This is a genomic window from Raoultibacter timonensis, from assembly GCF_022845715.1.
Taxonomy (GTDB): domain Bacteria; phylum Actinomycetota; class Coriobacteriia; order Coriobacteriales; family Eggerthellaceae; genus Raoultibacter; species Raoultibacter timonensis.
This window is the reverse complement of sequence record NZ_AP025564.1, coordinates 1211099-1441784: the sequence shown is the minus strand read 5'-3', so window position 1 is coordinate 1441784 and position 230686 is coordinate 1211099. Positions and strand designations below refer to the sequence as shown.

General features: G+C 62.1%; 186 protein-coding genes, 1 tRNA gene and 2 riboswitches (2 of these 189 cut by a window edge). Of the genes, 48 read left to right on the top strand and 139 right to left on the bottom strand.

Going from position 1 to position 230686, the window contains the following annotated elements; genetic code table 11:
• On the bottom strand, positions 1 to 1347 hold the 5' portion of the coding sequence (locus tag MWL89_RS05680) for an FAD-dependent oxidoreductase (protein ID WP_244412066.1). The gene continues 363 nt to the left of window position 1, outside the view; only the first 1347 of its 1710 coding nucleotides appear in the window; the start codon lies at positions 1345 to 1347; its stop codon lies off the left edge, out of view.
• Between the two features lie 435 nt (positions 1348 to 1782).
• Here MWL89_RS05680 and asnB point away from each other — a divergent pair, with 435 nt between their 5' ends.
• Positions 1783 to 3720, top strand: coding sequence for an asparagine synthase (glutamine-hydrolyzing) (gene asnB / locus MWL89_RS05675; protein ID WP_244412065.1), 1938 nt, complete (start codon positions 1783 to 1785; stop codon positions 3718 to 3720).
• A 252-nt stretch (positions 3721 to 3972) separates the two neighbouring features.
• Here asnB and MWL89_RS05670 read toward each other — a convergent pair whose 3' ends face one another.
• The 5 genes from MWL89_RS05670 to dnaE all read right to left on the bottom strand — a co-directional run bounded on the left by MWL89_RS05670 (position 3973) and on the right by dnaE (position 13300).
• Positions 3973 to 5487 (bottom strand): SLC5/6 family protein, encoded by a 1515-nt coding sequence (locus MWL89_RS05670; protein WP_244412064.1) that lies wholly within the window; start codon positions 5485 to 5487, stop codon positions 3973 to 3975.
• 244 nt (positions 5488 to 5731) lie between these two features.
• Positions 5732 to 7744: an arsenosugar biosynthesis radical SAM (seleno)protein ArsS gene (arsS, locus tag MWL89_RS05665; protein ID WP_244412063.1), complete on the bottom strand. Its 2013-nt coding sequence runs from the start codon at positions 7742 to 7744 to the stop codon at positions 5732 to 5734.
• A gap of 87 nt (positions 7745 to 7831) precedes the next feature.
• Positions 7832 to 8827 carry a prolipoprotein diacylglyceryl transferase gene (locus tag MWL89_RS05660; protein WP_244412062.1) on the bottom strand — a complete coding sequence of 332 codons (996 nt, stop codon included), beginning with the start codon at positions 8825 to 8827 and terminating at the stop codon, positions 7832 to 7834.
• Entirely contained in the window at positions 8820 to 9629 is an 810-nt protein-coding gene (gene truA / locus MWL89_RS05655; RefSeq protein WP_341801947.1) for a tRNA pseudouridine(38-40) synthase TruA, read from the bottom strand. The genes MWL89_RS05660 and truA overlap by 8 nt, the downstream gene beginning before the upstream one ends.
• A gap of 209 nt (positions 9630 to 9838) precedes the next feature.
• Positions 9839 to 13300 (bottom strand): DNA polymerase III subunit alpha, encoded by a 3462-nt coding sequence (gene dnaE / locus MWL89_RS05650; RefSeq protein ID WP_244412060.1) that lies wholly within the window; start codon positions 13298 to 13300, stop codon positions 9839 to 9841.
• Positions 13301 to 13735: 435 nt separating this feature from the next.
• Here dnaE and MWL89_RS05645 point away from each other — a divergent pair, with 435 nt between their 5' ends.
• Positions 13736 to 16879: an InlB B-repeat-containing protein gene (locus tag MWL89_RS05645; RefSeq protein ID WP_244412059.1), complete on the top strand. Its 3144-nt coding sequence runs from the start codon at positions 13736 to 13738 to the stop codon at positions 16877 to 16879.
• Positions 16880 to 17050: 171 nt separating this feature from the next.
• Here MWL89_RS05645 and pyrE read toward each other — a convergent pair whose 3' ends face one another.
• Both pyrE and rsgA read right to left on the bottom strand, forming a co-directional pair.
• The gene (gene pyrE, locus MWL89_RS05640; protein WP_102378616.1) at positions 17051 to 17728 is read right to left on the bottom strand and encodes an orotate phosphoribosyltransferase; all 678 of its coding nucleotides are present in this window, start codon (positions 17726 to 17728) and stop codon (positions 17051 to 17053) included.
• Positions 17729 to 17841: 113 nt separating this feature from the next.
• Entirely contained in the window at positions 17842 to 19365 is a 1524-nt protein-coding gene (rsgA, locus tag MWL89_RS05635; RefSeq protein WP_219724286.1) for a ribosome small subunit-dependent GTPase A, read from the bottom strand.
• Positions 19366 to 19905: 540 nt separating this feature from the next.
• Between rsgA and MWL89_RS05630 the strand changes: the two genes are divergently transcribed.
• Positions 19906 to 20694 carry a hypothetical protein gene (locus MWL89_RS05630; protein ID WP_244412058.1) on the top strand — a complete coding sequence of 263 codons (789 nt, stop codon included), beginning with the start codon at positions 19906 to 19908 and terminating at the stop codon, positions 20692 to 20694.
• A gap of 206 nt (positions 20695 to 20900) precedes the next feature.
• Positions 20901 to 21662, top strand: coding sequence for an SdpI family protein (locus MWL89_RS05625; protein ID WP_244412057.1), 762 nt, complete (start codon positions 20901 to 20903; stop codon positions 21660 to 21662).
• Between the two features lie 538 nt (positions 21663 to 22200).
• On the opposite strand, the gene MWL89_RS05620 is transcribed toward MWL89_RS05625, so the two are convergent.
• The 4 genes from MWL89_RS05620 to MWL89_RS05605 form a co-directional block, all read right to left on the bottom strand.
• Positions 22201 to 22593, bottom strand: coding sequence for a hypothetical protein (locus tag MWL89_RS05620; protein WP_244412056.1), 393 nt, complete (start codon positions 22591 to 22593; stop codon positions 22201 to 22203).
• Complete coding sequence (locus MWL89_RS05615) at positions 22586 to 23125, bottom strand: hypothetical protein (RefSeq protein ID WP_102378620.1); 540 nt, start codon at positions 23123 to 23125, stop codon at positions 22586 to 22588. The genes MWL89_RS05620 and MWL89_RS05615 overlap by 8 nt, the downstream gene beginning before the upstream one ends.
• Before the next feature lie 187 nt (positions 23126 to 23312).
• Positions 23313 to 23654 carry a 4Fe-4S dicluster domain-containing protein gene (locus tag MWL89_RS05610; protein WP_102378621.1) on the bottom strand — a complete coding sequence of 114 codons (342 nt, stop codon included), beginning with the start codon at positions 23652 to 23654 and terminating at the stop codon, positions 23313 to 23315.
• 2 nt (positions 23655 to 23656) lie between these two features.
• Entirely contained in the window at positions 23657 to 25891 is a 2235-nt protein-coding gene (locus MWL89_RS05605) for a molybdopterin-dependent oxidoreductase (RefSeq protein ID WP_102378622.1), read from the bottom strand.
• Between the two features lie 218 nt (positions 25892 to 26109).
• Here MWL89_RS05605 and MWL89_RS05600 point away from each other — a divergent pair, with 218 nt between their 5' ends.
• On the top strand, positions 26110 to 27690 hold the full coding sequence (locus MWL89_RS05600; RefSeq protein ID WP_244412055.1) for a helix-turn-helix transcriptional regulator: 1581 nt from the start codon (positions 26110 to 26112) through the stop codon (positions 27688 to 27690).
• Positions 27691 to 27694: 4 nt separating this feature from the next.
• On the opposite strand, the gene MWL89_RS05595 is transcribed toward MWL89_RS05600, so the two are convergent.
• Positions 27695 to 29035, bottom strand: a complete 1341-nt coding sequence (locus MWL89_RS05595) for an MATE family efflux transporter (RefSeq protein ID WP_244412054.1) — start codon at positions 29033 to 29035, stop codon at positions 27695 to 27697.
• A 124-nt stretch (positions 29036 to 29159) separates the two neighbouring features.
• On the opposite strand from MWL89_RS05595, the gene MWL89_RS05590 reads away from it, so the two are divergent.
• Positions 29160 to 29930 carry a MerR family transcriptional regulator gene (locus MWL89_RS05590; RefSeq protein ID WP_244412053.1) on the top strand — a complete coding sequence of 257 codons (771 nt, stop codon included), beginning with the start codon at positions 29160 to 29162 and terminating at the stop codon, positions 29928 to 29930.
• Between the two features lie 96 nt (positions 29931 to 30026).
• On the opposite strand, the gene atpC is transcribed toward MWL89_RS05590, so the two are convergent.
• From atpC to MWL89_RS05480, 22 genes are all read right to left on the bottom strand, one after another.
• Complete coding sequence (gene atpC, locus MWL89_RS05585) at positions 30027 to 30434, bottom strand: ATP synthase F1 subunit epsilon (protein ID WP_102378626.1); 408 nt, start codon at positions 30432 to 30434, stop codon at positions 30027 to 30029.
• Positions 30434 to 31876 carry a F0F1 ATP synthase subunit beta gene (atpD, locus tag MWL89_RS05580; protein ID WP_102378627.1) on the bottom strand — a complete coding sequence of 481 codons (1443 nt, stop codon included), beginning with the start codon at positions 31874 to 31876 and terminating at the stop codon, positions 30434 to 30436. Before atpD ends, atpC begins: the two co-directional genes overlap by 1 nt.
• Positions 31877 to 32797 carry an ATP synthase F1 subunit gamma gene (gene atpG, locus MWL89_RS05575; protein ID WP_102378628.1) on the bottom strand — a complete coding sequence of 307 codons (921 nt, stop codon included), beginning with the start codon at positions 32795 to 32797 and terminating at the stop codon, positions 31877 to 31879.
• Positions 32798 to 32809: 12 nt separating this feature from the next.
• Positions 32810 to 34387, bottom strand: a complete 1578-nt coding sequence (gene atpA / locus MWL89_RS05570) for a F0F1 ATP synthase subunit alpha (RefSeq protein WP_180995074.1) — start codon at positions 34385 to 34387, stop codon at positions 32810 to 32812.
• Positions 34381 to 34959, bottom strand: coding sequence for an ATP synthase F1 subunit delta (gene atpH, locus MWL89_RS05565; protein ID WP_102378630.1), 579 nt, complete (start codon positions 34957 to 34959; stop codon positions 34381 to 34383). Before atpH ends, atpA begins: the two co-directional genes overlap by 7 nt.
• The gene (gene atpF / locus MWL89_RS05560) at positions 34949 to 35566 is read right to left on the bottom strand and encodes a F0F1 ATP synthase subunit B (RefSeq protein WP_102378631.1); all 618 of its coding nucleotides are present in this window, start codon (positions 35564 to 35566) and stop codon (positions 34949 to 34951) included. The genes atpH and atpF overlap by 11 nt, the downstream gene beginning before the upstream one ends.
• Positions 35567 to 35622: 56 nt before the next feature.
• Entirely contained in the window at positions 35623 to 35841 is a 219-nt protein-coding gene (atpE, locus tag MWL89_RS05555; RefSeq protein ID WP_102375161.1) for an ATP synthase F0 subunit C, read from the bottom strand.
• A 92-nt stretch (positions 35842 to 35933) separates the two neighbouring features.
• Positions 35934 to 36719 (bottom strand): F0F1 ATP synthase subunit A, encoded by a 786-nt coding sequence (gene atpB, locus MWL89_RS05550; protein ID WP_102378632.1) that lies wholly within the window; start codon positions 36717 to 36719, stop codon positions 35934 to 35936.
• A 19-nt stretch (positions 36720 to 36738) separates the two neighbouring features.
• Positions 36739 to 37020: a hypothetical protein gene (locus MWL89_RS05545; protein ID WP_102378633.1), complete on the bottom strand. Its 282-nt coding sequence runs from the start codon at positions 37018 to 37020 to the stop codon at positions 36739 to 36741.
• 284 nt (positions 37021 to 37304) lie between these two features.
• Complete coding sequence (locus MWL89_RS05540) at positions 37305 to 37760, bottom strand: deoxycytidylate deaminase (protein ID WP_102378634.1); 456 nt, start codon at positions 37758 to 37760, stop codon at positions 37305 to 37307.
• A gap of 9 nt (positions 37761 to 37769) precedes the next feature.
• A complete protein-coding gene (gene upp / locus MWL89_RS05535; protein ID WP_102378635.1) occupies positions 37770 to 38414 on the bottom strand; it encodes a uracil phosphoribosyltransferase in 645 nt (214 codons plus the stop codon).
• A 95-nt stretch (positions 38415 to 38509) separates the two neighbouring features.
• The gene (glyA, locus tag MWL89_RS05530) at positions 38510 to 39769 is read right to left on the bottom strand and encodes a serine hydroxymethyltransferase (protein WP_341801946.1); all 1260 of its coding nucleotides are present in this window, start codon (positions 39767 to 39769) and stop codon (positions 38510 to 38512) included.
• A 172-nt stretch (positions 39770 to 39941) separates the two neighbouring features.
• Positions 39942 to 40532 (bottom strand): hypothetical protein, encoded by a 591-nt coding sequence (locus MWL89_RS05525; protein WP_244412052.1) that lies wholly within the window; start codon positions 40530 to 40532, stop codon positions 39942 to 39944.
• Between the two features lie 174 nt (positions 40533 to 40706).
• The gene (rpiB, locus tag MWL89_RS05520; protein ID WP_244412051.1) at positions 40707 to 41147 is read right to left on the bottom strand and encodes a ribose 5-phosphate isomerase B; all 441 of its coding nucleotides are present in this window, start codon (positions 41145 to 41147) and stop codon (positions 40707 to 40709) included.
• Between the two features lie 52 nt (positions 41148 to 41199).
• Positions 41200 to 42696: a glycerol kinase GlpK gene (glpK, locus tag MWL89_RS05515; RefSeq protein WP_102378640.1), complete on the bottom strand. Its 1497-nt coding sequence runs from the start codon at positions 42694 to 42696 to the stop codon at positions 41200 to 41202.
• Between the two features lie 176 nt (positions 42697 to 42872).
• Positions 42873 to 43856, bottom strand: a complete 984-nt coding sequence (locus MWL89_RS05510; protein ID WP_244412050.1) for an alpha/beta fold hydrolase — start codon at positions 43854 to 43856, stop codon at positions 42873 to 42875.
• A gap of 125 nt (positions 43857 to 43981) precedes the next feature.
• Positions 43982 to 44593, bottom strand: a complete 612-nt coding sequence (locus MWL89_RS05505) for an L-threonylcarbamoyladenylate synthase (RefSeq protein WP_244412049.1) — start codon at positions 44591 to 44593, stop codon at positions 43982 to 43984.
• A 398-nt stretch (positions 44594 to 44991) separates the two neighbouring features.
• Positions 44992 to 45675, bottom strand: coding sequence for an ECF transporter S component (locus tag MWL89_RS05500; protein WP_244412048.1), 684 nt, complete (start codon positions 45673 to 45675; stop codon positions 44992 to 44994).
• 1 nt (position 45676) lies between these two features.
• The gene (locus MWL89_RS05495) at positions 45677 to 47158 is read right to left on the bottom strand and encodes an ABC transporter ATP-binding protein (RefSeq protein WP_244412047.1); all 1482 of its coding nucleotides are present in this window, start codon (positions 47156 to 47158) and stop codon (positions 45677 to 45679) included.
• On the bottom strand, positions 47145 to 48080 hold the full coding sequence (locus tag MWL89_RS05490) for an energy-coupling factor transporter transmembrane component T family protein (protein WP_244412046.1): 936 nt from the start codon (positions 48078 to 48080) through the stop codon (positions 47145 to 47147). The genes MWL89_RS05495 and MWL89_RS05490 overlap by 14 nt, the downstream gene beginning before the upstream one ends.
• 10 nt (positions 48081 to 48090) lie before the next feature.
• Complete coding sequence (locus tag MWL89_RS05485) at positions 48091 to 48987, bottom strand: DUF4430 domain-containing protein (protein ID WP_244412045.1); 897 nt, start codon at positions 48985 to 48987, stop codon at positions 48091 to 48093.
• A gap of 9 nt (positions 48988 to 48996) precedes the next feature.
• Positions 48997 to 51114 carry a prenyltransferase/squalene oxidase repeat-containing protein gene (locus MWL89_RS05480; RefSeq protein WP_244412044.1) on the bottom strand — a complete coding sequence of 706 codons (2118 nt, stop codon included), beginning with the start codon at positions 51112 to 51114 and terminating at the stop codon, positions 48997 to 48999.
• 116 nt (positions 51115 to 51230) lie between these two features.
• Positions 51231 to 51376, bottom strand: a riboswitch (adenosylcobalamin (AdoCbl) riboswitch).
• 108 nt (positions 51377 to 51484) lie between these two features.
• On the opposite strand from MWL89_RS05480, the gene MWL89_RS05475 reads away from it, so the two are divergent.
• Positions 51485 to 51850 carry an MGMT family protein gene (locus MWL89_RS05475; protein WP_244412043.1) on the top strand — a complete coding sequence of 122 codons (366 nt, stop codon included), beginning with the start codon at positions 51485 to 51487 and terminating at the stop codon, positions 51848 to 51850.
• On the opposite strand, the gene MWL89_RS05470 is transcribed toward MWL89_RS05475, so the two are convergent.
• Positions 51847 to 53601 carry an NAD(P)/FAD-dependent oxidoreductase gene (locus tag MWL89_RS05470; RefSeq protein ID WP_244412042.1) on the bottom strand — a complete coding sequence of 585 codons (1755 nt, stop codon included), beginning with the start codon at positions 53599 to 53601 and terminating at the stop codon, positions 51847 to 51849. The genes MWL89_RS05475 and MWL89_RS05470 overlap by 4 nt on opposite strands.
• Positions 53598 to 54833 carry an aminoacetone oxidase family FAD-binding enzyme gene (locus MWL89_RS05465; RefSeq protein WP_244412041.1) on the bottom strand — a complete coding sequence of 412 codons (1236 nt, stop codon included), beginning with the start codon at positions 54831 to 54833 and terminating at the stop codon, positions 53598 to 53600. Before MWL89_RS05465 ends, MWL89_RS05470 begins: the two co-directional genes overlap by 4 nt.
• A 222-nt stretch (positions 54834 to 55055) precedes the next feature.
• Here MWL89_RS05465 and MWL89_RS05460 point away from each other — a divergent pair, with 222 nt between their 5' ends.
• Positions 55056 to 56639: a response regulator transcription factor gene (locus MWL89_RS05460; protein WP_244412040.1), complete on the top strand. Its 1584-nt coding sequence runs from the start codon at positions 55056 to 55058 to the stop codon at positions 56637 to 56639.
• Positions 56640 to 56776: 137 nt separating this feature from the next.
• On the opposite strand, the gene MWL89_RS05455 is transcribed toward MWL89_RS05460, so the two are convergent.
• The 9 genes from MWL89_RS05455 to MWL89_RS05415 all read right to left on the bottom strand — a co-directional run bounded on the left by MWL89_RS05455 (position 56777) and on the right by MWL89_RS05415 (position 71376).
• Positions 56777 to 58192, bottom strand: a complete 1416-nt coding sequence (locus tag MWL89_RS05455; RefSeq protein ID WP_244412039.1) for an SLC13 family permease — start codon at positions 58190 to 58192, stop codon at positions 56777 to 56779.
• A 78-nt stretch (positions 58193 to 58270) separates the two neighbouring features.
• Positions 58271 to 59512: an MFS transporter gene (locus MWL89_RS05450; RefSeq protein WP_102378647.1), complete on the bottom strand. Its 1242-nt coding sequence runs from the start codon at positions 59510 to 59512 to the stop codon at positions 58271 to 58273.
• A gap of 622 nt (positions 59513 to 60134) precedes the next feature.
• Positions 60135 to 60350, bottom strand: a complete 216-nt coding sequence (locus MWL89_RS05445) for a hypothetical protein (RefSeq protein WP_102378649.1) — start codon at positions 60348 to 60350, stop codon at positions 60135 to 60137.
• Positions 60351 to 60370: 20 nt separating this feature from the next.
• Positions 60371 to 60718 carry a 4Fe-4S dicluster domain-containing protein gene (locus tag MWL89_RS05440; RefSeq protein ID WP_102378650.1) on the bottom strand — a complete coding sequence of 116 codons (348 nt, stop codon included), beginning with the start codon at positions 60716 to 60718 and terminating at the stop codon, positions 60371 to 60373.
• A 16-nt stretch (positions 60719 to 60734) separates the two neighbouring features.
• Positions 60735 to 62996: a molybdopterin-dependent oxidoreductase gene (locus tag MWL89_RS05435; RefSeq protein ID WP_244412038.1), complete on the bottom strand. Its 2262-nt coding sequence runs from the start codon at positions 62994 to 62996 to the stop codon at positions 60735 to 60737.
• 757 nt (positions 62997 to 63753) lie between these two features.
• Positions 63754 to 65169 (bottom strand): alanine/glycine:cation symporter family protein, encoded by a 1416-nt coding sequence (locus MWL89_RS05430; protein WP_102379575.1) that lies wholly within the window; start codon positions 65167 to 65169, stop codon positions 63754 to 63756.
• A 323-nt stretch (positions 65170 to 65492) separates the two neighbouring features.
• Entirely contained in the window at positions 65493 to 66917 is a 1425-nt protein-coding gene (locus MWL89_RS05425) for an alanine/glycine:cation symporter family protein (protein WP_244412037.1), read from the bottom strand.
• Positions 66918 to 67018: 101 nt separating this feature from the next.
• Positions 67019 to 69073: a VanW family protein gene (locus MWL89_RS05420; protein ID WP_244412036.1), complete on the bottom strand. Its 2055-nt coding sequence runs from the start codon at positions 69071 to 69073 to the stop codon at positions 67019 to 67021.
• 356 nt (positions 69074 to 69429) lie between these two features.
• A complete protein-coding gene (locus MWL89_RS05415; protein WP_244412035.1) occupies positions 69430 to 71376 on the bottom strand; it encodes an FAD-binding protein in 1947 nt (648 codons plus the stop codon).
• Between the two features lie 215 nt (positions 71377 to 71591).
• Between MWL89_RS05415 and MWL89_RS05410 the strand changes: the two genes are divergently transcribed.
• The 6 genes from MWL89_RS05410 (at position 71592) to MWL89_RS05385 (ending at position 77305) form a co-directional block, all read left to right on the top strand.
• On the top strand, positions 71592 to 73025 hold the full coding sequence (locus tag MWL89_RS05410) for a response regulator transcription factor (RefSeq protein ID WP_244412034.1): 1434 nt from the start codon (positions 71592 to 71594) through the stop codon (positions 73023 to 73025).
• Positions 73026 to 73150: 125 nt separating this feature from the next.
• A riboswitch (FMN riboswitch) is annotated at positions 73151 to 73338 on the top strand.
• Between the two features lie 140 nt (positions 73339 to 73478).
• Entirely contained in the window at positions 73479 to 74066 is a 588-nt protein-coding gene (locus MWL89_RS05405) for an ECF transporter S component (RefSeq protein WP_244412033.1), read from the top strand.
• Positions 74067 to 74120: 54 nt separating this feature from the next.
• Positions 74121 to 74942 (top strand): energy-coupling factor transporter ATPase, encoded by an 822-nt coding sequence (locus tag MWL89_RS05400; protein ID WP_102378654.1) that lies wholly within the window; start codon positions 74121 to 74123, stop codon positions 74940 to 74942.
• On the top strand, positions 74918 to 76003 hold the full coding sequence (locus MWL89_RS05395; RefSeq protein WP_244412032.1) for an energy-coupling factor transporter ATPase: 1086 nt from the start codon (positions 74918 to 74920) through the stop codon (positions 76001 to 76003). The genes MWL89_RS05400 and MWL89_RS05395 overlap by 25 nt, the downstream gene beginning before the upstream one ends.
• A complete protein-coding gene (locus MWL89_RS05390) occupies positions 75991 to 76797 on the top strand; it encodes an energy-coupling factor transporter transmembrane component T family protein (RefSeq protein WP_244412031.1) in 807 nt (268 codons plus the stop codon). Before MWL89_RS05395 ends, MWL89_RS05390 begins: the two co-directional genes overlap by 13 nt.
• Positions 76798 to 76891: 94 nt before the next feature.
• On the top strand, positions 76892 to 77305 hold the full coding sequence (locus tag MWL89_RS05385) for a pyridoxamine 5'-phosphate oxidase family protein (protein WP_244412030.1): 414 nt from the start codon (positions 76892 to 76894) through the stop codon (positions 77303 to 77305).
• Positions 77306 to 77812: 507 nt separating this feature from the next.
• Here the strand turns inward: MWL89_RS05385 and MWL89_RS05380 are convergent.
• From MWL89_RS05380 to MWL89_RS05365, 4 genes are all read right to left on the bottom strand, one after another.
• A complete protein-coding gene (locus MWL89_RS05380; protein WP_102378658.1) occupies positions 77813 to 78133 on the bottom strand; it encodes a DUF1292 domain-containing protein in 321 nt (106 codons plus the stop codon).
• A 157-nt stretch (positions 78134 to 78290) separates the two neighbouring features.
• Positions 78291 to 80957, bottom strand: coding sequence for a protein translocase subunit SecD (gene secD, locus MWL89_RS05375; protein ID WP_244412029.1), 2667 nt, complete (start codon positions 80955 to 80957; stop codon positions 78291 to 78293).
• A gap of 160 nt (positions 80958 to 81117) precedes the next feature.
• Complete coding sequence (gene tgt / locus MWL89_RS05370; protein ID WP_244412028.1) at positions 81118 to 82263, bottom strand: tRNA guanosine(34) transglycosylase Tgt; 1146 nt, start codon at positions 82261 to 82263, stop codon at positions 81118 to 81120.
• 6 nt (positions 82264 to 82269) lie between these two features.
• Positions 82270 to 83043, bottom strand: coding sequence for an HAD family hydrolase (locus MWL89_RS05365; RefSeq protein ID WP_102378660.1), 774 nt, complete (start codon positions 83041 to 83043; stop codon positions 82270 to 82272).
• 80 nt (positions 83044 to 83123) lie between these two features.
• Here MWL89_RS05365 and MWL89_RS05360 point away from each other — a divergent pair, with 80 nt between their 5' ends.
• The 3 genes from MWL89_RS05360 to MWL89_RS05350 all read left to right on the top strand — a co-directional run bounded on the left by MWL89_RS05360 (position 83124) and on the right by MWL89_RS05350 (position 86851).
• Positions 83124 to 83849: an epoxyqueuosine reductase QueH gene (locus MWL89_RS05360; protein ID WP_244412027.1), complete on the top strand. Its 726-nt coding sequence runs from the start codon at positions 83124 to 83126 to the stop codon at positions 83847 to 83849.
• A gap of 119 nt (positions 83850 to 83968) precedes the next feature.
• Positions 83969 to 85051 carry a tRNA preQ1(34) S-adenosylmethionine ribosyltransferase-isomerase QueA gene (gene queA / locus MWL89_RS05355; RefSeq protein WP_244412026.1) on the top strand — a complete coding sequence of 361 codons (1083 nt, stop codon included), beginning with the start codon at positions 83969 to 83971 and terminating at the stop codon, positions 85049 to 85051.
• 177 nt (positions 85052 to 85228) lie between these two features.
• Entirely contained in the window at positions 85229 to 86851 is a 1623-nt protein-coding gene (locus MWL89_RS05350; RefSeq protein WP_244412025.1) for a leucine-rich repeat protein, read from the top strand.
• Positions 86852 to 86970: 119 nt separating this feature from the next.
• Here MWL89_RS05350 and MWL89_RS05345 read toward each other — a convergent pair whose 3' ends face one another.
• The 6 genes from MWL89_RS05345 to MWL89_RS05320 all read right to left on the bottom strand — a co-directional run bounded on the left by MWL89_RS05345 (position 86971) and on the right by MWL89_RS05320 (position 92249).
• A complete protein-coding gene (locus tag MWL89_RS05345) occupies positions 86971 to 87174 on the bottom strand; it encodes a cold-shock protein (RefSeq protein WP_102375198.1) in 204 nt (67 codons plus the stop codon).
• 566 nt (positions 87175 to 87740) lie between these two features.
• On the bottom strand, positions 87741 to 88157 hold the full coding sequence (locus tag MWL89_RS05340) for a hypothetical protein (RefSeq protein ID WP_102378664.1): 417 nt from the start codon (positions 88155 to 88157) through the stop codon (positions 87741 to 87743).
• A 47-nt stretch (positions 88158 to 88204) separates the two neighbouring features.
• Positions 88205 to 89275, bottom strand: a complete 1071-nt coding sequence (gene ruvB / locus MWL89_RS05335) for a Holliday junction branch migration DNA helicase RuvB (RefSeq protein ID WP_102378665.1) — start codon at positions 89273 to 89275, stop codon at positions 88205 to 88207.
• Between the two features lie 45 nt (positions 89276 to 89320).
• On the bottom strand, positions 89321 to 89908 hold the full coding sequence (gene ruvA, locus MWL89_RS05330; protein ID WP_244412024.1) for a Holliday junction branch migration protein RuvA: 588 nt from the start codon (positions 89906 to 89908) through the stop codon (positions 89321 to 89323).
• Positions 89905 to 90396 carry a crossover junction endodeoxyribonuclease RuvC gene (gene ruvC / locus MWL89_RS05325; RefSeq protein ID WP_102378667.1) on the bottom strand — a complete coding sequence of 164 codons (492 nt, stop codon included), beginning with the start codon at positions 90394 to 90396 and terminating at the stop codon, positions 89905 to 89907. Before ruvC ends, ruvA begins: the two co-directional genes overlap by 4 nt.
• 248 nt (positions 90397 to 90644) lie before the next feature.
• Complete coding sequence (locus MWL89_RS05320; protein ID WP_102378668.1) at positions 90645 to 92249, bottom strand: FAD-dependent oxidoreductase; 1605 nt, start codon at positions 92247 to 92249, stop codon at positions 90645 to 90647.
• Positions 92250 to 92504: 255 nt separating this feature from the next.
• Here MWL89_RS05320 and MWL89_RS05315 point away from each other — a divergent pair, with 255 nt between their 5' ends.
• Positions 92505 to 94004, top strand: coding sequence for a helix-turn-helix transcriptional regulator (locus tag MWL89_RS05315; protein ID WP_244412023.1), 1500 nt, complete (start codon positions 92505 to 92507; stop codon positions 94002 to 94004).
• Positions 94005 to 94134: 130 nt separating this feature from the next.
• On the opposite strand, the gene MWL89_RS05310 is transcribed toward MWL89_RS05315, so the two are convergent.
• From MWL89_RS05310 to MWL89_RS05300, 3 genes are all read right to left on the bottom strand, one after another.
• The gene (locus MWL89_RS05310; protein WP_102378670.1) at positions 94135 to 94932 is read right to left on the bottom strand and encodes a YebC/PmpR family DNA-binding transcriptional regulator; all 798 of its coding nucleotides are present in this window, start codon (positions 94930 to 94932) and stop codon (positions 94135 to 94137) included.
• 173 nt (positions 94933 to 95105) lie between these two features.
• Positions 95106 to 95813 (bottom strand): HAD family hydrolase, encoded by a 708-nt coding sequence (locus MWL89_RS05305; RefSeq protein ID WP_244412022.1) that lies wholly within the window; start codon positions 95811 to 95813, stop codon positions 95106 to 95108.
• 121 nt (positions 95814 to 95934) lie between these two features.
• Positions 95935 to 97350, bottom strand: a complete 1416-nt coding sequence (locus MWL89_RS05300) for a helix-turn-helix transcriptional regulator (RefSeq protein ID WP_244412021.1) — start codon at positions 97348 to 97350, stop codon at positions 95935 to 95937.
• Positions 97351 to 97568: 218 nt separating this feature from the next.
• Here MWL89_RS05300 and MWL89_RS05295 point away from each other — a divergent pair, with 218 nt between their 5' ends.
• A complete protein-coding gene (locus tag MWL89_RS05295; RefSeq protein WP_244412020.1) occupies positions 97569 to 99341 on the top strand; it encodes an FAD-dependent oxidoreductase in 1773 nt (590 codons plus the stop codon).
• A gap of 197 nt (positions 99342 to 99538) precedes the next feature.
• Here the strand turns inward: MWL89_RS05295 and MWL89_RS05290 are convergent, their stop codons facing one another.
• Both MWL89_RS05290 and MWL89_RS05285 read right to left on the bottom strand, forming a co-directional pair.
• Complete coding sequence (locus MWL89_RS05290) at positions 99539 to 99901, bottom strand: hypothetical protein (RefSeq protein WP_244412019.1); 363 nt, start codon at positions 99899 to 99901, stop codon at positions 99539 to 99541.
• Positions 99902 to 99957: 56 nt separating this feature from the next.
• A complete protein-coding gene (locus tag MWL89_RS05285) occupies positions 99958 to 101760 on the bottom strand; it encodes an FAD-dependent oxidoreductase (RefSeq protein ID WP_244412018.1) in 1803 nt (600 codons plus the stop codon).
• Between the two features lie 192 nt (positions 101761 to 101952).
• Between MWL89_RS05285 and MWL89_RS05280 the strand changes: the two genes are divergently transcribed.
• Positions 101953 to 102891: a LysR family transcriptional regulator gene (locus MWL89_RS05280; RefSeq protein ID WP_244412017.1), complete on the top strand. Its 939-nt coding sequence runs from the start codon at positions 101953 to 101955 to the stop codon at positions 102889 to 102891.
• A 172-nt stretch (positions 102892 to 103063) separates the two neighbouring features.
• On the opposite strand, the gene moaC is transcribed toward MWL89_RS05280, so the two are convergent.
• The 12 genes from moaC to MWL89_RS05220 form a co-directional block, all read right to left on the bottom strand.
• Entirely contained in the window at positions 103064 to 103564 is a 501-nt protein-coding gene (moaC, locus tag MWL89_RS05275) for a cyclic pyranopterin monophosphate synthase MoaC (protein ID WP_102378676.1), read from the bottom strand.
• A gap of 3 nt (positions 103565 to 103567) precedes the next feature.
• Positions 103568 to 104569, bottom strand: a complete 1002-nt coding sequence (gene moaA / locus MWL89_RS05270) for a GTP 3',8-cyclase MoaA (RefSeq protein WP_244412016.1) — start codon at positions 104567 to 104569, stop codon at positions 103568 to 103570.
• A 168-nt stretch (positions 104570 to 104737) separates the two neighbouring features.
• Positions 104738 to 105850 (bottom strand): sulfate/molybdate ABC transporter ATP-binding protein, encoded by a 1113-nt coding sequence (locus MWL89_RS05265; protein ID WP_102378678.1) that lies wholly within the window; start codon positions 105848 to 105850, stop codon positions 104738 to 104740.
• Positions 105847 to 107265: a molybdate ABC transporter permease subunit gene (modB, locus tag MWL89_RS05260; RefSeq protein WP_244412015.1), complete on the bottom strand. Its 1419-nt coding sequence runs from the start codon at positions 107263 to 107265 to the stop codon at positions 105847 to 105849. Before modB ends, MWL89_RS05265 begins: the two co-directional genes overlap by 4 nt.
• 126 nt (positions 107266 to 107391) lie before the next feature.
• Positions 107392 to 108303, bottom strand: a complete 912-nt coding sequence (locus MWL89_RS05255) for a molybdate ABC transporter substrate-binding protein (RefSeq protein WP_244412014.1) — start codon at positions 108301 to 108303, stop codon at positions 107392 to 107394.
• A 462-nt stretch (positions 108304 to 108765) separates the two neighbouring features.
• Entirely contained in the window at positions 108766 to 109050 is a 285-nt protein-coding gene (locus MWL89_RS05250) for a hypothetical protein (protein WP_102378681.1), read from the bottom strand.
• A 64-nt stretch (positions 109051 to 109114) separates the two neighbouring features.
• Positions 109115 to 109633: an FKBP-type peptidyl-prolyl cis-trans isomerase gene (locus tag MWL89_RS05245; RefSeq protein WP_102378682.1), complete on the bottom strand. Its 519-nt coding sequence runs from the start codon at positions 109631 to 109633 to the stop codon at positions 109115 to 109117.
• 1 nt (position 109634) lies between these two features.
• On the bottom strand, positions 109635 to 109988 hold the full coding sequence (locus tag MWL89_RS05240; protein ID WP_102378683.1) for a hypothetical protein: 354 nt from the start codon (positions 109986 to 109988) through the stop codon (positions 109635 to 109637).
• A 192-nt stretch (positions 109989 to 110180) separates the two neighbouring features.
• Positions 110181 to 110450: a hypothetical protein gene (locus MWL89_RS05235; protein WP_102378684.1), complete on the bottom strand. Its 270-nt coding sequence runs from the start codon at positions 110448 to 110450 to the stop codon at positions 110181 to 110183.
• Between the two features lie 89 nt (positions 110451 to 110539).
• Positions 110540 to 110899 (bottom strand): oxidoreductase, encoded by a 360-nt coding sequence (locus tag MWL89_RS05230; RefSeq protein ID WP_102378685.1) that lies wholly within the window; start codon positions 110897 to 110899, stop codon positions 110540 to 110542.
• 20 nt (positions 110900 to 110919) lie between these two features.
• Positions 110920 to 113232, bottom strand: a complete 2313-nt coding sequence (locus tag MWL89_RS05225; RefSeq protein ID WP_102378686.1) for a molybdopterin-dependent oxidoreductase — start codon at positions 113230 to 113232, stop codon at positions 110920 to 110922.
• A 167-nt stretch (positions 113233 to 113399) separates the two neighbouring features.
• Positions 113400 to 113669, bottom strand: a complete 270-nt coding sequence (locus MWL89_RS05220) for a hypothetical protein (protein WP_244412013.1) — start codon at positions 113667 to 113669, stop codon at positions 113400 to 113402.
• A gap of 346 nt (positions 113670 to 114015) precedes the next feature.
• On the opposite strand from MWL89_RS05220, the gene MWL89_RS05215 reads away from it, so the two are divergent.
• Positions 114016 to 114606 carry a hypothetical protein gene (locus MWL89_RS05215; RefSeq protein WP_244412012.1) on the top strand — a complete coding sequence of 197 codons (591 nt, stop codon included), beginning with the start codon at positions 114016 to 114018 and terminating at the stop codon, positions 114604 to 114606.
• A gap of 96 nt (positions 114607 to 114702) precedes the next feature.
• Here MWL89_RS05215 and MWL89_RS05210 read toward each other — a convergent pair whose 3' ends face one another.
• Positions 114703 to 116394, bottom strand: a complete 1692-nt coding sequence (locus MWL89_RS05210) for an MFS transporter (RefSeq protein ID WP_102378689.1) — start codon at positions 116392 to 116394, stop codon at positions 114703 to 114705.
• A gap of 813 nt (positions 116395 to 117207) precedes the next feature.
• Between MWL89_RS05210 and MWL89_RS05205 the strand changes: the two genes are divergently transcribed.
• Positions 117208 to 119145, top strand: a complete 1938-nt coding sequence (locus tag MWL89_RS05205) for a helix-turn-helix transcriptional regulator (protein WP_244412011.1) — start codon at positions 117208 to 117210, stop codon at positions 119143 to 119145.
• Between the two features lie 110 nt (positions 119146 to 119255).
• Here MWL89_RS05205 and MWL89_RS05200 read toward each other — a convergent pair whose 3' ends face one another.
• Positions 119256 to 119588 carry a hypothetical protein gene (locus MWL89_RS05200; RefSeq protein ID WP_244412010.1) on the bottom strand — a complete coding sequence of 111 codons (333 nt, stop codon included), beginning with the start codon at positions 119586 to 119588 and terminating at the stop codon, positions 119256 to 119258.
• A 3-nt stretch (positions 119589 to 119591) separates the two neighbouring features.
• Positions 119592 to 120866 (bottom strand): MFS transporter, encoded by a 1275-nt coding sequence (locus tag MWL89_RS05195; protein ID WP_244412009.1) that lies wholly within the window; start codon positions 120864 to 120866, stop codon positions 119592 to 119594.
• A gap of 342 nt (positions 120867 to 121208) precedes the next feature.
• On the opposite strand from MWL89_RS05195, the gene MWL89_RS05190 reads away from it, so the two are divergent.
• Positions 121209 to 122069 (top strand): arylamine N-acetyltransferase family protein, encoded by an 861-nt coding sequence (locus MWL89_RS05190; protein WP_180995081.1) that lies wholly within the window; start codon positions 121209 to 121211, stop codon positions 122067 to 122069.
• 62 nt (positions 122070 to 122131) lie between these two features.
• Here the strand turns inward: MWL89_RS05190 and MWL89_RS05185 are convergent, their stop codons facing one another.
• The 13 genes from MWL89_RS05185 to MWL89_RS05125 form a co-directional block, all read right to left on the bottom strand.
• Positions 122132 to 122728, bottom strand: a complete 597-nt coding sequence (locus MWL89_RS05185) for an ABC transporter ATP-binding protein (protein WP_244412008.1) — start codon at positions 122726 to 122728, stop codon at positions 122132 to 122134.
• Positions 122725 to 123711 (bottom strand): ATP-binding cassette domain-containing protein, encoded by a 987-nt coding sequence (locus MWL89_RS05180; RefSeq protein WP_244412007.1) that lies wholly within the window; start codon positions 123709 to 123711, stop codon positions 122725 to 122727. The genes MWL89_RS05185 and MWL89_RS05180 overlap by 4 nt, the downstream gene beginning before the upstream one ends.
• A 9-nt stretch (positions 123712 to 123720) precedes the next feature.
• A complete protein-coding gene (locus tag MWL89_RS05175) occupies positions 123721 to 124737 on the bottom strand; it encodes an ABC transporter permease (RefSeq protein ID WP_244412006.1) in 1017 nt (338 codons plus the stop codon).
• Positions 124730 to 125713, bottom strand: coding sequence for an ABC transporter permease (locus MWL89_RS05170; RefSeq protein ID WP_279611967.1), 984 nt, complete (start codon positions 125711 to 125713; stop codon positions 124730 to 124732). Before MWL89_RS05170 ends, MWL89_RS05175 begins: the two co-directional genes overlap by 8 nt.
• Positions 125714 to 125738: 25 nt before the next feature.
• Positions 125739 to 127391, bottom strand: a complete 1653-nt coding sequence (locus MWL89_RS05165) for an ABC transporter substrate-binding protein (RefSeq protein ID WP_102378695.1) — start codon at positions 127389 to 127391, stop codon at positions 125739 to 125741.
• 527 nt (positions 127392 to 127918) lie between these two features.
• The gene (gene ligA / locus MWL89_RS05160) at positions 127919 to 130051 is read right to left on the bottom strand and encodes an NAD-dependent DNA ligase LigA (protein ID WP_244412004.1); all 2133 of its coding nucleotides are present in this window, start codon (positions 130049 to 130051) and stop codon (positions 127919 to 127921) included.
• A gap of 237 nt (positions 130052 to 130288) precedes the next feature.
• A complete protein-coding gene (locus MWL89_RS05155; RefSeq protein WP_102378696.1) occupies positions 130289 to 130810 on the bottom strand; it encodes an HdeD family acid-resistance protein in 522 nt (173 codons plus the stop codon).
• Positions 130811 to 131037: 227 nt separating this feature from the next.
• On the bottom strand, positions 131038 to 131919 hold the full coding sequence (locus tag MWL89_RS05150) for an NAD(P)H-hydrate dehydratase (protein ID WP_244412003.1): 882 nt from the start codon (positions 131917 to 131919) through the stop codon (positions 131038 to 131040).
• Positions 131897 to 132589 (bottom strand): holo-ACP synthase, encoded by a 693-nt coding sequence (gene acpS, locus MWL89_RS05145; RefSeq protein WP_102378698.1) that lies wholly within the window; start codon positions 132587 to 132589, stop codon positions 131897 to 131899. The genes MWL89_RS05150 and acpS overlap by 23 nt, the downstream gene beginning before the upstream one ends.
• 8 nt (positions 132590 to 132597) lie before the next feature.
• The gene (glmS, locus tag MWL89_RS05140; RefSeq protein WP_102378699.1) at positions 132598 to 134421 is read right to left on the bottom strand and encodes a glutamine--fructose-6-phosphate transaminase (isomerizing); all 1824 of its coding nucleotides are present in this window, start codon (positions 134419 to 134421) and stop codon (positions 132598 to 132600) included.
• Between the two features lie 180 nt (positions 134422 to 134601).
• Positions 134602 to 135234 carry a TetR/AcrR family transcriptional regulator gene (locus tag MWL89_RS05135; protein ID WP_244412002.1) on the bottom strand — a complete coding sequence of 211 codons (633 nt, stop codon included), beginning with the start codon at positions 135232 to 135234 and terminating at the stop codon, positions 134602 to 134604.
• Positions 135235 to 135277: 43 nt separating this feature from the next.
• Positions 135278 to 137779: a YhgE/Pip domain-containing protein gene (locus tag MWL89_RS05130; protein WP_244412001.1), complete on the bottom strand. Its 2502-nt coding sequence runs from the start codon at positions 137777 to 137779 to the stop codon at positions 135278 to 135280.
• A 1-nt stretch (position 137780) separates the two neighbouring features.
• Positions 137781 to 138428, bottom strand: a complete 648-nt coding sequence (locus MWL89_RS05125) for an ATP-binding cassette domain-containing protein (protein WP_244412000.1) — start codon at positions 138426 to 138428, stop codon at positions 137781 to 137783.
• A 205-nt stretch (positions 138429 to 138633) separates the two neighbouring features.
• Between MWL89_RS05125 and MWL89_RS05120 the strand changes: the two genes are divergently transcribed.
• Both MWL89_RS05120 and MWL89_RS05115 read left to right on the top strand, forming a co-directional pair.
• Positions 138634 to 140442 (top strand): putative bifunctional diguanylate cyclase/phosphodiesterase, encoded by a 1809-nt coding sequence (locus MWL89_RS05120; protein WP_244411999.1) that lies wholly within the window; start codon positions 138634 to 138636, stop codon positions 140440 to 140442.
• Between the two features lie 152 nt (positions 140443 to 140594).
• Positions 140595 to 141014 carry a SufE family protein gene (locus tag MWL89_RS05115; protein ID WP_102378703.1) on the top strand — a complete coding sequence of 140 codons (420 nt, stop codon included), beginning with the start codon at positions 140595 to 140597 and terminating at the stop codon, positions 141012 to 141014.
• On the opposite strand, the gene MWL89_RS05110 is transcribed toward MWL89_RS05115, so the two are convergent.
• Complete coding sequence (locus MWL89_RS05110) at positions 141007 to 142491, bottom strand: response regulator transcription factor (RefSeq protein WP_244411998.1); 1485 nt, start codon at positions 142489 to 142491, stop codon at positions 141007 to 141009. The two genes, MWL89_RS05115 and MWL89_RS05110, sit on opposite strands and share 8 nt — an antisense overlap.
• 667 nt (positions 142492 to 143158) lie before the next feature.
• Here MWL89_RS05110 and MWL89_RS05105 point away from each other — a divergent pair.
• The 4 genes from MWL89_RS05105 (at position 143159) to MWL89_RS05090 (ending at position 149519) form a co-directional block, all read left to right on the top strand.
• Positions 143159 to 145771: a molybdopterin-dependent oxidoreductase gene (locus tag MWL89_RS05105; RefSeq protein WP_244411997.1), complete on the top strand. Its 2613-nt coding sequence runs from the start codon at positions 143159 to 143161 to the stop codon at positions 145769 to 145771.
• A 2-nt stretch (positions 145772 to 145773) separates the two neighbouring features.
• Positions 145774 to 146598, top strand: coding sequence for a 4Fe-4S dicluster domain-containing protein (locus tag MWL89_RS05100; RefSeq protein WP_244411996.1), 825 nt, complete (start codon positions 145774 to 145776; stop codon positions 146596 to 146598).
• Positions 146599 to 146688: 90 nt separating this feature from the next.
• Positions 146689 to 148035: an MFS transporter gene (locus MWL89_RS05095; RefSeq protein WP_244411995.1), complete on the top strand. Its 1347-nt coding sequence runs from the start codon at positions 146689 to 146691 to the stop codon at positions 148033 to 148035.
• 71 nt (positions 148036 to 148106) lie between these two features.
• Positions 148107 to 149519, top strand: a complete 1413-nt coding sequence (locus MWL89_RS05090) for an SLC13 family permease (protein ID WP_244411988.1) — start codon at positions 148107 to 148109, stop codon at positions 149517 to 149519.
• Between the two features lie 284 nt (positions 149520 to 149803).
• Here MWL89_RS05090 and MWL89_RS05085 read toward each other — a convergent pair whose 3' ends face one another.
• The 10 genes from MWL89_RS05085 to MWL89_RS05040 form a co-directional block, all read right to left on the bottom strand.
• Entirely contained in the window at positions 149804 to 150565 is a 762-nt protein-coding gene (locus tag MWL89_RS05085; protein ID WP_244411994.1) for an endonuclease domain-containing protein, read from the bottom strand.
• Positions 150566 to 151464: 899 nt separating this feature from the next.
• Positions 151465 to 151758 carry a ferredoxin family protein gene (locus MWL89_RS05080; RefSeq protein ID WP_102378716.1) on the bottom strand — a complete coding sequence of 98 codons (294 nt, stop codon included), beginning with the start codon at positions 151756 to 151758 and terminating at the stop codon, positions 151465 to 151467.
• Positions 151755 to 153041, bottom strand: coding sequence for an FAD-dependent oxidoreductase (locus tag MWL89_RS05075; RefSeq protein ID WP_244411993.1), 1287 nt, complete (start codon positions 153039 to 153041; stop codon positions 151755 to 151757). The genes MWL89_RS05080 and MWL89_RS05075 overlap by 4 nt, the downstream gene beginning before the upstream one ends.
• Positions 153042 to 153050: 9 nt before the next feature.
• On the bottom strand, positions 153051 to 154604 hold the full coding sequence (locus MWL89_RS05070) for a class I adenylate-forming enzyme family protein (protein ID WP_244411992.1): 1554 nt from the start codon (positions 154602 to 154604) through the stop codon (positions 153051 to 153053).
• Complete coding sequence (locus MWL89_RS05065; protein ID WP_244411991.1) at positions 154601 to 155851, bottom strand: CoA transferase; 1251 nt, start codon at positions 155849 to 155851, stop codon at positions 154601 to 154603. The genes MWL89_RS05070 and MWL89_RS05065 overlap by 4 nt, the downstream gene beginning before the upstream one ends.
• 12 nt (positions 155852 to 155863) lie before the next feature.
• A complete protein-coding gene (locus tag MWL89_RS05060) occupies positions 155864 to 157231 on the bottom strand; it encodes a phytoene desaturase family protein (RefSeq protein ID WP_244411990.1) in 1368 nt (455 codons plus the stop codon).
• Positions 157232 to 157291: 60 nt separating this feature from the next.
• Complete coding sequence (locus MWL89_RS05055) at positions 157292 to 157750, bottom strand: PaaI family thioesterase (protein WP_102378707.1); 459 nt, start codon at positions 157748 to 157750, stop codon at positions 157292 to 157294.
• 31 nt (positions 157751 to 157781) lie between these two features.
• Positions 157782 to 158717 carry an FAD-binding protein gene (locus MWL89_RS05050; protein ID WP_244411989.1) on the bottom strand — a complete coding sequence of 312 codons (936 nt, stop codon included), beginning with the start codon at positions 158715 to 158717 and terminating at the stop codon, positions 157782 to 157784.
• Between the two features lie 20 nt (positions 158718 to 158737).
• The gene (fixA, locus tag MWL89_RS05045) at positions 158738 to 159499 is read right to left on the bottom strand and encodes a putative electron transfer flavoprotein FixA (RefSeq protein WP_102378709.1); all 762 of its coding nucleotides are present in this window, start codon (positions 159497 to 159499) and stop codon (positions 158738 to 158740) included.
• Between the two features lie 26 nt (positions 159500 to 159525).
• The gene (locus MWL89_RS05040) at positions 159526 to 160671 is read right to left on the bottom strand and encodes an acyl-CoA dehydrogenase (RefSeq protein ID WP_102378710.1); all 1146 of its coding nucleotides are present in this window, start codon (positions 160669 to 160671) and stop codon (positions 159526 to 159528) included.
• Between the two features lie 272 nt (positions 160672 to 160943).
• On the opposite strand from MWL89_RS05040, the gene MWL89_RS05035 reads away from it, so the two are divergent.
• The 4 genes from MWL89_RS05035 (at position 160944) to MWL89_RS05020 (ending at position 166194) form a co-directional block, all read left to right on the top strand.
• Positions 160944 to 161912, top strand: coding sequence for a LysR family transcriptional regulator (locus MWL89_RS05035; RefSeq protein WP_102378711.1), 969 nt, complete (start codon positions 160944 to 160946; stop codon positions 161910 to 161912).
• Between the two features lie 679 nt (positions 161913 to 162591).
• Complete coding sequence (locus MWL89_RS05030) at positions 162592 to 164004, top strand: SLC13 family permease (RefSeq protein WP_244411988.1); 1413 nt, start codon at positions 162592 to 162594, stop codon at positions 164002 to 164004.
• A gap of 270 nt (positions 164005 to 164274) precedes the next feature.
• Positions 164275 to 164706 (top strand): PadR family transcriptional regulator, encoded by a 432-nt coding sequence (locus tag MWL89_RS05025; protein ID WP_180995086.1) that lies wholly within the window; start codon positions 164275 to 164277, stop codon positions 164704 to 164706.
• A 171-nt stretch (positions 164707 to 164877) separates the two neighbouring features.
• A complete protein-coding gene (locus MWL89_RS05020) occupies positions 164878 to 166194 on the top strand; it encodes a (Fe-S)-binding protein (RefSeq protein ID WP_102378720.1) in 1317 nt (438 codons plus the stop codon).
• A gap of 71 nt (positions 166195 to 166265) precedes the next feature.
• On the opposite strand, the gene MWL89_RS05015 is transcribed toward MWL89_RS05020, so the two are convergent.
• From MWL89_RS05015 to MWL89_RS04975, 9 genes are all read right to left on the bottom strand, one after another.
• Positions 166266 to 166694: a GNAT family N-acetyltransferase gene (locus tag MWL89_RS05015; protein ID WP_180995087.1), complete on the bottom strand. Its 429-nt coding sequence runs from the start codon at positions 166692 to 166694 to the stop codon at positions 166266 to 166268.
• An 8-nt stretch (positions 166695 to 166702) separates the two neighbouring features.
• On the bottom strand, positions 166703 to 167686 hold the full coding sequence (locus tag MWL89_RS05010) for a DUF169 domain-containing protein (protein WP_244411987.1): 984 nt from the start codon (positions 167684 to 167686) through the stop codon (positions 166703 to 166705).
• 45 nt (positions 167687 to 167731) lie between these two features.
• Positions 167732 to 169066 carry a radical SAM protein gene (locus MWL89_RS05005; RefSeq protein WP_244411986.1) on the bottom strand — a complete coding sequence of 445 codons (1335 nt, stop codon included), beginning with the start codon at positions 169064 to 169066 and terminating at the stop codon, positions 167732 to 167734.
• Between the two features lie 9 nt (positions 169067 to 169075).
• Positions 169076 to 169933, bottom strand: a complete 858-nt coding sequence (locus tag MWL89_RS05000) for a TIGR04282 family arsenosugar biosynthesis glycosyltransferase (protein WP_180995089.1) — start codon at positions 169931 to 169933, stop codon at positions 169076 to 169078.
• A 37-nt stretch (positions 169934 to 169970) separates the two neighbouring features.
• Positions 169971 to 172262, bottom strand: a complete 2292-nt coding sequence (locus tag MWL89_RS04995; RefSeq protein ID WP_102378725.1) for a molybdopterin-containing oxidoreductase family protein — start codon at positions 172260 to 172262, stop codon at positions 169971 to 169973.
• 7 nt (positions 172263 to 172269) lie between these two features.
• Complete coding sequence (locus tag MWL89_RS04990; protein ID WP_244411985.1) at positions 172270 to 173265, bottom strand: heterodisulfide reductase-related iron-sulfur binding cluster; 996 nt, start codon at positions 173263 to 173265, stop codon at positions 172270 to 172272.
• A 127-nt stretch (positions 173266 to 173392) separates the two neighbouring features.
• Positions 173393 to 174367, bottom strand: coding sequence for an NrfD/PsrC family molybdoenzyme membrane anchor subunit (gene nrfD / locus MWL89_RS04985; RefSeq protein WP_102378727.1), 975 nt, complete (start codon positions 174365 to 174367; stop codon positions 173393 to 173395).
• Positions 174367 to 174945, bottom strand: coding sequence for a 4Fe-4S dicluster domain-containing protein (locus MWL89_RS04980; protein WP_102378728.1), 579 nt, complete (start codon positions 174943 to 174945; stop codon positions 174367 to 174369). The genes nrfD and MWL89_RS04980 overlap by 1 nt, the downstream gene beginning before the upstream one ends.
• 2 nt (positions 174946 to 174947) lie before the next feature.
• The gene (locus MWL89_RS04975) at positions 174948 to 177845 is read right to left on the bottom strand and encodes a molybdopterin-dependent oxidoreductase (RefSeq protein ID WP_102378729.1); all 2898 of its coding nucleotides are present in this window, start codon (positions 177843 to 177845) and stop codon (positions 174948 to 174950) included.
• 1646 nt (positions 177846 to 179491) lie between these two features.
• Here MWL89_RS04975 and MWL89_RS04970 point away from each other — a divergent pair.
• Positions 179492 to 180355: an MBL fold metallo-hydrolase gene (locus MWL89_RS04970; protein WP_244411984.1), complete on the top strand. Its 864-nt coding sequence runs from the start codon at positions 179492 to 179494 to the stop codon at positions 180353 to 180355.
• 115 nt (positions 180356 to 180470) lie between these two features.
• The gene (locus tag MWL89_RS04965; protein WP_244411983.1) at positions 180471 to 181595 is read left to right on the top strand and encodes an aldo/keto reductase; all 1125 of its coding nucleotides are present in this window, start codon (positions 180471 to 180473) and stop codon (positions 181593 to 181595) included.
• A 333-nt stretch (positions 181596 to 181928) separates the two neighbouring features.
• Here the strand turns inward: MWL89_RS04965 and rimI are convergent, their stop codons facing one another.
• The 3 genes from rimI to MWL89_RS04950 are packed head-to-tail and all read right to left on the bottom strand — an operon-like array spanning position 181929 to position 185882.
• A complete protein-coding gene (gene rimI, locus MWL89_RS04960; protein WP_244411982.1) occupies positions 181929 to 183335 on the bottom strand; it encodes a ribosomal protein S18-alanine N-acetyltransferase in 1407 nt (468 codons plus the stop codon).
• A gap of 3 nt (positions 183336 to 183338) precedes the next feature.
• Positions 183339 to 184565, bottom strand: a complete 1227-nt coding sequence (locus MWL89_RS04955) for an MFS transporter (RefSeq protein WP_244411981.1) — start codon at positions 184563 to 184565, stop codon at positions 183339 to 183341.
• A gap of 9 nt (positions 184566 to 184574) precedes the next feature.
• Positions 184575 to 185882, bottom strand: coding sequence for a trigger factor (locus MWL89_RS04950; RefSeq protein WP_244411980.1), 1308 nt, complete (start codon positions 185880 to 185882; stop codon positions 184575 to 184577).
• A gap of 268 nt (positions 185883 to 186150) precedes the next feature.
• Here MWL89_RS04950 and MWL89_RS04945 point away from each other — a divergent pair, with 268 nt between their 5' ends.
• From MWL89_RS04945 to MWL89_RS04935, 3 genes are all read left to right on the top strand, one after another.
• Entirely contained in the window at positions 186151 to 187416 is a 1266-nt protein-coding gene (locus MWL89_RS04945; protein ID WP_244411979.1) for an MFS transporter, read from the top strand.
• Positions 187417 to 187473: 57 nt separating this feature from the next.
• Positions 187474 to 187800, top strand: coding sequence for a hypothetical protein (locus MWL89_RS04940; protein WP_102378737.1), 327 nt, complete (start codon positions 187474 to 187476; stop codon positions 187798 to 187800).
• 165 nt (positions 187801 to 187965) lie between these two features.
• Positions 187966 to 188448 (top strand): hypothetical protein, encoded by a 483-nt coding sequence (locus tag MWL89_RS04935; RefSeq protein ID WP_244411978.1) that lies wholly within the window; start codon positions 187966 to 187968, stop codon positions 188446 to 188448.
• A 407-nt stretch (positions 188449 to 188855) separates the two neighbouring features.
• On the opposite strand, the gene MWL89_RS04930 is transcribed toward MWL89_RS04935, so the two are convergent.
• The 11 genes from MWL89_RS04930 to MWL89_RS04880 all read right to left on the bottom strand — a co-directional run bounded on the left by MWL89_RS04930 (position 188856) and on the right by MWL89_RS04880 (position 204597).
• Positions 188856 to 189086, bottom strand: a complete 231-nt coding sequence (locus MWL89_RS04930; protein WP_244411977.1) for a hypothetical protein — start codon at positions 189084 to 189086, stop codon at positions 188856 to 188858.
• 177 nt (positions 189087 to 189263) lie between these two features.
• Complete coding sequence (locus tag MWL89_RS04925; RefSeq protein WP_244411976.1) at positions 189264 to 190640, bottom strand: MFS transporter; 1377 nt, start codon at positions 190638 to 190640, stop codon at positions 189264 to 189266.
• Between the two features lie 265 nt (positions 190641 to 190905).
• Positions 190906 to 191103 carry a hypothetical protein gene (locus MWL89_RS04920; RefSeq protein WP_102378740.1) on the bottom strand — a complete coding sequence of 66 codons (198 nt, stop codon included), beginning with the start codon at positions 191101 to 191103 and terminating at the stop codon, positions 190906 to 190908.
• A 21-nt stretch (positions 191104 to 191124) separates the two neighbouring features.
• A complete protein-coding gene (locus MWL89_RS04915) occupies positions 191125 to 191478 on the bottom strand; it encodes a 4Fe-4S dicluster domain-containing protein (RefSeq protein WP_244412585.1) in 354 nt (117 codons plus the stop codon).
• Positions 191453 to 193816 (bottom strand): molybdopterin-dependent oxidoreductase, encoded by a 2364-nt coding sequence (locus MWL89_RS04910; protein WP_102378742.1) that lies wholly within the window; start codon positions 193814 to 193816, stop codon positions 191453 to 191455. The genes MWL89_RS04915 and MWL89_RS04910 overlap by 26 nt, the downstream gene beginning before the upstream one ends.
• Positions 193817 to 193907: 91 nt before the next feature.
• The gene (locus MWL89_RS04905) at positions 193908 to 194237 is read right to left on the bottom strand and encodes a hypothetical protein (RefSeq protein WP_244411975.1); all 330 of its coding nucleotides are present in this window, start codon (positions 194235 to 194237) and stop codon (positions 193908 to 193910) included.
• 305 nt (positions 194238 to 194542) lie between these two features.
• Positions 194543 to 195277 carry a trigger factor gene (locus MWL89_RS04900; RefSeq protein ID WP_244411974.1) on the bottom strand — a complete coding sequence of 245 codons (735 nt, stop codon included), beginning with the start codon at positions 195275 to 195277 and terminating at the stop codon, positions 194543 to 194545.
• A 46-nt stretch (positions 195278 to 195323) separates the two neighbouring features.
• On the bottom strand, positions 195324 to 197054 hold the full coding sequence (locus tag MWL89_RS04895) for a helix-turn-helix transcriptional regulator (RefSeq protein WP_244411973.1): 1731 nt from the start codon (positions 197052 to 197054) through the stop codon (positions 195324 to 195326).
• A gap of 604 nt (positions 197055 to 197658) precedes the next feature.
• Positions 197659 to 199815: a YhgE/Pip domain-containing protein gene (locus MWL89_RS04890; protein ID WP_244411972.1), complete on the bottom strand. Its 2157-nt coding sequence runs from the start codon at positions 199813 to 199815 to the stop codon at positions 197659 to 197661.
• Complete coding sequence (locus tag MWL89_RS04885) at positions 199812 to 202370, bottom strand: YhgE/Pip domain-containing protein (RefSeq protein ID WP_244411971.1); 2559 nt, start codon at positions 202368 to 202370, stop codon at positions 199812 to 199814. Before MWL89_RS04885 ends, MWL89_RS04890 begins: the two co-directional genes overlap by 4 nt.
• A gap of 157 nt (positions 202371 to 202527) precedes the next feature.
• Entirely contained in the window at positions 202528 to 204597 is a 2070-nt protein-coding gene (locus tag MWL89_RS04880) for an elongation factor G (protein ID WP_244412584.1), read from the bottom strand.
• Between the two features lie 886 nt (positions 204598 to 205483).
• On the opposite strand from MWL89_RS04880, the gene MWL89_RS04875 reads away from it, so the two are divergent.
• The 4 genes from MWL89_RS04875 (at position 205484) to MWL89_RS04860 (ending at position 207664) form a co-directional block, all read left to right on the top strand.
• Complete coding sequence (locus MWL89_RS04875; RefSeq protein WP_244411970.1) at positions 205484 to 205891, top strand: hypothetical protein; 408 nt, start codon at positions 205484 to 205486, stop codon at positions 205889 to 205891.
• 115 nt (positions 205892 to 206006) lie between these two features.
• Positions 206007 to 206156, top strand: coding sequence for a CD1871A family CXXC motif-containing protein (locus tag MWL89_RS04870; RefSeq protein ID WP_180995094.1), 150 nt, complete (start codon positions 206007 to 206009; stop codon positions 206154 to 206156).
• Positions 206157 to 206159: 3 nt separating this feature from the next.
• Positions 206160 to 207068 carry a 4Fe-4S binding protein gene (locus MWL89_RS04865; protein WP_244411969.1) on the top strand — a complete coding sequence of 303 codons (909 nt, stop codon included), beginning with the start codon at positions 206160 to 206162 and terminating at the stop codon, positions 207066 to 207068.
• On the top strand, positions 207065 to 207664 hold the full coding sequence (locus MWL89_RS04860; protein WP_244411968.1) for a TlpA family protein disulfide reductase: 600 nt from the start codon (positions 207065 to 207067) through the stop codon (positions 207662 to 207664). The genes MWL89_RS04865 and MWL89_RS04860 overlap by 4 nt, the downstream gene beginning before the upstream one ends.
• A gap of 102 nt (positions 207665 to 207766) precedes the next feature.
• Here MWL89_RS04860 and MWL89_RS04855 read toward each other — a convergent pair whose 3' ends face one another.
• The 6 genes from MWL89_RS04855 to MWL89_RS04830 all read right to left on the bottom strand — a co-directional run bounded on the left by MWL89_RS04855 (position 207767) and on the right by MWL89_RS04830 (position 214497).
• Positions 207767 to 209068 (bottom strand): amidohydrolase, encoded by a 1302-nt coding sequence (locus MWL89_RS04855; protein ID WP_244411967.1) that lies wholly within the window; start codon positions 209066 to 209068, stop codon positions 207767 to 207769.
• 77 nt (positions 209069 to 209145) lie between these two features.
• Complete coding sequence (locus tag MWL89_RS04850) at positions 209146 to 210282, bottom strand: protein kinase family protein (RefSeq protein ID WP_244411966.1); 1137 nt, start codon at positions 210280 to 210282, stop codon at positions 209146 to 209148.
• Positions 210269 to 211309: an ABC transporter ATP-binding protein gene (locus MWL89_RS04845; RefSeq protein ID WP_244411965.1), complete on the bottom strand. Its 1041-nt coding sequence runs from the start codon at positions 211307 to 211309 to the stop codon at positions 210269 to 210271. Before MWL89_RS04845 ends, MWL89_RS04850 begins: the two co-directional genes overlap by 14 nt.
• Positions 211310 to 211343: 34 nt before the next feature.
• Positions 211344 to 212150, bottom strand: a complete 807-nt coding sequence (locus MWL89_RS04840; protein ID WP_244411964.1) for an ABC transporter permease — start codon at positions 212148 to 212150, stop codon at positions 211344 to 211346.
• Positions 212150 to 213025, bottom strand: a complete 876-nt coding sequence (locus tag MWL89_RS04835; protein ID WP_102378756.1) for an ABC transporter permease — start codon at positions 213023 to 213025, stop codon at positions 212150 to 212152. Before MWL89_RS04835 ends, MWL89_RS04840 begins: the two co-directional genes overlap by 1 nt.
• A 128-nt stretch (positions 213026 to 213153) precedes the next feature.
• A complete protein-coding gene (locus tag MWL89_RS04830; protein WP_219724289.1) occupies positions 213154 to 214497 on the bottom strand; it encodes an ABC transporter substrate-binding protein in 1344 nt (447 codons plus the stop codon).
• Between the two features lie 159 nt (positions 214498 to 214656).
• Between MWL89_RS04830 and MWL89_RS04825 the strand changes: the two genes are divergently transcribed.
• The 3 genes from MWL89_RS04825 to MWL89_RS04815 all read left to right on the top strand — a co-directional run bounded on the left by MWL89_RS04825 (position 214657) and on the right by MWL89_RS04815 (position 218700).
• A complete protein-coding gene (locus tag MWL89_RS04825; protein WP_244411963.1) occupies positions 214657 to 215577 on the top strand; it encodes a nucleoside hydrolase in 921 nt (306 codons plus the stop codon).
• A gap of 137 nt (positions 215578 to 215714) precedes the next feature.
• On the top strand, positions 215715 to 216563 hold the full coding sequence (locus MWL89_RS04820; RefSeq protein ID WP_102378753.1) for an Mrp/NBP35 family ATP-binding protein: 849 nt from the start codon (positions 215715 to 215717) through the stop codon (positions 216561 to 216563).
• A gap of 202 nt (positions 216564 to 216765) precedes the next feature.
• Positions 216766 to 218700: an FAD-dependent oxidoreductase gene (locus tag MWL89_RS04815; protein ID WP_244411962.1), complete on the top strand. Its 1935-nt coding sequence runs from the start codon at positions 216766 to 216768 to the stop codon at positions 218698 to 218700.
• Positions 218701 to 218711: 11 nt separating this feature from the next.
• On the opposite strand, the gene MWL89_RS04810 is transcribed toward MWL89_RS04815, so the two are convergent.
• Entirely contained in the window at positions 218712 to 219200 is a 489-nt protein-coding gene (locus MWL89_RS04810; RefSeq protein ID WP_102379582.1) for a hypothetical protein, read from the bottom strand.
• Between the two features lie 283 nt (positions 219201 to 219483).
• Between MWL89_RS04810 and MWL89_RS04805 the strand changes: the two genes are divergently transcribed.
• Positions 219484 to 219559: transfer RNA gene (locus MWL89_RS04805), tRNA-Ala, on the top strand.
• Between the two features lie 56 nt (positions 219560 to 219615).
• Here MWL89_RS04805 and MWL89_RS04800 read toward each other — a convergent pair.
• On the bottom strand, positions 219616 to 220596 hold the full coding sequence (locus MWL89_RS04800; RefSeq protein WP_102378758.1) for a helix-turn-helix transcriptional regulator: 981 nt from the start codon (positions 220594 to 220596) through the stop codon (positions 219616 to 219618).
• Positions 220597 to 220777: 181 nt separating this feature from the next.
• Here MWL89_RS04800 and MWL89_RS04795 point away from each other — a divergent pair, with 181 nt between their 5' ends.
• Positions 220778 to 221203, top strand: a complete 426-nt coding sequence (locus tag MWL89_RS04795; RefSeq protein WP_102378759.1) for a TOBE domain-containing protein — start codon at positions 220778 to 220780, stop codon at positions 221201 to 221203.
• Between the two features lie 154 nt (positions 221204 to 221357).
• Here MWL89_RS04795 and MWL89_RS04790 read toward each other — a convergent pair whose 3' ends face one another.
• Together MWL89_RS04790 and MWL89_RS04785 are read right to left on the bottom strand one after the other, a co-directional pair.
• Complete coding sequence (locus MWL89_RS04790; RefSeq protein ID WP_244411961.1) at positions 221358 to 222161, bottom strand: molybdopterin-dependent oxidoreductase; 804 nt, start codon at positions 222159 to 222161, stop codon at positions 221358 to 221360.
• A gap of 12 nt (positions 222162 to 222173) precedes the next feature.
• Positions 222174 to 223694, bottom strand: coding sequence for a molybdopterin-dependent oxidoreductase (locus MWL89_RS04785; RefSeq protein WP_244411960.1), 1521 nt, complete (start codon positions 223692 to 223694; stop codon positions 222174 to 222176).
• Positions 223695 to 223915: 221 nt separating this feature from the next.
• Between MWL89_RS04785 and MWL89_RS04780 the strand changes: the two genes are divergently transcribed.
• Entirely contained in the window at positions 223916 to 225394 is a 1479-nt protein-coding gene (locus tag MWL89_RS04780; RefSeq protein ID WP_244411959.1) for a helix-turn-helix transcriptional regulator, read from the top strand.
• Positions 225395 to 225399: 5 nt separating this feature from the next.
• Here the strand turns inward: MWL89_RS04780 and MWL89_RS04775 are convergent, their stop codons facing one another.
• The 6 genes from MWL89_RS04775 to MWL89_RS04750 all read right to left on the bottom strand — a co-directional run.
• Positions 225400 to 225678, bottom strand: coding sequence for a PKD domain-containing protein (locus tag MWL89_RS04775; protein WP_102379584.1), 279 nt, complete (start codon positions 225676 to 225678; stop codon positions 225400 to 225402).
• A gap of 50 nt (positions 225679 to 225728) precedes the next feature.
• On the bottom strand, positions 225729 to 226277 hold the full coding sequence (locus tag MWL89_RS04770; protein WP_244411958.1) for a gamma carbonic anhydrase family protein: 549 nt from the start codon (positions 226275 to 226277) through the stop codon (positions 225729 to 225731).
• A 118-nt stretch (positions 226278 to 226395) separates the two neighbouring features.
• A complete protein-coding gene (locus tag MWL89_RS04765; protein ID WP_102378764.1) occupies positions 226396 to 226695 on the bottom strand; it encodes a CDP-alcohol phosphatidyltransferase in 300 nt (99 codons plus the stop codon).
• A gap of 85 nt (positions 226696 to 226780) precedes the next feature.
• A complete protein-coding gene (locus tag MWL89_RS04760; RefSeq protein WP_244411957.1) occupies positions 226781 to 229381 on the bottom strand; it encodes a homocysteine S-methyltransferase family protein in 2601 nt (866 codons plus the stop codon).
• On the bottom strand, positions 229374 to 230168 hold the full coding sequence (locus MWL89_RS04755; RefSeq protein WP_244411956.1) for a vitamin B12 dependent methionine synthase: 795 nt from the start codon (positions 230166 to 230168) through the stop codon (positions 229374 to 229376). Before MWL89_RS04755 ends, MWL89_RS04760 begins: the two co-directional genes overlap by 8 nt.
• Positions 230169 to 230182: 14 nt before the next feature.
• Positions 230183 to 230686, bottom strand: partial view of a methylenetetrahydrofolate reductase gene (locus MWL89_RS04750; protein ID WP_102378766.1) — the 3' portion only. It continues 381 nt past the right edge of the window; only the last 504 of its 885 coding nucleotides appear in the window; its start codon lies beyond the right edge, outside the window; the stop codon is at positions 230183 to 230185.

Genomic DNA, 230686 nt, shown 5'->3' with positions numbered 1-230686 from the left:
CTCGGCGAGCTCCTCGATCGAATCCGCCTGGAAAGCGGTGCCCATCTCGAGGCATTCCTGCAAAGAGTTCTCGTAGTACGAAATCGTGTCCTCGTAGCTCGATGTGCCGAGGTAGCGGAAGCTGTCCCAGAACATCCCGCCCCCATGGGGAAGGCTGTCGAGCAGGTCTCTCTGCCAGTTCGAATCGAATATCGTGTAGGCTATTCCGTCGTCGGTGTTCTGCATGATCTGAAGCGATTTCGGCTGGACCCACGTGCCTTCGTTGAAGAACCGGCTCCCGCCCTGGTTGACGAACATGAACGGACCCTGGAGCTGATTGGAGGACTTGTCGCAGTAGCGCTGCGGATGCAGCATGGGCGGAAACGGGGCGTCCTGCATCGCGGCGCCAGCCCAAAGAGCCATCTTGTGGCCATCGCCCGTGTTCACGCCGACGGGGGTGTAGATGGCTTGGGCCTTTTTCGCGACGGGGCAGTAGTAGTCGACCACCTCCTCGTCTCCGGCGATGTCGCCCGTCGCAAGGACGACGCCCTTCGATGCGACGACCTTCTTGTACCCGTCGGACGTATCGAGAATCGCACCGATCACCCGGTCGCCCTCTTTCACGAGCTGTACGGCCGGAGATTCGAACAAGAACTCGACCCCCTCGTCTTGCACGAGGTGATAGAGCAACTCGACGGTGAAGAACGCGTTCTGATCGAAATCGGCAACGCCCGCAGCCCCAGCGTCGACGGAGAGCATATGGTAGCCCGGCTCGTCGGGCAGAAGCGGATTGCGCGAATAGCCGTCCCAGAGATCGACCTTGACGTTGTAGGGCTCGGCCTTTTCGAGCAGCCAGTCCATCGCCTTGCCCGACTCCTCGAAGAAGAGGCTGACGAGCGATTCGTTCGCGCGGTTTCCGCATGTCTGCATCCAGCGGAACGCCGCCGACGCCTTATCGGTCACTTCCGCGCCCTGCTCGACCGCGTACGACGAGTTGATGACGCCGGTTCCCGCCCCGCGGCCGTTCGCTTGTGCGGTCTTCTCGGCAACGACTACCTGCAATCCATTTTCGGCGGCCGACAAGGCAGAGGCAAGACCCGAATAGCCGGCGCCGATCACGAGCACCTCGGTTTCGACGGTCTCTGCGATATCGCCATCCGCTATCGCCGTCGGCGCCGTCATGAACGAAGGCTGGCCCGTCGGTGCCTGCGCGCCGTTTCCCGCGGCGCCGCCGGCTCCTTCCGCCGAAGCCCCGGCAGGCGAGCAGCCGATCAAACCGCTCAACGCCGCAGCCGCACCGGCAACCGCCGCACCGGAGAGAAATCCGCGCCTCGAAAGGCTCTTCCCTTGTCCGTTTGATTCTTCCATGGTTCCTCCTTTATCGATCAGTGCGTCCTGCGCACTTTCCCTGCCTTTACTGTACGGGGGTGCGTTTCGATCGTCGACGAACGGACGGTTGGTTTTCGACAACCGTCGGTTGGCCTCGCCGTATCCGACGGCCGAGCGGGGTCCGAGCGGAGCCGGGTCGGACGGCGGCAGCGAGGCAGGGCGAACTCCGGGCGGACGGACGGCAGCGCGGCAGGGGCGGACTCCGGACGCGGCCAGGCAAGGCGAGGGCCGGGCGGCAGGGGCGAGCGGATGCCGCGCGGCGAGAGCGGGCGGCAGATGCAGCCGAAGCGACGCGAAGATCGGCCTCGGTTCGCTGTGCGCTTTTGGTTAGGCCGCTCGGCAAACGGCAGGGCTTCCACTATGATGGATAGTTGCTGAAAACCCGAGGGCAATCGATTGCGAGGAACGACTACTATGTGCGGTATCTGCGGCTTCACCGGCGCTGGCGAAAACGATGCTTCCATCCTCAAATCCATGTGCGACATCATGGCCCATCGCGGCCCCGACGGCGAAGGCCAGTACATCGACACGGGAATCGCCCTCGGGCACCGGCGCCTCTCGCTCATCGACCTCGAAGGCGGCAACCAGCCCATGGTGCGCGCAAGCGGCAAGAAGGATGCCGCCGTCACCTCGCCGGTAACCGAACCCGCAAACGCCTACACCCGCGGCCAGTTCGCCATCGTGTTCAACGGCGAGATCTACAACTACCAAGATCTCCAAGCCGAGCTCAAGGCGCAGGGTTGGGAGTTCAAGACGAATTCCGATACCGAGGTGCTGCTCGTTTCCTACCTGGCCTGGGGCAAGGGCCTGCTCGAGAAGGTGCGCGGCATGTTCGCGTTCGCCATCTGGGATGCGAACAAGCAGGAGCTGTTCTGCGCGCGCGATTTCTTCGGCATCAAGCCGTTCTACTACACCGTTGCGGGCGGCTCGTTCATCTTCGCTTCCGAGATCAAGTGCATCCTCGAGCACCCCGCCTACGAACGAGAGCTCAACGAGGAGGCGCTCGAACAGTACTTGTGCTTCCAGTTCTCAGCGCTTCCCGAAACGTTTTTCAAAGGCATCTTCAAGCTCGCCCCCGCGCACTGCCTGACGGTGCGAGCCGACGGCTCGATCGAAGATGAGCGCTACTGGATTCCAACCTACGACTTCGACGAAAACCGCAGCCGCGAGGATACGGTCGAGGCCATCGACGAGGCCATGCACGATTCGGTGCGCTACCATAACGTCGCCGACGTGGAGGTGGGATCGTTCCTTTCCTCGGGCATCGATTCGAGTTACATGGCCGCCTGCCTTGCCGAAGAGAACCCCGCAATCAAGACGTTCACCGTAGGATTCGCCGAATACGAAGGTGCTAAAGACGAGATCGCGTGGGCGCGTGAACTGGCCGAACAGCTCGATATCGAGAACAACTCCAAAACCATCACCGAAGCCGAGTTCTGGGACGTGCTCGAGCGCGTGCAGTGGCACATGGACGAACCCTCCGCCGACCCGAGCGCCGTCGCGCTCTACTTCGTCGATCAGGAGGCCGCCAAGAAGGTGAAGGCGGTGCTTTCGGGCGAAGGCGCCGACGAGTTCTTCGGCGGCTACCGTATCTACCAGGTGCCGTTCTCCAACGAGAAGCTCTCCTGGTGCCCGAAGCCGCTGCTCAAGGGAGCGTCGCGAATCGCACGCACACTCGGCGTCCGCGGCGCGAACTACCTCGAGCGCGCATCGGAGACGGCCGAGGACTGGTACTACACGAACGCGAACGGCGTGGCGTTCTCGCCCGCCGAGCGCGCCGAGATCCTCAAGCGCCCGGTTGCGGGCCCCTCGCCCCAAGAGCTCACCGCGCCGGTCTACGCCGAAGTCGCCGCACTCGACGAGACGACGCGCATGCAGTACGTCGATCTGTACTTCTGGCTCGTAGGCGACATTCTCTTGAAAACCGACAAGATGTCGATGGCCCACTCGCTCGAGAGCCGCGTGCCGTTTTTGGACAGGCACGTCTGGAACGTGTCCCGCACGATTCCGACGCCGCTCAAAGCCGATGCCGAGCAGACCAAGATAACGCTGCGCGAAGCGGCCATGCGCACCATCCCTGCGGAATGGGCTCAGAAGGAGAAGCTCGGCTTCCCCGTCCCCGTGAAGTCGTGGCTCAAGCAGGACCGCTACTACGAGCAGGTGAAAGCCTGGTTCACAGGCGAGGAGGCCGCGCGGTTCTTCGAGGTCGACAAGCTCATGCGGCTGCTCGACGACCATCGGGCAGGCCTTGCCGACAACACGCGCAAGATCTGGATCGTCTACATGTTCCTCATGTGGTACAGGATCTTCTTTGTCGATCAGACCGTGCCCGAGAAGCCTGCGGTTTCGTAAGGGCCGCGCATCGCAATGGCGGCACCGGAACGTCCGAGCGGTCGTTGATCCGGGTCTTCCTTCGGACAACGGGGCGAGTTTTGCGAAATTTCGCCGTCGGCACAACCGTCGGAGGAGCCTGTGCTGCACGTAAGGGATGTCAGCCACGTCAGACGGAAGAAAATCGAGCCAGTTCGTTCGGCCAAGGCGAAGCGAAGCCTCCGAACCACGAACGATCCAGGGACTTCGCTGTATCGACAAAAAGCGAGCTTCTCACGCCCCCGTTGGAGCAAGTTCGTCGGCTTCCGGCATAGCTTCGCCGCAGCCGCCTTTGGCGCGTTCTGCATCAAGGCGGGCGAGCTCTTCCTTCGAGAGCCCCTTCCAGGTGGGCTCGACGCCGTTCTTCCTGTCCTTGGACTGCGATATCAGACCGGGAACGATATAGGCCGCCCAGCAGGCGATCGCACCCCACAGGTTCACGCCGAGGAAATTCGCGTACGTTCCCTGGCCGATGTTCATGAAACCGAGCGACGCAGGCGCGACCGTATCGACGATGCCGAGCACCATGCCGATCCAAAATGCCAGTTGGAAACCGACCTTCGTCGGCTTGACCACGCCGTGCATGAGAAAGATCGGGCCCAATCCCATGATCATCGTGCCCGAGATGGTGGTCGCCGCGATGATGTTGGCGCCCATGATCATCGGCAGGTTGCCCACAATGCCGAAGACGACCATGAAGATGATGCCGATGATACGCGGGTTCGTCTGGGGCGTCACGCCGAGAATGCCCGGAAGGTCACGCGCGGTCAGCTTCGCAAGCGAGCTGAACGTCGAATCGAGCGTCGAGCCCGCCGTAGCTATCATGATGACGGCCATCAGGAAAAACGCGACGATGCCGAGGCTCTGCGCCACCACCACCGGCGCACTCGAGCCCGCGATGCTCATCCCGTTGACGTAGGCGTGCACGCCGATCAGCGAGAAGAGCACGATCGCCACGAAGCCCAACAGCCCGGCCACCACGAACGACTTGAGCATCTTCTTCTCTTCGCAGATGAACCCGCGATCGGTGAGTACCGCATCGTGAAAGCCGTACGAAAGGCACTGGAGCCCCGCGCCTATGATGAAGTCGACACCGCCCTCGAGCGACCACACGCCCGAGGTGACGTAGTCGACGGGATTGTCCTGCGGCACGACCCAGACGAGCACGACGATGAGCAGCACGGCGAACAATGCGGCCTGGGCGATGTCGGTAATGATGGAGCCGCGCATACCGCCCCAGCAGCAATATCCCACCGTAATGGCAGTGAACAGCAGGGCTGCAACGATGAACGGCGCCGAACCCGAATCACCGTAGTAGGCGCCCACGACCGAGGTGTTCGACCACACCTCGTTGAAGAGGCGCACGAGGATGGCCGCCGAAAAGCAGAGCGCCGCCGCGACACCGTAGTGCTTCGTCAGAAAGCTCACCGTTCCCGTTGCCCCGAACCTGCGGCGCAAACGATAGAGGGCAAAACCGGTCAGGGGTATGCAGAGCCAGTACATGGCGTATCCGATGCCTCCGACAATGCCGAACTGCGCACCCATGTTGGCCGCATTGGTGACCGATTTCGCAAAGATCCATGCGATGAAGATGGATGCGGTTATCATCCACGGATTGGCGGCGCGTCCGTGCTTGTCTTCCCCTTTGAAGAACCCGCCCAAGCTGACGGTTTTCGGAGAAAGGAGAAACATGACGATGCCGTACACGATGAGAAATCCCCAGAAGAATATTCCGGTTGTCGAGTCCATTCCGTACATCCCTTCCTTATTGCTGCAGACTGGGATGAGCAGCCGTCATCGCGTTTCGGAAGCCCGACGCCGGATACCGCGAAAATCCGATCACGGCTGCTCATATTATTATTGGATTATATCTAATAATATTGTTTTGCCAATAGAAGATTACATCTTTTACGTGCTGCCGCCCATCCGCTTCGTACAGCGTGCGACGTGACTACCTCGAGCGCCGGTCCATCGCTCGCACCCGATTGAACGGCTATTCCTGAACGAGCGTTCCCCCGCAGCTCGATCCGAACCCCGCAGCGCACGCGTAACAATGGTTGCCGAATTCGATCGACCGGGTAAGCGGCAAAGCGGAATCGTCGGCATAATCGAAGATGGTCAGATCGCGCCCGTCGCGCTTCTGCACGATGCCGACGGCTTGGTTGAAATCGCAATCGTAGATGCGTCCGTCGTAGCCGACCGAGATCTGGTGGCGGCACATCATCGCCTCGCACGCTTCCGGGTTGAACGCGTCCATGAGCAGGTCCATGTAGCCGTCGAATCGATCGGTTGCCATAAGGTGGGCTCCGTAACGCCCGATCGGGTTGTTCGCAACAGCGAACAGCTTATCGAACACGATACCGAAATCCTTTGCGAGCCGATGCTTGTACACCCGCTCGAGTTCGTCCTGCTTCGGGGCGAGAACGGGCCATTGGGGATTGAACACCAGATCGAGCACCAGCCCCTCCCCGTTTCCGTACCCCTTCTCGTTAAGCCGCCTCAGCACGTCGAGCGATCCGGTGAACGCCCGCGCACCGCGCTGCTTATCCACCTGCGCGGCACTGACGTTCGGCAGCGACGCGACCACCTCGATGCCGAGCTCCGCATACCGGTCAATCAGATGCCCGAAGCCCGGTTCAAGCAGAATGACCAGATTGCTCCTCACCATGACGTGCCCGACGCGCCGGGCCGCCTCGCGGATGAACCACTCGAAATCGGGGTTCATTTCGGGTGCGCCGCCGGTTATGTCGAGCGTCTCGATGCCGCGAGACTCCATCACGTCGAGAATCGCATCCATGCATGCGCGGCTCATCAGCTCGGTTCTGCCCGGCCCCGCTTCGACATGGCAATGCTCGCAGGCGAGATTGCACAACTTGCCGATATTCGCCTGCAAGACGCTTAACCGAGGCGCGGTTTTCAGATGATCGGGTTCGAGCATGTCTTCGAAGTACATGAGTCGCGCGAGCGCCAGCTCGACGTCATGCGCCGTCGCCCGCGTCCGAGGACGGCGAGACTCCGCCCGATACGTCGGACGAACCGAAAAACCGCCGAGAAGGGCATCTTCGATGTAGTCGTCGGGACCCGCCACGATGCGGTCCCTGTACGAAACGGCCGCCGGGCTGGTTTCCGACCACAATCCATCGAACCATTTCACGTAAGCATCCTGATCGTACCTGAGCGGCACGGCCTCGATGTAGAGCCCCTCGTATTCAGCGCCGAACAGCGCGTCGGCTGCGGGGGTCGTCGCAATGCGGGTAGCGATGCCGAAGTTCTGGCCGGCGAAGTTGGGCAACCCCGCCGCCCCGTTGTTGATCACGACGCCGTCGGCAAGAGCCATCGCAACCGGCGAGCACGTATGCGTTGCGGCAAACACATCGATACCGCTTTCCCGCATCCATCGCGACAGCTCGTCTTGTCTGATGGGATCCTGCAGCGATTCGCGCGAGCATCCCCAACCCCCGATAAGCCGCTCGTCACCATGCGTGATTCCGACCGTCCGCGATCCGACCTTCGCCGTCAAGGCGGCAGGGCGGTCCTGAAGCATATCGCGAAGTTCGGGGCGGTGGAACAGCGCCGTCGACAGCATCTTGTGAATGCGGTTCGAGCGGCTGACATCGGCATCCGACGTGCAATCGGGATACGAACAACCGCATCCCACGCCGATGTCGGTCTCCCTGCGAAGCTCCGCCTCGACGTTGCCCGCAAGCGGCACGTAGCGCGCTGCACGGCGTTCGACGATCTCGAAGTTCTCGGCCGTTTGATCGAACCAGTGAACGTCGCCGTTCAAAACCGCGCGAACCTCCCCCGACTCAGCCGAAACAAGGGCATCGAGCGCATCGAGTGCGAACGGATTGCCGTACACGCCCCCCACGACGAAAAGTGTGTCGCAGGAAAACGCGGGTTCGGCTCGAAACAGGCTCGGATCAAGCCGGTAGTCGATCGGACAGACCCTGCCCGCATCCTTGAAGTTGCGTCGTTTGCCGCCTGCCGTAGAACAGCCGCTCATGAAAATCTCCTTGCGTTTGAGCATCGGCGCTACGCGCCATAGTGGTGGTTCGATTAATATGAGATTACAGCAAGTATTTGACTATGTCTATGCGAATCTCGAAGGATCCACGGCGACGAGATGCCCATCGGCATCCTCGTACAGACACAGGCTCCCCTTCTTGTTCGAATAGAGGTGTTTGAACCGCGCGAAATCCTGAGGGGATTGCCCCGGAGCAGCTTCCTCGGACCGGCCGTCCGCCGTTTGCTCAGATCGACCCGCTGAGCACGGATCGATGGAATCGGGGGGTTCCGACGCGCTTTCCTCGGCTTGCATCGAAGCAAATTCCGCCTGCACCTGCGGTTTCGCTCCCCTTAATTCGTCGAGGCTCGTTGCATCCTGCCCCAAAGCGGGGGTGGCGATCTGCTCGAAACCGAATACCGCATCGTCTGCGGGACGAGCGGTCGGAATGCTGAAGGCCTCCGCATCGCGCTGCTCTCGCTGGGCGCGCTTCTCGGCGCGGCGCTTCTTCCTGAGCATGCCCTTGGTCTCGATGAAGGACCCGTCGATAACGGATGCTTCGGGCGCAATCGCTTCGGGGGCGGTCCCCCCGGAAGCGGAAGCGGCGGGATCCGCCGTCGGCTTCGGCTCGGCGTCCTCGCACGCGCAATACGCATCACACGCCGCATCGGACGATATGCGAGCACCCGGCTCAGGCTGCAGAGGATCCGTCGATGCGAATACGCGCGAATCGGACTTTGCGCCATCCGCCGCCGACGGCTGCTCGCCCGCGGACGAAAGATCGCCCGCCGCCATCTCGTTCAGGTAGCGATCACCCTGCTGGATCTCGATTCCCGAGGGTATGACCTGACCTGTCATGCTTTCAGCAGCAACGCCGAACTTGTCGAGCACCCACGAGTTGGTGCGCGCAATGGAAAGCAGCTCGCGCGCCCACTCCAGACGCTGTTCCTCGGTATGGTCGACCTGCAGGAGCTTGGCTATCTCCGTCACACGGCCCCACGACATGGCATCGACGTCTTCTTTCATGGACACGATCCTATCGGCCTCGCGCATGATCTGCTGTTCGGCGCTTTTCCTAAACACGGTCTTCCTCTTTTCGCATAGGCACCGACGCGGCCGAGCCGTAATCGACGCGCCAGAAAACGAGTCCCGCAGCCGGAGCGTTCTCTCCCGCCGCGCAACGATCGCGCGCCTCGAGAACCTCGCCGACCCACGAAGGGTTGCGACGGCCCGCGCCCACCGCAACGAGCGTGCCCACGATCGTTCGGACCATGGAGTGGAGAAACGCGTTGCCGATCACCTTGACAACCACAACTTCTTCGCCGAGCAGCTCTTCGCGGTCGATCGCAATTTTGAAAACGTTTCTGCAGGTCGGCTTCCCCTCAGCCGATGCCGCCATGCAGAAGCTCTTGAAATCATGCTCCCCCACAAGATAAGACGAGCCTTCGACCATTGCTTCGATATCGAGTGGCCGCTTCAGGTGCCACACGCGGTCGGAAACGAGTACCGGGCGGTCCGCTCCCTCGTATATGAAGTACCGGTACTCCCGCGAAACGGCATCGAAGCGCGCCGAGAAGCCGAAGGGCGCCTCCTTTATGCGCTTGACCGCCACACGATCGTCGATGAGGGCGTTCAGCGAGCGCGCCAACGCGGAAAGCGGGCGCGACGCAAACTCGTCTCCGCTTAAATCGAAGCTGACAACCTGACCGCGCGCATGCACGCCCGCATCGGTTCTACCGGCGCAGGTGGTTTCAACGGGCCGGCCGTACAAAAGAGCGAGCGAGTCCTCGATCGACCCCTGCACAGTCAGCTGCCCCGGCTGGCGGGCAAAACCCGAGAACGGAGCCCCGTCATAGGAGACCTCGAGCGCAACCGTATGTTCCATAACGTTTTCCATATCCTTCCAGTATAGAAGAAACGGCTGCCCCACATAGCGGAACAGCCGAATCGTCAGCATTTTGTGATGGCAGCGATGCCAATATACCCGCACACGGCTCTCGAAGACCCGAACAGCGCCGCTCGACACGCGCCGGCGAGGGGCGTATTCGATCCCGCCCGCGCACGACCGACGCCCGGCATCGGGCGCACAGCGACCTACGACGCCATCCAGACCGGCTTTCCGAACAGATCCTGAATCTCGGAACGCATGACCTGGCTGCGGGCGTCCACGGTAACGGGAAGCTCCGCCCTGAACTTTCGCCCGTCGGCCTGGCTGATGAACAGCACCACCCCGTCGCGACCCGGATATGATTTCAGGATGCGGTTCAAGCGCATCGACGTGTTCTGGTCGAAATCCGACGAGGCGATCTTCAGCTCGAGATGCGAGGGGCGCACATCGTCCTCCGAAAGCTCGATGACCTCCATCTCGTAGGCGATGAGCTGGTTGCCGCGATCGCTGTGCTCGAACTTGCCCTTCACCTTGACGATCGCGTCTTCCTGGATCGCCTCGGCGTTGTCGTCGTACTTGAAGCAGATGGCGTCCACATGCCCCGTCGTATCCTCGAGCGTGAACGTGGCCATCTTCGTGCCGCGCTTCGTGAGCTTGGTCACGACGGTCGACACCATGCCGACGAACGTCGCGCTCGCGATATCCTTCTCGCGATCGGCCAGGTCGCCCAGCGAGAATTTCGTCATGCTGGAGATGAGCCCCTCGTACGGGCGCAGCGGATGGTCGGACACGTAGATCTTGAGGATCTCCTTCTCGTAGGCGAGCTTGGTGCGCTTGTCCCATTCGACGTTGTCTGGCTCGGGAATCTCCTCCTTGAAATCCGAATCGGGGTCGTCGGCGAACAGGTCGAACATGCTCACCTGTCCCATATCGCGGTCCTTCTGCCGCTTCGAGGCGCCCTCGAGCAGCGGCGTCTCCTCGATGAAGTACATGAGCTGCTTGCGGGTGTACCCCGTCGAATCGAACGCGCCGGCCTTGATGAGCGCTTCGAGCGTCTTGCGGTTGTAGGCCTTCGAATCCATGCGGTTCACGAAATCGTGGAGCGACGAGAACCTTCCGCCCTTCTCGCGCTCGCGGATGATCTCCTCGGCCACCTTCTCGCCGACGCCGCGCACGCCCGCCAAGCCGAAGACCACGCCTTCGTCGGTCGGCGTGAACTCGAGGTTCGACGCGTTGATGTCGGGGGGCAAAACCGGGATGCCCGAACGGTTGCAGCTGGCAATGTACTTGATCAGGCGGTCCGAGTTGCCCATGTAGGACGAAAGCACAGCGGCCATGAAGTCGTGTGGGTAGTACGCCTTCAAAAACGCCGTGCGCATGACCAGGATGGCGTAGGCCGCCGAGTGCGACTTGTTGAACGCGTACTTGGCGAACTTCTCGGCGTCTTCCCAGATCTGCTTGGCGATATCGAGCGAGAAGCCGTTCTCGACCGCGCCGTTGTTCCAGTCTTCCTGGAGCTGGCGCATGATGTCGAGCTTCTTCTTGCCCATGGCCTTGCGCAGCTTGTCGGCCTTGCCCGCCGAGAACCCGCTCATGGCCATGGAAATCTGCATGATCTGTTCCTGGTAGACCATGGTGCCGTAGGTTTCCTCGAGGATCGGGCGCAGGCGGTCGTCGTAGTAGTGGACCGACGTCTTGCCGCTCGCCACCTTGATGTAGTCGTCGACCATGCCCGACTCGAGCGGGCCCGGACGGTTGAGCGCGATCGAAGCGACGATGTCGGAGAAGCGCTTCGGGGGAAGGCGCGCGAACAGGCTCACGTACAGGGCGCCCTCCACCTGGAAGAGCCCGTCCATGTTGCCCGAACGCATGAGCTCGAACGCCTTCTCGTCGTTGATCGGGATCTCCTCGGGCACGATATGCTCGCCGAAGCGCGCCTCGATGTTGCGGCAAGCGCGGCTGATAACGCCGAGCGTGCGCAGGCCGAGGAAGTCCATCTTGAGAAGGCCCAGATCGGGCGTGTAGTGCCCATCGTATTGCGTGATGATGCCGCCGCCCTTGGTGTCGCGCTTCATGGGAACGTGGTCGGCCATCGGATCGCGGCAGATGATCGTCGCACACGCGTGCACGCCTTCGCCGCGGACGTGGCCCTCGATGGAAAGGGCTGCGTCGAGCACCTGCTTGACGTCTTCCTCCGTCGAATAGGCCTTCTTGAGGTCGGGGTTCTTCGCGAGGGCGTCGCTGATCGTGATGCCGAGCTCGTCGCCGATGAGCTTGGCGATGCGGTCGCCTACGCCGTAGGGGTAGTCGAGCACGCGCGCGGCGTCGCGCACGGCGTTCTTCGCCTGCAGCTTGCCGAACGTGATGACGCCCGACACGTGATCCTCGCCGTACACTTCCTTGATGTGCTCGATGACCTCGCCACGGCGCTCGTCCTCGAAGTCGACGTCGATATCGGGCATCTCCACGCGCTCAGGCGAAAGGAAGCGCTCGAACAGAAGCCCGTTCGAAAGCGGGTCGAGGTCGGTGATGCCCATCGCGTAGGCCACGATGGCGCCAGCGGCCGAACCGCGGCCGGGGCCGACGCCGATGCCCTGGCTTCGCGCCCATTCGATGTACTCCTGCACGATGAGGAAGTAGGCCGGGAAGCCCTGCTGGATGATGATGCCGGCCTCGTAGTCGGCGCGCTCCTGCGCCTCGGCGGGTATGGGCTCGCCGTAGCGCTTGACGAGGCCCTCCTGGATGCGCTTCTTGAAGTAGCTCTCCTCGGTCTCGCCCTCGGGCAAGGGGAAGCGCGGCAGGATCGAATCGCGCTCCAGCACGACATCGCACTTCTCCGCAACCTCGACGGTGGTGTCGCACGCCTCGGGGAAATCCTTGAGGGCTTCGCGCATCTCCTCTTCGGTCTTCATGTAGAACTGATCGTTCTCGAACTTCATGCGGTTCGTATCGTTGACCGCCGAGCCGGTGCCGATGCACAGCATGATGTCCTGCGCGCGCGCATCCTCCTGCACGAGGTAATGGAAGTCGTTCGTGGCGATGGTCTTGAGGCCCGCCGTCTGCGCGACCTTCGTAAGCTGGTGGTTGAGCTCGGTCTGCGTAAGGCCTGCGTCGGTTACGATGCCCTGGTTCTGCAGCTCGATGTAGAAATCGCCCGGCTCGAAGCAGCTCGCGAACTTCTTGGCCCATTCGACCGCATCGTCGAACCGGCGGTCGTCGAGCATCTTCGGGATGATGCCCGCGATGCACGCGCTCGAGCCGATGATGCCCTTGCCGTACTTCTCGAGCATCGAGAACGTGGTGCGCGGTTTGTAGTAGAAGTTATCGACGTGCGACTCGGATACGAGGCGCACGAGGTTGTGGTACCCCTCGTTCGTCTTGGCGAGCAGCAGCAGATGGTAGAGCTTCGGCTTGGTGTCCTTCCGCAGCTCCTCGTCGGTCGTGAAGTACACCTCGCACCCGTAGATGGGCTTGACGCGGATGCCGGTCTCGGCCTCGACGGCATCGCACGCATCGCACAGCTCGGGGACGCCGCTCATGACGCCGTGGTCGGTGACGGCAACGGCGGGCATGCCGAGTTCGGCGGCGCGGCGCACCATATCTTTGATGTGCGTTGCGCCGTCGAGCAGGGAGTATTCGGTGTGATTGTGCAGGTGAACGAATGCCATATCTTGTGCCTCTGTAAATTCTCGCATGCCTTCTCTGGTGTCGTCACCATGATAGCAGCTTACCGTCGCAACCGCTGAGGATAAAGCGTGGATTTTTATCCGATCAACCGATGGCGCAAGGCGCTCGACAGCATAGCGTATCCCAACCGGCATCCGCCCGGCTGCCGAGAGAGGAGCGCGCCCAACCGACAACGTGCCCTTGCCGGCAGTGATGCCCTGCCCATCCGATCCCGGATCCCAACGCCCGCTTCCGCGTTGCGGTCTTCCCCTTCATCATGATATATAGTTTATTATATTACTTTCTCTATTTCATAACCCCATTTCAGATGTTGATTTGTGGCAAACTATGAAACATCTTGCCTTTATATATGCAAGATGTTATATTCTTCGCTTGTGCATGCACAGCATGCGGTGTACATACGACGAAGGAGACACATGCCAACGATCAAACGACCCCCAAAGCTCCTCCTCATAGCCCTTGCTGCAATGCTTGCATTCTGGGGCGTTTCCGGCGGATCCGCACTGGCCTCGACCGATGCGCCGGCGGCTCCGAACCCCTCGGCAACCGAGGAAGCAGCGCTCGGCGAACAGGCTGAAGGCGAACCGGGCGAAGCAGAAGACGATACAACCGAGAACCCGTCCGGCGAGACGGCGCTTGACCCCGAGCAGGCACCGCCTGCCGACAGCGCTCCAGGCATCGATGCGGAAGGCCTTGCCGGCACCGCCGAGGCGAACTCGAACGAAGCGACGGCCTTGGCCGCAGACGAAGACCAGACAGGCACCGAAGCCGAACTGCGCGCCGAGCCCATCTCGGTCACCAACCAGACCGAGCTCCAAGACGCCATGTGGGACATCCCCGTCGGCACGGCAGGTACCATCGAGCTGCAGAACAGCTTTACCATATCGGGCACCATCGACGCCCCCTTCAATCGGGTCGTCACATTGACCTCGAAAGACGGCAACACCTTTACCATCACGCAGGCAACGGCGAATGCGCGCCATTTCAAAGTCGACGGCAGCAGCTCCACCTACAACATGTCGCTCATCCTCGAGAACGTCGTGCTCGACGGCGGCACCGTCGGCGGCGGCGTGCTCGTCGACGGCAAAAGGGGCACGCTCACCCTGAAGGCGGGCGCCACGATCCAGAACTGCACGAGCAACGTCGCCGGCGGCGCCGTGCGCGTGAATCGCGGTGCACTCGTGATCGAAGGCGGCACCGTCAGCAACAACAAGAGCACGATCAGCGACCGCAGCGTCGGGGGCGGCGGCATATACGTAACCGACGGCTCCCTTACGATGTCGAGCGGACTGGTCGGCAGCAACACCGCAGGCAACGGCGGCGGCATCAACCTCGTGAGCAGCTCCACCTTCACCATGACGGGCGGTACTATCAGCAACAACACGAGCACCGTCAACCAAGGCGGCGGCGTACTCGTTGCGGGAGGCAGCTCGTTTACCATGAGCGGCGAAAGCCTTATCGAGAAAAACGAGAGCGACCGCGGCGCGGGCGTCAACGTGCTGCAGGACGGATCGTCCTTCACCATGAACAGCGGAACGATACGCGCGAACATCGCCGGCATCCATGGCGGCGGCGTGCTTGTGAACGGCGCCGGCAGCTTCATCATGAACGGCGGCGTCATCGGCGGCGACAGCGCTGCCGACGCCAACACGGCGGAATCGGGCGGCGGCGTGTGCCTGTACGCCGACTGGTCGGGTCGCGACATAACGTTCACCATGACAGGCGAGAGCCTCATCAAGAACAACACCGCCGAGCAGGGCGGCGGCCTCAACCGCTACAATACGGCGAGCGCGACCATCGAAATGCGCGACAACGCAACGATCACCGAGAACCATGCGGATGTCGGCGGCGGCGTGTACACGAGCGGCGGAACCAAGACCACCTTCGACATGTACGGAAAGAGCTCGATCCACCACAACACCGCAGTTCGCAGCGGGGGCGGCGTCGATTCGATCTCCACCGAGTTCACGATGCACGACCAAACCTCCATCCGCCACAACACCGCAGGGGGCTGGGGCGGCGGCATCGCCTGCTGGAGCAACGAGCTGTTTACCATGAACGACGAAAGCTCGGTGCACCACAACGCGACCACCTCGAGCGGCGGCGGGGTTTCGGTATCCAACCGAGCGGGCATGGTCATGAACGACCAGGCGACCGTCGTCGACAACACGGCGGCGGAAAACGGCGGAGGCATCTTCACCGAGTACTCGGCCGCCACAACAACGAACCCCTCATCGCTCGTCATGAACGGCGGTACGGTTGCGCGCAACACCGCGCTCGGCTCGGTTAAGGGCGGCGGGGGCATCTTCTTCGACGGCCAGTCGGATCGAAGCGTCACACTCACCATCGGCGGCGACGCGGTCATCGTCGACAACGCGGCGCCCAACGGCCACGGCGGCGGCATCTACAGCAACGAGCCGTACTGGGGCCAGATGGTCATCGGGTCCGACACCGTATTCGAGCGCAACACCGCTTCTGCTGCCTACATCCCGCCGACGACGGTGTTCGACGACTACCCCTCGATCGAGTTCGCGAGCATCAGCATCGGCGGCCTCGTTCCCTACCACCCGCTCAACAACTACGACATCAACTTCACCGGCGGCACCCCCACGAACGTCTACCGCGTGACGTATTACGGCAACGGCAACGACGGCGGCGAAGCTCCGCCGAGCCAGCTCTACGCTGCGGGTGTCACCGTAACGGTGTCCGACGAGGGTACGCTCACCTTGACCGACCACGACTTTCTCGGATGGAACACCTCCTCTACCGCAACCGATGCGGAGTACGAGGCAACCGACACGTTCCCCATGCCGGCACGAGACGTGGACCTCTACGCCGTCTGGAAGGCGACGCCCCCGACGCTCTACACGGTGACCTACCACGGAAACGGCCATAGCGCGGGCGACCCGCACCCGAGCGCGCAGTACGCCGCAGGAACGCCCGTCACCGTACTCGACGAGAACACGCTTGAGCGCACCGACCACGAGTTCCTTGGATGGCACACCGACCCGACGAGCGAGACGGCTCTGTACTCGCCCACCGGCATGTTCAACATGCCTGCCAACGATGTCGACCTCCACGCCATCTGGAAGGCCAAGGCTCCCGTCCTCTATACCGTAACTTACCACGGAAACGGCCACAGCGCGGGCGACGCGCCCGCAAGCAGCCAGCATGCCGCAGGGGACACGGTCACGGTATCCGGCAAGAACACGCTCGTGCGCGACGGCTACGAGTTCGTCGGATGGCACACCGACCCGGCGAGCGCAACGGCGCTGTACGGCCCCGGTGGTACGTTCCCCATGCCGGCCAACGACGTGGATCTCTATGCCATCTGGAAGGCGATCGACCCCAGCGGCCCGCAGGACCCCGATCCGAAAGATCCCGAGAAGCCCGGAAGCGACCCCTCAGGCAAGACGCCGACCTCGAGCAAAACGGGAAGCTACGCAAAGATGGCTCGGACAGGCGACGAGATGAGCATGCTCCTCTTCGCGGCCGCAGCATGCGCGAGCTTGCTTGTAGGCGGCGGAGCCTACGCGATGGCAAGGCGCCGCAACCACTAGATCGGACCCCAATCGGCAGCCCGGCAAAACGCAGGCAACGTCAAGGAGCCGCAGCATGCACGCTGCGGCTCCTTTCGTTCGCACGAGAAGCACCGTCGAGTCGAGGGATGCCGGACCCAAGCGGTGCGCCGAACGCCGAGGGCGCGCCCGTTTGAGCGAGCCATCGCCTCCTTACCGAACTCCGTAGCGCTCGTAATAGGCATCGAGCGCCTCTTTCACCGTTTCGTCTATGACGACCTTGCCCTGGCATTCCCGATTGAACAGGTACTCGGTCACCTCGTCCATGGTGACGATGGCTGCGGTGGGAAACCCGTAGCGCTCGCGCACTTCGTCGAGCGCGCACACCTCGCCGCCCTTGCCGACCTCCATGCGGTTGAGCGACACCATGAGTCCCTTGATGTCGACATCGGCTTGCGATTTGAGGATGGGATAGGTCTCCTCGATCGACTTGCCCGAGGTGGTCACATCCTCAACCATGACGACGCGGTCGCCGTCCTTCAGGTTGCTCCCGAGCAAAATGCCCGTGTCCCCGTGATCCTTGACCTCTTTGCGGTTCGAGCAGTACCGTACCTCTGCGCCGTACAGCTCGTGTATGGCCATCGTGGTGATGACCGAAAGCGGAATGCCCTTGTACGCTGGACCGAACACCACGTCGAACTCGAGCCCGAACGCATCGTGGATGGCACGGGCGTAGCATCGGCCGAGACGATGGAGCTGCGAACCGGTCACGTAGGCTCCCGCGTTCATGAAGAACGGGGATTTCCTCCCGCTCTTCAACGTGAAGTCGCCGAACTTGAGCACTCCGCTTTCCACCATGAACTCGATGAACTCCTGCTTGTACTGCTCCATGCGACTCCGCCCTTCGTTTCCGTTCTTTTCCGATTTAGATACCGGCCGATCGTGGGATCGCGCCCAACGGCCACGATCCCATGATACAAGACCGGACGGCGCAACGCATCAGTTTATCCGCTCGCCGTCGCAGCGCCCATGTCCCACAGCGGAAACGGCGGATTGGCGAGCGGCTTGGTCGCGATCGACATCAGAAGTACGCTGTTATCGTCGGCGGCAATCCTGTTCGACACGATCTTGCCGCACGACGAGCAGCGGTGGATGAGGGCCCATTCCCCGTTCTTGCGCACCCAAACGCCGATGGGCTCCATGACGCCTTTGCACAGCGATGCCCGGTCTCCCGGCCGGTTGTCCACATGCAGGCTCGAGAGGCAATGCGGGCAGTGGTTGCGATGGTCGCTTCCTGCATGTTCCGGCACCACCACGCTTCCGCACACCGCGCAGGTGAAGCTCTCGGTGCAGGCCTGCGTACGGTAATCGGGCCGATCGCGGGATACGCGTTCGGCGTTCGGCGCGTTTCGGCTATCCGACATCCCGTGTTCGATCTGCGCTGGAGCACGGTCGATCCGTACCGGCGGGCGCCCGGTCTTGGGTGCCGTACGGTCGGCTTGCTTCATTTGGCGTACGAGCTTGGAGAGGTTCTTCTCCCACTGCCGTTTGTCTCGCAGAAAGCCCTCCTTGTCGTCGGCAAGGCGCGTTTCGATCTTGAGCTTCAAGTAGCTCTCCCAGCGCTCGGGCGCAAGGCTTCCATCGCGTATGGCCTCCGCTATCGCGCAGCCCGGCTCGCCGTCGTGGCGACAATCGCTGAACCGGCATTGGCCGAAGTAGCTCTCGACGTCGGCGAAGCCCTGGCTCAACCCCTCGTCGGCGTTCCACATGCCAAGCTCGCGCATACCGGGCGTGTCGATCAGCATGGCTCCGTTTTCCAGAAGCATCAACTGGCGATGCGAGGTCGTATGCCTTCCCCGTCCGTCGCTTTCGCGAATCTCGCCTGTGGCCATAAGCTCGTCTTCCGAAAGGGCGTTCGCCAAGCTCGACTTGCCGACGCCCGACGATCCGAGCAGCACGATCGTCTTCCCCGGTTCGAGGTAGCGGTCGAGCGCACCGAGACCCGAACCCGTCTTGACGCTGATGGCGCACACGTCGACGCCGAAAGCGATGCTCTCCGCAATCTGCACGTGCGTCGACGCGTCGCCGACGCAATCCGCCTTGGTGAGAACGACGACCGGCGCCGCACCCGATTGCCACGCAAGTGTCAGGTAGCGCTCGAGCCTGCGCTCGTTGAAATCGCGGTCGAGCGCCTGCATGATGAAAACGTAGTCGAAGTTCGCAGCGATAGCCTGTTCGCCGTGACCCGACGACGAGGGGTCGCGCCTCGCAAAGAACGTCGAGCGCGGCAGCGTTTCGCGTATCCTGCTTTCACCGTCGCCCGCCCAATCCACCATGACGAAATCGCCGACGGTGGGATAGTCGGCCTCGGATGTGCGGTATGAGCCCTGCTTGAGGTGCGCCAGGCCGCAACCCTTATCGCAGACGATTTCGAACAGCCCTCTGTGAACTGCGGTGATTCGTGCGGGTATTCCCTGTATGTTCTCGGGTCGGCAGCGTGGGTCGAACCCGTAATCCTGTATGTTCATTGGTTGGTGCTCCTAGATTCACTAGCATTGCGTTCAACGTCGTTCCTTTCGAATGCTGCTTTCCAGAGCCTCATACAAAACGATCCCGCAACCGCTGCCTTCGCAAGGGGTATGACGAGATCGTCGGTATACTCAGGGTGTCTTCGATGCATGCGCAGCGCCAGCGGGCGCCTGCGATGCGGGAAACGCGACAGGGATGCAAAAGGCGGTGGATGGGCGCGCCGAGCGTTCTCGGGCATACGCGGATCATCCTCGGTATGAGGTTTTAGAGGAAAGCGACCTTTATAACCGCCGACATCAAGCAATCCTTTTCTAGCGTTTACGCGTTCGTGAGTGAATCTTATGACCGCATATGGTAACAGGTTGCATGCTGAATGGCAAGGGCGACGCACGAGGAAACCGCAAAGTGCGGGCGAGTCTCCGCGCTTCGCGGGCGGCAAATCCCCGACCGCCCGCCTACCGGTAGGCACATCACCCCCGAAATGGTACTCTCATATATGAGGAAACGACGCGCAATTTGCCAGTAGGAACGAGGGCTTCGTGAAAGAAAAATCGAACGGGTCGAAGGCCGGCAAGCGACTCAGAATCGCCCTGCTCGTGCTCGGCGTTGCGATATTGGCCGCTTTCGCAACCCTCATCCCGACGCTCTCCCCCGAAACGCCCGGTATGAAATCGATAGGGGGCGCGTACGTAACCGTGTATTACGAGCGGGAGGAAGCGGCGGCACAGGATGTTTTCACCCTGATGAATGCCCAGAGCGAGCATATTGCAGAAATGCTCGGGTTCGATTCCCCGCAAGACATCAAGGTGTACGTATACGACGATCAGAGCACATTCCAAACCAAGAAGTACGGCCTGGTGGCATTGCTGCTGAACATGGATTGGTACATCGGGGACAATCGGGGAACGAACGTGCTGCTGACCTCCCCCGCAAACCCCGGCAGCGCGCACACCTACGACAGCGTGAAAAACTCGGGGCCGCATGAAATGGTGCATGCCTACAATTCGCTGCTGAACAAGAACATGTCGCTTTGGGTCAACGAGGGCCTCGCGCTCTACCTGGCGAACGGCGACCCCCGAGACGATCTCTACAGCACGAGTTACTTCGTTCCCAGCATCGAGCAAACGCATACGTTGAACCCCGTCGAGTTCAACGAGGTCGGCGGCTACGATTTCGCCTATACCTACATCGAATACTTGGACGAGACGTTCGGGTGGGAGCATGTCGTGTCGTTCGCCCGAACGAACGACTATCTCGATGCGTTCGGCGAAGACGAAGCCTCCCTCTATGACGGGTGGGTCGACTTCCTGAAAACGAACTACCGCTAGCACAGCCGTCCACGATGGGTAGGCGCACTCGGCCCGCGCTGACCCATCGTGCCTCGCCCCGGGACCGCAACGGCTTGTCGTGCCCCACTCCGTCTCGACAAGCCCCGCTGCGCAAGCCGAAACCCGCCGAAAAGGCAGTGGACACGCCCCCCCCCGGTATATAATCGAGCTGCAAGCAATCTTCCTCATCCTGAAAGGATACGCTCGTGCTCTTCGGTGCGCTCATCATCGACCCGCTCTTCATCGGCCTTGGCGCGCTCATGCGCTATACCGCCTTCGATCCGAACCCCGCCTTCGGCTACCGCACGACGCGCTCCATGCAGAGTCCCGAGGCGTGGGCGTACGCGAACCGGAAAGCCGGATCGCTCATGGCCATCGTCGGCCTTGTCGGCCTCGCGCTGTCGATCGCCACCGCCGTGATCGATGCCGCCACGCCGCTCACGACGACCGATGCGGGCTTCGCCGTAGCGTCGTTTCTGTACGTGGGGGTACCGCTCGTCGGCATCGTGGCCGTCATCCCCGTGGTAGAGCGGGATCTCAAAAAGCTGTTCCCCAGCGATGCCGCAGCGTCGACCTTTCCCGACGAAGCAACGCCGTCCGCATCCGCCGCCGCCCCCGTAAGCGTCGCAATCCCTATGAGCACCGCCCGGAAAGTCCTGTTCGGTGCTCTGTGCGTCCTGCCCCTCATCATCGCGGCCTGCGGTTTCGGCGCGTTGCCCGACACCGTCGCCGTCCACTTCGACGCAAGCGGACCCGATGGATGGGCGCCGAGAACCCAGGTGTTCCTCTTCGCCGCGATCATGGCGGCGAGCAACCTTGTACTCGCCTGCGCGTACCGCGTATTCTTGCGGCGGCAGACAAGTGCGCGAAGCCGCACTTCGGATGTGCTGGCCTTCGTCGCTTTCGCAGTCTGCATGCTCATCGCAAGCGCCGCTGTGCTCTACATCGTGCTGTTCAACATCGGGTAGGCGCGCCGACGTAGGGAAAACGTCAGGGCCCGTCGGAACGTCTCCGTCTTGCAAGATCTGGAACAGCACGGTTTTCTCGGCTGCGCGTCCGTCCTCGCGAGGCAAGCGCGAGCTGGCGCATGCCGACATCGGTTCGGCGGCGGACGGGGCTGTTTCTACGGGTTTTTGCCGATTGTGTTGCGTCCGGAGCCCGCTTGCAAGCCGGCCGGCTTCTTGCCAGCAGCATATTGCCTGGTCGCAGGGTTGTTCCGATTCGACCTCTTTCAAGGCTCGCCTTCAAGGGCGCCGAAAGCCGCCCCAAAGGGTCTTTAAACGCAACATAATCGGCAAAAACCCGTAGACGAGGGCGATTCCGCCGTTGAACCAGGATCGACGCGCCCTCGCGGAGCGCCCGACAGCGGGCCGGCGCTCCAAAGCCCCGGGCGGGCGCATGCCGACATCGGTTCGGCGGCGAATTTACGCATATGCCGTAAAACGAGCCCGATACGCCAAGCTCAGCACGCCGAAGTCGGTTTCGGGCGGCATCACGCCGCCCGAACTACGCGCTTCCCAACGAGCTTCCCGGCGGTTTGAAGGCCGGAACCCTCGATTCTCCCTTGTCGAGTGCTGCGAGAAAGCGCTCTTCCATAATGCGGTTGCGCGTGTTCCACGTCGCACCCGCTACGGCGTCGATCAGGTCCTGCACCTCGTCCTCCGAAGCGTTCGACCCGTTGACGAGGCTCTCTTTCGACCGCTCTAGCCCCATCTCGGCATCGGCCTCATTGCCCCGCGGCCCGAGCGCGCCCTGCGGCCCCCGCTCGAAAGAGGGAGCCGCAGGGGCTTCGACAGCCGCGGAACCTGCAGAACCTGCGGAAGCCGCACCACGCGCGGGATTCCTGGAATCCGCGGGGGTTGCACCCGAAGCCGTATCGGTATGCAGCCGATCAGGCATGGACGGCCTCGTCGGTTACTGCATCGGGCGTCTTGGCAAAGCGGTCGGCCGGTTTCACGCAGAGCTTGGCCAAGCCGCCTGCCGCAGGATCGGAAAGAAACGCCACGATCACGATGGTCGGCCAGAACTGGATGCAGAGCGCTGCGAACCGGTCGAACAGGTTCACCGGATCGACAAGCCCCGTCATCGGGTTCACAGCCTCGGTAATGCCCACGCCCGTCATGAACGCCGTCATGACGATGCCGAGCACGAACATGATGAGCGTGCTGAAGAAGATGTTCTGGACGATGCGGAAGCCGAGTGTGCCGGGTTTCGCATCGTAGTACTCGGCCGCGGCACCCGCGATGCGGGCGAGCGGGATGACCGCCGTCACCACGAACGAGGTGACGAATGCAATCGCAAAGCTCATGAGGAAGAACATGGGATCGATGTGGGCGATTCCCTGCGCAAAGGTGAGCGCAAGGCAGAGTATCGCCGCAACGATCAGGGAGAAGAACAGACCGTAGAAAATATAGTACTTCTTGCTGTACATCGCCGATCTCCTTGTCCTCGGATGCGGTCGTTTCCGCATCCGAAATCCGTTGACGGGATGCGCCGCGCCCGAACCGAACGGCCTGGACGCATCGCATCCGACCCCCGGGCTCGGCGGGCACGCCGCGCCCGGGGCATTCGTGCGGGCACCGAACCGAAGTCCGGCACCCGATCGCGCGCATTCGAGCCTATGCGACCACGAAGAGCGTCTTCTGCTTCGCATCAAGTTGCTGGTTCAGCTCGTCGAGCGGGCCGAACTCGATGCACTTCGACTGGCAGTGCTGCACGCAGGTGGGCACCTTACCCAGCCCCCGGCGCGCGGCGCACGTGTCGCACTGCTTGGTCGGGATGGGCAGATACGAGAACTGCCAGTTGTTGTCGGCTTCGTCTCCGATGGGCCACGGGCCGATCTTCACGACCTGGATACCGGTCTGGCCGACGGGCAATCCATGCTCCATCTGGCAGGCGATCTCGCAGGAGTGGCAGCCCGAGCACCACTGGGCGTCCACGAGGATTCCGAATTTAGCCATGATTACTCACCGTCCTGTACTTTGTAGATCTTGCAGATCGAGCTCTTGTAATTGGATCCGAATCCGCTCTTGCCGGGGATCCAGGGCAGCGTGTTGTTGATGTTGAGGTCGAACACGTCGTAGAACTTCTCGGGATCTCCCTCGGGGAACCACCAACCGTGGTCGCACGACACGATGCGACGATCCATGATGGGGGTGAGCTTCGCCTTGCGCTTGGCACGTCCCATCGGGCCCTCCATCCACACCCAGTCGCCGTCTTTAATGCCGTACTTCTCGGCGGTCTCAGGATGGATCTCCATGAGCGGCCAGGGGCGGTAGTGGCGCATACGCTCGATCTGACGATGCTCGGAGTGGAACATGCCCCAGAAGCGCGCGCCGCTCGTCATGACCAAGGGGAACTCGTCCATGAGCTCGGGAGTCGACGTCGGTCCGGGCTCGGGTTCCTCGAAGTACGGAAGCGGATCGAGGCCGGCCTGGTTGTAGAAGTTGCTCCACAGCTCGATGCGGCCGGTCGGCGTGTTGAAGCCGGGCTTGCCGTCGGCGCGAAGCTTGCCGGTCTTGTAGCGGTAGTACTCGATGGGCTGGTAGGCCGGAGCCACTTCCTGCAGCTCTTCGAACGTCATGTCGGTAGGCTTGAGCATGTCGGTGTACATCTCGTCGACGTTGTCCCACGGCCAAGCCTCGGGGTTCCACATCTTGCCAAGCTCGAGGTTGATCTGCATGTCGGATTTGCACTCGCCCACATCGGTCACCTTGTTGATGGTGCTTCCGCGTTGCGCGCCCGATACGAACGCGATGCCGTTCCTTTCGGGGAACGTCTGGGCAGGCAGGACCACATCGGCCAATGCGGCGATCGTCGGGGTCTTGAACAGGTCGACGACCACGATGAAGTCGAGCTTGTTGAGCGCGTGGTACAGACGCTGCGGATCGGCGCCCATGCAGGCGATGGGATTCGTGGTCTGAAGCCAGGCGCCGTGGATCTCGTAGGGAACGCCGGTCTCGATGGTCTTCACCGTCTCGTCGGGCTGCGATACCGCGAAGCCGAAGTTGTAGAGCGGGTAATCCTGGATGCCGATGCGCTTGGCCTCCTGCTCGGGTCCCAGCACCTCGCGGCCCCAGCCGCCGGCAACCGAGAGGATCTCGGGAGCCACGATCATGCCGCCCGGGCGCTCCATGTTGCCCGTGATCTCCCAGAGGGCGAGGATTGCCTGGCCGGCGGGCATGGCCTCGCGGGTCATGTCGACGGCGACGCCCCATTGCAGCGTCGAGTTCTTCGCATTGCCGAGCATGCGGGCCGCCTTGATGATGAGATCTTCGGGCACCCAGGTGATCTCGGAAACGCGCTTCACGTCGAACTCGGCGGCGCGCTCTTTGAGCTCCTCGAAGCCGTAGCACCATTCGTCGACGAACTCGTGGTCGTAGAGGTCCTCGTCGATGATGACCTTCATCATGCCGAGGGCGAGTGCAGCGTCGGTACCGGGGCGCACGCGCAGGTGCAGCTCGGATTTCGAAGCGAGCCACGTGACTTTCGGATCGACCGTCACGAGCTTCATGCCGCGCTTCATAAGGTCGATGACCCAGTGGCCGTAAAAGCCTTCGATGTTGGACTTGAGCGGATAGTTACCCCAGATGAACATGACCTCGGGCACCTCGTAATCGGGATGATCGTAGCGCTCGGGGAACTGCTGAGCGGCATCCGGAATCCACGGATGGCCCGTCGTGGCAGCCATGCCGGCGATGCGCGGCAGATAGCATGCCTGGCCCGAAAGCAAACCCGTGTAGTTGGGCGATCCGAACGACCAGCACAGACGCGTGATGTAGGCGGCGATGTCGCGGCCGGTTCCCTGCGCGAAGATGACGGATTCGGCGCCGTACTTCTCTTTCATGTCCATGAACTTCTCGGTGATGAGCTCATAGGCCTCATCCCACGTGATGCGCTCCCAGATATCTTTGCCGCGGTCCTTGGGGTCGCGCTTCATAGGATACTGCAAGCGCTCTTTGTGGTTGGTCACCTCGGGCACGTCGAGGCAGCGCATGCACAGACGTCCGTCGGTCCACGGATCCTCGGGATCGCCCTCGCATTTGACGAGCTTGCCATCCGCATCGGTGTACATGATGACGCCGCAGCCTAAATGGCAACCCGGGCCCGTCCATGCGCATCCGCGTGTGACGTCGTAATCCCCCTCGCGATAGCGGAACGGCTTTTCATGGTCTACCAGTCTGTAATCGGTTTCCATTCCTACCTCCTCAAGCTTCCTTCTTCGTCTTGCACGATTTTCGAGGTCCCCGCAGGCGCGGATCGCCTCGAATCCGAAGGCCCAAGCGGCCGATCGTCAGATCCGCCGCTGCGCACCCTCAACTTGTCATTACTCTAGAGACCGTCTATCATGAATGCCATCGACCGATCGAATGGTTTTAACGGGGGAACATGCAAGACGAGCCTATGGAAAAAAGCATGAGTGAAAACGTTTCCCCACGTCAATCGGCATCATCTGCATTCCTGCTCGTCGCTGTCGGGGGCTTTTCCCTCTTTTGGGCAGTCTTTCTTTCCATGCTGATGCGCAACTCATTTCTCGATGTGGACATCGAGAACCTCTGGTATCACCTCGTGTTGAGAATCGCCTTCTTCATCGGATTCGGAGCCTGCAGCTTCGGGCTGTCCCGAACACCCGAAGGAGCCATCGGAACCGGGCAGCGTCGTATCATGACGGTGTTCGCCATCCTGTTCTCGGTCATCGCGGCGGGCTCGTCGGCATCGTACTTCGTCACGCAGACGGCCCATCCGCTTGCATTCGATTTCATCGTGTGGGGCCTGTCGGGAGCGGGGCTCTGCTGCCTGTTCTTCCTCTGGATAGAAACGGTGACCGCCGTCTCGCAATCGTCGATCGTGAAATGCCTCGCGCTCTCCGTCGTATGCGGCTGCGGCTTCTATCTCGTGATCACCATGCTCCCCTCGCCCTTCAACATCGCCATGCTGGCGATCTGCCCGCTCATCAGCCTCGGCATCCTCAAAACCCTTCCGAGGGAGCCGGAAGACCCGCCCGCCGCAGACAGCGCGCCTGCAAGGCCTGCGCTTTCAGCGGATCAAACCGTCGAAAGCGCAACGAACCTCGAGGCGATCCCGCTCACCGAGTCGAAGAAGAACGCGCGTCTGTCGTGGGCGTTCGGGGCGATCTACGTGGTCTACGGCATCGTTTTCGGCCTTGGATCGGGCTCGGTCACCCAGATAGCGGGCGATGCGACCCTGTTCGTCGGCATCGCGGCGCTCGCGGCTCTCGGCGCGCTCGCCGCTTTCGCCTTCATGAGGCGCTTTTCGGGCCGTATCGAACAGAGCAACATGCTTCGGATGGTGTTTCCCTTCCTCGTGATCGCACTCGTGCCCATGTCGTTCATGTCCGACGTCGTCTACACGCTGTGCAATCTGCTGCTTTTGGGCGCCTACGTGTTCGTGCTCCTCACGAGCATCGCATTCGAATTTCAGACGGCCCGCAACCGCAAGGCGTCGTATCTGTTCTTCATCGGAACCAGCCAGACGGCGCTGTCGGGCGGCCTCGTCATCGGATACGGACTCGGGTTCGCCGCTTCGGCCACCGGCGCGATCAACCTCTCGATGCTCTCGGGAATCGCCCTCGGTCTCGTGGTCCTGCTCGCTGCCTTCGTTACGTTCGCGCCGATAGAGCCTTTGATACACGATCCGGCGCCCGTCGAACCCGCCCCGGCGAACGGCGCTTCCGCGGCGAAAACCGGGGAGAGTGCCGCGGAAGCCGCCGAGCGGCAGGCCGAACACGAGAAGGGGCATTGGAGGGCATGCTGTGCGGCTCTCGCCGAGCGCTACGCGCTCTCCCCGCGTGAAACCGAGGTGTTCTACTACCTTGCGAAAGGCCGCGGCATCGAGCACATCCAAAACAAGCTCTACATCTCGAGCCACACGGTCAAAACGCACACGTACAACATCTACCGTAAAATGAACGTCGGATCGCGCGAGGAGCTGCTCGACATCATCGAAGAGGAGAAGCGCGCCCAGAGGGGCGAATAAGCCCCTACGGCCGATCGAGCGCGGGCTCCATCTTCGCCCGGGAAGCACGGCTGCGATGGCGCCTTCTCAAGAGCGCCCCCGCCACGCAGGCGAGCACCATCTGCACGATGGTGACCGACACCCAGATGCCGTCGAGGCCGGCGATGCGGGCCATGCCGAACACGACGAGCACAACGAGCACCGCCTCCCCGTACACGATGATGCTGGAGGCCCGCGCATCGTCGACCGCATAGAAATACGAGGTCGACGCATGGGTGAACCCGTAGAAGACGTACGCCACCGAGAAGATGGGCAGCGCCCATGCGATGAGCGATGCGGCTTCCCCCGAAGCGCCGAACAAATGCGGAATCTGTTCGCGGAAGACGAACATGGCCGCAAGCCCGAGAATGCCGATGCTGACGGCGATGAGGTAGTTCGTATTGCGGAACCGTCTCACCCCGTCGACATCCCCCTGCCCGTAGTGCTTGCTGATAAGCGGCTGGCTGCCGTCGCCGATGCCTTGGATGAGCATCTGGATCACGCAGGCGGTATACGAGATGACCGCATATGCCGCTACCGCCGTCTCGCCGCCGTAGGCGACCGCGTTCACGTTGATGGCCACCACGGTCGCTTCGGGCAGAAGCGTCAGCCCGAACGGCGCCATACCGAGCTTGAGCACGTGGGCGGCTATCGCTTTGTCGATTCGCAGGTCGGCCATCGCGATGCGGTTGCGCTTCAGGAGGAAGAACGCCGCCACGAGCACGAAGGCGGCGATCTGCGAGGCGACCGTCGCCGCCGCGGCACCGGCGGTCCCCCATCCCATCAGGATGACGAACACGAAGTCGAGCGCCACGTTCATGAGGCCGGCAAACACCTGGACGGCCATAGCATAGGCAACCTTACCCTGGTTGCGGATGAGCGGCGTGCAACCGGTCACGAATATCTGGAACGGCACGCCCCACGCGATGACCGAAATGTAGGAGACGGCCTGATCGAGCGTCTCTCCCCTGCCGCCGAGCGCCGTGAGAATCGGTTCGGCTAACACGATGAGCGCCGCCATGATGGGCACGGCGGCGATGATCAGCATGAGAAACGTCGTCCCGACCGCACGCCGCGATTTCGCATCGTCGCCCGCACCCCGTGCAATCGACGAGATGACGCCGCCGCCCATGCCGATGCCGGTACCCACCGCCATGACGAGCGCAACGAGCGGAAACGCCACGTTGATGCCGGCAAGGCCGGCATCCCCGACCGCATGTCCCACGAAAACGCCGTCGACGATGCTGTACACGCTCGCAAGCGTGAACGTGAGCATCGTCGGCACGATGTACTTCAAATACTCCCTGACCATGGATTTCGTTATCATGATGCGCTCCGTTTAATCCTTTGCCTTGCCGTTTGCCAGATGATACTCTAAACCTTTAAGTTGCTTGAAGGTAAAGGGAGAACCTGCCGGGGTTCTCGAAATCTCCAAATCGAAGGAGGATGCCATGGAGCCCGCAAAGCGCTACGATATAGGGGATGCCGCCCGCTACCTCGACGTTGCGCCCTCGACGCTGCGCTACTGGGAAAGCGAGGGGCTCGTGCGGACAGAGCGCAATCCCGAAAACGACTACCGCCAGTACTCCCTGCACAGCCTTATCGACGCAAGCGAGATAGCCTTCTACCGCAAGCTCGGCGTTTCCGTAAAAGAGCTCAAAGGGTACCACGATCTCACCATCGAAGCGCTCGACGATACGCTCGAGCGCACGGCAACCGACCTTGCGCGACGCATCGCCGAACTCGATTCCATGAAGCTCCAACTCGAAAAGCAGCAGGAGCTCAATGCGATCGCCAAGGATCTTGCGGAGCACGGTGCGAGATTCAGCGCCCCTGCCGTAACGCAGCTGCGCGCTCTCGACTATCGGATGCCCGAGATCTGGCAGCTCCTCGTCAGCGAGCCGTGGCGCTACGGCATCCTCATCGAAGCGGCGCACCCGGAAACCATAGTCGAAGCCCTTGCGGATACCGACCTTCCCGACGCCTCCCCCCTCTGGAAGAAAACGCCCGACGCTGCGCACCGTCCGTGCCTCGAATGCCTGCTGCGCGTATCGCTCGACGCGAGCGAGAGCACCGCGTCATCGCTGTTCGAAGAGGCGCGTAGGCAGGGCATTCGGCCTTCTCGCCTTGTCGGCAGCTATCTTCTGAGCGCAACCGAGCCGTCCGGCGGCCAGCGCTACGACTACTACCGAGCCTGGATCATCGGCGAATCGCGCACCTGAGCGACGCATCGTCCGTATCCTGCACGTAAAAAGGCCCTGGGACGATCCCAGGGCCTTCAACCGATGTAATGCTAGCGGATCGCGCCGTTGGGGCCCTTACGCCTCGACGGCCGCAATCTGCACCTTGCACCATGCAATGTCCGAGCTGATCGGAGTTCTTCTGGCTTCCTCTTCGGAGAGCGCCGCAAGCTGGGCTTCAAGCTCGCTCAGCTTCGCGCGGGCGGCAGCCGCGTCGATATCAGACACCGGTAGCGCACGGTCGGCAAGGATGATGACCTTGTCGCCGGTCACCTCGACGTAACCGCCTTGCAGCGCAAAGCGCTGCTTGTCGGCTTCCCTGTCGCTCTGGATGCGAACAACGCCATCCGCGAGCGCCGAAACCAGCGGCACGTGGCCGTGCAGAAAACCCATTTCGCCTTCGACGCCGGGTACGACCACCATATATGCTTCGTCGGAGTAAAGCTTAGCCGCAGGAGTCACGATGTCGCATATCAACTTCGCCATTAGTCTTCCTTCGTCATCTTATCGTAGGCAGCGTACACGTCCTCGATGGCGCCTTTGTACACGAAGCACTGCTCGGGGATATGGTCGCACTTGCCGTCGAGGATCTCGGCGAACGAGCGGATCGTATCTTCCATCTTGACGTAGATGCCCGGGTTGCCCGTGAACACTTCGGCCACATGGAACGGCTGGCCCAGGTACTTCTGAATCTTACGGGCGCGGTTCACGACGAGCTTCTGCTCCTCGGAAAGCTCGTCCATACCGAGGATCGCGATGATGTCCTGAAGGTCCTTGTAGTTCTGCAGGATCTCCTGAACGCCGACGGCCACACGGTAGTGCTCTTCGCCGACGACCTCCGGATCGAGCGCGCGGGAGGTGGACTCCAGCGGATCGACGGCCGGGTAGATGCCGAGCTCGGCGATGGCACGGGAAAGAACCGTTTTCGCGTCGAGGTGGGCGAAGGTCGTTGCCGGAGCGGGGTCGGTCAAGTCGTCAGCAGGTACGTACACTGCCTGCACCGACGTGATCGAACCGGTCTCGGTCGAGGTAATGCGCTCCTGCAGGTCGCCCATCTCGGTAGCGAGTGTGGGCTGATAGCCAACAGCGGAGGGCATACGGCCGAGAAGGGCCGATACCTCGGAACCCGCCTGGGTGAAGCGGAAGATGTTGTCGATGAACAACAGCACGTCCTGGCCCTGATCGCGGAAATACTCCGCTTCGGTGAGGCCGGCGAGGCCCACGCGAAGACGGGCTCCCGGAGGCTCGTTCATCTGACCGTACACGAGGCAGGTCTTGTCGATAACACCCGACTCGCTCATCTCGAGGTACAGGTCGGTACCCTCGCGGGTACGCTCGCCTACGCCGGTGAACACCGAAGTGCCGCCGTGTTCTTGGGCGAGGTTGTTGATGAGTTCCTGGATGATAACGGTCTTGCCGACGCCTGCGCCGCCGAAGAGGCCGGTCTTGCCGCCCTTGACGAACGGCTCGATGAGGTCGATGACCTTGATGCCGGTCTCGAAGATCTCAGTGGTGGTCGTCAGCGTATCGTAATCGGGAGCCGGATGGTGGATCGGCATCCACTCGGCGATTTCGGGCATGGGCTTGCCGTCAACGGGTTGGCCGATGACGTTCCAGATACGACCCAGGGTGTTGGGGCCGACCGGCATCATGATCGGACTGCCGGTGTCGACAGCCTCGACACCGCGGATCAAACCGTCGGTCGACGACATGGCGACCGCGCGAACGAGGTCGCCGGGAAGGTGCGTCTGCACCTCGAGTACAGTGTCCACTTCCCCGATGGGGGTCTGTGCATGCACGGTCAGGGCGTTGTAGATCGCCGGCATCGCATCCGGCGGAAACTCAACGTCAACGACAGGGCCGACGATGCGGACGATGCGCCCCACCGCTCCCTGTTTGGCCGATGCATTATTCATTGTTTCAGCCATTTAATCCTCCAATGCCGCGGCGCCGCCAACGATCTCCGAGATTTCGGTGGTGATGGCGCCCTGGCGAACACGGTTGTACAATCTGGTCAGCGAATCGACCATTTCGTTAGCATTATCGGTTGCCGACTTCATGGCCGTACGGCGGGCACCCTGCTCGCCGGCAGCCGAATCGATCAGCGCGTGGTACAGCGTCGTGCGCACGTAAGCAGGAAGCAGCTTATCGAGCACAGCGGCCGCATCGGGTTCGAACACGACGTCGCCCGATAGCGCGGGCTCGTCCTTCGAACTGGTCGCCGCAGGCTCAGCTGCGGCATCCGCCATCTCTTCGATCAGAGACGCGGTGTCGACCGGCAACACCAGCTCCTCGCGGAGCGTTTGTTCGGCCGCATTCTTCGCATGGTTATAAACGACGACAACCTCATCGAGGCTTCCCTCTTTATACCCTGCGATGGCGTAGGTCGCCAATGCAGTGGCCTCTTCGACCGTCGGGTCGGCAGAAAGGTCCTTGAACTCCAGCACCGGCTTGATCTTGCGGTAGCTGAAATAACCGATGGCCTTCTTACCGCAGGCGGCAATGTGAACCTGCGCGCCTGCGGCTGTTTTTTCCTTCATGAGGCGCTCGACGTGGCGCAGCACGTTGCTGTTGAACCCGCCTGCAAGACCTCGGTCCGACACGACAACCACAACAAGCACGTTCTTTACTTCGTCATGCTTTTGCAGCAGTGCGTTTTCAGAGCCGCCTACACGCTCGGCGACGTTCGCGAGAATCTCGACCATGGACGTGGAGTACGGCGTAGCCGCTTCGACGCGCTCGGTGGCACGGCGAATCTTGGCAGCCGCAACCATTTCCATGGTGCGCGTGATCTGCTTCGTCGAAGAGACGGATTTGATTCGTCTTTCTATGTCGTGAAGGTTGGGCATAATCTACCTGCCTTACGCCGAAGCAGAGGGCGAGAACTGGTTCTTGAACGCCTCGATGGCACCGTTCAAGTCAGACTCGATCGCATCGGTGAACTTCTTCTCCTTCACGATGTTCGCAAAGATCTCAGCATGCGAAGCGCGCAGGTACTCGAGGAGTTCGCCGCGGAAGCGGACCACGTCCTCGACCGGGATATCGTCCAAGAAGCCGTGGCTGCCTGCGTAGATCGACACAGCCTGCTCCTCGACCGGCATCGGGTTGTATCGACCCTGCTTCAACAGCTCGGTCATGCGGGCGCCGCGGTTCAGCTGATCCTGCGTAGCCTTGTCGAGATCGCTGCCGAACTGGGTGAACGCCTGGAGTTCGCGATAGGACGCGAGGTCGAGACGCAGCGATCCGGCAACCTGCTTCATGGCCTTGATCTGCGCGGAGCCGCCAACGCGGGATACCGAGATGCCGACGTCGACTGCCGGGCGCTGACCCTGGTAGAACAGGTCGGTCACGAGGAAGATCTGGCCGTCGGTGATCGAGATCACGTTGGTGGGAATGTACGCCGAAACGTCGCCCGCCTGGGTTTCGATGATCGGCAGAGCCGTCATCGAGCCGGAGCCGTTCTCCTCGGACATCTTGACCGCACGCTCGAGCAAGCGCGAATGCAGGTAGAAGATGTCGCCCGGATAAGCCTCGCGTCCCGGAGGACGGCGCAGGGTCAGCGACATCTGACGGTAGGCCACAGCCTGCTTCGACAGGTCGTCGTAGATCACGAGCACGTGACGACCGGGATTCTCGGCGGTCGCGGGCTTGCCGTCATCGCCGTTGTACATGAAGTACTCGCCCATCGCAGCACCGGCCATAGGCGCGATGTACTGCAGCGGAGCGGAATCGGACGCCGAGGCGCTCACGATGATCGTGTTGTCCATGGCACCGTAGCGCTCAAGGGTCTCGACGATGCCCGCAACGGTGGACGCCTTCTGACCGATGGCGACGTAAATGCAGATCATGTCGTTGCCCTTTTGGTTGATGATCGCATCAACCGCAATGGCGGTCTTACCGGTCTGACGGTCGCCGATGATGAGCTCGCGCTGTCCGCGGCCGATCGGAATCATCGAGTCGATAGCGAGGATACCGGTCTGCATGGGCTCATGCACGGGCTGACGCGAAATAACGCCGGGGGCCTTGAACTCGACCGGGCGCATGCCGTCGGCCTTGATCGGTCCCTTGCCGTCGATGGGCATACCGAGCGGGTTCACGACACGGCCGAGCATGGCCTTGCCGGAGGGTACTTCCACGATACGACCGGTCGTCTTGACCTGATCGTTTTCCTTGATTGCGGTGACGTCACCGAGGAGCACGGCGCCGACTTCGTCCTCTTCGAGGTTCTGAGCCAAGCCGTAGACGACCTGGCCGCTTTGGCCCACGAACTCGAGGAGCTCGCCTGCCATAGCGTCCTTCAACCCGTCGACACGTGCGATACCGTCGCCCACTTGGATGACGGTTCCGACCTCGCGCGATTCGACACTGGTATTGAGGGCATCGAGTTGCTTGCGCAGTGCCTCGTCAATAGACTTTGCGGTGATTTCAGTCACTAGCATTCACCTCCATCTGTTGATAGTTTTAGCACGCTGCGAGCGCTTTCGAGCTGCGACAGGACGCTTGCGTCGATTCGCTTGCCGTTTGCACTCATGATAATGCCGCCCAAAATGGACTTGTCGATATGCTCGCGCAACACGACCTCGCTGCCCAGATCGGCTTCGGCTTTTTTCTTTATGACCTCGCGCAAGCTGTCGTCGAGGGGCACCACGGTCGTGACGTCCACTACAGCGATGTTCAGCTTGCCTTCGATCTGCTCCTCGTAGCTCCGAAGAACCCGAGAGAACAACGCGATATCCCCGCGCTCCGCCATAACGGCCAGTACGTCGACCAGCACCGGATCGTAAGGGGCAAACACGCCCCGTGCGATACGTTCACGCTGCTCGGCCGTATAGCTCGTATCTTCCAGAGCGTTGGAAAGATCCATGTTCGAACGCATAAAGCCGACGATCTGTTCAGCCTGGTCGCGCACCTCGAGCACGGCGTCCTGTCCACCGGCCTCCGCCGCGGCGTCGAGAAGGACGCTCGCGTAGGTGGCTACTTCTTCCTTGATGACAAGACGATTAGTTGGCATTGAAACTACCTGCCTCGTTCACATAGCGCTCGACGATCGCACGATGCTCGTCGTCGTTGAGATCGTTTCCGATCAAACGCGACGCGACGGCGATCGAAGTGTCGGCGACCGAGCCCTGAAGCTCTGCGATGGCGGCTTTCTTCTCCGCCTCGATGGCGGCCTTCGCCTTCGCGATCATGTCGCCCGCCTCTTCTTGCGCCTTGACCGTGATGTCGGCTTTCACCGATTCACCGGTCTTCTTGGCGTCGGCAACAATCTGGGCTGCCTGCGTTTTCGCCTCGGCGAGCTGCTGCTTGTACTCTTCGAGCACGCGCTCGCTCTCGATGCGAGCGGCTTCGGACTTCTCAAGAGAATCCTTGATGGTCTTCTCACGCTTATCGAGCATTGCGGCGAAAGCCGGCCAGCCGAGCTTACCCAGCACTACGCACAGGATGATGAAGCAGACGAGCATGGGGACGAACTCTGCCATATTGGGCAGAATCGCCGAAATGCCGCCGGACTCTTCCTCAGCCGCGAACGCGAGTGCGGGAAAAGCAACAGACATGCCGCTGACAGCGAGTGTTGCCACACCCGTGCGAGCTATTGCTTTTTTCGCTCCTGCTTTCACTTGCTTTCCTCCTTAAAGCCTTTTGTACGGCTAGATTTCCGAATAAAGGCCAGAAGTTAGACGATGAACGCGAGAACGAAGCCGATCAGGCCGAGGGCCTCAGCGAGGGCTGCGCCGATGATGAAGTTCGTGAACAGACGTCCCTGCAGTTCGGGCTGGCGCGCGGTAGCCATGCAGCAACCATAGCAGGCAATGCCGATGCCCAGGCCGGGGCCGAACGTTGCGAGGCCGTAGCCCACGAGTTTCAAGGCCGCAAGTCCAAGTGTAATTTCCACAATTTCCTCCTTTAACCGTTTTTGAGTCTGCTCTCAAAAACACTTAGCAACATATCTTCGACCGGCAGTGGAAGCGCCGGCGAAACCCAATTTTAGTGGTCCGACGTAGCCAGACCGATGTACACGGCGCTCAAGATGGTGAACACGTATGCCTGCAAGAAGGCAACGAGCACCTCGAGGGCGTACATGCACAGCAAAAACGCGATCCAGCCGATAGCCGGAAGCGCCATGACGAAATCGGCGTTCTGGATAGCCGCCGTGATGAAAACGCTCGTAGCAAGTCCGAAGATGCCGAGAACCATGTGGCCGGCGAACATGTTGCCGTAAAGTCGAACGGCGAGCGTGAGTGCGCGCAGGATCGTCGAGAAGAGCTCGAGGAACCATACGACCGGCACCATGACCACGGGCAAGCCCGAAGGGGCGAACGACTTGAGGTAGCCCAAGCCACCCTTGGTCTTGATGCCCCAATAGTTAAAGTACACGAACGAGATGATGGCGAGCGCCCACGTGACGCTGATCGAACCGGTCGGCGTCTTGCAGCCGGGGATAAGACCGACGAAGTTGCTGATGAGAATGAAGAAGAACAGCGTCGCCAGAAACGGGATGTGCTTCTTGTAGCCATGCCCGATCGGGTCTTCGCCCATATCCTTGCGCACGAACTGATAGCCGTACTCGACCATGTTGACGAACTTGTTGTTGGGGACGAGCGTGAGCCGCTTCGAGGCCACCAAAACCACGACAACCGTGAGAATGAGACAGATGATCATCCAAAAGGTGTACTGAGTAAGTCCGAATGCACCCGATCCGACGATGTACGCCGAATCGAACGAATGCACGAGGTGATCGGCCCCTTTTGAGAGTTCTGCAAGAGCGTCCACGTATCAACCCTTTCCTTGTTTACTTCTTAACCAGTTTGCTCGCGCCGTACACGACAGCCGAGACGATCAAAGCAACGACCTCGGCGAGCGTAAACGGCAAAACCGCATCGCGAGCTACCACGATGCAGACGATAAGCGTTCCCGCAAGAAGCACGAACGATCCGAACACCCCTAGGAGCAGAGCGCCCGCATGACCGAGATTGCTGGTCGGCGTAGCTTTCCGAGCAAGCCTTAATCCCACTATCAAGGGGGCGAACCCGAGAACCCCGCAAGCCGCTCCGAGCACAATCGGAAGTATCATGTTCTGCTTTCTATCCAGAAACGTGTACTAGTCATACAAAACCATCAGTATGGTAACGGAACTTCAACAACCTTCCGCGAGAAAGCGGCGAAAATGAAGAAAAAACTTGGTAAATGGAGCCGATTGATCAGAAAAACTGTATAAAGCCGTGCAAGTAAGGCTCCGATGTGCGGAAACGAGCCGGGGCAACCGTTCGCCGACGGCTTCGGCGCGGCTGCCCGCCCGGCTCGAAAACCCCTATTCACAAGTTTGCGCGCCGCGGACGGCGTCGCGACGCGCAATCCCTATTCCTCGAAAACGCGTATCTGCATGCCGGCCTCTTCGAGCATCGACATGGCAAGCTCGTCGGGATACGGGTTTTGGTACACGACCTCTTCGATGCCCGCGTTGATGAGCATCTTCGCGCATACGACACACGGCTGCGTGGTGATGTAGATCGACGCGCCCGTAATGTTGATGCCGTAGCGCGCTGCCTGGATGATGGCGTTCTGCTCGGCGTGCAAGCCGCGGCATATCTCGTGGCGCTGGCCGCTCGGAACACCGAGCTCGGCGCGCAAACAGCCCGTCTCCGCACAGTGGCGCAGACCCGTGGGCACCCCGTTGTAACCGGTTGCAAGAATGCGGCGGTCCTTGACGATAACGGCCCCCACCCCGCGACGCATGCACGTCGTGCGGGTCGCAACCTCGGTTGCGAGCTTCATGAAGTACTCGTCCCAGGATGGACGGTCGTCGTAACTCATACGATCCCCTTACTTGGTTCCGAAAATACGGTCGCCCGCGTCGCCGAGCCCTGGAACGATGTAGGCCGCATCGTTGAGGCACTCGTCGATAGCGCAGGTGAATATCTGCACATCGTCGTCTGCAGCGAGAACGGTCTCGATGCCGACCGGCGCCGCCACGATGACCATGAGCTTGATCGTGCCCGAAACGCCCCTCTTGCGCAGATATCCAATGGCGGCCGTTGCCGAACCGCCGGTGGCGAGCATCGGATCGACGACGATGACCTCGCGATCGGCGATGTCCTCGGGAAGCTTCGCGTAGTATTCGACCGGTTCGTGCGTCTCCTCGTTGCGGTACATGCCCAAATGGCCTACGCGGGCGGCAGGCATGAGTTCTTGAACGCCTTCGACCATACCGAGGCCCGCACGCAGGATCGGCACGATGGCGAGCTTCTTTCCGCTGACTTTCTTGCACGTCGTCTTACACAGCGGCGTTTCGACCTCGACGTCGGCGAGCGGCAGGTTGCGCGTCGCCTCATAGCCCTCGAACAACGCGAGTTCCTTGACCAGTTCGCGGAACTTCTTCGACGAGGTGTCCCTGTCGCGCAGGATGGAGAGCTTGTGCTGCACCATCGGATGATCGACAAGCGTCACGCGTTCGTATTCGGTAGCCATGCTGAAAAACCCTTTCGTCGAGTCGGATGTACGGATCGGTGCAAGTTTCGGGGCCGGTCGCGGGCATAAACGCTTCGCGGCCGGTCCCGAAACGTTTATGCGCAGGTGTATTCGGGATAGAGCGGATGAGCGTCGAGCATCGCGTCGACCTTTGCTCGCACGTCGGCGAGCATCGCGTCGTCTTCGGCGTGGAATACCGTCGTCGCGATGAGCTGGCCCACCTGATAGAAGTCCTCCGCCGTGAAGCCGCGGGTGGTAGCGGCGGCCGAACCGACGCGGATGCCACTCGTCACAAACGGGGAGCGGGGCTCGTTGGGGATGGAGTTCTTGTTCACCGTGAGGCCGACCGTCTCAAGGAGCTTCTCGGCGTCCTTGCCCGTCACGTCGGCGGGCGTGAGGTCCACGAGGCACAGATGGTTGTCGGTGCCTCCCGATACGAGGCGCAATCCCCCGTCGATCATACCTTCGCCGAGGCGCTTGGCGTTTTCCACCACATGCTCGATGTAGGTCGCGTATTCGGGCCTCAGCGCTTCGCCGAACGCAACCGCCTTGCCGGCGATAACGTGCATGAGCGGACCGCCCTGCGCCCCGGGGAACACCGCCTTGTCGATCTTCTTGGCGATGTCCTCGTCGTTGGCGAGGATGAAGCCGCCGCGCGGTCCGCGCAGCGTCTTGTGGCTCGTCGAAGTGACGATGTCGGCGTAGGGCACCGGGCTCGGGTGGGCACCTGTGGCCACAAGGCCGGCGATATGCGCCATGTCGACCATGAAGTAGGCGTCGACCTCCTTGGCGATGGCCGCCATGCGCTCGAAGTCGATCGTGCGCGGATAGGCCGACGCGCCGCCCACGATGAGCTTGGGGCGCACCTCCTTGGCGATGCGGAGCACGTCGTCGTAATCGATCGTCTCGGTCTCGGGATCGAGGCCGTACGCCGCGAAGTTGTAGAACTCGCCCGAGAAGTTGACCGGGGAGCCGTGCGTGAGATGCCCGCCCTGATCGAGGCTCATGCCGAGCACGGTATCGCCGAGCTCGATAAGAGCCGTGTACGCCCCGAAGTTCGCGTTGGCACCCGAGTGGGGCTGAACGTTGGCGAATCCGGCGCCGTAGAGCTCGCAGGCGCGTTCGCGGGCGATGTCCTCGACGATGTCGACCTTCTCGCAGCCGCCGTAGTAGCGCTTGCCGGGATAGCCCTCGGCGTATTTGTTGGTAAGCACGCTGCCGACCGCCTCCATAACCGCCGGCGAAGTGAAGTTCTCCGATGCGATCAGCTCCACGCTGCCGCGTTGGCGTGCCAGCTCCTGCGATATGGCATCGGCAACCTGTGGATCTTCCTTTGAAACGTAATGCAGCGGCATGGCGCATACCCCTTTCAGCATACCCGGTAAATGATTTTTCCCATGCTAGCACAACGTGCGCATCTGCCGCAGCCAACGCACGAAAAAGGGCCGATCCGCTTGGCGGATCGGCCCTCGCAATGCGACAAAACGCATCGGGATGCGCCGTCGCGACGCGACGGCGCGATCAACGCTACATCGCACCGCCGGCAAACGCCTGGCCGAGCGCGGTGTCGAAGCCCGCGCCGGGCTCCCAGGTGTTACCGTTGAGCACATAGGGAAGGTCGACTGTGTTGGTCTCGGCCGGAGCCTCGCCGATCGCCTCCATGAGCATCGTGCCCATCTGCTGGTTGAGCTCGTCCATCGACTGGCTCATCGCCTCGGGATCCTCGGTAAGCGCGGTCACCTTGTCCATGAAGATGTTGACGCCCTCCATGAGCGACTTGCAGGTGATCGTTACCGTCACGGTGGCTTTCTCGCCGTCGACCGTCACGTTGTCGACCGAATAGTCGAAGCCCGTAAGCCAGGTGCGGCAGAACTCCTCCATGTCGATGCCGTACTCGTCAAGACCGGCATCGGCGGCACCTGCGCCCGCCATGATCTCATCGAGCGCTGCCTGGTCGAGGTTCTTGATGCTCTCGAGCTCTTCGGTCACGCCCTTGCGAATGACGTCTTCGGCCGATTCTCCACCGCACGCCGTAAGCCCTGCGAGCATCGTCGCCGCCAAAGCGGCGGTGAGCACGAGCAGCGCCCACTTGGTCAGTGATTTCCTTGCAGTTTCCAATGTCCCTCCTCAAATACCGTACACGTACACCTTGCCAGTATACAAGATGTTGTATACAAGGGAGCGACGAAGTAGAAAATTTATGTTCCTACCTTTATACCATTTTGCGCCCGTCGGCGAACGGCGGCGCAAGGAAGGCGTTCGGTCGACGACCCCGCTCAGAAAGACGCTCGGCTAGCACTCGTCGAGGGCCATGATCTTCTCGACACGGCCCGCATGACGGCCCTCGCCGAACGCGGTTTCGAGAAACGCATCGAGAATCTTCTCGTTCTCGGAAAGCTCGACGAATCTGCCGGACAGCGCGATCACGTTGGCGTCGTTGTGCTCGCGGCACAGGGCGGCGAACTCGGGGGTCACAATGTTTGCTGCGCGAACGCCGGCAACCTTGTCGGCCGCCATGGCCATGCCGATGCCGGTGCCGCATACGAGCACGCCCCTATCGGCGCGTCCTTCGGCCACATCGCCCGCGACGAGCACCGCGTAATCGGGATAATCGACGCGATCGTCGCTATCGGGGCCGCGGTCGGCAACATCGTGCCCCCGGGACACGAGATAATCGACCAGCTGCTGCTTCTGCTCGAATCCCGCATGGTCGCTTGCTATCGAAATCCTCATCGTAAACCTTTCATCGCCCGTGGTTGCCCGTTTCGCTCGGCTGCGCGCATCGCTACGCCGTCCGCGTTCTGCCGATCGCCTTATGCCAGCCCGCAAGCAGGGCATCGCGCACCTGATCGGGCATGTCGGGCTCGAACGTCGTGTCGCCCGCCCGCCTGTCGCACAGCTCGCCGGTGTTCTTCCAGAACCCGGTGCGCAATCCCGCCAAATACGCGGCGCCCAGCGCCGTCGTCTCCGTATTCTGCGGGCGGGCAAGCGGCGTCTGCAAGAGGTCGGATTGGAACTGCATGAGAAAATCGTTCGCCGACGCTCCCCCGTCGACGTTGAGGACGCGCATGCGCTTGCCCGCGTCGGCCTCCATGGCGTGAACGAGGTCGTGCACCTGGAAGGCGAGCGATTCGAGGGCCGCACGCACCACATGGGCCCGCGACGTGCCCCGCGTCAGCCCGTAGATCGCCCCGCGCGCTTCCGCATCCCAGTACGGGGCGCCGAGTCCGGTGAATGCGGGCACCACGTACACGCCGCCCGTATCGGCAACGGAGCGGGCAAGCGTTTCGGTCTCTTCGGCGGAATCGATCAATCCGAGCTCGTCTCGCAGCCACTGGACGAGCGCTCCCGCGACGAACACGCTGCCCTCGAGCGCGTATTCAGTATGCCCGACATCGGGCGCCGAGGCGGCGATGGTGGTCACGAGGTTGTTCGACGACGAGCACGCTTCGGCCCCCGTGTGCATGAGCAGAAAGCACCCGGTACCGTAGGTGTTCTTAGCCTCGCCTTCCGCATAGCAGCACTGCCCGAAGAGGGCGGCCTGCTGATCTCCCGCGACGCCTGCAAGCGGGATGCCTCCGAACACGCCGGGATGGGCCGTTTCGCCGAAGTACGACGACGAGGGCCTCACCTCGGGCAGCATCGATGCGGGTATGTCGAACAGATCGAGCAGCCACGGATCCCATCGGTTCTCGTGGATATCGTAGAGCATGGTACGGCTCGCGTTGGTGACGTCGGTGGCGTGCACCTTGCCGTAGGTAAGCGACCAGACAAGCCAGCTGTCGACCGTGCCGAACGCGAGCCTGCCCGCACGGGCCGCCTCGCGGGCGCCGGGCGTGTTGTCGAGGATCCACTTGATCTTGCTCGCTGAGAAGTACGCATCGGGAAGAAGCCCCGTCTTAGCTGTAATGCGCGACGACACTTCGGGCGCCGAGCAGAGCTTTTCGATTATGGGCGCGGTGCGGCGGCACTGCCATACGATCGCGTTCGACACCGGCGCGCCCGTTTCGCGATCCCACACCACCGTTGTCTCGCGCTGATTCGTGATGCCGATGCTGTCGATTTGGGCGGGGCCGACATCGCGTGAAACGAGCAGCTCGGTCAAAGCCGCGAGCTGCGACGACAGGATATCCTGGGGGTTGTGCTCGACCCAACCGGGCTCGGGGTACAGCTGCTCGAAGGGATGCTGCACCATATCGACGAGCCTGCCCGCCCGATCGAACAGGATAGCGCGCGACGACGTGGTTCCCTGGTCGAGCGCGACGACGTATTTCTTGGACATGGACGTGCACCTTTCGATCCGTTCGGTTTAGCGCATCCCATGATAGGCAAACGGCGGCGGGCGCGCAACGGCGCGCAAAGCGCAAGACGGCCTTGGCCCATGCTCGACAAAGCCCGGGGCGGGATCGTCTCGCGCAGCGGCGCACTCCCGAAACGGGCGCCCGACACGGACGGGGCTTATGCCCTATGCTCGTCGATCCAATCGGCCACGTCGGCGTACACCTCGGCCCGGCCCGGTTCGTTGAGAATCTCGTGGCGCATGCCTTCGTAGAGCTTGAGGTCGACCGTTTCGACGCCGGCTCGCCGGTACTGCTCGACAGCGCGCTCGACGCCTTTGCCCATGTCCCCCACGGGATCGAGGGCGCCCGCGATGAAGAGGAGCGGGAGGTCGGCAGGCACCGCCCCCGCTGCCGCGGCCGTAACCACTTCGCCGGTCAGATCGGTAAGAGTCGCATACCCGCCTGCGGAGAACATAACACCGCACGATTCGTCGGCGATGTAGGCGTCGACGACCGCATCGTCGGTCGAGATCCAATCGAACTCGGTGCGGGGGTTGTCGATCTTCTTGGCGAAAGAGCCCGCGCCGAGCCCGTCGAGAAACGTGCTCTTGTACGCGTCGCCCTTCGACGCGGCGATGCGGCGGGCGACGAGGTTGCCGAACTTGGAGAGAAGCAAGGGCTGCTGCCCCGTTCCGCAGATGACCGCAGCGGCCAAACCTTCGGCGAAGCGCGCGAGGTACGCGCGGACGATGAAGCTTCCCATGGAGTGGCCGAACATGATATAGGGCGTCTGGCGAGCGTAGCGCGAGGCGACCGTCTTACGCAGTTCGTGCACGTCGTTGATGAGCACCTCTTTGCCGCCGACGCTCGGAAGGCATCCCCACTCGCTCGGATCGGCCACGCTCTCGCCGTGCCCGATGTGGTCGTTCGCGCACACGATGTAGCCGCGGCTCACGAGGTAGCGGGCGAACTCGTCGTAGCGCTCGACGTGCTCGGACATGCCGTGCACGATCTGCACGATGCCGGCAGGCGCAATGCCGGGATTTTTCTCGGGTTCCCATGTTAAAGCTCTGATCTGGGTTTTTCCATCACTCGAACGGTATCCGATCCTGCCTGTCTTCACAGCCGAGCGCACATCGGCGCGCGTGGCGTTTGAACTCATGGCAATCCCTCCCTCAAGGTTGCTGAAACACCATTATACCCGAACTCGGCCGTCGCCCGGCAACGCGCCCGCGCCTGCCGAGAGCCCGCGCGTCTGCGCGGGGTCGAAGATCGGCGCCCGTGCGACTATCCGAGCGCCTGGATGTCGGCGATCGAAATGCCGCCTTCGCGAACCATCACGGGATGGCCGCTCGTGCAATCGATCACCGTCGAGGCGACGCCGCTCTTTTCCGCATCGTCGCGCAGGGCAACCGACACCCGCTCGAGCAGAGCCGGATCGATGTCCTCGAACATCCGCGGCGGCATCTGCCCGCTGATGTTGGCCGACGTCGTAGCCAACGGGAAACCGACGCGCTCGATGAGGTTAAGCGCAAGCCCGTTGTCGGGCATGCGCAGCGCGATGGTGCCGTTCGGCGCGCGGAACGGCACGGGCACGTTCGTACCCGCCTTCACCACGAGGGTCAAAGGGCCGGGCCAGAACGTCCGTGCGATGGCGAGCGCGAGATCGGGAACCACCTTGCCGTACAGCGACAGCGCCTCGGGATTGCCCACGAGCCACGCCACCGGCTTTCCGTGATCGCGCTGTTTGATGTCGTAGAGTATCTCGGGGCTTTGCGCCATGCCGACGGCAACGCCAAGGCCGTAGACCGTATCGGTCGGGAACACGATCGGAAGTCCCGCAGACAGGGCCGCAACCGCTTTCGTGAGATCCCGCTCGTTCGTCTCGCCGTACTCCATGATCGCATCGCATCCTATCGTTTGCACAAGCGGATCAACGTCCGCCTCACTGTTCGAAAATCGGCAGGGCCGCCGTACGACCCGATGCCGGGCAAGCATTGTAGCACGACAGCGCGAGACGGCAGAAAAACGTTGACCGCCGTCAAATCATTGTCGCGCTTTCGTTCAGGACCCTGAAATACCAGCCAACCGTCGGGCTCCATACGGCCGCATGCCGATCTCGGTTTTGCAGTGGACGCCCTCGGCGATGGCGGAAAAGATGGCAGGGAACGGAAGGCATTCGTCGCAAAGCAGGGCTCGGCGCGCAGCACCGCCGAGAACCGAGCCGTCGCCGAGGCCCGATGCGCATAGGTACCGAGGATTCCGGCAGCCCCGCATCTGCAAGCCCGCCAACGCGCTCAGATGCCGTACTTGCGCTTGATGCGATCGAGCTTCTTTCGCCACGGCTGATAGAGGATGGCGAGGAACACGACCGTCGCCGCACCGTGGACGAGGTCGAACGGAAGCCCCGCCCCGTAGGCGAGAAGCGCGGTCTGCCACGTAAGGGGATGGACGAACCCCACGATGTAGTAGCTGTTGAGCAGAAACCCGTAGAGCAAGGGCGCCGCAAACCCGTACACGTAGAGCACAGGTCGCTTCTCGAAGGCGCCGCGGTCGGCGAGAACCCCGGCAAAGTACCCGATAAGGCCCCAAGCGTACATCTGCCACGGCGTCCACGGACCCTGCCCGAAGAACAGGTTCGAGACGAGTGCCGCCAGTGCGCCCACCATGAACCCCGCCTGCCTGCCGAATGCGGCGCCCGCGACGATCGCGATGGCGGACACCGGCTTGAAATCGGGAAGAGCCGCAAACAGGATGCGCCCCGCCGCAGCGAGCGCCGCAAGCACGACCGTCGGCATGATCTGGCGAAGCGCCGGCTTGGAGGTCTCGAATCGCGCGAAGAACACGACGAGGGCACCGACGACGACGCCCAGCGAGAGGAGCGCGGTCTGATCGAACTGCGCGACAGCGCCGAACGCCAACGCCGCCAGGACGGCAGCGAGCGCGGGGATCTCGAGCTTGGGGAGAACGCGGGCGATCACGTCAGATGCATCCCCCGTCAGAAGACGAGGCAGCCCACGCCCGCAAGAACCCGTCCTCCCGATAGCGGTAGAACAGGTTGTGGGAGAAGAACGCCTCGGTCGGCTCAGTGCTCACGACTTCGCCGTCGAACAGCATGGACAGCTCGTCGGCGAGAACCGAAGCGAACGAAAGGTCATGCGTGGCGACGACGATCGTAGCGCCCCGATCGCGCAACCGTTCGAGCTCTCGCGCCAGCGCAACCTTCGAGGGCACATCGAGCCCCTTGGTAGGTTCGTCGAGCAGCAGCAGATCGGGCCCAGTCAGCAAAAGCTTCGCAAAGGCGAGACCCTGCTGCTGACCGCCGCTCAAATCGAACGGATGGCGCCCGAGGGCATCGGCGAGACCGAACCGTTCGGCCGCCGCGTCGACCGCGGCATCGTCGAAACCGCAGGCTTTCTGCCATTCGCGCAGTTCGTCAAGCACCGAATCGCACACGAACAACGCCTTGGGGTCCTGGGGCAAGAGCGCCTGACGGCGGCGAAGCCCGTTTTCCACCTTTCCCCGTTCGGGTTCGAGCACGCCCGCAACAAGCCGCAGCATCGTCGATTTGCCCGACCCGTTGCCTCCCACGAGCACATGGATGGCGCCTGCGCGAACGCGCAAGTCGGCTCCGCGCAGCACCCACGCGCGATCGCGCGCATAGCGGAAGAACGCATCGGAGCAGACGATGCACGGCCTGCCATCGAGGCGCGGCGAGGCCGCCGCGCCTTCCGCCGTACGCCGCGCATCCGCCGTACCTTTCCCCATCGGACGCCCGGAAAGCCCGTCGAGGGGTATTCGCTCGATGCCGTCTTCCCCGTTAAGCTCGAATGCCTCGGTTGCGTAATCGGTCATCGACTCGGGCGCATGGGTTGCCACGACCACGGTGATGCCGAGCTCGCGGTTCATACGGAACAGGGCATGGAGGAAGTTCTTCTCGGCGATCGGATCGAGTTGGGCCGTCGGCTCGTCGAGCAGCAGCAGCTGCGGCTGCATGGCAAGGATTCCCGCAAGGTTCACCAGCTGCTTTTGCCCGCCCGAAAGGCGGGCGGTCTCGGCGTGCAGCCACGGTTCTATGCCGAAGAACGCCGCAGCCTCGGCAACGCGCCGCCTCATCGCGTCGGGATCGACGCCGAGGTTCTCAAGCCCGAAAGCGAGCTCGTGCAGCACGGTATCGCAGACGATCTGGTTCTCGGGACTCTGAAACACGTAGCCCACCGCAAGCGCTTTCGCACGAGTGCCCTCGCCGTCAGGCATGCACCCGAGCACCTCGACGGAGCCCCACCGCGTGCCCACGGGCGCGATCTCTTGCTTGCAGCATTTTAAAAGCGTGGTCTTGCCGCTGCCTGTTTTTCCGACAAGCAGGGCGAACGCCCCCCGCTCGACGGCGAGGTCGAGGTTTTCAAACACCGGCACCTCGCCCGGATAGGCGAACCCGAAGCCCCGAAGCCTAAGCGCCTCCATCCGACGACCCCCTATAGGCGCGCATCCTGCGCTCGATGCGCCGCCAACGCATGCGGTCGAACGCATCGGCACCAAGCGGCGCGAACACGAGCACCGCGTACGGCACGTAGCCCCACCATGCGACAAGGGTGCTCGCAACGGGATAGAAATGATATTGCGAGCAGGCGATCCAAGCCAGAAACGCATTGCCGGCCACGAGCGCGGCCAGCACGGCGCAGGCAACGGCGTCTGCCGCCCTGAACCGATAGGGCCGATACTGCGTCCGCTTTTCCGCCGAGGCCCAGCCGCGGGCCTTCATGGCATCGGCTTTCTCGAGCGAATCCTCCATCGACCATCCCATGAGCACCGTAACGATGCGCCCGCGCCAACGCACGCGATCGCGAAACGATGCAGGCCGCGTTTTCGAACACGCTTGCTGGACGGCCTCGATCTCTCCACCGCGCCCGACGAACTGGGGCACCAGCCGCGCCGCCATCGAGAGCATGAGCGCAACCGTGGGCGCAACGTTGCCGAGCAGGGCCATCACCTTGTCGGAAGTCAGGACGCGCGAAGCGTTGGAGAACCACAGCAGCACCGCCATGAGCATCAGGCCCATGCATATGCCGTAGACGAAAGATTCCAGGTAGACCGCCCGATAGCCGATACGGAAAAGCTCGGTTGAGCCCGTCGACGAAAACAGCGGGTTGAGCACGGCGACGATCAGCACGACAGACACCTGCCACGCCGCGGTTCTCAAAGCCGACGGCCAGCCTTTAAGCCATGCGTTGCACAGCCACGCGGCAGCAACCGCGAGCGCAAGATACACCGGCTGCATGGCCGCCATGGCCAATACGAGCACCGAAGCGAAATAAACGAGGGCGACAACCGGGTGGTACCGGTCGAAAACGGTTGTCGGAATGCCGCTGTCGGATCGAGGGCCCATCGGCATCGACCTACAGATCGTTTCCCATATCGAGGGTGTAGACGAACGTGATGCTCTCGCCACCGTTAAGGCGGTACGATCCGGGTCCGTATCCGGGTGAAACCCCGTTGACGAAATAGAGCCAACCGCTCGTGCTGCTGCCGCACCCGAATTCCGAGAGCCCGTTGATCGAGCTGACGTACGTGCTCGATCCGCCGATGGAAACGCCCGTGGCCGCCAGCGCGTCGTAGACGCTCGCCCCCTGCTGCAGCGTAACCGACGTCGAGGCCATGCACGACGCATAGCCGAAGCTCGCGGCACGCGAGCTGTCAACGTACACCGACACGGTGATGGTGGCGGGCGCCGGAGCGGGTTCCGGCTCCGGCGCGGGCGTTGGGGCCGCTTCGGGAGCAGAAGCGCCGCCGGACGCCCCCGATCCTTCGGACACCGCATCCGGAGCCTCGGGCGGCACTTCGGCGGCCGAGGCGTCCCGGGCGTCGGCTTCTCCCTCCCCCGGTACGCCCTCGCCCTCAGCGCCATCGGCCTCGTCGGATTCGTCGGCCTCCCGATCGACGGAAGCCGGACGCTCCGTATCGCCCGTTTCGGTGCCGTCGTGCGCAGCCGTAGTCGCCTCGCCTGTCGTGCGGAGCATATCGTCGGGGACGATCGAAACCAATCCCGCCGCGTGGCCGGCCGCCAAGCCGAGCGCGCACAGAAGCACGACGACCGCGCATGAGACGATCACGAGGCTCGGCCGCTTGCGCAACGGCCGCTTCGCTTCGTTCTCGGCCGCGCCGTCGCCCGCATCGCGCCCGTCGTCGGTTTCGGCTACCGGCGCTATCCTTGCGGTCGCCTCGGTTTCCCGTACGCAGCCCTCAGCGCGCTCGCCGACTTCGGCCGATTCGATGTTTTCGGGTTTCTCCGGCATCGGACCCCACTACCTGACGCCGGAAGGCCGAGCAGGACGGCTCCGCTTGCGCAGCGCCAGAGCCGCACCCGCCAGCGCGCACAAAGACAGCGCCGCAGCGCTTGCGGCCGACGTCGGATCGCCCGTCTGAGCCAAGCCGCCGGAGCCGCCGTCCGCGACGGAGCCTTCCCCGTCGGCTGCGCCGGGCAAACCGGCCACGCCGTCGACGGCTTGCAGGTACACGTTGTAGGCGGCGCCGGTGTTCTTGAGGCCCTGATAAGCGGCCATCGCCCTGAACCCCTGCTCGGTCGCCATCTCGTTGGCCGAGCCCCCGTAGAGAAAGCCGGCTTGCGAAGAATCCGCAAACGAGAGAAGCGCCGACATCGGCGTTGCACCGCTCTCGACGACCCATGACGAAGCGGGGTCGATGCCGACGGCCGCAAGGGCTATCACCGCCATGGCGGTGGAATTGACGTTCGAGCGGTCTTCGTAGCCCCCTGCGACCGTCATCGGAAAACCGCCGTCCTCGCGCTGCAGGCCTCTGAGGGCGGCAAGCGCGGACTCGAGAGCGGACTCGATGCGAGCGTCGCCGCGATACGGGGCGAGCGCGGCGATGGCCATCGCCGTCACGTCGGCGTCGGCGGACGAACCCGAGTAGGCAAACCCGCCGTCGGGCTTCTGGCTCGCAAGCACTTCCTCGAGAAGCGTTTCCTCGACTCCCGACGCCGTCGATGCGGCACTCGAAAGCGTCGCATCCGCCGATGCTCCGCGCGCTGCCGCGCGATAGGCAAGCAAGGCGAACAACTTACCGTTTATCGATTCCGTCGCCATCGGAGTCGATCCGAGCGCGTCGACGAGGCTCGTGCCGTCCGCATCGGCTATCGTCGAAGCGTCGATGCCGAGGGCGGTAAGCGCAAGGATAGCCTTTTGGATGTTGGTTCGGTCGAGAGATGCAAGCGCTGCTCTCGCTTCGGCGATCAGGCCTTCGCGATCGACCGCCGAGCCGTTGCCGATCGCGGCAAGATCGAGCGCCTCCCACGGATCCGCCGTGCCCGCAAACGAAGCGGCGATGGAGCCGAACAGCCGACCGTACGACGCACTGTCGAGATCGATCGGAAAGTACGCCTCATCGCCCGACCCGCTGCCGGTCGCGACGCCCGAGCCTTCGCCGGCTGCAGCCACGATGGCAGCCCAGTCGGATGGAGCAACCGCGGTCGGGTAGCTCGACCAAGCAAACTGATAGGTCACCTCGTTGACAAGGGCCTCGTTTTTCTGGCCTTCGACTCCCCCCGCATAGCGACAATCCTTGTATGCAGCCCAATACAGAGAGCCGTTCGATGCATTATGCACCTCGGAGCCGCCTTTCGCCGTAACCGCAACGAGAGAGGGGCCGTACCCTGTATCTTCGAACTCGTAGTCCTCGATATCCCCCGCCGCCTTTGCGGCCGCGAACAGATCATCGACCGTCGCGCCGTCGGCGAATCGATACGTCTTGTTCGCAACGACGATAGGCTCGCCATCGTAGTCGATGCCGCCGACGATCGTGAGAGTCGCCGCGTCGCCGGTCGACACCGATCCGCCCGCCACCTGCGAGCTCTCGGTCGCATCGTCGACGAGGGGCTGCCAATCGGCGGGCGCGGTTGCCGTGGGGCTGCTCGCCCATGCGAACTGGTAGCTCACCGCATCGACGAGCTTTTCCGATCCCTGCGCATCGGTTCCCGAGGCATACGCTTCGTTTTTATAGCTTGCCCAATACAGCGAATAGTCGGCCTCGTTCGCAGCGGTTGCGCCTCCGCTCGTCGTCACCGAAGACAGATAGCCCCCCGAAAACGTGTAGTCCTTGATATCCCCCGCCGCCTTTGCGGCCGCGAACAGATCATCGACCGTCGCGCCGTCGGCGAAACCGTACGTCTTGTTCACGACGATGGTCGGAGAACCGTCCATGCCGAGCCCGTACACGATCGTCAGCGTTGCGGTTCCCGCAACCTGTTCGTCTGCCGCAGAAGAAATCCCCGGGCCCTCGGCAAAGGCGCTTCGCGGCACTGCTCCCACGCACAGCGCCAGAGCCAGAATTACAGCCCCGAGCCTCATCAAGATGGTCTGATTCGAGCGAATCGGCGACGAAGCCGAATAAGCGGTTCGATTCACTGCCTTCCTTCCGTTGCAACCAATACCGAAAAAAGAAGACAGCATCGCTTCTGCGGTCTCTCGACCGCTACCCGCTTCGGGTCCGCATGGCAAGCCGAGGCCGCATTGCGGCGCCCAGGTTGCGCCTGCAGTAACTCGCTGCACGCGCAAACACGTTTCCCGATGAGTGTTCTGACTGAACGGATAAGCATCCGCGTCACAGTGGCGGTACCGCGCGGGAATCTCACCCGGCTTCCCTCGATCGAGACGTCTTCTTTCGTTCGGCAGATTATACACTGACGCCCGCTATACGGACGCGCAACCGCTTCAGATATCTGTGGTATCCTACGAAACCGTCACCGAAAGGCTTACCGTGCACGAAAGGGTTTTCATGCCGACGTTTTCCGAACGCGTCTTCGATATTGTGAGGCAGATCCCCGAGGGCAAGGTTTCAACCTACGGGCAAATCGCCCGCATGATGGGATCGCCGCGGTCGGCGCGCTACGTCGGCTGGGCGCTGCGCGGCAACAAAGAGCCCGTGGCCACACCGTGCCATCGGGTGATTTTCAAAGATGGCCGCATCTGCGAGGGCTACGCGTTCGGCGGGCCCGATGCGCAGCGAGAGCTTCTCGAGAGCGAAGGCGTCGCGTTCCTCGACGATACGCACGTGGATATGGACGCCTGCCTTTGGGAGCCCGACGCCGATCGGCTCGCACCGCCGCCCGACATCGACTGGAAGAAGGAGATGGGCGTCTAGGGCGTCTCGGCGAGTTCGGCCGCGAGGGCCTCGGCTGCGCGCAGGCCGTCGACGGCCGCGCTCATGATGCCGCCCGCATAGCCCGCGCCCTCCCCGCACGGGTACAGCCCGCATCCCGCCTCCTTGCGGCCCCCGGCCTCGCAACGCGGCCCCTCGCCCGCCGCCGCGCTTGTACGCCCCTCGGCGAAAAGGGCTTGGAAGCGCCCGTCGCGCACGATGCGTACCGGAGACGAGCTGCGGGTCTCGACGCCCGTCATGACCGCCTGGGCGTCGGCGAACCCGCGCAGCTTCCGGTCGAGCAGCGGCAGGGCCTCCGCGATCGCGTCGGCGACGAAACCCGGAAGGCACTCCCGCAGATCGCACCACACGACGCCGCGCGCGTAGGTCGGGGAGACGTGCTTCGACGGGCTTCCGCCCGCGTTCGCAAGGAAGTCCCCGACGGTCTGGGCGGGCGCTGCGAAGGGGGCGCCGTCCGCCTGCCCGGCGCACCGGTAGGCGGCACGCTCGATCGCGCGCTGGAACTCCACGCCCGCCAGCGCATCGTCGCCGGGGAAATCGGACGGGTCGACGCCCACGAGCAGCGCGCTGTTGGCGTTTGCCCCGTCGCGCGCGTAGCGGCTCATGCCGTTCACCACCACGCCGCCGCGCTCGCTCGCGGCGCAGACGACCTCGCCGCCCGGGCACATGCAGAACGTGTAGACGCCCCGGCCGCTTTCCAGATGCACGGCGAGCTTGTACTCGGCTGCGCCGAGCGCGGGATGCGCGGCGGCCCTGCCGTACTGGGCGGCATCGATCATGCTCTGAGGATGCTCGATGCGCACCCCCACCGAGAACGGCTTGCGCTCCAAACGCACGCCCGCATCGCGCAGCATCGCAAACGTATCGCGCGCCGAATGCCCGCAGGCGATGATGACGCGCTCGGCCTCCACGGTCTGCGCCGCGTTCGAACGTGCGTCGAACAGCGTGGCGGTCTTGAGCGCTCCGTCCGAAAAGCCGAGCGATTCGAGGCGCGTTTCGAAGCGCACGCTTCCCCCTGCTTCGACGATCGCCTCGCGCAGGGCGCGCACCACGCCGACGAGCCTGTCGGTTCCCACGTGCGGCTTCGCCTGCCAGAGGATCTCTTCGGGCGCGCCCGCCTCGACGAACCACCGCAGCACATGCGCCGTGTAGGGGTTCTTCGTGTTGGTGGTGAGCTTGCCGTCGGAAAACGTTCCCGCCCCGCCCTCGCCGAACTGGATGTTCGCCTCCTCGTCGAGGAGCCCCGTCCGCTCGAACGCGGCGACGGCGCGAACGCGGTCCTCGACGGCGGGACCGCGCTCGACGAGCAGCGGCCGCAATCCCGCACGCGCAAGATAGAGCGCCGCGAACAGCCCCGCCGGTCCCGCTCCCACAACGAGGGGGCGCGCCGCGCCGCGCGAACCGGGAACGCCCGGCGCATCCTGCGGCGGGGCAAGAGCCCGACCGGACAGATCGGGAATGGGAAGGGGCGCATACGCCGCATGGCGCTTCGCCCCGCCCGCAACGAGGCGTTCTTCGAGCGCTTCGTCGGCGAGCGCGACGACGACGGTGCAGACGAAGTGCACATCGGCCTTCTTGCGCGCATCGACGCTGCGCTTCGCGAGCCGCACCGCGGATATCGCATCGGGTGCGATGCGCAGCGCGCGGGCGGCCGCAGCGCAGAGCGCCGCATCGGCATCGGATCCGGGGGAGAAGGCGTCGAGCGCCACGCGCAGGTTCGAAACCTCGATCATCGGCACAACCGCCCGACGGCGTTGCGGGCCGCGAGCATGCCGCTCGTCCAAGCCCAATGAAGGTTGTACCCCCCGCACGGAGCATCCACGTCGAGGGCTTCGCCGACGACGTGCAAGCCCGCATGCAGCCGCGACTCCATCGTCTCGGGCGCAAACGAAGCCACGTCGAAACCGCCGCGGCTCACCTGGCATTGCCGAACGTCGCCGATGCCCGCAACCTCGAGCGCGAACGATTTCGCCGCACGGGCGAGATCCGCCGTGCGGCCGCGCGAAAGGGGGGCGTCCGGCTGCACGCCGATCGAGGCGAGCACCGCCCGCGCAACCGGGGCGAGCAGCATGCCCGATACGAGGTCGACGGCGCTTCGTGCGCCGAATCGCTCCGCGCGCGAAGCGAGGTCGGCCGCAAGCTCGGCCTCGCCCATCCCGGAAACCAGATCGAGGGAAAGCACGTCGCCCGCTTCGGCGAACCGCGAGAGGTCGAACACCGCGATGCCCGAAACGCCGTAGTCGCGGAACAGCACCTCGCCCGTTTCACGCGCCTTGAGCGCGCCGCCCGCATGCAACCGCCGCCGATCGCGCGCGCCCGCTTCGGCCGGACGGCCGTACAGCGAGGCCTCGCAGCGCACGCGGATGTTGTTGAGGCCCTTGAGGGGGGCGCGCTCGGTTTTGAGCGGCCCGAGCACGGGCCGGACGTCCGCGAAGCCGTAGCCGGGCGGAACGAGCGATTGCGCCGCACCGCCCCCGCACGCGATTACGACGGCGTCGGCGAACACCGTGCCGTCATCGGCGAAGCAGACGAGGAAGCGCCCGTCGACGGGCGTGACGGCAACCGCTTCGGCACCGCACGCCTCCTGCACGCCGCCCTCGCGCGCCGCGAACCTCAGCACGTCGAGCACCGAGCTCGCCTTGTTCGTCAGCGGATAGAGCCGCCCCTCGCCGTCCTCGCGCATCACAAGCCCCAGATCCCCGAAGAACGAACGCACCTCGGCAGGGGGAAGCGCTCGGTACGCATCGCCGACGAAGCCGGCGTTGCGGTACGCGCTCGCGTCGGATTTCGCGTTGGACAGGTTGCAGCGGCCGTTTCCCGTTGCGAGGATGCTCTTGCCGACGCGCCCGTCCGCTTCGTAGACGGTTATGCCGACCTCCGAAGAGCGCGCGCGGGCTTCGCGTGACGCCTCGACGGCCGCCGCGAGGCCTGCTGCCCCGCCCCCTATGATTGCTAGCGTTTTCATAGGCCCATGATAGCGCATACTCCCGCATCTGCCGCCGATGCGCCGGCAACTCCCACCATCTGCGCACGCGCGCCTCGCGCCGCACGGCTGCAAACGGGCGGAACCCGCCGCGGTGCCGCATGCGCCAAATGCCCTATAATGCTAAGGCGGCGGGGGCAACGGGTTTTGATCGGGTGCGCGATAAGGCAGAGAGCTTGCCCGGCATGGGCGTCAGGGGGCATCATGATAAATACGATAGCGGGTTCACTTCGAGACAAGGCCACTGCCCTCAGTTACGCCCTGTACATAGAAGGTCCGCTGGTCGTCGGGTTCGCCATTCAGCTGCTCTGGCTGTTCATCCTGTTTTTCCAGGCGCCCTTCTTTCTCGACGGCTACCACTACCTCGACGAGTCCCGCTCCACGCTTCTGAGCCTGTCCTTCCTCGTCGTGTTTCCCGCAACGTGCTTTGCCATCGGGTACTACCGCGACCGGGTTACCAAATACCTCCGGAAAAAATCGGTCCACTTCCTCATGGGCCTCTGCGGCGCAGTCGGCATGCTCGGCACGGGCAGCATCATGCTGACAGGAGGCGAAGCCCCCTTCGCGCTCGCCTTGGCAGGAGCCGTGCTCACGAGTTTCGCCTGCGCCCCCTCGACGCTGCTATGGGGCGAAGCGGCGCGGCGGCGCGACCAGAGCATCCTGGCGATCGCAACCATCCTCTCGCTCCTTCTGGCCTTCGCGTTCATCCTCGCCCTGGCCTACTTCGCAGAAGCCGGCACCCTCGGCATCGTGATCGTCGCGTGCATGTGCCCCCTCTTCTCGGTCGTGTTCGTCTACAAGGCGCAGCACGACAACGAGAGCTACTTCAAGCCGCAGGAGTTCGTTACCCTGCCCGATGGGACCACGCGGGCCAAAGAGGGCAAAGCCTGGGTGGAAACGTTTCACAACCTGCGCATCAGCAAGCGGGCCTTCGCGCTCAGGCTGGGCAAGAGCGCCGTTCCGTTCGGCATCGTGTACGGGTCGCTTCTGCTCGAGGGCTACCGTTCGCTGCTGTGGAAAACGCCCCTCGTCAACGATTTCCCCGTCGAAACGCTGTGCCCCCTCATGGCCGTGCTGCTGTTCACCGGGCTCTTCTTCTGGCCGTACCGCCACGAGGACGGCTCGTACGCCTCCCACCAGCTCGTGCCCTTCCTCCTCGTGTTCGTGCTGTTCTCGTGCTCCCAAGGCCTCTTCGATGCCGGAAGCCCCAACTACGCCTGCGTGGCGCTGCTGGCGCTGGCGAGCGTCGTGTTCTGGCTCTATCCGGCCGAGCTCACGATGCGCTACCGCGTATCGTCGATGATCACGTTCGGGTTCTTCAACGGCTTTCTCACGCTCGGGCTGCTCGCGGTGTTCGCCGTCAACGCGTTTCTCCCCCTCGAAGCGATCCCCTACTACCTGATAACCCTCGCGCGGATCGCGCTGCTCCTCTTGGGCTACCTATCGCTTGTCACCAACGACCAGATGCGCGAGATCGCAACGCTCGCCACCGCGCAAACCGAAGAGACCCCCTCTCCGGACAGCCCGAAAGCGCACCGGGCCCCGTTCACCCAGCGCTGCCATCTCGTGGCCGACACGTTTCTGCTCTCGCAGCGCGAGCTGGAAATCCTCTGCCTGCTGGCGAAGGGCCGCAACGCCGCCTACGTGCAAAAGGAGCTCGTCATATCGGAGGGCACCGTGAGAACCCACATGCGCAACATCTACCGCAAGCTCGATGTGCACAGCCAGCAGGAGCTCATGGACCTGGTCGACACCATCGACCGCCAGCCCGCGAGCCCCACGCGCTAGAAGCGCGGCCGCGGTATGCGGCACCCGCCGAAGCGAAGGGGCTTTGCCCGCATTCGGACAAAGCCCCTGAAAACAATACAGCAGAAACGCCACCGATCCGATGCGGTCCGCTACCGTGCGACGCGGCGCATGCCCAATCAGTACCCCATCATCGTCACCAACGGAAGCAGTACCGTCGCGTGCAGGATCATGAGGGCGATCGTCGGTATGATGCCCGATTTGAAGTAGTCCACGAGCGTCCAGTAGTTGTACTTGTGCACCACCATGCTCGCGCTCTCCAAGCCGTTCGCGAACGAGGTTGAGGCGCTGATGGCGACTACGATCGTGAAGAACACTGGGCTGATGCCGAACGCGTCGCCGATCATGCACAGCGGCAGAAGCGTCGTTCCGATGAGCGCCGGCCCCACCGGTATGAACAGGCGGATGAGGGGAACCACGACCGCCGTCGCCACCACGAGCAGCCCCGTGCCCACCGCGAGCTTGCCGATCGACGCCTGCAGAAACCAGCTCGCCGAGCCCTGCTGCCGGATGCCGCCGGCAAGCGCCTGCACCGAGCCGATGAGCAGGATCACGTTCCACGACACGCTCTCGACGAACTCGTCCCACGAAAGCACCTCGATGCCCGGCACGAAGCACAGCACGAGCGCCAGAAGCGCGATGCCGGTCAGATCCCAACCCGTCCAATTGCTCCCGAGCCACAGACCGAACGTCAGCACGAAGATGGCGAGCACCTTCCAATCGAGCGCATTGAACTTCTCCTTGTTCGCCGAGAATTCGGCAATGCGCTCGAGCGTGTTCGGCGACAGGGGATCGGGCTTATGCACCACAACGACCGAGAAGTACGCCACGAACAGCAGCACGAGCGCGATGGGCGTGCAGATGACGGCCCAATCGAGAAACGAGATCTGGATGCCCGTACTCGCCTCGAGCATCCCCATCGCCATGATGTTCATGGAGCTTCCCGACGGAAGGGCCTGTCCGCCGATGCAGGCGGCGTACGGGATGGCTATCATGAGCGCCCGCCCGAAACGGGACTTCCCCGGCTCGGCACCCTCGATCTGCAGAATGCTGCTCGAGGCGATGCCCGCGAAAAGCGCGCTGCAAGGCAAATCCGATATGAACATCGAGCATATGAACGTCGCCGCCATGAAGGCGAAGATGACGAGTTTCTCGTTGCCTTTCGTGAACTTGAGCAGAAACGAGACGATGCGCATCGGTATCTTGGTTTTCAACAGAGCCGCCGAAAGTCCGAACGAGGCGAGCACGAAGAAGATGACGCTGCTCACCCACGCGAGCCATACCGTCGTTCCCTCGCTCGCAGAGAACGGGAGGATGCCGAACACCGGCAGCGATATCATGATGGCGATGCCGGTTATGGCAAAGGGGACCGGTTCGGCCACCCACAAGATGATGCCCGCGATAAGCAGGGCGAGACTCATTTTCCCCGGAAACGAAAGCCCCTCGGGCAACGGCAGCGCCAACGCTATGACGATGATGCCGATGGCGACGAGAACGCATGCAATCCGTGCAGCTACCGACTTGTCTTTCAACATAGTCTTTTCACCCCCACACTAGTTGTCAGCTATGCACGCGGCTTCCGCACAGGGGTGCGGAAGCCGCGCCGAATTGCGTTATCGAAGGGTCTTACGCGTGATGATCAGCATGAGCGCAACAACGATGATGATCGGGGGCAGGCACAGGATGTGCGAGCCGAGCGACCAGCCGAACGGGCCGACGAAGTAGCCGAGCGCCATACCGCCCAAGATGTTGCCGCCGTTGCGGAACACGTTCATCAGGCCCATGCCCATCGCGTTTTGCGAAGGATCCTCGAGGATCTCGGGGATGGACGTCTGCACCATGGCGGGAATCCAGCCCTGGCAGAAGCCGTTTACGACCGCGATCACGTAGATGAGCGTCAGATCGACCGTGGAGAACGCGAACCAGAGGAACACGAGCACGACGACCCACGCCGCGACGATCATCCATTTACGCGTACCGAGCTTGTCGGAGAGCCATCCGCCGAACGGGATGCCGACGGCGCCGAGCACCGTGCAGAGGCTTACCGCAAAGGCCGCGACGGAAGCGTCGATGCTCGCCACTTCGCGCAGGTACAGCGACCAATAGGAGCTCGTGGTGCCCGTCGTGGTAAGGGCGAAGACGAGGAACATGATGCAGAGGATCCACAGCGAAGGGTTCTTGAACGCAGCGAACTTGTTGCCCTTGCCCACATCCTCGATGCGTTTTCCGGCGGTCGCCGCCATGACTTCTTTGGACGGCTCCTTGAAAAACACCATGAGTACGATGAACGCGACCACGCAGTACGCGCACGCGAGCCACCATACCGACTTCCACCCCATCGAAGCCGCCATCACGGGAGCGAGGTTCATGGTGATGAGCGTGCCGAGCGGCATCCATGTCTGGAACACGGCTACCGCAAAGCCCTGCCGGCTCTTCGGGAACCACAGACTGATGGCCGTTGGGCCCGCCACGCCGATGAAGCCCATGCCGCAGCCCTCGATGACGCGGGATACGAGCAGCATTTCGAAGCTGGTCGACAATGCGCCCATCAGGGATCCCACGAACAGCGATATCACGGAAACCGCCAGGGACTTCTTCAACCCGAAACGGTACACGAGCCCCGTTGCGGGAAAAGCCAGGATCAAACCCATGATGGAGAACACCGACATGATCCAACCGTACGACGATCCCGGAATGCTGAGCGCCTGGATGATCTCGACCGAGATCGTCGCAGGCTTGAACATGTTCAGAGGTGCCGCGATCGCCACGATCCAGACAGCGATCAGTATCGCCCACGCGCCTTTCGGAACAGCCTCTTTGACAGGCTTTGCAGCCTTGCCACTGGTCATTTCCATACAAATCCCCTTCCAATCAAATGAAGCAGATAGTGGTAAACGTCGAAGCTCAGTGCGGTTTCGAACGCAGCGGCTCTCCCGTGCGCCCCTGCGCGGGGGGAAGCTTTCTCCCACAGGCAGCGCATACCAGAGCGCGCGGTCCGTTCAGCGTGCCGCAGTGTTGGCACAATCCCCTTGGAACGATCTGTTTGCGCTTTCCGGTTCCCTTGCATTCTCCGCAGCCGGTACACGAATAACCGCACATGGCTTCTCCTAACCTGAATAGCCTTGCCGCCCGCGTTTATTGAGTATTCTTCGGAGCCGAAGGCGCGGCGGGGGCACCAGGCGCTTTCGGAGCGGACGGAGCGGACGGAGCGGAAGAAGGTGCCGCGGGAGCCGGCTTCTGCGGCTCGGGCGCGGCGGAGAGCTCCACCCCGCAAAACGGACATTTCTTCAAAGCTATGCCACCCATGCTTTGGATGGTCTTGCCGCAACTGGGGCACGCGGAAGGCCCTGTGGCGGATGCGTCAGCGGGTCTAAAACACATGGTAAGTATATACCTTTCTCTCGGGAGTTTCGGTTGTGCGCTGCGTCGCACCCGGTTCGGTCCGGCGCAGCGCTTGCTGCAAAAACTGCCAGCCGATCAGCCCAATTTGGTAGGCTTCGTACGGGCGTATCCGCGGGTCGGCTTCAGCATGAACCGGTTCTTCACCACGAAAAATCCAACGCGAGCCATATCCATGCGGTTCGTCGAGAGGTCGGCGCAGATTTCGTCAACCGACTTGCCCTCGTCCAACTGGCCGTTCAGATACTCGATCTGGGCATCGTCGTCGAGTTCCAGCAACTCATCAATCGTCATGACATTCCTCCGTTCTCGGTTTAAGGCAGGTACACGGCAACCTTGTGATCGAGCTCTGCCGCACGCTTCTGCATGGCGTCCAAGCTGCCGTATTCGAGGCAGAACGACTGGCAGTGCTTCACGCACGTCGGCTCTTCGCCCTTCTCCAAGCGCGCTGCGCAATGGTCGCAGAGCGCCGTCGGAACCGGAAGGTAGATCCAATCCCAGGCGTCTACTGCGCCCTCGCCTATCTTCATCGGCTCGGTCTCGAGAAGTTTTATGCCGTACTTGCCGATCTCGAAGCCATGCTCGTTCTTGCACGCGACCTCACAGCTATGGCAGCCGGAGCAGTACTTATAGTCCACAAGCAGTGCAAAATCCTTGCTCATCTGCTTCTCCTTCCGTCTAGTCGCTCAGTCCGTCAACTTTTTTGATATCGCACATCACGCCCTTGTAGGGAGCGCCGAAGCCCAACTTGCCGATCTCCTTGTGCGGGAGCAGCTCGTTGATGTTGGATTTCCACACTCCGAACAGGTTGGGCTCCTCGCCGTCCTGCTCGGGGTACCACCAGCCGTGGCGGGTGTGCACGACGCGCGGGTCGATGATGTCGGTGATGTGCGCCTTTTCGCGCGCCTTGCCGAACGGGCTTTCGATCTCGACCCAATCGCCCTCTTCGATACCGTAGCGCGCAGCGGTCTCGGAGTGGATCTCGACAACGGGCCACGGCGTGATCTCGCGCATCTGGGCCAGCTGGCGATGCTCGGAATGGAACGAAGCGTAGTCGCGGGCGCCGGTGGTCATGATGAGCGGGTACTTCTCGGCAAGCTCCGGATGGCTCGTCTCGTCCCATCGGGGCTTCTCGAAGTACGGCAGCGGATCCTCGCCCCAGGCCTCGTACACGATGGAGTACAGTTCGACCTTGCCGGTCACGGTGTTGAAACCGGGCTCGCCGTCGGGGCGCAGCATGCCCTTCTCGTACTTCTTGTACGTGTAGCTCGGCTGGTAGCAGCCGATCTGGCGCAGGTCGTCGAACGTGAACCCGTACTCGGGTACCAAGAGCGAATCGAAGAAGTCCTCGACCGAATCGTAGGGCCAGCCCTCGGGGTTCAAGCGCTTGCCCAGCTCGAGGTCGATCTCGAGGTCCGATTTGCACTCGCCGCGCTTCGACGCCTTGTTCATGCAGCCCAAGAACACCGAGTTGCGGCCGTAGTGCGGAAGCACGATGCCGTCATGCTCGGGGAAGGCCGACAGGGGCAGGAACACATCGGCGAACGCCATCGCGGTCGGGGTCATGAACAGGTCGGTGCATACCGCGAAATCGACCTTCTTCAGAGCCTCGTACCAGCGATGCGGCTGAGCCGAATTGGTGGGGGCGATGAGGTTCGTCGAATTGAACCAGCTCATGTGGATCTGGTACGGCTCCCCCGTCTCGAGCACGTCGAGCGTTACGTCGGGATGGGTGGTGGCATGGGTGTAGGCGAGCGCGGGGTACTCCTCGGCGCCGATGCGCTGCGCCCAATCCTCTTCGGCGACGAACTGGCGGCTGTCCATGCGCCACTTGCCCATGAAGCTGTTGGGTGCGCCGACCGTGAGCCCGCCGGGAACGTCGAGGTTGCCCGTGATGGCCGCAAGGGCGAGGATGGCGTGACCCGCCTGGATGCCGTTGGACTGCTGGTCGATGGCGAGGCCCCAAGCCATAGCGCCCGGATGATGCGTACCGAGGTAGCGGGCCAGTTCCAGAATCTGGTCTTCGGGGATCCACGTCACTTCGGACACGTAATCGACCGGGAACTCGGCGGCGCGCTCGGCGAGCTCGTCGAAGCCGTAGCACCAGTTCTCGACGAAGTCATGATCGTAGAGATCCTCTTTGACGATGATGTTGATGAGGCCGAGCGCCAGACACGTATCGGTCTGCGGCTTGATCTGGATCGTCCAGTTGCCTTCGCGGCAGCCGAGCCACGTGATGCGCGGGTCGATGCAGATGATCCTGGTTCCGCGCTTCATGAGATCGACGAGCGCGTGGCCGTGCAGGCCGTCGGGGTTCGACGCCAGAGGCGCCTTGCCCCAGCATACGATGTAGTCCGGCACGACGTACTGCGGATCGTCGTAGCGCTGCTCGAAGAAGCCCGCGTAGTCGATCTCGGGATACCCGGCGCCCAGGATGAAGTCGGATACCGTCGTCCGGGGTCCGTAGCACGACCAGCCCGACTGCGAATAGCAATAGTTCGGGGTTTGCAGCACGGAGAACGCGAGGGGATAGCTGTACATGACCGCTTCGCGGCCCGTCCCCCCATGCACCATGATGGAGCGGGCGCCGTACTTCGCTTTGATCTCCTTGACGTTCTTTTCGATGATATCGTAGGCTTCGTCCCACGTGATGCGTTCCCACTTGTCTTTGCCGCGGTCTTCGCGGGCGCGCTTCATGGGATAGATGATGCGGTCGGGATGGTTCACGTACTCGACCAAATCGAGGCCCGTGGCGTTCAGGCGCCCCTGGTAGATCGGATGCTCCTTGTCCCCCTCGACCTTGATGAGGTTGCCCTCTGCGTCGACCGTCAGCTCCATGCCCCATCCGACCGGATGCTCGCCCGGAGGAGACCAGGCGCAGGTCCTGAAGATGGTGGTGCCATCATCCTGAACGCGTTTCCATTCCTTTTTCATCGACATAATGCTCCTCTCGCCTCTTGTGCATGGAACAGTCCATGCAACTCGAACCGTGCGTCCACGTTTCATTCATGGACGAGACGGAGCATAGGATCATCGGGACACCGGCCTTACCATGACCCCTATGAACTTTCGAAAGCCAGGTCATACGAAGCGCGGTAATACCGCTATTCATTTTTGTTTGAGGATACTCATACCGCGTTGGGTAGAGGGCTTTTTGATCAGGCGAAACGAGGAGGTGCAGACCGATGCGCCGCATCGGGCGGCGCTTGTTCACAGAAAAACGGCGTTTGCAGCCGTCCCGAAAATGATAGTATGTCGACTTTGACTCCCAGCAGCAGACAAGCCGGATACGGGTTTTTGTTCGTTGTGTTGCATTATGGAAATGGACAAGCTGTCGAGTCTTTTTCTCTACAAGCGTATTGCCTGCTCAAAGCTTTACGCACCTTCACAGCTGTTTTTGACGCTTGTTTTCGGGCCGGCAGTCTGCCCCGTGGGACTCAAATCAGCAGCACAATGAGCAAAAACCCGTATGTTAGCCTGGCTTAGCCGTTGAGCCGCCATCGAAATGCGCCCATTCGGGCCCTGAGCGCCAAGCGGCCCCGCAGGCGTGCCGACCCGGCTCGGCACCCGAAGGGCTGCATGCCGATTCCAGCCGTACGCGCAACCATGAAGCCGCAACACAAGCGTCGACCGCCGAACCTGAGTCCGACGGCCGACGCCTAGCGCGTTTCGCGGCAGCAGCGCCGCGAAACGCTCCCTATTTGTTGTCGAGCACCGGGATGGGCGTCTCGTCTTTCTCCTCGAGGTTGTTCTCCCACACGTAATGCTTGGTCTCGCGTGCGATGAGACCCGAAAGCGCGAGCACGACGATGATGTTGGGAACGGCCATAAGCGCGTTGGTGATATCGGAGATGGTCCAGACCAAGTCTCCGATGCCGATGGCGCCGAGGAAGGCGACAACCACGTAGAGCACCTGGTACGGACGGATGGCGCGCTTGCCGAACAGGTAGGTGACGCAACGGTTGCCGTAGTAGGACCAGCCGAGGATCGTCGAGTAGGCGAAGAGCACCATGCCGAAGATGAGGATCGGCGTGCCGATGTAGGGGATCTTCGCAAACGCCGCACTCGTCAGATCGGCGCCCGCGGTAATCTGGCCGCTCGTCATGATATCGGGATTCGCGATCATCGTCGAAACGAGCACGATGCCGGTGAGCGCGCAGATGATGACGGTATCCCAGAAGGTGCCGGTCATCGACACGAGCGCCTGACGGGCGGGGTTGCGGGTGGTTGCCGCGGAAGCCACGATGGGAGCCGAGCCCATGCCCGACTCGTTGGAGAACAGGCCGCGGGCGCAGCCGAACTGGAGCGCCATCATGAGGCCCGAGCCCACCGCGCCGCCGAAGGCGGCCTTCGGCGTGAACGCGCACTCGCAGATCAGGCAGATAGCGGGCCATACGTACTCCCAGTTCATGCCGATGATCACGATGCAGCCCCACGCGTAGGCGATGGCCATGAACGGCACGAGCTTCTCGCACACCTTCGAGATGATCTTGATGCCGCCGAAGATGACGATCGACACCATGATGACGATGGCGAGGCCGATGCCCCACGTCGGGATGCCGGGCATGTTGGCGGTGATGATACCGGTCATGGCGCTCGACTGCACAGCCGAGCCGATGCCGAACGAGGCAATGGCGGCGAACAGGGCGAAGGCCCCCGCCCCGAGCAGAGCCCACCACGGGGCTTTGCCGTTCTTCTCGAACGCACGGCGCCACGCATACATCGCGCCGCCGAGCATGTTGCCGTTGTGGTCCTTTACGCGGTACTTGACCGCCGCGTAGGTTTCGGAGTACTTGGTGGCGATGCCGAACACACCAGTGAGCCACATCCAGAGCACCGCGCCCGGGCCGCCCGCGAGGATGGCGGTCGCCACACCCACGATGTTGCCGGTTCCGATCGTTGCCGAAAGTGCCGTCGTCAAGGCGCCGAACTGGCTGATGTCGCCTTCCGCATCCGGATCTTTGGTAACCGAAAGCTTGATGGCCTTCGGAAGCTTGCGCTGGATGAACCCGGTCCTAAACGTCAGGAACAGATGCGACCCCAAAAGCAAGATGATCATGGGAGGTCCCCACACCGCTGCGTCGATATCGTTGATAAGCTGAACGATGTCCATGCAGACCCCTTTCTCTTCGATTGCGTTCTTCCCCACAGAAACGCGAAGAGAGCCGACGCCGAAACCGATTGCCGGCATCGGCTGAGACAAGCCGGGAATACCGTTTCGGTATAAGCACTTTTCCGCGCTAAAGTAATAGCGCACATTATAGACAGTCACCACATGGCGGTTTGTTAACAACGTCGAAATTCGTACCCAAGTACGGGGGGAACGGCGCCATACGGGCGGCGAAAGCGCGACGTGCAGCTCCGTTTCGATCGAAATGCAGCGCCAGTGGGCGAAGGCGCGGGCCGCCGGGCGGAACAGCCCGCCATGCTGCGCAACTACTTCCCCGCGACCACCGGAATGGGAGTTTCGTCCACCTCGTCAAGGTTGCCTTCGTACACGTAGTGACGCGTCTCGCGTGCAACGAGCCCCGAAAGCAGCAGCACGACGATGATGTTGGGGATGGCCATGAGCGCGTTTCCGATGTCCGATACGGTCCACACCACATCCCCCACCCCGATGGCTCCGAGAAACGCCACGGCCACGTAAAGGATCTCGTAGGGAACGATCGCCTTCATGCCGAACAGGTACGTGATGCAGCGGTTGCCGTAGTAGGACCATCCGAGGATCGTCGTATAGGAGAACGCCACCATGCCGAATACGAGGATCGGGGTGCCCACGAAGGGGATCTTCGCGAACGCCGTGCTTGCAAGCTGCGCGCCGGTGAACAGCGTCGGGTTCGCAAGGATCTCGGCCTGAATATCGGGGTGGGCCACAAGCGTGGAAACGAGTACGACGCCGGTGAGCGCGCAGATGACCACCGTCGACCAGAACGTGCCGGTCATGGCGACGAGCGCCTGCTGGGCGGGATTGCGCGTTGCGGCAGCGGAAGCCACGATGGGGGCCGAGCCCAGGCCCGACTCGTTGGAGAACAGGCCGCGGGCGCAGCCGAACTGGAGCGCCATCATGAGGCCCGAGCCCACCGCGCCGCCGAAGGCGGCCTTCGGCGTGAACGCGCATTCGAAGATGAGTCCGACCGCATCGGCGAGGTACGGGCCGTTCAAAACGAGGATGACGACGCATCCCAGCGCATAGGCGACGGCCATGAACGGCACGAGCTTCTCGCACACCTTCGAAATGGATTCCACGCCGCCGAAGATGACCACCGAAACCAACACGACGATGGCGATGCCGATGATCCACACGGGAATCCACGGCGCGTTCGAGACGATGATGCCCGTCATGGCTGACGCCTGCACCGCAGAGCCCGTGCCGATCGCGGCGATGGCGGCGAACGCCGCGAAGGCCACCGCACCGATGCGGGCCCACCAAGGAGTCGAGCCGTCCCTGCGCTTGAAGGCGCGTTCCCATATGAACATCGCACCGCCGAGCATCTCGCCCTTATGGTCTTTCACCCGGTACTTGATGGCGGCGAACACCTCGGAGTACTTGGTCGCGATGCCGAATACGCCGGTGAGCCACATCCAGAACACCGCGCCCGGGCCGCCCGCGAGGATGGCGGTCGCCACGCCCACGATCGATCCGGTGCCGATGGTTGCAGCGAGAGCGGTTGCCAAAGCACCGAAATGCGAGATATCGCCCTCGGCACCCGCATCGGAGGTGAACGAGAGCTTGATGGCCTTCGGCAGCTTACGCTGGATGAAGCCCGTCTTAACGGTGAGAAACAGATGGCTGCCGAGCAGAAGCGCGATCATTGCCGGCCCCCACACGAAGCTGTCGATAGTGTTGAGTAATTCGATCATAGCTTGAGGATTGTACCCGAACGGCGGCGATTCGGCAGCGGAATCTGCAGGTCTTCACAGACCTGCTGCCAACCCGAAGCCGTTCGGATACTTGAGCTTTCCTAGTCGTCTTCCTCCGGTACGGGCGGGAAGTACGAAGGGAACGTATCCTCCGAGATCACGTTGCCGTCGGCATCTTTCACCGTGCGGTAGTTCGTGATCGACTTGCCGTCCTTGTCGTTGCCCGACCAATCGCTGTTCACGCTCTCCACCGTGCGGTGCGGGCTCGTACCCCAGATGCTGATCGTCATATCGACGCCATCGTAGGAGGCGGTCACGAGGATGTAGTGATCGGTGTCGTTGGTGAAGACGAGCGTCGGGTACTCCCACGATACGGCGGCATCGCGCCCGAGCGGGTAGTTCGGCTGGTACAGGCTGTGGTTCGTACGCTCGACGATGGGAAGGCCCGCCTCGTAGGCAGCGTTGAACACGCCCGTCGCCACATTGCAGATGCCGCCACCCGAGGATTTCTCGTACTTGTTGTTCACGATGACGTTGGCTTCCTTGTAGCCGGCCGCCTCGTCGCAGTTGCCGACGATCTCGTTCCAGTTCCAATTCTGGCCGGGAGCGATGAGCGATCCGTTGAGCGTATCGAGGCACAGCTCGATGTTATACTCGCGGTTCGTACCGCCGTTCGATCCGTAGCCGAGCTTGTAGGAGGTGATGAGCTCCACAACGCCCATGTTCTCGGCATCCTCGGCGGTGATCTCGGGCTCGACTTCGGCCTCTTCGAGCGCGATCGTGCGATCGCCCGCCTCGCTGCCGCCGTAGAGCATGCCATCGAGCGCATGGACGCCCGTCTTGATGTCGGGGCCGATGCCCAGAGTGCCGCCCGTGATGACGGGCACGCCGCTCGACACGTCGAAGGTCGCATTGCCCGCCGTGCCGTAGCCGACCGACCCCATCTGCCCCTGCAGGCCGTCGTAGGCCTTGGCCGCGTCGATGGAAGCAACGAGCTTCGCGTTGTCGCCTTCGCCTTCGACCTCGACCTTCGTCCATTCGCCGAGCATAGGAGCCCAGATCTGCCACGAATCGTCGCCGTAGGTGAACGTTACGGGATCGGCAATTGCCGCCGTGATCGAATCGGCTACAGCCTGCGCCTCGCCGGAATCGATATCGAGGGGAATATCGGTCATCGGGACCTCGAACGGCGATGTCGACGTGCCGAGCAGCATGGCGGTCGCCTTGGGGGCGAACGCTTCGGGATCGGCCTTTTCGCCGACGCGCCCGGCCGTTACCTGCGCAACGCCGTCGGCGTTGATGGAGATGCCGCAGTTCACCATGCTCACGCCGATGGCGTCGTCGATGGAGGCCAGGGCTGATTCGAGCGCCGCCTGATCGTACTCGACGGTAGCCGGCATATCGACCTGGCCGAACCAGCTTTGGATCCTCTCGCCCGCTCCGCTCACGAAATCGTCGAGACCCGAGATGCGTCCCACGTTCATCGCCTCGTCGACAAGGGCGGCGGCATCAACGTGCGCACCGAGGTCGGCTGCCGAGAAAGACCAGGAAAGAGCCTCTGCGCCCGCGTCGGAAGCATCGCCTTGCGCCCCGTCGGCAGCAGCATCGTCGGCAGGCGGCTCGGCCTCGCCCGACGCTTCGCCGCTCGTATCGTTGACGGTGCTTTCCTCGAGCCGCTTGACGACATCGGCGCTCGGCGTAACCCGCACGCTCGCACCTGCAAGCTTCGAATCGAGGGCGGCCTGCAGCGCGCTTGTCGCCTCGGCTTTGCTCATGCCGCCGATCTCCACGCCCTGCACCTTGACGCCGTGGTGGACCTTGCCGTCGTTGAGGCCGAACTCGAGACCGGCAAGAGCTCCGAGAAACACGACGATGACGAGCACGGCGATAACGGCGACCTTGACGCCCGAACGCTTTTTCGGGCCGAGGTTCATGTAAGGGTTTTGGCCGTTGCCCTTGCCCCTGCCGGGGCGGCTGACATCCGCTGCGCTCACGACGGGCGAAAACGCTCCCGTTTGCTGCTGACGGCGCTGCGTGGCATTGCCCTGCGGCGGCATGCCCTGGGTCGGTTGAGGTTGCCTGCGGGCATGGTTGCCGGCCGCGTGGCGGCCTACCGGTTGATCGCCCTGATTGTTCGAATCGTTGTCAAAAGCCATAATGGAAGACTCCTGGTGCGTTTAATCTACCTTCGTGCCATCATACAACAGCTCATAGAATGGGGCAAAGAATACATATTCTCCTGTTGAATTCCCCAAAACCCCGCAACCGCCGCCGTACGGGATGGCCCGAAGCGCAGTCCAGCGCAACGGATCTTTGCAGTCACGGCCTTCGATGGAAATCGTTGATCTAAGGGAGCGAAAAAGCTCCTTTCGCCAAACGCGATGCAGACGAGCAGCTCTCCCGGCTGCGCGATCGACGCGCGCGAAAGCCCAAAGCGGGGCCGCCCTGACAACGCGCCCATCGAGCGAAAACCCGAGGGACGAAAAGGGGCCCCGCAATCAGCAGCCTATTTCTATTGAGTTTGCGACAACGCTTCCGATACAGCGGTGAAAAACGCGTTGCTCGTCGTAGTTGCACCGCTCACCGCATCGACGTCAACAGACTGAGCGTCGAGAACCGCCTGGGGCAGAGTCTCGAGCGCCTTGCCGCCGATATCGGGTGTTTCGCTCTGCTCAAGAACGTCGATTGCGGCCATGGAAGAGCCGTCCATGGTCACCTTCACTACGATCTCGCCACCTATGCCCTGCCCTTTTCCGAGGTATTCGTTTTCAGCTGTTTCGTACGTCGTCTCCTCCGTCAAATCCGATTCGACGCCCAGCGTATAGGCTAGAGGCGCCTCGACCGCAGACACCGCATAGGCGGGCAAGGGATCTTTGGCGGAAGCCGCGTTCTTGCCGGCGATCTTGCCGAAGATCATGCATTCGGCCATGTTGCCTCCGCCTTGGTACATGTTCGATGCGATACCACCGCACTCGCCCGCTGCATACAGATGGGGAATGGGATCGCCGCCGCGATCGAGCACTTCCGCCCGCCCGTTGCGGCGCGGTCCACCTTGGGTGTTAAGGATGTCGGGCATGACCTCGAATGCATAGTAAGGGCCTTCGCCAAATGCGCGCATCGATTCGGGCGCTCGCTTGAAGGCGGGATCGTACCCTTCTTCGGCGGCACGGTTGAAATCCTTGATGGTCTGCGCGAGCGTATCGGGATCCATCCCAACCGATAGGGCCAGCTCTTCAATCGTTGCAGCCGAGCGCGCCTCGGAAAAGCGCTCGGCGTTCATGCGGCCGCTTGCGTTGAGGGCGTCGGCTTGCGCTTGGTCGAACACCAGATAGCAATGCGATGGGTGCTTGGGGGCTTTCCACACGCCGTTGATCTTCATCTTGCCGTGCCGCGGCAGCTCGTCTTCACGCAGGTAGCGCTCCCCTGCCGTACCGACGAGGACGAGGCTTCCGTGGTAGATTTTAGCAGGAAGGGGCAGATTGGTTCCGCGCTCGCCTTCGTCTACAAGATAGCTCATGCCGCCAAACAGCATCATCGATTCGTACGAGTTCATATGCCAGAGGTCGGCACCGACCTCTTGGGCCATCAGCACACCGTCGCCGGTATTGTACAGGGTGCCGAGCGGTGCGCAGCTCGACAGGCCAAGGTAATCCTTGATCATTTCCGGATTGTTCTCAAAACCCCCGCACGTCAGAACAACGCCGTTGACAGCGCGTATCATCCGCGTTTCGCCCCCGCGCTGCACCTCCACTCCAACGACCGTCTTGGAAACCGGATCCTGCACAAGGCGTTGAGCGGGAGATTCGAACCATACGTCGATCTGGCTCTTGAGCGACGCGACGCCGGCACGCTGAACCTGCCACATATACCCGTCTGAATTCCCATCATGCAATGCAGTCATGGAAATCTTATCTGCGCCGGACAGCTCGGGGTATTCCGGACACATGAAGGCGAATGCGGGATTGAGCTCGGTTACCGTCCGGAAGTCGCTCTTATCCAACCCGTAGTCTTCTGCGTATGCGTCTTCGAGCGTCGCAAGCCCTTTCGCAAACGTATCCACAACGTCGTCGGCAACGGGCAAGACGCCGCACATGTCAACGAAATACGAGCGGGCGGCTTCTTCGTCGCCGTTGCTATGCATGAAGGTTTGCCCGCAGTAGCGAGAGTTGCCGCCTTCGTGACCGAGCGGGGCCTTGTCGAGCAGCAGCACAGAAGCGCCCTCTTCGGCTGCGGCTTTTGCGGTTACGGCGCCCGCAGAGCCGAATCCGACAACCACAACATCGTACTGGCCGTCCCATGCTATGGTTTGGGCGAAATCGAACGCTTCGCCGCTCGATCCGCTTGCTTCGCCCGGTGCGCAAGCAGCGAGCGTGCCTGCCCCAGCGACGCCTATCGCCGATACGGCGAGACCCTTGAGAAACGTTCGGCGCCCGAGAGGCTTTGCAGACACTTTTTTCATTGGTTACCCTCCTTGCAAGATAGATTCCGCGCTACCGGAGGCCTCGACGCACTGGGGCTTCCGGCTCGCTTTTACGGAGCTCACCTTACCCAGTTCGATGCATGCGAAAAATCGGGACTCGGTACTGAACTTCCTTTCACCTGGCGGGAGCGTCCCTTCTCATGACGGGGGGATGAGGGCGTTATGATATGATTCATCCATGCATAGGGAGGATCATGAAAGCAACCCGCCGCTTAGGGCAAACAGTTTACATATCGGTTGGGGGCGGACTGTATTGGGCCGCCTCGCTGTTGTACCTCTCCGCATGGAGCCCCCAGATCGGAACCTCCCCGGCTCACGAGCTGCTGCCTCCTGCGTTTTCCTGGTTCGCGATCGCAGCGGTGATCGGCATAACGCTCGCCTTTCACAAGCAGCTTATGAAGCCGCGCTGCCAATGGGCGCTTGCCGCCGTCGGACTCGCCGCATCGGTGCTGTACGCCATCTTGTTCGCGTTCCCCGCGTCGGGCATAGTCGGCCAGATAGCCGCACTGCTCACCAACGCGTGCCACCATGCGTTCATCATCATGTTCTGGGGACTGGCTTTCACTTCGCTGAGCAAGCACGACGCCGAAAAAGCGGTTGTCCTCAGCGTGCTGATCGCCCTCGCAGTCTATTATTTCGGATTGCTCTTACCGATCGGGCCATGGGGAGCGCCCGTTGCGGCGCTGCTGCGTTACGGGGGCACCATCCCCTTCTTGCTCGGTATTGCCCACATTCCGACGCTTGAGCGGGCAGCCGATCCCGATAGCCTCAGAATGCTCGTCCCGTTCTATCTCAATCGCGCGTTTCTCGGCCTGTGCATGGCCGTTTTGTTCTATCTCGCCTCACTCGTAAGACCGCTCGGTTTTCCCGCGCCCTCCCCAGCCCTCTGCCTCGCGGGGTGCGCTGCCGCAGGCGCAACGCTTGCGGCTCTTGCCGCCAAGGCGCGATCGGGATCCTCGGCTCTTCGCGTCGCCCCGCTCATTCTGCTCGGCACCCTCGTATTTCCTTATGCGCTGCCCCTCGAAAACCTGTCGCATGCATTCCCCTTGCTGGCGGGGTGTATAGCGTGGATTTCGTGGATAGCCCTTTCCGCAACCCAGCTTTCCGACATCAAAGAGCACATTGGACTCGACGAAGCGTTCTTGGCGATCTCGGAAAAAGCGGTAGTCCTCATGTCCGTTTTCCTCGGATTCGCTCTCTGCAGCCTGGGAACGCAACCGATCGGAACCGAAACGCTACAGGATTTCGCCATTCCCCTTTCAGCCGTCTTCGTCTACGTGAGCATGCTCGTTTGCTGCTATCTGTTCTCGACGCTTATCGACAAAAAGCAGCGTCAGCGCATCGTGAGGAAAGCGATCATGCGTTCCGACGAGCAATTGCGACTCGCCTATTCCGCTATCGCGAAAAAACATGGACTCACGGAACGCGAGCAGGATGTGTTTGCGCTCATGGCCGCCGGACACGCGCGCCCCTACATCCGCGAGAAGCTATGCATTTCAGATGGCACGGTCAAAACCCATTCGTACCATATCTACGAAAAACTCGGCATCCATTCGCGAGAGGAACTCTACAAACTCGTTGACAGGGAGAGATCCGAGCTCGAGATGGCGAACAGCGACAAGCCGTAGTTCGATCTCTCTCAGTCCGTCGTCGATGCGGACCCGGCGAGGCGCAGAAGACCCGCGCACCCCGAACCCCACGCCAAGCTCCCCCTTGCGCATCGGGCGCTCTCCCTATACAATACAGGCCATGAATTCTGTTTCAGGGCGAGGTGCAATTCCTCACTGGCGGTAATTCGACCGAGCCGGTTTTCGGTAACGCGTCGAGAGTCCGCGACCCTGCGGTACCGATTATCTGCGGCAACGCGGTAATCGGGTATGCAGGCTGATTTTGGTGAGATTCCAAAACCAACGGTTATAGTCCGGATGGAAGAGGCAGAGCTTACAGGGACGATCGCTTCGAGGCGGGCGTTCCTGTAAACCCGAGAAGCCTGTATGAAAGAATTCATACAGGTTCGTTTCTTTTCTGGGCCCGGAATCGATACCTGCTCTGTACGGGGCTCGCAAGAGAAAGGGTTTGCTATGGCAGAAAAAGCGAACGGCTACCAGTTCACCAACACGAACAAATGGGAAACGCGTCAGCTTGTGACGATGGCGCTCCTCTGCGCGATCGGAGTGCTCCTCTCGTTCATCGAGTTCCCGCTGCTTCCCGGCGCCACCTGGCTCAAATACGACGCGTCGGCCATGCCCGCCATGGTGTGCGGATTCGCCTACGGTCCTGCTGCCGGCTTGTCGGTCGGCATCATCGGAGCCGTCATCCACGGCATAATGCTCGGCGATTTCTCGGGTGCGGTCATGAACATCATCGTCGTCACCGGCTACATCCTACCCGCCGCGCTCGTCTACAAAAAGGTGCACAACTTCAAGGGTGCCATCGTCGGTCTCGTGATCTCGTCGGTCTGCGCCACGCTCGCCGCGATCCTCGGCAACCTCATCATCACCCCGGCGTGGCTCGGCGTTCCTATGGATGCGGTCATCGCGATGATCATCCCGATACTGACTCCCTTCAACCTGCTCAAGGCGCTGCTGAACTCGGTGCTGACACTCATCGTGTACAAGAGCATCTCGAATCTCATCACCCCGAAGAAGAAGCAGATAAAGGGCAAGTAGAGCAATCGATGCGGCGGCCCGAGCGGCGGCCGCGCACGAACCGAAAGAAATCATATGATCGAATTCGAACATACGGGCTTCACCTACGACGGCGAGACCTTCGTCCTGCGCGACATCGGGCTCTCGATCCCCCAAGGGCAGTTCGTCTGCATACTCGGCGGAAACGGATCGGGCAAGTCGACCCTCGCCAAGCATATCAACGCGCTGCTCGTACCCGACGAGGGCACCGTCACCATACTCGGGCACGATACGCGCGACGAGACCGCCACCTACCTCATCCGCAGCAATGCGGGCATGGTGTTTCAGAACCCCGACGACCAGCTCGTTGCGAGCCTCATCGAAAACGATGTGGCGTTCGGCCCCGAGAATCTCGGCGTGCCCACCGACAAGCTGCGCGAGCGCGTAACGCTCTCGCTCGACGAGGTCGGTCTGCAGGGGTTCGAGAAACACGAGACCAACGCGCTTTCAGGCGGCCAGAAGCAGCGCGTCGCCATCGCCGGCGTATTGGCCATGAACCCCCGGATCCTCATCCTCGACGAGGCGTCGGCAATGCTCGATCCGCGCGGCCGCCGCGGGCTCATGCGCGTGTGCAAAGAGCTCAACGAGCGCGGCATGACCATCGTCATGATCACCCACTTCATGGAGGAGGCGGGGCTCGCCGATCGCGTCGTCGTACTCGACGGAGGCACGATCGCCCTCGACGGCACACCCGACGAGGTGCTCGTCCAAACCGAAAAGCTCGACCACCTGAACCTCGACGTACCGTTCGCCTGCGAGCTGTCGCGCGAGCTCCAGAAGCGAGGCGTGCCCGTATCGACGCACGTTGACGACCAAAGCCTTGAGGAGGAGCTATGCCAATTGCTTTCGAACAGGTAAGCTACTCGTACAGCGCACCCGCAAAGAAGAAGCGGGGTAAAAAGGCTGCCGAGATCCCCGCCGTCGGCGACGCCCCGGCTCTCGGACAGACGGATGCCGACATCGCGCCCTGCGCTGCAGATGCGACGAACGCCGCCGCGTCAAACGCCCCGAGACCGCTCTGGGGAAACCCCGAAGGCAAAACGTGGGCGCTCTGCAACATCACCTTCACGCTCGAAGACGGGGAATTTCTCGGCATCGCAGGCCACACGGGAAGCGGTAAGAGCACGCTCATCCAGCACATGAACGGGCTCATCCACCCCACCTCGGGACGCGTGCTCGTCGACGGCGTCGACATCGCCGACAAGAAAGCGGCCGCCGCGGCGCGCAGCAACGTGGGCGTCGTATTCCAGTACCCCGAACACCAGCTGTTCGCCGCCACCGTCTACGACGACGTGGCGTTCGGGCCGCGCAACATGGGACTCGGCTCCGACGAGGTCGATGCGCGCGTTCGCGAATCGCTCGCGCAGGTTTCGCTCGATTTCGACGATATCTGCGACAAGAGCCCCTTCGAGCTCTCAGGCGGGCAGCAGCGCCGCGTCGCGTTCGCGGGCGTGCTCGCCATGCGCCCGACCAAACTCATCTTGGACGAACCGGTCGCAGGGCTCGACCCCGCCGCGCGCAATGATTTCCTCAAGCTGATATCCGAGCTGCACGAAGGCGGCCTCACGGTGGTCATGGTTTCCCATACGATGGACGACCTTGCACGCTATTGCGATCGGATCCTCGTGCTCAAAGAAGGATTGCTCTTCGCGCTCGGCACCCCCGAGGAGGTGTTCTCGCGCGCTTCCGAACTGCGCGAGATCGGCCTGGGAGTCCCCTCCGCCCAAAAGCTCGCAAACGACCTCAAGGACGCGGGCATCGGCCTGAACGGCAGGCTCTACGACACCGCATCGCTCGCCGACGCGTTGGCTGCGCTCTACCGCGGCGCCGAGGGGAAACCGGTTTCCCTGGACGGCGAAGGCGAGACCCGAACGGCTGCTCGAACCGGCGGGGGAAAAGAGGAACCGTGCCCGAAATAGCCATGTTCGGCAAATACTGGCCGGGGACGAGCCCCGTCCATCGGATGGATCCGCGGGCGAAGCTTTTGCTCTCGCTCGTGGTGATGGCGAACATCTTCGTCGCGCAATCGTTCATCGGCCTCGCCGTATGCGCGGCGTTCACGGCCGGGTTCTTCCTGCTGGCCAAAATACCGCTCGGCAAAGCCGTCAGATCGATTGCGCCGCTTGCGTTCATCCTCGTCATCACGGCGCTTCTGAACGTGTTCTTCGTGCAGGGCGGCACCGTGTACTTCCAGTGGTGGTTCATCCAGATCAGCGAGGCGGGTCTTGTGCAGGCCGCCTTCATCGCCGTACGCCTGTTTCTGCTGCTCTTGAGCATGAGCCTGCTCACGCTCACCACCGCCACCCTCGATATCACCGATGCGTTCGAGTACCTCCTCAAGCCCTTTGCGCGCATCGGCGTTCCCGCCCACGAGCTCTCGATGATCATGGGAATAGCGCTCAGGTTCCTTCCCCAGTTCACAACCGAGCTCCAAACGATTTACCGCGCGCAGATCAGCCGCGGGGCGACCTTTGCCGCAAGCCCGTTCAGGGGAGGTCTGCGCATGCTCACATCGCTCATGATCCCGCTGTTCACGAGCGCCTTCAGACATGCCGAAACGCTGTCGCTGGCCATGGACGCCCGCTGCTACCACGGAGGCCCGGGGCGCACGCGGCTCAAACCCCTGCACTACAGCGCGCTCGACCGCAACGCCGTTATCGTGCTTGCGGCCATGTTCGCCGTCGTGTTCTCTACGAACTTCATCCCGCTGTAAGGAGGAGCGCGGCCAGGCGGGCCGCGCGCGAGCCGAGCAGAACGCACGACCACACGAGAAGCGGGCAGAAAGCCCATCGAGAAAGGAACAGACCATGACCGGAAACGAACAGGTTCTCGACTACCTCACCAACATCCCCGCCTGGTACCTTGCAACCTGCGAGGGCGACCAACCCCACGTGCGCCCGTTCAGCTTCGCCGCCGAGCAGGACGGCAAGATCTGGTTCTGCACCGCCACCACCAAAGACGTGTACCGCGAACTCGAAGCGAACCCCAAGTTCGAACTTTCCGGCTGGCACCCGGGCCACGGCTGGATCATCCTGCGCGGCAAAGCGGGACTCGAAGATAAGGCGAACGCAGAGGTTCGCCGTGCGGGATACGAGCATATGTGCGGCCTTGGCGAAACCTACGAAGGCGAGAACGATCCCGTGCTCACGTTCTTCTCGGTCGAAGAGCCGCAAGCCTGGATGTGCGATATCGACGGCAGCTGGGTGCCTATCGAGTTCTAAGCGTTCGGCAGCGCGCCGCGCACTCGGGCACTGGCGTCCGAGTGCCGCGCACCCGAAGTCCCAACGGAGAAGGCAAGCCCGATCATCGAAACCCGCCGGCACCGCCCGATCGTAACCCATCTTCGCTTCTCGATGTCCGCCAACCGCCTCCGTGCGAGGTTTTTCTCAGCCATCTAGCAGCACCGAATCAAGCGACCAGGCATAGGGAACGCCATCTCATGTTCATGGATCAAAAATACCTCGCACGGAGGCGGTTGGCGGACATTTGGCGCTTCCGGAAGCCTGCGCTCGCCGGACATCCAGCGTCATCCGACGAAGCGCATCCGACATCTCCGGCAGCCGGCATCTACTGACATCGGGCATCTGCCGGCAGCCGGCTAAGCGGCGGCTACGGCGTCATCCGACGAAGCGCATCCTACATGCGGCCCGCGCGCCCGCGCACCTGCACACCTGCGCGCCAGCCCGAATCCCGCACCCGTACGCCGAACCCGAGATCCTGACGGCGCCCTATTCGAAATCGTACAGATCAGCCGTCGCTCGGCGGAAATCCTCGTACACCTCGGCAGCGATCGCTTCGTCTTCGACGAGCTCGAACGCCGCAGGCTGGTCCTCGTCGTCGAGCTCGGTCACCTCGAGCAGCACGACCTCGCCCGACGAGCAGGCGGGGTTCTCCTCGTCGACGGGAAAGAAGAACCCGTAGCGCTTATCCTCGTGCAGAATCAACCCGAGGAATTCGAGGTCGATAAGCTCGCCTTCTTCGTCCTCGAACGTGAACGTAATGCCCTCTTCGGTGGGCGGACAGAAATTCGGGGCGCTTCCCTCTCTCATATTCGGCTCCTTCCGAGTCGTAGATGCGGACCGCACCGGCGGGCCGCACTCTCAAGCGGGCCCGCATCAGCAGGCCCGCGTTCGTTCAATCGCTATGCAAGCCCTCGGGCACGCGCGGGACGGCGCGCACCCGAACAGCGCAATCGGCTCCGACGCGCTACTGCTTCTTCTTACTCTTACGGTAACGATGGTTGCTCTTTGCGTTCGCCCCCTGCTTTCCCGTATTCGACGGCTTCTTGGCCGCAGCGCTCGAGCCTCCCTTCGCCGCCTTCGGGCCCTCGGCCTTCTTGATGGCAACGACCGGGGCGCTCACGCTCGGGTGGGCGAACTCGAAACGGCCGATCTCGGGTCCGTACTTTTTCGCGAGCTTCGCGTAACGCGGCTCCCGCGTCTTCCACATGGCGTAAAGCGGCGTGGCGACGGCGATCGACGAGTACGAACCGCACACGAGGCCGATCGTCATGGCGAAGGCGAAGTCCTTGAGCGTCTCGCCGCCGAACAGGAGCATCGCGACAACGGGGATCAGCGAGGTGAGCGTCGTGTTGATGGTACGCACGAGCACCTGGTTGATCGAATGGTTCGCCATCGTCATGAACGTGCACTTGATATCGGTTTCCTGCATGTTGTCGTTGATACGGTGGAACACGACCACCGAGTCGTAAAGCGAATACCCCAGGATCGTCAGCAGCGCCGCGATGGTGTTGGGGTTGACCTCGCGGCCCACGAGCGCGTAGATGCCCATCACGAGCACGAGGTCGTGGAGAAGCGCGATGATGGCCGTGACGCCCATCTTGTATTCGAACCGGATGGCGATGTAGATGATGATGAGGATGATCGACACCAAAAACGCGATAATCGACGACTGGATGACGCTCGTACCCCAGTCGGGACCGATCGTCGTCACCTCGAAGCTATCGCTTTCGAGCCCGAGCTCGCCTGCAACCTTATTGGCGGTTGCGGCGGCCTCTTCGGCGCTTGTCGTAGTGGTGCGCACGAGGAAGCCCGCCTCGCCATCGGCCGTCGTCGTCTGAACGACCGCGTCGGGTTCGCCAGCCTCGTCGAATGCCGAGCGCATCTGCTCGGTCGTCACATCGCCCGTCGCATGGAACGCCACCGATGTACCGCCGACGAATTCGATGCCGAAGTTCAATCCCTTCACGCCCACAATCGCAAACGAAGCGATCACGAGCACGGCGGCAACCGTCAGGAACACCTTGCGATGGCCGAGGAAATTGATATCGCGCTTGATGAACTTGCCGCGCAGCTTCGCAGCCGCCTCGGCTGCTTGAGCGCCTCGCTCGCCGTCGTTCGACTCGGCAAGCGCCTCGCTCGCTTTCGCGTCGAGGGCCTCGCCCTCTTCGGCGGCGGCAACGCCCTCGCCCTCAGCCGATGCGAGCGCCTTGTAATCATCGGCAGCGGCAAGGCTGTCCTTGACGCCCCAGAACCCGGGGTGCTTCGCAATCGAGCGCGGTGCGAGCAAGCGGATGAGCGGAGCCTTGAACAAGAGCATCATGACGATGTCGCAGAGGATGCCGAGCGCAAGCGTAAGCCCGAAGCCCTTAACCGAGGCAGAGGCGAGGAAGAACAGCGACAGGGCCGAAACGAGCGTGACGAGGTCGGCGTCGACCGAGGTCACGATCGCATGGCGCACGCCGGTGATCGAGGAAGCGCGGACGCTTCTCCCCATGCGGATCTCCTCACGGAACCGCTCGAGCGTAAGGATCGACGAGTCCGCCGCCATGCCGATGGTGAGCACGATGCCCGCGATGCCCGCAAGGGAAAGGCTGAACAGCCCGAATGCCGACAGCGCAGCGAGTATGCCGAGGTAGATGATCGCGAAGATGGCCATGGCCGCGGCCGTGATGAGCCCGAGACCGCGGTAGAAGAACAAAAGGTAGAGCATGACGACCAGAAGGCCGATCGCAGCGGCGAGTACGCCCGAGTACAGCGCTTCCTGGCCGAGCGTCGGGCCGACGACCTGGCTCTGCGCGTACTCGAAGCTCACGGGCAGCGAACCGCTCTGGAGCACGGTCTGGAGCGCCTTGGCGTCATCGAGCGAATAGTTGCCCGAGATGGACACGTTGCCGTCGGGGATCTCGGAATCGACGGTGGGGGCGCTCTGCACTTCGCCGTCGAGGATGATGACGATCTTTCCGTTGGTCGAAACGAGCTCTTTGGTGGCTTCGGCGAACGCAGCCGCCCCCTCGCTGTCGAGCTGCACGTTGACCACGTAGTCGGTCGACGTGGTTTTGCCCTGACCGATCGAGACGTTCGTGATGTTCGTGCCGGAGACAAGCGGCGTATAGGTGCCGGGCTCCACCTCGAGATAACTCGTCTTGCCGGACGGAAGCGAGTTGCCCGCTTCGTCGGTATAGGTTTCCTGGGTGATGTACTGGCCGTTGTCGATCTTCGTCTTCACCGTCTCATCGGTGAACGAATCGAGACGGGCGAACTCGAGCTTGCCGGTCTTCCCGATGGTGTTAAGCGCCGATTCGGTATCCGACAGGCCGGGGATCTGCACGAGGATCTGATCGGTTCCCTGAGCCTGGACCGTAGCCTCCGAAGCGCCGAGCGCGTTGACGCGGCTCTCGATGATGGCGCGGCTGGCCTCCATGTCCTCGGTGGTTATCTCTCCCCCGTCGGTGCTCTTCGCGGTCAGCACGACCGAAAGGCCGCCCTGGATGTCGAGTCCTTGGTTGATCTTCTCCGCAGGAGGCGTGAACAGGAATATCGATCCCACCACCAGAAGCGTCGTGACCACAAGCAGCCATATGTTGCGCCTGTCGGTCGAGCCCTTCTTCTTTTTCTTCGTCTGTACCGCCATGCTGAGTCTTCTTCCTCGTACGCCCACACGGAGCCGATTGCCTCGTACGCGCCGCAAGCCACCCTGAGCGGGCGGGCTGCGCGTGAACCTTCACATTGTGCCACAAGTTTATCCTCGGAACCAGATAGGCCCGCAAAGTCGATGCCGAACCTTTACCCGATCAATAGTCGTTAGCCGCAGGAGACGCCATCCACTCCTCGTAGAACTCCTCGTACGCGCCCGCCAGCACCGCTTCGCGCGCCCGGCGCATGAGGTCGAGCAGGTAGTGGAGGTTATGCACCGAAAGCAGCATCCCGCCGAGCATCTCGCTCGATTTAACGAGGTGGCGAATGTAGGCGCGGGAGTACTTCGCGCAGACCGGGCACGTGCACGCATCGTCGAGCGGACCGAAATCGCGCGTATACTTCGCGTTGCGCATGTTCATGCGGCCGGTCGACGAGAACGCGGTGCCCATGCGGGCGGTGCGGGTGGGAAGCACGCAGTCGAACATGTCGACTCCCTCGCGAACGGCGCGCACGAGCGTCGTGGGGTTGCCCACCCCCATGAGATAGCGCGGCTTGGCGTCGGGAAGCGCGCGGGCAACCTGCCCGAGCGTTTCGAACATCACATCGTGCTCCTCGCCCACCGAATAGCCGCCGATGCCGAATCCTTGGAAATCCTTGTGACCCGCCTCGACGCTCGCACGGCCCGCCTCGAGCAGGCGCTCGACCGACTGAAGGCGCAGGTCGAGGTGCATGCCGCCCTGCACGATGCCGAAAAGCGCCTGATCCGCCTTCGTATGCGCAGCCAGGCAACGAGCCGCCCAGCGCGCGGAGAGGTCGACGGCGCCCTCGACGAACTCGCGGGTTGCGGGATACGGGGCGCACTGGTCAAGCTGCATGACGATATCGGCTCCGAGCTTCTGCTGTATCTCCATATTGCTCTCGGGAGTCCACCGGATCTTCGATCCGTCGTAGATCGACTGGAACCACACACCGTCGTCGTCGAGCTTGCGCGTATCGGCAAGCGAGAATATCTGGAACCCGCCCGAGTCGGTGAGAATCGGCCCGTCCCATTGCATGAAGGAGTGGAGTCCCCCCGCCTCGGCGATAAGATCGGCTCCGGGACGCATCGACAGATGGTAGGTGTTGGCGAGCACGACCTGAGCGCCGAGATCGGCAAGCTGGTCGGTCGTGACGCCTTTGACGGTGGCGTGCGTACCCACGGGCATGAACATGGGCGTCTTGGCGGTACCGTGCGCAGTCTCGAACGCTGCGGCGCGCGCATGGCCGCTCGTCCCCTCGACGGTAAAATCAAACAGGGCCATAGCAACCTACGATTCGCGCGCGATCGGACCGGCATCGATGCCGGTTGCGGGATGCTCGCAGGCGGGAAGCGCTTCCGCCCAAGCTGCGAACTCGGCCATCGAAGAGTGCTTGACGCGCGACAGATCGAACTTCACGGGGTCGAGCAGGTGGTCGGTCACGAGGTAGGCATCCATGCCCAGATCGAGGCATGCGAGATCCTCGTGGGTGTTGTTGCCCACCATGAGCACGTCTTCGCTCTTCAGACCAGCCGCCCGAAGGTTCTCGGCATAGTAATCGAGCTTCGGCTTGACCGACGTCGAGTTCTCGTAGTTGGTGATGCGCGCGAACGCGTCGGCATCGATGCCCGCCCAGGACAGGCGCCACTTGACCGCCCGCAGCGGGAACATGGGCATAGTGGCGAGCACGAGCGGATACCCCTTTGCGCGAAGCGTCTCGATCGCGCGGGCGGCATGCGGGTCGGGCACGACGTTTTTGCCGATCTCGCCGAAATCGTGTTCGTAGAATTCGCCGACAAGCTTTGCCCAATCGGTAGCGTCCTGATCGACGACCTCGAAGAACGCATCCCAATAGGCTTCGGCGTTCAACCGTCCGTCGTCGTGGGCCGCCATCGCTTTGATGCCTTTCTTCAAACCTGCGGTAAAGATCTCGGGATCGATGCCGCGCGCCGCAACGTAAGCGGCGAGACGCTCGAAGTACGATTGCATGAACTCGCCGAGATCCATCGGAAGCAGCGTACCGTCCAAGTCGAAGAACACTGCGCGATAGGGTGTTTGCTCCATGTGATAATCCTTATGTATCAGGTTGCGTATACGTTCGCATGGTAGTATAAAGCAGGAGAAAAGGAGCGTGCGAGAAGCATATGAAATTACTACTCCATGCATGCTGCGGCCCCTGCTCGCTCGAGCCGACGAGGTTCTTGGCGAACGAGGGGCACGACATCACGATCGCATACATGAATTCGAACATACACCCCGCCTCGGAATACGACCGCAGGCTCTCGACCCTGCGCGCTTGGGCCGATCGCGAGAACCTCCCCATCGTCGAAGGACCCTACGACGTTCGCGCATGGGAGGGCTGCGTCGGCACGGTGGCTTCGGATACCTACGCGAGCCGCGAAGATCGCTGCAGAGCATGCTACCGCATGAGGCTCGAAGAGGCAGCCCGCTACGCTTCCGAGCACGGGTTCGACGGCGTGTCCACCACGCTCACCGTAAGCCCTTACCAATACACCGATATCATCCGGGAAGAGCTGAAACGCGCGGCCGGAGCTCACGGAATCGCTTCGCTGTTCGAAGATTTCCGCCCCCTCTACGACGAAGCTACGCGCCGCAGCAGGGAGCTCGGCATGTACCGGCAGAACTACTGCGGCTGCCGCATCTCGCAGGCCGAAGCGGAAGCGGAGCGCCGCGAGCGCAAGGCGGCCCGAGCGGCGAAACGCGAAGCGGAGCGCGCAGCCCACGAAGACGAGATCGCAGCGGCCGAAGCGCTTCGGGCCCAAAAGAAGCGCGAGCGGCAGGATTACGCCGCGAAGCAGGAACGCAAGCGGCGCATCCTCAAAGAGATGCGGGGAAAGCAAAGCAACTGAGCCGATCGCGCCAGAAACGCCTATAATGGCAACCCGACGCCCGGCAACCGGGCTCAAAATCCGCACGGCGAACCAGTCCGCGCGACGAACCGCACGCCACCCGAGGAAAGAATGCATCGATGAAGACCAGCGATTTCGATTACACCCTTCCGGAAGAACGCATCGCCCAAGAGCCCGCCGCCGAGCGCGACGGGTGCAAGATGCTCGTGATGGACCGTGCGACAGGATCGCTCGAAGACCGCATATTCCGCGACATCGCCGACTACCTTGAGCCGGGAGACCTGCTCATCGCCAACGAAACGCGCGTAATGCCCGCACGCCTGCTCGGCGCAAAGCGGGGCACCGGGGGTGCCGCCGAAGTGTTTCTGCTGCGGGAATCGTTCGGTCATGGCGAGACCTCGAACACCGCTGCCTACTGGGAAGTGCTGGTGCGTCCGGGCAAACGGTTGAAGCCGGGCGCCGTGGTCGAGTTCACCGACAGCGAAGGCACCGTGGCGCTCACCGCGGAAATCGTCGACTGGGTGGAGGATGCCGAAAAAGGAGAACGGCTCGCACGGCTCGCCACCGAAGCCTACGGCACCCTCGACGAAGCGATGCATGCAGTTGGACATACGCCCCTGCCCCCCTACATCAAAAACTACGCGGGCGACGAAGAGCTCTACCAAACCGTGTTCTCCAATCGCGAGAAATCGGCCGCAGCGCCCACGGCAGGCCTTCATTTCACCCCCGAACTGATCGCCCTGCTCAAAGAGAAGGGCGTCGATTGGGAAACCGTCGAACTCGAAGTGGGTCTCGATACCTTTCGCATCGTCGACGAGGACGACCCCGAACAGCACCGCATCCACACCGAATACTACACCGTGCCCCAGCGCGTCGTCGACGCGGTTCGTCGCACGAAAGAGCACGGCGGGCGCGTCGTAGCGGTGGGCACCACGAGCGTTCGCAGCCTGGAGAGCGCATGGGATGAGGAAGCGGGCGGGCTCAGGGCGCGGGACCGCGAAGCCACCTCGCTCTACATCCTGCCGGGATACAAGTTCCGCGTTGTCGATGCGCTGGTAACGAACTTCCACGTGCCGCGATCGACGCTCATGATGCTCGTGAGCGCATTCTCGACGCGCGAGCACATCATGGCCGCCTACGAGCACGCAATCGAGCAGGAATACCGCCTGCTCTCGTTCGGCGACGCGATGTTCATCGTTTAGCCGATCGCCGCCCGCATCGGATAATCCCAGGAGGGAATTGACGCTTGCCCGAACGGAAACGAAGCCAATAAAACAGAACCGAGCGAAACGGGCATCGGAAGTATAATAGAGAAAGAAGCGATGCGGCGCAAAGAGCATCAAAAGGCCGCCTCCCACCGCCTTCGGAAGGAGATCGGCATGAGGATACCGAGCAAAGCGGCACAAGGGCTGTTGGCCTTCGCGTTTGCCGCAAACCTGATCGGCATCGCACCTGCGCAAGCCTACGGTATCGAGCCACGGGAAACCGCACCCGGCAACACGTTCGTAGACGAAGGACTCGAGTACAAGGTGCTGACGAGCGATCCCGAGAAAACCGCCGAACTCGTCGGCTTCGAAAACGATCCGAGCGAAGAGACGACCGTAACCGTACCGGCAACAGCAAGCGACAGCGAAGACGACTACAGTGTGGTAAGCATAGGCGGCGATGCCTTTTTCGAACAAGCGAACGTAACCGGCATCGATTTTTCGAACGCATCGAATCTAATCTCAATCGAGGATAATGCATTCAGGGACTCGGGGCTCACCGGTACGCTCACCCTCCCCCCGAACCTCACGAGCATCGCCTGGGGTGCGTTCATGGACACGGGGCTTTCCGGCTCGCTCACCGTCCCGCAGAGCGTTGCGAACATCGAACCAGGCGCGTTTGCGGGCACGAGCCTCACCGAGCTCGTCTTACCCGAAACGGGATCGCTTGCTATCGGCGCCCACGCGTTTCGGGACACGAAGCTCTCCGGCTCGCTTGCCATCCCCCAAAGCGTTACGAAAATCGGAACGAGTGCGTTTTCCGGCACGCAGATAGATGCGCTTCTGTTCTTGGGCGATTCGCCGCCCACCGGCGCAAAAGGCAGCGCATTCGCCGATACGCCCGACGAGGGCACGGTATACCACCCCGCCGAAGCGGCAGCCAACTACGACCCGGGCATGTTCGGCGCACCCGTGAACGGGTGGACCTTCGTCGGAATCGAATCCTTTATCGCGCCGTCGTTCACAGGGCACCCGCAAGACCGTTCGAGCAAAGAGGGCGGCGAGGTCGTATTCGAAGCCGCTGCCGAGGGGTCGCCCGCACCCTCGCCCAGGTGGCAATTCTCTCAAAACGAGGGAGCAAACTGGGAAGACATCGCGAATGCCACCGACACCAGATTGGTGTTTTCCGACCTGGAAGCCGAGCAAAACAAGACATGGTATCGCTGCGTCGCGTCTAACGGCATCCAGCCCGAAGCCCTCTCCGACTATGCGGTCCTCAGCGTGGATGGAGAAAGGCCCACTGCGACCATAACGCCTGCAGGTACCGGGGTTGCACCAAGCACGGCGAGACTCGCCATCGAATTCAGCGAGCCCATCGATTCTTCTCGAGGCGGAAAAGTCGTCCTTTCCCCCAACGCGATCGAAGGAAATCCCGATTTCACCGATGCGAGCAAATGGAACCCGGAACGCACCATCCTTACCGTAGCGCTCGGCGAACTTCGTTCCGATGCCACCTACACGGTACAGGTCTCGGGGTTCGTCGATCTCGTCGGCAACGCAATGGTGCCCATCGAAGGCCATACCTTTGTCACCGGAACAATCGAATCGCCTCCCTTCGGCACGAATGATCACGACCACAACGACAAGCAAAGCGAAGCTGCTCGATCCCTTGCCAAAACCGCAGACGGCTTAGAGGCAGGTGCCCTCGCCCCCCTCATCTCCGCAAGTTTTATCGCGCTTATCCTTTCGGATGCGCTCCTTCGGCGCTCCTGCCGAAAAACAGGATCGAGCGATTGACATCCGCGCTCCCGCGCGAATCCGGCAAGCGCCTCGCCTACGCGAAGGGTTGGGCCCTCATAAAAAACGACCCCGCTTGCGCGGGGTCGTCTCTGGCATATGAAAGACAAACCCGAAAGTTAGGCCTTCGTCACATTGCTCGCCTGGAGCTTGCCATTCTGGCCGGTGGTGACGTCGAACTGCACGGCAGCTCCTTCGTCGAGGGTCTTGAACCCGTCCATCTTGATCTCAGAGAAGTGGACGAAGAGATCTTCGCCATCGTTCTGGGAGATGAACCCATAGCCTTTTTCCGGGTTGAACCACTTAACAGTACCTTCCGCCATTGTTTCCTCTTTCCTCTTCCCCATCCTGGGGAAGGTCACTCTTCGTGCTGCATGGCGGCAACACTTGGCCCCCATTGCTGGGGCTTTGTTCCACTTTACACTAAAGTGATGCGGTTGCGCCCCTCATTTATCGGGATTCGCGTTTTTTTACCGCTCCGTAAGGCATTGGGTGGCGTTTTGTAAGGGACGGGGCCGGCAAACGCATGCCGATCGGCCCCTGATCCGAGTTTTGCAGCAGATGACCCAAAGATGGCAGAAAACGAAAGGTTTTCGTCGCAACACGAGCCCGTCTGCGGCAAGGGCAATGCGAGCGCGTCTCTCACCCGGAGCAATGCAGCCACTTGAAGGCAGGTGATCCGCTTGGGACTCTTACCCGCTCCGCAACGACGAATTACCTCCGTTTTCTGCCGCGACCGAAGATCGGGATAGCGTTCGGGAACGGCGGCGGGGCCCAGTGACGACTGCGGCATCCCGAAACGAGACCAGAAATACGGCCGTGCCCCGAAATTGCGGTTTTACGAGCAACCCCCGCTGTCTCGCGAAACCGAGGTCAACGGGCCGTCTGCCTACTTCAAACCCTTTTGGGTCTCTTCGAAAAACGCATCGAGCTCTTCGGGGGTGATGGCTTCTTCCGACAAGCTGATGCCGCACGATTGCGCGAGCGCAGCCGCCTGCTCGGCCCGAAGAGCAGCCTTCTCGGGTTGATCGGCCTCCCTCAGGTATTCCGCTTCGAGCATGAGGCTGCGGGCAAGGTATTCGACAACCCGTGGATCGGTTCCTGAAACAGCAAGGATGCTCGTCATCGACTCGGGAGCAAGGGACAGAAACACTTCCCCGTCGAGCTCCGTCGCCTCGCCGACCGCCGCTTCAAGCATCTCGGCAGCCGATGCCGGATCGTTCTCGCCGTTCGCTTTGAGCATGCTGCGCCTGATGGCTTCGGCGAACTGGAGGAATATGCGCATCAGATAATCTTGCTGAAACATGGTGTCTTCTTTCGATCGCAGATGGCGGCATGCATGCGCGTCGGCGCTTAGCCTGCCGTAGGTGCCTGGATTCCCAGGTGGTCGTAGGTTCTCTCGGTTGCCTGGCGCCCCCGCGGCGTGCGGATCATCAGACCCTGCTGCAGCAGAAACGGCTCGTATACGTCTTCGAGCGTTTCGGGATCTTCCGAGAGCGCCGATGCGAGCGTGGTGAGCCCGACCGGCCTGCCGGCGAACCGTACGGCCAGAAGCTCGAGGATACGGTTGTCCATGATGTCGAGGCCGAGCGAATCGACCTCGAAGAAGCTCAGCGCCTGGGCTGCGACATCTTCGTCGATCGTTCCGTCGCCGCGAACCTGCGCCCAATCGCGAACGCGCTTGAGCAAGCGGTTCGCCAACCGCGGCGTGCCCCTGCTGCGACGGGCGATTTCGAGCGCGCCGTCTTCGTCGATACCGATATCGAGGATCGCCGCCGAACGGCGCACGATGGTGGCCAACTCGTCGGGGGTGTAGTAATCGAGGCGGAACAGCATACCGAAGCGGTCGCGCAAGGGGCCCGTCAGAAGGCCGGTCCGGGTAGTCGCCCCGATGAGGGTGAACTTCGGCAGGTCAAGGCGGATCGAACGCGCTGCAGGCCCTTTGCCCACGACGATATCGAGCACAAAGTCTTCAAGGGCGGGATAGAGCACTTCTTCGACCATGCGGTTCAGGCGATGGATCTCGTCGATGAACAGAACGTCGCCTTCTTCGAGGTTCGTCAGTATCGCCGCAAGGTCGCCCGTGCGCTCGATAGCCGGACCGCTCGTAGTCCTGATGCTCGCGTTGAGCTCGTTGGCGACAACGGTTGCGAGCGTGGTCTTCCCGAGACCCGGAGGTCCCGAGAACAGGATGTGGTCGACCGCTTCGCCGCGCGCCTTGGCGGCCTCGATGAGAACCGATAAGGAGTCCTTCACCTTTTCTTGGCCCGCATAATCAACCAGCAACTTCGGCCTGAGGCTGCGATCGAGCGCCAGATCGTCCTCGGTGAGATCGGGGGTGACCGTACGCGAAGCGCTGATGGCCCCGTCGGCTTCCGCCGCCGAGAACACCAATCCTTCTATCTCTATTCCTTCGTTACCCATTACCGCCCGTTCTGAAAGCCGTTCGTACCAACGATGTGCACTGCGCTATTCGCCCAAGCGCTTCAATGCGTATTGTAACAGGACGGGCTCGTCCGCATCTTCCGGGGCGCCCTTGAGCGCGATCTCGATTTCGGCGGAGGTGAATCCCATCGACAACAGGGCGTCGGCAACGCCCTGCAATACGCTACCCGCGCCGACCGGAGCCGCGCCCGCAGCCGCTCCGAGCAAATCGGCGTCGAGCGAGCCCTTGAGCTCGAGGATGATGCGCGATGCCGTCTTCTTGCCCACACCGGGAATTTTCGACACGAGCGCGACATCCTGCGAGGTTATGGCGGCAACAAGCTGCTGGGGCGAAAATACCGAGAGGGCCGAAAGCGCCACCTTCGGCCCGACACCCGACACGCTGTTCAAGCGGAGGAACAGGTTCTTCTCCTCGACGGATAGAAAACCGAACAGCGAAATCGCATCCTCGCGCACGTACAGGTGGGTATGGACCTGCACCCGCTCCCCCATTTCGGGAAGCTTGGCGAGACTGCCTGCCGCCATGCCCACCGCATAGCCGATGCCGCCCACGTCGATGAAGGCCGTATCCTGGGTTTTACCGGCGAGGATTCCGTTGAGAAAGGCGATCATAGCACTCCTTCGTGCGTCGTATAGCAGATGGCCGCCGCCAGCGCATCGGCCGCATGATCGGGATGGGGCACCGATTCGAGCGAAAGCAGCTGCTTGACCATATACTGCACCTGTTCCTTTTCCGCCGACCCCGTCCCGACGACGGCGAGCTTGATCTGCCGGGGCGTAAATTCTCCGACCGGAAGATCTCCCGTTGCGCAGGCGACGAGCGCGGCGCCACGCGCCTGGCTCGTGCCGATGCCCGCCGTAACATTCTCGCCGAACCAGACCGTCTCGATACCGACGCACTCGGGCCCGAACCGCGCGATCACGGCACCCATCTGATCGTGGATCTTCTTCAGCCGCTGGGCGAGCTCCATGTCCTTCGATGTCGACACGCAGCCGTACGCGAGGCATGCGAGCCTCGTTCCCTGCTGGGATATCACTCCCCAACCCGTATTGGCCAGCCCCGGATCGATCCCGAGAACAACGCGGCGCACCGACGACATACAACCCTTTCCGTATTCCGACCGCCCGATCGGACAAGCCCACGCGGACAGTCGCCGATCGAGATCAGGCAAAATCAACAAACACTTGTTCGGATGATACCACAACCGACAGCTGCAGCAGCATTTCAAATGCAATCATCACGATCGCAGCACGGTTTGAAAACCCGCACGTCCCCAACGCCGAAAACCGCCTGCGAAACCCTGACGAGGCGGGTTTCGCAGGCGGTCGAAAATCCAAAGACAGGCGTCTACGCTATGCCAAGGGCGCTCTGCACGGCGAGGCGACCGAACACCAAGCATTCGGAAAGATTGCACGAACCCTGGTAGAGATGGGCCCACAACGATCCGAACTCCCCTGCGGAATACAGGTTGGCGATGGGCTCGCCTGCGGTATCGAGAATCTGGGCTTTGGCGTTGCGGCGCGGTCCGCCATCGGTGTTGAGCAGCTCGCAGCAGCACTTCATCGCATAGAACGGCCCGTTGGCAACGGGATTCAGCGTCGACGGCGGACGATGAAACGACAGGTCCTTGCCTCCCTCGCAGTAAGAGTTCCACAGAGCAACCGTCTCCGTCAGCTCGGATTCGGGCACGTCGATGAGCGCAGCCAGCTCTTCGATCGAATCAGCCGACACGGCGAATCCGTCGGCGACGGGATCGCCGGTGCCGTCGGTGTAGGCGTCTTCGGCATGGTCCTGATCGTAGATGAACCACATGACCGAGGGAAGGGGAAGCAGGGGCCACTCCCCGCCGAACTGCTGATGCCCGTGACGGCAGCCGACATCCCCCTCGAGGCTGACGAGCTCGTCGGACTGGGGCCAGCCCGAAACCGCCATGTCGTAGTCCATATAGAATCGGCGCCCGTTGATGCCGACGGTAATGCCGTTTTGCTTGTTGATCTTGCGGTAAGCGCAGTACTTCTCGCCGTCGAGCGAAACGGCGTTCGTCCAGAAGCCGGCGCACGAATGCATATGCCACATATCGGCGCCGATCTTCGCGCAGATGCGATGGCCGTCACCGGTGTTGTTGATGCCCGCTACGGGATGGGCATGCGGCGCCGAAAGGTAGTCTTGGCGCATGACGGTATCGTTTTCGAAGCCGCCGCAGCACATGATGACGCCCTTGTTCGCCTTCGCCTTCATCTCTTTGCCACGCTCGTCGTACACGACTCCGACAACCGCGCCTTCGGCGTCGCACACGAGATCCGTCAACGGAGCCTTCGTCTTTTCGGTAATGACGTCGGCATGGGCTTCGACAACAGACAGGGCGAAGTGCGATATGTGGGTGAAGCTCTTGGATTCCTTCTTGTTGAAGCTCATATAGCGATATGATTCCGAGTTCTCGAGTTCGCCGAACTCGCCCCTCTTCGATCCGTCTTCGTTCGTGAACTTCATGTCCGATTCATCGGCGCCGAGGCCGACAACCCAATCGCGAAGCTCTGCGCTGCGCTGCGCGAACACCTCGAGGATATCGTCGGGCGTGCCCGTGTAGTCGCCGCGCAGCTCTTTGAGGTAGCTTCCGAACGCCTCGGCATCGTCTGTGTAGGTTACGCTGCCCGAAGAGAATTGGCTGTTGCCGCCGCCGGCAGGCTGATCGCTTTTCTCGAGAAGCAGGCAGGTTGCCCCGTCGCCCTCGGTTGCCACCGTTATCGCCGCAGCCAAGCCGGCGAGGCCCGCGCCGACGACGATCACGTCGTACTCCTCGTCCCACGAAACCTCCGACGCCTGCGCGCTCGCATTTCCCTGCGAGGTTCCAGAGCCGCAACCCGCAAGGCCCAAGGCTGCACCTCCCGCTAAGCCGAGGACACCCAAACCCGTTGCCGCCACGAAGTCTCGCCTCGTTGCCATCTTTCCCATTGATTCCTCCTAATCATCTGTTCCCTCTGTCTCTTCGACGACTCACACGATAGCTCGCAAGAAGCCCGACAAGAACGTCAATACAGGATCAAAACATCCTGTTTTCGCAGTTGATATGCTTAAAACGGGGCTAGTCTTTTCGGGGTGAGACGGCAATACCACCCATGGCAAGCTCTTACAGAACCATCCTTGTGCGCATGCGCCACATTGCCTATAATTGCTGAACGGGGCAAGCTGATTACGATATGGGGAGCTTTGGTCGAATCCGTTAAACAACGAATCGCATCGTATTTCGAATCGGTGAACGAACAGGCGCCGTTCCTCGGCTATCTCGGAATCGCATTCTGGTCGGCATGGATTCTCTCGACAAGCGGCGTCCAAGACTGGCTGTCGCCGTCATCGGGTGCCGAGTCGACGTTTTCCTCCGCCTACGTAGAAACGCGGGTGGTGCTTATCGCCGCGCTTATCGGCTGCGCCATCCTCGGAAACAAACTCTCGCAGTTGTTCGAGAGCGGAAGAGCCATCCCCGTAACCGCCGCTATGGCGGTTGCCGGAGACGTGTGCCTTGCAACATCGTGGCTCGTCCCCGAATCGAGTCCGGTGCTTCTGCACGCCGGGGCGCTTCTTGCAGGGCTCGGCGCTGCGGCGCTGCTCGTCAAAGCAGGGATCCTGTACAGTGCGCTTTCCCCCTGGAGGGCGATGCTTCTCTTCATGACATCGCAGCTTGTGGCGGCATGCCTGTACCTCGTCATCACCGTTGCCCCCACCCCGATATCCACTGCGCTTTTCTGCCTTTTGCCGGCATTCGGAGCGGTAACCTTTGCGCTGATCCCCGCAAAAAGCAATCCTTCGGTGCAGCCCAAAGCCGCCAAATCGTTCGGCAGAACCTTCGCGCGACTCGTTTTCATGATTTTCGCGTTTCGCTTCTGCTCGAACTACATCAAAACGCTGCTCGCAACGTTTCAGACTTCCGAGGCGATCGAGCTCGGCGTCGCGGGCAACATTCTCCTTAAAATGCTCGTCGCCTTCGTTTTCATCTGCTACGCGTTCAATGCCAGCAAGAAGGTCGATTATGGGCGCGTCTGCTATTTCCTGTTCGTCGGGACAACAATCATCCTGGTTGTCCTCCCGCTGTTCGAAGATCAAATACCCCTGTTCTATGCGCTGAACGGCACTCTCAGCGGCATTACGGGCAATGTTGCCTTCTGCATCTTCGCCTACATCTGCTTCCAATCGAAGGCATCGCCGCTGAGAATATTCGGATTAGGGTACTCCGCCGTCCTGTTCGGCAGTCTGATCGGCTACCTCATCGGCGGAAACGTCGCCCCCTTGCTTGTGGAGGAAAACCTCTCTTCCACGCCGTTCCTCATTGCAGCGTACGCCCTCATCCTGCTCGCCCTGCTCGTTTCTCCCCCAAAACAGCTCGATAGGCTCATGTTGCCCGTCTCGCACGAAGACGTCATCGACATGGCGAAGAGAAAGGCGGGATCGCTCGACGCGGAGGATCGCATGCGCGTACGCACCCGATCGGTATCGCAGACCTACGGATTAACCGAGCGGGAGCAGGAGGTCCTTATGCTGCTCGCGCGCGGTCATGGGCGCAAGTACGTTGCCGACCACCTTCAGGTATCGCTCAATACCGTGCGCTCGCATTCGCGCAACATCTACGCAAAACTCGGCATCCACTCCCACTCCGAACTCATGGCACTGCTCGAATCGACCGAAGTCGATCCAACCGATAGGCACGCCGTCTGACCCCCGGAACCCAGCAGCCGCACAGGGAACACGCCGAGCAGAATGCACGTCGAAGGCGAACCGCATCGCGTGCATGCAACGGGCGCGCCCGAAAGCGCGCCCGTACCGAATCGAATCTGTCGTACAAGCCCTACTCGTCGAGGGCGGCGGCGATCTCGTCGGTGATGTCCATTGTGTGGTACACGCTTTGGATGTCCTCAAGCTCCTCGAACTTGTCGATGAGGCGCATGACCTTCTTTGCGTCGGAGATGCTTACCTCGGTGGGGGTAGTGGCCTCCATGATGAGCTCGGCACCCTTGGTGGCAAGGCCGGCCTCTTCAAGCGCCTTCTTGACGGCCATGAGATCGGTGGGGCTCGTGTAGATGATCCACTCCTCGTCGGCGTCCTCGTAATCGTCGCCGCCCGCCTCGGCTACGGCGAGCATGAACTCCTCCTCGTCGCCCGCGGCGCCGTTGGCCTTCATGCCCTCCTTCTTGTCTCCCTCGATCTCTTTGGGAACCATGATCTGGCCCTTGCGCTCGAACTGGAACGCCACCGATCCGGAAGTGCCCAGGCTGCCGTTGGCATGGGAGAACGCGCTGCGCACGTCGGCGGCGGTACGGTTGCGGTTGTCGGTGAGCGCCTCGAGGTAGATGGCTACGCCTGCCGGGCCGTAGCCCTCGTAGATGACCGTCTCGTAGTTGGCGGCGTCCTTGCCGCTGCCGAACGCCTTGTCGATGGCGGTTTTGATCTTGTCTTTGGGAAGCGAGTAGCCCTTGGCTTTCTCGATTGCGGCCGCAAGCGACGCGTTGTTGTCGGGGTTCGGGTCGCCACCCTCCTTGGCTGCCACCGTGATGTTACGGGACAGTTTGGAGAACAAAGCCGAACGCTTTGCGTCCTGCGCGGCCTTACGATGCTTCGTGGTTGCCCATTTTGAATGCCCTGACATATATCTACCCTAACTCTCTGATGCATTTCCAGCGGATTATTGTATCACACCTGCACCGATTGCCTATTTCGATGCGAACGCTCTCCACAATAGGCGCTGGCGGCTGCCGATACGTGCCTGCGGCATGTCGCGCAGGTTACGGCTGGGCATCATCGACGGGCGAAGCCTTGAAGCTACCGAACGCCGACCAGCGCTTCGCACACAGGTTTTTCGCGTGCATAGCGGCCTGCCACGAACTCGATCAGATCGATGTCCTCGTATCCCCGTATAGCCAAATCGGCAAGAGCGGAAAGTTCGTCGAACGTACCCGAATCGTCGCGGTCGTGAATGCCGACCGTATGGTATCCCGCACGCGCCAGCGTTCGCAAGGCGTAGGATGCGTCTTCGAACACCCACGTCTCCTCCCTTGCGGTACCGAGAAAAGCCCGAGCGTACTCGTACACGTCGGGTGAACGCTTCGAAGCGTTCACGTCGTCGGTCGATGCGACGATCGAGAAGCATTCGCGCAGACCGGCATGGCCGAGCCCGATCTCGAGCAGGTGCTTCGGACTCGACGAAGCCACGCCCATCTTTATGCCGAGAGAGCGGAGGGCACGTACGAACTCGAGCGCGCCGCTACGGGGCTGCACGGCGAGCGCGTAATGCCCGACAACGAGATTCTGGAGCTGGTCGGCCACCTCGCGCGCATTCGCGCCGACCGAGAACTTCCCGTGGAAGAACTCGCCCGCCTCATCGACGGTCAGCGTATTGAGCAGGGCGACGTCGTCGCATGAAAGCTTCGCTCCGGCTCGGCCCGCAAGCTCGCGCTCGGCGCCGCGCCATGCCCCCATGGTATCCAGCAGCGTTCCGTCGCAATCGAATATCACACCCGTTACCCGCATACGGTCTCCTATCTGCCTCGCATCGTTTCAGGCTCACTGTACCGCCGTCCTGTCAAGCCGGTATAAGGCGCAGGTAAAACCTTCGAAAGATCGGTATCGCACCAGATCGAAGCAGGTCCCGCTATCCCTGCAGAATCACATCGATCATGCCCTGGCGATCGTATACGCCGAGCTTGCGGTAAATGGCGCCCACATGATGGCGAGCCGTACTTTCCGCGATGCAGAGCTCTTTGCATATGTAGGGAACGTTTCGTCCGCTCGCTAGCAGCATGAGCACCTCGGCTTCCCGTGCGGTCAGCCCGCAGCGCTCCGCCATCACCGCGCAATGCTCCTCGAGATCGCGGTTCTGACGTATTGCAGGCTGGGGCTGGTAGAACCGCTGCAGTTCGCTTTGGGAAAAAACGAGCGTCCCCACCAATATGACCAGTACGGCAAGCGCGATCAAGAGATGCAGCTGACTGTCGGGCGAGACAAGCCCGACCCCCGCGGCGAGGTCGACGGCAGCCAAGCCGGCAATCGTAGCCAAGCGCAATACGAGGATAGAGCACGAGAAGAAAAGGGCAACCGGTCGTTTCGCCCGAAATGCAAGGTCGGCCGAAACGAGCATGATGAGAATATCGAGGCAGTAGCCTCCGACGATGACGAGCCCGTTGCCGAAATAACCGTAGGCGATCGGCAGGACTGCAAACAGGATCAACCCTATCGAGAGAGCCGGAACGATGGGGCGAAACATCGCAATCGGCGCCGCGGCCGACCGCTCGAATGCAATATGCGCAGCAAGCGCGATGAAGCACGCACCCGCTACGAGCAGGTCGGGGCGACCTTCTGCGATATGCGGAGCAGCCATGCTGGCGTAGAACGATTGGGCGATGCCGTAGGCGAGGCCAGCTACCACAACGGCGCCCATAGCCTTTACAACAAGCGGCCTGTCGACGGCGAAGACGGCAGCCGACGGAGCGCGCCGCGTCTCGTCGCGGGACGAATACAGGATAGCGCACGAAGCGAGAGGAAGCAGACACACCGCAGCAGCCGTCACGATCTCGGGCAAAAGCTGGACCCCGAAGAACAAAACGAACGCGAACGCGTACGATGAGAACAGGTACTGGCTCACGCGATCGGTGGCCAGTGTAGCCCAAAGCTCACCCCACATAACCAAAAGCAAGGCATTGCCGAATGCCGCGATCATCAAGAAAGCGAGTAGCAAGCCGGTGAACGCGTCGTGGCCCGGAAGCGCGCGCATGACCAAGCAGACTCCCGTACCAACCGTGCACAGAAGCGCCGCAACCCCGAACATGCGCCCCCGCTCGATGAACGAACCGACGCGCGGAGCGATGATCGCCGCAATCGCAAATCCAATCGAGGTAAACAGCAGCGTCCACACGCTCGGCCTGACGCCGAGAAACGAGAGATCGGGCGGCACGACGATCGTCGTGCAGAGCACGAGCATCCACCAAGCCTGCCAAAACCCGATACCGAGCAGTCGAAACGAAAACGGGGAATCCCCGGTCTCGGTTTTCTCTGCACTGCCGACTCCCATGAAACTCCCCTCGTTTACCCATCGGCACAGCATACTACATGCGGGCGATTCTTCCCCGTCTCACGTATAGCAGGAAACCTCCTATTTTTGACGAAAACGGAAAACGGCAGGTTTCATACGGTGCGCTCTGCATCCTCCCGAAGATACCGTGGCATTGCGGCCAGAAGGGAGCCGCGGAAGGTGCGCCGCACCTTCGCATCACCGTCAAAGGAGGATTCATGCCAAAGAAGAACACGCTGTCGAGGCGTTCGTTTATCGGTTTGGGCGCAACCGCCGCCATCGCCGCCGGAGCCGCAGGGCTCGCGGGATGCTCACCCGCCCCCACAGGTTCGGGCGACAAGGCGAGCGCAGCAGGCGATGCCGCCGCGGAACAGTCGGAAGCCATCGGATTCGGCGGCGGTGGCGGCAATACCACCATGGGCTACGGCCGCATCCAGAACCCCTCGTTCATGACGGCACCGCAGGCGCTTTCCGAAAGCGACGCGACCGAGGTGCAAGAAGCCGAAGTCATCGTGCTCGGCGCAGGCAACGCGGGCTGCGCAGCGGCGGCATCGTGCGCCGATCACAACCTGTCGACCATCGTGCTCGAAAAGCTGCCCACCGTCCAGGGTCGCGGAGGCGGTATCGGGCTTTGCAACACCAAATTCACGAAATCCTACGGTGAATCCATCGGCCAAGACCTTACCGTCAACATCCCCGAAGCCCAGCACCTGTGGGTTCGCAGCTGCGGAAGCCGCGTGAACGAAGCACTCGTATCGCTGTGGTTCAACAAATCCGGCGAAGCGGGAGACTGGCTCATCGACAAGGCCGCCGAGTACGGTGTCGAACCCGACTCTTTCCGCGCCTATGCGCCGAAGGCCATCATTCCCGAATCGTTCTCCTACCACCAGTTCCACAAAACCGATGCCACGCCCGAATGGCCGGCCGAGTGCAGCTACTTCCAGGCTACCAACGTGCTCTACGTCGACTCCCAGGATGCCAGCAAGCACGACAAACCCGCAACCTACCGGTTCGAGACGACCGCAACTCAGCTTCTGAAAGAAGGCGACAAGGTCACGGGCGTGTTCGCAACCGATAAGGACGGAAACGTGCTGCTCTTCAAGGCGAGCAAGGGCGTCGTCATCGCTACGGGCGGCATCCACGACGATCCCGAGATGGTCGACTACTACTGCGAGGAGAACGTGCACCATGTGCTCGAATGCCAAAACACCCCAGTAGGCTACTCGACCGGCGACGGCATCAAGATGGGGCTGTGGGCCGGCGGCACCGTGCAGGACGGCCCCTTCCCCCTCATGCTCCATCCACAAGCCGGCCTGCAGTTCCACGGCGCGTTCATGTTCCTTAACATGGAAGGCGAGCGCTTCATGAACGAAGCCACCTGGGTGCAGGGCAAGTCGATGAACGTCATGCATCAGACCGACGACATCGCCTGGTCGATCTTCGACGCCGATTTCGGCGAGCAGAACGTGAAGACGCTCGAGTTCTCCGGTGGCGGCGGCATGTTCTGGGACACCATGGGCGGCGATGTGGGAGCTCCGTTCGTTGCGCAGGACTACATCGACTTCGTGAACACAGGGCTCGAAGCCGATGACGGCAAGGTGTTCAAAGCCGACACCCTCGACGAGCTGGCCGAGCTGACGGGCATCCCCGCCGACAAGCTCAAGGCCTCGGTTGCCCGCTACAACGAGATCGCAGCGGCCGGCTCCGACGACGATTTCCACAAGCAGCAGGAATACCTCTTCCCCGTCGAGAAAGCGCCGTTCTATGCGGCGAAAGTCGGTGTGGCGCTGCTCGCAATCGTCGGTGGCCTCAAGATCAACACCGACATGCAGGTGCTCGACGCGAACAGGCAGCCGATCGAGGGACTGTACGCCACCGGCAACGCCTCGGGCGACATCTACGCAGTGGACTACCCCATCAACATGGCAGGCAACTCGAACGGCCGCGCCCTCACGTGGGGGTACTTGCTCGGAGACATTCTGTCGAAGTAGCGCGCAAACGTGTACGGGGCCGAGTCCCTCCCTCGGCCCCGTACACGCCCCGCAATGCGAGAGCTCCGTTTGAGGATCGCAGGGGATCCGCCGCCCAATCGCCAAAGGCGAAACCGCGCCGAACACAGGAAGAGCCGCATTGGGGGAATGCGGCTCTTCCTGTGTTTCAGACCAGAACAAGTATAGGACTTAGTCTATTAATTGACAAGAACTTTTTTATCGACCACGTGCGAACCTCTTGCGAAAAGATGCGGAAGCGCGACGCACAGGATAAACCACACTTTGAGACGCGCTGCGGATGGGCGCAGGATGACGAAAGCAACGACTTCTTGGCGAAGGGTTTCCTGAATCGCAAGGCCCCGAGCGCTGTCCCGATCGCCCACGATCATTCCCTCGAACGCCACCCTGAACGCTGTCCCGGATGACAACCCGAGCGCCTCCGTGCGGCGGGCGGCAGTACGGCCCAACCGAAAAGCAAGGTGCACCTTATATTTCAAAAAGGGATTTATCGACAGGGAAGCCAACGGCAGTTGCGGGTTTCGGCATATCCTTGCCTGCACCGCACCTCATACCGACTGGAGCCGCCGTCAGACGGCTCCAGTTTCGCTCCGCAAACCTACGCGTCGACCTTGCCGTCCTCCCCCATGATGCCGCCCGCGACCATATAGCCGCCGACGAACGCGAGCCCCAGATCGGCGTACATGCCCGTGAGGGGCTTGCCGGAGGGGTTGCCCTCGCCCGACGAACCGCCTGCCGTGTGCCAGCCCGCATACAGGCCGGGGATGACCTGTCCCGAGGTGTTCACAACCTGCATCGAGGGGGTCACGCGCAGCCCCGTCTTCGAACCGAACACATGGCCGCCGAGCTTCGCCCCGTAGAACGGAGGCTCGTCGATGGCGATCATCCACTCGGGCGGGTACTTGTACGACGCCGCATAGTCCTCGCCCGCCGCGCACGCCTTGTTCCACTGCGCAACGGCATCCGCGAGCACGCCGCCCTCGAGCCCGAGCGCTTCCTCGAGCTCTTCGATCGTATCGCACTTCGCGATGGCTCCCGCATCGACCATCTGTTGGAATCCGGTGTGCCAATCGCGCAGCCATTCGGGCACGCGGTCGATGTACGGATCGTCGTCGGCAACGATCTTCGCCTTGCGGCAGATGATCTGTCCGAAGAAGTTATCGGTTACCAGCTGGTCGAACTTTGAATCGAAACAGCAGTAGGTCTTGCCGCCCGGCTGGTTCATCTCGATGGCGGCCGTATCGCAGAGTCCCGCCGAGGAGGGAGCGGCATCGGTGGAGTACGGGTAGCTCGTTGCCGACGTGGAGATGAAGGGCACGCGCTGTCCATCGCGGTTGATGCGCAACCACGGCTGGCGAAGCGCCTGGTTGCCGTCTTTGTTGATATGCGAATCCATCATGGTGTCGAACTCGCTGTAGTCGCGCCACCATACACCGCCGTCAAAAGCGCCGGTGGAATCGTAGCCCGAAAGATCGGCTCCGACACCCTGCCCCATGCGGATACACTCGCCCGTGCCGTTCGGCGGCGTAGCGATGTTGGCGATGCCGTGCAAGCACGTCGCCGCATGCTTCGCCATCATGGCGCGGTTCATCTCCATGCCGCCCGCCGTAAGCACGACGGCACGGTCGGCGCGAATGAACTTCTCCTCTTTCTGTTCGGTCACCTTCACCCCGAGCACCGCCGTGCCGTCGAAAACAAGCGTGTCGACCGTGCACCCCGTGCGGATCTCGACGCCCGCCCCGACCGCCGTTTTCTCGAGCTCCTGAAAAGGTATGAGGTTCACGTTGATGCCGTTGGTTGGCGTCGACATGCCCTCCCACTCGAGCAGCCCTGCGCCTGCGGGCGACGGGTTCATGGGCACCCATTTCGCGCCGGCCTTCTCGTTCATCCAATCGATGCACTTCGGCCCCTCGGTTGCCATCGCCCGCAAAAGATCGGGATCTCCCGTCATCTGCTGGCAATCCATAAAGTACTCGACGATGTTGTCGACGTCGTAGGGATACGACGGATAGGCCCACTGGAGATCCTCGGCCTGGCGATGGCCGCCGATGTTCGAGAATACCGACGAGTGCTTCGAATTGCCGCCCGTCTCTTCGCTTCGCTCGAGCATGAGCACCCGATAGCCCGCCTGCGCAAGGCGGATCGACGCGTTCATGCCGCCCGCCCCCGAACCGACTACCACCACCTGAGCCTCCTCGTCCCACGACGAAGGCGGCTCCGCCGGCTCGATAGGTGCAGCGGCGGCCTCGAACGCCGCACGCTCGGACGAATCGCCCGCCTCGGCGTTTTTGTTACCCGACACCTTGTCGGCAGCGGGCGCACAGCCTGCTATGCCGGCAAGCGCGCCCGCGCCGCCGAGCAGCGCCGCACCTTTCAGAAAGCTTCTGCGATCAAGTTCCATGACAATCCCCTTCCTCCTTGGGTTCGGCCATCCAACCGAACACCGATTGCACTGCCATTTTCAGCTGAGGACCGCCCGAAACCGTGGAGACCTTTTTATCGGGAAGACGAAAAACCGAACACGATACCAAAAGAACGTACAATGCTGTAAAATAAACTTTACAACTCGCTCATCGTTGTATGGGAGGCATCGATGGATACGCGTCATGTTGAGGAGTTCCTCGTTTTCGCCGCAGAGCTCAATTACTCGACGGCTGCAAAACGCCTGTTTATCACTCGCCCCACGCTTTCCGAGCACATCAGGGAACTCGAGGACGAACTCGGATGCGAGCTTGTGGGCAAGCAGCAGGGAAAGGCCATGCTCACGCCCGCCGGGAAGCGGTTCGTGCAAACGGGGACGCACCTGATCGAATCGGTTCAAGCGATCATCGGGGAATATCGCGCCATCGCCGATAATCTCCTCACCGTCACGATCGCGCAGACCAACCTGCCATGGCTCGAATCGATCCTCTACAAGGCACGGCGGGCCGTCCAGGAGAAGCACCCGGGAAAGCAGATCGAGATCGTCACCGCCAGCGGACCGTGCAGCACGACCGACGCGCTCGCCGAGCAGCAAAACGACATCGTCGTAGCGGGGTGCAAGAGCTACGTGGCCAGCCCGAAACGGCAGATGCTCGCAGAGGGCATGCAGGGGTTCAAGGTGCGTACCGAGGAGATCAAGCTCCTCATGACCAGAGGAAACCCCCTCTTCGAAGCGTCGTCGATCAACGCCGCCGATCTCGACGGCGCCACCATCATGCTACCGCCCGACATCTATCACGGTTACCTGCGAGATGGCGTCGCCGACCGATTCGCCGCATGCGGGGCGCGCATCGCGCTGCAGACAATGAGCTTCGCCGACCATTTCGAGTACTTTTCCTACGATTTCCAGGAGATGTTCGGTATCGTGCCGACCACGCTCGTTCCGCGGTTCGGCATCGACGCACGGGAGGAATGCCGCGCTTTTTCGCTCGACGACCTGCCGCTCGAAACCGATTTCTACGCCGTGTACACCGACGGGTTCGCCGCATCCGAAAACGGAAGGCTGTTCGTCGAGGAGATGCAGCGAATCGCATCGGAGGAGCAAGGCTGACCTTGCGCGGCCGGCGTCAAAGCGCTCCGCTTCGCTAGCCGCGATCTCGGCTAGCGATCCGTTCGTAGCGCGTGGGGGCCGACGTCGAACGCACTATGAACATTGTCGGCCGAAAAACACGGAATTGCCCCGAAAACCGTGTTTTTCGGCCGACAATTTGCGTGCATCGAGATCAGCCGCGCTCCCAAAGGCCCGATTTGCCGCCGTCTTTCTTAAGAAGGCGCACGTCCATGATCTCCATTCCGCGATCGACCGCCTTGCACATATCGTAAATGGTCAGACACGCAACGCTCGAAGCGGTGAGCGCCTCCATCTCGATGCCCGTTTTACCGGTTACACCGCAGGTAGCGAGCACGTGAATGCCCACATTGCCATCTTCGCGCTCGCCCGCGAACACCGGCTCCAGATCGACTTTTGCTTTCGTGATGTTGAGCGGATGGCACATGGGAATGAGCGCGGAGGTCTGCTTCGCCGCCATGACGCCGGCTACCCGGGCGCAGGCGAGCACGTCGCCCTTTGCCGCCTTGCCCTCGACGATCAGATCGAGCGTCGAGGAGTTCATGGCGATGAAGCCCTCAGCCACGGCGATGCGCTCGGTGTCGGCTTTCTGCGACACGTCGACCATGCGCACCTCGCCCTTCTCGTCGATATGCGTGAGATTCTGATCGGTCATGCTCTAGCCTCCTATTTGGGACATACCGCGTTCGGTACCCACTTTGTCGTGATGGTCGTCGGGCTTTGCGCCGAGCGCTTCGGCAAACACCGCCTTTGCGGCCTCCGTGTCGTTCGCACGCAAGGCATCCCGCAGGTCGAATTCGACGTCCGAGAACAGACAGGGGCGCAGTTTCCCGTCGGCGGTCAGACGCAGCCTGTTGCACTCGGAGCAAAAATGACGTGAAAGCGGCGAAATGAACCCGACCGTTCCCAATGCGCCCTCGAACGTATAGTACCGCGCCGGCCCCCAGCCCTCGGGGCGGGCGCCGCCGGCCGGAATGAGCGCGCCGAGCCCCTCGGCCTGCGCGCGCTCGTCGATGATCTCGATAAGCTCCTCGGACGGCACGACGTCTTCTTTACCCCAACCGCAGCCCGACGATCCCGAGCTCTCGCCCACGGGCATGTACTCGATGAACCGCACGTGAAGCGGGTTTTCGATCGAGAGCTTGGCAAACGCAAGGTAATCCTGGTTGAGGCTGCGAACGGTGACCGCGTTGATCTTCACCGGATCGAACCCGACATCGAGCGCGGCCCGGATTCCCGCAAGCGCGTCCTCGAGCTTGCCGCGCCTCGTGATCATGGAGAACTGCGCGGGATCGAGCGTGTCGAGCGAGATGTTGACGCGCGAAAGGCCGGCTTCCTTGAGCTCGTCGGCCATCCGCGGCAGCAGTACGCCGTTGGTGGTCATGGCGATATGCTCGATGCCGGGCGTGTTCTTGATCGACCTGATGAGATCCACCACGCCCTTGCGCACAAGCGGTTCACCGCCGGTAAGGCGCACGCGCGTGATGCCCATCGTGGCGGCGACGCGCACGGCCTCCTCGATTTCTTCGATGCGCAGAATGTCCTCATGCGACATCTGCTCCACGCCTTCGTCGGGCATGCAGTATATGCAGCGCAGGTTGCACCGGTCGGTCAACGAGATGCGCAGATAATCGATAGTACGGCCATGCGAGTCTTTCATGCCGATCGCCTCTCTTCTCAGTTGAGGATATTATAGCAATCCCCATGCGCAATCAGGGGCATAACAGCAAAACAGATCGGCTTTTTGTCATGTTTCGTACCGTTTCGCCCTGTTTCGCCTCAGCGCGGACCGGTTTTGCCCGGCATAGAGCCCGCTCGCCCGGCGCAGCTACCTGCTTGCCAGGTAGAGCCTGTCCTTGGGTATGCGGATGAGCAGCTCGTCGCCCTCCTCGGGCAGCTTCCCGGGCGCGACCGACAGCTTGTTCACCCGCCAGAACACATGCTGATGCAGGTACTTCATATCGTCCTCGTCGGCCGACACGATCGGAGCCTCCGCCTCGTTGCGCTCGAGAAACCCCAGCAGCACCGTACGGTCGAAGCGCGAGTCGCTCACCCGGTCCGCCCTCACCCGAAACACGTTCTCCCCCGGCTCTTCGACGCGCTCCAAGAAGAACGCGCGTACGCCGAGGCATTTCACATCCCTCGGCACGGGTTGCTCCGTTGAAAGCGAGATGCCCCATTTGGGCAGATGGACGCGGTGATCGTCCATGTATTCGGCCGGCGTTGCGTTCTTGCAGCCCGAAAGCTTGATACCCGCCTGGCTCTGGGGTCGGTTCACGAGATCGTCACCCGTGCCCTCTTCCACGATGCGGCCGTCCTCCACCACCGCGATGCGGTCGCAGAACCGCAGCGCCTCGTCGATGTCGTGGCTCACGTAGAGGATCGTGCCGTCGTAGGCGTCGAACAGGCTCACGAGGTTCTGCTCGAGCACCCCTTTGAGGTGGGCGTCGAGGGCCGAGAACGGCTCGTCGAGCATGAGGATGCCCGGCTTCGCCGCAAGCATGCGCGCAAGGGCTACGCGCTGCTGCTGCCCGCCCGAAAGCTGCGCAGGATAGCGTTTCTCGAAGCCCTGGAGTCCGAAGCGTTTGAGCTCGCTTTGCACGACGGCGTCGCGGTCGGCCTTCGCCACATCCTTTCCGATGCCCGCCGCCACGTTCTCCGCCACCGTGAGGTTCGGAAACAGCATATAGCTCTGGAACAGAAGCGCGGTCTTGCGCTGCTGGGGCGTCAGGTTGATCCTGGCCTCGGAGTCGAAGAACACCCGGCCGTTCACTACGATGCGGCCCTCATCGGGCTTCTCGATGCCCGCGATGCAGCGCATGGTGAGGCTTTTGCCGCACCCCGATGCGCCGAGGAATCCGAGCGTCTCGTCTTCGGCAGCGAAGGCCGCATCGAGCTCGAAGCCCGAAAACCGCTTCTTGATGGAAACTTCGAGGCTCATTCGGAGGCCCCCTTACGGTATCTGGTCGTACGCCTGCTCCACAGATTGATGAACAGGATCACGATGAAGCTGAATACGAGAATGACCCCCGTCCAGAACAGGGCCACGTCCATATTGCCGCTCATCCACTCGAAGTAGATGGCGATGGGAATGGTTCGCGTAATGCCGACGTAGTTGCCGGCCAGAAACAGCGTTGCCCCGAACTCGCCGAGCGCGCGGGCGAACGCGAGCACGGTTCCCGCCGCGATCGAGCTCCACGACAAAGGAAGCATGAGCTTGAAGAATATCTTCGCGTTCGACCAGCCGAGCGTACGCGCCGCATCGAGCATGTTCGGATCGAGGCCCTCGAAGGCGCCGCGCGCGCTGCGGTACATGAGCGGAAACGCCACCACCACGGCAGCGATAACCGTTGCCTGCCAGCTGAAGATGAGCGGGAAGCCGATATCGATGAACCACTGGCCGAGCGCGGTGTTGCGCCCGAGCAGCAAAAGCAACAGAAAGCCGCATACCGTCGGCGGCAGCACCATCGGGATCGTAAAGACGGTGTCGAAGATATCCTGTGCGCGCTTCGAGATGCGCAGGGTGAAGTAGGCCGCAGCCAAGCCCAACACGAAGATGAACACGATGGCGGTACCGGTGGTTTTGAGCGTAACCCACAACGGCGACATGTCGATGCCGCCCAAGAACTCGGTAAACGCTGCGAATCCCGTAGAAGCGGCCACGATATCGACCGCATCGGGTTCGACGATCTTCAGAAAGTCCACGTGGGTGGGACGCGTAAGGCCCTCGACCGCGGTCGAGACCACGTCGCTGCCGTCTTCCCCGATGGCGCACACGTAGTATTTCCCCTCGCCCGCTTCGACGGCGAAGCTGTACCGGATGCCCTCGACCGTCTCGGTCGGTTCGCTCGTAAAGTACCACGGCACCGTATCGTCCATAACGATGCCGCCCGTCAGCGATACCTCGTCGAGCGCAAGGAAGTACCGCTTGAGCGTCTCCTGCGAACCTGCATCGCCCGCATCGCACAGCGCATGCGCCGAGGGCGGCACGTAGACGAGCACATAGCTCTCGGTGGCGACGGCGACGGCGTAGTCGGCCGTCGAGCCCTGGTAGTAGCTGTATCCGAGGTACTGCCCGTCGAGCTCGCGGTTCGAACCCTTCTGCGCTCGGCTGAAATCGTCGACGGCGAACGTAGCTCCCTCGATCAGGGCAGCTTCGCCTTCGGCCGAAACGACGACGTCGTCGACGACGACCGTCGATTCGTCCGGAGATGAGCTGTCCGCCTTATCAGACGAGGGATCTGCGCTTTCGGGGGAATCGTCCAGGGAGGCGTCTTCGGCAAAGGCAAGACCCGGACATGCCGCAGCGAATACCAGCACAAAAGCCATCGCAAGGGCGCTTATGCGTTTTCCCATCCTATGTTCCATTCTCGCGTTCCCATCGTCAGGCAAGCCTCGCGTACGAACGGGAGGATGGAAAGCTCGGCCTTCCATCCTCCCGTCGAAAGCGCGGCGCGCTTAATCATACCGTGAAACGGCGGCTTACGCAGCCAACTCGAAGCCCCATTCCTGCCAGATCTTGATGGCGTCCTCGTTGGTGAAGGCCCAATCGAGGAATTCTTTGGCGGCATCGGAGTTCGTAGACTCGGCGCAGATGGCGGCCGGGTAGATGATGTTCTTGTGCGTATCGGCCGGAACGGTTCCGACGATCTTCACGCCGCCGAAGCGGTACACGTCCGAGCTGTAGACCATCGCGAGGTCAACGTCGCCCGAATTGGCGTACGAGCACACGTTGCCGACGCTCGAGCCCTCGGTCACCATGCCAGCGAGCGGGGTGCCCTCGAACGTGCCGCCCTTGCCCGCGGAATCGGCGCCGGTCTTGCCGTCGGGATCGATCCAGCATGCGGGATCGGTGGTCGACAGCGACTGCTTGGCGTAGTTGCCGGCCGGAACGTTGTCGTCGCCGACGGAGATCTTGTAGTCGCCCGTTGCGATGTCGGCAAGCGTGATGTCCTTAAGATCCGAACTCTCGCCCGTCACGATGACGAGCTCGTTGGTGAACATGTCGAAACGGGTCGCCTTGTCGACGTAGCCCTCGTCGACGGCGGTGTCCATCGTGCCCTTGGACGCTGTAATGAGGATGTCGGCGTACGAACCCGCGCCGAGCATCTCGTTCAAGGTGCCCGAAGCCTCGTACTGGGTGTCGGCGAACGTCACCCAATCATGGTCCTTCATGTAGAGGTCCTGCACTTCCTCCATCGCCTTCGACAGCGAGTTCGCGGCGAAGATCTGGAGCTCGACGGCCTCCTGGGTCGGCTCGGGCTCCTGGGCCTGCGTGTTCCCTTCCTGCTTAGGCTCCTCTGCGGGCGCAGAGGAGCAGCCGGCCAATGCGAACGCCCCCACGAGCGCAAACGAGAGGACGGCGGTAAGCAAAATGCGTACGTGTTTCTTCATGCGTTCCCTTCCTTGTTTCCCTTAGTTCATAGGTCGGTTTTCGTCCCGACGCTGCCCAATATTATCCTTTATTAAGTATATAGTCAACGACAATTCGTCTGTTTTATGCATAATGAACTCAATCGAAAAGGCGGCTAAGCGCCGGCCGTTCGCGCCGTCCACCGGGCAGCCGACGCGATTACCTTTGTCAAGAATCGCTCCATATGGATGATCTTCCGCAGAGCACCTAAACCATCCCCAATGATGCATGGTTCTGAACTGAGATTACCGGAAGCCCGCCTCTAGGCCATTTCCTCGGTGTGGGAAATCCTGGCAAGAATTTGTCCATACGAACCGACTCCGGCGCACATGTGCGAGCATGCATGGAAAAGCCGTCGTCCGACACGGCAAGAAAGAGAGGGCGCATACGACGCGAAGCGCGCTCGAAGCCGCAGGGCGTCGCAGCAGCATGTCAGCGTAAAACTACAGCGGCTTCGACACCCGCACGTTGCAGGGTTGCGACTCGCCGCCGGGTTGCTCGGTTCTGCCCTTGCGGCACGGGTTGTAGCAAATCTCGCCGCAGATCGTGCACGTTACGGACTCGGGCGTGGCGAGCTCAGTCAGATCGAACCCGCATTTGGTGCAGGGGTTCGACGCAGCCATATGCTCGAGGTCGACTGCGTTGAACGCGCCGCATTCCGGACACTTGACCGGGCGTTTGCGCGGCGGGCGGCAGCCACCGCATATCGGGTTGCATGACCAGCACATGGCATTCACCTTTCACGGTTCGTTCGGGCGTGCGGAGGAAGGCGTTCGGATGCCGAAAGCGCGCTTAGCGGAAGTCGTCTCCCTGGTCGCCGCCCAGAAGCTTCGACTGCTCCTTCAAGTGCGCCGCCTTCTCCGCCGCCGAGACGAAATTCTCGGGAGCATCTTCGATCTCAAGCAGCTCGACCTCGAATATAAGGTCCTTCCCCGCGAGCGGATGGTTAAGATCGAACGTAACCATGCCGCCTTCGATTCCCAGCACGGTTGCGGGCGTAGGAGCTCCGTCCTCGGCGCTCGAGAGCCAGATCCGTTTTCCAACGGTCACGTTGTCGACGGGAATCTGCTCGAGCGGGATCTTCGTCGTATGGCCTTCGAGGTACTCGCCGTACGCCTCGTACTCGCCGACCGTAAAGGTCTTCTTCTCGCCGACCTCGTTCATTTCAAGCACGGCCTTCTCGAAGCCGTCTATGGCCGCATCCATGCCGGTTTGGAACCTCATGGGCTCGTCTTGCGTGGCGAAACCGAATACGGTACCGTCATCGAGCTTGCCCGTATAGGTAAGCGTTACCGTTGATCCGATTTCCATGTTATGCCCCTCGCTTCAGTTCCGCATCCTGCCAAGGCGCCCCCGCAGGATTGAGCTTGCGCCGGCGAGAAAGCTCGTCAGCGAACATAATGCAATAGCGCAGTCCCTTGAGCGTAACGTACAAACACGCAATCTCGTGGCTGCCTCCGTGGTTGAACACATCGTAGGTCAGGTACTTCCGTTCAAGCAACGGCTCGTACACGGGATTCCCCTTCAATTTCTCGAGCAAAAGGTTCACCGATTCCCGACCCAGCTCATCCTGTTTCAAAGATATGTTGTACAGAATGTTTTCCTGCTCAGGCGTCAAACGGCCCATTTCCTCGATCTCGGCTTTGATGATGTCCTCGGTTCCCATAAGCGTCTGCCTCCTTGTGCGATTCGGTATCCACGTTTCCCATGGTTGTCTCGTTGCCAATACGGTGCCGGTAAGGCTTTCTCGCCAGTAAAGCGTTGCCGGCACCGCAGTGCTCACCATTTTGAAAGAGGACTCACTTCGAGCAACAAGCGAGTCCTCTTTGTACCTCTGTGCAAACGTATCGCCTAAAGCTTAGCTCACCGGCTTGATGTCTTTGAAGCTGCCGCCGAGGCCAAGCTCGCCGGCGCCTTCGTTACCCGTTCGCTTCGTCGAGGTGTAGCCGCCCCAAGCGCGGGCGATGTACTTGTCCTTCACAAAGAAGATCTGGGCCTTCATGAGGTCGGATTTTTCAACTCCGCAAGCGGCCATGGCCTCTTCCTGGCTCTTGCCCTCAGCTAGAAGAGCGTTGAGCTTTTCAGCCGCCTCGGGAGCGTCGAGCTCCAAAAACTCGTCTCGGGTCATAGTGCCCTCCTTGTCAGTCTCTCAACTCGGACGCCATGGTCATCAACCTCGTCGACCGATGACCACGGCATCCGTCTCTTACAGAAAACCTACAGTTGGAACAGAACCATCGGGCGATCGAACTCCGCCATCTTAGCCTGCATGTCTTCCAGGGTACCGTAGTACATGGACGCGGACTCTTCTACCTGGACAGCCAAGGGGCGCTGGCCGGCTTTATCGCCGCCCGTTCCCCAGTGCTCGGAGAAGATGGACGTCGGGCACGGAAGGTAGAACCATTCCCATGCGTCGCCGTCGTTGCCCTCGCCCTTCTTGAAGGGGCCGATCTCGACTTCCTTGATACCGAACTGGTCGATCGGGAGTCCGAGTTCTTCTTTGCAGGCGATCTCTGCGGCATGGTTGCCGGAGAAGTAGGTGTAATCGACGAGCAAAGCGTATTTCTGATCTGCCATTTTATGCCACTTCCTTTCAGTTAGTCCTGGTCGAGACTACGGACGCGGCGCATGCTGCACATAACGCCCTTGTACGGAGCACCGAAGCCAAGCTTACCGACGTTGAAGTGGGGCACGAGGCTGTTGAAGTTAGACTTCCACACGCCGAACAGGTTGGGCTCTTCGCCGTCCTGCTCAGGGAACCACCAGCCGTGAGCGCAATTCAGGATGCCGGGCTTGATGACCGGGGTGATCTCGGCCTTGAAGCGAGCTTCGCCGAACATGTTGGCCACCTCGCACCAGTCGCCATCGGTGATGCCGTATTCCGCAGCGGTCTCGGGATTCATCTGAACCCACGGCCACGGATCGATCTGGCGCAGCGAAGGCACGTGACGATGCTCGGAATGGAACGAGCTGTAGCGGCGAGAACCCGAGGTGGAGAACAGCGGGTACTGGGCAGCGAGATCAGGTTGGCTGATCTGGCTGTAGTTCGGCTCCTCGTAGTACGGCAGCGGATCTTCGCCCCAGGACTCGTACAGGATCGAGTAGGCTTCGATCTGGCCGGTGATGGTGTTGAAGCCGGGCTCGCCGTCGAAGCGCAGCAGGCCCTTCTCGTACTTCTCGTACTCGAAACCATGGGCGCCGGGCTGATAGAGGCCGGCTTCCCTGAACGAGTTCCAGTCGTAGCCGATTTCCTTGAGCTGATCGCTGTAGAAATCTTCGACCGCAACCGCGAGGGCGTCGAGGTCGAGCGACTTGCCGTCGGCAGGCTTGTACCAGGGCCACCACGAGGGGTTGAGGCGCTGACCGAACATGAGGCAGATCTCGACGTCGGACTTGCATTCGCCCACCGAAAGCGCCTTGTTCATGGGGCCCATGAACACGGTGTTGCGGCCGTAGTGCGTGAGTACGATGCCGTTGTGCTCCGCCCACGTTGCCATCGGCAGGAAGTAATCGCCCACCGCCATGGCCGTCGGGGTCATGGTGAGGTCCTGGACAACGACGAACTCGAGCTTCTGGAGAGCTTTGTGCCAACGCTTCGGCTGAGCCGAGCAGGTGGGGGTCAGGAAGTTCGAGCTGTTGAACCAACCCATCTTGAGCGCGTAGGGCTCGTCGGTTTCCATGGTGTTGAGCGTCTCGTCGGGCTGGGTGGTCGCCATACCCGTGGAAAGGCCCGGCCATGCAGCGGCGCCGATGCGCTTTGCCCACACGTCGTCTTCCATGGCACCGCGCTGCTCCATACGCCACTTGCCGAGAAGAGCCGACGGAGGTCCGAGGGTGAGGCCGCCCGGCCGGTCGATGGATCCGGAGAGGGCTGCGAGGATGATCATGGCCTGCGAAAGCTGCACGCCGTTCTTGTTCTGGTCGAATGCGAGACCCCATGCCCAGCCTATCGGGCGCTCGGTGCCTACGATGTGGGCAACGCGCTTGATGTCCTCGACCGGAACGTCGGTGATCTCGGATACCTTCTCGACCGGGTATTCGGCCGCGCGGGCCTTCATCTCGTCGAGGCCGTATATCCACTTCTCGGCGAATTCTTTGTCGTATTCGCCGCTCTCGAACATGAGGTTCATGATGCCGAGCGCAAGGGCGGTGTCGGTCTGCGGGCGAACCTGCAGGTTGATGTTGCCGTCGTGCGCGCCGACCCACGTGATGCGGGGGTCGATGGAGATGATCTTGGTGCCGAGCTTCATCAGGTCGACGAGGCAGTGGCCGAAGAAGCCGTCGCCGTTGGAGGGCAGGGGCTCTTTACCCCATACCACGATCCACTTGGGAACGGTGTAGGCCGGGTCGTTGTAGCTGCCCGGAAGATGACCGGCATAGTCGAGCTCGGGATACCCCGCGCCCAGCACGTAGTCGGCGATCGAGCAGCGCGGTCCGTAGCAAGACCAACCGGACTGCGTGTAGCAGCAGTTGGGCGACTGCAGAACAGAGAACGTAAGCGCGTAATAGAAGATGCACGCCTCACGGCCGGTGCCGCCGAAGACGACGATGGACTCGGGGCCGTAGGTGTCCTTGAAGTACTGCACCTTCTCACAGATGGTGTCGAGTGCCTCGTCCCACGTGGTTTCGATCCATTTGTCCTTGCCGCGATCCTCGTAAGCACGCTTCATCGGGTGGATGATGCGCTCCGGAGCGTAGGTGTACTCGCGCAGGGCGAGGTTCATCGCATTGACGCGACCGGTGGTAATCGGGTTGTCGTCGTCACCCTCGACACGGATGAGCTCCCCGTCTTTGGTCACGACCTTGACTCCGTATCCGACAGGATGGCTTCCCGGAGGCGACCACGTATTGCTGCGGGTTACGACCGTTCCATCCTCCATCACGGTTTGCCATTGTTTACCGTATGCCATGTTTTCCTTCCTTCTTTCTTTGGTTCACTCAATAAAACCTTAGAAACGTCTCGCACACACTGTGAGCGATATCCGATCCTCCCGGATCGCGGCACCACCTCCTTGCGCTATCCCCTGATCAACGGCTGAGCAAACGCTGCATGCCGTTTGACTGCGAGACACCTGCCTTACGGCGTCGGCGGCTTCGGTGCGCCGGGTGCTTTCGGTGCGCCGGGTGCCGCAGGGGCTCCGGGCGCTTTCGGTGCGCCGGGAGCCCCGGGTGCGCTCGGCGCCGCGTTCGGCAGCGGTTTCGTACCATCGAGGTACGGCGTGAAATCGCATTTGCAGAAGGGGCAGCTCTTAAGCGTGACGCCACCCATCGACTGGATGGTCTTGCCGCATTCGGGGCACTTGTTCACGCCGGAGCCGGCGCTTGCATCTGCTGGTCTGAAGCACATAGAAAACCTCTCTCTCGCTTGCTCGGTCGCATGCAGCCGCACAGGGCGGCGGCCTGAGACCTTCGATGTTGTCGCTCGCCCGCACGATTGCGTTTAGGGAAGCGGGCGGGTTAAAAAGAAGCTGGCGATTCACAGCTTACGGACCGCACGGGTTGCCGCATCGAATCACGAGGACGTTTTTATCGCCCGATCCATCGGCCCCATGGGTTGATTTTCCTCGACCTTTGAGGTTGGTGTCTTTCGTCGTGCCTGGTAGATCGTTAATTCACATAAGCGCTTGCCCTGCCGTTGCGAGCCCGATGCGCTATAATCCCGCCAACGTCAAACCGCATTCTCAGGGGGTTCGGTGAAGAACAACAAAGCGTATATGCCCGTTGACGCACTTGCACGTCACAATGATTTCGACGTGTGGTACGCCGATGGCGATTTATTCTTAAGGATCAAAGGGGCATGGCAGAGCGAGCACGATAGCGTGTCCGTTTTCGGACGCATGGGCGGCGAGATGGGCGCGATAAAGCCCGACGCCAAGGCGCTTACGTACTATCTGAAGCTGGAGCGCTGGGAGTACGTCTTTCATACGCGCCGCATATTCCAAGACTACTACGTGAACGGGATGCGCTGGCAGATCGGCGGCACGCTCAGCGAGCCGCCGCTTTTTTTCATAAACGAGGACAACCAGGAAAAAGACGTGCATGTACGCGTTGTCCCATTCAAGGGCCACGGCGATTGCTTCGAAATACGGGCAAAAGACGTGGCAAAGCTGCGCATAGCCGTCGCGACCGTGATCGCAATGGGCATCAAGGAAGAATACCGAGGCCTGAGCGAGGGCGTCGAAGATCCGAGAGCGTCCAAGCTCGCGAAAGCGAAACGATGGCTTACCGCAGGCAAGGGGAAAACCTACGAGCAGCTGCTTGCCGAAGACGCTGTCCGACCATAAACCGTCGTTCCCGATCGCGCCAACCGAGCCGCGCGCAGAAGAGCCCCCGATCGTCGGGGGCTCTTCTGCGCTTGCGTGCGGCTTAAGGCGCGAATGCTATGCGCGCAGTTTCTTGTTCTTAGCGAGCTGCTTTCCGCCGAAGACGAAAAAGTACGCGAACGGCAACAGCAGGCCGATTGCCATCAGAGGCAATGCATAGGGCTGCTTCGACCAATTGTCGACGACGAGCGGACAGACGATGCACAGCACCGCCAGGATGGCCACGATGACGAGCATCGCGATAAACCGTACGTTTCCATCGCTCTCGGAAGCGCCGAGCTTCTCTTCCTCGGCTGCAAGCTGATCCATCGATTTGCCGGCCGTCTCCGTTACGAACAGCACCGTGCAGACGAAGCCGAGCGCGAACGGGATGATGAGCACGAGCACGACGGTGCTCCAGTTGGTCGTGCCTGCCGCCGTCTGGAAGAACGCCATGCCCGCGATGCCGCCGAGCACGATCGACGAGGCAGAGCCGCCGAAACGGGCGAACGCCTGACACCACGACGTGCCGGTGTTGCGGATAGCCGTCGGATAGCTTTCGGGCATGAGCGGCTGAACGGCCGTGATGGCGTAGTTCAGCGCGAAGCCGAACAGCAGCATGAGCGCGATGCAGAGCATCATGTTGTTCGGGGCGACGAAGATGGAGCACAGGATGATGGCCACGATGCAGAACAGCCACGAGAACGCGAGGTTGCGCTTGCGGCCCACTTTGTCAGACACGAAGCCGACCACGATGTTCGATGCGATAGCCGCCACGTTATTCCAGGTCTGGAGAGCAACGCTGTCCGTCGCCGAGTAGCCGAGGCCCACGAACCACGTGGGAATCCAGGCGTTCATACCGTATACGCAGAACTGCCCGACGAAGTACGCGGCCCAGATGGCACATGTCGCTACGATGAACTTGCTTGAGAACAGAACCGCCGGACCGGTCTTTGCGGGCTTGGGCGGCACGATGAGCAGGTTGGGATCGTAGGTATGCGAAGTGTGGCGCGTGGCTTGCTCGATCTGCGTGAGACGCTCGCACGCCTTTGCCTTGTTACCGGAGTTGGCGTACCAGTGGGGCGTTTCGTGCATCGTGAAGATGAGGACGATGCCGTAGATGAGCGGAATGCCGCCGATCAGGTAGCACAGACGCCAGTTCGCGAACATGGTTGCCGTGCCGCCGTCTGCGGTCATGTAGGTAACCTGATTCGTGAACTCGCCGAGCAGCGGCGTCGTAGCGTTGCAGATGGGGTTCGCGATAAGCCCCGCGAGCACCCAGCCGACGACCATGAACGCCATGCCGAACGTCACGAACACGCCGCGCTGCTTGGAGGGCATGCTTTCGGAAAACACCGTCGTTACCACGGGGATGCACGAGCCGACGCCGAATCCGGCGATCAGACGGAATGCGGCGAAGAACGCAAGGTCGTTCGCGAACGCCTGCGGCAGCGTGAACAAGCCGTAGAACATAACGGCCGCGATGAGCGTCTTTTTGCGGCCGAGCTTGTCAGACATGATGCCGCCCACGGCACCGCCGATAACCATACCGAGCAGGCCCCACGTGGTGAGCGAACCCATGAGAGCGCCGGGGTTCGCGTTGTCGGGCCAAAACGTGTGGGCCACGAACAGGTTGGTCGAGTTGACGATCATGAAATCGTATCCGTCGAAAATCATAGCGAACGCCAGAAGCACGAAGACGATCCATGTGTGTGAGCTGATGCCAATAGAGTCAATGACCTCGGAGATCGTAAACTCTTTTTTATCCATCAGTTCCTCCCCTCAATGTGAATTCGTTATGGTGAGCGCTTGCCGCCAAACGGGCAAGGGCCTCCCTTCGGTTTGAAATCCCTATTAAGCGCAATGGCAAGACCGAGTCCCGCGCACGGTAACGGGAAATTACGGACGCCTCAGTATTTCGCGAACCATCGAACCGAAATAACGGATGCTTCCGTAGTTTCGATCGCCGCCGAAACGGCTCTCGCAACCCGCAACATCGCGCATCGCCCAGAAGAAACGACTGCGCGCGTCCTCCTTCCACGATTCTTGTCTGTCAGGCCTCGTCGTTCTTTCGCGCGCCTGAAAAGGCAATCGATCCGCGGCGAAAGAATCAGCACATCGAAGGGTACGGAACACAGATTAGGCGGTCATCGTCTCATGGGGACGCTTTAGAGCCCCATCATCGGCCCCAGGGATCGATTTATGAAAGCTGCGCCAAAACAGCTGGGCAAAGGCGGTCGGTCGCGGCGAAAAAAACGGTACCGAGACCCGGGAAGCAAAACAACGACGCCCTATGCCGAGAAGCGGTAAAAATGCGTTTTCGCAGGAAAACCCATCGGCCCGAGAGGTTGATTTTCATCGATCTCACAGCAGGATGATCATTGTTTTTCCTGATGATAGGCTTATTTGTTGGTTTATCGTTATTTGAATAGGGAGGGGGTTCCGTCTATGATGACCACCAATGGTTTATGGGCAATCGAAACAACACGCAAGCAGGCTCGAAGCGCAAAGGACCGAACGCCAACCGAGCAGCGCTGAGCGATCACATGACCGCGTCAATTGGGGAAAAGCGAGGTTTCATTCATGGCCATTACGTTTCCGCGAATCAGTATCACGGTAGATGGCGATCGGGGCACGGGAACGCAAGGCGAGCTGAACATCCTCGCACTTGGGTTCGGCATCCACCAAGCTTGGATCTACACCGCGATGTTCGGTACGACGACCATCTTCCATGCACCCCAAGCCCTCGGCTCCTACGCAGAATCGTCCATATCGCTCGTCTTCCTCATCTCCATCGTGGTGTTCGGACTATCGCTTCTGTTCGCCGCGGCAACCGACCAGAAGCTGCTGAAGTTCTATACCGCGAAGCGCGCCATCATCGGTGCGGCTGCGTTCACCGCCATCGGCACGTTCGCCGTGTTCGCCGTCAACGTGCCGGGGGTGCTCGGCTTTGCGGCTACGCTATTCGCAGGGGTATCGACCGGCATCGGATCGGCGCTGCTGCTGCTGTTCTGGGGTATCGCATTCTCGCGGCACGGCGCTGCGACCATCGTCATGAACACCGCCGTGGCCATCGTGATCGCCATCGCCCTCTACTCGTGCGTGCTCCGCATCATCCCGCCGCCGTTCTCAGGCATCCTCACCGGCTGCCTGCCGTTGCTCGAGCTTCCCCTCCTGTGGCGGCTTACCCCGGTCAGTTACGCAGTGCGCCACGCAATTCCCATCTTCAACCCCCTGCCCGTTCGCAAAATGCCGTTTTCGATCAGGCTCGCGCTCCCAACGCTTTTGTTCGGGTTCGCCCTTGGGGCGCTGCGCTCCATATCCACGCAGATCATCCTGCCGTCATCCGATCTGACCACACAGCTGCTCGCCCTGTTCGCCGGAGGTGCGGCAACCGTGCTGCTGCTCGTCACCTCGTTCTGCCTCGACAAGCGCAGCCATTGGGATTTCCTGTTTCGCCCGCTCATCCCGTTCATCGCAGTCACGCTGTTCTTCCTGCCCACGCTCTCGCTGGGAAGCTCGGTGCTCGAACCGCTCGTGCTCTTAACCGGCTACATGTGCTTCGAAGCGCTCATGTGGGTTTTCTTCGGCGAGATGTCGCAGGAGTTCCGCCTCTCCCCCATCTTCGTGTTCGGCATCGGGCGGGGCTGCTTGGCGCTCGGCTCGCTTGCCGGGTCGCTTTCCGTTGCCGATCCCTCGATCCTGTCCTCCCTCACACCGTTCGGCGAAGCGGGGGGTGCCGTGCTCATCATGTTCGTCATGGTGATGGCCTACGCGCTCCTGCCGCGCGTGCGCGACATCAAGCGCATCGTCATCCAGCCGGAACCGGAAGGCTATCCCGCCATCGCCTCGTTCAACCGCCAGGCCGAGCTCGCTGCAAAGAGGCCACACGGGGCGGGCGCTTCGCCGGACGATGCCGATCCTGCGCCGACCGCAAGCGACGCGCGCCCGAACGCCGCATTGCCAGGCGCGAGGGATGCGGTGTCAAGCGACACCGTTCGGCACGTCCCGCCCGCACCTCTCAAGGCTTCGGGGCGCATGTACCGCGACCAGGCTCTTTCGCAAGGGAGCTTGCAACAGGCGGAAGCGCCCGCCGCGGCGCCGCGCAGCACCCATGACGGGTTCGGGCCGCCAGCGCCCGCGCGAGCGGGAATCGGGAATGCGGGAGCGCACGAAGCCGCAAAGCCGGACGTCTCGGTGCGAATGGCTGCGGGGGATGCCGACAACGCCCGCAAAAGCGGACGCTTCAGAGCGCAATGCGAGACGATCGCCGATCGGTACCTGCTCTCACGGCGCGAAACGGAAGTGATGTTTCTGCTGGCCAAGGGCTACAACGCCGCCTACATCCAAGACAAGCTCTGCATATCGAAGAGCACGGCGAAAACCCATATCGGGCACATCTATCGCAAACTCAACATACACAACCAGCAGGAGCTGCTCCTCATGGTCGAGGAAACGGCCGACGAGACGGCCCGCCCGGATCCGCTGCGAGGATCGTTCGGCCAGAACCGGCACCCGTAGCGAACGCGAATCGGGCGTTGGACGCAGCCAAGCAGCAGGCGTGCGCCCAGCGCCTTCGCAGGCACCCGATCGCAAGCGTGCAAAGCCGAATGCCCGGATACCGCCCGGGCCTACAAGCGCTCGTAAGCCCGGATGTCCTCTTTCGTAATCGCGTGCTTCGCGCAGAGCTCGTCGATGCGCCGCCCGCTTTTCGCGTAATCGGTACTCGCGGATCCGGCGAACACCGCCAGAACCACGGCTGTCAAAAACAGAGCAGCCGCCGTCACCATGCTTCCCGCCGGAATGACCCCCATCGATTCGAGCAAGGGCTTGCCTGCGATAACCACGATGACCACCATGACCGCGAACGCGCACTTGACGATGTCGGCCCGCCGCTTCCCCCTGAGGGAGCCGATCTCTTCGAGCGCTGCGCTTTTCCGGGCGCTCCGCTTTCCGCCGCCCATGGCTTAAGCACCGTCGGCTTCGACGCTGCGCCTACGCTCGTCGAGCATGCGCATATCTTTGTTCCAGAGCTTCGAGAACGGCAGCACGTCGAACGCCGCCACAAGCGAAAGAGCCCCCATGACCGCAAACACCGCAAGGCGGTTATCGGCGCCGCCCACCGCCGCTTGGATCACGATGTTCAAAAGAGAACCGAACATGATGGCGAAGTTCGCGAGAGAGAGGTTGAGCGGATAGCTCTTCGCCCCGAAACGCTGGCGGGCGAACGCCGAAGCGACCACAGGCACACCGCCGTAGCAGAACCCGCAGCAGAACGCTCCCACTACGTACAGAGCCGCGACACCCGTCGTGAACGCGCCGATGATGCACGCACAAGCCGCAACGGCGATGAAGCCGTCGACGAGCATGGTAACCTTCACGTTGGTTTTATCGTAAATGAGCCCGATGACGACGCGGGCAAGGCCGTTGCAGGTCGATACGAGACCGACGAGCAGCGTGGCGAACCCGGCGTCGAGTCCGACCGCCTGCGCATCCGAGGCGCAGTTGCCGATGGTGGCAAGCCCGATGGCGATCACGATGATGGCCCAGATCCAGTACACGTAGAACGTCGGGGTTTTGAGCGCCGCGTCCTGCTCGCCCGGATCGAAACCGGTACCGGTGGCCTTTTCGGGGGCCATGCGCGAAACGATATCGGCGGGCGGGCGCCTAAGCAGCAGCGCGAGCGCGACTACCACGACGCACGTAACAACGCCGATGGCAGCGAACACGCTGCTTAGGCCGAATGCCGGAACGAGGTTCACCGACAAGGTTCCCAGGATAAGAGAACCCAGGCCGAACCCCATCATGAGCACGCCCGATGAGAATCCCACCTTGTCGGGAAACCAGATGTTCGTCGTTGCAACGATGCAGTTGTACCCCACGCCCACGCCGAGTCCGCCGAGCACCCCGTAGCATGCGTACACGACCGCGATGTTTCCGTTTCCGAAAAGCCCCGTTCCGGCGAACCCGCAGAGGAACAGCAGGGCCGATACGAACAGGGCGCCCCTCGTACCCACCGATTTCTCGATTTGCGATCCGGCGATCGCACCGAAGCAGAACGTAATCATCATGATGTTGAACGTGAGGCCCACGGCGGCCTTGTCGAGCCCGAATGCGGCGCTCATGGGCGCTGAGAACATGGAAAACGCGTAGATCAACCCGAGAAACAAAAGCGCGGCGGTCGACAGGGCAAGGTAGAGCAGCCGCCTGCTCTTGATGTACTCGGTAGTCGTGTCTGGCATGAAAACCCCCTTCTCGCCGAACAGCCGATCCACGAGCCTGCGATCGGCTCGCAACGCCGTACGGTCCTCGATATGCAACGGATGCACCAAGTCTAACGAGCACGCGCGGGCCCGCCTCGAACCCTGCGTACTAGGCCGAGCCGATTTTTATCGCCACGCCGGTATGACCTCCGCGCGCGCCTGTCCGGGAAAACCGACCGTCACCGCTGATGATGGCCCAGAATGGCTCTGCTGGGGCGATGCGGCCGCCGATCCTGCGCCCTAGAATCGGTGCAGTGAAACCGACGGCGAACGCCGTGCTCGAACAGCCTGGGCACGAAAGCCGCAAGCAAGGAGGATGCCGTGTTCGAAGAGCTCTACGAGCCGCTGCCCGACCCCGCGCGCTACTGGAACCGCCTGGGAATCGATCGTTGCGGGCTTTCGCCCGATCGGGAAGGCCTCGATCGCATCGTCTACGCCCACCAATGCGCCATCCCGTTCGAGAACCTCGATGCGTGCGACTACCGAACGCCGATCTCGCTCGGCATCGGCGACCTGTTCGAAAAGATCGTCCTCGGCAGACGAGGCGGCTACTGCTTCGAACTCAATGCGCTGTTCACCGCGCTGCTCGCCGATGCGGGCTTCGCCGTTGCGCCGTGTTTTGCCCGCAGCCTCAAGGACAGGGGATACATCCAACCCGTCGCCCACCGCGGCACCATCGTCGCTGTCGGGGAAGAGCGGGTGTTCTGCGACGTCGGATACGGCGGCCCCATGCCCGCCTGCGCTCTACCGCTCGAGGACGGCGCCGAAATCTCGTCGTGCGGGCAGACTTTCCGCATCGAGCGCATGGAAAGCCCGTGGTGGCGCATCCTTTACTGCGGGCGCGCATCCTCGGATGGGGCGGCCGCAAGCGGTTCGTCGGCCGAGCCGAAGCGCGAGCCCGTGCTCGCCTTCATGGACGCAGTGCAGCACGAAGTGGATTTCGTCGCCCTCTCGCTGTACTGCTCGACGCACCCCAACTCCATCTTCACGCAGCAGCGCATGATCAATCGGAGAACCGGGGAAGGCAGCGTGTCTGTCACCGCCGACCGATTCGTGCGAACGGGGCGAGGCGTCAAAGAGCAGCGGATCATCGGTTCGGAAGACGAGTTCCATGCGCTGCTCGAACAGCACTTCGGCATCGTTGCACCGAGAAAAGCCCGATGGATCACCACCGCGCAATAAGGCCTGCCGGCATCAGGCACCGCCCGCATCGATAGAGCTGCGGATAGCGGAGCCGCTTGCGCCTACAATTCGACGATATCCGTCGCGATGCGCTCGGTGAGCGCCGGGGAGTGGGACACGAACACGAGGCCCACCTCGCGCCGTTCGACCTCATCCATGAGGAAGCGCCATATCTGCGCCTGCGTCAGCGCATCGAGCATCGTCGACATCTCGTCGGCGATTACGAACCGGGGCTCTGCCGCAAGCGCTCGCGCGATGCAGAAACGCTGCAGCTCCCCCCCGGAAAGCTCATGGGGAAAGCGGTCCATCCACTCGTCCCTGATGCCGAGACCGTCCACGAGCGCCCGATCGACCGGTCCGGCTTCGGCGAGCGTGCGCCCGAGGCGCATGCGCGGATCGACCGCCGCCTCGGGATGCTGCCAGATCATCTGCACGGGGCACACGCCGCGCCTCGGCAAGGGCCTGCCGTCGATGGTCACACGTCCCTCGTCGGGGGCGAGATAGCCCGCGAGCACGCGGGCGAGCGTCGTCTTTCCGGTACCCGACGGAGCGGACAGAGCGACGCGTTGGCCGCTCTCGACGCGCAGCGAGACGCCGTCGAGGACCGGTGCCCCCTTGCCGTACGAGTAGCGAACGCCCTCGGCTGCGAGCACGCTCACGAAACCACCTCGAATCCATGCTCGGGAAGCGCGTGCCACAGCGCCCTGCTGAAGGGGTGCGCGAGCGTGTCGGGCGAGGCGAAATTGGCAACCGCCGTCTCCTCGACCACCGTTCCGTCTTTGAACACGGCCACGCGATCGGCGACGGAGAGCGCCAACTCGATGTCGTGCGTTATGAGCAGAACCCCGCCCCCCTGGTCGGCGAAAGCCCTGAAGTCGTCGAGCGCCGCGACCGCCAGATCAAGATCGAGGCCAGGGGTCGGCTCGTCGGCAACGATGAGCTTCGGATTCTCGATGAGCGCGCACGTCAGCAATACGCGACGGGCCATACCGCCCGAAAGTTCGAACGGGTAGAGATCGCAAACGGCGTCGTCGAGGCCGTATCGGGCGAAGAGCCGGTTCCGCTCGGCCTCGCGTGCCTCGGTATCTCCGGTGAACCCGCATACCTGTCGGCCGACCTTCATGAGCGGATCGAGGTGGTTGACGCTTTGGGGAACAAGCGAGATGCCGTTGCCGCGCAGCGCGGCAAGCGATTCGGCATCCTGCAGTACGCCGTCGAACCAGATGCGCCCGCTCACGGAAGCATTCGGCTCGTACAGGCCGAGGATTGCATCGGCGAGAAGCGTCTTACCCGATCCCGACGCGCCCACCACCGCAACGATCTCCCCCACGTGAACCGATATGCTCAAACGCTCGATCACGTGCGATTCGACCTTCTCCGCTCCAAAAAAGGAACGGGCGCCCGGATCGTACATCGAGAACGAAACCGTAAGATCCTCCACCTGCAAAAGATGATGCCCGTCTGCATGATGCGAGGTGGCGGCATGGGAGTGGCCATGATGGACGTGGGCCGCCGCATGGCGCGCCGCTTCGTGCGCCGCCACATCGAGCGGCTCGCATGCCGAAACGCTCGCTGTCCCCTGCCCGATCGCCTTGTCCGATTCCGCCATCGTCACCGTTTTCCCTTCGTACTCGCCAGCCATAGCCAACCCTCAATCCTGCGAGCTGTGCGGATCGATGAGCCTGCGCAGATTCGAACCCGCCGCATCGAAGAGCAGCACGGTTGCGATGAGGGCGAGTCCGGGAAACACCGCAAGCCACCACATGCCAGCCGAAAGATAGCCCATCGATTCGCTCAGGATCACACCGATGGCGGGCTGCTCGGGCGGCAGGCCGAAGCCCAGAAACGTAATGGCGGCCTCGTGCAGGATCGCATGGGGAAACAGAAGGATGAGGCCCACGATGAACTGGGGCAGCGCATAGGGAAGCATGTGATGCACGGCGATGCTCGTGCGGCTCTTTCCGAGCTTGCGCGCCACCTCGATGAACGTCGATTCCCTGCATTGGAGGATCTCGGCGCGCACCACGCGGGCGAGGCTCGGCCAATGGGTGAGCGCGACGCCGATGGTCACGCCCCAAAAGCCCTTGCCGATCGCAAACGATATGAGGATGAGCAGCACGATGTGCGGCACGCCCATCATAAGGTCGATGAGCCAGGTAACGGCAGCATCGACCTTCTTGCCTCCCAGCGCCGCCGCCACGCCGAGCGCCAGCGCGATAACCGACGAAGCCCCGGCGGCAAGCAACCCGACGAGCACGCTCGTCGACAGGCCCGAAAGCGTGCGCAGGAACATATCGCGCCCCATCCAGTCGGTGCCGAAAAGATGAGCGAAGCTGGGACTGAGATTCTTCGCGGCAAAATCGGTCTGCATGGCCGCATCGGTTACGAGCACGCCCGCCACGACGATGCCCGCAAGCAGCGCAACCGAGGCGATGAGCACGGCCAGCGTACGGATGCGATTGCTCGAATCCTTGGCGCGCGGCGCATGGAACAACGTCGTCGTGACGACGACGGGTGCATCCGACGCCGCGACCGCCGCCGCAGAAGCGGCCGCATCGGACGCCCCCCGAGCCGCCGCCATGGCATCCGTCGTCTCCGACGGCCCTTCGGCGGCGCGCGCATCCCGGACCGACCCGCGCATACGCGAGAACCGTTTCCCGCTAGCCACGCGCCTCACCCCGCTTGATGCGCGGGTCGACAATGCCGTACAGCAGGTTGGCTATCAGATTGCCGCCGAATACGAACACCGCCGATACGACCGCAATGCCGGCGAGCAGCGCCACATCGCCGCCGAGGCCGGCCGTCACCGCCGCCTGACCGAGGCCGGGATACGAGAACACCTGCTCGACGAGCACCGACCCGCCGAATATTTCGGATATGGCCGCGAACTGCAACGTCAGCGCCGGCAGCGCGAGATTGCGCAGGCCATGCGTACGCATGGCGGCCCACGTGCCCATGCCGCGAGCGCGGGCGAAGCGGAAGTACTCGCTGCCCATCACGTCGATCGTTTTCTCGCGCGTATGGAGCGCGATGTTGGCAACGCCGACCACCGAGAGCGTCAGCGCGGGGAGCACCAGATGGTGCAGTGCGTCGGCAAGAGTCACATCGGCAGCCGATACCCCGATGGGCACCGAGAATCCGAACGGAAACCACCCGAGCCACACCGAGAACACGATGAGGAACACCAGCCCGAGCCAGAACGTCGGCGTCGACGCCAAAAGAAAGCAGTACCCTTTGACGATCCGGTCGACCAACCTGCCCCGATACACTCCGGCCACCACGCCGAGCGCGAACCCGAGCACGCCCGACACCACCCAGGCAACCGCCATGAGAGCCGCTGAATTGACGAACCGCGTTGCTATCACATCGGCCACGGGCGCATTGTAGCGAAGCGAGGTGCCCATGTCCCCCTGGAAAAAACCTCCGATCCAATTCGCGTAGCGCTCCCACAAGGGCGTGTTGACGCCCCAGTACTCCGCGAGCTGGGCGCGCTTCGCCTCGCTCATGTTGATGTAGGCGGCCTGGCCTACGTTCGCCTGCACCGGATCGATGGGCGATATGCTCACGAGAACGAACGTGACCATGCTCACCGCGATGATGAGCAGCACGAACTTCGCTATATGCTTAAGGATGAACCGGGGCATCATGCATATCGGGCGGTCGGAAGGACTACGCCCAACTCCATTCGTCGATATTGTTCACGAGCGACCACCCGTGCCCGTGCGGATGCGGCTTCTGGTCGGCAACGTGCAGGCCTTCGCGTTTGAAATACAGGTGATCCACATCGGCGAGCCACACCCACGTGGCCGCACCCTGCGGAGCTATGCCCTCGTTGCCGTCCCACTGGGCCTTCTGCCAGAATTCGTAGGAATCCGCAATGTCGGGTTGGGCGAGCGCCTCGTCAAGGTACCCATCGACCGTCTCGCTCTCATAGCTTGCATAATTGCCCCACCCGCTCGAGTAGTTGAGCTCGTAGACCTCGGTCGGCGAGTTCGATCCCCAGCCCCAGAGGATGGGACTCGAGAACTGGTTGGGATACAGATCGTCCCAACTGCCTCCTTTGATCGACACCTCAATCCCTATCTCCTTCATCTGGTTGGCGAATTCCGCCGCCAATGCCTGGCGCACCGAATCGTTCGAAGCATACCACACGTCGAACGCCGCCCTCGTACCGTCTTTCTCAAGGATACCATCCGAAGCGGCAACCCACCCCGCATCGGCTAACAGGCTCTTTGCTTTTTCCCGGTCGGTAGCGATCTTCATGTCATCGGAAGACCAGGGCATGTTGTCGGAAACGCTGTATGCGGGCGTACCGTAGCCGTTGAGCACGTTTTTGATCATCGCATCGCGATCGACCGCATAGTTGATGGCGCGCCTGATGGCCAGATCGCTCGTTACCGCATTGCCCGCAGCGTATTCGGTGCCGCCGTCTTCCTTCGTCGCACCGGGCTCGATCGTCGGAAGCGATATGCCGCGGCTGTCGACCGTCTTGCACGCGAGCAGCTCGTAGCCGGCAATGGCCTGTTCGCTGTACGTAGCGGAGGTGAAGGCGATGTCGACCTGACCCGAATTCACGGCAGCGAGCGCTGCGTCCTCCTCCATGAACACGACGACCACGCGCTTCATCTTCGGCGCATCGCCGTAGTAACCAGGGTTCGCCGTGAGGATAACCTGCTGACCCTTATCCCACTGCTCGAGCATGTAGCGGCCGCTGCCGATCGGATTGCTGCCGTAACCCTCGCCGTACGCATGCGCAGGAACGATGCCCACAACCGCAAGCGTATAAAGCAGCGCATTGAAGGGCTTGTTGAGGTGGAGCTCGACCGTCGTGTCGTCGAGCGCAACGGCATCGTCGACCATGCTCAGATCCGCCTCGGCTGCATCGGCAGTGCGGATGCCGTTGATGGTGAAAGCGACGTCTTCGGCCGTCAGCGGCTCGCCGTCGCTGAATTCGACATCGTCGCGAACCTTGAACGTCCACGTAAGGCCGTCGTCGCTGATCTCGTAGGACGTAGCAAGGTCGTTCACGAACTCCATCTCGGTATTCGTGGTGATGAGCGTGCTTTGGATGAGCGGTTCGTGAACGTGCTCGCCGCAGCCCCAGGACACGAACGGATCGAAGCCCGCCGCAGGCTCGCTGCCGGTATTCATCGCCACGATCACCTGATCGGCTGCAGCCGCGTCGGTTGCCTGGCCGCCCTGCGAATCCGCTGTCGGCACGCCGTCGTTCGATGCGCATGCCGAAAGAACCCCGCCCAATGCCGTGCCCGCCGCTGCGATACCCGCCAGTTTAACGAACGTGCGACGCGTGTAAACCGCCATATCCCATCCTCCGTTCAAACGCTGACGAGTGCAATCGCCCTCTGCGCGATTCGCCTTTCATCAGCATAGTGTTACGAATTACTGTTGCGTAACACAGAATACCAGAGAATGGATCCTTTGGTGTTACGAATTTTAAAACCGTAACTTTTTCAGGCGAACGGCGTCGCCCGGACAGGAGCGGTTCCGACCGGACACTGCACGCTGGTTGACGAGATGCGGTCGCAGGCCACCGCTCGTTCAGCCGTTCAGCCCGAAGCGTAGAGCCGGGAGTGCGATTCCCCGCCGCGATCTCACCGCCGCGCACGCGTTATGCCGTTTTTTTGGCAGAATAACGAAGCTATTCGTCATCGCCCAGAACGGTCTTCTGCAGCCCGTTTATCGCCGATTCGCTGAACTGGGTCGATGCGAAGTCCGAGAAACGGGTCTGCGACTTGCGGCGTCTTGCGGCCTGCGCGAGGCCTTCGAGCGACGAATAACTTCGTTATTCTGCCACCTCGAGGCGCTCTGGCGCATTCGAAGCCCGCCCGCTATGCCGATGGGGGAACCTCGCCCGTCTCGATAACGGCAAGCAGATCGTCTTCGGTGAGTACGGGCACCCCGAGCGATACGGCCTTGTCGTATTTCGACCCCGCCGCTTCCCCGGCAACCACGTAGCTCGTCTTCTTCGACACGCTGCCCGACACCTTCGCCCCGCGTGCCTTGAGGGCGGCACCCGCCTCATCGCGCGTCATACCGCTTTTCACGAGGCTGCCGGTGAGCACGAACGTGAGGCCGGCGAGCGTCTGGGGCAATTCCTCGCCTGCAACGGCATGCTCCTCGAGGTTCACGCCCGCCTTGCGCAAGCGCTCGATCACCGCCAGGTTGTCGGGTGTGCGCAGAAACGTCCAGATGCTCTTCGCTATGACGGGGCCGACTCCGTCGATGGCCGCCAGGTCCTCCTCGTTCGCCTGCTCGAGCGCATCGATCGTCGGATACGCGCCCACGATGAACTCGGCTGTGGTCTTTCCGACATGGCGTATGCCGAGACCGAACAGCACGCGGGCGAAGCTGCGTGATTTACTCGCCTCGATGGCCGCCACGAGCTTCGCCGCCACGGTCGATCCGAGCCTGATGGGCTCGCCGTCCTTGTTCACCCTGCCCATGTCGAGGAGTGCTAGCTCGACCTCGTCGAGGCTGTAGTAATCGGCAACGTCGGTGATGCGGCCGCTCTCTATCAACCGCGAGATGATCTCCTCGCCCATGCCCTCGATGTCCATGGCCCCGCGGCTCGCCCAATGGCGCAGGCGTTCGAGCGATTGCGCGGGACAGTCGATGGAGATGCAGCGGTACGCCGCCTCCCCCTCTTCGCGCACGAGCGGGGAGCCGCAGCTCGGGCACACGGTGGGCATCTCCCAGGGTTCGGCCCCCTCGGGGCGCAGGCTCAGCACGGGGCCGAGCACCTCGGGGATCACATCGCCCGCCTTCCGCACGATCACCGTATCGCCGATGCGCACGTCCTTGCGATGCACCTCGTCGATGTTGTGAAGCGTCGCGCGCGCCACCGTGGAGCCGGCGACCACTACGGCCTCGAGTTCGGCGACCGGCGTACAGGCACCGGTGCGACCAACCTGCACGGTGATATCGCGCAGAAGCGTGGTCTTCTCCTCGGGCGGGAACTTGTAGGCGATAGCCCAGCGGGGAGCGCGGGCGGTATAGCCCATCGATTCCTGCATGGCGAACGAATCGACCTTCACCACCACGCCGTCGATCTCGTAGGGCAGCTCTTCACGCCGCTTGAGCGCGGTCTCGCAGAACGCGTGGACCTCCTCGGCGCTCTCGCAGCGCTTGACATCGGGGTTCACGTGGAAGCCCGCTTCGCGCAGCCATGCGAGCAGCTCCCATTGCCCCGTTGCGGCAAGCTTGCCCTCGTCGGCGACTGCGTACATGAACGTCGAGAGGTCGCGTCCGGCCGTGACCTTCGCATCCTTCTGGCGGAGGCTCCCCGCGGCGGCGTTGCGCGGGTTGGCGAACGCGCTCTTGCCGTTCGCGACGGCCGCCGCGTTGAGGGAATCGAAGCTCGATTTCGGCATGTACACCTCGCCGCGCAGCTCGATCGCCGCTTCCGCATCGACGAGGCCGGCCATGGCGGCTTCGCGCAGGCGCAAAGGAACGTCGCGCACGGTGCGCATATTCACCGTCACATCCTCGCCCGTCGTGCCGTCGCCGCGCGTAGCCGCGCGGACGAGCACGCCGTCGTCGTAGGTGAGCGCGATGGACGACCCGTCTATCTTGAGCTCGCACACCACCGGCACCATACGCCCGAACGCCTCCACCACACGCTCGAGCCATGCGTCGAGCTCGTCTAAATCCATTGCATTGTCGAGCGAATACATACGCCGCTCGTGGGTAACGGGAGCGAATTGCTCGCCCACGTAGCCGCCGACGCGCTGGGTTGGCGACGAGGGGTCGATGAAGTCGGGATGGGCCGCTTCGAGCTCGCGCAGCTCGCGCATGAGCGAGTCGAAGGCGGCATCGGATATCTCAGGGGCATCCTTCGCGTAATACAGATAGGTATGATGTTCGATCTCGCGCCTCAACGCATCGATACGATCCTTCGCATCGGCCGCAGCCTGTTCGGGATCGTCGGATTCGAACAGCTTATCGGTATTCGGGTCTGCCATAGCACCTTCGCCTTCGCTCTCGTCGGTTTCGGAACACGGGTCGGCGACGCGCATGGATGCACGCGCGCCGCAACGGCCTCGGGCACTTATTGTAGGCCAAAGCGTCGGGTTCGCCAGCAAAAAGCACCGGCCGAAAACAAGAAGTCACAATACCGATGGAAGGGGAAGGACGGCCCGCAGAAAGGCGATGCGGGCACCGTTCGGAAACACGTCGACACCCGCACCGAACACGTCTAGCTACGCGATCGTGCGCGAAGACGCTCCGTAGATCGCGAGAGACACGCCGCGCATGATCACGAACACCGCCATGTAGATGACGAAGCTCGCGGGGAACACGAAGAACAGCACGCCGCACAGAGCGCCGATGATGCCGGAAAACAGCATCCAGCCCCACAGGCTCGAACCCGTGCCCTTGATTTTAAACGATCCGACGATCTCGAACACGCCGAATATGATGAAGAACAGCCCGATGAGCCAGGGGATGACAGCCGCAAGCGCAAGCGGATGGATAAGAAACATCAAGCCTACGACGATGTCGAGGATGGCATAGGCGAGCGCCCAGCCCGACATGTTCGCCACCTTCCTGAAGCGGATGTAGGAAACGATGTCGAAAATACCCGAAACGAGGAACGCCGCGCCCGCGAACACCGTCATCGTAACCAGCGTCAAACCCGGGGCGAACACGAAGAACATTCCGCATAAAACGAGCAGTATGCCCGCAACGACCAATCCCCAGTCCCGTTTTTTCGTTGTCTCCATAGCGCAGCTCCTTCGTTTGTCGTTGTCCGCGCGGCAACGGAGCAGGGCCTGCCTCGGCCGACCGCAAACCGCCGCCACCGATAAGAGTATTGCCTTTTTCGGGCCGCCGAAAAAGCGAGAACCGCATTTCGTGAAGAAGCGGTTACGCGGCCGCCACCTCAGCGAAAACCATACGCGCAGCTCTCAGGGAACGAAAGGCGGCCGAGGGTGCTTCCGATGCCCGCACGTCAGCGGGAAGCGCCATCGCGAAAACCCATCGCAGCGATTGCGCGCGGCACGTAGTCGAGCACGTCCTCCGGCGTCACCGAAACCGATGTCAGATCATCGGAAGCGAAGCGGGCGGCGTGCGCATGGAGCGTTGCCGCGAGCACGCAGGCATCGACGGGAGCAAGCGCCTGGGCCAAAAGCGATCCGATCATCCCCGCAAGCACATCCCCTGTCCCGGCTTTCGCAAGGGCGGGCGTGCCCTCGTCCATGCACACCTCGGCCTCGCCGTCCGAGATCCAGGTAACGGGGCCTTTCAGAACCACGACGATACCGTACGCAAGCGAAAGCGACCGCGCGAGAGAACGGGCGTCGTCGGTCGGCAAGCCGAGCAGTTTCGCCAAGCGAGCCGCCTCGCCGCCATGGGGCGTAGCGACGGTCGGCAAGCCGCAGACGAACCGCTCCCTGCATCGTTTGCGACCCTCATCGGTCGCAAGGGCCGCGAGCGCTCCCCCATCGACGAGCACAGGGGCATCGGCAGTATCGAGCGCGCGAAACAGCAGGCGTTTCGACCGCTCGTCGCCAGGATCGAACCCCGAGCCCACCGCGCAGGCGCCCGGACGCGCCGGCGAAGCGGTGAGCGGTTCGCCGTCGAGCCAGGTTTCATCGCTTCTCACCACGAGCGAGGGGCGAAACGACTGCACGATCGGAAGCGCCGAAGGATCGGTTACCACCTCGGTGTAGCCGGCTCCCATGCGCTGCGCCGCTAACGCAGCCAAGCACGCCGCCCCGGGATACGCTGCGCTGCCCGCAACGAGCACGAGATGCCCGCGCGAGTACTTGTTCGCCTCGCGATCGGGATACGGGAGCAGCCCGCGCAGCCTATGGGATTCGTACGGATTCATCGGATACGGTACCGTCTGCCGGCGGTTCGCCGGATGCAGGGTCGCCCGACGCGGAATCGCCCGGCGTCGGCTGTTCGGCGGCAGCTCCGCCGGACGAGAGCCCATCGGCCGCAGGTTCGGGCTTCGCATCCATCTCGTCGAGCATCGCGCGCGCCTCTTTGAACTGTTTGGCGAGCTCCTCCATCGGATCGACGCGCTTCTCGGCCGCCTTCACCGATTCGGCGGTTATCGCCATGGCGCACGCGACGGCTTCGGTATGGGTGTACGAAAGCGAAAGCGGCAGCTCCACGACGCCCAGATCCGCTGCGACCTCCTTGGCGCGGCCATGCAGCGCGACCGTGGGCTTTCCCTTCGCGTTGCGCACGACCTCGACATCACGGGCGCCGATGCCTTCGGAAAAGCCGGTGCCGAGCGCCTTCAGAACCGCCTCTTTGGCGGCGAAGCGCATGGCGTAGTGGATCTCGGGCACGCCCTTGCCGTCGCAATAGGCCTGCTCTTCCTCCGAGAACACCTTCTTCCTGAAGCTCGGGGTGCGCGCGAGTATCTTCTTCATGCGCTCGATCTCGACGATGTCGACGCCGAGGCCGACCTCCTCGAGCGTCCGCAGCCTTCGCCCCGGCGCAGCTTCAGCGCCGCGTGCCGCCCCCACCGTCTCGTCTCCTGCCGCCATGCGCACCCCTACTCGACCGTTACCGACTTTGCGAGATTGCGCGGCTGATCGACATCGCACCCGCGGGCAACCGCGATGGCGCGTGCGAACAGCTGCAAGGGCACGCTCGCGGTAATCGGCGAGAAGCAATCGCGCACTTTCGGGATGTAGATCACGTAATCGGCATGCTTTTCGATCTCGGTGTCCCCCTCGGTCGCGATCGCCACGATCAGCGCTCCGCGCGCGCGGCTCTCCTGGAGGTTCGAGATCGTCTTCTCGTAGGTCGGGCTCTGGGTGGCTACGGCGACAACGGGAAAGCCGTCGTCGATAAGGGCGATCGGACCGTGCTTCATCTCCCCCGCCGGATAGGATTCGGCATGAAGGTAGCTGATCTCCTTGAGCTTCAAGGCTCCTTCGGCGCAGATGGCCGCACCGAGACCGCGACCGATGAACAGCGACGAGCAGGCGTCCTTGCACGCAAGCGCCGCCTTATCGATGGCGGCCGTATCCGAGAGGATCGTTTCGATCTGTTCGGCGGTATCGGCGAGCTCCTTGAACAAAAGCTTGATCTGGCTCGTCGTCAGCTTGCCCTTGCTCTGCGCAAGCAGCATGGCCAAAAGCGTAAGGCTCACAACCTGGCCGAGGAACGATTTGGTGGACGCGACGGCGATTTCCTTGTTCGCCTTGGTGTAGATCACGCCGTCGCTTTCACGGGCGACGGGGCTGCCGACCACGTTGGTGATGCCGAACACTTTGGCGCCCCGCACGCGCGCATCGCGGATGGCCGCAAGCGTATCGGCCGTTTCGCCCGACTGGGACACGGCGACCACGAGCGTCGTGGGCGTGATGATGGGGTTGCGGTAGCGAAACTCGCTTGCCACCTCGACTTCGGTGGGAATGCGCGCCCAGCCCTCGATGAGCTGCTTGGCCACGAGTCCCGCATGGTAGCTCGTGCCGCAGGCGATCACGTAGATACGGTCGATCAGGTTGAGCTCGTCATGGCTCAAATCGAGTTCGTCGATCGTGAGCATACCGCCCGCCATCCGTCCGGCAAGCGTATCGCGCACAACGCGCGGCTGCTCGTGTATCTCCTTCAGCATGAAGTCGGGATAGCCGCCTTTCTCCGCCAGGTCGACGTCCCAATCGATATGGGTGACTTCCGGCTCGAAACGCTCGCCCGGCTCTTTGAAGTACTCGATCGAGTCGGCCGTGAGCTTGGCGAACTGATGGTCGCCGAGAATGACCACGTCGCGCGTTGCGTCGATGAGCGCGATGATGTCGGAGGCGACGTACGAACCGTGCTCGCCCCTGCCGATGACGATAGGAGAATCCTTGCGCGTGGCGATGATCGTGCCAGGTTCGTCGGCCGCAACGGCGGCGAGGCCGTAAGCGCCGATCACGCGCTGCGTGGCAGCATGAACGGCATGAAGCAGGTCGCCCTCGTAGGCGTCCTCGACGAGGTGGGCGAGCACCTCGGTATCGGTTTCGCTCGTGAACACGTGGCCCTTCGCCATAAGCGATTCGCGCAGCTCGGCGAAGTTCTCGATGATGCCGTTGTGGACGACGGCTATGCGACCGTCGCACGAGGTGTGGGGATGGGCGTTCTTTTCGCTCGGACGCCCGTGGGTGGCCCAGCGGGTGTGCCCGATACCGCACGTGCCCGGCATGCTCCTGTCGGCAACCTTGTCGGCCAGCTCCCCGACTTTGCCCACGCAATGCACGACTTCGAGCTCGCCGTCGTTCTCGATGGCGACGCCCGCCGAATCGTACCCGCGGTACTCGAGGCGCTTCAGGCCTTCGATGAGGATATCCTTGACGGGCTCGATGCCCGTGTATCCGACAATTCCGCACATAGGCGCAAACTCCCTTACGTCGAACGCAGCCGCCGAGCGGCTGCCTGAACCGAGGGCCGCCACCGGCCCGCATTGATGCCGAATATTGTAGCGCAGGAGGCGCGCAGGCGCTCTAGCCTCGCCCAATCAACAAAATCACGTTGCCCGGACGTTTCGAACGCAGCGGATCGGAGGTGCCCCTCATTCGGGACATACGTTTGCATGGCGCACGAAATCGATGATGTTGTCGATGAAGTCTCGTTCGCTGACATCGGTTTTCTCGTCGATGTAGTAGAGCGACGTCGTGAGCACCATGCCCACGAGGGCGACCGCTTCGAAATCGACGTCGATCTCGGGACGGATGAGGCCTCCGTCCTTCGCGCGCTGCAACTGCTCCCTGATGAGGCCGAGCAGGCGCTCCTCGTTCTCGCGCATGGAGCCCGACCACACGCGCCCTTCGCGCCATAGCTCGGATACGAAAAAGCGCCCGAACTCCTTGTTCTCGAATATCTTCACGGCAAAGCGCTCGATCATGCCGATCAGGGCAGACGGCCCGCTGTCAGCCGCCTCGGCAATCGCGACGAACTCGTCGGCAAGCTCGCCGATCCCGTCGTCGAGAATGCTCGACGCCATCTCGGCCTTGCTCTTGAAATGGTAGTACGCCAAACCCTTCGATACGCCCGCCTCCTCGACGATCTCGTCGACGGTGGCGCCCGTATAGCCCTTGCGCCCGATCACCTTCACGGCCGCATCGAGCAGCAAGGCGCGCGTCGCCCGCGCCTTGCCGCCCTTCTCCCCCCGCTGTGAAACCGCCGCTTTTATCATCCCAACCATCTCGCCATCCTATCCGAGCGCATCTCGACCCGAAACAACTGCCCTATCCGAGCTGGAGCACCGGATGCAGATCCTCCATGCGAACGGTGCGTTTCCGATATGCTACCACGCTCGTCAGGGCGAAGCACACCGCACCGATCGCAAACAGCACGAAGCAGTCGAAGGCTACGATGCCGTAATCGAGTCCGGTCATGATCTGCCGCATGCCGGACACCACGTACGTCATCGGCATGTACGGATTGATCGCCTGGAAGAACGGCGGCGTCGTCTGGATGGGGAACGTGCCGGCGCACGCCGTCAGCTGCAGCATGAGCAGGATGATGGCGACGAACTTGCCGGGGAACCCGAACGTTGCCATGAGGAACTGCATGATGGCCGCGAACACGATCGCCGTAAGGTAGCCCATGGCGTAGAAAGCGGGAACGTTGTCGATCTGCAGCTGCAAGCCGAACTGAAGCACCACCATCAAAAGCGTCGCCTGGATGATCGCGAACACGGCCATCGGCATGAAGTTCGCGAACGCCACCATGACGGGATTGCCGCCCGAGAGGATAAGGCGCTGATTGAGCGGCTTGAACACGAAGCCCGCAACGAGGCCGCCGACCCACAGGCCGAGCGCCATGAAGTAGGGGGCGAACCCGGTACCGTAGTTCTTCACGGTCGTGTAGTACTCGCTTGCAAGCTCGACGGGGTCGGACATGGCATCGGCTTTGGCCGTGATGTTCGTCGTCTGGTCGGCCGCCGTTTCGGCTCCCTCGGCAAGTTTTTCGGAAAGCTCGCCCGAACCGTCAACGGCGTCGGCAAGACCGTCGGTCAGCGTCGCCGAGCCCCCCTCGAGCTGCGAAGCGCCCGAAGCGATCTGCGACGAACCGTCCTTGGCCGACTGCGCCCCCGCAGCAAGCTGCGATGCGCCCCCGCTCAGCTGGTCGGCCCCCGACGCCGCCGACGAAACCCCCTCGTTGACTTGGCTGGCTCCCGAAGCGACCTGCGACACACCCGATACCAGCGAGGACATGTTGGCATCGACTTCGCTCGCGCCGGAGTCGAGCCTCTTGATGCCGCCCACCAGCGCGGGAGCGGAGGCTGCGAGCGCCGAAGTGCCATCGGAGAGCTTCTCGAGCTGGGGTTGGCTGCTCTCGATGCCGCTGCGGGCCGCCGACAACCCGCCCTTGACCCCGGCCAAACCCTGTTGCAAGGCCGATCCGTCGCCCGTTTGCGACGCGATGGACTGCGCGGCGGCGATGGCGCCGGGGTTGCTCGGGTCGGTACTCGTAAGCTTTTGCTGCAAGGTAGCCGCCCCGACGGCGAGATCCGACGCAGAATCGGTAGCATTCGCTATGCCGGTCAGGTATTGCTCCGCTATCGCAGCCTTTTCGGCATCGCTCGAAGCGCCCGCCATCGCCGAGAGGGCATCGTTCGCCTTCGCATTCAATCCGTTTACCCCACCGCCGATCCGGGCGACCCCCGCCGATGCGTCCTGCAGGCCCGATGCCAAACTCGATGCGCCCGCAGACACCTGGCTCAGACCGCCGGAAACGAGGTTCACGCCGCCGATGAGCTCCTGGTTCGATTGGGAGTCATCGGCGCCGATGGCGGTAGAAAGCCCGTTCATGCTTGCAACGATCTGCTGTACTCCCTCGTTGAGCTGCGCTGCCTGCCCGGGCAGTCCGGCGGTCTGCTGCGCCAGCTGGCTCGCCCCCTCGGCAACGGCCGACGTGCCTTCGTTTTTCAATTTCGATGCGCCCGAGACCACCGAACCGGCACCGCTTTCAAGCTTGCTGGTGCCCGATTTGAGTTGATCGGCGCCCGCTTGGAGCGTGCCGATGCCGCTTTCGAGAGCATCCGCCCCGCTCGCCAGCGTGGCAAGCCCGCCATCGAGGGAAAGGGCGCCGTCTTTGAGGGTACCGAGGTTCGTCGTGATGGTCGAGCTGCCGTCCTGCGCCGTAACCAGGCCGTCTTTGAGGGCGCCTGCCCCGTCGGCGGCGGTCTTGATGTCCTTGCCCGAATCGGCCACGCGATCGAGCACCGTCGTCCAGTATTCGTTGGCCACCGTATCGCTCACGCGCTGGCGAACCTCCTTCCAAACCGACTCGCCGATCTGGGAGGCCAGCATGTTCTCGCTCTGGTTGTACTCGATCTTGAGCTGCGCACGGCGCGGCGAATCGCCGTCGACCGAGGCGACGCTTTCGGAAAAGTCGGAGGGAATCGTACACACCATGAAGTAGGTACCGTCCTCGAGGCCCTTCTGCGCCTCTTCAGCCGACACGAAGTTCCACTGCAGCCCGTCGTCGGTGCCCTTAAGCTCGTCGACCACATCGTTTCCGAGCGTTCGGTTCTCCCCCGCGATCACCGCGCCCGCGTCCTCGTTCACCACGGCAACGGGCACCGTGTTAAGCCGCGCATAGGGGTCCTGGAACGCCGCCAAGTACAGCGCGCCGTACAGCAGCGGCATGATGGCGATAGCGGCGATGACCACCCACATCACCTTCGATGCCGTGATGTTCTTCCATTCGAGTCCGGCGAATCGCAATCCTTTGAACGCCATGCTACTCACCTTCCTTCGCAAGAAATACCTTCGCATCGGCCATGTCGGCAAGGCCCCGCTCGACCACGCCGACGACGATGGCGGCGCTTTGCTCGCGCGCAGCCCGGTGGAGCATGGTCATGAGACCCTCAGACTGCGACATCGTAAGCTGATCTTCGATATCGTCGATCACAACGGCTTCGGGTTCGCCCACGAATGCGAGCGCGATACCGAGCTGCGCCATCTTTTCGGCCGAGATGTCCTTGATGCGCACGTTGGCGATGTCGTCGATCTCCCAAGCGCGCATGTACGCGAGCACCTGCTCGCGTTTCGGCTTGCGGCCGAACAGCTCGAACTCGGCGCCGACCGCATACACCGCCGTCAGGCTCTCCTGCAGCTCGTTGAGGCCGGCGAAGATGCCGAGCCCCACCTTGCGCTCCACCTTGGCGCGCTGCCGGGGAAGTTCGAAACCGCCCACCGCAAGCGTGCCTCCCGTCGATTTCATGCGGCCGGCCAACGTGAGGAGCAGCGCCGTCTTCCCGCTTCCGTTGCGTCCGCGCACCGCCACAAGCTCGCCGCGCGAAGCCTCGAGGTCGACTCCCTTGTACGCATAGCCCGCAAGCGTCTTCAACTCGAGACCGTGCGCCGCCATGTATGGTTGCCCTGTCATTCCTGTCTCCTTTTTTGACTGACTAGTCAGTTTTATTTCAGCGGAAGTATAGCACCACGAGAGACTGACGCAAGCACCGTTACCCGAATGTCAACCGAACCACCACGGACAAAGCAAAGTTTCAATGATCAATCTTGTTATCTTTTACGGCGGGAAGGCTATACTGATACGATGTACGCATTCGGCCACCCGAAGGATCCCGCCCGTGAAACGGAGAAACCTCATCGTCATAGCCGCCTGGTTCTTCGGGGCGATTCTCCTTCTCTTCCTCTTCTTCCAGATGCAGAGCTACGCCGGCATCATCAACGACGCGGGCGTCATACGAGGCGGCACGCAACGGGTGGCTAAGATGGAGCTGGCCGGCCAACACGCCGACGAAACCGCGCAGCGCATCGAGGCGCTGCTCGACGAGATATCGACCAGCGAGCAATCGCGACCCCTCAAAAGCCAGGCGACGCGCAACTTCATCGAGAAGATCGATGCGACGCGCGAACAGTGGGGTCTCATGAAAGACGAGATTGCGGCGCTCGACGCAGGAGAAGGTTCGCCCGAACGTCTGCTCGAACTGAGCGAGCGGCACTTCGAGCTGGCTGACGAGATGGTCTTTGCCGCACAGGCGCGCGCCGAACAGGATTTTCTCACCTCGTTCGTCGTGGGACTCGTCCTGATCCTCGCCGTCACCTCGTTGGTGCTGCTCATGGAGCGCAGCAGCCTGCGCCACGAAAAACGGGCCTACCGCACCGATCTTCTCACCCACGGGAGAAATCTCGCCGCGTTCGAGGAGGAGGCCGACGCGTTGATATCAAACGGGAGATCCAGCTCCTACCTCGTTGTCTACAGCAACATCTACAATTTCAGGCTCATAAACGAATCGTACGGCCACGATGCGGGAGACCGCATCATCGTGTCGACGGGCGAACTGCTTGAAAGCTGTTGCGAACGGGACGAGATCTGCGCGCACACAAACGCCGACCACTTCGTCTTGCTGCTCGAAGACCGCCCCGGAAGAGTCGAGCACATGGCCGACGCGCTGCAGAAGCACCTGAAGGACCAAGACGGGCTGTTCTTTTCGGGTGTGCTCAAATACGGTCTCGGCGCATGCAGAGTCGTCAAAGGCTCCTCCATCACCGAAGCGATCAGCAACGCGACCGCCGTCCTTAAGGAAGGTGGGCTCGTCGATGGGGTCGCGTGGTACGATGATGCCTTCAAAGACCTGATCAAACGCAAGAACGATATTGTCAGGCACATGTCCGTCGGTATAAGCGAACGCGAGTTCAAGCTCTATCTGCAACCACAGATAGATCTCGCGACAAACGAGATCGTCGGCGCCGAAGCGCTCTGCCGCTGGGATTCGGAAACGCTCGGCTTCCTCGCACCCGACAGCTTCATTCCCCTCTTCGAGAAAAACGGGCGCATCGTCGAACTCGACTACTTTATGCTCGAGCGGGCCTGCGAATCCTATGCTGAGCTCTCCTCGCTCGATGCGGCTCCACCCACGTTCGCCGTCAACTTCTCGCGCAGCACCATCATCCAGCAAGACTTCGCCGACACGCTGGCCTCAACGGTTGAACGGTTCGGCATAGCCCGCAGCGCCCTCGAGATAGAGATCACCGAAACCGCATTCTCCGTGGACGAAGACGCCGTGATCGGCATCGTGGAGGCCCTCCAAAGCGCCGGCTTCCTCATCGCGATGGACGACTTCGGAACGGGATACTCGTCACTGAGCCTGCTGCGCAAGCTGCCCATCGACGTCCTCAAACTCGACCGACGCTTCATCTCGCAAGAGCATGCAACGGGTCGCGAAACGAAGATACTCGAAAGCATCATCGACCTTTCGAACGATTTGGGCATCACCACGGTGTGCGAAGGTATTGAAACGGACGATCAGGCTAAAGCACTCGAAGAACTCGGCTGCGCGATCGGACAGGGTTACTTGTTCGCCCGCCCGATGCCGGCTTCGCAGTTCGCGTCGTTCAGCAGCGAATGGGGCGAATCGTACCGAACGCACCGCTGACGGCAACCGGCCAGCCGGGCGTCCCGGCAGCGCGGTTCCGGTTTCCGCCTCGCAAACCGGGCATGGGCGGCAAAATGCTCGCCGACCGCTGTACAAAGGCGAGTGCTCCGCCGTTGTACAGCGGTTGACCCGCTCGGTATAATGGAAGCATCATGGAAACAGCTGCCGAAACACAACAACGCCTCGTCGCCGACTTCGCGGAGTTCTCCGACGATCCGTTTTCCCTCTATGAATACCTGCTCGGCTTTTCAGCCGAGCTGCCGGTGATGCCCGACGGGGAAAGAGAGCTGGCAGCGCTTGTCGAAGGCTGCCAATCCCGCGTTTGGCTGCGGGTGATCCGCGGGCACACAGGACGTCTGACCATAGCGCTCGACAGCGACACGCTCATCGTGCGCGGCGTACTGAACGCCATCGTGCAGATCTACTCGAACCGCTCCGACGAGGATATCCTTTCCACCGATTTCACGTTCCTCGAGCAAACCGGGCTCGCCGATCTGTTCTCGGCAGAACGGCAAAGCGGGATCAAAGCCGTCATGGCCGCCATCCGAAGCGCCGTGTCCCGCGCTACTTAGTCTCGTCGTCGACGATCGTCATGAGCCGCTGCTGGGAATTGATGCCGAGCTTGCGGTAGATATGGTAGATGTGCGATTTGACCGTCGCGCTGCTTACCACGAGCTGCTTGCCGATGTACTCGGCATTGCGCCCTTTGGCCAGCAGGAAGAACACCTCGGCCTCGCGCGGCGTCAGCTCGTAATCGTCGATCACCCGATCGCAGCGCTGCCTGAACGTGTTCACGTGCTTATCGGCAGCGTCTTCCTCTGCAACGGCCTCCACCGCCGTAGCGGAGGTCAGAAGATCGTTCAAGCGCTTCTTCGTTTTCGACTCGTCTCCCCCGTATATCGAGAACACCGTGATCACAAGGAGCGCGAACACTACCACAACGAGGCAGAACGCCCAATCGGAAAGATCGAAGACGAATACGATCAGATACGCTCCGATCGAGCCGAGGAAGAATCCGACCCAACTCGGAGCCTGCCGATTCGCGAACCGGTCGACGGGGTGCAACTGGAATTCGGCGTTGTCGATGCTCGTCGAATACCACGCGATCACCGAAGAATGGGCGAGCGCGACGTTCGCCAAGCAGCCGCACACGATCTTTCCCGCCTCGTCGGCGAAGGGAAACAGCAAAAGCCCCATCATGATCATCGGAAGCGAGATGCGCTGGACTATACCCGTATCGACTTCGACCTTCGGGCCGAGATAGCCCCACACGAACGCGAGCGCCGAGCCGATAAGGCCGCTCGCACCGCAAACCAACGCCGCAACCGGGCCCATCGAGCACATGAGGATCGACATGAAACCGTACACGGCGCCATGGCACGCGACCGAGAGCATCGACGGCACGGTCAAGAGCGCGCTTCGGCGGTATTCCTTGACGGGAAGGATGCTCTCGCCCGGAATCCGCGTCGAGAGAAACGCCGCAAGGCCCACCGAACCCAAGATGAGCAGCGATATCTCCAGCAACCCGAGCCACGTCGCCCCGGTAGCGTTCGCGAACACGAACAGCATCGTTCCCCCGCATGCCCCGATGCAGATGGTCACCGCCGTACGGCGCGTGGGTATGAGGCTGAAGAAGATGCACCAGTACATCATGCTGCCCGCCTGCGCGATGCCGAACAAGCCCCACGCGATCGCCGATACCCAGATGGGCATCCACTCGAACGATGCGTTGAACATCGTATTGACCACGGCCACGAGCGCGAGCAGCGACCCTACCGTGAAAAGCTTGTTGCGGTGCTCGAATATCCAATCCTGCTTGACGATGAAGAAAGCGAACGATGCGGCGAGCGTGAGGATGGAAACGATGCGGAGCATCACGCCCTCATGGATGTCGCAGAAGTCGAGCAGCACGAGCGAGGGGCTGAAAACCGCCGAAAGCTCCCATCCGATAAGACAGGAGAAGCCGATGCCCGCGAGGATGTACGTGTTCAGAAGATCGCCCGGCGTCCTCGTGCGCTTCGGCTCTGCAGACTCGTCTGTTTCCCCCATGAAACGGCCCTCTCAACATCTCAGTATGATACGGATTTACCAAAAAAACCGATTTCAACATTAGCAGTTGTAGATTAATTCGGTCAACCGACAATACTGTATCCATAGCGCAGCAAGCGGCGAACACGGGGGTACGCACCGCTTGCATATTAGCTTTATTTCCCCTGATAAATTATGGTTTATTCCAATCGGTACCTACCCGGGCCGAGGTCTCGCAGGCTGTTTTCGACAGCGAAAACAGATATTGCATGAGCTCGATTCGGGATGTGCATAGATACGTTTCACGCAATGCGGTAAAACCGCAGAAAGGACGACATCATGTGCTTCAGACCACCAACTGTTGAGGCAGGTCCCGTCAAGTGCCCCCAGTGCGGCGCGGAGGTAGATCCCACGCTCGACCAATGCCCGAGCTGCGGCGCGAAAGCCGCCCCGGCCCCCGGCGTACCCCCCATGCCCGGCGCCCCCGGAGCCCCCAAAGCTCCCGGCGTACCCAAAGCCCCCGGAGCGCCCGGCGCCCCCTCGGCACCGAAGCCGCCGGCCCCGAACGCATAGCCTCAAGGACTAAGCCGCCCTGCGCGTCCGAAGCGAGCGACTGCAGGGCGGCCGAACCACCGCGGCCGCTTGCAAGACCGACCGCACAGCTCTTACACAGTGAGGAGATTAGAAGATGGGAAACAACGTTACCGGCAAACCGATCATCAAGGGGCTGGGCTTCGACAGCTTCGGCCTGGGCAGCAACGCCTGCACGGTCGACATCGACGAGGAGAACGACAAGATTCTCCGCATCAGGCCCTTCCACTTCGACGAGCACTATACGCCCGAGGATCTGAACGCCTGGAAGATCGAAGCCCGCGGCCAGACGTTCGAACCGGGGTTCAAGACGCTCATGTCGCCCCTTTCGCTCTGCTATAAGAAGCGCGTCTACTCCAAGAACCGCATCCCCTACCCGCTCAAGCGCGTCGACTGGGATCCCGAAGGGAATCGCCACCCCGAGACCCGCGGTTCGAGCGGCTACGAGCGCATCTCGTGGGACGAGGCGTCCGAGATCGTCGCCAAGGAAATCAAGCGCATCCACGACGAGTACGGCCCGTACTCGATCCTCTGCGAGGTCGACGGCCACGGCGAAACGAAGGTCGTCCACGCCGCGCACGGCTGCGTAACCAAGATGCTCGAGCTGTGCGGAGGATTCACCCTCCAGTCGCGCCAGCCCGACAGCTGGGAGGGCTGGTACTGGGGCGCCAAGCACATCTGGGGCATGGATCCGCTCGGCCAGCAATCATTCCAGAACAACGTCATCAAGGACATCGCCGAGAACGGCGATGCGGTTCTGTTCTGGGGCTGCGACGTCGAGACGACCCCGCTCGGTTGGGGCGGCTACATGGCGAGCCGCCTGTGCTTCTGGTTCACCGACCTCGGCATCAAGCAGATCCACATCTCGCCCGACGTGAACTACACCAACGCGGTGCACGCCGACAAGTGGATCCCCGTGCTTCCCAACACCGATGCGGCCCTCCAGCTGGCCATCGCCTACACCTGGATCACCGAAGGCACGTACGACCAGGAGTACCTCGACACCCACGCGGTCGGCTTCGACCACTTCCGCTACTACGTGCTCGGCGGCGAGGACGGCGTGCCGAAGACCCCGAAGTGGGCCGAGAAGATCTGCGGCGTGCCCTCCTACACCATCAAGGCGTTCGCCCGCTACTGGGCAAAGCACGCCGTGTCGATCGCGCACTGCAACGGCGGCTCCTACATCCGCTCCTGCTTCGCGCACGAGCCCGCCCGCCTCGAAGTGGCGCTGCTCGGTATGCAGGGTGTCGGCAAGCCCGGCGCCAACCAGTTCAAGTTCATGGAGTGGACGCTGTTCGGCATCCCGACCGTCACGCCCCTGCCGCCCTCGACGGCGATCCCGAGCATCGGCGCCGCCTATCGCGGCTGGGTTACCGGCACGGTTCCGAGCTTCATCCCCAAGACCATGATACCCGAGGCCATCACGAATCCGCCCGTGCAGTGGTACGGCCACATCGGAGCGGGCTTCCCGCGCGAAGACCAGTTCACCGGCCCCTTCACGTTCCCGCTCGAAGGCAACGACCGCCTGCACATGGTCTGGTCGGACTCCCCGTGCTGGGAGACGTGCTGGAACGGCGGCAACGCGATGCAGGACGCCCTGCGCCACGAGAGCATCGAGTGCATCGTCGTGCAGCATCCCTGGATGGAGAACGACTGCTACTTCGCCGACATCATCCTGCCCACGAACACCAAGTTCGAAACAGCCGACATCGGCACCGACAACGACTCCGGCCAATGGAACGTCATCTTCTACGAAGAGCAGGCCATCAAGCCCGTCGGCGAATCGAAGTCCGACAAGGAAGCCGTCGCCGAGGTGGCGCGCGCACTCGAGAAGTTCGGCGGTGCCTACGAAGACCTGTACAACCGCTATCTCGGCGGCAAGACCGACGAGGAGTGGATCGAGGTCGGGTTCAAGACCTCCGGCGTTCCCGAGGATCTCGAGTACGACGAGTTCAAGGAGAAGGGATACTATCCGTTCCCGACACGCGAGGATTGGAAGGAAATCCCGGCAGGCCTCAGGGAGTTCTACGAGGATCCCGAGGGTCATCCGCTGCGCACGCCCACCGGCAAGCTCGAGTACTACTCGACAGGCCTCGCCGCCACGTTCCCCGATGACGAAGAGCGTCCCCCGGTGCCGCACTGGATCGACCAGAGCCCGCTGCACCAGGAGCGCCAGTATCTCGAGCGCGGCCGCCAGTATCCGTTCCTGCTCGTATCGAACCACCCGCATTTCCGCGTGCACGCCCAGCATGACGACGTAACGTGGCTGCGCGAAATCGAAACCTGCAAGGTGACCGGCCCCGACGGCTACAAGTACGAACCCATCTGGGTGAACCCGATCGACGCCGGCAAGCTCGGCCTTAAATCGGGCGACATCGCCAAGATATACAACGAGCGCGGCGGCGTACTCGGCGGCGTCATCGTCTCCGAGCGCATCATCCCCGGCGCAATCTACCAGGATCACGGCGCACGCGTCGATTCGATCGTCATGGGCGAAGGCGGCCTCGACCGCGGCGGTGCGAACAACCTGATCGCACCGATCCCCACAACGTCTAAAAACACCGTAGGCGAGGTAACGAGCGGTTTCCTCGTCAACATCGAGAAGGTCGACGTGTTCGCGCTCGCCGAGGAATACCCCGAGGCGTTCGGGCGCGACTACGACCCCGACTGCGGCCTCGTCGCGACGGCGCGCATCGTGGAAGGAGCATAGAGATGGGAAAGGTATTCGTCTACGACCACGCCAAGTGCAACGGCTGCCGCAACTGCCAGATCGCCTGCAAGGACGAGCACGTCGACAACGCGTGGCCGCCCTACGCCGAGCCCCAGCCCGACACGGGCCAGTTCTGGTGCCGCATCGAGGAGGAGGTGCGCGGGAGCGTTCCCAAGGTGAAGGTCTCCTACACGCTTCGCATGTGCCAGCACTGCGACAGCGCACCCTGCATGGACGCGGCCCCCGGCGCTGCCTACAAGCGCGACGACGGCCTCGTCGTCGTCGACCCCGGGAAGGCCAAGGGCATGCGCGGGCTCGTCGACGCGTGCCCCTACGGCGCGATCTTCTACAACGAGGAGCTCGATATCCCGCAGAAGTGCACCGGCTGCGCGCACCTCGTGGACGCCGGCGAGGTCCCGCACTGCGTCGACGTCTGCCCGCACGGGGCCGTCCGCTTCGGCGACGAGGAGGACTTCGCCGCCGAGATCGCCGCGGCCGAGCCGCTGCTCGCAGAGCGCGCGTCCGATGCGCCCCGCGTGTACTACCTCAACAAGCCGAAGCGCTTCGTGGCGGGCGTCGCCGTCGACCTCGAGGCCGACGAGGTGGTCGTCGGCGCTGCGGTGACCCTCGAGAACCTCGCGGACGGCACGGTCGTCGCCGCCGAGACCGACGAGTTCGGCGACTTCTGGTTCGACCAGGTGGCCGCCGCCCCCTACCGCGTCTACGTCGAGGCCGAGGGGTACCTCTCGCGCATGGTCGAGACCGACGCGACCGACGAGGACCGGAACGTCGGCGTGGTCGAGCTGTTCAAGAACCAGATCGGGTAATCCGACAATCGCAATTGATATGATCTTCGTCCGGGTTGCCCGACCCGGTTTCCCGGGCGAAGACCGCACTATATGAGTATGGAGTAACGCATGAGCGACATTGCACCACAGGAGGTAGCGGGCATCGAAGCCGCCGCCGAAGCGCCCGGTCAAAAGCAAGGCGCTAAGCCCAAGAAGCTGTTTTACGGATACGTGCTGATCGTCGTCCTCGGTTTCATGTATTTCTGTTCGTCGGGAATCGTGCTGCCGACCGCCACGATCGTCAATCCGCTGATGCTCGAAGACCAGTCGCTCGGAATGAACGCGACGATTCTCGGAACGGGATTCTCGCTGTTCGTGCTCGTACAGGGTCTTTCGGCCCCCTTGGTCGGCGGACTCATCTCCCGCAAAGGGGCGCGGTTCAGCATGGTGTCGGGAGCGGTGCTCATGCTCGTCGCGATGCTCGCGCTGATATTCTTCGTGTCTTCGCCGATCGCCTATTTCATCGCATTCGGTATCGTGACGAGCGCCGCAACCATGATGGTCGGGCAGCTCGCGGTCCAAAGCACCATCGGCGATTGGTTTATCGCACGGCGAGGCATGGCCATGACGGCCATGATGGTCATCGGCGCGAGCGCGTCGTTCATCGGACCCCCGGTCGTCAACGCCATCGTCGACGCAACGGGCGGCGGATGGCGCGGAGGCTGGTATCTGCTGGTCGCCCTGAGCATCATCCTCATTCTCGTCGCGCTGCTGTTCGTCAAGAACAAGCCCGCCGACATCGGCCAGTACCCCGACGGCGCAGCCGATGCGGGTTCGCTTGCCGGCGAGGGCAAGCGGTTCAAGGTGTATAAGAACACCGCCCAAATCGCCTTCAAAGACGTGATCAGGAACAAGTACTTCTGGCTGATCTCCCTCGCTGCTACGGGGGGATTCGCCGCCTACACGCTGTCGACGGCGCAGGGAGTGATCCACTTCACCTCGCTCGGGTTCGATCACGGCCTTATCGTGGGCGGCGTCGCCATCATGGGCGGCGTCAGCCTTGTGGGCAAAATGCTTTTGGGCATGGTGTCCGACCGCATCGAGCCCATCAGGCTCATCGTCGGCTCGACCGTGGTACTGTTCATCGGCGTCATAGCCGGTGCAGCAGCGCAGAACACCATCATGGTGTACGCGTTCTACGTCTGCGTGGGCTTCGGATTCGGCGGCGTGAACGCCGTATTCCCGACAGCGATGGCGAACTACTTCGGGGCGTCTTCGTTCTCGAAGAACCTCGGCACCGGCATCATGATCACCACGGTGGTCGCCTCGACGCTTCCCGTCATGAGCGGGGCCATCTTCGACGCAACCGGGACCTGCACGCTTGCGTTCTACATCACCGCGGCAATCATTGCGGTCTGCGCCGTATGCGGCGCACTCGTGAAGATCCCAAAGCATAACTCAGGAAAAGGGGAATAAAGATAAGGAGGTACGACGACATCATTCGGTTCGAATCAATGTCTGTTTAAACACAAGGAGGTACAAGCCAAATGGAAAACACCAACGTTCCCATGTCGAAGCGCCTGGTCGGCATCGGGCTCGCGGCGCTCTGCATCGTGGCCTCGCTGCTCATACCGGGCTCCGAGCAGCTCTCGGCCGAGGGCGTCAAGACCCTCGGGCTCATGCTCGCGCTCGTGTCGCTGTGGGTCACCTCGGCCCTGCCGCTCGGCGTCACGGCCCTGTTCATCATCGTCATGTGCCCCGTGCTCGGGATCGTCCCGAGCCTCGGCGACGCGATCAAGGGCTTCGCGAGCCCCGCGCTCTTCTTCATCATCGCGGTGTTCTCGCTGCCCGTCATCATGCTCAAGACCAACTGGGGCGTGCGCCTGATCAACATGATCATCGGCTGGACCGGCACGAGCTCGCGCAAGCTCGTCCTCGGCTTCATGATCGCCACGACCCTCGTGTCCACCGTCATGTCCGACGTGCCCTGCACGGTGCTGTTCCTCGGCTTCGCGCTCACGATCCTCAAGGCCACCGGGGCCAAGCCCCTGCAGTCCAACCTCGGGCGCTGCCTCATGATCGGCATCCCGATCGCCGCGGTCACCGGCGGCATGGCCACCCCCGCGGGCTCCTCGTTCAACGTCGTGGCCATGAACATCCTGCAGCAGGCCACCGGCACCTCGGTCTCGTTTCTGGACTGGGTCGTCGTGGCGCTGCCCGTCGTGATCGTCATGACGCCGATCACGTGGTTCTTCATCACCCAGCTCATCAAGCCCGAGCCCATCGCCGACTCGGCGCTGCAGGGCATCCGCGACCAGGCCGCCTCGGCCACCAAGGTCGAGCCCCACGAGGTCAAGGCCCTCGTCGTCATCGTCGGCCTGCTGGTGCTGTGGATCGCGGGCAACTGGGTGCCGGTCCTCAACGCGACCGTCGTCGCGCTCATCGGCCTCACGGTCATGTTCCTGCCCGGCATGAGCCTGCTCACCTGGCGCGAGTTCCAGGACTCCGTGCCGTGGGGCATCGTGCTCATGTGCGGCACCATCATGTCGATGGGCGCCGTCGTCGAGGCGACGGGCGGCGCGGCCTTCCTCGCGGGCGCCATCGCCGGCTCCGGCGTCATGGACCTCGGCTTCTTCGCGGCCTTCGCGCTCATGCTCGCGCTCATCTACCTGCTGCACACCGTGTGCCCCATCGGCGTGGCGATCCTCGGCATCTTCCTGCCGATCATGATCACGCTGTGCGCGGGATTCGGCGTGAGCCCGGCCGTCCCGACGATCGCGCTCGCGGTCGTGGTGGCCGGCAACTACCTCATGCCGGTGAACCCCACCGTCATGCTGACCTACGGCGAGGGGTACTACACCTTCGGCGACATGTTCAAGACCGGCGTCGTGCCCTCGATCGCCCTCGTGCTGATCATGGCCGCCTGGATGCCGTTCATCGTGGGGGCCATGGGGATATAGGCTCCGAGAAACAACGTCTGCTTTGCGCCCTCGGGCGCAAAGCAAGGAAGGCCGCCTGCGGGCGGCCTTCCTCTACGAACAGACGATTGATCGAACCCGCAACGACCCTTCCCCGATCGCTTCCACCCGGCTGCCATCCCGCACGGCCCGCCTCGCTTGGTTGTCATCTCGCCCTGCCCCGCCCAAACAGCAGCGGCCCTTGCGCTTCGAAGCGCAGTCCCGCACGAAGACCATGCGAGCAGACGGCGAATCCGGATAGCGCTCGGTCCAAGAGCAGCCCGGAATCAAATGGGCGGTTTGCTCAGCAGGGCGCGCAGCTCCCAATGCTTTCGGGTGAAACCCGGATCGCGGTAGCGCAAACGCTTACCTGTAAACTTTGCCGCTATCTGTGCCAGCTTATTCACATCTTCGCCGCTACCGATCTGAATGCTCGTTACCGAAACAACCGTATACCCCAGCGAGATAAGCGTATTGCTTCGCTTCGAATCACGTGCCCGTTGCCCTTCGCCCGAATGATGAAGCTTGCTATCGTATTCGAACACCAGGTTCGCATCGGGCCAGCACAGATCGCACACGCAATAGCTCTTACTTGAAAACTTTCTCATGCTCGGCGGAATATCGATGTGGTAGTTGAGCCGCGGTCGCTCGATCCCGTAGCCGCCGAGCGCGTACGGCAGGCAAAGATACATCGCAAGCTCGGTCTCCTTCGGCGAAGCGGAGCCGTCTAGCACGTAGCGCAACGCACGCACCGCCTTCTTGCACCCCGGTGCGCCCGCCGCCTTCGCAACGAACGCCTTCAGTTTGTCCGATGATGTGAGCGGTTTTTTGCGGGGAGCTGCGGGCCCGTCCTTGCGCAGCGAATACGTGCCGCATAGCTCGAAACCCAGTTGAATGAGATTTGCCAAAGTCAGCTTGCTTGCCATCTGCAGAAAGCAGAACTCGGGCGTGCTCACGAAGAATCCTTCGCCCGCATCGACGAACAGATCCCCATCGGGCAGCGCGCAGCTCCATGTATGGCTTACCAATGCATGTGTTTCGGTTCGCATCGCATCGCACCCAACGAGGACATGAACAGGCAACAAACACCCACCGGGACGGAGCGTGCCGCCCGGAAGGCACGGTTTTGTCCGATTGGAAAGCGCAGCGCGCGCATGCTTCGTAGCCGCAACGCGACTGCTCCGATCCCTTAAAAACCCAGGACCTACAGTGCGCCAGTATTCAAGCGCCGATATATACCCCACAAGGATGTCCATGAGCACCCGCATCATCCCCTTGCCCATAATCGTGCACAGGAACCTTTCCAGCATATCAGGATCGACGCATCCCTGCATAGCACCCGATGCGATTTGGCACTTAATGCTTTGAGCAGACGGTAGGCAGAACAACCCCGTGCCAACGGTGATTCGGCAACGGAGGCGTCTGATTCTGGCACAAAATTACGGGCACGGGAACAATCAACCCGAATTTTCGATTTGCCTAGCTATTTTCGAATCTAAAACCCCAGTTGGCGATCATGGTTTACCTTACATAAATTCGCGTACCCGTAATTTTGTGCCAGAATCGGGCCTTCCTGCTGTAAACCGGCATTGACATAGCCGCATACCGCCTGATGACGATCCGGCGTTTCATGACGCCAAACAGGCGCAGGCGCATGTCAATGCCGGTTTACAGCGGAAGCGACTTGCGCATTAATAGCTGTATACGCGCCACGAGCGGGCGGGCCTAGCACATGACGGGCACAGCGGGCATGACGAGCGTGTGGATTCCACGCGCGGCGTGCGCGCGTCTTCTTACCAGCTACGCGGGTAGGTCGCATTTTGCACCTCGACAGAGTCGATGCGTCTCGCGCAAAAGCGGCCGGGCAATCGCCTGTCCACCTTGCTTCCGCTCGAGTTAAAGCACCTTGTCGATCGGGCCTTCTTTGCCGCACCTTGCCAGGTGCGCCCTACCCGTAGCGGTACGAGACGCCCATTCCCGCTTGGGGATACTCCCACTTCTCTATGATGGTATCCCCGCAGAGGATCCTGCAGGTCCCGCATTCGAGGCATCCCGCGTAGTCGAAGCTCGTCTGGCCGTCGGCGTCGCGCTTGTAGAGCCCCGCCGGGCAGCAAAGGATCAGCTTGTCGAACTCGCTCGCATCGGGGTCGGCTTTCAAGACGATGTGCGGGTTTGCTTCGTCCACGTTGAACTTGTCGACGGCAAGCTTCTCGTCGACGTTGACCGTGATCTCGTTGATCATAGCGCACCCACTCCCTTCCGCAGGTCTTTGAGCAATGTCCATACGCCGATCTGCTTGACGGGCGCCATCGCCTTCTTCCTGATGGGCTCAACCGGGGATCCGTCCACGATGAACATCGACTTCATGATGCCCGCGGCTATCTCGGGGTAACCGTTGAAGATACGCGGCGTACCTTCCATGAACGCGGGGAAGTTGCGATACGCCTGCAGATCTTTGAGCACGAAACTGTTTTCGAGCTTCGCGCGGTACGACGCGAGCTTCGCCGACGAGGTATCGCCCGCCTCAAGCGCTTCGAGCACCGTCCGTGCGGCGATCTCGCCCGACGCGACTGCATAGTCCATACCGCGCACCTGGTATCCGAGATTAATGCAGAGCATGCCGGCGTCGCCCGTGACCAAGCACCCGTCGGCGTAGAGCGTCGGAATCATATCGTAGCCGCCCTCGGGGATGAGGTGTCCCGAATACTCGATGAGCTTGCCGCCGCGCAGCACGGGTGCCACGGATGGATGGTTTTTGAAATCCTCCATCATCTGGTAAATCGGCACCTGCGATGTGCAGAGATCGGAAAGCGTTGCCACCAAGCCGATGGAGATCGACTCGCGGTTCGTATACAGAAAACCGCCGCCCACATGCCCATGGGTCGCAGCGCCGGCGAACAGCCAAGCCGCGCCTTCCCCCGGCGCAGCCTGGAACCGATCGGCAATGACCTCCTCGGGCAGCTCGATGGTCTCCTTCACGCTCACCGCAAGCTGGTGTGCGCTCGGCTTGGTCGCAAGCTTCGCCTTTTCGGTCAGAAGCGAGTTGACGCCGTCGGCGAGGATGGTCACCTCGGCGGTTATCTCGTCCTCCCCCGCGCGGACACCCGCGATACGGCCGTCCTCCCACACAAGATCCTCGACGGTGATTCCGAAGATGCACTCCGCTCCCGCCTCTTCCGCCTTGGAAGCGAGCCAACGATCGAACGGTCCTCGCAGCACGGAATACGAGCTGTTCTCGGGTCGCCCCAACTCGGGTGAAGCGAACTCCACCGTCGTGTTCTCGCTCTCGGTAACGAGCGATATCCTCTCCTTCGTGATCTTGCGCTCGAGCGGAGCCTCGTCTTCGAAGTCCGGGAACACCGGTCTGAGCGAGTGCGTGTAGATGCGCCCGCCCGTCATGTTCTTCGAGCCGGCATCGCCGCCGCGCTCGATCAAAAGCACGCTCTTGCCCTCGCGGGCCAAGACGCATGCCGCAACAGAGCCGGCACATCCGGCACCGACGACTATCGCATCGAAATCTGCCATGTTCGCCCCCTAATCACGTTGCTGCTTCAGCAGTTGTCGTTTCAAATCTTCCATATGGGTCTTCGGGATCTTCCCCGAGGCGTTGCGGGCAAGGTCGTCGACGAAGAGGACCTTGCTCGGCTTCTTGTATCCGCCCAGTTCGCGGGCGCAGTGCGCAACCACATCGGCCGCCTTGAGCGGCGAGTCTTCCGCCCGGACCACGAAGGCGGCCAGGGATTCGCCCCAATGCTCGTCGGGGATGCCGACGACCGCCACGTCGAGCACCGCGTCGCCCATGTTCCTGATGCAATCGGCTACCTCGATCGGATAGACGTTCTCGCCGCCCGAGATGATCATGTTGCTCTTGCGGTCGATGACCGAAAGGTATCCCTCGTCGTCCAGAAAGCCTATGTCGCCCGTAAGGTACCAACCGTCGCGCACCACTTCGGCAGTGCGTTCGTCATCGCGGTAATAACCGGTCATCAGGGTTTTCGTTCTGACCGCCACCTCGCCCGGCGTTCCGTTCGGACACGGGCTGCCCGATTCGTCCACCACCTTGAGTTCCATGCCGCCGACCGCTTTGCCGACGGTGGACAGAAGCCGGTCGTCGCCGTGCTGCTCGGGGGTCAACATGGCGATGGCCGACGCCGTCTCGGTCATGCCGTAGCCCTGCATGAGCCCGCATCCCAAATACCGCCTGCATCGCTTGAGCAGCACGGGGCTTACGGGCTCGCCGCCGTAGACGATGTAGCGAAGCCCGCCGAGATCGACTGCGCCGGCGCTCTCTTCGACATAATCGACCAGGCCTCGCATAATGAACGGAACCAGCCCCGTCCGCGTAATGCCGTAGCGCTCGATGTCGGCCACGATATCGGGGGCTTTGCGGGATTCGGCGATGACCAGCTCGCCGCCGACGAACAGCGTCACGTACACGCAGACGCTCGTCACGTGGAACAGGGGCAGCACGCACAGCAGCACGTCGTCGTGGACGAAGCGCTGCTCGCGGGCATCGATCTCGATGCGGGTCAAAAGCGCGCCGTGCGACAAGAGAACCCCGCGCGGCAAGCCCGTCGTACCGCTCGTGTACAGCATGACGGCATCGTCCGAAGCGGCCACGTCGGCCGTCTTCAAACGAGGCTCGGCTTCGGCGATCATATCCTCGAACAGCACCGCATCATCGCAGAAGGCGCCCTGTTCGAGCAGAACGACCTGCAGGGGCCGACCGACCTCGCCCAGGCATTCGCACATGGCCGCATAGGCGGCGGGTGCGAAGAACACGATCTCGGCCTCGGACTGCGCGAGCAGGCGAGCGGTGTTCAGGGCCGAAAGGCGGATGTTGTACTGCTCGCACACCGCACCCAGACGAGCGCAGGCGAACACGAGCTCGATGCATGTGCTCGAATTGGGCGAGATCACGGCTATGTGGTCGCCCTTTTCCACCCCGCGAGAAGCCAAAGCCCCCGCGAGCCGGTCGACGCGGTCCTTCACGCATGCGTACGTGAAGGACCGCCCCTTGAAGCGCACGGCAACCTTATCGGGATGGGCCCGCGCCGATTCGTCCAGTATGTCGACGAGGTTGATCACAGCCCGCCCACGTAATCCGTCTTGCGGATGATCTTCTTCTCGTAGAGCTCGGCGATCTCGCTTTCGTCGAAACCGATCTCGGAGAGGATGTCGTCGTTGTCCATACCCTGCGAGGGACAACCGCGCCAGATCGTCGACGGATTGTTCTTGAAACGCGGAACCGAGGTAACCCCCTTGACCGTCTTGCCGTCGACGGTATCCCACTCAACCCACGTGTTGCGGGCGAGATAGTGCGGATGCTCCTCCATCATCTCGTAGTTCATGACGACGGAGCACGGGATGCCGATCTTCGCCATAGCGTCGGCGAACTCGGCCGCCGTGTGCTCGGCGCAGTACGCTTCGATGGCGCCGTCGAACACCGGAGCTCCCGGCGTATCGATGCCGACCGACGGAATGCCTTCGGGGAACAGCTCCGAACCGTATTCGAGGCCGAAGAAGTCGAGCGCCTTTTTCGTCGGACCCTGCCCGGCCGTGAAGAGGTAGACGCCCTCGCCGTCCTTGCACTCGTAGTAGCCGGCACCCGCCGAAATATTGTCGCGCGGCGCGCCGGCTCCGCGCTCTTCCTGGATGCCCTTCTCGAACCACTTGCCGAAGAGCCCGCCCTGGCAGCGCACGGCCGCCTCGAACTGCGCGAGGTCGAAGCTGTCGCCCTTGCCCGTGCGCAGCGCGCCCACGTAGGCGGCAAGCGCCGAGCCGTAAGCGAACAGGCCCGCGTAGTAGTCGGTCACGAACTTCTGGATCATATAGGGCGGGCCGTCCTTGTAGCCGTTGAGGTACATGAGGCCCGAAAACGCGTTTACGGTGAAATCGTAGCCGGGCAGGTTCACGTAGGCCGGATCGCCCGTCGAACCGTAGCCGGACATGTGGCCGATGACGAGCTTCGGATTGCGCTCCCACAACAGCTCGTCGGAATAGCCCCACTTGTCCCATTGCCCGCCGCGCGAAGCCTCGATGAAGATGTCGACGCCTTCGATCAGCTTGAGGAACACGTCGCGTCCCTCCCCCGACACGACGTCGAGCATGAGGGTGCGCATGTTGCGGCGTTCGTTCTGCACGCCCCAGCCGTCCTGCGTCCAGCGCAAGGGATCGATGCCCTTGGGGGATTCGAGCCAGATCACATCGGCGCCCTGCTCGGCGAACAGCTCGCCCGCGAAGGGTCCGGCCGTCGAGACGGCCGATACCACCACCTTGACGCCCTGGAGGTTTCCGAATGCGGGAATATCGGTATGCTTTGCCACAGAAGCCATCTCCTTTCGGAACTACGCTACGTAAGTGTCGAAGAACTCGATCGCGCTGTTGGCAGCCAGCTCCGTGCCGACCCCCGCGCCACCGGCTTCGGCACCGACGATGTAGAGGCCCGCAAGCGGCGATTTGATCGCCGGACGGTCTTTGCCGGCTTGACCCGCCTGCTGGGCGATGCCGATTCCCGCTCCATCTTCGCCCATAATGCGCGCCGCGTCTGCCGGGAATACCTTCTCGACGAAAATCGCATGCTCGCGAAGGCCGGGGAAGCTTTCCTCTGCGATGTCGATGAGCGCTTCGAGGATGGCGGGGCAATGCTCGTCGGGAATGCCCGCGGGAACCGCCGTCGTCATCATGACCAGCTGCTTTCCTTCGGGTGCAACCGAGGGGTCGAAGCTCGAGGGAACGACGATGAAGGAGTTGAGTTCCTCGGGCACCTCGCCCGCCATGAGCTTGTCGTTGTACTCCTTGACGGGAACCGAAGAGAACCCGGAAAGCATTTTGATTTCGGGGCTGATCACGGTATCGAGCGCAAAGCGCGCGATGATCGACACGAACGAGATCTCGAGGCCCTCGACGTATTCGACGTACTCGGCATCGAAGTGCTCGGCACCCACAAGATCGCGTACGGTTTCCTGGATGCCCGCGTTCGACACGATCATGTCGGCGCGGAACTCCTCGCCATCGACGATCACGCCGACGGCACGGTCGTCCTCGACGACGATGCTCTCGACCGGTTTGCCGAAGTACGTCTCGACGCCGTACTTCTCAAGGCCGTTCATATAGGCTGCGAGGATGGATACGCAGCCGCCCGACGGATAGCCGGAAGCATGGGCTTCGGCCTCCCACTTGAGGCAACGGGCGAACTCGCCCGCCGATAAGCGGTACTCGGGGATGCAGCAGTAGATGAAGCCGATCTGGCTCACGCATGCGTGCACGAACGGGTCGGTGGTGTAGGTGTCGAGGAACTCCTCGAGCGTCTGGCCGTCGAACGCGCCCGTCTCCTCGTCGGTCATGTTCTTGACGTCGGTGACCATCTTGATGACGGCCTCGAAATCCTCGTCGGAAACGCGTCCCTTGAGGTCCTGCGGGAACTTGAACTTCTCACCGCCCGTCGACTGGATGGGGCGAACCTTCGTGAACTCGATGTTCGATTCGACGCCGCACCGGTCGAGCAGCTGGATCAGCGGACCCTTCTCTCCGCGGGAGATCAGGTGCACGCCGAAGTCGACCGTGAAGTCGTCGCGCTTCGACGAGCCGATGCGGCCACCGGGCTGCATGCGCTTTTCGAACAAGGCGACCTTCTTGCCGCTTTGTGCGAGGAGCAGCGCGGAGGCAAGGCCTCCGACGCCGGCTCCGATAACGATAGCATCGTAGTGCTTCATGTGCTTTCCCTTCGTCGCGTTGCGCGCCCGAAGCGCGCTCTTCCGTCAGTCGCCCGAGCCCTACCGCTGCGCGGGCAGGGCGTAGTAGTTGAAGCTCATGAGCGCCACCTGCTCGCCGTCCACGTCGAACACCGGCACGTCGAGGAAGTAGTCGCCGCGGCCGCGCTCCCGAACGGGCGCGATCTTCTCGGCCGCCTCGTCCTCGGTCAGCGAGAGCTCGACGACGAGATCCTTGGTGCCGGGCTTGAGGTACTTCGACTCGACGCTCTTGAGGATCGGCACGAACTCGTCGGTGCCGTAGGTGGCCATGAACAGCGTACCGCCTGCGATCTCGGCCAGCACGAACTCGCTGCCCGCGTACGCGATGCCGACGTGGTTTCTGTGCAGCTCGGTTAAGGGAAGCAGCAGGCGAACGTGGCGCTCCTCCACGATCTCCGCCTTCATCTGGGCAAGGTTGATATAGGGCGTCGGACCGTCGTTGACGTTTTTAGCCAGTTCCTTGAAAAAGTTCTCGTCCATTGCATTGCTCCTTGTGTTCGAATCGGATCGGTTACGCGTTCAGGCCGGCGGCGAGCTTGGGGGCAATCTCGCGGAAATCTCCGACGATACCGTAATCGGCCTGCTTGAAAACGGGCGCGTTCTTATCCTTGTTGATGGCGACGATGGTCTTGGCGCCTACGGCCCCGACCATATGCTGGACCTGGCCCGAAAGGCCGACGGCGACGAAGAGGTCGGGTTTGAGCATGACGCCCGACACGCCGATGTAGCGCTCCTTCGACATCAGGTTCAGCCCCTCGGCGATGGGGCGGGTGCATCCCGTTTCGGCTTCGAGAGCCTGTGCGAGGCCATCGACGATCTGCAGGTCTTCGGCGCTCTCGATGCCACGGCCCACGCTGATCACGCGACGGGCGGCGGCGAGGTTCACCGATTCGATCGTGCGGGGTTTCTTCTCGACGAGCGTGATGCCCGAAGCGGCGGCGACAGCCGGCAGCTCCTCGGGCGCAGCATCGGATGCCGACAGGCCTTCGAGCGATTCGTTCAAGAGCAGGCCGTCGCTTAAAAGCACGATGGCGGGACCGCCGTTCACCTTCTCGACGCTGTATGCGCTGCCGCCGAACACCATATGCTCGGCCAGCAAAGCGCCGTCCTCGACCCATACGCGCACGGCGTCGTTGACGACGCGCGTCTTCTGCGCAGCCGCGATCCGAGCGGCAACGAGGCGCATGCGCTTGGTCGTTGCGATGAGAACCGCATCGGGCTTGTGATCCCCGACGGCGGCGATAACGGCAGCAGCCGCATCTTCGACGAGGCCTTCGCCCTGACTCGCGGCGACGAGAACCGCATCCGCACCCGCGCCCTGCGCAGCCCCGACCGTCGCATCGCCGATGCACACCGCTTCGACGCTTTCGCCGATCCTTCTTCCGACAGCGATCAATGCGGCGTAACTTTCAGGGGTTTCGCCGAGAACCCATACTTTGTTGAGCATGTTCATCCTATCCGCACCCCCTACCAGGAAGCCTTGATGTTGGTTACCAGCTCGCCGATGTTCTCATCGGTTGCGCTTTCGTACACGACGTGCTTGCGCTCGATGTTTTCGGGCGCAAGCACCGAGACGGTCTCGACAGGGCTTTCGGGAAGCCCCCCGACCTCGTCGAGCGTCCACTTGACAACCGGTTTCTTTCCAGCCGCGAGGATGTCTTTGAGCTGGGGGATCCTCGGAAGATTGATATCGGTCGTCACCGAAACGACGGCGGGGAGCGTAACCTCGAGCACCTCGACTTCGTTTTCAAGCGTGCGCTCGACCACAACCGCGCCGTCCTTCGCCTCGATAGAGCTCACGGCGTTCACCACGGGAACGCCGAGCAGAGCCCCGACAAGCGACCCCACCTGCTGTGCGTAGAGATCGCCCGATCCCTCGCCGCACACGACGAGATCGTAATCGATCTTGCCGAGGGCAGCGGCGAGCACGGAGGCCGTCTGGAACGCGTCCGACGAATCGAGGACGGGATCGATAACGCAATAGAGCTCCTGGGCGCCGCGCGACAGGGCGGCCTTGACGAGCTTCGTATCGTTGAGCTTCTCGCCGCCCGCGGAAAGGAGCGCCGCGCTTCCCCCGGTGGCCTCGGCGAGCTTCGCCGCCTCCTCGATGGCCACCAGATCGTATTCGCCCAGAATCATCTCGGCTTTGTCGAGGTTCAGGGTCTTGTCGGGGTTGACGTCGATGTCCTGCGCATCGGGAACCACTTTGTAGCATGCAACGGTATTCATTGTTCGCCTCATCCTTTCTCGTGGGCCTACTGGGCCTCTTTGATGAGCGCGCGCCCGGCGGTATGGACCATGATCTCCTCGGTGCCGGCCATGATGCGGTAGACGCGCTGATCGCGCCACAGGCGCGAGATGCGACAGTCGTGCGTGTAGCCGATGCCGCCCATGATCTGCATGGCGTCGTCGATGACCTCGAAGGCGGCCTGCCCGGTATAGCGCTTGACGAGCGAGGAGTCGATTTGGATGGACTCGCCGTTCATCTTCTTCCATGCGGCCTTGTACAGCATGTTCTGCATGTTCTCGATCTTGATCTTCATATCGACGATCTTTTCTTGGATCAGCTGAAACGACCCGATGGTCTTGCCGAACTGCTCGCGCACCCCCGCATACTTCACGGCCTCGTCGTAGGCGCAACGGGCCATGCCCACGTTGGCGGCGCAGATGGTCAAGCGCTCGACCTCGAAGTTCTTCATCAGCTGGTAGAAGCCCTTGCCCTCGACGCCGACGATATCGGTCTCTTCGCACTCGACGTCGTTGAGGTGGACTTCGTAGGTGCCGCACATGTTGTTGCCGATCTTGTCGAGCTTCTCGATGGTGATGCCAGGGCGGTCCATCGGGAACAGGTACATGCTGAAGTCTTTATAGGGGTTCTCGTTGATGCCGCTGCGGCAGACGCAGAGCATGAACGGAGCGCGGTCGGCGCTCGTGTTGAACGTCTTGTTGCCGTTGATGTACACCTTGCCGTCGCGTTTGGTCGCCGTCGTGGCCATGGCGGCGCTATCGGAGCCCGCTTGGGGCTCGGTGAACCCGAGCGTGAAGGGCTTGATGCCCTGAAGCGCGTAATCGAGGACGGCCTTCTGCTGCTCTTCGTTGCCGAAGGTCAGGATGTCGTCGACCTCGGTAGCGAAGTTGATCCAGACAAGCGACGGGTAGCCGAGGGCATGGGCCTCTTCGGCAACCATGATCTGGGTGAGGATATCGGTGGGAGTGCCTCCGAACTCCTCGGGAATGCCGAGCGTCGAGAAGCCCGCTTCGACGAGCGCGTCGATGGCCTTCTGGGGGTATTCGTGGTTCTTGTCGCATTCCTTGAAGTAGTTCTCGAAATCACCCCGCTCCATAACCGTTTTGAGGCTTTCGAGCAAAAGTTCCTGCTCCTCGGTTTTCTTGAAGTCCATCGCGTGCTCCTTTTCGTTAGTTCGGCGGATTGTCAGACCATATTCACGTGAAGCGCAATTGAGGATCGAAGGGCAGCGACCGTATATCCATCCCACGACCTACATGGATGCTGCCTTTTCGAGTATTATAGGAACATGCGCGAGTATGAAACAAATACGTATGTTGTACAGCCCATCGTGCAGAACCGTTTATCCGTTTATGCTCGTTTCGAATTCGAACAATTCATATTTCAAATAAACCAAGGACAAAGAGGAAAACTGGAGGCTTCTTGATGGACATCGAAACCTATAGGGAATTTATGGTACTCGCCGCCCACAAGAGCTTCGTTTCAGCCGCCCGCGATCTCAACATGTCGCAGCCCTCTTTGAGCCGCCATATGGCGGCCCTTTCCAACGATCTCGGATGCCAGCTCTTCTACGAAACGCGGCCTTTGAGCCTCACCGCAGCGGGCGAAGTGGTTCTGAAGTACGCCGGCAAGATCATCGGCGACCAGGCCAACATGCTCGCCGAGCTGCATACCCTGCCCACCTCGCGCAGCGGGCGCATCCTCATCCTCGACCTGCTTCACACCAATGCCCTCTATATAGGCATAAACGAGGCGATGGCGCTTGCGAAGAAGAACTTCGCCGGGCTGCGCATCGAATTCCTCAACTTGGACAGCAGCGGACTGAGCGCCCAGCAGATGATCGAGGCGGGCAAGGTGGACATCTCGTTCGAGACCGTCATAACCGATTCCTCCCCCGCAAACCCCAACCTGCCCGACTCGGTGCAGGCCATCTGGATTCCCGAATTCCACGGCGAGCTCGTGGTGGGCGTTGCGAAGGATTCGCCTCTGGCATCGCGCACCGACCTCGGACTCAAAGACCTCTCCCAATCGCGCTTCATCCTCCAAGCGAACCGGCACAGCGAACGGTTCAGGGAGGATTTCATCCGCATGTGCTCGGAAGTGGGCTTCTACCCGAACATCACGCTCGTGCCATCGGACAACCCCCTGGAATTCTATGCAACCGATCCCGGCGACGGCATTCATCTGCTCACCAAGGTCGACCGCAAATACAAGCCGCTGATCTCCGACTTGCTCAAGCAGCACGTCACCGTGCTCGCCCTCAAGGACAAGAAGCGCTACGTCGACGCCTACGCGTTCATGAAGAAGGATTCGGGCCGCGCCGAGCTCGACTTCTTCGCCGAACAGCTCGAGCAGCACGCCGAGCGCCTCTACGCCGAAATATACCCGGAATAACGCCGGTCGAGCATGCGAATGCCGCCGCTGCCGGGCGCATTCGCACCGCTGCCCCGCACACGTACGGCCGATCAGCCGTACGCCGGTACCGCGACACACTTCGAGAACTCCTGATCAGACCTTTATGCGAGCTTTGTATGCACAATCCGTTATTTGATATTGCAAAAAACGAATGGACGGATAAACATCCGTGCGCAACAGACCGTGCAATATACGTATTTGCCCCATACTCGAACATCTTCCTATAATGCCGACAAGAAGGCGGTAGCATTGACGCCGCCACAGTTCAGGCATGGTACGTCTCCCGAAACGAGAGGAGGTATGCACCAGGTTGGTCGGAGCGCGAATTTTCGCATGTGGCTCATAGATGACCGAGATCAACTACCCCGATTCAGCGATACGCATCCATGCGCCCATCGCGCAGAATTGGCCATCTACGATCTGTATGCAAGGATTATCCGTTTCGAACCATACCGAAGACGCGAATCCGGGCAGCCCGCTTGCATCCCACTTCGTTCCTGCAGGTGCTCGACAACGTTTTCGGCAGCTTGGTGCTCGTTTGAGGGACGCACCAGAACCGAGGGATGAGCGGCTGCGTCGAGATAGGGGGTTATCGGAAAAGCACGCATCATCCATGTTCCACCAATCGATCTGCATCACACAAGGAGGTACAAGCCAAATGGAAAACACCAACGTTCCCATGTCGAAGCGCCTGGTCGGCATCGGGCTCGCGGCGCTCTGCATCGTGGCCTCGCTGCTCATACCGGGCTCCGAGCAGCTCTCGGCCGAGGGCGTCAAGACCCTCGGGCTCATGCTCGCGCTCGTGTCGCTGTGGGTCACCTCGGCCCTGCCGCTCGGCGTCACGGCCCTGTTCATCATCGTCATGTGCCCCGTGCTCGGGATCGTCCCGAGCCTCGGCGACGCGATCAAGGGCTTCGCGAGCCCCGCGCTCTTCTTCATCATCGCGGTGTTCTCGCTGCCCGTCATCATGCTCAAGACCAACTGGGGCGTGCGCCTGATCAACATGATCATCGGCTGGACCGGCACGAGCTCGCGCAAGCTCGTCCTCGGCTTCATGATCGCCACGACCCTCGTGTCCACCGTCATGTCCGACGTGCCCTGCACGGTGCTGTTCCTCGGCTTCGCGCTCACGATCCTCAAGGCCACCGGGGCCAAGCCCCTGCAGTCCAACCTCGGGCGCTGCCTCATGATCGGCATCCCGATCGCCGCGGTCACCGGCGGCATGGCCACCCCCGCGGGCTCCTCGTTCAACGTCGTGGCCATGAACATCCTGCAGCAGGCCACCGGCACCTCGGTCTCGTTTCTGGACTGGGTCGTCGTGGCGCTGCCCGTCGTGATCGTCATGACGCCGATCACGTGGTTCTTCATCACCCAGCTCATCAAGCCCGAGCCCATCGCCGACTCGGCGCTGCAGGGCATCCGCGACCAGGCCGCCTCGGCCACCAAGGTCGAGCCCCACGAGGTCAAGGCCCTCGTCGTCATCGTCGGCCTGCTGGTGCTGTGGATCGCGGGCAACTGGGTGCCGGTCCTCAACGCGACCGTCGTCGCGCTCATCGGCCTCACGGTCATGTTCCTGCCCGGCATGAGCCTGCTCACCTGGCGCGAGTTCCAGGACTCCGTGCCGTGGGGCATCGTGCTCATGTGCGGCACCATCATGTCGATGGGCGCCGTCGTCGAGGCGACGGGCGGCGCGGCCTTCCTCGCGGGCGCCATCGCCGGCTCCGGCGTCATGGACCTCGGCTTCTTCGCGGCCTTCGCGCTCATGCTCGCGCTCATCTACCTGCTGCACACCGTGTGCCCCATCGGCGTGGCGATCCTCGGCATCTTCCTGCCGATCATGATCACGCTGTGCGCGGGATTCGGCGTGAGCCCGGCCGTCCCGACGATCGCGCTCGCGGTCGTGGTGGCCGGCAACTACCTCATGCCGGTGAACCCCACCGTCATGCTGACCTACGGCGAGGGGTACTACACCTTCGGCGACATGTTCAAGACCGGCGTCGTGCCCTCGATCGCCCTCGTGCTGATCATGGCCGCCTGGATGCCGTTCATCGTGGGGGCCATGGGGATATAGGCCAAAACCCCGGCATCGGAATACTCGGGGCCGTCGCAAGACGGCCCTTTTTTATGGGCGAGGACGGTTTCGCAAGGTTTCCGATGCGGGTTTCGGGGAAACGCATCGCGCATTTCCGTAACCTCTGCTCTCGTGCGAGCATCCCGCGAGCAGATTTTCCGCATGAGCATCGCATGAAATACCCATTGCCCATTATTCCGCTGTAAATACTGGCAGTTTGCAACTATTTATGGGATGATAACCTTATCGTATCCAATTGGAAGGAACACCATGTGGCATAGCTGCAATCCGAAGTCCGACGACGATCTCAAAGAGTGCGCCGAGCTCGGCAAATCGCTCAACCGCCTCTCCCAGCCGACCATCCTCACGCTGCTCGCGAATTCGGATGAACCGCTGCACGGCTACATCATCGTGCAGCTCGCAGCCCAATCCCCCATGTTCGGCGGAAAGAAGCCCGACGCGACCGGCATCTACCGTGCGCTCAAGCGCATGGAGGAAAACGAGCTCGTCACCTCGAAGTGGGATACTCCCGAAGAGGGATCGGCCAAGCGCATGTTCTCGCTGACCGACAAGGGCCGTCGGTGCCTGCGCCGCTGGATCGATGCGCTCGCCTGCTACGAGCTCACGCTCGAGGAACTGCGCTCCGATGCCGCAGACGCCCTCGGCATCGATCTGCCCGACACCCCGCGCTGCGCGGGGTAGGCAGACCGCCCCTGTTTTTTCCCTGCCTCTGAGTCGCAGGACCATGGCACGCCGCACCGGGCGAAGCGGATTCTGCCACGGGGCGACGCTTCTGCTCGCCTGCCCGTTTTCCCCCGTTAAACGGGCAGACTGCGCTACACTTACTATCCTGAGAGACGGGAGTTTTCGAAGATGAAGCCGCAAAAACTGACGGACGAGGAGCTCGCTTCCGTAGCGCAGCTCGATTCACCTATCCTCAACGCGTTGGCAGCCTGGGCGAACAAGCGCCTCACCTGCTCCCATTGCAAACGCTGCACGACCAGATGCGAGGTGCTCGACCAGCCGGGGCTCGACGTGGGAATCGTCGAGGAGCGCTACCGCCAGATCTCCGCACTCCCCTTGGACGATCAGCCCGCAGCGGTCATCGAGCTCGTGCAGGAGAGCCCCGAGCTCTTCATCGCGCTCAGGCGCTGCTGCTTCTGCGGATACTGCACCGCAACCTGCCAAACGCACGTGCTCGCCTCCGACAGAATGCGCGATTGGCGCGAACTGTTCATGCGGGCGAACTACATGCCCCCCGATGATTCGCGCCTCGTGATGGTCGACAACGAATGGCATATCTTCAGCGCGTATCGGGCCGTATACGGCATCGGCTACCCGGAGTTCGTCTCGCTGCCGCAAGCCGCCGAGGCGGGACCCGGCACTGTCGACACCCTGTTCTTCCCCGGCTGCTCGCTCGTGAGCTACACGCCCCATCTCGTCCGAGCGGTGGGAAACTGGCTTACCGATGCCGGCATCGCATGGGCGCTCTCCGACGAATGCTGCGGCAGCCCGCTCATGAGCGCCGGCCTGTTCGATCGGGCCGCGGCGCTCAGACAACGCGTCATCGACCAGATGCGCGCGGCGGGAATCACGCGGATGATCACCGTCTGCCCCGGTTGCGGAGACGAGTTCTCCGAGTATCTCGAAGGTACCGGGATCGAAATCGTCCCCTTGCCGGAAGTGCTGCTCGAAGGAAGCGGCAAACTCGAAGCCGCAGGGAAGCCGAGCGGGTTCTCGCCGCTCGAAGAAGAGAGCCTCACGTTCTTCGACTCCTGTCACGACCGCGCCGACGGACGCCACGGCAGGGCGATCCGCAAGCTGGCGAAACGCTATCTTCCCGACGCCTCGCAGCACGAGCTCGATCACCATGGCCGGGGGACGCTTTGCTGCGGAGCGGGCGGCGCCGTAGCAACCTATGACGAGGACATCACGAACCGCAGGGTATGGCGCGTTATCGAAGAGGCGCGCGCAACCGGTGCGCATACGCTGGTGACCGCCTGTCCCACCTGCACCTATACGGTTGCGCAAGCCTGTTTGGGGGTCGATCCCGAACAGGGTATCGGTAACCGTCACTACCTCGAGCTTCTGTTCGGCGAGCCGATCGACTGGGCGCTCATATTCGACCAGCTCGGATCGATGTGGACCGGCGAGTACGGCCCCTGGCTCAACCAGACGTTCTTCGGGTAAGCGAGCCAACCCGTCGCATCGGCCGGCCGATCGCATCAGTCGATCGGCCGGCTTTCGGAAAACCTGCCGGACTAGCGCCTTTTCCCCATGGGAAGCGGGGCGCATTCTTCGTACATCTCGCATTCGTCGCATTCGGCGGCGATCGGGGGGTGGATTGTCTCCCACCCGACAGGCTCGAAACCGAGCGCCTCGTAGAACGCGCGGCTCGACCCACGCGATACGAGCCTGAGCTCGCCGTACTTTTCGAGTGCGTCCTCGATCAACAGGCGGCCCACCCCGTAACCCCGCCACGTCGAGTACACCACGACGGGATTCACGTGGCAGACGCCATCGGCGTCGAGCACGAGCCGGATGAATCCCACGATATCGCCGTCGCCGTTCACCGCCACGCGTACGGTATCGCTCGCTTCGATCGGCCCCATGCCCTCAAGCTCCGAGTACGCCGTCAGGATCGGACAGTCGTCACGTTCGGCATCTCGTATAGTCACCAGTTCTTCCATGGCGCATCCTAGAACGGGGGAAGGTAGATCTTGTCGCGCGACTGCGGGATGGCCTTCTTGCCGAGTTCTTCGAGGCCCTTGATAACCTGGGGCATGAGCTCCACGGGAATTCCCATCATCATGCAGTCGTCGCCCACATCCGAGCTCGCCCGGCATCCGTAGCAGCCGAATGATATGTTGATCTCACCCGTGGTCATCGGCAGAAGCGTGGTTTCGACGCACTGGGCGTTGTAGCCGCTCGCATGGAAATCATGGCGATGTCCCGTGTAGTACGAGGTGGCCATCGAGAGCCACATGATCTGCTCGGGCTGGGCGACGATTGCCACGACCTCCGCCTCGCACGCCGCCTCCGAGAGCGGTGCGACCACCGTGGCGTCCACGGTGCGCGGCTCGAGGCAGGGGCGCTCGTGCACCATGCGCTTGGCCGCCTCGACCGAATCGAGTTTGTGGAACAGGATGTAGAGCTCGCCGCTCGCAAGCTTTTCGGGCATAGGCGTAAGACCGAGGATCGAGGTGCCGTCGGGGCAGGCGTGGCGGTTCGCGGGCATCATGAGCGAACGGCCGCGGCGGGCCGCCATGAGCGATTGGCAGAACCGCAGGCGCTCTTCGGGAATCGGCACATCGGGAAGCGGCGCGCCCGCCTTGACGAGCGATATCGCCACAGGATGCCAGCGCAACCCGAGCACGTCGCGCAAAACGCGCGACCACTCCTTGTACCGGGCCTTGATCTCGGGATCGAGCGGCGCAGCCTTCTCGCGGTCGGCGAACGCCGCTTTCGCGGCGGACGATGCCTCGATGCGGATGGCGTGTACGGGGCACTGTCCGGCGCACGTCTCGCATCCCCAGCAGTCTTCGGGTCGCACGGCTTGCGGACCGTCGTTCATTTCGAATACGTTGACCGGGCAGAACGCCTCGCACAACCCGCACGACGTGCACAGGTCGCGGTTGACATGGATCATATAGCCAACTTCGTTTTCACTCATGTTGGTCATCGGACACAGTTCCTTTCTCGTCATGGAGCACGTAAACCGCGGGAGTTACCGAAGCTCCTCTTTCCCCCAAGGCGGATACACGCGCGTGCCCGCGGCATCGGTCAGGTGGTACGAGCAGAACGGGATGGCGCGCCCGTCGGGCACGGTTACCATCATGCTGCACTCGCGCAAACGCTGCGTGTCCATCGACACGGCATCCATGTAATTCATGATGATGATCGACAAACCGCTTTCCACTTCAACGCCCCGCGCTGCCAGGATATCGAGGAACACCGACCCCTGGGGGCTGTCCGGGCTGTATCCGCCGTGGTACTCCTCGACGGTCATGGCGCGCGTGGCCGGATAGAATCCCGACGGATGGGGCTTCACTCCCTCGGGCGCCTCGCCATGAACGAGGAATACGCCCGTATCGCACAGCGGGTTCGAGCACCCGAGCGGCCAGATGTCGTAGGGTTCGATCAGCCCGTCTGACTGCCCTGCCAATTGGAAGATCACATCGCCTGCCGACATCGGCATGGCGCGCTTCGCCTCGAAGCGGCCCGACGTAAACGCAGGCTGCAACGCAAGGCCCGCCACAACGTCGGCGTTTTCGAGAGAAAAGCGCAGAAGATCGCCGAGCTGCTTATCGTTTGAGCCGGCAACGACGGCGACGGAGAGCACCACCTGGATGCCCGCCTCGCGGCACCGCTCGATCACGCGCAGCTTGATGTCGAGGATGTCGCGTCCGCACGTCGCTTCGTACACATCGCCGGTCAGGCCGTCGAACGACAGATACACGCCGGTGAGGCCCGCTGCCACAAGATCCTCGAGATACCCGTCGCGTGCGGCGATCACGAGGCCGTTCGTGTTCACCTCGATGCCCCAGAATCCCTTGTCGCGGCCCATGCGGATGATATCGACCAGATCCTTACGGCACGTCGGCTCCCCGCCGGTGATCTGCACGGCACCGTCGGTTCCGACCGCATTCGCAATCACGTCGTACATGGTGGAGATCTCGTCCATCGTCGGATCGTCCTCGCCGCCCACGGCGCTTGCGAAGCACACGGGGCAATGCAGGTTGCAGTTCCTCGTGACCTCGATCTCGAGCAGCGTAGCGCGCCGCTCATGGCGGCTGCACGTGCCGCACCCGTACGGGCACGGGGCGGTGGGAGCTATGGTGTTTTCAGGAGCGACCTTGGAAAACGCCTCGGAGCGCAGCCAGCGGTAGTGATCGGCGTCGGGCCACATGCGCGTGGCGAGCTCGCCGTGCTCGGGGCACGTGCGCTCCATCCACACGGCTCCGTTTTCATCTTCGTACACCTCGGCGGGAAGCTCGCGCAAGCACTGCGGGCAGAGCGCCGTCGTCGTATGTATGGCCGTGCGGCCGACTGCCTGATCCATAGCTGACCTCTATTCGTCGATGTACTGGCGGGGATCGTGGTTGTCGTTCGGGGGCGTGGTTATGCGAAGGCCGATGAAATCGACCCAGTCGAGCACGCGTTGCGGCACGTAGATGCCGGGTTGCGACTTGGCGGCTTCGGCGATCGCGCGGATGCAGGAAACGGTGTGCGCCAAATCCTCCATCTCGTCGACGTCGGATACCGGCGAGAGAAACGCCGAGGGGATGTTCTTCTCTTGGAGCTTCTCAACGTAGCCGTCGAGCGCGGGTCGCCCGCCCGTGTTGTAGTACACGCCTTGGTGATTGATCGGCGTGTTGTAGCTGAACCCCACGAGCGACGTGCCGCATTCCTGGCACGGCGCCTGCACGAAGCCCGGCGTGCCGATCGCCTGGTAGTAATCGAGCCACCCGAACGCCTGCGAGATATGCGTGCGCGGCATGGTGGGGATGTCGCCGCCGACCGATACGATGCTCTCGTAGCCGAGCGCAAAAATCTGAGCGAACGCATCGTCGAAATGGTCGTCGAACGTGGCGCCCTTGTCGGTGATGTAGTGTATCTCCATCGGCCACGGGCCGATTTCGTCGTAGGTGGCCTTCATGATCTCCACGTTATCGGCCGGGGTGGTCGAAACAAAGAAGTCGTAGGTGATCTTCGTCGCCTCGGGATCGCCCGCCACGAGCTCGTCGTTTTCGGCCTGCAGCTCGAGCAGCACCTGCATGCAGAGCTCCGACACGTCGAACAGGCTCCGCTTGAAGAACTCGGCGGCCTGCTCGTCGGAGAACGGGCCGCTCGCCACCAGGCGCGTCTTCACCATGCCGGGTACCGGGGGCTTGCTGAACAAGAGCAGGGCGTGTTTCTTTTCCGCCATGACATGACTCCTTACGTTTCCTTGCGGCCGATCGGCGCTATGCCGTCGACCCCTCGTCTTTCCTGATCGTACAGTGAATCGCATTGTACGACCAGGTTCCTATCATCGCCTCGCCGCCTGCCACCGAGCAGTCGGTTAGGGTATTGATGTTCGATTCCCATATGCCGCCGAAACCGGGAGCGCCGGGCTCCCGTTCGGGAAACCACCATCCGTAATCGGCGCTTACCACATCGTCGCGCATGGGCGCTGTTTTCAGTATAAAGCTTGCCTCGCCCTTTTCGTTCGCGAGCACCACCCTATCGCCTTCGGCAAGCCCCAATCGCGTCGCGGTTCGGGGGCTTACCTCCACGAGCGGGTCGGGGTAGCCCGCACGGAAATCGGGGTTCGAGAGAAACATCGAAGCGTTGTAGGGCTGCTTGCGCGCCCCGGTAATGAGAATGAGGCCCTCGGCCGCATCTGCGCCGTCCGCTTCGGCAGCACCCGCATCGTCTGCTGCCGCCAAAACGCTTTCGGTGCCGTCGTCTCCGTCGGCCGTCCCGCGCAAAGGCGGAATCGCCGCCCGCGGCGAAGGCGTCGGCAGACGGTCGCCGCCGAGCTCGCCGAGGATCTCGCACGCAAGCTCGATCTTGCCCGTCGTCGTCGCAAAGCCCGCCGGCTTGCCGTCCTCGCCCAGAAGCTCGTGCTTGGCGAAAGCGGGCGGACGCCAATACAGGCCCGTGGCGCAGTATTGCTCCCATGTTACGCCGGCATCGGCCAACGTGCGGGCGTATGCCCCTTGAAGCGTCTCATCGGGCCAGCAGTCGGCCTGACCGAGCCGCAGCCCCAGTTCGCGGAACACGTCGTAATCGGTCTTGCGCTCGTAGTAGGGTTCGACGGCAGCCGGCCCGCCGTAAGCGATGTTGGCCACACCGCCGTGCGCTTGGAACGTCGGACGTTCGACGGCACCCGCAGCGGGCAGCACGTAGTCGGCCAAGCTCGCCGTGGGGGTCATGTAGTATTCGATCACGACGAGCAGGTCGAGCGACGAGAGCGCCGCGAACACGCGATGGGTGTCGGCGTAGGTGACGAGCGGATTGGTGGCTTCGACGATAAGCGCCCGCACCGGGTACGGATCGCCCTCGAGCATGGCCTTGAGCACAAGGTCGGGATGCGCCGAGGTGAGATAGCGCACCGGAAGCCGCCTGCCGAGCCGCTCGGTCAGCGCGCAAGCCCGCTCGTAGCCCTCGTAGCACTGCAGGGGCGTATACGGCGTGTTCAGACATGCCGCTTTCTGCTCATCGGTCATGGACGCGCTCATCTCGAGATCGACCTCGGGCGTAAAATCGCTCATCTCGGCCAGCACGCAAGCGCCCGGCTTGTCGACGTTTCCCGTAATGGCGCGCAAACAGCAGATGGCCCGATGGGTCGGCGCTACGTCGGGACCGACCTGATCGACGCCGCGGCCCGACACGAGCACGGAGGCCCGGGCCTTGCCGAAGATGCGCGCAGCGCGCACGATGTCGTCAGGGTCGAGGCCGCACACCTGCGCGACCGCTTCGGGGGTGTAGGGCTTCACGTGTTCGACGAGCTCGTCAAAGCCGTGGCACCATCGCTCGACGAACCCGTGGTCTACGAGGTCCTCGGCGATGATGACGTGTGCGAGCCCGAGCGCCAGCGTGCAATCGGTTCCCGGCTTCACGGCAAGCCACAGATCGGCGCGAGCCGCCACCTGCGTACGCCGCGGGTCGACGACCACAAGAGGCACCTCGCTTTTCGATATCCCGATGAGCGAGCGCCAGAACGCCGAGTTGTCCGACTGCGCGGGATTGGTGCCCCAGATGAACACCGCTTCGGTGACGTTCGGATCGATGTCGGCTTCCACGGTCCACCCGAACGTGAGCGCATCCATCCAGATGCGCGGATTCCAGCAAATCTGCCCGATGCCCATGTTGTTGGGCGATCCGAACAGGCTCATGAACCGGTGCAGCGGCCAAAACGACGCATGGGGGCCGCCGATGGCGCTTGCAAGCGTGGCAGGTCCGTGCTCTTCGGCGAGCGCGCTCAGGCGCGCAGCGATATCATCGAGCGCCTCGTCCCAGCTCACACGCTCCCACTCGTTCGACCCGCGCTCGCCCTTACGGCGCAGCGGCCAGTTGATGCGGTTCGGATCGTCAAGCACGTCGAGGTTCATGCGCCAGCGCCTGCATCCGCGCACGATCTTCTCATCGTACGGATAGCGCGACGTGTCGGGTTCGAGATCGATCACCCGACCGTCTTCCACCGTAGCCGTGAAGGCGCAGAGGTAGCCGCAGAAGTGGCAGTTCGTAGGTTTCAGTTCACGGGTATCCATGGGTTTCCTATCGTGTGCCGTCAGGGCCGACAGCGGCATCGGCGTCGCCCGAAGCGCCGCAGCATCCCTTGCGCCGATCGTCCGCCGCATCCGCCAGACCGCAGAAATCGCGTTTGCCCGCATGCGTTTCGAACAAGAACCGTACCTGCAGGTACGGGGGAAGCGTCGCCCAGTCGATCCGCTCGTCGTACAGAAGCTCGAGGTAGTGGATCACGGGCAGCTCGGTTTGAAAACTCGAAAGCTGCGAAGCGCAGCTCATGCAGGCGGTCACGATCGCATCGGCACCGGCAGAGGCGCCCTCGGCGCCCCGCCGCTCAGCCTGCCGCGTTGCCGCCTCGACCTTGCCGGCCGCCTTGGCAAGCGATCCGCAGCATCGCGACGATGCGCGGTTGTGCTCCATCTCCACGACGAGATCGGCGGGAAGCAGGGCACGGGTACCGTGGGCGAACAAGCCGTCCTTGCGGTCGGGGCAGGAATCGTGCACCGCGAGCTTCGGCGAGGCTCCCGCAAACGGGATGCCGTTGCGCTCGAAGAACGCCTCCGCGGCCGCCCCGTCTATTGCGGCCCCGCACGAAGCGAGCACCTCGGGCAGCGCGGCTACCTCTATGGTCGCAGTACGCTCGTCTTTCGCCATCACCCGACGCAGCTCGGCTGCGCAGTTGGGACAGGCGGCGATGATGCGCTTTACCCCGGTTGCCGCCAGGGCACCGCAGAGATTCACCTCGAACGCAGGGCATACGGTATCCGCTTCGGGCTCGAAAGCGAGCAGCTTCCCGCAGCATAGAAGCGAGATGCCGTCCGCCTCGCCCGCCTCGGCGAGCGTTGCATAGGCCTTGTCCATGAGCGAGGGGGCGAAGTTGACAACCGAACAGCCCGGAAAGAACAGCGAGCGCACAAAAGTATGGGCATGCGTACGATCTGCCTCGTCGAGCAGAGCGTACGCATAGCCATCGCGCGCCACGGCGCTTCCCGTCAATGCGTCTCGCATAATCGTGCGGCCCACGGTTTTATCTCCTATCCGTCAGAAGGCACCGAAACGATTCGGCGCCTTCATCGTGCTGTAAGAAGTTCTCGACAGGCCGCCGCGGCACTGGGCTGCGGCGGCCTTCTGAATCGTTCAGGCTATAACTCTAGTACAGATTCTCCTTGCCCCGCCACTCGGACACGAATTTTTCGTCGCCCTTGGCGATGCGGTTGTAATAGCGGTTCTCGCCGGGAATCTCGGCGCGCTCGTCGGAGTAGACGCACAGGTAGCGAAGAAGCAGGCCACCGAGCAGAACGAGTACGGGAGCAACAACCGAGGAAGCGGCGGAACCGGCACCGCCGATGTAGAGGACAAGCGGGATGATCAGACCGAAGCCGACCATGCCGATCCAGAACAAAGGCGCGGTCTTGCCCTTGACCCAGCGGGTCGCCACGGCCTTGGCCGTCACGTTGCCGGCACCGAAGAACGAAAGCACCATGATGAGCAGCACGACGATCTCGGCGCACACGAGCACGATATCGACGATGTGGAGGATCTCGTGGATGACTTCGGTGACGAACACGGCTTCGAGGCTGAACTCAACGGGCCATCCACCGAGGCCGAGCGCGATGGCCGCGCAGGCGGTGGAGATAGCCGAGATCGTGAACAGGACCGGAAGCGCGGGAGTCGCCCAAAACGCATGGGCCTTCAGCGTGGAGAGCATAACGCCCGTGTACACCATGATGCCGAAGCCCGCGAACCCGGCGATGCCGAGGAACAGACCGCGTGCGCCGGCCAGAGCGCCGGCAAGCCCGCTGATCCACTCCCAAGGCAGATACGACACCCACCAGAGCGCTCCGAATACCATGGCGATGACCAGGAGCGTCGCGCCCCATTTGATGATGGCGGTCGCGGTGGTCCACACGCGCCAGAACACGAGCGGCTGCCCCAGCTCGAACACCAAGAAGAAGCAACCTACGGCGAGCGCGGCGAGCGCGATGAACATCGGCCAGGCGAACAGAACGCCCGCACCCGGGGTGATGAAGAAGTCGAAGATGGCGGAAAGGAACATGATGCCGCCGCCAAGGCCACCCAAGAACAGATAGATGACGATGGGCATCTCCCAATAATGATGTTTCATTACGCCTTACCTCCCAACTCGGGAATATAGTAGATCTGCGGGTCGGTTCCGAATTCGGTGAACAGACGCTCGGTCTTCACCGAACCGATGAGTTTTGAAACTTCGCTCTCGGGATCGTCGATATCGCCGAAGATGCGTGCCTTCTGGTGGCAGGTGTCCACGCAGTAGGGCTTCGCGCTCGGATCCATTTGCCTGCGATCGCGGCAGAACGTGCACTTGCGCACGAAGCGGTGCAGACGGGGTTCGAGATGGGAGGCGTCGCGCATGCCGTAGGGGCACGCGTTGACGCACACCTTGCACGCCATGCACTTCTTGGAGTCGATCCAAACGGTGCCGTCCTCGTCCTGCTGGCTCGCTCCCGTGGGGCAGCAGGGAACGCACTCGGGATTGGCGCAGTGCATGCACAGAAGCGGCGTCCAGTCGCGATGCACGTTGGGCCAGGTTCCCTGGGTTCCCTCGGTGACAACCGGGTTGTACACAATATCCAACGGCAGGTCGTTCCACGTACGACAAGCAACCGTGCACGACTGGCAGCCGATGCAGCGACGTTTGTCGATGACCATCACGTACCGTGTCATGTCTATTCTCCTTCCTCGGTCGCGGCCGCGCCCTCGGATGCGGCCTGCTCGGGATCTTCGGCAACAAGCTCGTTGTAGCTCATGTCGTAGCATTTGCCGGTTGCCCCGTCTACCAAGCATCCGCGCTCAGCATCGTAGGCGAAACCGTAGTACGCGTCATGGAACGCGCCGGTCTCCGGATCGATGAGCCATCCGCTGTTGGGATCGTACACGTAAGCCAGATCGCCCAGCACGGCATGCCCGCGCTCAACGCTCCACGTGAGGTTCTCGGGAACCTCGTACGGTGCCGCCTCGGCGCCCGGATAGCAGCGGATGCCGGCCACGAACGGGATCTCCTCGCGGTCCATCGTGTACATCTTGCCGGTCTCGTCGTCGACCAGGCACTCGCCCGCCGCATCGTAGCGCCAACCGGTGTAGGCGTCGTGATAGCCCTTGGTCCTCGGGTTGATGAGCCAGCCCGATTCATCGAGGCGGAAGTGCGTGTCCTTCGTATACAGGTTGCCGCTCTGCCACACCCACTCGTATCCCTCGGGAACTTCCTCGGGAGGCTGCGGAACCTCGAACGGGATGGGCTCGCGGGCCAGATGCTGATCGCTCGGCATGACCGTGACGCCCGGCTCCTTCGACGAGCCCGGAATAGAGAACTGGGTGTCGGAGGGCTTGTAGTCCTTGTCGAACTCGCCGCACTTGTACACCTTGCACATGAGGCCGCGGTTCGCCCACGATCCGCCCATCGGGTCGCAGTCCCAATCGTCGACCGAGGTGAGCACGTTGACGTTGGATTCGAGGCAGCCGAACGGATTGTCCAGGTCGGCAGAGCCGTCGCGCTCGGGGAACCACCAGCCGCGCGGCGCGAACACCACGTTCGGGGCCACCTCGGGCTCCACGTTCGCGCGCATCTTGATGCGGCCGCGACGGGTTTCGATCCAGCACCAGTCGCCGTAGGCGATCTTGAGCTTCTCGGCGAGCTCGGGGTTGATCGAGAAGTACGGGTCGGGATAGAGGAAGCGGATGCCCTCCATCTGGAAGTGCTCGGAATGGTGGTACGGCATGAAACCGCCGCCCGTGGTGAGCACGATCGGGTACTCTTCGGCGATCTCGGGCGTGTCGATCTCGTTCTCGATGCAGCCGATGTAGGTGGGCATGCCCGAGTAGCCGAGCTGGCGCAGGATCGACGAGTTGCACTCGACCTTGCCCGAAGGCGTCCAGAAGCCGCCGTTGGTGATGAACTTGTTCTGGTGCAGCGGCGGATAGTACATGCGATAGTAATCGACGAAATCGTTGTAGCAGCTGATGGACAGACCGAGGGGCTCAAGGATGTGGTAGTAGGCCTCCTCTTCGGTCTCCCACGGCCACATCTCGGGATCCTGCCCGCATGCAAGGCCGAGCTTGCGCCAGAACGTCATGTCGGTGTGACGGTCGTACTTGGGCTGGATGGCGCGCCTGCCTCCCATGAACGAGTCGGTCGCACCGTAATGGGTAACGATGGTCGGACGCTCGAGCGCGCCTGCCGCCGGGAACACGTAGTCGGAGAACAGCGCCGCGGGAGTCATCCAGTAATCGACGGTGACCAAGAACTCGCACTGCTTGAGCGCCTGCAGCGTCATCTTCGCATCGCCGTAGGAGTTCACGGGATTCGTGGCATTCACGATGAGAGCGCGCACCTGGTACGGATCGCCCGTGATGATGGCCTTGAACACGCTCGGGCCATGGGCTTCGCAGAACCACTCGGTAGGTAGCGTCTTGCCCCACGTGCGTTTCGCGTTATCGGAGATGAGCTGGTAGCCGGGCCACGAGGTGAGCTTGAACTTGTTGGAGCCGATCTGCTTGGCCTTCTGTTCCTCGGGCAGGCATTCGTTCGCTTCCATCTCCTCGTCGGTCAAGAAGCCGAGCGAGGGACCGGGCATGCCGTCGCCACCGGGAACGTCGAGGTTGCCGCAAACCGCGCGGATGAGCGCGATGGCATGGCTGCCGGTGGTGGAGGCGCGGCCGATCTGGTCCCACGTGCAACCCCACTGGATGCAGCCGGGGCGGTTCATGGCGTACATGCGGGCGACTTCGCGGATCTGCTCGGGCTTGAGCCAGGTGATGGGAGCGGCCCACTCGGGCGTGTACTCCTTCACGTGCTCGCGCAGCTCGTCGAAGCCGTCGCACCATTCGTTGACGAAGTTGTAGTCGTACAGGCCTTCGTAGATGATGGTATGCAGCATCGAAAGCGCGAGGGCCGCGTCCGAACCGGGGCGCAGCGGCACCCAGAGATCGGCCTTGGAAGCCGTTTCGGAATAGCGCGGGTCGACGACGACGATCTTGAGGCCCGCCTTCTGCAGGTCGGTATAGCCATCCATGCCGCCAAGCGTCGAAGCGCCGGGGTTCATGCCCCAGAGGATCAGACACTTCGCACCGCCGAGATCGGTCTCGAACGGCGACCAACCCGCTACGCAGGTTTCGGCCATGAACGTGGGGATCCAGCACAGAAGCGCGTTGTGGAAACCGTTCGGCGAGCCGAACTGGTTGAGGAAGCGGCGGCGCGCCCAGTCGTCGGTACGCGTGGTACCGCCGGCCGTTGCCACCGCTTCGGCGCCGCTTTCGGCCTTGATCTGGTTGAGCTTATCAGCCACTTCCTGGATCGCCTGGTCGTATGGGATCTTCTCCCATTTGCCCTCGCCCTTCTCGCCCACGCGCTTGAGCGCGTGGTTGATGCGGGCGGGGTGGTTGACATGCAGAAGCGCACTGGTGCCGCGGCAGCACAGACCGCCATGGTTGGAGTAATCAGGATCGCCTTCGATCTTGATCACGTCGCCATCCTTGACGTAGGCTAGGACGCCGCAGTTCGCATGGCAGAAATAGCACAGCGATTTGACCATCTCGACGCCATCGGCGTGGATATCGATTTCTGTCATCTACCTTCCCCTCTACTACTCGTCTTGACATTTTCGTTCGCACATTGGGACATATGAAACGCGGAAAAGAGCAACCTCATACAGATCGCAGAGCCCAGTTTAGGGGAGCCCCGAACCGCATACATCACACTAGAAGATTTAATCCAGTATGGGAGGTAAGCCTATCGGTACTAATTCGGAATTCCCGCTTTTCGGACCACGCCGCTGACGGAACGAGACCCACCGCTCGCCCGCTCGATCCCCGAACCGGGCTTTCGCGTCTTGGTTTCGCCTTGCAGCCGGACATCCGGCGCCCCCGCCAATCGGATCGCGCGCGACCTTCGCCTTTCTTTTCCTCCTGACACATTCGCCTTAATCCATTATGCGACCAATACTCCTATTGGACGGCATCCATTATATAGCACCGAGTCAAGAATCAACAAAAGAGCAACGTCTGCTCCCGTGACTGGTGGGCATCGTCCGATAAAGAGTCGTTTTCGGGCGTTCCGCACACGGGGCGGCCGTGCGGAGTACGGGACGGCGGGTGGCTGCGAGCGGGTGGCTGCGGGGGCGGCAGGAGGCGGGCGGCGGTTGGTGGCAGAAGGCAGCAGGCGGCGAATGGCTGACCGCGAGGGCGAGGTACGACTGCGGAAAGCATATGGCGGCGGGCCGCAAGCGCGAAAGCGAGGGGCGGCGGGCGCGAAGGCAGGCTGCGGCGGAGAGACCGCTGGACGCTTGCGCGAAAACCGCGCCGCACGCAAAAGCCGACGTCCAAGGCTTTGACCGCAGCCAAAATGCGGCATCACCCCAAGGATGCCCGACGGCAACGAAGCAGCACAGCCCGCAAAACCATCGGTCGACAACGGAATGGCACAAAATTGGAGGTTTGGCAATTATTATCAATAAAGGGATGGTCATTCATTTAAGGCGCTCGGGAAATGCCTGTTCAGCGCGATGCGTTTTTCGTCCGCAAAATGTATAAGGTAGTATATTTTGCCAAACCTCGAATTTTGTGCCCGAATCGGCGCATTCCGCTATTAAACCAATATCGACATGCGCCCGCGTGCGACTTCGGAACGCCAGCCCGCTGTCGGGCGCTCCGCGAGGGCGCGTCGATCCTGGTTCAACGGCGGAATCGCCCTCGTCTACGGGTTTTTGCCGATTATGTTGCGTTCAAGACCCGTCAGGGGCGGCTTTCGGCGCCCTTGAAGGCGAGCCTTGAAAGAGGTCGAATCGGAACAACCCTGCGACCAGGCAATATGCTGCTGGCAAGAAGCCGGCCGGCTTGCAGGCGGGCTCCGGACGCAACATAATCGGCAAAAACCCGTAGAAACAGCCCCGTCCGCAACACCCGCCGCTCTCGCCACCCGTTTACCCGCAACGCCCGCCACCCGTGCATACCCACCTGCGCGGTGCGGACGCGCCCGGGCGGTGCTGGCGGGCACGTGCGGTGCGGAGGGAACCTGGCGGTGCGCTTCGGCCTGAGGCAGGCAAACGAGCCGAACGCCGTCCACGCTCCGAAGCCGGACGCCTCCGCGAACCGAGCCCGAACGTCCCGCGCTCCTCTGCAGGCTTTCCGACGCGCGCCGCGCCCCGAAGCCCTATACTAAGTTCCATACAACCCGAGCACCACCTGCGAACCGACACCGAGCCGAAGCGAGGCAGCCATGACCACCGATCGCGCAGAACAGCACCGGACCGAGCAGACGAACGCGCTCGACAAGAGCGATGGGCAGCTCAAGACAGCGCATACGTTCACCTTCCTAGGGACGGGCGCCGGATGCGGCGTGCCGGCGTTTTTCTGCGAATGCCCCGCCTGCGAAGAGGCTCGGCGCGATCCGCGTGCGCGGCGCGGCGACTGCGGCGTCATGATCGAGGGCGGCAAACGGCTCGTCATCGACACCCCGCCCGACATCCGCCACCAGTTCAACCGCGAAGGCGTGAAAGCCCTCGATCGGCTGCTCTATACGCATGCGCACTTCGACCACATCGGAGGCCTCGGCGAACTCGAGTACATGGTGCAGCTCGTGACGAAGGAAGCGCTCCCGACGTACGGAAGCGCGCTTGCCCTCGAGGGCATCGGACGGGAGTTCCACTACATGACGTACTGTCTCGACGAACACGTGCTCGAACCGTTCGACAACGTTGAATACGACGGGGTGCGCTACACCGCCCTGCCGGTCACCCACGCCCCCGGCACCTTCGGCTATCTGGTCGAAACGCCGAAGACGAAGCTGTTCTATGCATCGGATACCGGTCCCTTGCCCCCCGAAACCGTCGAAGCCGTACGCGGCGTCGACGTCCTCGTGCTCGATGCGACGTTCTGGAAGCGCAACTGGAACCCGAACGACCACCATAGCGTGCAGGAGACGATCGAAGAGGGGTTTGCGCTCGATGCGGGCACGGTCTACCTCACGCACCTCGCCATGCACTACGACGAGCCCGTCACGCTCGCCGAACTCGAAGCGTACGTCGAGCAGTACGACGGGCGCGTCAAGGTCGCGCTCGACGGCATGAGGTTCGCGATCTGAGCTATGCGCCCGCTCGCGCGCATCGGCGCCTGGCGGAATTCTTCCCAAATTCATTCTTGACTTAGAGTGCGCTCCAAGACGTAGGATAGGCGGGCAACATTACGAGAGGAGCCTCATGAACCAAGAATTCGAATCCATCCCGAAGTTCGGCTTCGGGTGCATGCGCCTGCCGCTGACCGATCCCGAAGACCAGACGAGCATCGACATCGACCAATTCAAGAAGATGGTCGACGAGTTCATGGGCGCAGGCGGCACGTATTTCGACACAGCGCATGTGTACCACCAGGGAGCATCGGAACGCGCGCTCAAAGAGGCGCTCGTAGACCGCTACCCCCGCGATGCCTACACGGTGGCAACCAAATGCCTCGCCTGGGCGATCGAGAGCGCCGAGGAGGCTAAGCAGAACCTCGCCGTCTCTCTCGAGCGCCTGGGCCTCGATTACGTCGATTTCTACCTGCTCCACAACGTCGGAGGCAACCGCACTGCCCGGTTCGACGAATACGGCATGTGGGATTTCGTGCAACAGAAGAAAGCGGAGGGACTCATCAAAAACGTCGGCTTTTCCATACACGACGGAGCAGAGACGCTCGACGCCCTTCTCACCGCGCACCCGAACATGGATTTCGTGCAGCTTCAGGTGAACTACCTCGATTGGGACGATCCGGTCGTGGAAGCACGCGCCTGCATGGAAGTGGCTGCACGCCACGGCGTACCCGTGGTCATCATGGAACCGGTGCGCGGCGGTCGCCTGGCCGACCTGCCCGAACGCGCCGCCCGAATTCTGCACGAAGCGGCACCCGACGCAAGCTTGGCCTCGTGGGCGTATCGATTCTGCTGGCATCTGCCGAACGTGATCTCGGTGCTTGCCGGCATGTCGACGCTCGATCAGGTGAAGGACAACGCCGCGAGCTTCAAGGCGGACAAGCCCTTCACCGAAGCCGAGCAGGCTGCACTCGACGAAGCCGTCGCCGCGCTGAAGAGCGTGCCCACCGTACCGTGCACGAACTGCCGCTACTGCGCGAAGGAATGCCCCCAGGGCGTGAAGATTCCCGAGATCATGGGTTTGCTCAACCTCGAGCTCATGGTCGAGGACCGCGAGTTCGTGAAGGGACTCTACTCCTGGCAGGCAGCCGCGGGTCCTGCATCGACCTGCATCGAATGCGGCGCTTGCGAGCAGATGTGCCCGCAGAGCATCGATATCATCGACCAGCTCGCGCTGGCAGCCGAGCGCTACGAGTAACGGGTGGCGCCAGCGCAGCTTCGAATCGCGACCCGACGCGACCCGAATACTCGGCGCGAAGCCGCGCGCCGAGCGCGATCAAGGCCTACGCCGCCGCCTTGATCGGGAGCAACGAACGCAGGGCAGCGCACGGACAAGGCGACCATCAAGGTTTGCGCCCTACAGCTCTTGCCAACTACTAGATTATGTCTTATAATAGGATCGGTCTGAAACACAGCGGGCTTCGTGGGGGCACACACGGAGCCCGCCTTTGCGTTTCAAGGTGGCTTCAGCGTGTGGTCCTATCGCTTGGAAAGGTGGTTCCATCCGAACCGGGAACCGCCTCGCATCGGCTCATGCAAGCGATTTCGCCATGACGATCGCATCGTCGGCCGGATCGGCGTAGTAGCGCTCCCACACGTCCGCCTCCTCGAAGCCCGCCGCGCGGTAGAACGCGCGGGCCGCGCGATTCGAGGAACGTACTTCGAGCGTCACGACCGGCAACCCGCATTCGAGCGCGTACGCGAACACCGCATCGAGCAGCAGGCTTCCGTACCCCTTCGCGCGCTGCGCCGCATCGACGGCGATCCTCGCAAGGTGGATTCCCTCGGCGCTGCGCCAAACGCCCGCATATCCCACAACCGTCTCCGTCTCGTCTTCAAGCACCTCGTAGCGGGCAGCGGGGTTGTACCTGAGCTCGGCAAGATACGCGAGCGGCGTCCAGGGATCCCGAAACGCATCGATCTCGATCGCCATAACAGCCGGGATGTCGGTTTCCCGCATGGGCCTCACCGAGGCGTACCCGGCTGGCGCACCCTCGTCATCCGCACCGTCCGCCTGCGCAGGCGTCGCCCCGGCCCGGATGCCCGCACGATGCGCAGCCAACATCCGCACGTCGCCGTCGCAGGCGGGCACGGCGGCGCTTCCGAACGGCCCGTCGCAGTACGCCCCGCCGTCCTCGCCCGGCCCAAGCCGCTGGCCCACGGCAACGGTCGACGTCGTTGCGAAGTAGTAGTCATCGCCCTCGAACAGCTCCTCGAGCTCGTCGAGAGCGCGCGCCAGCGCCTGTACCGCAGCGGGGTCCATCCCCTCGGGCACCGCCCTGCGGAAGTACATGCAGCGCTCGAACAGCTCGAGGCGTTCCGCGCGCGTCTTTCCTACGGTATCCGCGGGAAACGACGCGACGGCGATGTTGCCGAACCCCGCGTTCGCAAACAGCGTGTAGCATTTGCGCCCGAGATAGCGATCGGTGCGAGCCGTCCACGAAACGTTCGGCAGCACATGGCGGTCGTACAGCGAAAGCACGCGCCCGAGCGCATCGTGCGGATCGGGGTACGACACCTTCGCACCGTCGTCGACGGTTTTCACGACGATGAACCCGCCCGGCTTGAGCAGCCGATGCGCCTTCGCAACGGCTTCGGCGGGATCCCCGAGGTGCTGCAGCACGTGCGAGAAGTACACGACGTCGAACGGCTCGTCCGGCTCGTAGTCCTCGAACGAGCATGCCGCGAACGAAAACCGCTCCCCGCCGTACCGCTCGCGGGCGCATTCGATGCGCTCGGCTGCCGGATCGATGCCGACGACGCGGGCGATGTTTCGGTACGGAGAGAACTTGAAGTGCGTATTGAACCCGTCGAAGCAGCCCACGTCGAGCACGCGGGCGTCCCCGATCGCCTGCAGCCCGATCGCCTCGAATGCGGCGTAATCCTCACCTGCCGCCGAAACGGCCACCTTCGTGATCCATTGCTCGTTCCAGGCCATGCCCTACCTGCCCTTCCCCGCCCAACGCGCCGCCATACGCTCGTTCGCGGGCTTGCACAGGACGCCTGCGGCAAGCGACACCGCAACGAACAGCGGCACCGCGGCGAAGAACCCGCCGTAGCCGCCCGTCGCCTCGAACACCCAGGCTGCCGCCAAGGGGAACACGAGGTTGAACGGAGCGAGGACCACGGCGCTGACGCCCGTGTTGGCGGCAAGGTGGTCCTGCCCGAACGTCGTGCGCATATACGAGGTGTTGATAGCAGCGAACATGCCGTAGAGCAGCCCTTCGGCAAGCAGCGCACCCGCAAAGACGATCGGCGCACCCATCCAATACGACACCGCCATCGCCGCAGAGGCGGCGAGCGCGAGAAGCGGCAGTAGCACCAGGGTTTTGTACTGGCCGATCACATCGAACAGGATGCCCCCGATCGGGCGGCCGAGCCCGTTCGCCGCGCCGAGGCCGCACGCCGCAAGGGTCGCAAGCGCTACCGGGGATCCGATCCCCGTCATCATGACCGAAGCCTCGGCGATCACCGCTCCGCCGATGCCCATCACCAAACTCCTCCAAACGCAGAACAGCCAAAACGACGGCTCGCGCACCACGCGAGAGGCGGGCAGGCTCACGCCGATGCGATCCCGCTTCGGTTCGAGCGCCCTCACCGACGGGGGCGGCGTGCGGATGAACCAGAGGGCGGCGAGCCCTTCCGCCACCACGGCGAGCGCGATGACCGCGAAGGCCGCGCGCCACCCGAGCGGAGAGTAGATGAGCGCCGAGGCGAGCGAGCCGAGCACGGCCGCCCCCATGCCGAACCCCATGACGAGCACGCCGCTCGCGAAGCCCACCCTGTCGCCGTACCAGGCGAGCACGTTGGTCGTCCACACCGTATAGCCCATACCGCTGCCGAAACCGCAGAGCACGCCGTAGAACACGTAAAGCTGCCACAGGTCTTCGATGAAGCAGCACAGGATCAGCCCCGCCGCAACCAGAGCGGTCGAAGCGACGAAGCACGCCCTGAGCGGCGCGACCCGCGATAGCCACCCGATCGAGAGCATGCCGAATGACAGCGCGATCATCGCGACGGAAAACGTAAGCGACGTCTGGCTCCTCGTCCATCCGAACTCCGATTCGAGCGGCGCGATGAAGATCGACCAGGCGTAGATCGTGCCGAACATGAGCAGCGTCGCAACGCCGACCAGAAGAATCGAAGCCCTGTTCCCCGAAGCGGCCACGAATGCGCGCTACCGAACGGGAGCTTCGTGTATCACGGCGTGCTCGACGAGGTAGCGGTTCGCCTTGGCGCGCCGGGCGGCCGCCTGCGCAGCCCTCATGCGGCCCGACCGCGCGAAATCGCTGCGCGCCTGATCGGCCCTTCCGGGAGCGATGGCCTCGAAATAGGCGTCGAGGTCGGTCTCTTCGACCTCGAGATCGAGGTGGTCGGCCAAAGCTTCGAGCGATAGCTGCCGCACAAGCTGTTCCTTCACCTGCATCATGAGCGCGATGCCCAGCTGCTGCTCTTCCATATGCTCCTGTTCGAGGAACGCCTCGAGCGTCGTGTTCTGGCGCTCGAGCTCGTCCAAGAAGCCCTTCTTGGCCTCGCGCATGGCGGCATCGTATACGGCATCCTCGATTTTCGCATCGAATCGCTTCGCCAATTCAGAGGCTGCGAGTAGCTCCTTCTGCCGAAAACGCTCGCCTTCAAGCTGCGCGGCGAGCGTCTGCTCGACTTTGGATTCGAGTTCGGCCACCGTCGAGCAATCGGGAACGGTCGAAGCCACCCACTGGTCGGTCACTTCGGGAACGACCTCTTTGAGGACGCCCTTCACGGTGACCGTGGACCGGTAGCGCTCCATGATCGGATCGCCGTTGCCGTCGACGCCGAAGCCGGGGCCCTCGAACTCGATATCGGCGGTATCGCCCACCGTCATGCCGATGACAGCCTCATCGAACCCGTCGGGCATCGCAGCCGAACCCGTCGTGTAGCGGTTCCTCGGACGGCACAGGCCGCGCACCCGCTCGCCGTCCTTCACCGTCTCCATCGCAAGCTCTACGGTATCGCCCCGCTTCACCGTACGCTTGGCTGCATCGATTTCCTGGACGACATGCTGGCGGGCCAGCGCATCGATCTGCTCGGCAACGAGATCGGCGCTCAACTCGGCGGGCATGATCGTGATCTCGACCGGATCGTAGGAGGGAAGCTCGATGCGGGGAACGCGCACGCACTCGAGGGTGAATTCGAAGCTTCGGCCGGCCCGGGCCGGCCGAGCCGACAGATAGGTCGGCAACCCCACGATATCCAAGCTGGCTTTATCGAGCGCGAACGGCACGGCATCGTCCATGATCTGCTCGGCCATGCGCGCCTCGTATTCTTCACTCCCGAGCTTCTCTTCCACAGCACGCTCGGGCGTGGTGGCGGGATCGGGGGCGATATGCTCCCGGTAGGCGATCGCGATGGCCGCTTTCCGTATGCGCTCCCCCATCTCGCCCGCGGCAAGCGCCACCGTCAAAACGAGCTTCCCGCCGTCGAGCTCCTCTGTTGTCACATCCATCCTCGCACCTGCCGCCTTTCGCGTTTTCCTGCGCGCTTCGGGCGCGCCGTCCCAAGCTCTGCACGCTACCACCGCGCTTGAAGCGCGGTATACCTCATCGAGTATGAAAAACGGCGATCTAGTACGCGCGGCCATACGCGCGCGTACAGCCGCATGCAAGATACCGAAGCTGGCATAGGGTCACAGGCGAAGCCCTTCCCTATAATCGAACCTGCCTTGGCGCGCTCGCGCCGCACCTCTTCGGAAAACTACAGAAGCGAGGGATTCCATGTCTGATTTGACAGTAAGCCAGATTAAGGGCAGGCGCAGGCTGTATCTTGCGCTCTCTACGCTGGCATTGCTCTTTCTCGGCCTCATTTACGCGTTCTCGATGTTCGCCGGCCCGATAACCTCGGCGTTCGGCCTCGACAAAGCGGCGGTGGCGCTCACGTTCAATATCATGATGATCACGTTCTGCATCGGCGCGGTCGTCGGATCGCAGATCGATGCGAAGATGGGCGTGAGGGGATCGCTCATCGTAGCGGCGGTGCTGTTCTTCCTCGGGTTCGCGGGAACGGGGCTGTTCGGCGACGGGAACATCGTCGTGCTCTACCTGTTCTACGGAACGTTCGGCGGCCTCGGCGTCGGCATCGGCTACAACACCATCGTAGCCACCACCAACGTCTGGTTTCCCGACAAGGTCGGGTTTTCCTCGGGCGTGCTCATGATGGGCTTCGGACTGGGGTCGCTCGTGCTCGGGACGCTTTCCGTCAACCTGATCCCCTCGTTCGGCCTCGGCACCGTATTCGCCGCCATCGGCATCGTCACGGCCGTGGTCGTGTTCGCCCTCGCGCTTCTGCTCAACCGACCTCCCGCAACCATCGTCGCCGTCATGGCGCCCGAGAAGGCGACCGCTTCGGGCTACGACCCCGGCGACGAGGACGCGGCGCTCAAGACCCCCGCGTTCTACGTGTACTGGATATGGGCCATCATCGTCATCGCCATCGGGCTTGCCACGATCGGCAACTGCTCTTCCGACGCCCAGCTCGTCGGCATCGATGCGACGTTCGCCACGTTGCTCGTCGGCCTCGTATCGACCTGCAACGGCCTCGCCCGCATCGTCATCGGCATCGTCTACGACAAGACCAACGTCAAGACGACGATGCTCATCGACGGCCTCGTGGCGGTCGCAGCGACGTTCTGCATCGTCGGCGCCTTCGTTACCGGCATCTCGGCGCTCTACATCGCGGGCGCGTTCTGCTGCGGCTTCTGCTACGGCGGCGTACCGGTAGTCGCCTCGGCGTTCTCGCGCCAGCGTTTCGGATCGAAGAACTATCCGCTCAACCTCTCGCTCGCCAACTTCGCCATCGCGTTCGGCTCGCTGCTCAACATCGTCGTGAGCTCGGCGGTCGGGGGCGCCGAGAACCGCTTGGCCGTGTTCGCGGTCATGGCCGTGCTCTCGGTAGCTGCAACTATCAATGTGCTGCCGTTCTCCAAGATCTGGAACCGCGATATGGCCATGCTCGAAAAACGCCGGTCGTCGGCATCGCAGTAACCGCGTCCGTGCGGAGCGCTTGGACGCTTCGCACGATAGAACGGAAGGAACCGATCCATGTCCAGAGAGCTCTCGAAGCGCAAAGCGCGCTGCCTCGACGAGATAGCCGAACTGCGGGCCCGCCGAAGGCGCGACGTCATCAAGTGCGCCGCCGCCTTGGCGATCATCGTCGTCGTAGTCGCCGGCAAGCAGCTCCTCGCCTCGCAGGGCGTTATCGATCCGAACGGCATCGTCGCCGGTGCGCTTACCATGCTCATCGCGTTCGGTCTTGCCATCGTCGGCGGCACCGCGAGCATCGAGTTCACGAAAAGCGGCGCGAAGATACGCGAGCTGCGCCAATCCTGCGGCATCTCAAAAGAGGATCTCAAGCAATACCGCGTATAGGCCGCGTACGCAAACCACGTCGATGTCGGCGTGTCGATATCGATTTGCAGATGTCGGTTTGCGCGGGGTGCGCAGTCGCTGTACGGACAAGCGCCCGCCGCAGCTGCGAAAACCCGCCCGCAACCCGTCCGCGATTGCCCGCAGAAACGCAGAGAGGACCGCCGTATGGAATTCGCACTCATCATCACCGTGATTGCAACGGGATTCTTCGTCGTGCTCGCGCTTACGCTACGCTACCTGCGAACGCTTCAACACGAAATCCAACACGCCCGCAACGCGTTTGACCAAGCGTGCGCGCAAAGCGCAGCGAACGGCAGCGATCCCCGCAAAGCGCACGACGGCTCTGCCTTCGCCAGAAGCGACGATCCCGAAAGCCGCAAAGCCGAAGCCGCCGCCGAACGGGCCCTCGCCTACAACAATCTCGTGGCAACCTACGTCAATGCGGCGCATACGTTTCCGGCGACCCTCGTCGCGCGAAGGCTCGACTTCCCGTACGAGCCGATCGATCCGGCATGGGTGGATCAGGTGCTCGGCCGCCGCTACGCTTCTAGCCAAACGCCCGACGCAAGCCGCGTTATGAACCCGTACATGCTCTGGGCCGCGGGGATGGGCGATGTTGCGCTTGAAGATGAAGAGCGGGTCGATTGACTTCAACCGCCGTGCGTCCATCGTACGGCGGTTGAGCGCATGTGACTTCGATCGGAAATACGCTTTTTTCTTCATTGTGCTGTACTTGGGACCCCCAAGGGGCCGGTTTTCGACCCAGACGCGAGCGCCTGCAGCAACGAGCTCATTGACATGAAGCGCCGACCAGGCAATACGCAGCAAGAGAATAAAGCGGCGCGCCTTGTGCGTTTCGAAACCGCAACACAACGAAAGAAAACCCGTATCTGAGATCCGCACACCCGCTGGCACGACCCCGCGGGCTCGCCCGCCGCTCCCCCGCGCGCTCCGGCACCCGCCGCACTTCGATGCCCGCTGCTCCCCTGCGCCCCCGATGCGGCCGCCCGCCAGGCGCAAGCCCGCCGAGCGGCCGCTATGGACGAAGCCCGAGCCTAAGACCACCAGGTAGACCCGAACTCGGTCACCGCAACGAACGCGACCAGCAAAAGCACCATGAACGCCCACAGCATGATCTTTGCCGTGCGCGTCGATACCGGCCCGACGCGGTCGCTTCTCGTATCGCTCGTAGACGCGATCGCGCGGATCTCGTCGTTGAATTCGACGCGGCACTTCGTGCAGCGCCGATCGGATTCGCTCTCCTTGCCGCAAAACGGACAAACCATAGAAGCCTCCTTCGATTCTTGCAGCCGCGAAGACCCCAAGCAGCAGGGATCCTCGCGGCTGCAAGCCGGTCGCAGGGTATGCGCCCGGCTTGCAGCGACGCCCGGCCGGCGGATACCGGCCGAATGGGCCAGACGGCTCTGCCGAAAACAGCTCAGCAGAACCTCGCCACCCTGCGTCTAGTTGCCCGTCGTCTCTTCGGCGATATCGTCGATGTTCATGCCCTTTGCGCCCTTCGGCAGCAGAAGGCCCGCAAGAACGCCGACCAGCATCGGAATGGCGAGCAGGCTGAACAGGACCGTGAAATCGAATCCCATGCCGATAAGCGCCCCCAGCACGATCGGCGAGAAGATGCCCGCCGACTTGCCGAGCGCGACGATGGTCGCAACGCCCGAGTTGCGAAACTCCGTCGGATACGATTCGGACATCATGGGCTGCACGGCCGTGATGGCGTAGTTCAACGCGAAACCCAGGAAGATGAGCGAACCGAGCACGAGCCAGAACGAACCCGTGGCAAACGCCGCGAGGAAGCACGAGAGGATGGAGACGGCGTATCCGAGGATGATGTTGCGCTTGCGCCCGATGGCTTCGGACACGAAGCCCGTCGTGCAGTTCGCGATAACGGCCGCGGCGTTCTGAGCCATGGCCAAGAGGTACGCCGAGGTGATCTCGTAGCCGCGCACCAACATGATCGACGGCAGCCACGCATTCACACCGTAGATCGTAAAGTTGCCCGCGAAGTAGAGCACCACAAGCGCGAACGTCGTCCTCAAGTACTTGCCCTTCCATACCTCGGCAGGGCTCGCCTTCGCCGCAACGGGCGGCACGATGATGTTCGAACCCTGAAGATCGTAGGGTATCTCCTTGCCCGCACGCTTCTCGATCGTGCGAAGCGTTTTCTCGGCTACGCCGAGTTTGCCGTGCACCGCCGCCCAATGAGCCGATTCGGGCGTGAACTTATGAAACACGAATGCGTAAAGCACCGGGAGAGCCCCGATCGCATAGCATACGTGCCACGACCACAGCTGCACGACGATGGTGCCGACGAGCGCCGACATAACCCAGCCGACGATCATCCACGCCATACCGAACGTGATGAAGAACGATCGCTGTTTCGTTGGCGTGAACTCGGTGAACAACGTTGTCACGATAGGCGTGCACACGCCGAGGAAGAGCCCCGCGATAACGCGGAAAACCGAGAAGATCAGATAGTTCGGTGCGAAGATGCACGGAATGGTGAACAGGCCGTACATGAATGTGCCGATCGTGAGAATCTTTCTGCGCCCGAATCCGTCGGATAAGGGGCCCGCGGCGAACGACCCGACCACGATGCCGATCGTCGACCACGACGACAGGGCGCCCTTCGCGATGTCGTCGACACCGAACTCGAGTGCGATCTGCGTATTCGTATACGAGATGATCATGTAGTCGTAACCGTCGAACATCATGGCGATACCGACGAGGAAGAAAATGGATATAGTGAACTTGTTGACTCCGATGGAGTCGATAGCCTGGGAGATGGTGAACTTCCCAGGGCTTTTCGCTGCTGCACTCATATATTCCGCTCCTTGCAAGATGTCCCGCACGGCCTCGCGTGCCGGCCGCACCGGGATGATGGCAATAGAATCGCTGAGACAAAGAAAACGGTCTGATGTGCTGTTAGTACGTAGTAGCGTGATGTGCTCGGTTTAGGCTCCCCCGCAGCAGCCAAGCACACACCTATGCCCGAGCTCCCCTCATAGACCTTAAACCCTCTCAAGCGAATCGCTGGCGATCCGACAAGGGGCCTTGCGTCCCTTCGGACGCAGGCCCCCGTAAACGCTAGTCTTCCCTCAGGTGACGTTCGCTGTCGTCGATCGGCTTGGTGGCGCCGACGAGACTCTCGTCAACGACCTTCGGGGCGCCGCATTTCTTGCAGACCTCCGCATCGGCGGCGTTGAACGTGTTGCACTCGCCGCACTTCCAGAGGATCTTCACCAACGGAGGCGGCCTGAACCCGCCTTTTTCTTGCTTAGCCATACTCGATTACCCCCTTTCGCTTTACTTTGAGAAAAGCACCATCTTGGGCTTTTCAGCCAGCTTTGCAGCCAGTTCCTCGAGCGTACCGTAGTACATGATTCCGGACTGGCAGTGATGGACGCAGCTCGGAAGCCGCCCCTCGGCCGTGCGCTCGGCGCACAGATCGCACAGATCGGTCGGCAGCGGAAGATAGGTCCACTCCCATTTTCCGAGCGTGTTCTTGCGGGGACCGTCCTCGAGCACCTTGATGCCGTACTGGCCGACCGGTAGATCGAGAACCTTCTTGCACGCAACTTCGCAGGTATGGCAGTTCGTGCAGTACTCGTAGTCGATGAGGATTCCGTACTCGTTAGCCTTCGAATCGGGTGTAGTCATTTCCACCGAAACCTCCTCCCTTGGTAACAATCTCGCTGGGCGAGCAATCGTTTTCTTCCGTCACCTTGTAGCACTTGCACAGCGAGCACTTGTACGGTGCGCCGTAGTGCGTCGGGCCGTAGACGCCCATTGTGGTGAGGTTGTTTGCATTGCAGTCGAACACGCCGTACAGGTTCGGTTCGGCGCCTTCCTGCTCGGGGAACCACCAGCCGTGGCGGGCGCGAACGAGGTTCGGCATGAGACCGGGGGCGATGTGCGCTTGCTGCTTGCACTTGCCGCGCTTGTTCTCGAACCATACCCAATCGCCCTCTTTGATCCCCTGCTCTTCGGCGATCTCGGGCGAGATGTCCGCGATGGCCGTCGGGTGCACTTCGCGCATGGTCGGAAGCTGACGATGCTCGGAATGGAACAGGCCGATATGGCGATGGCCCGACGTGTAGATGTAGGGATACTCCTTGTAGAGCTCGGGCGTGCGCACGGGGCTCTCGTAAGGCTCCATATGATGGGGCAAAGGATCGAATCCCCATACGTCGAACAACGGCGAGTAGATCTCATAGAGGCCGGTCGCGGTCACGAAGCCGGGCTGGCCGTCCTCGCGAAGCAGGCCCTTCTTGTACTTTTCGTACGTCTCGTTGAAGTCCCACCAGTCGTAGACCTTGTGGTTCAGGTCGTCGAAGGTGTAATCCACGCCGTAGCCGTCGTCCTGGATCATGTAGGTCAAGAACTCGTGCACGTCGTTGAACTGGTTGAAGAACTTGGGGTTGAAGCGCTTGCCGAGTTCGAGCACCAACTCCTCGTCCATCTTGCAGTCGTAGTAGCGCTCGGCCGAAGCCGTAATGGTGCGCAGCGGCTGCCACCAGGAGCGGAAGCTGTCGCGCTCGACCGACATCGCCACGGGCAGCACGAGATCGGCGAACGCCACGGCGGTGGGGGTCAGATAGTAGTCGACGACGACCGTGTAGGGGACGTTCTTCCATGCACGGTAGATGCGCGGAGCGTCGCCGCCCATGTTGGCGATCGGGTTCGTGCCGTGCACCCACATCATCTGGGGCATATAGGGCTCGCCCGTCTCCATGGCCTCGAGCAGCAGATCCGGCGGGATGAACGGCGTGTAGCCGGCCTTGTGGATCGGCGACTGATCGGTGCCGATACGGCGATCGAGCATTTCCTGGGAGATGAACTCGAGGCCGCAACCGTACTTCTTGGAGCTGTTGTACGCGTAGCGCACGAGCACGTTGCCGCCGGGCACATCGAGGTTGCCGGTGATGGCAACGAGGTCGGAGATCGCAAACGACGCTTCCATGGCAGCGATCTGCATATCGATCGCAAGACCCCACTGCACGCCTGCGGGCTTGGCCGCCGCGTACATACGGGCCGCGTCGATGATATCCTGCTCGTCGAGCCAGCATATCTCGGCGACCTTGTCGGTCGGGTACTCCGCGACGCGCTCGGTGAGCTCGTCGAAGCCGTAGCACCAGTTCTCAACGAACTCGTGGTCGTAGAGATCCTCGTTGATGATAACGTTGAGCATGCCGAGAGCCAGTGCGCAGTCGGTGCCGGGGCGCACCTGCAACCAGATGTCGGCCTTCGAAGCGAGCCAGGTGAGCGCCGGATCGATGACGATGAGCTTGGTGCCCATGCGCATGAGATCGACGAGCCAGTGGCCCATGAACCCGTCGCCGTTCGAAGCAAGCGGCTCGTTGCCCCAAACGACAACGACTTCGGGGCGAACCCAGTCGGGGTTGTCGTAGCGATCGGGATGCAGCTGCGATGCGTCGAGAATCCAGCAATCGCCCTCTTTGAGCAGGTTCGCCGTCATGCGGGGCTGATAGCAGGAATCGGCGGAGAGGAAGCCGAACGACATGTTCGGGCTGCCGAAGACCGCGCGCAGGCACATGGCGCCGTGCCACATGGCGTTGCGACCCGTACCGGATAGGGCGACGATGCCCTCGGGTCCAATTCCGCCGTATTCGTTTTTGATGGTATCGCAGATCTTGCCGTAGGTTTCCTCGAGCCAGTCGAAGGCCTCTTCCCACGTGATGCGCTTCCACTTGTTCTCGCCTTTTTCGCCGTCGCGCAAAAGAGGCCACTTGAGACGATCGTTGTTGTAGATATTCTCGACCATGTTCAGGCAGCGCAGGCACAGACGTCCCTGGCTGTAGCCGAAGTTGGGATCGCCCTCGATCTTTTCGAGCTTCCCGTCTTTGGTGTAGCATAGAACGCCGCACCCGTTGTGGCAACCAGGGCCTGTCCAGACCGAGGTTCGGGTCACTTCATAACCGTCCTCATACCAACGCCAGTCTTCTTTGTAAAGATCTTTGTTGAAATCGTTGATCATGAAAATCCCCCTTTCGTGTAATGAATCCAACCAATGTCAAACTCGTATGCTTCAAAGGCCGCCCGGGCGTCCGCAGAGCCGGTACCCTTGCTTACCGCACCGCATAATCCTTCCCCCGGACATGCGGCAGGCGGCCTTCAAACACCTGCGTCGCGTGCGCCGAAGCGCACGGTGTCGCCCTTACGCGGGCGGGGCGGGCGGCTTCGGGGCGCCGGGAGCCTTCGGAACACCGGGCGCCTGGGGGGGCGCCGGGGCCCTTCGGGGCGCCGGGTGCGGGCATGCTCGCATCGCCGGTTCCGCCGGCCGCCTCGGGAAGATCGGTTCCGCACTTCTTGCACTTCGTCAGCTCGGGCGGGTTGAACGACCCGCATGAGGGACACTTCTTCATCATCTCGTCGAATGATGGCGGTCTAAAACACATGCGATTCCTCCTTGTACGTCGTGTAGGATGCTGATCGAACTCGTGTAAATGGCTTGGGTGCATTCACGACCGTAACCTACCACCCCGAAGAGGTGCGCCCCTCCCTTCGCGGGTATGAAAAAAGGCGATCTAGTACTGGCGGTTATACGTTTCTCACCCTGGTGAGGGGAACCATGAAAATGGACTTTGACATGGAGTTTCCCAAACCCATGAACCGATTGCCGCAAAGTCTGCGCCGCACGAAAAAGGCCCGGATGCCCAATCGCATCCGGGCCCGCACAAGGCGCGCTGCACGAACCGTCGGCTTATGATTCGTCGCCTTCGGTCTCGACCTCGGCGGTCTCGATCACCCGCCGCATAACCTTCACCCTCGCTGCCGCCTTGCGCGCCTGCTCCACCTTGCCGGACTCGCGCAGTTCCTCGAGGAACCGCGCCGGATCCTCGCACGCGAGGTACTCGGTCAGCTCGGCGTTGGGCACGGTGGTCGCCGTAACCTCCACCATCTTGTCGAGCGCGATGTTGAGCGCAATCTCTCGACGAGCCTCGTCGAGAAGGCTCGCCTCGTACTGTTCGCTTGTCATGTGCGCGTCCTCGAGATAACGGGCGAGCGATACGCCCTGCGCGCGGGCAGCTTCTTCGGTGCGTGCGCGCACCGTTTCGGCATGCGCCTCGATTACGGCCACAGGAATGTCCCCTTCGAGCCTTTCGATCAGCGCCTCTGCGCATTTGGCGTACCTGATCTCATCGAATGCGACCGTCGTCTCTTTGGTAAGGCTCGCCCTGATTGCGTTTCGCACCTCGCCGATCGATTCGTACATCGGCAGGTTCGCTTTCACCCATGCGTCGTCGAGATCGCCAAGCGTCTTGATCGGGCTGTCCTTCGGCGCATTCGCCACGTAGGCGAACAGCTGCGCATCGATATCGTCTTCGGTAACGTCGGAAAGCGGCGGCATCTCGATGCGCACCCGATCGCATGCCGATAAGGAGAACCGCGCAAGATCTATCGGATTCTCGCTGATGGTCGGTTGGTCTGTAGTCATGGTCATCCCTTCGTGGTCTTGTTCGGCGAGCTTCGCCTTGTCCTGTTCATTGGTCCGCAAAATCGCCTTCGTTGCCCTGCCGCTTGTAATCTTCGACGAGGCTCAGCATCTCCTGCGACGAATGCACCCCGAGCTTGTGGTATATGTTCGCGATATGGGTCTTCGCGGTATGGGTCGATATGACGAGCTTCTGCTGTACGTATTCCGCGTTGCGCCCCTTTGCGATGAGGAGGAATATCTCGGTTTCGCGTGGAGAGAGCTTGTATATCCGCGCCACCTCGTTGCAAGTGCGCCTCCAAGGGGTATCGCGCTGTGCCCCGTCGCGCGGCTCGACGCGTGCAGGGCCCGAAGCGTCCTGTACGGCCGCATCGCCTTCGCCGGCCGATCCGGAACCGCTCGCGCGGGCTGCAACATCAGCCGCATCCGGCGCCGAGCCTGCGGCACCCGACTCCGCCTCGGCATCGTCTTGCCGAGGCGCTCTCGCCCCGTCCGAGCGGCCCGCTTCGGCGGCCTCCGGACAATTGGCGCAAAAGCGCGTTCTGAGGATCGGGCCCGCACTGCGTTCGAAGCTCGCGATGGCAAGGCGGGCGTCGAGCTTCTCGGTCTCGCGAAACGGCGTAAGCGTCGTGATGACGAGCAACGCGATCGCGATGCCGCTTATGGTGTAGAGCGTCATCGGGTCGCCGTTCGCCAACAGCATGAGCTGCTCGCCCGAAAGGATGCCGAGCGCGAGGCTCAGATACGTGAGCGCCCTTCCCCCCTCTATGAACAGCAAGCCGCGCGTATACAGGCGCTTCGACATGCCGAGCGCGAGAATCATAGCGCCGAAGTCGAAGAGGTTGAACCCCGCAAAGATAGCGGTTTCGGCAACCACCTGGTGGACGCTCGTACTGAGAAACGACAGGCTCACGATGCCGAGCACGAACAGAAGCAGCGACAGGCGGTGCATCGTATCGATATCGGAGTTTCCACCGGGATCTTCGGGAATCGCGAATATGAGCACCCCGCAGACGAGAATGCCCAGCAGAACGATCGGATCGTACGCCATGAGCAACGCGACCTCGTTCAGAATGTAGCCGCCCTGAAGGAGCCCGAACACGAATCCGTACACAACCGTCGGCAGCACGGTTTTCAAGAAATGCCGCAGTACCTCCTTGTCGCTCGGCATCGCCGATCGACAAGGCGTCGGCGGCTGCTGCTGAGGCTCGACCGATTGCCAGTTGAACACGAGCGACGCGCCGGCCACGAGCGGAAGGGCCACGGCCGCAATGCATGAAAAAGGATACTGAAGCACGCAGATGAGAAATGCGATGAGCCCGCCGCACATCATGTCGACGGCAAACGATCGGTAGACGAACTCGCCGGCCGCCACCGCGTAATAGCGAAGCCAAAGGAACATGAGAAGCGCCTCGCTGAACCCGAGGGCCGCCGTTACCGCAATCCGCACCAGCGCATCGGCCGGCCCCACGCCGAAAACCGCCACGGCCGAGGCGATGGCGCCGAGAGCACACGCCGCCCCGAGCAGCACCGGCGATGGCATGGTCTTGTTCTTGTGCAGCATGCGGTTGCCCACCAGCGCAAGCAGACCGAACGACACGGCGAGCGCCAAATACAGCGTCAGCTGGCGTTCGAAGAAAAACGGGAAGAAGCCGCCCTCGGGGTCGCCGATGAACAGCGGCGTGAACAAAACGAGATAATGCCATGCGAGCAGGGTTTTGAACCCGAGCATCTTCGCGGTTTTCTTTTCGATCAGAAACGCACTGGAACGCTCGGCCATACAAATCCCCCTTGCTCCGAACCTTAATCTGACTCGTTGCATTATAGGGAATAAGGTACGTCATTTCGCGGACCGACCATATAACCCTGAGTACTAGATTCATCGTTTTCATACCGCAGACAGTATAGAAACAGGCTATTTATCTGGTATCTTACCTTTTGTCCGACGAGGAAAGGAACGCCGTGCCAGGAGGATGCTGGATATGCAATCCGTTTTGCGGAAAGTGCCAACCCGCCCCTAAAAAATCAGCCCGCTGCCCCGCATGCGGTACCTGCACGATATTCGATCGGCACGACATCATCGAAGGAGCCGATCTTTGCTGCAAGGCGTGCGGTGCCGACATGGCAGCGCTCGTTCGGCCGAAACCCGTACGCTGTACGCACAGCGGTCTCGTCTGCGCATATCCCTGCGGGAAAAGCACCTCGCACCCCGAAGACGGGAGCTATCGCGTCTGCGAGCGCAACACACCCCTAAACGATGTCGGCCCGAGTACCGCAACCGCGCCGGCAGGATCGAACGCCGCCGGCAACGCGACCCGCTAACGCCGGCCGTTCCCGGCCCCGCCCGCTTCGACTCCCCGATCCCGGATCGGCTTGCAACGACCCTACATGAGCTTGGTTTCCTCGAGCTTATCGATCACGAAACGGTTCAAGCGGACAACGGGGTTACGCAGGACGAACCCCAGCAGCAAGGAGGGGATGAGGAAAAGGAGCGTGCATCCGATCTCGATCCAATACTCGTTGCCGTAGATCCCGCCGATGCAGGCATGCATGGCGGCGATGCCGTGCGTGAAAGGCAGAAACGGATACACCGCCTGGAAAAAGCCCGCTGACATCTCGATGGGGAACGTTCCTCCCGAACCCGCAACCTGCATGACGAGCAGCACGACGGCTATCGCCTTGCCCACGTCGCCGAACGACACGGTGAGCGTGTAGATGAGGTTGCAGAACACGAATGCGGCCACCCAACCCGCCAGCATGAAGAGGAGCGGATGCTCGCACTGGATGCCGAGGAAGAACAAATCGCCCAGGCACACAACCGTGCTCTGCAAAAACGAGAGCAGCGCGAATATGCCGAAGCGACCGAGGTAGAGCTGATAGGGCTTTGGGTTCTCGAGCTCGGCAACCCGGCGATCCGACACCGCCACCTTCATCATGGCGACGAGGATGACCGCACCCACCCACAGGGACAGTATCGTGTAGAACGCCGCCATCGCCGAGCCGTTGTTCGCGATGCCGAACACCGCTTGGCGATCCTCGTGCACGGGGGCCGCAAGGAATCGGGCCATGCCGTCAAGATCCGACCCGACGATCGATTTGATCTTTTCGACATCGCCGCTCTGCGCGGCCTCCTGCAGCTCGGTGCGATTCGAGCCGAGCTTTTCAGCCGAAGCCTTCAGCGTATCAGCGGCCTCCTGCAGCGCCCCTTGGGCCGATTCGAGATCGTCGGCAAGCGAGCCGGATAGCTGCGAGAGTCCCTCGGTCGCCGCATCGAGGCTGTCGGCGACCGACGAGGAGGACGAGGCGATTTCGCCAAGTTCCGATTCGAGCTCTTCGATCTGGCTTTCCAGCTGCGTCTCGTAGCTCCACTGCACGCCCGCCATGCTCTGTTTCGCCCGGTCAATGAGATCGCGAACCGCCGCACGCTGGCTTTCGACATCGGACGAGGCGCCGGAAAGCGTCCGGGCCATCTCGTCGACACGTGTTTTGAGCGAGCGCTGCGCTTCGATTGCACGGTCGATCTCGGCAATTGCGGGATTGCCGGGATCGGCCTGCGCGAGCGCATCGCGCGCCCGCTCGGACCCATCGATCAGCCCCTGTATCTCGGCCGAGGCCTCGTCCAATCCCCCGACCGCACCGCTTGCACCCGCCGACAGATCGTCGAGCGCCCGATCGATGCCCGCGGAAACCTCATCGTAGCCGGCAATGCTTCGATCGAACGCCTCGCGGACGATCGCGGTGAGCTCCGAAAGCGAAGCGCGAACATCCGAAAGGCCCGACTGGGAGGACGATATCAGCGCCTGCGCATCGGTTTGCGCGCTGCCCGTTTCCTCAAGAATGCCCGAGGTCGAATCGATGAGCGCCGCCGTCGAGCCGACGAGCGCCGCGAACGCGGCCATGCGCTCGGCCGAATCGGAAAGCGTGTCCACTGCAGCGCCGAGCCGGCGATCGAGCACCGAAACGTAGCTCGTCACCTCATCGCCGCTCATGAACGAAAGCAAGTCGTTGGTGGTTTTCAGGCCAACCTCGGCAACCGTCTGGGCAAACGTCTCGTCGATGCTTCCCTGTATCGTGCTCGCGCCCTTCTCGGTTACGCGTGGTGCGATGGCGTTTTCTTTCTCGTTGGAGTAGTAGACGATGCTCGAGTGCTGCATGTCGGGCGAGAACAAGGTCATCATATCGGCGCTGAAGCTTTCGGGGATGACGATGGCGGCGTAGTATGCGCCCGACCGCACGCCTTCGACAGCGGCCTCCTCATCGGTAAAGACCCAGTCGAACTCGTCGTCGGCCCGCAGAGCGGATACCACCGAATCGCCGACGTTCACCTCGAGCGGCACCAGATCGCTTTGATACCCCGCGTCCTCGTTCGCCACGGCAACCTTGAGCCCCTGGGTATTGCCGTAGGGATCCCAGCTGCCGGCGATGTTGAACCATGCGTACAGCGCGGGCACCACGATGAGGCCCACAAGCACGATTGCGCCGATGACGTTTTTCGTCGCGTGGGTCAGATCCCCGTACATGATGCGCAGGATGTTCTTCACGGGCGATCACGCTTTCCGCTGTCCGCCTGCAAAACCACATGCTCGCGCAGCTTTTGCTCGAGATCGGCATCGTCGAGCGTGCTCATGTCAAGCTGGTAGCGAAGGTTGTCGTGCAGGTATTCGACCACGATGAGGTACGAGATCACCGCGATGAGCGAGAGTATCCAGAACACGAGCATGACGATCTTGGTGTCCACGTCGACATCGAACAAAGACATCACGACAAGGATCAGCACCGGCAACGCGAAGACGAGAATCCAGCCCACACGGATGAGGCGCGGATAGTTGCGGTAGAACCGATCGGCGCGCGCAAGCAGCTTCGCGCGGTACGCGTCGGTATCGAGGAGCACTTTGATCACCGTGCGCAGCCGGTAGCGCGTGCGGGGCAGGTTGTTCTGCTCGCACACCATGATATCCGTTTCGGCGAGCTTGCGATCGAACAGGAGGTTCAGGTTCAGCAGGTACGGTCGCGCCACGAGCCCGATGATCAGCGCCACAGGTAGGAATAAAGCGAGATGGGCCAGATTGAACGCATAGGTTAAGCCGTACATGCCGCCCACCGCCTCGCGCAACGCACCGATGCCGTAGGTAAACGGAAGGAACGGATGCACCGCCTGAAAGAACGCGGGCATCATTTCCACGGGGTACATGCCCGACGAACCGGGAATCTGCATGATGAGCAGTACCACGGCAACCGCCTTGCCGATATGCTTGAACGTGCTCGCAAGGGCGAAGATGACGGACACGTACACGAACGACGTGAACATGCCGGCAGCCAAATACGCAACCGGGTCGAGGCACTGCACGCCGATGGCCAAATCGCCCGCACACACGATCACCGCCTGCACAAGACCGAGCAGCACGAACAGAAGCCACCTTCCGAGATAGGCTTGCGTAGGCGAAAACGAGCGCACACCCTCGCGATCCACTTCGAGCTTGAATATGGCGATCAGGATGAAGCCGCCGACCCAAAGCGCAAGGTTCGTATAGAAGGGGGCGACGCCCGACCCGTACGGCGAAACCGGGTAGATCGCCACGTTTTCGAGGGTGACCGGCGACGACATGAAGCTTGCCGCATCTTCGGGATCGATGCCGAGAAGCGCCGAAAGCTCGTCGAGCGAGGCCGAGTCGTTCAACGCCGATAGATCGGTGACCGTTCGGGACAGCTCGTCGCGCATCTCCGCAAGCGACGAGCTTGTAGAGGATACGACCTCCTTCGTCTGGTCGAGCGTCCCCGAAAGCTGATCGAGGAGCGCGCGGGCCTGCTGTATCGTCGGCTTCAGCGACGATACGGTGCCCGCAAGGCCGCCTGACACCTGCGAAAACGAATCGAGCCCCTCGGAGAGCTTCGGCAGAACCTCGGCAGAGATGCGGCGCTGCGCCTCGCCCGCCGCAGCAAGGCCGTCTTGAACCGATCCGTCAACGGCATCCGAAGCCGACGCCGCCGCATCGGCGATTGCCGCGATATCGCCGCTCAAGATCTTGAGGCTCTCGATGGTCTGACGATGCTGCTCGTTCTGCGCTTCGAGCTCGGCGATCACGTCGGCAAGCTCGGGGTGCTGGGCAACCTGGCCCCTGAGCTCGTCGATGATCCCCTCGTTGCCGTCGACGAGCGCGCCCATATCGGCCAGGGCGGCATCGACGCCGCCCTGCAGCTTTGCCACGTTGCCCGAAAACGCGCCGATGGCGATGTTCGCCTGCGTCGAAGCATCGCCGAGAAGCGTTCCGCCCTCGCTGATAGCCTGGGAAATCGACGCATCGAGCTCGCGAGCCGACTGACGCACATCGCCCAGAAGCGCCGTACTCCGATCAAGCGCGTCGGCGATAACGGGGATCCGCTCTTCGAGATCGTCGAGCGTTTGGCGCGTGTTATCGAGCGGGCTGCGCGAATCTTCGATGGTCGAATCGATGCCGTCGAGCAACGCCCGAACGCGATCGATGGCTCCGTTCGTCTCATCGACGCTCGCAGCAAGCCCCTCGCTCGCTTCATCCGACCTGTCAAGCATCGAGGTGCCCGCGTTCTGGGCCATCTCGATGACGGTCTTGCTGACCGTGGAGACGAACGTCGAGTTGATCTGCTCTTCGATGGTGGCGGCACCGGTATCGGTGACCTTCGGTGCCACGGCGTTCTTCTTCTCGTTTACGTAATAGGCGATCGTCGGCTGCTCGAAATCGCCGGTGAACACGCTTGCGAGATCCTCGCTGAAATCGGCGGGAATAACGATGGCGGCGTAGTACGTGCCCGACTCGACCCCCTCGCGCGCTTCGTCTTCCGATACGAACTCCCACGTCAGATCATGGTTGTTGCGCAGCTCCTCAACCACTTGGCCGCCCGCATCGAGGTTTCCCGCAATATCGCTCTGCACGCCACGATCGTTGTTGCTCACCGCAACGCGGATGCCCGCAGTATTCGCATACGGATCCCAATTTGCCGCAATGCAGTACCACGCGTAGAGGGAAGGTATGACGCATACGCCCACGACGATGATCATTGCCACGGGATTGCGCAACAACCTGCGCAGATCGCGGAACAATATCTGGAAAACGGTTCTCATGGGCGCTTATCTTGTCGACGTTGGATACTGATAGCCGAGGTTAGACCATCGGCCGAAGCGACGCAAGGGTTCCGGTAAAAATAAGCGCCGCCCGCGCGAAGCGGACGGCGCTCGTAGCCAGGCTCGCAGAACCGTACGGCTGCCCGGCGAAACCCCGCTAATTGTTGCCGGCTGCGCGGGCCGCCTGGTACTCCTCGGCAAGCTTCTTCTGCACGTCGTGCGGAGCCTCTTCGTAGCCCTCTATCTCGATGTAGTACGAACCGCTCCCGCGCGAGATCGAACGCAGGTCCTTGGTGTAGGTGACCACTTCGGCGTAGGGCACGCGCACCATGATGACGGTTTCCCCCGCATCGTTGGAATCGGTGCCGACGATGCGCCCGCGACGGGTCGAGATATCGCCCATGACCGCACCCGCGTACTCCTCGCCGACCACGATGTCCATATTCGCCATCGGCTCCAAGATGACCGGATCGGCCTTCTCGCACGCAGCTCTGAAGCCGATGCGTGCGGCGGTTTTGAACGCCATTTCGTTCGAGTCGACCGCGTGGTAGGAACCGTCGAACACGGCGCATTTGATATCGACCATGGGATAGCCCGCAAGGAAGCCCTCGGCCATAGCGTCCTGCACGCCCTTGTCGACTGCGGGAATGTAGCTGCGAGGAATCTTGCCGCCCACGATCTCGTCGAGGAACTCGTAGCCGCCGCCCGGGTTGGGCTCGAGGCGCAACCAGCAATCGCCGAACTGCCCGGCCCCGCCGGTCTGCTTCTTGTGGCGGCCCTGCGCTTCGGCAACCTTGCGGATGGTCTCGCGGTACGGCACGCGCACCGGTACGAGCACCGCCTCGACGCCGTTCTGCTCCTTCATGCGGGCGATGATGGTATCGACCTGCGTATCGCCCATGGCAGTGAGCACGGTCTGGTGCGTCTCCTCGCTGCGGCTGATGCGTACCGTCGGATCGTTCTCGGCTACACGGGCGAGCGCGGTTCCGAGCTTATCCTCATCCTTCTTGTTGGCGGCCTCGATGGCCACGGGGTACTGCGGCGTAGGCATGGGCAGCGGATCGATGGCCAGATCGCCCGATTTGGAAAGGGTATCGCCGGTTTTCGCGTCGGTGAGTTTCGGGACGACGATGATGTCGCCCGCCTTCGCGCTTTTCACGTCGTTGGATTCCTTGCCCATCATGACGTAGAGGTGGCCGAGGCGGTCCTTCTTGCCCGTGCGGGAATTGATGAGTTCCATGCCCGGTTCGAGGACGCCCGAAATGACCTTGACGAAGCTCATGCGGCCCACATAGGGATCCGACAGCGTCTTGAACACGAAGCACGCGGGCTCGCCCGCCTCGTCGATGAACGTCTCTTCCCCGTTGGCCAAACGGAAGCGCCCGTGAGCGCGCGGCGAGGGGAAGTAGGTGGCTATATCCTCCATGAGGCCCTGTATGCCCTGCTTGATGATCGTCGATCCCACGAACACGGGGATGAACAGCTCCTGCGCGATCGCCTTGTCGAGCAGATCTTCAAGCTCGCCCTGGGTCAGCTGCTCCTCGCCGTCGAGGTACTTCATCATGAGTTCGTCGTCGGCCTCGGCCACGAGATCGCAGAGCTTGTCGCGCGCGACGATGGCGGCATCGGCGTACTCGTCGGGGATATCGACCACGTGCTCGCTCTCCCCTTCGAAGTAGCGCGCCTTCATGCGGATGACATCGATGACGCCCTTGAAATCGGCGTCGACGCCCATGGGGATGGTAACCGCGCCCAAACGCGATCCGAAGCGCGCATGGAGCGTCGCCATGGCCGAATCGAAGTTCGCGTGCTCGCGGTCGATATGGTTGATGAAAACGGCACGCGACAGGCGCATATCCTCGGCCTCGTACCACAGCTTGGTGGTCATAACCTGCGGTCCGGCAACGGCATCGACGACGAACAGGGCCATTTCGGCCGCCTGCATGGTCGCGAGCGTATCGCCTACGAAGTCGGGGTGCCCGGACGTGTCGAGCACGTTGATCTTGAAGTCTTTGTAGGGAATGGGGGCGATCGATGTGCCGATCGTGAACTTGCGCTTGATTTCCTCGTCGTCGTAATCGAGGTAGGATTTCCCATCGTGAGTCGTGCCCATGCGGGGCGTTTTGCCGGAGACGTGCAGCATCGCTTCTGCGAGAGAAGTCTTGCCAGCGCCGTCTTGCCCCACAAGCACAATGTTGCGCACGTGTTCGGTAGCAGGAGCTGCCATAATGACCACCAACTTTCCTGTTGCGTGGCCCGCGCCTTTTGTTTATTCCCAAGGCGCGAACCACTGTCGAGCCTTACACAAACAAAGCAACCTGGAAGTACAAAAACAGTACGGCACCTAGTGTAACCCAAATGAGGCCTTCGACAAGCGAGAATGCCGTGCGAACCGCAAGCAAATCACGGCCGGCCGAAGCGGTGCGCGCGGCTGCCGCTCGAGTACGCCGAAACGCCTTGCGACGTCCGCGCCAGCAAGCGCGTTCCCAAATCCAGAGCCTGCCGTCAAGCCATCGTCGACATGCGTCCGCCCGAAGCTTCAGATCGCAGATTCGCACCGGACGCCGGGAATCGAAACCGGCATGCTCCCGTGGGGACTCCTCCGCTGCAAAAACCCTGCGAGGGCATGCCTAAGGCGGTTTAACGGCGGAGATCCCTTTTCATGTATGAGATTTCATGTATGAGATTTACGATTGTGAACCCGGAAAGGTAAGAAGCGCCAATGTTGACCTGCGTTTTCGTGCATCTGCATAGAATTATCTCCCTAAAATCAGACTTTTTGGGTTCACAATCGCAAATCTCATGCACTCCGGGGCTTTCCGGCGTTGATCCACCGTTGACGGAACCCCCGTTTCGGGACGGCGAAAAGGGATCCCGCTCTATGACGCGACCGTCGACGGGACCGAAAACGCCCCGATACGGAACGTTGAAGCCCTTACGAAACCGCGCGTTGCGGTTCGGGGCCGCCACGCTGCTCGGCGGGTAGGACAGACGGTCTCGATCAGGTTTATGGGCTTTTCTTTACCAGAAGATGACAGCGCAGATCGGAGACCCGAACTGCACCGCCTCATCCGTATAATCGTTAAGTAAAACGGACTGGAAACGAGGCAGCCATGGAACGCAACGACATCATCGACGTCACCCCCGTCGACCAATCCCACGAACAGGCAAAAGCCCAAAACGATCCGGCGCGCAAACAGCCTGCGGGGTCTGCGAACCGGACCGGCAAGCCCTACTATACGTTCGACGGCACCTCCTGGCACGCTGAAGCGAACGGAGCGCCGACAGGCAACAGCGCCGGGCCCGCAGTGCCCGTGAACGCCCACGTGATCGATGCGGGAGGCTCCCCCGAAAACGGGCAGCCCAAAAGCCGCCTCGGCGGTGCGGCCCGCATCGCGGCGGGAGGCGTGTGCACGCTCGTCGGCGTTCCCATGCTCATTTTGCCCGGGCCCGGCCTGCTCGCCATCGGAGGCGGAATCTACCTCATGGCAAGCGGGGCGAAACGGTTGTTCGGGAAATAGGCTCCTGCAGGCGGCAGGCGTCAGCCAGGCGGCACCCCTGTCGAAAGACGCGCCTATCGGGTAACGGTTCCTCGGCGGGATCGACCAGCCGGCAACCCTACGCTACAATGCCACCATGAAACAATTAGCAAAACGCATACCTTGGTGGCTCGTCGTTCTCGTACTCGCCGCCATCCTGATCGCGCTCGGCATCGCGCAGGGCGATTTTCAGGACACGCTGCGCAAGGCGGCGCTCGTCTGCTACGAATGCATCGGGATCGGATAGCCGATGGGTCCGATCGCGCGCTTCAAACGCTCTATCATCCAGCTGCTCGCCGCCCTGCTCTACAACCTCAACTTCGAGGGCTTCGCAACGGGCACCATCTACCAGGGAGACACGAAAGGCGTCTGCGTTCCCGGGCTCAACTGCTATTCATGCCCCGGCGCCATCGGGGCATGCCCCATCGGCTCGCTGCAAGCAGCGCTCGTCGCAAGCGACCAACGGCTTCCCCTCTACATCATCGGAACCATCCTCGCTTTCGGCGCGCTTCTCGGCCGCACGGTATGCGGTTGGCTCTGCCCGTTCGGCTTCATCCAAGACCTTCTCGACAAGGTACCGCTTCCCAAAATCAGAAAGGGCGCCTGGAGCCGTGCATTCTCCTGGGGCAAGTACGTCATCCTGTTCGGCCTCGTCATCGTTGCGCCGATTGTGCTCCTCAACGCTACAGGCATCGGCACGCCGGCGTTTTGCGCCTACCTCTGCCCCGCTGGCACCCTTGAAGCGGGCATTCCGCTCGTCGCCATGAACGAGGATCTTCGCTTCATGCTCGGAGCGCTGTTCGACTGGAAGGTCGGCGTACTTGTAGCGCTGCTCGCCGTCTCGCTGTTCGTCTACCGTCCGTTCTGCCGGTTTTTCTGCCCCCTCGGCGCGCTGTATTCGTTTTTCAACCGGTTCGCGCTTCTGCGCTACCGCGTCGACGAGGAGGCCTGCACCAACTGCGGAGCATGTCTCGACGTATGCAAGGTCGATATTCGCAGGGTAAGCGATCGGGAGTGCATACAATGTGGAGCCTGCGTAACATCGTGCAAAACGAGCGCCATCCGATTCTCGCTTCGTGATATGCTAGCAAACAACTTACATATAGACGGCTCTCGACGCGACGATGCGCCGTCCGAACGCGAGGAGCAGAGATCATGATACGTACCGCACACTCGAATGCGCACCGAGCCCTTGGGCTCGTTCTTGCGCTCGCCCTTTCGCTCGCCGCACTGGCTGGCTGCTCGGCGCCGGCCGCCGAAACGGATCGGGGTTCCGCAGGATCAAGCGGTTCGGCAAACGAGAACGGCTCTGCGCAGGCTCAGAAAAAGGCCAAGGTCGAGGAAGGCGTCGAAGCGCCCGATTTCGAGTTCGAAACCATGGACGGGCAAACCGCCGAACTCTCCGACTACCGGGGAAAGGTGGTCGTACTCACCTTCTGGGCAACTTGGTGCGGATACTGCATGCGCGATATGCCGGAGCTCGATAAGATCGATCAAGCTTTCGACAGCGTGCAGATCGTCGCCATCAACCGCGGCGATCGCAATGCCGATGCCCAGGCCAAAGCGGAAGAACTCGGATACGATTTCGCCTGGGGACTCGACGAAGACGGCGCGATAGAGGCGCTCTACCCCGCAAGCGGCATCCCCTACACCGTCGTCATCGACGAGAATGGCGTCGTGTCGACCGTGTTTGCGGGAAGCGCACAGGACATGTACTCGTATCTCGAGATGGCGGTCACCAAAGCCGGAGCTTAGCGAGCCGAGTAAAGCGCGTATCCGTATGCAGAAAGGCCGCCGACATGCGATCGGCGGCCTTTCGTCTGGCTGCTTATCGAGGCGCTTGCCCCGCCCAGCCGCTTACAACGACGAGATGATGCGGCGGGTACGCACATCCACCTCGGCCTTTGCGCGCTTCACGTCGATGGTTTTCCATTCGCCGTCGCGATAGAGCACCTCGCCGTCGACCATCGTCAGGCACACGTCGCCGCCGTGCCCGGCGAACACGAGGTTGTTGAGATAATCGGTCGAGGGGCACCACGAGGGTCCGCTCGCGTCGAGCACGGCCAGATCGGCCTTCGCGCCGATCGCGATCCGGCCGCAATCCTCGCGCCCCTGGGAAAGAGCGCCCGCGCGCGTTGCCGCCCGCATCGCCACAGCGGGCGACACGGCGGTCGGATCGAGGCTTGCACCCTTCTGGGTAAGCGCGAACACGTAGAGATCCTGGTACAGGTCGTGGTTGTTGTTCGATGCGACGCCGTCGGTGCCGAGCGCCACGTTCACGCCCCGCTCCAGCATGCGGACGATCGGCGCGAAGCCGCTCCCGAGCTTCATATTCGAAACCGGGTTCGCAGCCACGAACACGCCGCGTTCGGCAAGGATGTCGATGTCGCCCTCGTCAACCCATACGCAGTGCGCCGCAGTCACGGGAACGTCGAACACACCGAGGCTGTCGAAATAGCGCACGGGCGTCAAGCCGCCATGACGTTCTTTGCATTCCTCGTGCTCCGATTTCGTCTCCGAAACGTGCACGTGGATGCCGAGGCCCTTCTCTTTCGCGATGCGCGCGATGTCGGCTGCGACGGTGGGGGTCGAGAGATATTCGGAATGGATGTTGTAATCGATGCGAATGCGTCCATCGGCACTGCCGTGAAACTCGCGGACGAGCTCTTCGTTGACCGCGCAATCGGGATATTCGGCATACGGCTTATCCTCGAAGGCGATAAGACCCTCGCACGAGTTCATCTTCATGCCGCACTCCGTGACCGCCCGGATGCGCTCGCGGGAATGGTAGTACATATCGGAAAAGCTCACCGTGCCGTAACGGAGCATCTCGGCGCAGGCGAGCATCGTCGCCCAGTAGGCGTCCTCACCGCTGATCTTCGCCTCGAAGGGAAACACCCGGTCGTTCAGCCATGTTTGCAACGGCAGGTTCTCGGCGTAGCCGCGCAAGAGCGTCATGGGCGCATGGGCATGGGCGTTGTACATGCCGCAAACGAGCAGCTTCTCGTCGCCGTCGTACACCTCGCCGTACCGTGCTGCTTCCGCAGGCGACGGCGCTTCGGCGCCGATGTATTCGATGCGCCCATCGATAACGCCGACCCACCGGTTCGTCTGCACCTCGAAGTGCTCGTCGAGTATCGCGATATCGGAAAACAACATGGGCAACTCCTTATCTCGTTTCGCGGACCGTCGCGCCCGCAAGCCAGTACTATATCACTCTCGAGCGTCCGTCTTGCTCAACGGCGCGGTGCGCCGCCTTCAGGCGAAAGCCCGAAGAACTCCCGTTCGACGAACGAGAGAAACGGATCGCCGAGATACGATTCCACCTTGCCGAGCGTATAGGCGTCGGCTACCGATCGCTCGCCGCTCCGATGCTGGGCGTAGGCCATCGCACACCAAGTAAGCCCGCGCAAACAGGTAATCGTCAGGTAAGCGGCCGTGCGATCGCGAAGCGAGGCAAGCGAAAAGCGTCCCGCAACCGCGTGTTCGTACGCCTCGATGAAACGATCGACGTCGCGGGCATCGAGCACCGTTTCGGTTTTCCAAAACGTCGTCGTCGGCGCAAGGAAGTGCGCGAGATCCTGCTCGACCTCGCCCGCCACGGGTTTTTCCCAATCCACCAGATAGCTTGTGCCCCGTTCGTTGATCAGGAAATTGCGGGAGTTGAGCTCGGTGCTCACGATATGGCGGTGCGCGGGAACGCGGGGCTCGCATGCAACCTTCCGCGCATGTGCGAACAGGCGGCCGATGCGGTCCAGCGTCGTGCGGTCCGCCCCCGCCCAGCGACGATAAACGCGAAACATCGCCTCGCATTCGTCGATGACGGCTCCCAGAGGATCATCGGGCGCGACGAGACCGTGGCCGTCCGACAGCGCCACGTCATGCACATCGGCGAGTACTTCGGCGGCAACGTCCAAATCGGCATCGTAAGACAGCGGGCGGCCGTCGAGCCATTCCTCAACGAGCACGCCCTTGCCGAAATACGACTTCGACGAATCGACGAACAGAACGCGCGGCGTCCGGCCGCTCGGTTCGAGCAGCGTCAGGGCGTGGGCCTCGTAGCCGATCTGATCGTCGAGATGCATCTGCGATCCGAGGTTGACGCGGAACAGGAGCTTTCTTCCCGTAACGGGATGGACGAAAGAGAAGTTCGCGTTGTACTCGCCCCGCGCAAGCGGCCGCACTTCGATCGGCGCGCGCTCGGGCAGATCGAGTGCCGTGCGAGCAGCGGTGTTCCGAACGAGGTACGCTTCAACCTCACGCGGATCGAGGCCGTCGGGCGAAGCCGGCGCCCCGCACGTTTCCGATGCGCCGAGCGCCGCATCGACGCAAGTCCGCTTCGCTTGACGGCTCGCCGTCTCATCGATCGCCATCGTCGCCACCTCTTCCCGGATACACGAACACGCCCGCCTCGTCGAACGCCACACCGACAAGGCAGCCGGCGGAAATCGGCGACGACGAGGGAACGGTCAGCGTCTGGTCCCCGAGGTCGATTCGAACCAGATGCGTCGAGCCGCGGTACACGCAGCACCGGACCGAGAAGACCGGCGGCATGCCCTCGTCGATGAAGGCGGCGTTCTGCCGTATCACCGCCGTCGCAGAGCCGCACCGCACGCCTTGCGCCGGAAGGCTCAAGGGCCCCGCGGAGAAGACACCGCCCTCAACTGCACCCGCGATCGTCGAGCAACCGCCGAAGCATGCGGCAATCTCGCTTGTCGCCGGATGCTCGAACAACTCGTCAGGCATGCCCTGCTGTTCGACCCTGCCCCCGCTGAGGTACACGATGCGGTCGGACATCTCTATGGCCTCGATCGCATCGTGGGTCACCATGATGGTCGTCATGCCGAATTCGCGGTGGAGTTTCAGCACCAGCGAGCGCATGTCGTCGCGCAGGTGCTCGTCGAGCCCCGAGAAAGGCTCGTCGAGCAACAGCACCTGCGGCGTTGCCGCAAGGGCGCGCGCCAAAGCAACGCGCTGCTGCTGTCCGCCGGAAAGGCTCGACACCTCGCGCTTTCCGAATCCGTCCAGTTGCACGTGGGAGAGAAGCTCACGTGCCCGATCGAGGCGCGCTGGTTTTTTCATGCCGCGCATCTTGCAGGGAAACGCAACGTTTTCCTCGACGTTCATGTTGGGAAACAGCCTCATGTCCTGGAACACGTAGCCGACATTGCGCTTGTGCGACGCAACTCCGTCGATCGCGCGTCCATCGAAGGACACCGAGCCGCCGTCCTGCACGAGAATGCCCGCGATTATCTTGAGAAGCGTTGATTTGCCGGCGCCCGAAGCCCCGAGCAGCGAAAGAAATTCCCGATCGTGCGCCTCGAACGACACGCTATCGAGTACACGTTTGGCGGGTTTCGTTCCCAAATCGATCGTTATGTCGGACACCGTTAGTCTCATACGGACGGGCAACTCCTTCTCATCGCAGCTTCGGTCAATCGGTAAAGTACTCGGTCTTGGCGGACGCAAACCGCTTGAGCAGCAGCTCGAACAGGAAGAACACGCCGAGCGTCACCGCCATGAAGACGACACCGTACGCGCTTGCTATCGTGCGGTCGCCGCTCGCCAAGTAGGGAAACATCACGAGCGCGAACGTCTTCACCGTGCCGCCGCCCACTAAAAGCGTCAGGAAGTACTGCGAAAACGACGTGATGTAGGAAAGCGAAGCCGCCGAGAGCAAGCCGGGAAGCAGCAACGGAATCTGCACCTCGAAGAGAGCCCTCACAGGACCCGCCCCCGATACGCGCGCCTGCTGCTCGAGTTTTTCGCCCGCAGCCGCGGTAACTTCGCTCATGATGGTGATCGCATAAGGAAGCGCAACGATGGTATGCGCGAGCACAACGCCGAAAACCGTATTCGCGAGGCCCGCGTGGATGAAGACAACCTGTACGCCCATGGCGAACACCGTCGCCGGGATGAGAAACGGCAGCACGGTCGAAAAGCGGAACAACTCCTTGCCGAAGAAGCGGTACGAAACGAGCGCGCGGGCCGCCATGGCTGCAACAACCGTCGAGAGCGCCGCTACCGCAAGCGATATGCCGACGCTCACCGCAAGAACCTCGCCCAGATCGCGCGACGTTACGAACAGCTCGACGATGCCCCGATCCGAGAATGTCTGCGGAAGCAGCTCGGGCCATGGCCACGAACTCGTGAACGCCCATACCGCAACGACGGCAAGGGGGACGAGAACGCAAACAAGGTGCAGAGCCACGAACAGTTTTGCAGCACGTTTTCCACCCATCAGCGTCTCCTTTCGCGCTGCAACACGATGAAGTACACGATGGCGAGAACCGTACAGATGAGCACCATGATGCCGTTGATGGCCATAGCGTAAGAGCGGTTCAGGATATCGGGATTCTGGAATTCCAGGTAAGCGAGAACAGGTATCGCCTTCGGCAGAGTCGGACCGAGCAGAAACGGAACCTCGTACGAGCCGAACGAGAAGGCGAACACGATGAGAAACGCCTTGACAAGCGCCCCTTTGCACAGGGGCAGCGTAACGGAGAAAAAGCTCCTCAGGGCCGATGCCCCGAGCGTAAGAGCCGCCTCGCCGTAGCGGTCGGACACGTTCGCCATGATGGCGATAGTGCAAAACGCGACGAAGGGTATCTCCTTCCAGAGGTAGACGAGGACGATGCCCCATCCGCTCGGATCCCCCACGACCGAGGGAAACGCCCCGATCCCGTCGATGAGGCCGAGTGCGTACAGTGCGCGGGGGACGAGTCCCGTACCCGCGAACAGCGAAACCACGAACAGCACGACAAGGGTGTGCGCGGTCATGAGCGGTATGCTGATGCCGACGGCCTGCAGCGCACGCGACGCCGACAAGCGCGTCAGCGCCGCAGACAGCACAATGCCCCCCACAACGGCGAGCGCCGACGACACCGCCGAGATATAGAGACTGAACCCGAGCGAAGCCGTAAAATCAGCGCGTCCGAACGCTTCGAGGTAGTATTGCAGCGTGAACTCGGTCTTGCCGAGAAACGGCATGATCCCGAACCCTTGGAGCACGCCGTTCACCACGCCATATATGAAAACGAGGACGAGGACGACCGTGGGAGCGATGAGCGCGTACGGGGCCAGTGCGCCCTTGATCTTACGCCCTCGCAACGACATTACGCATTCACCTCCCGCCCGCCTTCAACAACCGATACGGTGCCGCCGACGTTCCATCGACGCAACCAACGGGCAGCACCTCGCGCCGCCCGGGCCGCAAGCGGCACCGTACCAGTATAACGGCAACGCTACTTGCCGATAACCTCGTCGAGCCACAGCTGCTCGATTATCGGAATCACCGGGCCGGCGGCCTCGACGATGCGATGGTCCAAAAGCTCGTCGATGGGAAGCTGCGTCACGCCGAGCGGCACGTCTTCGAACGCGGCGCGATCGGCCTCGGAAAGCTTGCCCATGTCGAGCACGCTGATATTCGCAAGCTCCTCGTATTGAGAGAGTTGCATCTCCGGGGAGATCACCTCGTTGATGGCCACGAGCGCGGCCGCTTTGTTGGTTGCGTTCTTGGCGATCGCCATGAAGTTCGAGTTGCCCACCGTACCGGTTTCGAAGATGAACGAGCGGGTTGTTTCGGGCAGCGTGCCGTTCTTCACGAGCGCCTCGGGAGCACCGTAGCCCATGTTCATCACAAGCTCGCCGTCTGCGTACATCGTGTCCACCGTAGCGGCATCGGCCGGAAACGTCGCTCCCCCTTTCCAGAGGAAGGGATTGAGCGAGCGGAGGTATTCGAGACCCGGTTCGATGACGGCCTTGACCGATTCGGTCGTGGGGTTCTCCATCGAGGAAAGCTTCTCGAACTCGTCTTTTCCAACGACGCCCGCGATGAGACACGAGATGAACGCCGTACCGGCGAAATCGCCCGGTTCGGGATAGGTAACCCGGCCCTGATGCTCTTGGCAAAACGCAAGAAACTCGTCGGGGTTCTTCGGCGTGCTCTTCACCTTCGCAGAATCGACCCACATCTGCATCTGAGCTTTGCCGTAGGGCGCTTCGTACCCCTCGACTGGGGAGCCGAAATCGTAGAGCACCTCGTTGCTTTCGGAGTCGATGTAGTCGTTGAAGTTGGGCAGGTAGTGCGTGAACGGCCCCCACAGATACCCGTTTTCCTTGGTTGAATAGAAATTCTCGCCGTTGATCCAGATGTAATCGATGCTGCCCGCCTCGACACCCGCCTGCATTTCGCCCGAAAGCTTCGTGAGGATGTCGTTGATATCCATGCCGACCAGATTCAAGGTGACATCGTACTTTTCCTTGAGCGCAGGAGCGAGCACCGTGGTGATCCACGTATTGCGCGGCTCCGATCCTCCCCATCCGTACCACGAAACCGTCTGGCCCTTCGCCGCTTCGAGAACCGCATCCCAGTTTGCGTAATCGACCTCGCCCGCAGCGTCGCCGCCCGACGCAGCTTCGCCGTCGGAAGCGTTCGAGCAGCCTGCGAGCGCCGACCCGAGCAGCATCGTCGCTGCAGCCGTCGAGGCAACCGCCACAAACCGGCGGCGCGTCATCGCCCTCGGCAGCTCGCTTGCAGCCGCACCGTCTGCCCCGTCGTTTCCTTTTCGCGCTTCGCTGATCGCCATGTATGCTCCCTTCCTCGCATGCCGCCCGGCAGCCGAAACCCGTTTTGCCCCGACGCAACCGACGATGCCATGCGCTTCCCAAATAGCTTGTTTTAGTCTATTATAAGATTATATCTATTAGTTGGTAGTTGCAAGCCTATTTCTGCAAACGGAGGTTTCATGGATCAGCCGCACGGTGCCGCAAAGCGCATTATCTTCGATTCCGATACGACCATGGGCCTCGCCGACTGCGATGTCGATGACGGGTTGGCCATTCTGTTCGCGATGGGGTGCATTGCAACGGGAGCACCCGTCTCGATCGAGGGCATATGCGCAAGCTACGGAAACAACACGCTCGAAGCAGTGTACGCGAACACCCTCGAGATCGCCGACGCGTTCGGACTGAACGCGCCTATTCTTAAGGGTGCCGCGGACAAAGAGCACCCTGACTCCGAAGCCGCCCGGTTCATCGTCGATGCTGCGCACGCAAACCCCGGCGAGCTTTCACTGGCCGTTACAGGTTCGACCACCAACCTCAAAGGCGCCCTTGCCATCGATCCCGACGTGCTCTCGCTCTATCGCGAAGTCGTGCTCATGGGAGGCATAACCCGTACGCTCGTCTTCAACGGCACCATCATGGACGAGCTGAACCTCTCGTGTGATGCACAGGCTACCGAGATGATCTTCGATGCAGGCAGGCGCGGTGCCGCCATCGTCGTGGCAACCGCGAACAACTGCCTGCCCGCCTCGTTCGAACGAACGGATTTCCTCGCCCGCATAGACTCCGGCACAGAAGGCGGCGGCACGGTCCGAAACCTATGCGCATCGTGGTTCGACACGATGAAACGCTGGTACGGGCTCGATGAGTTCTGCTGCTGGGATGTACTCGTACCCGCCTATATCCTCATGCCCGCCCTGTTCGAAGATTGCCCGTTCGATGTCGTACTCGACCCCCGGCTTCTTTCGGCAGGGTTTCTCGAGCCCGCCTTCCCCGGAGCCCCCGCAGCGCGCATCAACGCACCCCGCATCGCCGATGCGCAAAGGTTCTGCGAAGAAACCTACCGCCTGTGGGAAGCGGCCATCGCCACAATAGATGGCTGAAAGCGGTTCGACCGGCAAACTTTGTGATACCATACCGCGTGTTACAAGATAGAGCTTGCGCGCCGAGCTGCAAGACGAGAAGCGCGCAGCCTGGTTAGGCAGCGCCCGAGTTCGGGCGAAAGAAAGAGGGAAGAGCAATGGCAGAAGAATGCACACACGAATGCTCTGGCTGCGGGGTGTCCGATTGCGGGGATCGCAGCCAGCCGGTCGACCACACGCTCAAACCGAACGACCAATCGACGATCAAGCACGTCATCGGCGTTGTTTCGGGTAAGGGCGGCGTCGGCAAATCGCTCGTTACGAGCCTGCTCGCAAGCAGCATGCAGAAAAAGGGGTTCAAGGTCGGCATCCTCGACGCCGACGTGACGGGTCCGTCCATCCCCAAGACGTTCGGCATCACCAATCCGCTTTCCGCCGATGCGAACGGCATCCTGCCGGCGCAGACGCAGAGCGGCATCAAGGTGATCTCGACCAACTTGATGCTCCCCGAAGACGATATGCCCGTCGCATGGCGCGGCCCGGTCGTCTCCAACGCGGTTCGCCAATTCTTCAACGAGGTGAACTGGGGCGAAATCGATTACCTGTTCGTCGACATGCCTCCGGGAACGTCCGACGTTCTGCTCACGGTGTTCCAATCGCTGCCCGTCGACGGCATCGTCACCGTGTCGGCTCCCCAGGAGCTCGTTGCGATGATCGTCGGCAAAGCGGTGAACATGGCCAAGAGCATGGAGGTCCCGGTTCTCGGTCTCGTGGAGAACATGGCGTACTTCACCTGCCCCGATTGCGGCAAGAAGCACCATATCTTCGGCGATCCCCAAGGCAAAGAAGTCGCCGAGCGCTACGAGATTCCGGCGTATGCCACCCTTCCCATCGACCCCGAGTTCGCGCGCCTGTGCGACGCGGGCAAAGTCGAGGAATACGATGTCGCCGACGCCCTCGACCCGATTGTCGAACAGATCGAAAAAGCCGAATGGAAGGCCGAATAGGCCGAACCGATCGCGCAGCGCGCAACGAAGCTGCAGCCACGTACAACCACAGGTGTAGCCCATGCGGTTCTCGAAGCTGACCGCATGGGCTTTTTTGGTTTCTTTGCTTGAAATAACGTCCATCGGTTACTATGAACCAAACACGTTTACATCGCCCGGGAAAACCTCCCGGGGCGTTCTTTGCCTGCGAGGAGCCGGACCCATGAACCACGACACCGGAACGCTCGACGAACACCGTCCGAGAAGAGATCTCAGCCGCCGCGCCTTCTTGGGGCTCGGGGCCGCCGCAGCTGTCACCGCAGGCGCAGGCCTCGCCGGTTGCTCACCCTCGGCATCGGTTTCCAGCACCGCCATCGATGCAACGAATAGCGGATCGACCGGAGCTTCCGGCATTGCGGCCAACGACACGTCGACGCCCGAATTCCTTCAAATTCCCGACCTCATTTCCGACGGATCGCTCAAGGAAACCATCGAGGCCGACATCGTCATCATCGGCGCAGGCCTCTCGGGCCTGTGCGCCGCCCGCGCCGCCGTCGAAAACGGCGCAGAGAGAATCGTCGTCGTCGAGAAGGCGGATTCCTACCAGTGCCGCTCGAACCAAGTAGGCACGGTGGGCGGTCAGGTTCAAGAGTCGCTCGAGATCAGCGTAGACGGCAAAAAGGTAGTCTCGCAGCTCATGAAAGAATGCGGCTACCGCCCCAACCAACGCCTGCTCAACCTTTGGGCGAACCATTCGGGAGAAGCGCTCGATTGGTTCCTCGAGCCCTGCGAGGGAAGCTACGTCCTCGAGGCCGAAAGCGATCCGTACGACGGGGAGAGCCTTTCGGTCAGAAAGCTCCATTGGCCGCATCCCGAAACGGCGAACACGCAGGACGACTACTACCCCGTTTTCGATACCTGCCAGGCTCTGCTGCCCGATCTCGCCCCGTACCTGAAAGAAACGTATAGGATCTGCGTCGACGCGGGCGTCGAGTTCAGGTTCTCGACCTGGGCTCGACAGCTCGTGCGCGCCGACGACGGGAAGGGCCGCGTCGAATCCGTCATCATCATGGGAGTCGACGAGGGCTACCGCAAGATCACCGCGTCAAAGGCCATCCTCTTGGCCACAGGCGATTATTCGGGCAACGCCGAGATGATGCAGTACTACGTGCGGTGGGCAACCCGCTTTCAGAGCATATTCCCCAACGTCGACGCGAAGGGCAACAAGACCAATACCGGCGACGGGCAGCGAATGGGCATGTGGATCGGCGCGAAGATGGAGGCGGGACCCCACGCCCCGATGACGCATCACCTCGGCGGGCCGCTCGGCGTCGACGGTTTTTTGCTCGTCGACATGTACGGCGACCGTTTCACGAACGAAGATGTGGGCGGTCAGTGGCTGCAGAACCAGATATCGCGCCTTCCGGGAAAGAAGGCGTGGCAGGTGTTCGATTCGCGCTGGCCCGAGCAGATCGGCTCCATGGACACCGGGCACGGCAACGTGAACTGGTACGTGGAAGACGCAGCCGACGTACCGAACGGATCGTACGGCAAGAACGCCTACATTGCGAGCAAGGATAACGAGGATGGCAACACCCCGGGGTTCGACTCGTACTTCGCGGAGGGCGCCGATGGCGTTTTCGCCAACACCATCGAGGAGCTCGCCATCCGCATGAGCGTCGATCCCGATGCGCTGCAGAGCACGATCGACCGGTACAACGAACTCGCCGAAGCCGGTGTCGACGAGGATTTCGACAAGCGGGCCGATCGCCTTTTCCCCGTCATCGAACCGCCGTTCTACGCGTACCCGATGACCGATACCGTACTGCTTGTATGCATGGGCGGTCTCGTCACCAATGTGAACTTCCAGGTGATCAACGCCGAGGACGACTCGCTCATCGAGGGTCTCTACGCCGTCGGCAACTGCCAAGGGGGCAGATTCCTCGTCGATTACCCGCTTGCCGCCCCCGGCATAAGCCACGGCATGGCCATCACTCACGGCAAACTTGTCGGAGAACTGTTGGCCGGAGGCTCCGCGAAAAAGAAGCCGTCGGGCGCAACGGAGACCGAGAACCAGACGACCGAGAACCAGGCGGAAGCAGTCGAGGGAATCGATGCGAAACCGGCCGCCGAGGGAGACGAAACGGAAGCCGAATAGGAGCACGGCGTTTACGGGTGGATGTCGAAGTAGCCCGTCTGCTTGCGAACCTGCCATGCGCACACGGCAAGCGAGATGATGAACAGGCCGCTCACCAGACTGCTCGGATCGAGCGCCCCCCGGGAAAGGCTGCTCGCAAGGGCCCATGCCGTCACTACGGCATCGACGAGCGCAATCCAGAAGAACAACGTGATCTTAGGCGGATTCTTCGCCCCCCGAATGCCGAGCAGAGCCACGACAACGTTGATGACGGCGCCCACCATGGCCGATACGCCGAGAAACTTCGCGAAGAACTGCGCATCGATGTCGGCACCCAGCCCCTCGATGCCCTTCAGCAGGTCGGACGGTACGAACCCCGAGAACACCACAAGAAGTATGCCGAACACCACTTCGAGGGCCGCCCACACGAGAAGAACGATGCACAGACGGCGCAGCCACACCTGCCACGGGGTCATCGGCTTCCCGTCGGTTCCGACGGGAACCTTTTTTTCTCTGGTCATCGCTTCCGTCCAATTCATGCCTACGCGCCGAGGCTTTCCAACGGCTACAGGGCAGCTCATCTATAATAGATTCCATTGTATCCTATTTTTAGAAAGCTCCAGGCGCTTCGGGTAGCTTCGGGAGCTTTCTCGCCTCGGCGGCGTATTCGGTTCTGCAACGTGATCTGCAGTATTGGATATCGCTTGGATTTTCGGGAGCACAGCCGAATGCTTCACAAACCATATAGAAATTAGGGCTTGACCGAAGCCCTGAGTCAGGTATACTAAATCTCGCACTTTTTACGGGGCCTTAGCTCAGCTGGGAGAGCGCATGGCTGGCAGCCATGAGGTCAGGGGTTCGATCCCCCTAGGCTCCACCATACACAGCACAAGCCGGACGATCGTCCGGCTTGTTTTATAGTGGGCAGAACGTCGCCTACGTCTCGTAGATGCACTCCCCGAGCAAACGGAAGTCGTAGCCGACCATGCTCGCAAGACCCTGCTTGAAAGCAGTGCTTCGCAAGTTCGCCTGCACCGTACGCAGCAGACGCTCGGTCGAGGGCTTCTTGGCAACCACGAGTACGAGCTGCTCGGTCTGCAGGGGCAGATAGTCGAGACCCCTCACCTGATGAAACACCTTCTCGGTTCCCACCCCCACGTCGGCATCCTTGCGCGCGATGAGGGAACCCTGCACGAGCGCCGACGAAACCTCCCGATCGTATCCGGGAATGGTCTTCGGATCGGCCTCCATGATGCGCAAACGCTCGTCGAGCAGCACGCGCGCCGCCGCTCCCCGCTCGCGGTTTGCGAGCACCGCTCCCGAATGGAGCAGATCGCCCCATGAGCGCAGGTTGAGCGGGTTGCCCCGCTGCACGAGCAGCCCCTGCGTGTAGTACGCCATCTGAAACACCTTCACGGGCATACCGGGCAGCAACCGCTTGATATAAGGGAGGTTGCAGGTTTCGCTCGAGCTGTCCCAGAGGCTTACCGCAGCTGCATCGAGATATCCGAAGTAGAGATCGACGAGCGCTTGGTAGCTGTTCTGGTAGCTTCGCAGCACGTACACGCCCGATTCGGCCAAACACGTCGAAAGCCCGTCGACCATGGCATCCGAGCCGCCGAGGAGAAACGCGTCGGCAGCCGCGCGCGGTATGCGCTTGCCGATGCCGGACACGGGAGGCACCCAGACCCCGTCGATCGGGTTCGAAGCCGCATCTTGGGCGATCTTGGGCTTCGGCGGCGCCTGTTTCGACTGCGCGATATAGGCCTGCACGTCATCGAGCGTGAACCGAAGCTTCCTGCCCACCTTGTACGACGAGATCCTACCTTCCTTGGCGAGGCTGTATACGGTGTTCTTGCTCACGTCGAGCATCTGCGCAACGTCGTCTGCAGCCAAAGCCTTCTGCTTGAACTCCATGGCCTCCCTTTCTATTCTCGTTCTAGTATAGTACGGTTTTGTGCGAAATGAAACGAAACAGGGCGGATTCCCAACGATTTTGCAACGTCGATTGCATTGCCGCCGGGAATCCGTAGAGTGGCAGGTGTCATCGGAAAACGGTCGCCGCGCAATGCGACGGTCCACAGAAAAGGAGATCAGCATGAAGATTTCGGCACGCAACCAGCTTGCAGGTACCGTATCCGCCGTCAAAGAAGGCGCCGTAAACGGAGTCGTCACCATCAAGGTCGGCGACGAGACCATCAAGAGCGACATCACCATGGAGGCCATCAAGGATCTCGGTCTCGCCGAAGGCAAAGAAGCCATCGCCATCATCAAGGCGTCCAACGTGCTCGTCGCCGCCGGCAGCGAGCGCATCGGAAGCATCTCCGCCCGCAATCAGTTCCCCGGAACCATCGTAAAGGTCGCCAAGGGTGCTGTGAACGGCCACGTATCCATCGAGATCACCGACGGCGCGAAGATCACCGCTTCGATCACCAATGAAGCCATCGACGACCTCGGTCTTGCCGAGGGCGCCGCTGCCGTCGCCATCGTGAAGGCGACCGACGTCCTCGTAGCCGTTAACTAGCAAAACAAGCCGGCAGGTTCGCGGCTATTCGCCAGCGGGCGGCAAAAGGGGGTTTGCAGGCTCTTCTGCAAACCCCCTTTTGCATGAAGGGATGCGGTCCGACGGCGGTTGAGGGAGCCGTACCGAGCCGAACCGCATCCGGTGCAGCTTCGAGTTACGAAACGCCCGTTATACCCACGTTCGGGCGATTCGCATACTGATTTTCGGGAGCATCCTCGCTACCCGGTACCGCAGGTGCCTCGTCTTCGGCGGTCAGTTCGATCGAAACGATGTTGCGCGTGAAGTACTTCGCCGCCGTCGAATCGATCCAAAGCTGGTTCGTACCGCCGACCGAAGCCGAGAGGCCTTCGTCGTTGATCATGTACGACAAGATCGAGGTACGCGCCATAACGTAATCGAATGGAACCGACATCGAATAGCCGTCCTCCGAGGTGAGCGTAACCGTGTTCACGCCCGGCAGCGGCTGGGCGCGCTCGACGATGGTCGCAAGAGGCACCCCTGTGACCTCGGCGTTGATGACCGCCGCACCTCCCGGCGTGTTGGCCGCGCACGAGCAGCCCATGAGCGTCGTCTGCTCGTCGTCGGCCGCTAGCTCGCCGAGAGTCGCCGTGTACGCGTTCTCGACATCCCCCGATACGGTAAGGCTCCAATCGGCCGCCGCCGTTACCGTAAGCTCGGTCGTCGCATTGCAGAGGGCGTTTGCGGCTTTTTGGAACACCTCGGCTATCTTCCAGTTCGGAGTCACGACCGATTGCTGGTAGGAGAAGCCTCCGCTGACGTTCGGCACGTTGACGACCGGCGACTCCACCGTTGAGGTCGTTCCCTCAACATGGCTCCAGGTTGCCCCTGACGCATCGGGCGCCGCCGCCTCGACCGTATCTCCGAAGGCAACAGCCCCGGGGGCAAGGAGCGTAACGCCCGCCGCCGCGCCCACGATCTTCGTTATCGCATGGTTCATGATTCCTCCTTCCTACTGAACGTTAAAGAACAGCTGAGACGGATCGGTGCTGACGGAACCGTCGGCGGCGACCGCCCTGACCTTGATCAGATACGAACCCGGGGCTTCCGGCGTATAGGTAAGCTTCCAATTGACCCACCGCATCGTATCGGTTTCGCCCAGATCGTACGTCGTCCACGTCTTGCCCTTGTCAAGCGATATCTCCACCGCCGTTACCGGAATCTCGTACGCATCGGCGAAGCCCTCGAACTCGATCGGCTCGCCGGCGGAAAATACGGTTCCATTCGTGTAGTTGAAGATCGCCGTGTTGGGCTTGTTGAACATCTCGCCCGTCTTCGGATTGGTGAATCCCCTGAAGAACTTCGGCTCGGTCGGATCGGTCGTGAACTTCAGCTCGACGACGCGCTTCGTGTAGTGGCAGCCGCCGAGCGTCGGGGTCCACATCTGCACGGGGTAGCCTTGCAGCATGCCGAGCTTCTCGCCGTTGATCTCGGTGACCAGCAGGATGTCGTCTTTGTACTCGTTTACGTACTCCATCGAGAGCGGATAGACGTCCCACCCGTCATCGGCGATTGAGTGCATCGAGTTCACACTCGGGTCGACGCCCGCTTTTTCCATTACGGCCGACAGGGGAATGCCCTTTACGTTGACGTTGGCGATATAGGCTCCGCCCGGAGGGTTGGTCTGGCAGTCCATCTTGTACACGCGCTCGACCATCTGATCCTCGAAATCGGACAGCTTGAACGAGAATTCGGAATCCACCGAACCGCTCACCTTGATCTCCCAGTTCTCGTACGCCTCTTCCGACGTGTCGTTATCGGGGGTAACGCCCTGATGGTTAGCGTTCTCCCAGTAGTAGAACACTTGGTCGGTCGGCGTTATGGAATCCTGGGTAAAGCTGAAATCGCCCTGGACTTCCGCCACGGGGGTGATCCCCATATAGGCGGTATCGTACTTCACGAGATCCCACATCTCATGCTCTCCCGTCGCCGGGTTGATGTAATGGCACGAGTTGCAGTCGCCGTCGAACTCGTCGCTGTTCATATGGAGCGCATGCATGCTGTCCTGCAAGAACAGCGCCTTCGAGTGGCACATGTAGCAGAACTTGAGCGACGCATCCACGTTGTACGGGTTCCAGAGCTTCGGATGGGTCATCGGCAAAAGCTGGGGAGCGTCGATGAGCGAGGAGTGGCATCCCTCGGCTTGGCATCCGCGGTTCTCGCCCTGCAGGATCGCCGTATTCCACATATACGGATCCGACGGGACCAGCTGCACCTGCGTTCCGTCTTTGGCCTCGGTGACCTTCGGGGCGTAGTACTCCTTGGCCGCGGCCACCTTCTCTTCCCCTTGGAGCATCTTGATGCGATCAGCCTCGTCTTCGCCCTTCGCCTGATCGGACGAATCGACCGTCGGCTCGGTTGCCGGTTCCTGCGAGTTTCCTTGCTGCGGCTGGCTCGCACACGCCCACAGACAGCACGCGAGCGCGCAGGCGGAAATCACAACGAGCAGCATTGCCACCAATCGCTTCTTCATGGTATCCCTCCCTTCTGTTCGGCCTCCCGATCCTTTGCGCCGAGAAGCCCTGTGAGCGAAGGGTACGAAACGAAAGGGGCCGCGTCATCCAGAAAAACTCTTGAAAGGCAAACGTGCTAAAATATGAGCGGTCTACTGAGCGTTTTCGGCATCGTTTCGCCAGGGCCGCAGGGGGAATCAACAGTTTCTGTTGATGCGTTTTCAGCTGTAAGGGAGAGATCATGGGTGCTCAATCAAACAAGCAGGAAGGCGGGCGGCTCGCGCAGATCATGCGCCTCCCGCAAAAGAGAAGCGCGTCGCGCATCCTCCTCTCGGTCAATTGGCCGTTCGCAGTCGGTTTCGCCCTGTGCCAGACTTGGAATGTCCTGTGCATATCGTTGCCCGACCCCATCACCTACACCGCGCCGTTCCTCGATCTGCGATGGGTGTCGCTGCTGACCGCGCTTCTGCTCTCGGCGGCAGCTGTCGTTTGTTCGAAAAAAGCGGGGGCGCTCCTGCGCAGCCGGCGATTCGTTTCGGCCATCGGGGCGGTTGCGGCCTTCGGCAGCATCCTCGGCCCGGTTTCCGCATTGCTGCCCGGCGCCTCGGTGCCCCTGATCTACCTCGCGGCGATCGCGGTCGGCGTCGGTTTCGCAGGCCTGTTCATCGCCTGGTTTGAGGCTCTCGTCGAAGCGCACGACATGATGGGCCTCGCGATCAGCGTCGTCATCGCAACCGTTCTCACCTACCCGCTCGCCAACGTGCTTTCGTCGGACCAGATGAACCACTGGGTCTCCGCTTCGATCGCATCGGTTCTGCCCATTGTGTCGGTGCTGCTCTTAGGCGCCAGGCCCAAGCACGCCGGCGCCGTCCCGCCACCCGAAACGACGGTTCCCGACAAGAGGAAGAAATGGCTTCTGCTGAGATTCTGCCTCTGCTTGCTTCTCGTGATCGCGATCATAGAGACCGTGCGCAACCTCCTGCTCAACGGAACGGCTCTGAGCTTCTACGCGGGCGTCGTCAACCTGGGTGCGCTCGCCCTCAAGCTCTCCTGCTCGGTGTGGCTCCTCGCGATCTTCGACGCCCGCAACGCCGACGGCGTTTCGGCGATATACCGTACGGCGTTCGTGCTTCTGCTCGGCGTCGTCCTGTGCATACCGTACCTTTTGGAGGGAAGCTGGATCGCGCACACCCTGCTCGACCTCGGGTCCTTCTTCTTCCAGTTCACCGTCATCATGGTTGCTTTCGAGATAAGCGTGGGCTTCGACCTGCATCCCGCGCTCGTGTTCGGCAGCGCGCGGATCGCCTGGTCGGCGGGTGCGCTTTCGGGAATCGGCCTGGAGGCGATATGCCGAGGTGCAGGGCCCGACGGCGTCCAGGCGTTCGCCGTCGCGTTCGGCCTCGCAGCGGCAGTGGCGTTCGTGTTCGTGTTCACCGAGAGGGATTGCGTCGAGATCCTCTCGAGCCTGCCCCTGCCCGCCCATACGTCGCGATTCAAGCGGCAATGCGAGCATCTCGCCCAGCGAACGGGGGTATCGGAGCGCGAGCTTGAGGTGCTCGCCCTCGTCGCGAAAGGCCGCTCCGCCGGGCGCATCGCGGAGGACCTCAGCGTTTCGCTCGCCACCGTCAACTCCCACATCCATCACATATACCAGAAGCTCGGAATCCATTCGCGCCAAGAGCTCCTCGACCTGATCGAGGAGGAGCACGTTCCGCTCTAGATCGGCTACTCTACGAAAAACTCCACCACATCGGCAAGCGGACTGCGATCGCCGTCTTCGTTGACCGCGCGCACGCGGAGCCGATAGAGGCCCGGCTTTTGCGGCGTATAGGAAAACTGCCAGGTGAGCAGTTTGTCGGTGGTGGCACCGCCGGTGTCGTGCCCCGTCCACGTCGATCCCCCGTCAAGGGAGAATTCGATGGCCGATATCGCCTTATCGAAATCGTCGGCATAACCCGAAAACGTCAGCGGTTCGCCCACCTTGCCAAATACCGTCCCCAGCATGCTGCCCCCAATCGTCAGCCCCATTGTGCGCGATACGGCGCAGCCGCGCATCAACAGTTGGTGTTGATTTTCGCCGAAAGCCCGCCCTGCGGGCACTTTGCCGCGTACTCTTTCGCGTCGTCGACGTAGACTTGGGCGTTTGCGAGGTTGTGTTCCACCGTAGCGTCGTCGAGCATGCGGATCACCTTGCCGGGAACGCCTATCACGAGCGAGCGTTCAGGGATGACCTCGCCTTCCTTCACCAGCGCGCCAGCCGCGATGAGCGACCCTTTCCCTATTCGAGCCCCGTTCAGCACCGTGGCGTGCATGCCGATAAGGCAGCCGTCCTCGACGATGGCGCCGTGCACGATGGCGTTATGGCCCACCGAAACGCAATCGCCGATAACAACCGGGCAACCGTGATCGGAATGCAGCGTGGCGTTGTCCTGGACGTTGCTTTTGGCACCTATGCGGATCGAATCGACCTCGGCGCGAAGCACCGCCCCGAACCACACGGAGCTCTCCTCGCCGAGCGTCACATCGCCGCTGACCGTAGCGGTATCGGCGATAAACGCCGCTCGATGCGTATCGGGAACCTTGCCCTTGTATTCGATGATCATCGCTGCCCTTTCGATTTCGCGTGTCGGACGAGTATAGCGCTCGATGCGATATCGATCAAAAGCAGCTTATACGCAATAAATCAGAAGGCGGCTGGGATCTCCAGCCGCCCTTCGGTCGCTATGCGTTTTTCTCGGATGCGTAGAAAACCGCATCGTCGAACACCTCTTCGATCGTTCTCCCGCCAACGAAGGGCAGACCCATGAATTCCGCAAGGGTGGGAACAAGCTCGCTCGCATCGGTGTAGTGTCCCTTTTCGTTGAGCTTCGCCGTGTCCTGCGCCCGCCAGTATCGGTCGTTCACATCTGTCAAGTAGTACAAGGTACCGCTGACCTCCATGTAAACCGAGTGATGAGCATGCAGATACATCGGCAGCTCATCAAAGGACACGTCAAGCTCTTCCGTTGCTTTCGTTCCCATACGGGCCCCCTTCTCTTCGGGAAATACCTTTGACCCATCATAGCAATTTAACGCCACGTGCGGAACTCAGATTCGCAGAAAGTGCCTATTCGCGACCGCCGAAGAAGTTTCCCGCGATGCGCGCCGCCTCGGCCGCATCTTTTCCATAGTAATCGGCGCCGATCATATCGGCGTACTCGGGATTGAGAACCGCTCCCCCAACGAACACCGTGCATCCGGGAGCCTCGCTCCTCAGCAGGCGGATGGTCTCTTCCATCGCCTTGACGGTCGTGGTCATGAGCGCCGAAAGGCCCACGAGCTGCACATCGTATGTTTTCACCGCATCGAGCACGGCCTCGGGTGACACGTCGCGTCCCAGATCGATCACCCGGTATCCGTAGTTTTCGAGCAGCATCTTGACGATGTTCTTCCCGATATCGTGGATATCGCCTTTCACCGTAGCGAGTACGATGCGCTTATCGCTTTCGAACGCCTCCGGCTCGGCGTGCGCACGGATGGTGTCGAAACCCGCCTTCACCGCCTCGGCCGAGGCCATCATCTGGGGAAGGAAGAACTCCCCTCGCTCGAACTTCGCACCGACGAGGTCGAGTATCGGGATGAAGATGTCGTTGATGACCGACATGGGGTCGCGATCGGCAAGCAGTTCGAGCGTGGCTTCCTCCATCTGTTCCTTGCGCCCCGTCATGATGAAGCGGCGCGCCGATGCAACCGCCTCGTCGCCGACTTCGGACGCCTCGCCCGCGGCCGTCGCGGCGGCCGCAGAGGCATCGGGAGGCTGCACGCCGGCGGCTTCGGCCGATTGCGCGGCACCTGCGCCGGACGGTTGGGCGCCGGGTACCGAGCCCGATTTGTACGGATCGGGCTTGGTCGCATACTCCTCGATGAACGCAGCCGCCTGAGCGTCTTCGGCGTCGAGCACGCGGAAGCTGTTCACCGCGTCCATGTAGCGCTGCGAAAGGGGGTTCAGGATGGGCATGTCGAGCCCCGCCCCGAACGCTGCCGCCAGAAACGTCGCGTTCACCAGCTCGCGCTGCGGCAGGCCGAAACTCACGTTCGAGACCCCCAGTGTCGTGCGCACACCGAGGCGCTCCTTGACGAGGGTGACGGCTCTGAGTATCTCGGCCGCTTCTTTCTGGTTGGTCGATGCGGCCATAACGAGGCAGTCGATCACCACGTCATGACGTGAAATGCCGTACGCTTCGGCAGCCCGCACGATGCGCTCGGCGATGGCGAAGCGCCCCTCGGCGGTCGCAGGGATGCCGTTCTCGTCAAGCGTCAGCGCCACAACGGCGCATCCGTAATGCTTTGCGATGGGAAGGATGGTCTCGATGCTCTCGCGCTTGCCGTTCACGGAGTTGATAATCGGCTTGCCCGCATAGCGGCGCACGGCTTCCTCGATGGCAATCGGGTCGCTCGAATCGATCTGGAGCGGAAGCGTCGTAGCGACCTGGAGCTTCTTCACCAGATCGAGCAGGACGGTCGGCTCGTCGATCTCGGGAAGGCCCACGTTCACATCGAGTATCTGCGCGCCCGCCTCCTGCTGGGCGATAGCCTCCCCGATAGCGTAATCGAGGTTGCCCGAACGAAGCGCCTCCTTGAGGCGCGGCTTGCCCGTCGGGTTGATGCGCTCCCCGATCACCGCCGTCGCGGGCATGCCCTCTTCGAGGACAACCGCCTCCTGAGACCCCGTCACCGCGCAGAGCGAAGCGGCTTGCCGAGGCTCGGGTTTCCGACCGCTCGCCAACGCGGCGATCTTCTCGATGTAGGCGGGAGTCGTGCCACAGCATCCGCCGACGATCGTCGCACCCGCATCGAAGATGCGCTCCATGGCGCGCCCGTACTCGTCGGGCTTGACATCGAACACTGTCTTGCCGTCTTCCACGCGCGGCAACCCCGCATTGGGGCGCACGACCAGCGGGCACGAAACGTGTGCGATCATAGCCTCGACGATGGGCGCCAGCTCCGCCGGTCCGAGCGAGCAGTTGACGCCGACGGCATGGGCGCCGAGCGCCGAAAGCGTCAGCGCCGCCACCTCGGGGCTTGTGCCGAGAAAGGTCCTTCCGTCTTCACCGAACGTCATCGAGATGAATATCGGCAGATCGCAGTTCTCCTTAGCGGCCAACACCGCAGCTTTCGCTTCGAGCAGATCGGTGAACGTCTCGATGGCCAAAAGGTCGGCTCCCGCATCGCGGGCAGCCACCACCTGCTCGGCGAACAGATCGTACGCCTCGTCGAACGATAGCGTGCCGAGCGGTTCGAGCAGCGCTCCGATCGGCCCGATGTTCGCGGCGATGTAGCGCCCGCCCGCTTCTTTCGCGCAGCGGATAGCCGCCGAGAACACCTCCTCGACCGTAGCCTCCCCCGCAAGCTTGCGGCGGTTGGCGCAAAACGTGTTCGTGGTGAGCATCTGCGCTCCGGCAGCAACGTAATCGGCATGGATCGCCGCAACCGCCTCGGGGTTCGCAATGGTGAGCAAATCGGGCTCTTGGCCGGGAACAACGAGGTTCCTTTCCTGCAGCATGGTTCCCATAGCACCGTCTTGGACAAGGTACTCCTCGCCCCGCAGTACGGCAGCAAGATGCTCGTCTTTGATAACGAGCCCCGCAAGCCTGTCGTAGGGTTCCCCCGGAACAGGTATTGCAGCGCCCCGTGCAAGCCTCATGTTTTTCGCAGCTTTCTCATCCATGGCAAACCTTTCCCGCTGCGCGTATGGCGCAGAATTCTTTCATATGGCACGACCCGCACGACCGGGGCTTTTCGCCTGCAGGAGGATCTTCGAACAAGCCGACGACAGCGGTCACGCTTTTCGTCGGCAGAAGCAGATCGGTATCGGTAACCGAAAGCCCCATGGTCTCGAAGGCTCTCAGGACAGCGAGAAACCGAGGCTGCACCGACAAAGGCAAATCGCCGTAGCCGGGGCTGTACCGCCAGTTCGCATACAGGTGCTGCTGCGCCGCTTGGGCGACGATCTGGGCTTCGGTTGCATCGGCAACGCGCTCGACCAACGCCGAGCACGCCGCGTCGTAGACGAGCGCGTCCAAGGGGCTGGAAACCTTGAGCCGCGCCAACTCCTGTTCGCTTTTCGCGCCGAGCGTGCACGCCAGAAGCGCGCACCCCCGTGCACCGCGCAGGTGCTCTACGATGTCGAAACCATCAAGTCGAAGCGAGGCGCCCAGCACATCGACGTAAGGAGCCGATTCGGATCGGCCGCGCACCGCCCGTCCGGCATCGCCGGCTTTCGCCCCGCATCTCGGTAGATCGTCGGCAGCTGACGCTTCCCCGCGCTCCGCCGACGCGGCATCGGAGCCGCCATGGACCTCGACGTCGAAGTACGCGACGGTGCTTTTGGGATCGAGTTCGCGTTCGCATCGCTCGATGATCCCGTCGATCCGATCGTAGAGCGCGGGCTCCATCGCCTGTCCCGCATACCCGAGGTAGCGCAGGACCTCGCCCCTATCCACCCCGTACTTCATGCCCGGCAATCCCCTTACCGCCAGCAAGGCTTTCGAAACGCCGCGCCTCTCATGCCCCGCAGCGCCCCGACGGTTGCGCATGCGATGTCGGGCTGATTCATCGTATAGACGTGCAAGCCGTCGACTCCGTGCGCCTGCAAATCGGTGAGCTGGGCACATGCGTACTCGATACCCGCCTTGCGCAGGCTCTCCGGATCGTCCTCGTACTTGGCGAGAAGCTTGATGATCGGCGAGGGAAGCGAAGCCCCGCACATGAATACCATACGCTGAATCTGCGCCTTGCCGAGAAACGGCATGATGCCCGCCGTGATAGGCGCGCAGATACCGGCACCGAGGCACGCTTCCAAAAACCGGTAGAAATAGCGGTTGTCGAAGAAGAGCTGCGATACGAAAAACGCCGCACCTGCATCCTGCTTCTGCTTGAGGTGCTCGACGCTCAACTCAAGCTGCTCGCACTCGATATGGCCTTCGGGATACGCGGCCGCGCCCACGCAGAAACCTTCGTCCGACAAGCTGCC

Coding starts and splice junctions, on each gene's coding strand:
- glmS (WP_102378699.1), bottom strand. CDS start 134,421: ATGTGCGGAATTGTCGGATACACGGGCATCGAGCCCGTCAAGGATATC.
- MWL89_RS05250 (WP_102378681.1), bottom strand. CDS start 109,050: ATGTGCTGGTCATGCAACCCGATATGCGGTGGCTGCCGCCCGCCGCGC.
- MWL89_RS04875 (WP_244411970.1), top strand. CDS start 205,484: ATGGAACGCAACGACATCATCGACGTCACCCCCGTCGACCAATCCCAC.
- MWL89_RS04945 (WP_244411979.1), top strand. CDS start 186,151: ATGTCTGATTTGACAGTAAGCCAGATTAAGGGCAGGCGCAGGCTGTAT.
- MWL89_RS04810 (WP_102379582.1), bottom strand. CDS start 219,200: ATGACCAGAGAAAAAAAGGTTCCCGTCGGAACCGACGGGAAGCCGATG.
- modB (WP_244412015.1), bottom strand. CDS start 107,265: ATGGGAAAACGCATAAGCGCCCTTGCGATGGCTTTTGTGCTGGTATTC.
- MWL89_RS04765 (WP_102378764.1), bottom strand. CDS start 226,695: ATGGGAACGAAAGCAACGGAAGAGCTTGACGTGTCCTTTGATGAGCTG.
- MWL89_RS05050 (WP_244411989.1), bottom strand. CDS start 158,717: ATGCTCAACAAAGTATGGGTTCTCGGCGAAACCCCTGAAAGTTACGCC.
- MWL89_RS04950 (WP_244411980.1), bottom strand. CDS start 185,882: ATGGATGTGACAACAGAGGAGCTCGACGGCGGGAAGCTCGTTTTGACG.
- MWL89_RS04885 (WP_244411971.1), bottom strand. CDS start 202,370: ATGAGAACCGTTTTCCAGATATTGTTCCGCGATCTGCGCAGGTTGTTG.
- MWL89_RS05435 (WP_244412038.1), bottom strand. CDS start 62,996: ATGTCGATGAAAAAGGAATGGAAACGCGTTCAGGATGATGGCACCACC.
- MWL89_RS05095 (WP_244411995.1), top strand. CDS start 146,689: ATGAGCGACATTGCACCACAGGAGGTAGCGGGCATCGAAGCCGCCGCC.
- MWL89_RS05400 (WP_102378654.1), top strand. CDS start 74,121: ATGATCGAATTCGAACATACGGGCTTCACCTACGACGGCGAGACCTTC.
- MWL89_RS05150 (WP_244412003.1), bottom strand. CDS start 131,919: ATGAATCCGTACGAATCCCATAGGCTGCGCGGGCTGCTCCCGTATCCC.
- MWL89_RS05385 (WP_244412030.1), top strand. CDS start 76,892: ATGACCGGAAACGAACAGGTTCTCGACTACCTCACCAACATCCCCGCC.
- MWL89_RS05075 (WP_244411993.1), bottom strand. CDS start 153,041: ATGGCAGATTTCGATGCGATAGTCGTCGGTGCCGGATGTGCCGGCTCT.
- MWL89_RS05100 (WP_244411996.1), top strand. CDS start 145,774: ATGGGAAAGGTATTCGTCTACGACCACGCCAAGTGCAACGGCTGCCGC.
- MWL89_RS04865 (WP_244411969.1), top strand. CDS start 206,160: ATGGGTCCGATCGCGCGCTTCAAACGCTCTATCATCCAGCTGCTCGCC.
- MWL89_RS04995 (WP_102378725.1), bottom strand. CDS start 172,262: ATGGATACCCGTGAACTGAAACCTACGAACTGCCACTTCTGCGGCTAC.
- MWL89_RS05460 (WP_244412040.1), top strand. CDS start 55,056: ATGATAAATACGATAGCGGGTTCACTTCGAGACAAGGCCACTGCCCTC.
- MWL89_RS05210 (WP_102378689.1), bottom strand. CDS start 116,394: ATGGATAAAAAAGAGTTTACGATCTCCGAGGTCATTGACTCTATTGGC.
- MWL89_RS05030 (WP_244411988.1), top strand. CDS start 162,592: ATGGAAAACACCAACGTTCCCATGTCGAAGCGCCTGGTCGGCATCGGG.
- MWL89_RS04980 (WP_102378728.1), bottom strand. CDS start 174,945: ATGACACGGTACGTGATGGTCATCGACAAACGTCGCTGCATCGGCTGC.
- moaA (WP_244412016.1), bottom strand. CDS start 104,569: ATGAAAGACTCGCATGGCCGTACTATCGATTATCTGCGCATCTCGTTG.
- MWL89_RS05610 (WP_102378621.1), bottom strand. CDS start 23,654: ATGGCTAAATTCGGAATCCTCGTGGACGCCCAGTGGTGCTCGGGCTGC.
- MWL89_RS04935 (WP_244411978.1), top strand. CDS start 187,966: ATGGAATTCGCACTCATCATCACCGTGATTGCAACGGGATTCTTCGTC.
- MWL89_RS05465 (WP_244412041.1), bottom strand. CDS start 54,833: ATGAAAACGCTAGCAATCATAGGGGGCGGGGCAGCAGGCCTCGCGGCG.
- MWL89_RS05490 (WP_244412046.1), bottom strand. CDS start 48,080: ATGGGCCCTCGATCCGACAGCGGCATTCCGACAACCGTTTTCGACCGG.
- MWL89_RS05645 (WP_244412059.1), top strand. CDS start 13,736: ATGCCAACGATCAAACGACCCCCAAAGCTCCTCCTCATAGCCCTTGCT.
- MWL89_RS05380 (WP_102378658.1), bottom strand. CDS start 78,133: ATGAGAGAGGGAAGCGCCCCGAATTTCTGTCCGCCCACCGAAGAGGGC.
- atpH (WP_102378630.1), bottom strand. CDS start 34,959: ATGCCAACTAATCGTCTTGTCATCAAGGAAGAAGTAGCCACCTACGCG.
- MWL89_RS05170 (WP_279611967.1), bottom strand. CDS start 125,713: ATGCCCCGGTTCATCCTTAAGCATATAGCGAAGTTCGTGCTGCTCATC.
- MWL89_RS05025 (WP_180995086.1), top strand. CDS start 164,275: ATGTGGCATAGCTGCAATCCGAAGTCCGACGACGATCTCAAAGAGTGC.
- MWL89_RS04870 (WP_180995094.1), top strand. CDS start 206,007: ATGAAACAATTAGCAAAACGCATACCTTGGTGGCTCGTCGTTCTCGTA.
- MWL89_RS05200 (WP_244412010.1), bottom strand. CDS start 119,588: ATGGGCGGCGGAAAGCGGAGCGCCCGGAAAAGCGCAGCGCTCGAAGAG.
- MWL89_RS04940 (WP_102378737.1), top strand. CDS start 187,474: ATGTCCAGAGAGCTCTCGAAGCGCAAAGCGCGCTGCCTCGACGAGATA.
- MWL89_RS05410 (WP_244412034.1), top strand. CDS start 71,592: ATGAAAGCAACCCGCCGCTTAGGGCAAACAGTTTACATATCGGTTGGG.
- glpK (WP_102378640.1), bottom strand. CDS start 42,696: ATGTCCAAGAAATACGTCGTCGCGCTCGACCAGGGAACCACGTCGTCG.
- MWL89_RS05230 (WP_102378685.1), bottom strand. CDS start 110,899: ATGGCAGATCAGAAATACGCTTTGCTCGTCGATTACACCTACTTCTCC.
- MWL89_RS05295 (WP_244412020.1), top strand. CDS start 97,569: ATGCCAAAGAAGAACACGCTGTCGAGGCGTTCGTTTATCGGTTTGGGC.
- MWL89_RS05020 (WP_102378720.1), top strand. CDS start 164,878: ATGAAGCCGCAAAAACTGACGGACGAGGAGCTCGCTTCCGTAGCGCAG.
- MWL89_RS04860 (WP_244411968.1), top strand. CDS start 207,065: ATGATACGTACCGCACACTCGAATGCGCACCGAGCCCTTGGGCTCGTT.
- nrfD (WP_102378727.1), bottom strand. CDS start 174,367: ATGAAACATCATTATTGGGAGATGCCCATCGTCATCTATCTGTTCTTG.
- ruvB (WP_102378665.1), bottom strand. CDS start 89,275: ATGGGTAACGAAGGAATAGAGATAGAAGGATTGGTGTTCTCGGCGGCG.
- MWL89_RS05590 (WP_244412053.1), top strand. CDS start 29,160: ATGGAGCCCGCAAAGCGCTACGATATAGGGGATGCCGCCCGCTACCTC.
- MWL89_RS05445 (WP_102378649.1), bottom strand. CDS start 60,350: ATGACGATTGATGAGTTGCTGGAACTCGACGACGATGCCCAGATCGAG.
- MWL89_RS04925 (WP_244411976.1), bottom strand. CDS start 190,640: ATGAGTGCAGCAGCGAAAAGCCCTGGGAAGTTCACCATCTCCCAGGCT.
- MWL89_RS04910 (WP_102378742.1), bottom strand. CDS start 193,816: ATGATCAACGATTTCAACAAAGATCTTTACAAAGAAGACTGGCGTTGG.
- MWL89_RS04905 (WP_244411975.1), bottom strand. CDS start 194,237: ATGTGTTTTAGACCGCCATCATTCGACGAGATGATGAAGAAGTGTCCC.
- dnaE (WP_244412060.1), bottom strand. CDS start 13,300: ATGGCATTCGTTCACCTGCACAATCACACCGAATACTCCCTGCTCGAC.
- MWL89_RS05155 (WP_102378696.1), bottom strand. CDS start 130,810: ATGGAGACAACGAAAAAACGGGACTGGGGATTGGTCGTTGCGGGCATA.
- MWL89_RS05425 (WP_244412037.1), bottom strand. CDS start 66,917: ATGATCGAATTACTCAACACTATCGACAGCTTCGTGTGGGGGCCGGCA.
- atpC (WP_102378626.1), bottom strand. CDS start 30,434: ATGGCGAAGTTGATATGCGACATCGTGACTCCTGCGGCTAAGCTTTAC.
- MWL89_RS05285 (WP_244412018.1), bottom strand. CDS start 101,760: ATGGAACTTGATCGCAGAAGCTTTCTGAAAGGTGCGGCGCTGCTCGGC.
- MWL89_RS05670 (WP_244412064.1), bottom strand. CDS start 5,487: ATGGACTCGACAACCGGAATATTCTTCTGGGGATTTCTCATCGTGTAC.
- rimI (WP_244411982.1), bottom strand. CDS start 183,335: ATGGCCTGGAACGAGCAATGGATCACGAAGGTGGCCGTTTCGGCGGCA.
- MWL89_RS04790 (WP_244411961.1), bottom strand. CDS start 222,161: ATGAACCATGCGATAACGAAGATCGTGGGCGCGGCGGCGGGCGTTACG.
- MWL89_RS05245 (WP_102378682.1), bottom strand. CDS start 109,633: ATGGAAATCGGATCAACGGTAACGCTTACCTATACGGGCAAGCTCGAT.
- MWL89_RS05615 (WP_102378620.1), bottom strand. CDS start 23,125: ATGTACAGCAAGAAGTACTATATTTTCTACGGTCTGTTCTTCTCCCTG.
- MWL89_RS05090 (WP_244411988.1), top strand. CDS start 148,107: ATGGAAAACACCAACGTTCCCATGTCGAAGCGCCTGGTCGGCATCGGG.
- MWL89_RS05255 (WP_244412014.1), bottom strand. CDS start 108,303: ATGAAGAAACACGTACGCATTTTGCTTACCGCCGTCCTCTCGTTTGCG.
- MWL89_RS04835 (WP_102378756.1), bottom strand. CDS start 213,025: ATGTCGTTGCGAGGGCGTAAGATCAAGGGCGCACTGGCCCCGTACGCG.
- MWL89_RS05220 (WP_244412013.1), bottom strand. CDS start 113,669: ATGTGCTTCAGACCAGCAGATGCAAGCGCCGGCTCCGGCGTGAACAAG.
- MWL89_RS05340 (WP_102378664.1), bottom strand. CDS start 88,157: ATGTTTCAGCAAGATTATCTGATGCGCATATTCCTCCAGTTCGCCGAA.
- MWL89_RS04900 (WP_244411974.1), bottom strand. CDS start 195,277: ATGACTACAGACCAACCGACCATCAGCGAGAATCCGATAGATCTTGCG.
- MWL89_RS05505 (WP_244412049.1), bottom strand. CDS start 44,593: ATGGAGTACGGCGAGACGAACGAGCGGGATCTCACGAAAGCGGTTGCG.
- MWL89_RS05450 (WP_102378647.1), bottom strand. CDS start 59,512: ATGGAAATGACCAGTGGCAAGGCTGCAAAGCCTGTCAAAGAGGCTGTT.
- MWL89_RS05305 (WP_244412022.1), bottom strand. CDS start 95,813: ATGCGGGTAACGGGTGTGATATTCGATTGCGACGGAACGCTGCTGGAT.
- MWL89_RS05470 (WP_244412042.1), bottom strand. CDS start 53,601: ATGATCGAGGTTTCGAACCTGCGCGTGGCGCTCGACGCCTTCTCCCCC.
- MWL89_RS05600 (WP_244412055.1), top strand. CDS start 26,110: ATGAGTGAAAACGTTTCCCCACGTCAATCGGCATCATCTGCATTCCTG.
- MWL89_RS04785 (WP_244411960.1), bottom strand. CDS start 223,694: ATGAAGAAGCGATTGGTGGCAATGCTGCTCGTTGTGATTTCCGCCTGC.
- MWL89_RS05135 (WP_244412002.1), bottom strand. CDS start 135,234: ATGGTTGGGATGATAAAAGCGGCGGTTTCACAGCGGGGGGAGAAGGGC.
- atpA (WP_180995074.1), bottom strand. CDS start 34,387: ATGCTAGTGACTGAAATCACCGCAAAGTCTATTGACGAGGCACTGCGC.
- MWL89_RS05180 (WP_244412007.1), bottom strand. CDS start 123,711: ATGGCTGGCGAGTACGAAGGGAAAACGGTGACGATGGCGGAATCGGAC.
- rpiB (WP_244412051.1), bottom strand. CDS start 41,147: ATGAGGATTTCGATAGCAAGCGACCATGCGGGATTCGAGCAGAAGCAG.
- MWL89_RS05065 (WP_244411991.1), bottom strand. CDS start 155,851: ATGGCTTCTGTGGCAAAGCATACCGATATTCCCGCATTCGGAAACCTC.
- MWL89_RS04830 (WP_219724289.1), bottom strand. CDS start 214,497: ATGGCGATCAGCGAAGCGCGAAAAGGAAACGACGGGGCAGACGGTGCG.
- MWL89_RS04965 (WP_244411983.1), top strand. CDS start 180,471: ATGAACCAAGAATTCGAATCCATCCCGAAGTTCGGCTTCGGGTGCATG.
- MWL89_RS04820 (WP_102378753.1), top strand. CDS start 215,715: ATGGCAGAAGAATGCACACACGAATGCTCTGGCTGCGGGGTGTCCGAT.
- MWL89_RS05605 (WP_102378622.1), bottom strand. CDS start 25,891: ATGGAAACCGATTACAGACTGGTAGACCATGAAAAGCCGTTCCGCTAT.
- MWL89_RS04895 (WP_244411973.1), bottom strand. CDS start 197,054: ATGGCCGAGCGTTCCAGTGCGTTTCTGATCGAAAAGAAAACCGCGAAG.
- MWL89_RS05360 (WP_244412027.1), top strand. CDS start 83,124: ATGAAATTACTACTCCATGCATGCTGCGGCCCCTGCTCGCTCGAGCCG.
- MWL89_RS04920 (WP_102378740.1), bottom strand. CDS start 191,103: ATGGCTAAGCAAGAAAAAGGCGGGTTCAGGCCGCCTCCGTTGGTGAAG.
- MWL89_RS04815 (WP_244411962.1), top strand. CDS start 216,766: ATGAACCACGACACCGGAACGCTCGACGAACACCGTCCGAGAAGAGAT.
- MWL89_RS05540 (WP_102378634.1), bottom strand. CDS start 37,760: ATGAGTTACGACGACCGTCCATCCTGGGACGAGTACTTCATGAAGCTC.
- ruvC (WP_102378667.1), bottom strand. CDS start 90,396: ATGTCGTCGGTGCGCCGCGTTGTTCTCGGGATCGATCCGGGGCTGGCC.
- MWL89_RS05300 (WP_244412021.1), bottom strand. CDS start 97,350: ATGGGAGTCGGCAGTGCAGAGAAAACCGAGACCGGGGATTCCCCGTTT.
- MWL89_RS05430 (WP_102379575.1), bottom strand. CDS start 65,169: ATGGACATCGTTCAGCTTATCAACGATATCGACGCAGCGGTGTGGGGA.
- atpD (WP_102378627.1), bottom strand. CDS start 31,876: ATGGCTGAAACAATGAATAATGCATCGGCCAAACAGGGAGCGGTGGGG.
- fixA (WP_102378709.1), bottom strand. CDS start 159,499: ATGAATACCGTTGCATGCTACAAAGTGGTTCCCGATGCGCAGGACATC.
- MWL89_RS04930 (WP_244411977.1), bottom strand. CDS start 189,086: ATGGTTTGTCCGTTTTGCGGCAAGGAGAGCGAATCCGATCGGCGCTGC.
- acpS (WP_102378698.1), bottom strand. CDS start 132,589: ATGGCGGCAGGAGACGAGACGGTGGGGGCGGCACGCGGCGCTGAAGCT.
- MWL89_RS04755 (WP_244411956.1), bottom strand. CDS start 230,168: ATGAAGTACGGGGTGGATAGGGGCGAGGTCCTGCGCTACCTCGGGTAT.
- queA (WP_244412026.1), top strand. CDS start 83,969: ATGAAGACCAGCGATTTCGATTACACCCTTCCGGAAGAACGCATCGCC.
- MWL89_RS04850 (WP_244411966.1), bottom strand. CDS start 210,282: ATGGCGATCGATGAGACGGCGAGCCGTCAAGCGAAGCGGACTTGCGTC.
- asnB (WP_244412065.1), top strand. CDS start 1,783: ATGTGCGGTATCTGCGGCTTCACCGGCGCTGGCGAAAACGATGCTTCC.
- MWL89_RS04975 (WP_102378729.1), bottom strand. CDS start 177,845: ATGACAGAAATCGATATCCACGCCGATGGCGTCGAGATGGTCAAATCG.
- MWL89_RS05060 (WP_244411990.1), bottom strand. CDS start 157,231: ATGAAGCACTACGATGCTATCGTTATCGGAGCCGGCGTCGGAGGCCTT.
- MWL89_RS05310 (WP_102378670.1), bottom strand. CDS start 94,932: ATGTCAGGGCATTCAAAATGGGCAACCACGAAGCATCGTAAGGCCGCG.
- MWL89_RS05085 (WP_244411994.1), bottom strand. CDS start 150,565: ATGCGAACCGAAACACATGCATTGGTAAGCCATACATGGAGCTGCGCG.
- MWL89_RS05110 (WP_244411998.1), bottom strand. CDS start 142,491: ATGGGGGAAACAGACGAGTCTGCAGAGCCGAAGCGCACGAGGACGCCG.
- MWL89_RS05595 (WP_244412054.1), bottom strand. CDS start 29,035: ATGATAACGAAATCCATGGTCAGGGAGTATTTGAAGTACATCGTGCCG.
- MWL89_RS04915 (WP_244412585.1), bottom strand. CDS start 191,478: ATGACTACACCCGATTCGAAGGCTAACGAGTACGGAATCCTCATCGAC.
- MWL89_RS05115 (WP_102378703.1), top strand. CDS start 140,595: ATGGAAACAGCTGCCGAAACACAACAACGCCTCGTCGCCGACTTCGCG.
- MWL89_RS05440 (WP_102378650.1), bottom strand. CDS start 60,718: ATGAGCAAGGATTTTGCACTGCTTGTGGACTATAAGTACTGCTCCGGC.
- upp (WP_102378635.1), bottom strand. CDS start 38,414: ATGGCTACCGAATACGAACGCGTGACGCTTGTCGATCATCCGATGGTG.
- ruvA (WP_244412024.1), bottom strand. CDS start 89,908: ATGATCGCCTTTCTCAACGGAATCCTCGCCGGTAAAACCCAGGATACG.
- MWL89_RS05265 (WP_102378678.1), bottom strand. CDS start 105,850: ATGAGCCTCGAAGTTTCCATCAAGAAGCGGTTTTCGGGCTTCGAGCTC.
- MWL89_RS05000 (WP_180995089.1), bottom strand. CDS start 169,933: ATGGCGGAAAAGAAACACGCCCTGCTCTTGTTCAGCAAGCCCCCGGTA.
- MWL89_RS05205 (WP_244412011.1), top strand. CDS start 117,208: ATGGCCATTACGTTTCCGCGAATCAGTATCACGGTAGATGGCGATCGG.
- MWL89_RS05485 (WP_244412045.1), bottom strand. CDS start 48,987: ATGCCGGAGAAACCCGAAAACATCGAATCGGCCGAAGTCGGCGAGCGC.
- MWL89_RS05035 (WP_102378711.1), top strand. CDS start 160,944: ATGGACATCGAAACCTATAGGGAATTTATGGTACTCGCCGCCCACAAG.
- pyrE (WP_102378616.1), bottom strand. CDS start 17,728: ATGGAGCAGTACAAGCAGGAGTTCATCGAGTTCATGGTGGAAAGCGGA.
- MWL89_RS05475 (WP_244412043.1), top strand. CDS start 51,485: ATGCCGACGTTTTCCGAACGCGTCTTCGATATTGTGAGGCAGATCCCC.
- MWL89_RS05010 (WP_244411987.1), bottom strand. CDS start 167,686: ATGACCAACATGAGTGAAAACGAAGTTGGCTATATGATCCATGTCAAC.
- moaC (WP_102378676.1), bottom strand. CDS start 103,564: ATGACCGATCAGAATCTCACGCATATCGACGAGAAGGGCGAGGTGCGC.
- MWL89_RS04855 (WP_244411967.1), bottom strand. CDS start 209,068: ATGTTGTTTTCCGATATCGCGATACTCGACGAGCACTTCGAGGTGCAG.
- MWL89_RS04795 (WP_102378759.1), top strand. CDS start 220,778: ATGAAGATTTCGGCACGCAACCAGCTTGCAGGTACCGTATCCGCCGTC.
- MWL89_RS05225 (WP_102378686.1), bottom strand. CDS start 113,232: ATGGCATACGGTAAACAATGGCAAACCGTGATGGAGGATGGAACGGTC.
- MWL89_RS05420 (WP_244412036.1), bottom strand. CDS start 69,073: ATGGCTTTTGACAACGATTCGAACAATCAGGGCGATCAACCGGTAGGC.
- MWL89_RS05015 (WP_180995087.1), bottom strand. CDS start 166,694: ATGGAAGAACTGGTGACTATACGAGATGCCGAACGTGACGACTGTCCG.
- MWL89_RS05105 (WP_244411997.1), top strand. CDS start 143,159: ATGGGAAACAACGTTACCGGCAAACCGATCATCAAGGGGCTGGGCTTC.
- MWL89_RS05545 (WP_102378633.1), bottom strand. CDS start 37,020: ATGATACTTCCGATTGTGCTCGGAGCGGCTTGCGGGGTTCTCGGGTTC.
- MWL89_RS05195 (WP_244412009.1), bottom strand. CDS start 120,866: ATGCCAGACACGACTACCGAGTACATCAAGAGCAGGCGGCTGCTCTAC.
- MWL89_RS04800 (WP_102378758.1), bottom strand. CDS start 220,596: ATGGAGTTCAAGCAGAAGGCTTTGGCTGCAGACGACGTTGCGCAGATG.
- MWL89_RS04970 (WP_244411984.1), top strand. CDS start 179,492: ATGACCACCGATCGCGCAGAACAGCACCGGACCGAGCAGACGAACGCG.
- MWL89_RS05350 (WP_244412025.1), top strand. CDS start 85,229: ATGAGGATACCGAGCAAAGCGGCACAAGGGCTGTTGGCCTTCGCGTTT.
- MWL89_RS04760 (WP_244411957.1), bottom strand. CDS start 229,381: ATGGATGAGAAAGCTGCGAAAAACATGAGGCTTGCACGGGGCGCTGCA.
- MWL89_RS04825 (WP_244411963.1), top strand. CDS start 214,657: ATGGATCAGCCGCACGGTGCCGCAAAGCGCATTATCTTCGATTCCGAT.
- ligA (WP_244412004.1), bottom strand. CDS start 130,051: ATGGCAGACCCGAATACCGATAAGCTGTTCGAATCCGACGATCCCGAA.
- rsgA (WP_219724286.1), bottom strand. CDS start 19,365: ATGAACATACAGGATTACGGGTTCGACCCACGCTGCCGACCCGAGAAC.
- MWL89_RS05240 (WP_102378683.1), bottom strand. CDS start 109,988: ATGGGAACCGAGGACATCATCAAAGCCGAGATCGAGGAAATGGGCCGT.
- MWL89_RS05320 (WP_102378668.1), bottom strand. CDS start 92,249: ATGGGAAAGATGGCAACGAGGCGAGACTTCGTGGCGGCAACGGGTTTG.
- MWL89_RS05165 (WP_102378695.1), bottom strand. CDS start 127,391: ATGGCGGTTTACACGCGTCGCACGTTCGTTAAACTGGCGGGTATCGCA.
- MWL89_RS04845 (WP_244411965.1), bottom strand. CDS start 211,309: ATGAGACTAACGGTGTCCGACATAACGATCGATTTGGGAACGAAACCC.
- MWL89_RS05130 (WP_244412001.1), bottom strand. CDS start 137,779: ATGGCGTTCAAAGGATTGCGATTCGCCGGACTCGAATGGAAGAACATC.
- MWL89_RS05080 (WP_102378716.1), bottom strand. CDS start 151,758: ATGATCAACGAGATCACGGTCAACGTCGACGAGAAGCTTGCCGTCGAC.
- MWL89_RS04770 (WP_244411958.1), bottom strand. CDS start 226,277: ATGATCATCGAATACAAGGGCAAGGTTCCCGATACGCATCGAGCGGCG.
- MWL89_RS05455 (WP_244412039.1), bottom strand. CDS start 58,192: ATGTTGAAAGACAAGTCGGTAGCTGCACGGATTGCATGCGTTCTCGTC.
- MWL89_RS05395 (WP_244412032.1), top strand. CDS start 74,918: ATGCCAATTGCTTTCGAACAGGTAAGCTACTCGTACAGCGCACCCGCA.
- MWL89_RS05405 (WP_244412033.1), top strand. CDS start 73,479: ATGGCAGAAAAAGCGAACGGCTACCAGTTCACCAACACGAACAAATGG.
- MWL89_RS04880 (WP_244412584.1), bottom strand. CDS start 204,597: ATGGCAGCTCCTGCTACCGAACACGTGCGCAACATTGTGCTTGTGGGG.
- MWL89_RS05280 (WP_244412017.1), top strand. CDS start 101,953: ATGGATACGCGTCATGTTGAGGAGTTCCTCGTTTTCGCCGCAGAGCTC.
- MWL89_RS05040 (WP_102378710.1), bottom strand. CDS start 160,671: ATGGACTTCAAGAAAACCGAGGAGCAGGAACTTTTGCTCGAAAGCCTC.
- MWL89_RS05055 (WP_102378707.1), bottom strand. CDS start 157,750: ATGGACGAGAACTTTTTCAAGGAACTGGCTAAAAACGTCAACGACGGT.
- glyA (WP_341801946.1), bottom strand. CDS start 39,769: ATGCCGCTGCATTACGTTTCAAAGGAAGATCCACAGGTTGCCGATGCC.
- secD (WP_244412029.1), bottom strand. CDS start 80,957: ATGGCGGTACAGACGAAGAAAAAGAAGAAGGGCTCGACCGACAGGCGC.
- MWL89_RS05235 (WP_102378684.1), bottom strand. CDS start 110,450: ATGACCCGAGACGAGTTTTTGGAGCTCGACGCTCCCGAGGCGGCTGAA.
- MWL89_RS05510 (WP_244412050.1), bottom strand. CDS start 43,856: ATGAGTTCAAACGCCACGCGCGCCGATGTGCGCTCGGCTGTGAAGACA.
- MWL89_RS05495 (WP_244412047.1), bottom strand. CDS start 47,158: ATGGAGGCGCTTAGGCTTCGGGGCTTCGGGTTCGCCTATCCGGGCGAG.
- MWL89_RS05125 (WP_244412000.1), bottom strand. CDS start 138,428: ATGACAGGGCAACCATACATGGCGGCGCACGGTCTCGAGTTGAAGACG.
- atpG (WP_102378628.1), bottom strand. CDS start 32,797: ATGCCCAACCTTCACGACATAGAAAGACGAATCAAATCCGTCTCTTCG.
- MWL89_RS05415 (WP_244412035.1), bottom strand. CDS start 71,376: ATGAAAAAAGTGTCTGCAAAGCCTCTCGGGCGCCGAACGTTTCTCAAG.
- MWL89_RS05005 (WP_244411986.1), bottom strand. CDS start 169,066: ATGGATCAGGCAGTCGGCCGCACGGCCATACATACGACGACGGCGCTC.
- tgt (WP_244412028.1), bottom strand. CDS start 82,263: ATGGCCCTGTTTGATTTTACCGTCGAGGGGACGAGCGGCCATGCGCGC.
- truA (WP_341801947.1), bottom strand. CDS start 9,629: ATGGAACATACGGTTGCGCTCGAGGTCTCCTATGACGGGGCTCCGTTC.
- MWL89_RS05365 (WP_102378660.1), bottom strand. CDS start 83,043: ATGGAGCAAACACCCTATCGCGCAGTGTTCTTCGACTTGGACGGTACG.
- MWL89_RS05345 (WP_102375198.1), bottom strand. CDS start 87,174: ATGGCGGAAGGTACTGTTAAGTGGTTCAACCCGGAAAAAGGCTATGGG.
- MWL89_RS04780 (WP_244411959.1), top strand. CDS start 223,916: ATGGGTGCTCAATCAAACAAGCAGGAAGGCGGGCGGCTCGCGCAGATC.
- MWL89_RS04840 (WP_244411964.1), bottom strand. CDS start 212,150: ATGGGTGGAAAACGTGCTGCAAAACTGTTCGTGGCTCTGCACCTTGTT.
- MWL89_RS04775 (WP_102379584.1), bottom strand. CDS start 225,678: ATGCTGGGGACGGTATTTGGCAAGGTGGGCGAACCGCTGACGTTTTCG.
- arsS (WP_244412063.1), bottom strand. CDS start 7,744: ATGAGCGGCTGTTCTACGGCAGGCGGCAAACGACGCAACTTCAAGGAT.
- MWL89_RS05620 (WP_244412056.1), bottom strand. CDS start 22,593: ATGCCTGATCGGCTGCATACCGATACGGCTTCGGGTGCAACCCCCGCG.